Here is a 174,574-nt window from a genome sequence, read left to right on the forward strand (position 1 = left end):
TCCTACCTCCTTGGCACAACCCCCTCCCTCGGGGAGACGAGTAGAGGTTCTACCCTGAGCGCTTGAAGGTACAGGTCATCCTGCGAGGTGGGCGCCCAGCGCCCCTTGGAGTAGAAGTCCCAGCGCGCAGTATTGCTCTCCGGGCAGGGAAACTTCATGTCGTACACGAGGATGATGACTCCCTTCTCGTCCATGATGAGGATGTCCGGCTCGATGGAGCCTTCCAGGGCCTTCCACTTCAGCCGTGACACGAGCTGGTCCACCGTCTCCTTATCCAGGTACTCCCACTGCTCCGTCCGCTCGCTGAACCGGAAGCGGGGCTCCAGGAGGTAGCGCCCCGGCACCAGCTTCCCCAGGGCAGCATGGAGGCATGGCTTGACCAGGTAGTGCTTGTGGCTCCCCAGGAACCTGGCCCACGTCTGCCCCGGCCTCATGAGTTGCCCGCATTGCTCCGCCGTCGGGCTCTCCCCCTTGAAATAGTGGTCGTTCGCCTCCTGCTCCGCCCCGCGCACGCACCGCCAGATGGCCTTCTCGACCGTCGCGCGCAGGTCCGCGGCCAGCTCCACACCCCGCTGCTCGGCGGAGTTGAACCTGGGCTGCAGCGCGACGGCCACCGCCGTACCGGCAGCCGCGACTCGCGCCACGTTCCGCGTCACCCCCTTCGACACACCCGATTCCCCAGGGCTGGGCGTCCCCGTGCACTTCTCCCACTGCCTTGGGTTCTTCTTGAGGCAGCACGCCACCGTGAGGTCCCGGGGGCCCACTGGAGGTCCGCCTCGTCCAGCGCGGACTCCGCCAGACACCCGCCCTGGAGCAGGACCAGGAGAAACAGCAACCGAGCAGCCACCTGTCTCGCGCCTGGGTTCACCGCGTTGAGGGTAGCATCGCGCCAGTGAGCAACGACCCCATCCGCAACGAACCGGTGACACCGGAGGCTGAGTCCTCATCAGGCTCGCGGCGGCACCGCACCCGGCGCCAGCTCCTGCTCTGGACCCTGGGGCTCACGCCCATCCTGGCCGGTGGTGGCCTCACCGCCTTCCGGTGGAAGCGCAAGGCGGAGGAGGAGGCCCGGGCCGCGCCACTCACCCAGGCCGCCGCCTATTACCTGTTCGCGGACCATCCCGAGGCGGGGGTCCACATCGAGAAGGCGCTGCGCGCGTCGAGCACCTACGCGCCGGCCCTGCTGCTGCGCGCCTGTGCCGAGCTGGAAGCCGGTAACGAAGCCGCGGCGCGGAGCACCCTCGCGCAGGCCTCCCTGCGAGACACTCCGGAGGCAACGTTGCTGCTCGAGCTTGCCACGCGGCGCCCGCACTCGCCGGACTGGCGGCATGCCTTCTTCGATACCTGGAAGACGCTCGGACATCCAGACTTCGCGAAGAGCGCCCTGCTCCCCGAACCTCTGGAACAGGGCATCCTGCTCGCCCAGCCGGAAGCCAGCTACGAGCAGGCCGACGAGGCCCAGCGCCTCGCCCTGAAGGTGCTCGCGCTGGACCGCTGCTACGGGAAGTGCTTCTTCGAAATCGAGGAGCAGCTCATGAAGACCTCCTCGCTGCCCCTGCTCGTGAGCAGCTTCGAGCAGTACAACGATGCCTCGGACACGAACCGCCGGGAGCTCATGCTGCCTCCCGTGCTCGACCGGCTCCGGGAGCTCGCCGGCCCCTCGCCGCGGAGCCTCCAGCTCGCGCTGCTGGTCTTCTTTCAAGAGCTGGAGGAGCGGCCCTCCTCGGCCCTCTTCAACCGGGGCGACCTGGCCGCGCTCGAGAAGCTCCTCTCGATTCCGGAGTGGAAGCCGGTCTCCAACGAGCAGCACTTCCAGCAGATGCGCGCCCACTTCGACGGCCTGCTCCACGCCCCCGGCCACCATGCGTGGCGGATGGTCCTCCTGGCGCAGGGGCTGTCCCTGGGCTTGACGCTCCTGCTGCGCGCGCAGGCCAGCAAGGACCAGCTGACCGATGACGAGCAGCGGTGGATGGGACGGCTGCTCTGGGAGTTCGGCGTGCGCATCCGCAAGGAGCGCTCCCACCCGGAGCTGGACCTGGGCATCCGGCTCCAGATGGCCGGCTCCGAGCTGTCGAGGTACGTCCCGGACAAGGAGGAGTCCGTCGACCGCTGGGTGGAGCTGGGCTTCTGGGAAAGGGCCGTGGCCCGCGCGGGCTGCTATCGCTGGCCCCTGCCATCGCTCCAGGAGGAGTTCTACACGGCCAGGGCTCGCGGCGAGGACACGTGGATGCAGTCCTTCGCGGGCGTGGGCGCGCTGCCCTGACCGCGCACCTCAGCCTCCGTCCCTGGCCCCCCGGGGCGTCGGGAAGACGAGGCACAGCTCGTCGAACCACGGCTCTCCCGGCGCCGAGTACACACCACTGAGCGCCCGCGCCGCCTGCGCCACCTCCGTACCGAAGGACGGCACGAGGCACAGGTCCTCGGACGTCTTGAAGCGCCCCTTGAGCAGCCCCAATCCCCGCCGCAGCGTGGCGATGTCCTGCCGTCCTCCGCGCACCGGAACCGAAGGGCCATTCGGGTCGGGACCGGGCAGCTTGCCCACGCTGGTGGTCAGCTCGAAGCCGTCCGAGCGCTGGATGATGCGCAGCTTGCCGGGCGCCACCTCCTCGAGCCACGCGCGGAAGCCCGCCTCGTCCCGCAGCACCAGCGGGTACGCCACCGGCGCGTCCGGGTGCTTCAGCCACACCGCCTTCGCCGAGTCCCGCAGCACCACCAGCAGCTCGGATGCCTGCACCAGGAACGTGTCCGCGTCCGGCACCAGCAGGACTTCGCGCCCCTTCACCCGTTCCGCCAGGCGCACCGCTTCCGCCGGACGCGCGGCCTCGAAGGACTCCTGTCCCAGCCGCACCCGCTCACCCGACAACTCCAGGCGCAGCGCATTCTCCGGAAGCGCCTCGCCGTACACCGGCGCCACCTCCAGCGGGAGCGGCTCATCCACGTCCTCGGCCCCCGCATCCGAGGGCGCACCGCCACCGGCTGCAAGCGACGGCAGCGGCTCGGGCTTCAGGGACTGGAGCGGCTCGGCGGGCTTCTCCTCGCGGCAGCCCGCCCCCAGCGACACCAGCAGCACGGCGGCGAGCACGCGCGCCGTCCATGTCCGCGGCTCCCTCCTCATGGCGCCGTCTGCTTCACGGTGGCGGCGGGCACCACCGCGGGCGCGCTCTTCGGGAACGCGGCGGCCACGCAGGCGGTGTCGGCCAGTCCCTCGGCCGCGGCATGCGCGGCCGCGTCGCCCGGGTCCTTGAAGAGCACCATGCCCTGGAAGCGGGCCGGGTCCTCGGTGCGCCCCGCGTCGCGGATGTAGATGGCCTTCACCCGCCCGGGGAACTCGTCGCGAATCTGCGCGTACACCTCCGGGTCCTTCTCCCCCGAGTCCCCCACCAGCACCACCGGCTGGGGGAACTGCTGGAGCAGGCGGCGGATGGCGGGCTGCTTGTAGCCGGCCAGCGTCCCCGGACCGATGTCCCGCAGGTACAGCCCGAAGCCCGCCGGGAAGCCATGGCGCTCCAGGAACGTGCGGATGCGCGGCAGGTACTGGACGGGCGACCCGCTCACCAGCGCGAACGCCGGCGACGTGGGCTTGCGCAGGCACCCGTAGAACGCAGCCATGCCCGGCACCACCGCCTGCGTGTCCCCGTCCTTCAGCAGCGCCGACTCCACCAGCTTCACCGGGCTCGTCACGTTCGTCACCGCCACCGTGTCGTCGAAGTCCGAGACGACCAGCAACGGAGCGGAATCCGGGATGACCTCCACCGGCGCCCTCGCCCGGACGCCCTCCACCTTCGCCTCCGCCTCGGACGCCCCCGCCGGGAAGCGCTGGCCCTCGGGCGGGCGCAGGTTCACCTCGAAGTTGCCGTCATGGCCGCTCTTCACGGAGACGGACACGCCCTGGAAGGACACCTCCACCCGGGCCCCCTCCCAGTTACTCGCCGTCAGCCTCCGGACATTCCGGGTCAGCGCCGTGCTGCCCCCGGAAGGAGCCTCCTTGAGCACACGTCCCTGAAGAAGTACGCCGTCCGGCCTTCCCAGCGCGGGCGCCAGCAGCACCGCAGGCTCCGCGAGTGCGGCGGATGTGGTGAGGAGTAGGAGGAGAGCCAAGGGGCGATTGAGCGCCATCAACAGAATTTTCCTATGGCAGCGTTGTGCGGACCCCATGTTAGCCTGACCTCCCCTGCGGCGGCAGCGTGGAAGGCAGGTACAGCAGCCCGGTACGCGAAGGAGCCGGAACGAACGTGCAGCAGCCTTCCGAAGGGCTCTATTTCGGGAAGTACAAGCTGCTCGAGCGCATCGCGACGGGCGGGATGGCGGAGATCTACCGCGCCCGGATGACGGCCGCCGCGGGAGTCACCAAGCCCGTCGTCATCAAGAAGATTCTCCCCGGCTACGCGGGCAACAGCGCCTTCGTCTCCATGTTCGTCAACGAGGCGCGCATCGCCGCGGGGCTGAGCCACGGCAACATCGCCCAGGTCTTCGACTTCGGCGAGGTGGACGGGCAGTACTTCATCGCCATGGAGTGGGTGGACGGCCACCCGCTGTCGAGCGTGCTGCGGCGCGCGCGGGAGAAGGGGCTGTACACCCTGCCCCAGCCGCTGGCGCTGCTCATCGCGGTGGAGGTGCTGGAGGGGCTGGCCTACGCGCACACGCGCCTGGACGAGCGCGGGCGGCCGCTCCACATCGTCCACCGCGACGTCAGTCCGCAGAACGTGCTCGTCAGCTACGAGGGCCAGGTGAAGCTGGTGGACTTCGGCATCGCCAAGGCGCGGCTGGCCGGCCGTGGCGAGGTGGAAGACACCGAGGTGAAGGGCAAGTACGCCTACTTCGCGCCGGAGCAGGCCCGCGGCCGCGAATTGGACGCGCGCACGGACATCTTCGCGGCGGGCGTCGTCCTCTACCAGATGCTGTGCGGGCGGCTTCCCTTCGAGGGGAGGATGGAGGACGTGCTGCGCAAGGTCGCCCTGGGCGACTTCCCGCGCCCCAGGGACCTCAACAAGGACCTCCCCCCCGCGCTGGAGCGCATCCTCCTCACGGCCCTGGCGGTGGAGCGGGAGCAGCGATTCCAGACGGCGGAGTCCTTCGCGGAGGCGCTCACCCGCCACCTCCACACCGCCGCGCCCGACGTGTCCCCCCGGGCCCGCGCCCACTTCATGAGCTACCTCTTCGAGGCGGAGCTCGTGGAGGACGGCCGCCCGGTGCTGCTGCCGCGCGAGTTCCTGGCGCAGATGGCCCGCTGGACGAACGGCTCCTCGGAGCGCCGCGCCGTCCGCGACCTCACTCCGCTCCGTGAGCTCACACCGCCCCCCGTCACGCCCGCGCCCGTCCAGGGCCGCCGCGAGCGCATCACCCAGCCCATCCCCGTGGTGTCCCCCTCCTCCGCGCCGCCGGCCGGGGAGCGCATCACCACCCAGCGGGTGGACCTGCCTCCGGACCTCGCGGAGGACTCCGCGCTGGGGCGTAGCACCACCCAGCGGGTGGACCTGCCTCCGGACCTCGCGGAGGACTCCGCGCTGGAGCGCGGCACCACCCAGCCGGTGGACCTGCCTCCGGACCTCGCGGAGGACTCCGCGCTGGAGCGCGGCACCACCCAGCCAGTGGCCCCGCCGCCGGACCTCACCTCGCCCTCCGCTCCGGAGCGTGGCCCCCAATCCGGGGCCCCGCCGCCGGGCCTCGCCGAGCCCTCCGCCAACGAGGCGCTGGCGCACTTCGCCCGGGGCGCGGGCCTGCCTCGCCGGGTGATGCTGGGCGCGCCGGTGGTGATGGCCCTGACGGCCATTGCGGTGATGCTGGTGATGGGCAACACGGGCACCTTCTCCGTGGAGCTGAGCTCCACGCCGCCGGGCGCCACCATCCGCGTGGACGGCCGGCCCCTGCCGTCCCGCACGCCCGCGCTCATCACCCACCTGCCCGCGGACTCCGAGCACCTGCTGGAGGTCCATGTGACGGGCATGGTGCCGTGGAGCCAGACGGTGCGCGCCGAGCGCGGCACCACGCTGGCCGTCCACGCCCGGCTCCGGCCGAGGGTGGCGCCCGGGTCCTCGGCGCCGGGCGTGCTCGCGTCGAAGCCGGGCCGGGCCCCGCCTCCCCAGGAGGCCGTCATGCCCGCCGGGCGTATCATCCTGTCCGCCGTGGGACATGCCTTCCGCGTCCCCGTCCTGTCCGCCGCGGAGCTGAGGCTGGACCCGGCGCGGACCTACGCGGTGCGCGTGGAGGGACGGGCGTCGGTGGGCGGCCCCGAGACGGTGGAGCAGGCCGGCTACTACCTGGAGGGCGGCGAGCGGCTGCCGGCGCACGAGTCCTTCGGCCTGCTGAGCGCCGAGGAGCGGCTGGTCCGTCATGCCACCCGGCTCTACGTCTTCCTGCTGGACGCGCGGAAGGAGGACAACCACGGCACCCTGCAGGTGCGGGTGCGCGAGCGGGACAGCGGCACCGTCACCACCGTGCGGCTGGACGCGCGCGAGCACGCGGTGAAGCTGTCTCGCACGGACCGCTTCCTGCTGCGCCAGCTGGACCCGGCCACCACGTACGAGGTGGTGCTGCGCGACAGCCCCGAGCCCGCGCGCACCCGGGGCTACGAGGGCGGGCCCGTGGGCCGGGTGCTCGGCCTCCATGGTACGGGCGACGGCCCCGAGGTCTCCCCGGGCGTCATGGAGTTGTTGGAGGTGGGGCAGCCCGTGCGCCTGCGGGGCGCCTCGTGGCTGCAGCTCGCCTTCCCGGATGACCATCTGGCGGACAACACGGGCACCCTGCTCCTGGAGGTGTCGCCCGTGGCGCCGCCCGGCGGCCCGGCCCCTCCTCGCGCTCCGAGCCGGCTCTTCAACGCCCCCTAGCAGGCCGCTACAGCCGTGCAGCGACCTGTTGCCGAAAAGTTGATCACCCGGGCGCGCCCCCTACCCTGGGTGCCCTGGAGGCATCACCATGAAGAAGCTGGTGGCAGTGCTCGTGTTCGGGGTGGCGCTGATGGGGACGTTGGGTGTGTCCGCGCGCGTGGACGCGCAGCCGGGAGTCCGGGGCGGTGAACTGGAGCCGACGGAGGCCCAGGTGGAGGCGGCCCTGGATGCCCGGCAGAAGGAACTGCTCGGTACCCTCCTGAAGGGTCAGGCGGCGGACGCACGCACGGCGGCATTCCACCGGTAATCTCGTGGCGTCCGGCGCGGCTCGGTGCTAAGCCCGGGTTTCTCCTGACGTTTACCTCGCCCGTGAGGGGGACATGCCTGAAGGGTCCGCGTCACTCCAGCTCGCGGTCGGCGACCGGGTCGTCTATCCGAACCAGGGGGTCTGCCGCGTTTCCGCCATCGACGTGAAGGAGGTGGCGGGCCAGAAGCTCACCTTCGTCACGATGCGCCGCGAAGAAGACGGTGCCGTCGTCATGGTGCCACAAGGCAAGGTGGTCTCCATCGGCGTGCGCAAGGTCGCCACCGCCGAGGACGTGGAGCGCATCTTCGAGTTCCTGCGTTCGGACAGCGACAAGGCCGACCTGGACTGGAAGCAGCGCGCCCGCACCAACCTGGACCGGATGACCCAGGGCGGCATCCTGGGCATGGCCGAGGTGGTGAAGGGACTCCAGGTCCTCAGCGAGCTGCGCCCGCTGCCCACCAAGGAACGTGAGCTTTACGACAATGCCCGGCACCTGCTGGTGATGGAGGTGGCCGCCGCGCTGGGCACCGCCGAGGTCAACGCCGAGGACGCCATCGACATCGTCCTCTTCCCGCCCGGCCGCGAGCGCCCCAAGCGCACCGCCGCCGAGTTCCAGCGCGACGAGGACGAGCTCGGCCTGGACGGCGACCTGATGGGCCTGGACGGCGACCTGGACCTGCCGCCGGACGAGGAGGCGCCCGCCGAGTCCTCCGAGGAGGAGGCTCCCGAGGAGGGTGAGGAGGCCGAGGCCGAGGAGGGCGAGGAGGCCGCCCCCAAGAAGCGCGGCCGCCCGCCCAAGGCGAAGGCCGAGGCCCCCGCGGGGGGAGAGGCGCCCGCCCCCAAGAAGCGCGGCCGCCCGCCCAAGCCCAAGCCGGAGGCCACGGCCGCCGCGGGAGGAGAGCCTCCCGCGCCCAAGAAGCGCGGCCGCCCGCCCAAGCCCAAGCCGCCCGAGGCCGAGGGGGCCGCTCCCGCCGCGCCCAAGAAGCGTGGCCGCCCGCCCAAGGCGAAGCCGCCCGAGAGCGAGTGACAGAAGCACTGGACCGACGGGCCTTCCGGGGCGGGTACGCCGCCCGGCCACCGGAAAGGCCCTCCCGCCGAGGTGACGCCCCGTGATTCGCGTCGTGACGCTGGATTCCTTCGACGACAAGCAGCTCGCGAAGCTCAACCGCACGCTCTACACGGCGTTCGGTGTGGGCAGCGAGCACTCCGGCACCGCCGACGTGCCCGCCGGCCTGTCCGAGCCGCTGGACGCGGAGAAGCTGGTGGACCAGGTGAAGGGCATCCGCTCCTACCAGGACGACAAGGTGCTGCTGCTGACGCTGCGCAAGCTGAAGGAGCGCGAGCTGCCCAGCGGCATGGCGCCCACGCAGGGCTTCGCGCGGTTCGGCAAGGACCGCGCGGTGCTCAGCGTCCATCCGCACAAGGACCTGGAGGCCGGGTACAAGGCCATTGCCCGGCACGCGCTGCACCAGCTCGGCCACCTCTGGGAGCTGCACCACTGCCTGGACCCGCGGTGCTCGATGTACCCGCCCTGGACGCCGTCGTTCGCCCAGGGCGAGCCCATCTTCTGCACCTTCTGCCGGGAAAAGAGCGAGCAGAAGATCCGCCTTGCGAAGTCCTAGCTTCCTGCGTGCGTTGCCCCTCGTGGAGCTGGGGGGCCTCGTCCTCGTCGCGCTCCTGAGCCTGCTCTTCCACCTGCGCCTGCCGGGGCGCCTTCCCTCGGAAGGTGATTACCGCGCCGTGGCGGAGCGGCTGAAGGCCGAGGCCCGTCCCGGCGACGCGGTGCTCCTCTTCCCCTGGTGGGCGGAGCGCGCCCGCCTCTTCGTCCCGCCAGAGGTGCCGGTATACGGCTACCTGGGCTCGGACAAGGACGACCTGGCCGCGCACCCGCGCGTGTGGGTGCTGGGACAGCCGGAGCTGCCGCGCTCGGACGAGGACGGCTTCCTCGCGAGCTTCCTGCCCGAGCGCCGCGCGGTGGGTGCGCCGGTGCGCGAGGGCCCGCTGTCGCTCGCGCTCTACGAGAATGGCCGCCACCGGCCCCGGCGCTTCGTGGCCACGGACGCGTATGCGCGGGCCCGGGTGTACCTGGAGTCGCCGGATGGCACGCGCCGCGACTGTCCCTTCAACGGGCAGGCGCACCGCTGCCCCGGTCCCGGTTACCTGTACGTCGCGCCGGAGTGGCACGAAATCCTCTACGAGCCGCGCCGCTGCCTGTGGATGCACGCACCCGGCGGGCAGCAGCGACTGGTGGCGGAGTTCGACGGGATTCCGGGCGGGCTGGGCCTGCGCCTGGAGGGCGGCATCATCTGGGAGCACGCGTGGCCGAAGGACGCGCGCTTCACCACGACGTACCTGGGCGTGGACGACGCGGGAAGCGGCGCGCGGCTGCTGGAGGTGGCGGTGCCGCCAGGCCTGGAGGGCGTGCAGAAGGCGGAGGTACGGCTGCCGGAAGGTGAGGCCCGCACGGTGAAGGTCTGGGTGCGGTCCGACAACGCGGACCGGCGGCAGGTGTGCCTGGACGTGCTCGCGGTGGAGCCCGCGGTGGGGGTGCGGAGATGATGGGCCGGGCTCCCACGCGGGACGAGAAGCGGCTGGCCTGGGCGCTGTGGGTGCTGGGCTTCGTGGCGCTGTGGCTGACGGAGTCCGCGGTGGGCTACACGCGCGACGAGAGCGTCTACTTCGCCGCGGCGGAGGGCTACGCGAGCTGGTTCCGGCAGCTCTTCCAGTCGCCGGCACGGGCGCTGACGGACGCGGCCATCGTCCGCGCGTGGGACTACAACCACGAGCACCCGGTGCTGATGAAGACGCTGTTCGGGCTGAGCCACCTGCTCTTCCACGACGGGCTGGGGTGGATGCGCTCGGCCACGGCGTTCCGGCTTCCGGCCTTCGCGGTGGCGGCGCTGGTGCCCGCGCTGAGCTTCCTGCTGGGCAGCGCGCTGTACGGGCGCGCCGCGGGGCTGTTCGCCGCGCTCGCCTTCCTGCTGGTGCCGCGGCAGTACTTCAACGCGGAGCTGGCGTGCTTCGACGTGCCGGTGGCGGCGCTGTGGCTGCTCGTCGTGTACTGCTTCTGGCGCGCGCTGGAGGACGCGAAGTGGGGGCTGTGGTGCGGCGTGGCCTTCGGCCTGGCCATCGCCACCAAGCACAACGCCCTCTTCCTGCCCTTCGTGCTGACGCCCTTCGCGCTGTGGCGCGCGTGGACGGCGAGCGAGGGCCAGCCGGAGGCGCGCACGTGGTTCCTGCGCCTCGTGGGCCTGTTCACGGCGGTGGCCGTGTTCTACGGGCTGCTGGTGGTGTCGCTGGGCGGAGGCGAGGGCTTCCAGCGGAAGTTCCTGCTGCTCAGCCCGCACACGCTGCTCTTCGCCGGACTGGCGGCGGGCGCCACGTGGGTGCTGAAGGGCGTGGAGAAGGTGAGCGCGCCGGTGACGCGGGCGCTGGTGCCGGTGGTGGCCATGGCCGTGCTGGGGCCGGTCATCTTCTATCTGCACTGGCCCTATCTGTGGCACGAGCCGGTGGAGCGCACGGCCTGGTACCTGGCCTTCCACGCGAAGCACAACCACTACGCCTGGTTCTACCTGGGCACGCTGCTGCGCGAGCCGCCCTTCCCGCTCGCGTACGTGGTGGTGAAGACGGCGCTGACGGTGCCCACCAGCCTCTTCGTCCCCATGGTGACGGGGCTGCTGGCGCTGGCCGCGAGGGCGGTGCTGGGGCTCTTCGAGCGGACGCGCGCGTGGGTGGAGCGGCCGGTGACAATGGCCGAGGCGCTGGTGGGGGTGAACGCGGTGACGTCCATCCTCATCATCAGCCACCCGCAGGTGCCGCACTTCGGCGGGGTGAAGCACTGGTTCCCGTCCATGGTGTTCCTCGGCATCCTCGCGGGGGCGGCGGTGGCGCGGGGCTGCGCGGCGCTGTGGGAGCGGATGAAGGCGAAGCGGCCGTCCCTGCCCTTCGCGGCGGTGGCGGCGCCGGTGTTCCTGGTGCTGCTGGCCCCCGCGGCGGTGTACTCGGCGCGGGTGTTCCCCTACGGGACGGCGGCGTACTCGGAGTTGGCGGGTGGGCTGCCGGGCGCGGCCACGCTGGGCATGCAGCGGCAGTTCTGGTCCAGCCACGTGACGGGCGTGCTGCCGTGGATCAACGAGCACGCGAAGCAGGGCGCGCGGCTGTTCCTGCACGAGGTGCACAACGGCTCGTTCCGCGACTACCAGCGCAACGGCCTGCTGCGGAAGGACCTGCGCCCGGTGGGCAGTCCCCTCGACGCGGACATCGTCGCGTACCAGTACCACCAGGAGTTCCGCGAGCACGAGTTCCTCACGTGGCAGGCCTTCGGCACGCGCACGCCGGTAACGGGCCTGTACCTGGACGAGACGCCGCAGGTGGTCGTCTACGTCCGGCCCGAGGCGCGGTAGCCGCCGGCACGGGAGGTATGTTCCTCCCATGGGCCCCCTCATCCTCGTCTGCGCCTGTGGCCTCCTGGCCGTGGGCCTCTGGGTGATGCGCCGCTGGCAGGTCCGCCGGTGGCTCCGGTGGACGTGTGGCGGGGTGCTGGTGCTTCCGGCCCTCGCCGGCTGTATCGGCGGTGGGTACTGGACCTGGTTCACCCTCCTCCGGGGTCCACCCGAGCAGGTGCGCGAGACGTGGTTCGAAGGCGTGGAGTACACGCGCGAGGTGCGGCGGCAGCCGCGGCCCATGGTGGCCCACGTCGTCCGCGTGGACCTGGAAGCGCCGGGCATCGACTTCCTCGTCACACCGGCCGAGCCCTCCGAGGCGGGCGACCTGCGGGCCGACACGGTGAGCGGGTTCGCGGCACGGCACGGCGTGCAGGTCGCCATCAACGCCAACTTCTTCTACCCCTTCAACGCCAACAGCCCGCTCGACTACGCGCCCCGGGTGGGCGAGCCGGTCCATGTCGTCGGGCGGGCGGCCTCGCGGGGCGTGACGTACGGCGGAGCGCAGGAAGGAACCGCCACCCTCTACCTGTCACCCGAGCGGCGCGCCGGGTTCGAGCCACCCGCGGGCACGATGTGGCACGCCATCTCCGGGCTTGGCTACCTCGTGCGTGAGGGGGCGCGGGCCCCGCGCGAGGCTTCGCCCGTCGGGGATGCGCCCTACCCGCGCACGGCCATCGGCGTCGATGCCAGCGGGCGCTACCTGCTGCTCGTGGTGGTGGACGGCAAGCAGCGCGGCTACAGCCAGGGCGCCACGCTGGCGGAGGTGGCGGACCTGATGCTGAAGCACGGCGCGCACACGGCCCTCCAGTTGGATGGAGGCGGCTCCTCCACGCTCGTCCGGAGCGAGGCGCCGGGCCGCGTCCTGCGCATCAACTCGACGAGCAACTTCCGCATGCCCTGGTGGGAGCGGCCCGTGGCCAACCACCTCGGAATCTTCGCCCGGCCGCCCGGGCCTTGAGCCAGACTCCACGAACGAAACCGGGGGGAGTTCATGACGACGACCATTGGATGCCTGTGTGGCGCGGTGAAGCTGGAGCTCAGCGGCGCCGCCATGGCGCACCTCTACTGCCACTGCGACGACTGCCAGCGGGTACACGGCGCCGCCTACCTTCCCGCCGTGATGTACCGCGCCTCGCAGGTGCGCCTCGTGGCCGGAGAGCCCGTCCTCTGGAAGCTGAAGACCACGGCACGCGCGACCTGCCGCGAGTGCGGCACCCGCCTCTACGCCGAGCCCCCGGGCCTGGGCGTCCGCAGCGTCACCGCCACCCTGCTGCCGGAGGGCATGTTCCAGCCGACCTTCCACATGCAGTGCCAGCACGCCCTGCTGCCCGTGCGGGACGGACTGCCCCACTACAAGGGCTACCCGAAGATGTTCGGCGGCTCCGATGACGTGATGCCCTGGTGACGCCCGCCCCGGCCCCGTGGAATGGAGCCTCCATTCCGTCAGCGCGGGGGCGCCGCCGCGCGGCCGGATGCGCGCTTCGGAGCGCGGTGTATGGGCCGCTGCTTCCCGGCGGGCTCGGCCCCCTTCGCCGCTCCGGTCCGGGGCTCAGAGGCCGCGGGACGGCGCTTCGGTTTGACGGGGCAACACGCCCACGCGAGGGGCACGGGCAGGAAATACAGCAGGAAGATGTCCACGACGGAGTCCTCGGAATGGGGTGCGGTCCTCACGACGAGCGGCGGCGCGCGAGGGTGGCGGAGGTCCAACACCGCTACGGGGTGGCACGTGTCACTTCGGCCTCGTCACGGATGACGAAGGCGACAAGCCTTTTGACGTGGTCCCGGATGTCGCGGGGCCACGGCTGGATGAGCTGGTCGAAGCGCTCGTAGTTCTTCGCGTAGAAGGCCCGGGTGGCCTCCTCGAAGCCGGGGAGGTCTCCGGCCACGGCGAGCATGAACCGGCCCGCCGCTTCCTGGGACTTCCGCGCCCGCTCGCGGCCCTGCCCGTCGCGCATCGCCTCCTCGACGAGCCTTCGCAGCGCCGCGGACGCGCCACTCGGCTGCGCGTTGAGCCACTCCCAGTGGCGGGGCAGGAGAGAGACCTCGCGAGAGACAACGCCCAGCTTCGGCCGCCCCGGCCCGCTCCTCCGAGGCTCCTCCGCCTCCTCCCTGGCGGCCCGTGCACGCCGCTCGGCGAGCCCACGCAGGACGTCCTCGCGAGTCCCCCGCAGGTCCGGGTGCACCGGGTAGCCCGTCGCGTCCTCGTAGATGACGACCGGAGCCACCTCGCCCCCATCCACCCACGCCTTCACCTTCAGCGCGACCTCCTCCAACCCTCCCGAGGCGATGCAGCGCGCCCCCGCGAAGGCCATGTACCCGGCCCGCGCCACCTGCCCTTCCCCCGCCTGACTGTCGTGGCTCAAGTGCCCTCCTTGCTTCGGCCGGGGCTTATTACCCGGGTAATATTCGGCGGTCAATATCACCCGGGTAAAAACCACGAGCCTTCACGAGGGGTGGGTTCCGGCCGGGGACACGCCCCTCGTCCGAGCAGGCGCACATACCTGACAGAAGGCTGTCATCGCCGAGGCCCAGGGTAGCGCCATCGAAGCCGCTCGCCCCGACGCGCACCGCTCACCGGTGCGCCCATCCGAGCCCGGAGACAGGCCGCCATGCTCCCCTTCTTCTTTCCGCTCCTGCCCTTCGCGCTTCCCGCCGGCCGTGCGCCCATGGGTTCCCGCACGGCGCGTGCCGTAATCTCGTTGCGAGAGGCGGCACCGCGCCCGGTGCCCCCCGGACGCGCGAGGAAGATGATGCCTGGCCGGAAGTCAGCGACCGTGACACCGCGCACCCGGAGCCGTCCGGCCCGGGTGCTCACCCAGCGTGCCCTCAATCGCGCCCTGCTCGAGCGGCAGTGGCTGCTCCGGCGTGCGAAGCGGTCCGCGCCCGAAGCCATCGAGCACCTGGTGGGCCTGCAGGCCCAATCGCCGAACCCGCCCTACTACGGCCTGTGGACGCGGCTGGAGGGCTTCCGGCAGGAGGAGCTGGCCACGCTGCTCCTCGAACGGCAGGTGGTGCGCATCGTGTTGATGCGAGGAACCATCCACCTGGTCACCGCTGACGACGCGCGGAGGTTGCGGCCCCTGGTGCAACCCATGATGGAGCGCACCCTGCTCGCCCATGCGACGTATGGACGGAGCATCGCGGGCCTGGACCTGGACGCGCTCGTGGCGGCGGGCCGGGCGCTGGTGGAGGAGGAGCCGCGCACCATGACGGAGCTCGGGGCGCTGCTCGCCGAGCGCTGGCCGGACCGGGACCCGAACTCCCTTGCCCAGACCCTCCGCGGCTTCGCGCCCCTGGTCCAGGTGCCGCCGCGTGGCATCTGGGGTGTCGGCGGGCAGACGCGCTGCACCACCCTGGAGTCGTGGTTGGGCCGTCCGCTCGACTCCAGCATGTCGCTGGAGGACCTGGTCCTGCGCTACCTCGCCGCGTTCGGTCCGGCGACGGCGCAGGACGTCCAGACCTGGTCCGGCCTCACCCGGCTGAGTGAAACCCTCGAGGGGCTCCGGCCCCGCCTGCGCACCTTCCGCGACGAGCAGGGCCGCGAGCTGTTCGACCTGCCCGATGCGCCGCGGCCCGACCCGGACACTCCGGCCCCGGTGCGCTTCCTGCCCGAGTTCGACAACGTGCTCGTCTCTCACGACGACCGCACCCGCGTCATCTCCGACGAGGACCGCAAGCGCATCGCCACCCGCAACGGCATGGTGCCCGGAGGCCTGCTCGTGGATGGCTTCTTCCGAGGCGTCTGGAAGCTCCGCCAGAGCCGGGGCACCGCCACGCTGCTCATCGAGCCGTACAAGCGGCTGTCCGCGCAGGAACGCGCCGCCGTCGAGGAGGAGGGAAAGCAACTCCTCGACTTCGCCGCCGCCGACGCGAAGGCGCGCGACCTCCAGTTCGCCCGGTTGAAGTGAGCGGTTCGTGCTGCCCTACGCCCCCTGCGAGCGCGTGGAGCGCCGCGGGCCCGGCGCGGTCGTCCGTCGCGCACTCCCCGCGGACATGGGCACCGCACGGGCGAGCCGGCGCACCGCCTCGGCGAGCTCACGGGGGGTGAGCGAGGCGAAGCCCAACCGCAGGGCGGGCAGAGGCGTGCCGTCGAAGCTGAAGACGCCGCCGGGCTGCACCGCCACGCCCTCCTCGAGCGCCCGCGCGGCCCACGCGTATGCATCGAATGGGGTGGGAGCCCACAACGTGAGGCCACCCGCGGGCGGCGTCACCTGCAACGCATGGGGTAGCTCGCGCCCGAGCATCTCCACCAGCGCGTCGCGCCGCTTCCGGTACTCGCCCCGCACGCGCCGCACGTGACGGGCCACTTCGCCGTCCTCGAGCAGCTCCGCCACCGCGGCCTCCAGCGCGGTTTCCCCCTGGCGGTCCACCGCCTCGCGCACCGCGAGCGCGCGTTCGATGAAGGCGCGTGGAGCCACGAGGTAGCCCAGGCGCAGGCCGGGCGCGAGCACCTTGGACAGCGTCCCCACGTACACCACCACCCCGGAGCGGTCGGCGCTGGCCAGCGGCAACACGGGCCTGCCCTCGTAATGGAACTCGTGGTCGTAGTCGTCCTCGAGCAGCGCCACCCGCTCCCGCGCCGCCCATGCGAGAAGCCGGAGCCTGCGCGCGGCGGAGAGCGTGACGGTGGTGGGGTACTGGTGATGGGGCGTGAGGTACACGGCGCGCAGGGGCGCCTCCGCATGCGCGCGCGCGAGCGCATCCACGTCCAGGCCCTGCGCGTCCACCGGCACGGGGACGAGGCTGGCGCCGGCAAGCCGCAACACCTCCCACGCGGGCCGGTAGCCCGGCGTCTCCACCGCCACGCGCGCGCCCGGCGAGAGCAGCGTGCGCGCCGCGAGGTCCAGCGCCGCCTGGCTGCCCCGGGTGACGAGGAGCCCGTCCTCGTCGAGCGCGAGGCCGCGCGTCTCGGAGAGCATCTGCGCGAGCACGCGGCGCAACCCCGCGTGCCCCCGGCCGTCCGTGTAGTCGAGCAGCCGCGCTCCCTGGCGGCGGAGGGCCCGGCGGAAGGCGCGCGCGAGCAGCTCGGTGGGGACGAGCCGCGTATCCGGCGAGCCGGCCCACAGGGCGAGCGCGTGGGGCGGCGGCACCTCACGAGGGTGCGCGCGGCCGGAGAGGGGAAAGCCCGGCGCATCGGGACGCGGGGCCGGGCCGAGCGGGGAGGCGCCAGCACGCGGACGCGGCTCGGGCAGCGCGAGAGAGATATAGGTGCCCTGTGCGGGGCGCGTCTCCAGCCAGCCCTGTGCCTCGAGCTCGCGCAGCGCGGCGAGCACCGTGTTGCGGTGCACGCCCAGCTCCCGCGCCAGCGCACGCGAGCTGGGCAGGGGCGCGCCGGGCCGAAGCCGCCCACGCCGCACGTCCTCCTCCAGCGCGCGCGCAATCTGGAGGAAGAGCGGCACGCCCGAAGCCGGGTCGAGCGAGACGGGGAAGGACCAGGCGCGCATCGCGGGCCCTAGCCTAGCTCCTCACGGAAGTGGAAGCTGCTGATGTGCATGCCCTCGCGGAAGTAGAAGCGGTGCGCGCGGGTACGGTGCGTGCCGCTGTCGAGCTCGAGCGTGCGGCAGCCCGCCTCCCGCGCCCGCTCACGCAGCCAGCCGAGCAGACGTGCGCCGTGGCCCCGCGAGCGCAGCTCCCCGTCGGTGACGAGGTCATCCACATACAGGTGAAGCCCCGTGTGCAGCATCTCGATGAGCCGCCAGCCGGCCACCGCGCGCACCTGCCCATCCTCCCGGACGCAGGTGAGCTGGTAGCCGCCCGTGGACATGCGGCGCCACATGGTGAGGAACGTGGCCTCATCCAGGTGCGGACGCAGCTGGTGCATCACCCGGAAGCACGCAGCCGCCTCCGCGTCCGACCTCACCTCCAACACTTCGACCTTCATCGAGACCTCCTGATGCAAGAGGCCCCGGAGCCTGCGTCCGAGCTGGTCTGTCTGAAAGGACCAGAAATGAGAAATCGGATGGACCAGGCGTCGCTGGCCCGAGCCCACGATGGCCCGGGAGCCTCTCAGCGGACGACGGGAACCGGCATTCCCTCGACGACCACCTGCTGCTTGAGCGGCTGCACGCGGCCGCTCTTGCGCACCTGGAAGGTGGTCTCGACGAGCTGGCTGCCCATCAGCACGGTGGCCACGGCCTCGAAGCCCTCGGCGCCCTGGGAGACCTGGACGGGGTGGAGCTTCGCGACGGCGTCCGCCTTCTTCGCGCCGAGCGCCGCGTCGGTGTTGGTGGCCGGCAGCCAGACGATGTCCGCCGCGCCCTCCACCACCTTCTGCTTGCCGCCGTCGGTGTTCGCCACGAAGAACTTCACGTACTCGGCGACCTGCGAGGCGTCCAGCGCGAGCCCCTCGTCCTGGTTGATCTTGTAGATGGACTGGGGGTCTCCCGCCGTGAGGTTGACGACGTGCTTGCCGTCATCCGCGTACCGGAACTGCAGCGCCCGGTGCGGCAGCCTCACCTCCGCCTTCAGCAGCTTGAAGCGCTTGTAGAAGCTCAGCGGCTGCGAGGTGAAGGTCGTCGGCTGCCGGCTCATGGTGTCCGCATGCACCGGGTCGACCTGGGCGATGCGCTGCAGCGTCTGGGCGTCGGCATTCACCTTCGATTCCTCCATGGGCCCGGCCTTGGGGGACCGGGCGCTTTCACAGTGGAGCACGGCCAGTGCCAGCGCGACGGCCAGAAGGACCCGGGACATCAGGGCGTCGTCGGGTGGTTGCTGTCCCAGGCCGAGCCGTAATAGTCGGGGTAGTTCTGGCCGTTGGTGCTGGTCACGACCTTGCCCGTCTTGAAGCCATCCAGGACGGCATCGTACCCCGCCTTCTCGCCAATGGCACGAAGCTCATCGGCCGTCAGGTCCGGGTCCTTCTTCTTGGCGTCGTCCACGGCCTTCTTGTAGGCGTCGTTGTACTCCGTCTCCAGCGGGAAGGAGGCCGTCACGTTCTTGCCGTTGGCCACCAGCTCGTTCTTCGCCTTGATGCTGTCGACGGTGCCGCGCACCTCCTCGTCCAGCATCTTCTGCACGTAGTCCGCGCGCGTGTCGTTGACGATGTCGGCCTTCGGACCGTCGATGCTCGCCTTGGCGTGGTTGATCTCATGGACGAGCGTGAGCGCCGCCTCCTGAGGATCCTGGCTGCGGTCGATGACGATCTTGTTGCCGTCCCAGTAGGAACCGCCGCCGTCGGCGAACTCGACCGGAATCTTCTTGTCCTCGAGGTACTTCACGGCCTCGGCGCCGGTCGGCGAGTCCGCGAGGATGTCCTTCACGTCCTTGAGCTTCTGCGCGTCCTTCGCCGCCTGGACCGCCTTCTGGACGATCTCCCCGACGCCGCCCGCGACTCCGCCCCAGATGCCCTCGACGCCTTCCTTGACCTTCTCGAAGGCGTCCTTGAAGAAGTCGCCCACCGGTCCGGGCTGGGACGCGGTGTTGGAGGTCTCGGTCGCCGCCGGGCGAGGGCTCACGGGCGCCTGAGGAGCCCGCGTCTCAGTCGTCTGCGCCGGGCGGCTGCCACGGCCAATTCCGTCAACACCCATGATTGCTCTCCCAGGAAGGATTCGACTCCACGTCCCTATCATCGGGAAATGCCACCCCGGTGTTGCGTGCCATCCTACATGAGCGCCAGGGTGGATTCCGGGCCCCTTGAAAACCCCAGCCTTCTTCGAGGGTTGCGGGCCCGCTGGAGCGCCGCGCAGACATCCGGTGGGACCTGGGACACCATGCGTGCCATGCGATCTCCCCTCCTGCTCTGCATCCTCCTGCTGTCCTTCGGCTGCGCGCGCTCCGTGGAGCCCATGGGCCGTGCCCGGGACGCGGCGCCGGCGGAAGCCAGCGGCGCGGGAGCCGATGACGCGGGACAACATGCCGGAGCGGAGGCGCAGGAACTCCAGGCTCCCGGGCAGCGCCCCCACGCGCCGGACGCCACGACAAGTCCGGAGACGCGCGACGCGGGGCGTCAGGCGGACACCTCCGCCGCGGAGTGTCGAAGCGACGACGACTGCACCCTCACGCTGGTGCCCGAGGGGGACTGCTGCCCTCGACTGTGCGTGGGGCGCGCGGTGCCGGCGGCGGAGGGCTTGAGGCTGGACGAGCGCCAGCGCGCCTGTGAGGAGAGCGGCCGGGCCTGCCCGGACCCGGTGTGCGCGCGTCCTCGTACCCGCCCCGTGCCGGTGTGCACTGGAGGTCGTTGCACGACGCGAATGGTTCCGATGGAAGAGCGCTGACTTCCCCCAAGTACGAGGCTCCGAAGTACGCTGGCAGCGCAGATGGTGGTTCTTCCACGCCCCTTGGGAGGGACACATGAAGCGCTGGAGTGTGGTGATGGCAGTGGTCGCGCTGTGTGCGGGCTGCGAAGGAAAGAAGGAGGACCGGCCCGCGCGCGCGCAGTTGCGCAGGACAGGGCCCGCGACGGTGGAGGTCGTCCCGCTCGAGGGACAGCTCCCCTTCTGCATGCTCTACACGGTGTCCGAGAAGGGGGTCATCCGGCAGCTGACGCTGACGCGGGAGAACCGCTCCATCCGGTGCGACCCGAACCGGCCCGTGGCCAACACGAGCTTCCGCATCCCCGTGCAGGAGGGGAAGGTGCGGATGTACGTCTTCTTCTCCGACGACCGCATTCCCGCGGGCCCGGTGGCGCAGCAGCTCTATGACCTGCGCGGGCAGGAGCGCATCAACGCCATGGACCTGCGCCTGCCCGGGCGCGTGTTCGTGGAGACGCTGGAGTTCACCCCCGAGGAGTCCGCCCCGCCCGTGACGGGTGGCGTGGTCGGCGCGGGTGGCGAGGTCGTCGACGGCGGCACGAACGGCAATGGAGGCGGAGCGCTCGGCGCGGGCGCCCCGGTGCTCCCGGATGGCGGCACCACGGGCGGCCCGGCCGCCACGGAAGAAGCGCCCTGAATCCTCCCGGGGGAGGCACACGCCTCCCCGAAGCACGAGCCCGCGTCAGAAGGCCTCGCGGGCCATGGCCAGCAGGTCGGCCTCGGTCACCTTGCGCGGGTTGCCCAGGTGCGAGGCGTCCTGGAAGGCCTTGTCCGCGATTCTCGGCAGGTCCTTCTCCTGCACGCCCACGTCGCGCAGGCGCGCGGGGATGCCGATGGCGGCGTTGAGCTTGCGCACGCGGTCGATGGCGTTGCTCGCGAGCACCTCCTCGCGCGCGTTGGACGTGTCACCCATGGCCACCGCCACCCGGGCCAGCCGCGCCGTGCAGACCGCGCGGTTGAACTCCATCACCACGGGCAGGACGATGGCGTTGGACAGGCCGTGGTGCACGCCGGAGATGGGCGTGAGCGCGTGCGCCAGCGCGTGGCAGGCGCCCAGGCCCTTCTGGAAGGCCATGGCCCCCTCCATGGCCGCCACCATCATGTCCGTGCGCGCGGCCAGGTTGCCGCCCTCACGCACCGCCGTCACCAGCGAGCGCCCCACGCGGTGGATGCCGTCGATGGCCACCGCGTCCGCCAGCGGGTGGAAGCCGTTCGCCAGGTACGCCTCCAGGCAGTGGGTGAAGGCGTCCATGCCCGTGGCGGCGGTGACTCCGGGCGGCAGCCCCAGCGTCAGCTCCGGGTCGCAGATGGCCGCCTTCGGCAGCAGGTACGGGCTGAAGATGACCGTCTTGCGGCCCGTGTCCTCCAGCGTCACCACGCCCGAGCGCCCCACCTCGGAGCCGGTGCCCGCGGTGGTGGGAATCGCGATGAGCGGGGGCAGGTCGTCACGCACGTACTGGTCGCCGCCCTTCGCGTCGTCATAGCGGCTGAGCGGAGGCTCGTGCGTGGTGAGCAACTGCACCAGCTTGCCCGCGTCCAGCGCGCTGCCGCCGCCCAGCGCGACGATGCCGTCACAGCCCGCGCTCCGGTAGGCCTCCAGGCCGGCGAAGACGTCGCGCTCGGTGGGGTTGGGCTCCACGCGGTCGAAGACGGCGCACTCGAAGCCGGCGGTCTTCATCACCTCCAGCACGCGCGCGGCCAGCCCCGCCTTCACCACGCCCGCGTCCGTCACCAGCAGCGGGCGCTTCATCTGGAGGCGCTTCGCCTGCGCGGGCAACCGCTGCAAGGCCCCGGCGCCGAAGACGATGCGCGTGGGCCACGCCATCTCGGTGACACGTGGCTCGGTGGGGATGTCGAACGGCTTCATCTCGGACTCCTTCGTCGGGCTCATCAGATGAGCTCCAGGTAGCGCTCCAGCTCCCAGTTGGTGACGGCGCGCTCGTACTGGCGCACCTCCCACTCGCGCGTGCGCACGAAGTGGTCCACGAAGCCCTCACCCAGCAACTCACGCGCGCGCGCGCTGCCCTTGAGCAACGCCACCGCGTCCTTCAGGTTGCGCGGCAGGGGCCGGGTGTCCGTTTCGGCATACGCGTTGGAGTTGCAGGCGGGGGGCGGCTCCACCTCGTTCTCGATGCCCCACAGGCCCGCGGCCAGGCTCACCGCCATGCCGATGTACGCATTCATGTCCGCGGCGAGCTGCCGGTACTCCAGCCGCATCGCCTTGGCATCCTCCCCGATGACGCGGATGGCGGTGGTGCGGTTCTCCAGGCCCCACGTCGCGGTGGTGGGCGCCCAGGTGTTCTCCACGCTCCGCTTGTAGCTGTTGATGGTGGGCCAGTAGAGCGCCGTCAGCTCCGGCATCAACTCGAGCTGCCCGCCGATGTAGTGCCGCATCATCCGGCTCATGCCGTGGGGCGCGCCCTCCTCGTGGAAGAGGTTGTGCTCGCCCTTCAAGTCCCAGAGCGACTGGTGCACGTGCCCCGAGCAGCCCGGCAGCTTCGCGTTCACCTTGGCCATGAAGCACGCGGTGAGGCCGTGGCGCGCGCAGATTTCCTTCACCACCGTCTTGAAGAGCGCCGCCTTGTCGGCCGCCCTCTCGATGTCGTCGTAGCGGATGGCGGCCTCGAAGACGCCCGGCCCCGTCTCCGTGTGGAAGCCCTCGATGTTCACCCCGAAGCCGTTGCACCCGTCGATGAGCGCGTGCACCAGCGGTGCGTTGAGCGAGGTGCGCAGCCACGAGTAGCCGAACATGCCCGGCGTCAGCGGCGTCAGCTCCTGAAAGCCCTTCTCCTTCAGGCTGTGGGGCTGCTCCTTGAAGATGAAGAACTCGTACTCCGCGCCGAAGCGGGGCAGGTAGCCCAGCGCCCTCGCACGCGCCGCCACCTTCTGGAGCAACTGCCGCGGGCTGGCCTCATAGGGCGAGCCGTCCGGGTTGACGAAATCCAGGATGAAGGCCGCCGTGTCCGGCTCCCAGGGAATGACGCGCCCGGTGGTGGTGTCCACCTTCGCGTGCGCGTCCGGGTAGCCCGTGTGCCAGCCCGTCACCCGGGTGTTGTCCAGCAGCTCGTCGCCCAAATCCCACCCGAAGACGACGTCGCAGAAGCCGAGGCCCCCCTTCGCGGCGCTGAAGAACTTCTCCAGGGAGATGTACTTGCCACGCCAGACGCCATCGACGTCCATCGCGGCCACCTTCACCTTCTTCACGCCCCTCACGTCCAGCCAGCGGCGCAGGGTGTCCGGCCCGTGGGAGTCGCGGGGAGAGGCACCGCCGCCGCGAGAGCGCTCGCGCTCCTTGGCGCGCGCCCTCCGGGCCATGGCGGGATGCGTGAGGACCTTCGCCTTGGAACGGGTCGGCATGGGTTCCTTCCTTGCTGGCCACCGAGGGTGGCGAACGGGCCATCGATGCGCAGCTTGACCCCATCAGTGGTCAGGAGCGGACACGCGTGGCACGAGACGTTAGGAACGAGGCAAGGATGCGGCAACCTGCGGTGGTGAAGAACGTCCTCTTGCTGAAAGCCGGTGACGCGGCCCTCTCCGTCCGCCTCTCGGTGGGCGACTACGAGCACTGGTTTCTGCAAACCATTGGACTGTCCGGCTACCGCTTCGACATCCTGCCGCTGCACCGCAACGCTCCGCTGCCGGCCAGCGCGGACGGGTACGACGCGGTGATGATGACGGGCTCGCCGCTGTCGGTGACGCAGCTGGCGCCGTGGATGGAGCGCGCCGCGGACTTCATGGTGGAGGCGGGAGAGCGGGGCATCCCGGTGCTCGGCGTGTGCTTCGGCCAGCAACTCCTCGCCCATGCGTACGGCGGCCGCGTGACGCGCAACCCCCAGGGCCGGGAGACGGGCACCGTGGAGGTGGCGCTCACCGGCGAGGGCCGGAAGGACGCACTCTTCGACGGGCTGCCCGAGCGCTTCACCGTGCAGGCCACCCACGAGGACATCGTCTCCCAGCTTCCCGAGGGCACACGCGTGCTGGCGGGCAACACCAACACGGCAGCCCAGGCGCTGGCCTTCCGGCCGAACGTGCGCGGCGTGCAATTCCACCCCGAGGCGACCCCGGACGCCATGCGCGCCGTCATCCTCGCGCGCCAGGAGGGCCTCGAACGAGACGCCGTCGCGCGCGGCGCCGCCCCGGGAGAACGGGTGCCCCGGCTGCTCGCGGGCCTTGCTCCCACTCCCGCCGGCCGGCGAATCCTGGTGAACTTCCTCGAGCGCTTCACCTGACCGCCCGAGGCTCCGCTTGCCGCGTCCCGCTCCGCCGCTTCTCCTCCTCGTCAGCTTCGCCCTCCTCGCCTCCGCCTGCTCGGGCGGAGACCTGTGCGCCCAGGCCCCCCGCTGTGACGACTCGGAGGCCATCAACTGCGAGACGGGGTGCACGGTGGGCCCCTGCTCCACCGGCCCCACCGTGCAGGACTGTGACAACGGCGCCACCTGCACCGTCGTCCCCGGAGACCGGACGGACGCGCGCTTCTACCGGACGCGCGCGGTGTGCGCGTTGAGCCTGGCGGCCTGCAATCCGGCGGATGCGCCCCCGCCCGTGTGCGAGGGCGAGCGGTTCGTCACCGGCTGCAGCGCCTACCGCCGGGACATCCGCGTTCCGTGCTCCCAGGCGGCCCTGTACTTCGCGCAGGTGCCCGCGTGCTGCCGGGGTGGCGCGGGAGAGGGTGGCTCGGACGCGGGGACGGGGGATGGTGGGATTCCCGACGCTGGCGCCACCGGAGCCGACGCGGGACGTTGAGCCATCCGCGGCGTGCCCGTCCCACCTGGCGGGCAGGCCGGCGGTCGCGGGGCACGCCGCACCGGGGCTCGAGGCTGGCGCACCGGTACGACACGCGCTGACGCTGCCGGGCGCCTCGCCCTGAGGTAGAGAGAACGCCATGCCGTCGCGCTGGGACCACCTCTTCGACCTCAAGCCCGTCACCCTGCTGGACCACCTGCTGGAGGAGGTGGCGAAGCTGCTGGCCAAGGACCTCCAGCAGTGGCCACCGCCGGTGCAGGAGCTGGACCTGGACACGGGGGGAAGCTTCGCGCCCCTCTTCACGGAGGCCCGGCCCCGCCCCGCTCCGGCCGTCTACACGGAGGCCCTGCGGCTGACGCGCTGGGAGCTGGCGCACGAGACGGACGCATATGACGACTACATGCGCAACAAGCGCTACCTGGAGCGTGGCCTGGGCCCGGAAGACAGGCTGCCGCTGCTGTTCCTCAGCCGCTGGCTGACCGAGCAGATGACGGGCCTGGGCGAGGCCACCGAGGGACGCGTCAAGCGCAAGCACATGCGCGAGTGCCTGGACAAGTTGGAGTCGAAACTACGGCCCATCGTGGTACCCGGCGCCTGAGGGGCCGCCTGCAATGTTGCACGCGCACCACACGCCGCTCGCCTGCTCGCGAACAGGGTGGGCCGGAACGGCGGCGGCGCCCCTTGTCAGGGCGGGGGCACTGCCATAAGCCAGACGCCATCATGCTGCATCCCCTGGACTCCTCCACCGCGACCTCCACCGCAGCCGAACGACGCAGGCGCATGCTCCTGCTGGGGGGACTGTGGCTGTCCATGGTGGTGGCGCTGTTCGCCTTCCGCTCGGTGGTGATGCCGTTCGCGGGCGCCGCGCTCATCGCCTACCTCGTGCAGCCGCTGGTGGCGCGCATCACCCGGGTGAAGGTGGCGGGCCGGCCCGTGCCACGCTGGGTGGCCATCCTCCTCATCTACGCCGGCTTCTTCGTGGGCGTGTACCTCTTCTTCGTCGCGCTGGTGCCGCAGCTCTACCTCGAGCTGGCGCGCGTCAGCCGCGACGCGGTGGCCTTCGCCAACACGCTCACCCCGGAGCACGTGCAGGAGCTCGCGCAACGCGCGGAGACGTGGCTCAGCACGCGGGGCATCCCCGTGGCCCTCTCCAACCGCGCCCTGGAGGGCGCCGACGCCGCGGCCCACAACGGGCAGTTCAGCCTCGCGCTGGACCTGGAGCAACTGCTGGGCGACTCGGTGAAGCGCGCCTCGTCCCTGGTGCAGGAGAACCTGGGCGACATCGTCAACGTGTCGCGCAGCATCGTCGCCGGGGTGGCCGCGGGCGTCTTCATGCTGTTCTTCGTGCTGATGGTGGGCGCGTTCTTCTCCATCGACGCGCAGGCCATCCGCAGCTACTTCGGCACGCTGATTCCGCACGAGTACGCGCACGACGCGCGCCAGCTCGTCGCGCGCATCGACAGCTCGCTGGCCGGCGTGGTGCGCGGACAGGTCACCATCTGCATCGTCAACGGGGCGCTCACCTTCATCGGGCTGCTGCTGTTCGGCGTGAAGTTCGCCTTCCTGCTGGCCACCATCGCCACGCTCTTCAGCCTCATCCCCATCTTCGGCACCATCCTCAGCTCGGTGCCCATCGTCCTCATCGCGCTGGCGGACGGCTTCCAGAAGGGGCTGGCGATTCTCGCGTGGATTGTCGGCATCCACGCGCTGGAGGCGTACTTCCTCAACCCCAAAATCATGGGGCAGGCGGCGCACCTCCACCCCGTCATCGTCGCCTTCTCCCTCATCGCCGGGGAGCGGCTCTACGGACTGGTGGGCGCGCTCTTCGCCGTCCCCGTCGCCGCCATCCTCGTGGCGTGCTTCGACTACGCGCGCCTCAAGGCCCAGCCCCGGCCCGCGGTGGCGGCCCCGGTAGCGGCGGAGCCGCCGGTGCGCTCGGAAGGTTGAGCCCGGGCGAAAGCGGCGCGGGAAGGCGCCTGCTTGCGTCCCCTCGGGCAGCGAGGCCCGCCGTCACTGACAGGCGGCGGAGCAGCGCGAGTCGCGGCAGATGGGGATGCAGCGCCCGCAGTCGATGGAGCCCGCGGGGCAGCCGCCGGTGCAGGTGACGCCGCCGCAGCTCGGGCCGTCCGCCTCGTGCGTGACGGCGGTGCCGAGGCCACAGCAGGCGTCGGCCACGCACTCGTCATCCACGTAACAGGTCCGCTCGGAGAGCACCGGGGGCTGTCCGCCCACCGGTGGCTCCAGGACGCCCACGTCGCACCCCGCCAGGCCTCCGAGTGTCATCCCAACGACAAGGGACAGCAGGCGGACGAGCTGGGGACGGCGCATGGGCGCTCCTTTCCCGGTACCTACCGGTTCATCGAGCCGAGGAAGTCGGCGTTCGATGCCGTCGGACGCATGTGCTTGAGCACAAATTCCATCGCGTCAATCGGCGTGAACGGGTGCAGCACCTGGCGCAGGGCGGTGATGCGCACGAGGTCGCCCGGCGACAAGAGCAGCTCTTCCTTACGCGTGCCGGACTTGTTGATGTCCAACGTCGGGAAGATGCGCTTCTCCATCAGCTTCCGGTCCAGGACGATTTCGGAGTTACCGGTGCCCTTGAACTCCTCGAAGATGACCTCGTCCATGCGGCTGCCGGTGTCGATGAGCGCGGTGCCGATGATGGTCAGCGAGCCGCCCTCCTCGATGTTGCGCGCGGCGCCGAAGAAGCGCTTCGGCTTGTGGAGCGCGTTGGCGTCCACGCCGCCGGACAGAATCTTGCCGGACGCGGGCACCACCGTGTTGTAGGCGCGCGCCAGACGCGTAATCGAGTCCAGGAGGATGCAGACGTCGTACTTCTGCTCGACCAGGCGCTTGGCCTTGTCGATGACCATCTCCGCCACCTGCACGTGGCGCGTGGCGGGCTCATCAAACGTCGAGGACACCACCTCGCCGCGCACGTTGCGCTCCATGTCCGTGACTTCCTCCGGGCGCTCGTCCACGAGCAGCACGATGAGGTAGACGTCCGGGTGGTTGCGGCTGATGGCGTGCGCGATGTTCTGCAGGAGCACCGTCTTACCGGCCTTCGGCGGCGCCACGATGAGGCAGCGCTGGCCCAGACCGATGGGGCAGAACATGTCGATGATGCGCGTGGTCATCTCCGACGACTCGTGCTCCAGCTTGAGCTTGCGCGTCGGATAGAGCGGCGTGAGGTTGTCGAACAGGATGCGCTCGCGCGCCGCGTCCGACATGGGGTCCGCGAAGTTGACCTTGTCCACCTTCTGCAGCGCGAAGAAGCGCTCGCCCTCGCGGGGCTGGCGGATGGGGCCCGTCACCGTGTCGCCGGGCCGCAGGTTGAAGCGGCGCACCTGCGACGGGGACACGTAGATGTCGTCCGGGCTGGGCTGGTAATCGCTGTCCGCGCTGCGCAGGAAGCCGAAGCCGTCGCTGAGCAGCTCCATCACGCCCTCCGCGTGGACCTCGAAGCGCTTGTCGGCGATGCCGCCCAGCAGCGCGAAGATGAGGTCCTGCTTCTTCAGGCCCTGGTAGCCCTCGATGCCCACGTCGTGGGCCATGCGGGCCAGGTCGGTAATCTTCATCCGCTTCAGGTCGTTCAGCTTGATGACCTGCATCGGCGCGCCGTCACGGGTGACCTCGGTGATGGCGGGGGCCTCGGGGGCCTCGGGAGCGGGCGTCAGGGTGGCGGCCGGCTGCTCCTCCTCACCACCGGAGATGCGCGCCTCCTGGAGGTCATCGTCACGCACGGGGCGGGAGATGGGGGTGAGCACCGGACGGGGCGGCTCGGCGGGCGCCTCGGCGGCCTCCCCGGCGTCCTCGTCGCGGCGGGCGCGGCGGGTGCGGGCGGGCTTCTCCGTGTCGTCGCGGTCGGCCGTCTTCGCCGCGCGCTTGCGGCGGGGCTTCTCGTCGACCTCGACGATTTCGGGGGCGGCAACCTTCTCTCTCGAAGTACGTGCTTTGCGCATGTCTGTAACGCTGGGGGAGGAACGGAGCGACCGAGGGGTCGGACGGGTGGAATTGCGGGGGAAATGTCCGCGGGGCCCTCGGAAGCACCTTCCAGAAGGACGGCCTCGCCGGAATCCCTGAACGGGACTGCGCGGGCGTGGGCCTGTTGGTTGGGAAGCGTTGGCGCCGGAGGAAGACCTGCGCCATGAACCGCGAGGGACGTTATTGACCCCCTCCGGGCGTGTCAAGGCATCCTTGCTTCCCGGGGTGCGGCGACTTCCTGATGGGCAACAGGGAGTGGAGGCGGCACATTTCCGCCAGTCGGTCCGGGCGGGCAGAGCCGGTCTGGTCCTCCGAATCCAGGACCCGGAGGGTTGCCGCGCCGGGCCGCCCACCCGGGGTATCAGCACGCCGGCCCGGGCCCCCCTCCCCCACCCGCCTTCCGGGGCAGCCCCCACCCGGGCCGGGCCCTACCGCGCGAGTCTCCTCCCCGTCCACGCCGCCGCCCGGCCAGCGCGGGAACACGCCCGGACCACGGGGCGGCGCATCCCCCCTACTCCCTGGGTGGTGGCCGCGGACCCGCTCCGGCGCATCCATGGAAGGAGGTCTCGCCATGTCGGTCAGGCGCTCTAGATTGCGCGCCACCGGCAGCACCCGCGACCACGCAGCTTTTGAGGTAAGGACGGCACACCGTGGACGACTTCCAGAAAGCCGAAGCCCGAGCCCGCGAGCTCCGCCGTGAGCTGGCGCACCACAACTACCGCTACTACGTGCTCGACTCTCCGGAGATCAGCGACGCGCAATACGACAAGCTGATGCGCGAGCTGCAGGCGCTGGAGGAGAAGCACCCCAGCCTGCGCACGCCGGACTCGCCCACCCAGCGCGTGGGCGGCGCGGCGGTGGAGGAGTTCGGGGAGGTGGTCCACCGCGTCCCCATGCTCTCGCTCGCCAACATCTTCGACGACGAAGGGCTGGTGGAGTTCGACGAGCGCATCCGCAAGCTGGTGGGGCTGCCGAGCATCACCTACGTGTGCGAGCCCAAGCTGGACGGCCTGGCCATCTCCTTGCGCTACGAGAAGGGCGTCTTCGTCCAGGGCGCCACGCGCGGCGACGGCACCACCGGCGAGGACGTCACGGCCAACCTGCGCACCATCCGCAGCCTGCCCATGGAGCTGCTCCCGCAGGACGGAGTGAAGGTCCCCGCGCTGCTGGAGGTGCGCGGCGAGGTCTTCATCCGCAAGGTGGACTTCAAGAAGCTCAACGACAAGCGCGAGGAGGAGGGAGAGCCATTCTTCGCCAACCCGCGCAACGCCGCCGCGGGCAGCCTCCGGCAACTGGACCCCAAGGTGACGGCCTCGCGCCCGCTGTCCATCTACCTGTACGAGTGCGTCCCCGGCGACGGCGTGCCGGACTTCAAGTCGCACATCCAGAAGCTGGAGTACCTCAAGACGCTGGGCCTTCCCATCAACCGCTACGTCCGCGCGGAGGGCATCGACGGCGTGCGCAAGGCGCATGACGACTCCCTCAAGGGCCGACACGAGCTGCCCTTCGAGGTGGACGGCATGGTGGTGAAGGTGGACGACGAGGACCAGCGCCGCCGCCTGGGCCAGGTCTCCAAGAGCCCCCGCTGGGCGGTGGCCTACAAGTTCCCTCCGGAGGAGGAGTCCACGGTGGTGGAGGACATCGGCATCCAGGTGGGCCGCACCGGCGCGCTCACGCCGGTGGCCCACCTCAAACCGGTGAAGGTGGGCGGCGTCACCGTGGCGCGCGCCACGCTGCACAACGAGGACGAATTGCGCCGCAAGGACGTGCGCAAGGGCGACACCGTCTTCGTGCGCCGCGCCGGTGACGTGATTCCGGAAATCGTCTCCGTCGTCCTGTCCAAGCGCCCGGAGCACTCCAGGCACTTCGTGTTCCCCAAGCACTGCCCGGTGTGCGGCGCGGCGGCGGTGAAGGACGAGGACGGCGCCATCATCCGCTGCACGGGCGCGTCCTGCCCCGCGCAGCTCGTGGAGAAGATTCGCCACTTCGCCAGCCGCATCGCCATGGACATCGAGGGCCTGGGCGACAAGCTGGCCGCGCAGCTCGTGTCCACCGGCATGGTGAAGACGTTCGCGGACCTCTACGCGCTCACCAGGGAGAAGCTGCTGACGCTGGAGCGCATGGGGGACAAGAGCGCCGACAACCTGCTGGCGTCCATCGAAGGCTCCAAGCAGACCACCCAGCGGCGCTTCCTCTATGCGCTGGGCATCCGCCACGTGGGCGACGCCACCGCCAAGGCGCTGGCCGAGGCCTTCCCGGACGTGCGCCAGCTCTTCACCGCCAGCCTGGAGGACATCACCCGCGTGAAGGACGTGGGCCCCGTCATGGCCCAGGTCATCCACTCCTTCTTCCAGGAGCCGCAGAACCGGCAGGCCGTGGAGGAGCTGCTGAGGGCCGGCGTCTCCCCCGCCCCCCCGCAGGTCGCCACCGGGGGCCCCTTCGTGGGCAAGACGGTGGTGCTTACCGGGGCCATGACGGGTATGACGCGGGAGCAGGCGAAGGAAGAGGTCGAGCGGCGTGGCGGCAAGGTGGCCGGAAGTGTCTCGCGCAAGACCGATTTCCTGGTTGCCGGCGACGATGCCGGCAGCAAGCTGAAGAAGGCGCAGGAACTCGGGGTAAGAATCCTGGACGAGCAGGCGTTCCTGCAGCTGTTGCAGGCCAACGCCAGAGGGTGAGGCTTCGGGGCCATGAGTGGCACGCGGCGGGCGACGCTGCGAATCGAGGGCAAGGTGCAGGGCGTCTTCTTCCGGGAGGGCGCCCGCGTCGAGGCCTCGCGCCTGGGCCTCACCGGGTGGGTGCGCAACCGCTCCGACGGCACCGTGGAAGCCGTGGTGGAGGGCGCACCCGCCCCACTCGAGGAGTTCATCCGCTGGTGTCACCGCGGTCCAACCCAGGCTAGGGTGTCGCGCGTCGAGCGCACGGACGGCGAAGCCTCCGGCGAGTTCAGTCATTTCTTCGTGGAGCGCACCTCATGACGCCCTACGCGCTGGCATCCCTGCCGGCCATGCTGGGCATCCGGGCCGGGTCCAAGGTCTCCGTCATCAATCCGCCGCGGGGCTTCGTGCAGAAGCTCAACCCGCTGCCGGATGGGGTGGAGTTCCTCATCACCGCGCAGACGGGTCTGGATGTCATCCTCTTCTTCACCTCGGACGCCCAGGAACTGGTGCAGCGGCTGCCCGCCCTGGCACGCGCCATGGCCGTCACCGGCGGCATCTGGGTGTGCTGGCCCGGCGGCGAGGGCGTCAAGACGAGCCTCTCCGAGGACTTCGTCCGCCACGCGGCGCTCGATATCGGCCTGGTGGACAACAAAATCTGCCTGATTGACGCCACGTGGACGGGCCTGCGGCTCGTGCGCCGGCCCCGTGGGAGGCTGGACAAGCCCGAGGGCCGCAAGCAGGCCCCGGCCCAGGCCTGAGGTCCGGCCGGCCGGGCGTCCCGGTGTGGCAGCCAGTGAATGGAAGCGGTTTCTCGGCTTTACACAGCAGGCGGGGGCGTGAAAAACTCCCCGTGTTTCTGGACGGTTGTGTGACGCTCCGCGTTGTCGGAGGTCGAGTCCGGTAGGGATTTTGACGGGTTGCGTTCCCGGTCTCCTCCGGGCGCGCCGGCTGCACCGAGGCTCCAGTCGCCCCCCCAAGGTGGCCCCAGAGGGCACCGACCGGGTGCGGATAGAAGAGCGGGTGGCCCGCGCGTGATGGAGGGACTCGAACGCGGTGTGAAGACAAAGGCCCCGCCCGGCACGGTGCCGGTCGCAATGCGGGGCGACATGAACTTGGAGGAGCAGGCGGTGGTCCCCTCGGTCCTCGACAGCGCGACACGAGTCTCACCCGGAAGGTCCGGGGTGGTTCGCTTCGCGGAAGGTCCTCAGGAGGCCGCCTCTCCCTTCGCAGCGTGCTCGGAGGCGCGGCGTCTTGCCGCCTCCCGTCCGGTGAGGTCCGCCCTACCGCGCGCGCGTGCAGGATTCATCCATGAGCAGCATCCTGGTCATCAACGCCGCGGGTCGGGAGACCCGCGTCGCGCTCGTCGAGGGCGGCCACATCGCGGAGTTCTACCTCGAGCGTAAGAAGGACAAGGGCGTCGTCGGAAACATCTACAAGGGCCGGGTCGTCCGGGTGCTCCCGGGCATGCAGGCCGCCTTCGTGGACATCGGCCTGGAGAAGGCCGCCTTCCTCTACGTCAGCGACGTCGTCTACGACCCTGACTTCGCGCGCGCCCAGTTCGAGCTGACCGAGGGCGAGCACGAGGACGCCCCGGACGTCCCCACCGAGCTGGAGGCCGATGCCGCCGAGGCCGCCGCCCACACCGGCGCCCCGGGCGCGGAGGCCGAGGCGGAGGAGCTGGCCGGCGAGGCCGCCGCCGCGCACTCCACCGAGCACCTGCCCCGCGACACCATCATGGAGCTGGCCGCCAACGCGCCGGCCGTGCCCATTCCCGAGGCCTCCCCGGCCCCGATGGAGGTTTCTGCCGAGGCGCCCGCCGCCGCTTCCGTGGAGGCTCCGGCCGAGGCGGCCGCCGTCGAGGTGACGGAGGCGACGCCCGTGGCCGAGGCCGTCCCGGCCGTGGCTGCCGCCGGAGGCTCCGTCGAGGCTCCGGCCGCGGTTGCCGCTCCCGTCTCCGACGAGGGCGCCGCCGCGCTGGCCCTGGCGATGCTGCCGCCCGAGCCGCCTCCGCACGCGGCCACCGCGCTGAGCGAAATCATCCCCGCGCCCGAGGCCGCGCCCGCTCCGGCCGCGCGCCCCGCCGAGGTATCCGGCGAGCGTCGCACGCCGCGCGAGGCCCGGGAGGCGCGCGAGCCACGCGCCCGCGAGGGCCGTGAGAAGGACCGCGAGAAGGACAAGGGCCGGCGCCCGCAGGAGGAGAAGCGCCGCGACAAGCGCGACGAGGAGAAGGAGAAGCCCAAGCAGCGCCGGACGGACAAGATTGAGGACCTGCTGAAGGTGGGCCAGGAAGTCGTGGTCCAGATTTCCAAGGACCCCATCGGCACGAAGGGCGCGCGGCTCACCTCGCACATCTCCATCCCCGGCCGTCACCTGGTGTTCATGCCCACGGTGGACCACGTGGGCATCAGCCGCCGCATCTCCAACGAGAAGGAGCGCCGGCGGCTGCGCGAAATCGTGGACAAGATGCGCCCGCCCGGGACGGGCTTCATCGTCCGCACCGTCGCGGAGAACGTGCCTCAGGAGAAGCTGGAGAGCGACATCCGGTTCCTCATCGAGGTGTGGAACCAGGTGGTGCGCCGCAACGAGAAGCGCGGCGGCCCCGGCCTGCTGCACCCGGACCTGGACCTCATCCTGCGCGCCACGCGTGATTTGTTCGCGCACGACGTGGAGAAGCTCGTCGTCGATGACCGCGAGGAGTACGAGCGCATCCTCGGCTTCGTCACCGCGCAGGACCCCGCGCTGCGCGACCGGGTGGCGCTGCACGAGGGCGACGACACCGTCTTCGACGCGTACGGCATCGAGCAGGAGCTGCAGCGCGCCACCCAGCGCAAGGTGTGGCTGAAGAGCGGCGGCTACCTCATCATCGACCAGGCCGAGGCGCTCACCGCCATCGACGTCAACTCGGGCCGCTACGTCGGCAAGAAGAGCCTCGAGGAGACGATTACGAAGATCAACGTCGAGGCGGCCAAGGAGATTGTCTACCAGCTCCGGCTGCGCAACATCGGCGGCATCATCATCTGCGACTTCATCGACATGGAGAAGGCGCAGAACCGCGACAAGGTCTTCAAGGCGCTGCAGGAAGCGCTGGGCCGCGACAAGGCGAAGACGAACGTGCTGCGCATCTCCGAGCTGGGCCTCGTGGAGATGACACGCAAGCGCGTGCGCGAGTCCATTGGCCGCATGCTCCACGAGGACTGCCCGTACTGCGACGGCAACGGCTTCGTGAAGACGGCCACCACCGTGGCGTACGAAATCTTCCGGGAGATCCGCCGCGAGGCGCCGGGCTACAAGGACTCCACGCTGGTCATCAACTGCAACGCGGAAGTGGCGCGCCTGCTCCAGGGCGAGGAGCGCAACGAGCTGCGCCACCTGATGGACCGGTACAACAAGTCCATCCAGGTCAAGGCGCAGCAGAACTACCACCGCGAGCAGTACGACATCTACGGCCGCTCGGCCACGGGCCCCGAGCACAAGGTGGCCTCGTCGCCGGGCTCCGGTGACGGCGAGCTGGCGATGCAGCAGCGCAAGCCGGACAGCAATGGCGGTGGCGGCTACGGACGCCAGGACCAGGGCCGGCGTGGCGGGAGGGACCGGGACCGCGGCGAGCGCGGTGAGCGAGGCGACCGGGGCGACCGCGGTGGTGACAGGCGGGACGACCGGCGCGATGGCCGGCGCCCTGACCGGGGTGGAGACCGTCCCCGGGGAGAGCGTGGCGGCGAGCAGCGTGGCGAGCGTGGCGACCGCGGCGGTGAACAGCGCGGTGAGCGCGGCGGCGAGCGTGGGGACCGCGGCGGTGAGCGCGGAAACCGTGGCGAGCGCGGTGAGCGCCGGGGTGGTGAGTCGCGGGGTGAGCGGGGCGAGCGCGGCGGCGGCGAGCAGGGCTCGGCCGGCGGCGGTGGGGAGGGCGGTGGCGGCTCGACGCCTCCGACTCCACCGGCTTCGACGGGGGGCGGCTCGGAGCCCTCGGGCGGCGGCACGGCCTGAGTTCCTGCCGTGTGGAGCGCGGGCGCTCCTCGAACCCATGCCGTGAGCCCTTCCGGCATGGGCTCCCCAAGGGGAGCGTCTTCCTCCGGCACTCCCCTGGCCTCACGGTGGTGTCGGATGGTGCTCCCTGGCCACCCACTTCCCCCTGGGGTGGGCTGGCCCCGGGGGCCCCGGATTCGCTAGCCTTGAGGCTCCCTGCCGCGGAGCGTCGTCAGCTTCCGGGCCCTGCTGGCTCCCTCGGATGACTTCCTCCTTTCCCCCCTGCGCTCAGCCCCTGACGAGGCACCGGGTCATCGGCCTCGGGCGGGCTGCCGCCCACCCGTTCCGGAATGCCTGGGGGAGAGCGTGATGTGGAGTCCGCGGCGGTGGCTGTGGGCCACCCGGGACAGGCTGGTCGGCTGGGGCCTCCGGGTGTGGGCCCCCGTGCAGGACACCCAGGTCGGCCGCTTCGCGACGGACACCTTCCTGGCCGCGCGGACGGTGGCCCAGGGCTTCCGGGGGGAGAACCTCCGGCTGCGGGCCGCGGCGCTCACGTACATGAGCATGTTCTCGCTGGTGCCGCTGCTGACGGTGGGACTGGTCTTGCTGAGCGCCTTCCACCAGGAGCAGTTCAAGGAGCGGCTGCGCTTCGTCGTCGGCGAGCTGCTGGACCCCGGGGTGGTGGGGAAGACCTCCGCGTTCCTCGACAAGTTCCTTCAGCCGAGCAACTCCATCGCCATCGGCAGCGTGGGCTTCCTCGCGGTGATGCTGTCGGCGGGCTCTCTGCTACGGCAGCTCGATGGCGCGGTGAATGAGCTGTGGGGAATCCGCCGTCAGCGGCCCTGGGGCATCCGCCTGCTCATCTACGGCGGCCTGCTGCTGCTGGGCCCCTTCTTCCTCGCCGCCTCCTTCTCGGGAACGGGCAAGGTCCGCGCCTTCCTCCAGAGCCACGCCCCCCACGCGGGCGCCTTCATCTTCCTGGGCACCGCCCTCATCACCGTGGCCAGCCTCACCCTGCTCTATTTCTGGACGCCCTACTCCCACGTGCGCGTGCGCTCCGCGCTGGCGGGGGGACTGGTGGCGGGCCTTGGGTGGATGGTGGCCAAGCAGGTCTACGCCGAGTTCGCCGTCCGCAGCTTCCGCCACAACCCCATCTACGCCTCCCTGGGTGCCCTGCCCCTGTTCCTCGCGTGGGTGTACGTGAGCTGGCTGCTGCTGCTCTTCGGTGCCCGGCTGTCCTACGCCGTGGAGCACGCCGCCTTCCGGGACTCGCTCTTCGCCTTCGGCAGCCACCCCCGTGCGCACGAGCTGGTGGCCGCACGAATCGCCCAGGAGGCCACCCTGGCCTGGGTGGACGGGACGCAGCCCCCCACGCCCCGCGAGCTGGCGACCCGGCTCCGGGTCCCCGAGTCGCTCGTCCACGAAGTCGTCGACCGCATGGTGGAGGCCGAGCTGCTGGAGCGCCTGCGCCGGGGCGGCGTCCGGCCCGCGCGAGAGCCGGCCCTCCTCACCCTGGCGGACACCACGCTCGCGGTGCACGGGGTGATGATCAGCGGTGACACGAAGACCTGGCAGGGCCCCCGCGCCCCCGGCTTCGAGCAGATGGAGCCCCTGTTCCAGGCGGCCGACTGTGCCGGTATCGACCTGCTGCGCCGCACGCGGTGGCTGGACCTGGTGGTGCCGCTGCGCCCGGGACTGGCCGACACCCCACCCGCCGCGCCCCCCAGGGTTGCGGCCGGCGGAAATCCGTAGAGGTTCCAGGTGGTTGGGAGTCCACCCTGCTTGCATGGGGGAGGCGTTCTGTTATGTTTTCAGGATTCGACCACGGGCCAGAGTGCCCTGTTTCCAAGGGGTCACAGGCTTTGCGGGAGCGTCCGATGCTCAAGTCCGATCTGATCAACATCCTCGTCGCCAAACGGGGCGTGACGCAGAAGCAGGCTGAGGCCACCATCGAGACGATTTTCGAGTCGATGAAGGATGCCCTCTGCCGCGGGGAGAACATCGAGATTCGGGGCCTGGGCGCCTTTCACGTGAAGAACTACCAGGGCTACCAGGGGCGCAATCCGAAGACGGGCCAGGTCATCCCGGTGAAGCCCAAGCGTGGCCTGCTGTTCCGGACGGGCAAGGAGCTTCGGGACCGCGTCAACCGCCCGCCGCCGCAGCAGGCCCAGACGGACCTGCCCCCCGTCTCCGAGAGCAAGGGCCCCGGCAACACCGGCACGGGACTCTGAGTCGTCACCCCCTCAGCGCCCCACCGGCACCGGCGACAGCCGGCCGATGGGGCGAATCTGCAGAGCTCCATCCAGCTCACCGTAGGTGAGCACCGCCACGTCCGGGAACGCGCCCTCGCAGAGCCTGCGCAGCGGCCTCCGGACATCCGGCGCGGTGAGAAGCACCGCCTGCCCGCCAGTGGCCACCTGCCGCACCCCTTCCAGGATTTCCGCCACGCGCTCCGGGTCCGGCGCGGGCCCCCGAGGCCCCGTGGCCCGCAGCACCTCCTCCACCTCCGGGTCCACGAGGTAGGCGTACAGCGGCCCCGTGGGGGCGAACTTGTGGCTCAGGTACCGGCGCAGCGCCTGCCGGCAGCGCTCGGCGAGCGCGGCGGCGTCCCCTTCCGTGGTGGGCGACACGAGCGCCTCCAGGATGGCACGCAGGTCGCGGATGCTGACGCCCTCCTGGAGCAGCTTGCGCAGCACGTCCGTCAGCAGCGGCAGCGGCACCTTCTGCAGCGCCTCCTTCACCAGGACGGGGGACTGGGCCTCCAGCCCCTCCAGCAGTCCCTGCACGTCCTGGAGCCCCAGCAGGTCCGCGGCGCGCGTCCGCAACACGCTTCTCAGGTGGTCCGCCAGCAGCCCTCCCGGGCGCCTCAGGGCGACCTGCGCCGTCTCCAGCAGGACCCGCCCCGACTCCGGAATCCGGCTGATGGCCTTGCCGGTGGCGGGCTCCACCGCGGGCTCGGCCTTCACCTGGAGGAAGACGAGTTCTTCCGGGGGAACCAGCGCGTAGAGCGCGCCCGGCACCACCTGCCCGCCCCCCGCGGGCACCTCGTCCACCAGGATGCGGTACTCCCCCTGAGACAGGTACGCGGCCTGGGTCCGCACGCGGATGCCCGGGACGCGAACCCCCAGCTCGAAGAACAGCTCGTCCCGCACCGCGTTCAGCGTCTTGTGGACAAACGCCCCCCCCTCCTCCTCCGCCATCGCGGTCAGGTCCGGCGCCAGGTCCAGCGTCAGCGGTGAGACACCCACGGGGACCGAGGCGCTCTCCGGCGCCGCGCCCGCCGCGCCCGCCGTGGCGCCTTCCGCGGGCGCCCCCTGTTTCGCGCCATCCTTGCCACCCGTCTCCGAAGGCCCCAGCCGGGTCAGCGCGTAGCCGAGCCCGCCCAGCCCTCCGGCGAGCGCAAGGAACGTCAGGTGCGGCATGCCCGGCATGAGGGCCAGCGCCACACAGAGCCCCGCCACCACCCAGAGCGTCCGGGCCTCCCCGAAGAACTGCGAGCCAATCTCCGAGCCCAGCGAGTCCTCCTCCTTCTCCGAGGCCACCCGCGTGACGACGAGGCCCGCCGCCACTGCGATGCAGAGCGAAGGCACCTGGGACACCAGCCCGTCGCCAATGGCGATGAGCGCGAAGGTGGACGCGGCCTCCGCCAGGGGCATTCCGCCCTGCAACACGCCAATGAGCGTGCCGCCCAGCAGGTTCACCGCGACGATGACCAGGCCGGCGACCACGTCTCCCTTCACGAACTTCATCGCGCCGTCCATGGCGCCGAACATCTGCGACTCGCGCTCCAGGTCGCGCCGCCGCCGCCGGGCCTGCGCCTGGTCGATGGCCCCCGCGCGCAGGTCCGCGTCGATGGACATCTGCTTGCCCGGCATCGCGTCCAGCGTGAAGCGGGCGGACACCTCCGCGACACGCTCGGCGCCCTTGGCCACCACCAGCAACTGCACCAGCGTCAGGATGGCGAACACCACCGCGCCGACCACGTAGTCGCCCCGCACCACGAACTCGCCGAAGGCCTGGATGACTTCACCCGCGTGTCCCTCCGCGAGCGCAAGCCGCGTGGACGACACGTTGAGCGACAGCCGGAACAGCGTGGTGAACAGCAGCAGCGTGGGAAACGCCGTCACCTTCAGCGCATCTTTCGCGCGGAGCGCCGCCACGAGCAGCGCCACCGCCGCCGCCAGGTTCAGCGCGAGCCCCGCGTCCAGCAGCCACGCCGGCAGGGGAATGATGAGCGCCCCCAGGACGGCGGCCATCGCCACCGCGAGCACCACGTCCGAGGACTTCCGGGCCTTCAGCAACACCTTCGAGAGCGGGTTCATGACGTCTGTCTCCGTGGATGGCCGTCCACGCTCCGCGACTCCATCGCCGTGCGCAGGACAACGGCGGCCGCCTCGTACAGCTCCTCGGGGATGGCCTCGCCGAGGTCGTAGTGGATGAGGCTTCGGGCCAGCGGGACATCCCGGACCACCGGAATCCCCTGCCGCCGTGCCTCCTCCCGAAGCGAGAGCGCCTCCGCCTCGCGGGCCTTGGCCACGAGGTAGGGCGCCTCGCATTCCTGGACGTCGTAGCGGAGCGCGACCGCGATGTGCGTGGGGTTGACGACCACGGCGTTGGCCTTCTGCACTCCACGTGCCGGTCCGCCCTGAGCGAGCTGGCGGTGGAGCGCCTTCCGCTGCCCCTTGTGGCGCGGGTCGCCCTCGCTCTCCTTGTGCTCGCGCCTCACCTCCTCGCGGGTCATCATCAGGTCCTTGAGGTGGCGCCGCCGCGCGAGCGCGTAGTCCCCCACGCCCAGCACCAGCACCACCCAGGCCAGCCGGGTGGCGAGCCCGCCCAGGCGCTCCATCAGCAGGCCCAGCCCTTCCGCCCCACCCATCCACGCGGCGCGCAGCGCGTCCGGCCCGACCTCCTCCACCTCGTTCCAGACGAGCACCGTCACCAGCGCCACCACCACCAGCGCCTTCGCAACCTCCATCAGGGGACGCAGGCTGAACAGCCGCTTCAGGCCCGCCGCGGGACTGATGCGCTCCAGCTTCGGCGCCGCGTGGCTCGGCTCCAGCTCGAAGCCCACGGTGGCCATCGACACCGCCAGCGACGCCACGAGCGCTCCGCCCAGTGCCGGCCCGCAGAGGCGCGCGGCAATCCAGAGCCCCTCCTCCCATGCTCCGGTGGCCTCATGCTCGAGGAACAGCCGCGCGGTCCACGCCTGGAGCCGCGCGAAGCCCTCGGACGCGAACGCGGTGAAGCCGAGCAGTCCACCCAGGGTCACCGCGCTGGACGACAGCAACCGGCTGCGTGGAATCTGCCCCTTGCGCCGCGCCTCGCGAAGCCGCTTCGCAGTGGGCTGCTCCGTCTTCTCTCCACTCATCGCGCCACCTCCCCCAGCCTCACCAGCGCCCCTTCCGTGGAGAGCACGCCCGCCAGCAGCCGCTCGCAGAGCACCCCGGTGCCGAGCCACAGCAGCGCGCCACCTCCGAGAATCCGCACCGGCGCCCCCAGTTCCTGCAGGTTCACCTGCGGCGCCGCTCGCGAGGCCAGCCCCAGGAAGCAATCCACCGCCAGCACCGCCGCCGCCACCGGGGCCCCCACCGCCAGCCCCGTAGCCAGGGCGCCTCCCGCCAGCATGATGACGTGGAGCGTGGCCGCCTCGGTGGGAACGAAGGCGCCCGGCCGCACCACCGCGAAGCCGCGCAGCAGTCCGGAGAGCACCAGCGGGAACAACGCGCCCGATACCACCAATGCGACGAGCAGATGGTAGAGCCCATCTCCGGTGGCCGACTCACGGCTCCCCGCCACGGGCAGGCTCGCCTCCGCCGACGTGCCACGGAACAGGTCGATGAAGCGCCCGCCCATCCGCGCCGCGTCGAAGGGCAGCGCCGCGACCAGCCCCACCGACATTCCGTAGACCAGCTCGCGAATCACCAGCGCCGCCAGCTCCAGCGAGGAGTCCACCGGGGCCGTCAGCTCCACTCCCGCCTCCACGCGCAGGAAGAGCGCCAGCGCGAGCACCAGCGCCAGCCGCACCGGCGTGGGCGTGGCCTGCCCGCCCAGCAGCGGGCACAGGAAGGCGATGGGCACCAGCCGCGCGGAGCACAGCGCCACCACGACGATGTCCGGCCCCAGCGCCTCGAGCCAGACGCGAAGCGGTTCCAGGTTCATGCCGCCACCTCGGCGATGAGCAGCAGGAGCTGGTGCGTGAAGCGAGTGAGCTGCGCGGCAATCCACGGCCCCGCGAAGATGAGCGAGAGGACGGCAGCGCACAGCTTGGGCACCACCGAGAGGGTGCTCTCCTGGAGCTGCGTGGTGGCCTGGAAGAGGCTCGCCAGGAAGCCCACCAGCAGACTCGAGCCGATGGGCGGCAGCGAGGCGAGCACCATCAGCAGCAGCGCCTCACGCCCCAGGGTGAGCAGGACGTCCTGCGTCATGGGGTCACCGGTAGCCGAGGATGAGGCCGCGCGCGAGCAGCGCCCAGCCATCCACGGCGACGAAGAGGAGGATTTTGAAGGGCAGGCTCACCTGGCTCGGTGACAGCGTCTGCATCCCCAGCGCGAGCAGCACGTTGGCGATGACCATGTCCAGCACCAGGAACGGGAGGAAGACGAGGAAGCCAATCTGGAACGCCTCCTTCAGCTCGGTGATGACGAAGGCCGGGATGACGACGAAGGGGTCCGTCTCCCGCACCGCGTCCGCCTCCTCGGGCGGCCGGAGCTCGCGCGCCAGGTCCACGAAGCGCGCCCGCTCCTCCGGGCTGCCGTGCTTCACCAGGAAGGCGCGCAGCGGCTCCGCCACACGAGACGCCGCGGAGAGCATCTGCGTCCCCGAGCCCGACTCCAGCTCCTGGTACGCCAACTGTCCCGCGTCGTACATGCGCTCCATGACCGGAGCCATGATGTGGCCCGTGAGCACCGCCGCCAGCCCCGTCAGTACCAACGTGGGTGGCGCCTGCTGCGTCCCCATGGCCGAGCGCGCCAGCGACAGCACCACGGCGATCTTCGAGAAGCTCGTCAGCATCAGCACCGCGAACGGCAGCAGCGACATCAGCGCGAGCATCCCCATCATCGACAGCGGGCTGCCCGCGTAGGACATCCGGGAGAGCGACCCCTCCGCCGCGGTGGCCACAACCGGAGCCAACAGCCCTACCCCCAGGAGCACGCGCCTCATCGCCCCACCCCCTTGTTCCTTCCCGGGGTGCGCCGCCTCGGCATCGGCCTGCGCGCCTGGGCCAGGGCCCGTGAGAACATGGACTCCGGGTCCTCCGTCTCGCGGATCTCCGCGAACGAGTCACCGAAGGCGACCAGGAAGCTCCGCCCGTCCACTTCCACCAGCGCCAGGCCACAGCGCGGGGACAGCCCCGCCCGCGAGACGACCTGCATCCGGTCGATGGAAGGAATGCCCGGCCCCGCCGCACCGCGCCGCCGGAGCCACCAGCCCAGGCCGCCCAGCGCCACCGCGCCCAGCATCCACCGCGCGGCGGACGTCATGGAGAGTCCTCCGAGCGGGCCCAACGCCGCCAGCCCGAGAACGAGGACTCCCGCCGCCAGCAGACGTGAGCGCGGGGACAGGGATGAGAGGGGATTGTTCATCGCGTGGCTCATGGCAGCAGGGCCAGGACACGGGCACCGACCTCGCCCTCGATTTCCACCAACTCCGCGCGAGCCACCGCGCGGTCTCCCACGCGCAGCAGCACCGGCTCGTTGGCGTTGATGTGCAGCGGCAGCAGCGCGCCCGGCTTCAGCGCCGCCAGCTCCGACAGCGGCACCATCACCCGTGTCAGCTCGATTTCCACGTCCACCGGCAGCGGGGGCATCCCCTCGCTCTTCTCCTTCATGGCCACCATGTCCGACTCCTTTGAAGTCGCGCGCCCCTGCGCGCGCGTCAGCGAAAAACCCTCGGCGAGGTAGTCCCCCGCCAACGCGAAGCCATGGGTGACGAGCCGCCCACGCCCCAGGAGGCGCCCGCCGTCTCGGCGCACCCCCTCGAAGAGCACGACGTCCCCCACCACGAGCGCCTCCAGCGCCGTGGCCGGCAGCGGCGTCTGTCCGATGAGACACCGCGCCTCCAGCGCCGCCGCGAGCACCTCCGGCGCGAGGTCCTGCCCTCGCTCCACCGGCAGCGCCTGGAACACCGTCTGGAGCACCGACGCCGGCAGCAGCAACCGAGCCCCCGCGACCACCTGCCCCACCGTCAGGGACAGCTCCACCGCCACCAGCGGCTGCCGGCCATCCAGCCGCGCCGTCACGTCCGCCCTCCGCATCGTCACCCCCGCCAGCCGGGGCCCCAGCCTCGGGTACAACCCGGCCTGGGTACGCACCGCGGAGAGCGCCAGCAGCAGCAGGTAGGCCAGCGTCGCCTCCTCCAGGCGCGCCAGCTCCGTCACCACGCCTGGCCGCTGCCCCGCCCCGGCGATGCGCTCCAGCGCGGCGAAGGCGAGGGCCGGCTCCAGCTCCAGAACCCCCGTGCCCCCCACCGCCGACAGCTCCAGCAGCGCGAACACCGCTGGCTGCGCGAGCCCCGTCGCCGGAGGCACTGCGGCCTCCAGGAGCCGCGCCTCCGCCTTCACCGGACAGCCCAGCTCACGAGACAGCGCGTCCGCCACCACCCCCAGCGCCTCCCTCCCAAGAGCGGCGACCTGGGGCCGCTCCGCGAGCGTCAGGTGAGCCCGGGTCAACCGGCGCGAGCCCAACCCGCGCAGCGGGCGGACCTTCCGGGTGGGAGAAAACCCGGCGTCGGCCTTCATCGAAGGCTCCGTGGCCGTGTTCGGGCCCCCCCCCACCCGCGTACGGCGCCCGCCGGCTGGCGAGCCCGTGAGGACGCGGCCCTGGGTGGGGGACTGCTCAACGTCGACCTTCATCGAAGACTCCCTTGCCGCGTTCGGGACACACCCCACCCGTGCACGGCGCCCGCCAGGGGCCGGGCCCGTGAAGACGCGGGGTTGAAGAGACAGGGCATCCGGATGCGGGATGCCGGGTACACGGGCCGGGACGGAGTCCCGCCGCGCGGAGGCTCAGCGCGTGGCCTCGCGGATGAGCCGCTCGGCCAGGGCGCCCAGCGCGGGCGGCGCCCCGGAATCGGCGGGCTCCACCTGACGCCCGGGGAACAGGGTCCGGTGATAGGGCGGCAACCGCCGGAAGATTTCCTGGCGCAGCGGCTCCGACACCTCGTTCATCAAGGCCTTCAACCTCGCGGCGGCGTCGGCCCGCTCTCCGAACTCCACCGCCACCTTCGCCTGCCGCTGCGCCGAGGGCAGGGCCGCGATGTGCAGCAGGTGCTCCTTCGCACGCTCCGCCTCGCGCTCGCGCAGCCCGCCCAGCAGCTCCGCCGCCCGCGCCCGCCCCAGCACCCACGCCACCAGCGCGAAGCGCTCCAGGGGCAGCGGCATCGGCGGAGGAGGCCGGACATGCGTCTTCTCCTCCCGTTCCGGCGCACGGGCCTGGACTGGCGGTGGCGAACTCTTCCTTCCCGGGCGGAGAGCCCGGCCCACACGTGTCGCCTGCATGATGAGGTCCTCCCGCGGCCGCTCACGCCACCTTGCGCGCCGCGCCCGGATTCACCACCGGCCGCGCGGGCACCGGAGGAGCGGGCGGCGCCGAGGCCCGCTCCCGGTAGTGGCGCATCCGCAGCGTCACCAGCACCAGCGCCACCGCCAGCCCCGTCACCACCACGCCGAGCGCCGCGAGCAACGCGCGCAGCCTCGTCAGCGGCGACACTCCCGCCCCCACGGGGACCTCCACCCGGGAGGAGACCTCGTCCACCAGCAGCGACACCGCGTCCGGCGACAAACCCTCCACACCGCCCGCGATGAGGGCCTTCAGCGTCTCCCCGGACTGCCGCACCCGCGCCGCGCTTCCCGGCGCCACGCGCAGCATGGCCGACGCCTTCGACGGCGCGGGCGTCTGCCCCGGCCTCGGCGGCGCCGGCACCACGAGGTGGACGCGCGCCAGCAGCACGCCCTCCACCGTCTGCAGCGTCTTCTCCATCCCCCGCTCCAGCACCCGCACGCGGCAGACGGACTCCTCCACCGGCGTGCGCACCAGCCCGCCGCCACCGAAGACGTCGCACCCCACCTCCGCCGCGGGCCTCGGCAGCCCCAGCTCCGCGAGGATTCGCACCGCGTCCGTGGCCTGCTCGTCCATCACCTCGATGGACCACGTGGGCTTCTTGCCCGCCTCCGGAACCTTGCGGGCGTCGAGCCCGCGTTCGAGGAGCACGGCCTGCAGCTCGTTGGCCTGCCGCTCGTCGAGGCCGTGCTGGATGCGCTCCCGGCACGCGGTGGCGCACAGGAGCAGGAGGAAGATGAGACAGCGTCGGGGAGGGAAACGCATGATGGGTGCTCCTCAAACCTGGGTCTGGAGGACCTGCTTGACGCCGCCGGTCGCCTTCTCGACGACCTTGCCGGCGAGGTCGAGCTCCTGGCTCGCGCGGTAGACGTGGGCCTGCAGCGCGAGCAGCTCCGCGGGAGTGAAGGTGCGGCCGGACTCCGCCATCTTCAGGATGTGGTCCAACCGCTTCTGCGCCTGCCCCACCCTGTCCAGCACCTGCGCCGCCTGCTGCTCGCGCGCCGCCTGCACCGAATCCACCCGCGCGCCGGGCTTCACCTCCGCGCAGCCCGGCGCCGCGCGGCTCGCGGCCTCCGCCCGGGCCACGCCGCGTGGCGCCTCCGCGGGCGCGGGCCGTGAAGGCCCTTCCGTGGCCACCGGCAGCCCGGTGCCCCGAGCCGGTCCGCGCGCCTCTTCCAGCACCTTGCCGAACCGCTCCCGTCCGGGCTCCACCGCGGGCGACACGCCCGCTCCGCCCACCGGGCCCACCTTGTCCATGGCCATGGCTCGCGAGGCTCCTCAGCGGATGTTGTTGATGGCCGCCTTCGCGGAGTCGTGGCGGACCTTCATGATGTTGGAGATGGCGTTGTGCTCGCGGCTCTCCCGCTGCATCTCGTTCTGGAGCGCCAGGTAGGCCATGTTGAACTTCTGGCCGTCCGCGCTGAGCGCCCGCTGCGCCTCCAGCAAATCCCACGCATCTCCGCTGCCCGTCGCTCCGCCCACCGCGCTCGGGCCCACGTTCCCCGCGCTTCCCGGCATGGGCGCCGACTTGCCGAGCCCGTCCGTGGAGGCCACGGTCGACACCACGCTCCGCGCGCTGGACACGGCGGCGCTGACGATGGGACCCGCCGGAATCATCCCCCCGACGAGCCCGACGCCCGAGCGCGCCACCTCGTGGGCCGCGCGGGCCAGCACCGTCCCGAATTCGTTCTTCGGCGTCTGGCGCGGGACGGTATGGGTGATGGTCAGCGAGGGAATCCGGTTGTCGGGGTCCATTGGGCAGTCTCCTGCGGCGAGTTGCGGGAGGCCCAGTTCAGGCGGCGTGCCAGCGCCAAACCCCAGCAATCCCAGGCACCTGGCCCTGGCGCGGGGCCGGCGTGCGCTCCACGGGACGGGAGGGGAGTCCGTCCAACGGGACGGGGCGCGGCGGACGGAAACTTGCCTCTTCGTCCCCGTGCCTCAGAGTTGTCGCACCCTGTCGCACGCAAGAAGAGAGGGAACGATGATGACTCCCGCTGGCGGTCCCCGGACGGTCGAGCGCTACCACCCGCGCGTCGAGGCCCACATTCCCGTGAAGGTGCTCCTGCCGGGACGCACCGTGACGGTCCAGGCGCGCGACGTGTCCATGGCGGGCCTGTTCCTCCAGGCCCATGCGCCGGACGCCACGCAGCGGCTCACCATCGCCGTGCCGCTGCCCGGAGACCGCGAGGTCGTCACCACCTGCGAAATCCGCCGCCGCGAGGTGGATGGCGTGGCGCTGGAGTTCGGCGAGCTGGACTGGGACGACCTCATCGCCCTGGCGCGCTTCCTCCACCCGCGCCTGCCCTGACGCTCAGGCGGGCTCGCTCTTCGCCCGCGCCGCGCGCAGCCGCTCCACCAGGGCCATCAGCTCCGCGCCCCGGAAGGGCTTGTGGATGTAGCCGTCCGCGCCCGCCAGCGTCGCGCTCTCCATGTCCGACTTCTTCGCCTTCGCGGTGAGCATGTAGAGCGGCACCCCGGCGGTCGCCGGGTCGCTCTTGAGGATGCGGCACACGGAGATGCCGTCGAGCTGCGGCAGGACGACGTCCATCAGGATGAGGTGGAACGTCCCGTTGCGCGCCAGCTTCAGCCCCTCCAGCCCGTTGGCCGCGCACACCACGTCCACGGTGCCGTCGCTCAGCATGGAGCGCACCAGCTCCCGGATGACCGGTTCATCCTCGACGAGCAGGATGTGGAAGGGTGCCTGGGAATTGCCAGCCATGGTTCTCCGGACGCGACTCTAGGCCACTGCGGGGCGGCTCGCGGGCCTGCGCCACCCCCCGATGCCGGTGCCACCTGCGGCGCGCGGTATAGCCCCGACCGCACCCCACGCAACAGGGTGGTCTCGACGATTGTCCGATGCGCCCCGCACCGCCCATACGTAAGCCTGACATGAAGCGGTTGCCCCACTTCCCACGTCGTGTCTCCCCGCACGTCCGCCCACCTGCGAATTAGGCAGCCTGACAAGGCCCTGAAGCAGACATGGGTCCAGCCCTGGTGGGCGGGCGTGGACTCCGGCCGTTATGATGGGCCGGAAATGGCTGCGAAACTGGAATGTCCAGAGTGCCGGGGAAGAGTGGCTGCAAACGACATCCGGTGCGGCCACTGTGGACGGCTGCTCGCCCCGGAGCTGGCCGGCAGGGAGTCCTTCGTCCCGGAGAGGCCGCTGCCGCCCCAGCGCCGGCCCACCCTGGAGCTGCCGAGCATTCCGGTGAAGCAGCCCACGCCGCATGACCTGGCCACCACGCGCTTCACGGTGCCCCTGGACGCACACACGGTACCGCGCCTGCGAGCCCGGCTGGACCTCGAGGGGCGGCCGCTCCAACCCTTCGAGGCGCACGTCGCGTCCTTCATCGACGGAGTGCAGTCCGTCCCGGACCTGGCGCGCGCCGCGCGGCTGCCGGAAATCGAGGTGAAGGTCGTCCTCAAGGGCCTGCTGGAGCGCGGCCTGGTGGAGCTGCACCACACGTCCACCGGGGAGCTGCCGGTGCTCGACGGCAACGAGTTCCTCGTGCTGGAGCCCATGGCGCTCGGTGACGAGGAGCCGCCGCCACCACCCCGGCGCCTCACCGGCCACAAGCGCTGAAGCAGGGGCCGCTCACGGCCACCCGCCGTCCAGGAGCTGCTCCGCTTCCTCCAGCGAGAAGGCCAGGTGCGCCTCGTGTCCAATCGCCCGGCTGGTGCGCTCGAAGACCACGGCCGCTTCCAGCGAGCGCCCCACCACCCGCACCACCCGGCGGAAGCCTCGCGCCCGCCCGCTCTCGATGATGCGCCTGAGCTGGCCCGCCGCCTGCGGGGGGACCCGCGTGACGCCGCTCAGGTCCGACACCATGTCGAACCCCGGGCGCAGCCGGTCCATGGCGGCCACGGCGGCGTCCCCAACCCGGAGCGCCTCCGCGTCATCGATTTCGCCCCACAGGCGCACCACCAGCCGGTTCTTGCCGACCCGCGCCTCAACCTCGAACACTGAGCCGCGCCCTCCAGGAAAGACCAGCCTTCCTTCCGGGCTTCAGTCTACCGCCGGGCTCACACGCTCTTCCAAACTTCCTTGAGAAGCTGACGAAAGACTGTCCGCCAGCATTTCAGATTTCCGCCACGCCATCTCGCTCGGCCCAACCTTCCAGGCCATTGGGGAGGCGGATGCGAACGAAGCGGCCGGTCTCCTCGAGCAGCCGCACCTTGAGGCCGGCGTGGACCTCGAAGATGGAGCGGGCGCCGGGCTGGGGCAGCTCGCGGGCCACCAGCGTGGGGGAGAGGACCACGGCCTCGTGCACCGTCTCCTCCACCCAGGCGTGCGTGGCCAGCAACAGCCCGGAGGGCACCGCCACGGCGAAGAGCAGCGCGGTGATGATGCCCACCGCCGTGCGCCGGCCCGGGCGCAGCGCGCGCCACAGCAGCACCAGGGCGAAGGCCGCCACCCAGGTGCCCAGGAAGGTCCACGCCACCACGTTGCCGTCGGTGGCCGCCGCCACGCGAGGGAGGAACTCCTCCTCCGCGGTGGCGCCCACCACCTTGTCCACCTGGCGCGCGCGGGCCACGGCGAGGTTGGCCTCCAGGTCCGGCGCGCGGCCGCCCTGCTTCTTCGCCTGCTCCAGCGCCAGCACCGCCCGGCCCAGGTCTCCCCGCGCCAGGTGCGTGGTGCCCAGGTTGTAGAGCACGTCCGGCCCGCCGTGGCCGTGCGACAGCAGCTTCTCGTAGCCCGCCTGGGCCGCCGCGTAGTCCTCGCGCGCGTACGCCTCGTTGGCCTTGAGGAAGACGTCCTGCGCCTCTTCCGGCGTGTAGTAGCCGCTCACGCCCAGCCCTCCATGGCCGCCGCCGCGGCATCCATCACCTTCTGGCGCTCGGCCGGGTTGCCCCCACCGCCGTAGCGGCCCAAATCACACGCCTCCAGCACGAAGAGCACCCGCGAGCGCCGCTCCGCGTCCGCGCCGGCGGCCGTCATCCGCTCGGTGAGCACGTCTCGCGTGAGGCCGCCCACCGGCATGCCCAGCCGCGCCTCCAGGAAGCCGTGCAGCGCCTTCTCCACCTCCGCGTAGAAGGCCCCCACGTTGCTCCCGCCCTGCAGCTTCTCCGCCTCCGCCAGCCGCCGGCGCGCGGCCTTCGCCTGCTGCCGGCCGCGGTCCGCCTCCGAGCGGGTGGCCAGCTTCCCACGCACCCCGCCGATGAGGGCCACCCCCAGCAGCAGCCCCAGGGGCGCCAGCACCACCGGAAGGAAGAAGCCCCGCTTCCAGGGCGGCTCGGAGGGGGCCTCGAAGCGCGCCTGGTAGCGCACCGGGCGCAGCCCGCCCGCGGTCAGCACGTTCTTCTGCTCGTTGGCCGCGTCCGCCATCTGCGACGGAGACGACGGCAGCGCCGACACGCCGCCCGCGCCCGCCTCCACGGTAATCGTCACCGGGTCCGTGCGCGCGACGTCATAGGCGCGTGCGCGCGGGTCGAAGAAGGGGAACTCCAGCGCGGGCAGCGTGAAGGTGCCCGTGCGCTGCGGCATCACCAGGTACTCCACCACGCGCCGGCCCTGCACGCGGTTGCGCTGGGGCGTCACCTTGTCGGTGGTGGTCGGGTCATAGATTTTGAGCGCGGCCGGGCCGGTGAGCTTCGGCGGGGTGACGTTCTTCACGTTGCCCACGCCCTCCAGGATGACCTTCACCGTGACGGGCTGGCCCAGTTCCACCCGCGTCTGCGACACCTCCATGGACATCCGCCAGCTCCCCACGTGGGCGTTGGACATGCCTGGCGGGGCCCCCGGCGGCAGCGGCTTCACCTTCACCTTCAGCCCGTTGGATACGCGGTGCACGCGGTGGCCGGCGAAGAGGAAGCCGGTGGTGATGTCCGCCTCCGCGGGGGTGATGGACAGCGTGCCGGGCTTCACCGGGAAGAGCGCGCGGCGGCGCAGCAGGTAGGCGCGGTAGGGGACGCCGTCGACGATTCGCTGCTCGCCGGACAGCTGCGTGGGGCTCTCCACCTCCTCCGTCCAGAAGCCCTCCAGCTTGGGCATGGTGACGGAGTCCACGCTGGACAGGTCCACCCGCGAGTAGATGTAGAGCGACAGCGTCACCTGCTCGCCGACGAACACGTCGTCCCGGTCCAGGCTCGAGCGCAGGAACAGGTCCGAGTCCCCTCGTGGAATCGTGGGCTCGTCCTCCTCCAGCTCGTCGGCGAACGGGTCCGGCGGCTGTGATGGCATGCTGGCGAACGGGTCCGGCAGCCTCGAGCCTCCAGGCTGGCCGGCGGACGACCCGAGCCGGCCGGTCCGCACCGAGATTTCCACCGGCTGCGTGCGGTACGTCTTTCCGCGCACCGTGATTTGCGAGGGCGGAATCTTCAGCCGTCCGGCGCGATTGGCGCGCATCACCAGCACGTACCGGGTGATGTCCTGGATGACGGCCGGGCCGCCGCCGGACAGGGAGATGGAGCGCTGGCTGCTACGCGAGCTGGAGAGGACCTCGAAGTCCTCCGACTCCGGCAGTTGCACCTGCGCGTTGGGCGGCGCGTCCACCACCACCACCGTGAGGCGGAAGGTGTCGTCGCTGCCGACCTCCTGCCGGTCCACCGTCTGGTAGAAATCGAGGTCGTCGTTCGCCCAGGCCGGCGCCGTGGCCAGCAGGGCAAGCACGGCGAGCAGGGCCCCGCGGGCGCTACCAGTCCTTCTCATTCGGCTTCCTCTGCTTCTTCTTCTGCTGGAAACGCCAGAGCTGGAGATTCTTCTCGTTCTGCTTCATCGCATCCAGCAGGCGCTCCGCCTCCTGCCGGTCCAGGTCCGACGGGCTCGCGCCGCCATCCGCGGCCTCCTCCGCCTCCTGTTCTCCCGCGCTGCCGCCGTCAGCGCCACCGTCCTGGGGTTCACCCTCACCGTCGTCCTGGCCGCCGTCCGCGCCACCGTCCGCGCCGCCATCGCCCTTCTGTGGCTGCCCCTGCTCTCCACCATCCGCGCCGCCGTCCGCGCCGCCGTCCGCGCCACCGTCACCCGGGCCCCCGTCCGCGCCGCCGTCCGCGCCACCATCACCGGCGCCGCCGTCCGCGCCACCATCCGCGCCGCCGTCCGTGCCCCCGTCCTGGGGCGTGCCGCCATCTCCCGGCGTGCCACCATCCTGGCCCGCGTCCGGACGCCCGCCGTCGCTGCCACCGTCGGTCCCGCCGTCCGCGCCGCCGTCCGGCTTCTTGTCATTCTGGGGCGGCGGCAGGTTGCGCAGCACCACCTCGTAGTTGTGGCGCGCCTGCACGTCCCGCGGGTCCAGCGTGAGGGCACGCCGGTAGGCCTTCAGCGCCTCCTGCCGGTCCCCCGTGGTGGCGTGCAGGTTGCCCAGGTTGTACCAGGCCTTCTGCCGCAGGTCGGGCCGGTTGGACTCCGTCACCCCCTGGAAGACCTCCCGTGCCTCGGGGATGCGGCCCAGCTTGGCCAGCGCGTCCCCGCGGTTGAAGTCCACCACCGGGTCGTTGGGCCGCTCCTTCTTCGCCGCCTCGAAGGCCCGCAGCGCCTCTTCGTAGTTGCCCGCCGCGTACGCCTCGCGCCCCTGCTGCACCAGCGGGTGGTCCCGCTCCAGCGGGCCCGCGGCCCACGCCGTCGAGGACAGCGCCAGCGACACCACCAGCCCCCACGCCACGAGCCCCCGTGCCTTCATGCCCTGGCCCGCGCTCACGGTGACGGCCTCCGGCGCGAGGACGGCAGCAGCAACATGCCCAGCGCGAGCAGCGCCAGCCCCGGAATGGCGAAGGTCTGGAAGCGCTCGTCGTAGCGGACCGTCACCCGGCTCTCCAGCTCGCTCTTCTGCATCTGGTCGATGCGATCCACCACCTGCGCCATGGCCACGCCACGCGGCTGGTGGAAGAACGTCCCTCCGGTCGCCTCGGCGATGGCCGTCAGGCCCGCGCGGTCCAACCGGGTAACCACCGTCTCCCCCGTCGCGTCCTTCTTGTAGTCCACGAACTCGCCCCGCCGGTCATACACGGGAATGGGCTCACCGGACTCCGAGCCCACGCCCACCGCCAGCACCGGCACGCCCGCCTCCTTCAGCGCCTCGCTGGCCTCGGACACCTCGCCGAAGAGGTCCTCGCCGTCGGACAGCAGCACCACCACGCGCTCCTTCGAGCCCCGGTCCGCGTTGTCCAGCACCTGCTTGGCCAGCTTCAGCGCCGCGCCCACGTTGGTGCCGCCCTGGGGCATCACCTCCGGGTCCACCGCGCGAAGGAACAGCTTCACCGCCGAGTAGTCCGACGTCAGCGGCGACTGGATGAAGGCGTCGCCCGCGAAGACGACGAGGCCCACGCGGTCGCCCTTCAGCTCGTCCAGCAGCGTCGTCAACTCCAGCTTCGCGCGCTCCAGGCGGCTGGGCTGCACGTCTCGCGCGAGCATGGACTTGGACGCATCCAGCGCCACCACCACGTCGATGCCGCGCCGCTTCGTCAGCTCGCTCTTGGTGCCACACTGGGGCTGCGCCAGCGCGAAGCCGAAGAGGGCCAGCCCCAGCCCATACAGGCCGCTCTGCATGGCGGGGCGCCACACGGAGACGCCCGGCGTGAAGCGCTCCGCGTGCCGCTCGTTCAGGAGCGCGCGCACACGCGAGCGGCGCCGCAGCGCCCCCATCAGCGCCAGCATGCCGAGCAGCACGCCCAGCAGCATCAGCAGCAGGAAGAAGGGCTGGGCGAGTCCCGCCTGGTAGCCGAGCACGGTGAAGCGCCAGGGTTCCACGGGCGTCACGGGAAGACCCTCAGGAAGGAGGCGCGCAGGAGCAGCTCCAGCGCGGCGAGGCCGAAGGCGGCCAGCAGGAACGGATGGAACTCCTCGCGGTAGGTGGCGCTGGCGCCGCCCTCCATCAGCTTGGAGCGCTCCAGCGAGTCGAGCACCTTCTGCAGGCCCGCCCGCAGCCCCTCCGGGTCCGTGGCGCGGTAGTACTCGCCGCCGGTGCGGTCCGCGATGTCCTGCATCAGCTCCGGGTTGATGGGAATCTCCGTCTCGCGCCACACGGTGTTGCCGAACAGGTCCGTGCCCTGCGGGAAGGGCACCTTGCCGCCCTTGCCCACGAGGATGGTGTAGATGGGCACCTTCAGCGAGTGCGCCATGTTGGCCGCGTCCATGGGCGAAATCTTCCCGGCGTTGTTGTCACCGTCGGTAATCAGCACCACCACGCGGCTCTTCGCGTCCGAGTCGCGCAGGCGGTTGAGCGACGTGGCCAGCGCGTCGCCAATGGCGGTGCCGTCCTCCAGCACGCGGGTGCGCAGCTGCTTGATGACCTCCTTCAGCACGCCGTAGTCCAGCGTCAGCGGCGCCTGGGTGTACGCCGCGCCCGCGAACACCACGAGGCCGATGCGGTCATTCACCCGGTTGGCGATGAACTCGCTGAGCACCTCCTTGGCCACGTGCATGCGGTTCTGCGGGCGGAAGTCTCCGGCCTCCATGGAGGTGGACAGGTCGAGCGCCACCACGATGTCGATGCCCTCCACCGACAGGTCGCGCACCCGGGAGTCGCGCGCCTGCGGCCGGGCGATGGCGAGGATGGCCGCCGTCACCGCCGCCGCGCGCAAGAAGGGTAGCAGGGGCAGCAGGTACGTGCGCAGCCCCTTGCCGTTCCGGGCGAAGACATGCGCGGCGGAGAAGCGCAGCGTGGCGCGGGCGCGCCGCTCCCGCCACGCCTGCACCAGCAGCAGCGGCACGAGCAGCAGCCCCCAGAGCGCCTCGGGGTTATTGAACGCGGGGAGCGGCGGCATTGGCGGGAGCCTGGGGCGGCGGGGGCGGAACGTACGTCTTGTCGATGAGCGCGTAGCCGAAGGCGAGCGCGTCGCGGCAGGACTCGGGTGACGCGTCCGCGCGCGCGTACTTCACCATGTCCGACTCGGACACGAAGCGCATCAGCGCGTCCTCGGGGAGACCGGGCGTGGGCAGGCGGCGCAGCGAGGCCATCAGCTCGGAGCTGGTGCACTCCAGCGCCTCGAAGCCGTAGCGCTCGCCGAGGTAGCCGCGGATGATTTCGGACAGCCGGAAGTAGAAGTCCTTCACGTGGCCGCGCGCGGGCAGATTCTCCGCCTTGAGCGCGTCCAGCGCCTTGCGGGTGCGCACGTCCAGCGGCAGCAGTGGCGGCGCCTCCACGTGCTTCGGGCGCTTCTTCCACCAGCGCCACAGCGCCCACGCCAGCAGCGCCGCGGCCAGGGCGCCCAGCAGGCCCAGCACCAGCCGCCACGAGCGGATGAGCACCTCCTGCGGAGGCTGGTAGTCGAAGAGATCCGCGCCCTGCCCGTCCGCGTCCGGCGGCAGCGTGGACGCCACCTCCACCTCGCGGCCCGGCAGGGTGAACTTCCGGGGACCGTCCGGCGTGGCCACGTCGAAGGACAGCGGCGGCACCTGCAGCTTGCCCAGCGCGAAGGCGGACATCCGCACCCGGAAGGTGGTGGTCGCCGCGTCCGTGCCGTCCTTCCGCTGGCGCGTCTGGTCCAGCAGCTCGAAGTCCCCCGCCTCCGTGGGCAGCGTCAGCTCGTAGCGCTGGTCCAACGGATGGGTGATGACCACCTCGTACGTGAAGGGGTCGCCGATGCGCACCTGCTGGGGGTCCACGCGCACCGACAAATCCTGGGGCTGCACCGTCTCGTGCGCGGGCGCGCCGGGGGGCTCGGCGCTCCACGCCGGGAGCGGGGCCACCAGGAGCAGGGCCAGCACGGGCAGGAGCCGCTTCACGCCGCCATCCTCCGGGCCCGCGCGCGGAAGAACTGCGCGAGCGCCTTGCCATGGTCATCGCCGGCCCGCAGCTCCACGTGGTCCAGCTCCAGCTTCTTGAACAGCTTGCGCCGTTCGTCGCGCGCGGCCTGCATGGCCCGGGCGAAGCGGCCGCGCACGCGCGGGTCGCTGGTGTCCACGACGAAGCGCTCGCCCGTCTCCGGGTCCTCCATCTCCACCAGCCCCAGGCGGGGGAACTCCGCCTCCAGCGGGTCCTCCACCACCACGGGCACCAGGTCGTGCCTGCGTCCCACCAGCCGCAGCGGCTTCTCGTAGTCGCGCGCCTGGAAGTCGGAGATGAGGAAGGTGACGGCCTTCCGCTTCGCCACCTGCGTCAGGTACGTGAGCCCCGCCGCCAGGTCCGTCCCCTTCCCCGCCGGCCGGAAGGTGAGGATGTCGCTCACCAGCCGCAACACGTGCGTGCGGCCCTTGCGCGGCGGCACCACCTTCTCCACCCGATCCGAGAAGAGGATGAGCCCCACCCGGTCGTTGTTCGCGATGGCGCTGAAGGCAATCTGCGCGGCGACCTCCGCGGAGATTTCCGCCTTGGTGCGCTCCCTGGAGCCGAACTCCTTGGAGGCGGACACGTCCACCACGAGCATCACCGTCAGCTCGCGCTCCTCGGTGAAGACCTTGACGTAGGCCTCGTTCATGCGCGCGGTGACGTTCCAGTCGATGATGCGAATCTCGTCACCGGGCTGGTACTGGCGCACCTCGGAGAAGGCCATGCCGCGGCCCTTGAAGACCGAGTGGTACTGGCCCGCGAGCATGTCGGAGACCACCTTGCGGGTGCGAATCTCCAGCTTGCGGATGCGGCGGATGAGGTCCTTGGGGAGCACGGGGTGCCTGCGGCTCGGGAGGGGACGTCAGGGGACTTCGACGCGGTCGAACACGCGCTGGATGATCTTCTCCGCGGTGAGCTCCTCGGCCTCCGCCTCGTACGTCATGGCGATGCGGTGGCGGAGCACGTCGAAGGCGATGGCCTTCACGTCTTCAGGCGTGACGAAGCCGCGGTGGCGCAGGAAGGCGTGGGCGCGCGCGGCCTGGGCCAGGGAGATGGTGGCGCGCGGCGAGGCGCCGAACTGGATGTAGTCCGCCAGGTCCTTGAGGCCGTACTTGTTGGGCTCGCGCGTGGCGAACACCACGTTGAGGATGTACTCCTTCACCTTCTCGTCCATGTAGATGTGGTGGACGAGCTCGCGGGCGCGGACCAGGTGCTCCAGGGCGATGACCTTCTGCGCCCGGGGCGAGGAGCCGCCGGACATCCGGTCCATGATGACCTTCTCCTCGTCCCGCGTGGGGTAGCCCACCTTCACCTTGAGCATGAAGCGGTCCACCTGCGCCTCGGGCAGCGGGTAGGTGCCTTCCTGCTCGATGGGGTTCTGGGTGGCCAGCACGAGGAAGGGCGAGGGCAGCGCGAAGGTCTGGTCGCCGATGGTGACCTGGCGCTCGGCCATGGCCTCCAGGAGGGCGGACTGGACCTTGGCGGGGGCGCGGTTGATTTCGTCCGCGAGGACGATGTTCGCGAAGATGGGGCCCTTGCGGACGGTGAAGTTCGCCGCCTGCTGGTTGTAGATCATCGTGCCCACCAGGTCCGCCGGCAGCAGGTCGGGCGTGAACTGGATGCGCATGAAGGTGGCGCTGAGCGCGTCCGCCACGGTGCGCACGGTGAGCGTCTTGGCGAGGCCGGGGACACCCTCCAGCAGCACGTGCCCGTTGCAGAGCAGCCCGATGAGGATGCGCTCGAGCATGTAGCGCTGCCCGACGATGACCTTGCCGGTCTCCTGGTTGAGGATCTCGACGAAGCTGCTTTCCTGCTGCACGCGTTCGGTGAGCGCGCGAATGTCGATGTTCATGTCGCCTCGTGTCGGACTGGCGGCGGGCAGCCTAGGGGTTACAGGGTATCTGGCTCAACACCGCAGAAGCCCGGGCATTCCAGTAAGTTGCGTGCCTGTCCACCCCTTCTGGAGCCCCCCTTCCCATGTCCCACCCCACCCCGCGGTTCCACTCCCGGTGGAAGCCGGCCCGTCCCCCGGGTCCAGGAGGGCGGCCATGAAGGCCCCGGCGAAGGCTCCGGCGGTGGGGCCGGTGGAGGCCGGGCTGCTGGGGCAGCTGGCCCCGGCGGTGACGGCCACGGTGCGCTGGCTACCGGGCGGCGGGGCCCTGCGGGTGCTGGAGGGCGGGCAGGGGCCCACGGTGGTGCTGCTGCACGGGCGCGGCGGGGCGGCATCCACGTGGTTCGTCTACCTGACGGCGCTGGCCCGGGGGCACCGGGTGCTGGCGGTGGACCTGCCCGGTTTCGGGATGTCCTCGGCGCCCGAGGGCCCGCTGGCCACGGCGGAGGACGGGGTGCGCTTCTTCACCGGCCCGGTGGAGGAGCTGCTGCTCCAGCTCGCTCCGGGGCCGGCGGCGGTGGTGGGCCACTCCCTGGGCGGGCTGGTGGCGGTGGAGCTGGCGCTGCGCGGCCGGGTGCCCGTCGAGCGGCTGGCGCTGGTGGATGCGATGGGGCTGGGGCCGGAGATGCAGCGCAAGGCGCGCCTGTTCTTCCGCGCGGGGCCGGAGCGGCTGGCGCGCTCACTGGGGCCGTGGGCGTGGTCGCGCCTGATGCCGCCCTCCCCCACCCCGCTGGGCGAGCGGATGGGGGCGCTGGGTTACGAGCTGCTGGCGGTGCCGGGTGGCAGGGACGCGGCGACGCGGGCGTTCAACACGCTGGTCCCCGTGGCCGGTCCGCTGTTCCACCGGAGGGAGCGGCTGGGTGAGGTGAAGGTGCCGGTGCTGCTCGTGTGGGGCGAGAAGGAGGACACCCTGCCCCTGTCGCTCGCGGAGGAGGCGGCACGAAGGCTTCCCCAGGCGCGGCTGATGCGTGTGGACGCGGGGCACAGTCCGCATCAGGAGCATCCCGAGCGCGTGCTTCCGGAACTGAAGGCGTTCCTGGATGAGAGGTCCTCTGTCAGCGGGATGCCCGAGTAGCAGGCCACGGCTGCCCCCGCGGATCCCCGTATAGTCCCGGCAATGGGACGTCGCAGGCTCTGGCATTGGTGGGCCATCTCCTTCGTCTACTGGACGCTGGCCGGTCTCGCGGACGCCAGCGAGACGCACTCCGTGGACGGCGTGAGCTGGGAGCACGCGCTGCTCACGTCGTTGCTTGCCCACGTCCTCTGGGTCCCCCTGACGGTCATCATCCTCCCGTTCGGGCTGCGCTTCCCGTTCGAGCGGCGGCGCTGGCGCTCACGCGTCGCACTCCACCTGGCGGCGGCGGTCGCCGTCTCGTGCATCCGGGCGTCGGTCATCTTCTCACTGGACCCCTGGGTCGGCTGGTACGCGCAGCGGCCCGAGTTCCTGGATGTGCTCGAGCACGCCCTCCTCTACAACCCCTTCATCTACTTCACCCTCCTCGGCGTGGCGAACGCGCTCTACTACGCCGACCAGCTCCGCCTGCGGGACTCCCAGCTCGCCCGCGCGCAACTGCATGCGCTCAAGGCCCAGCTCCATCCCCACTTCCTCTTCAACACGCTCCACTCCATCTCCGCCCTCGTGCATCGCGACCCCAACGGGAGCGAGCGGATGATTGCGCGCCTGAGCGACCTCCTGCGCTCCACGCTCGATGCCGCAACCCGGGAGGAGGTCTCGCTCCAGGAGGAGCTGCGCACCGTGCAGCTCTACCTGGACATCCAGGGGGTACGCTTCGCCGACCGGCTCACGGTGCGGCAGGACATCGAGCCGGAGGCGCTCACCGCGCACGTCCCCCACCTGGTGCTCCAGCCGCTGGTCGAGAACGCCATCCAGCATGGCATCGCCCCGAGCTCCGAGCCGGGGACGGTGACGCTGGCCGCACGGCGGGCGGGCTCGGAGCTGCTCCTGGAGGTGCGGGACGACGGCGTCGGCCTGAGCGACACCCCGGCGGCGCTCTCTGGCGGCAAGGGCGGAGGCCGGGGGCTGTGGCTCACCCGCGAGCGCCTCGCGCAGCTCTACGGAACGGACCACCGGATGGAGCTCCGGGAGGCCTCGGGCGGAGGCACGGAGGTGAGGCTCGCGATTCCATTCCGCACGGAGCCCTCCCCGTGAACAGCAGGATGCGCGTGCTCATCGTCGATGACGAGCCGCTCGCTCGCGAGCGCCTGAAGGACCTGCTGGCCGAGGCCGCCGACATGGAGCTCATCGGCGAGTGCCGCAACGGCCGCGAGGCCATCTCGGCCATCGAGGCGAAGCGCCCGGACCTCGTCCTCCTGGACGTGGAGATGCCCGGGCCCGATGGCTTCGGCGTCCTCCGCGCCCTCGCGCCCGAGCACCAGCCCGCGGTCATCTTCGTGACGGCCCACCGCGACTTCGCGGTGCAGGCCTTCGAGGCCAATGCCCTCGACTACCTGCTCAAGCCGTTCGACCGGGAGCGTTTCCTCATGAGCCTGGCGCGTGCGCGCGAGCGCCGCCGGAGCCTGACGCCCCACCTGGACACGGAGGTGCTGGCGCGGCTCGAGGCGCTCACGCTGCGCGAGCCCCCGGGAACGGGCCGCTACGTGACACGGCTCGTGACGCGGACGGGGTGGCGCATGCGCTTTCTCCGCGTCGAGGACATCGACTACCTGACGGCGGAGGGGAACTACGTCTCCGTGCACCTGGGCGCCCAATCGCACCTCATGCGAGAGACGCTGAACGCGCTGGAGGCGAAGCTCGACCCGAAGAAGTTCCTGCGCGCCCACCGCTCGTTCATCGTGCAGCTCGACCGCATCGAGGAGGTGGAGCCGCTCCCGCCCGGCGAATACGTGCTCACGCTGCGGGACGGCACCCGGCTGACCTCCGGCCGGAGCTATCGCGCGCGAGTGCAACGCGCGCTCGACCTGCCGAGCTGAACCGTACGCGGACGGCGTTCCACCGTTCGCCCCAGACCCTCCACGGTTCGTCACATCCGCTTGGACCGCCTCCCCGATGCCGCGCGACTGTGTCCGCAGCAAAGGAGATGCGCATGCACCGATTCACCAGGAAGTGGGCGTGGTCGATGAACCTCCTCGTCGCCGTCTCCGCGGTGGCGATGTCCGGCACCGCCGTGGCGGAGGAGTCCGAGCAGCCAGTCCCCACCCTCGCGGGCTCCGGCTGCGAGCCGGGAGGGCGTCTCTTCGCGCCCGGGGAAATCTCCCTGCCGGACCGCTCGGAGTACCGGCTCAGCTTCGCCCCGGACGGGAAGACCGCGTACTACCACGTGGACGCGGCGACGCCACCGTACCAGGCCATCTACGTGACGCGCCTCCAGGACGGCCACTGGACTCCCGGCGAGGTGGTGTCGTTCTCGGGGACGTACGATGACTCGGACCCCTTCGTCTCCCCGGACGGCCAGTCCCTCTACTTCTCGTCCATCCGCCCCGTGAATGGCGTCCCGCGCGAGGACTACGACCTCTGGGTCGTGCGCCGCGTCGGCAATGGCTGGGGCACACCCGAGCACCTCGGGCCGGCCGTGAACTCGCCGCGGCACGAGCTCTACGTGAGCGTGACCACCGACGGGACGCTGTTCTTCGCGAGAGGCACGTTCGACTCCGACTTCGAAATCCACCAGGCCCGGCGCGACGGCAGCGGCTACGCCGCGGCGCAGAACCTCGGCCGGGGCGTGAACAGCCCCGACACCTGGGAATACAACCCCTGGGTCTCACCGGATGGCCGCTTCCTCATCTTCGCCTCGCTGTGGCGCCCCGAGGGCTACGGGCTGGGTGACCTCTACGTGAGCATCAACCTCGGGGGGACCTGGATGCCGGCCGTCAACCTGGGGCCCTCGGTGAACACGGAGAAGGACGAGTTCCACCCCTCCATGAGCCCGGACCTGCGGCGCCTCTACTTCGTGCGGCAGACGTGGGACCCGTTCACGCCCTCGGACTTCTACCAGTTCGACACGCGCTGCCTCTGGCGCTGAGGGCCCGGGGAGCGGGTCTACTTGTCGACCCGCTCCTTCACGTCGAACCTGCCCGCCGTCACCTGGTGATGGTCGACCGTCAGGATGTCGGCCGTCAGCACGCCGCGAACCTCCAGGCCGTAGTCGTTGTAGACGGCCTCGACAGCGCGGGCCCGAAGGTCACCTCCGATGACCACGGGCCCTTCCGTGTAGAACGTGTCGCACTCGAAGTCGCCACCCACGAAGAGCTGGCGGCCCTGACGGTTCGCCGCGTTCCCCTTCACCTTCAGGTTCCCGGTCACCATCAGCGAGCCCACGGTCAGGTTCCCGTCGATGTCCAGGTCTCCATGGTGGACGTGGGCCGTCTTGGAGAGCTTCTTGACGGCCTTGTGCTTGGGCTCACGGGTCGCGACCTGCTTGATGAGGTCGATGCAGGCGAAGACCCGGTGAGGCTTCGTGCCGCCGTGCTCCTCGATGCTCTCGTAGAGCTGGTCGATGGTGACCGAGTGCTCTTCGACGAAGACGCTGTCCATGAACGCCTTGAGTGCCTCCCAGTCCCGGGCACCGAGGGTTGCCGGCGCGACGCCCGACAGATACCGGGTGACGTTCTCCTCGGAGAGTTCCTTGAGCTTCTTCGGAGGTGGTGGTCTCTCCGACTTCGTCCTGCTCAAGATTTCGACGAGCAGGGGGACGACGCTCCTGCTGTGCCGCGAGCTTCGCGCGGCCGACAGGACCGACCTACCGCCTGGGGACTTTGCTCGCGGGTCCAGCCCCTGCTCGATGAGGAGCCGGACCACGCGATCGGCTCCGAATTCCGCCGCCCTGTGCAGGGGTGTGTCGTAGCCCATGGGCGCGCGGATGTCGGCGCCATGCTCCATCAGGAGCTGGACCAGCTCGACGCTGTTCTGGGTCACCGCGATGGCCAGGGGCGTGTGGCCGTTGATGGTCTTGAAGTCGAGGCTCACGCCCTCGGCGAGGAGCTGGCGGATTCTCCCGAGGACCTCCGCATTGTGGTGCTCGGCCTTGCGCAGGACCGCGAGGTACTCGGCCTCCGGCATCTCGACCCGGTTGTAGGTCTGGATGTAGTGCAGGTCGTTGATGCTCCGGATCAGGTCACACAGCGTGTTCTGCTGTTCCGTCATGTGCCCATCCCCGGGGTGACCTGGGCCACCGTTTCCCGAGCCGCGCGCAGGAGCTGTGTGAGCTCGACCCGCGCCCGGCTCCTCGCCTCCTTGTCCTGCTCCTCCAGTTCCTGCTGGTACACCCAGGCCGTCACCATGGCCGCCGATGCGGCCTTCGCTCGTGCCCAGGGCTCGGTCTCCGCATCCCTTTCATCGGTGGTGACAGCGGCCCATACCTCGCAGAGGTGGTTGGCGGCGTCCGCGAACGCTGCCGCAGCGGGCCGCCGTGCCAGGATGTTCTCGTTGCGGAGGTCCACCAGCCCACCCGCGACGACATGGGCCTGACGAGGAGCCCCCGAGCGCGCCCGGGCGAACAGCGCGGCGGCGGGCTCACTGCCCTTGATGCGTGCGGCACACAGCCGCAGCCATTCGACGCAGGTCTCGAAGGCTCGCGCGTCGGGGAAGCTGGCCGTCAGCCATCCCAGAAGTGGGTAGAGATGCTCGGCGCGCCGCCATGCGTCCTCGACGGACTCGAAGTGGATTCCCGACTGCTGAAAGATGAAGAGCAGGCGCGTGCTGGGAGATTCGGTCATCGCAAGACGCATTCTCACTGGCCATCATGGGGGCACGAAGCGGAATCAGGCGACGTTCCTCAACGGCCACGTCCGATGCCCATGGAGGCGGGTCCTACCGCACGCTGGCGAACCACCTGCTCCAGAGAGAGGACCTGCTCCGCTGAAGACAGTGCAGGTGCCGCCAGGCCGTGGCCGGCTGGGAGGACATCCGCGACGCGAGCTACGCTGCGGCCATGCCCCCAGCCCCTGGTGACAGCCCCACCCCACGCCGCTCCGGACGCCTCTCCATCCCGTGGGCGCTGCTGCTCACGGGCTCACTGCTGGCCAGTGCATGCACCTGCGGGAGCAACGTCATCCCCGCCAGCCCGCTCGAACGGGACGCGCCCGGTGATGGCGAGGGCCCTCCCTCTCGCGACGGCGAGGTGGCGAGCCGGGGACCACGGCCGTCCTCCTTCCGCCCCTGTCCGGAGAAGGTGCCAGGGGGCTGCGACTACGGTGAGGCGTGTGACTTCACGGAGTACGACCTCCTCTGCCCGGAAGGACCGTGTGACGGGCCCCAGACAGGAGACCTGCGCTGCCACCGGGTCTGCGACGACGGAAGCTGTGGCCCCGGCGAGACGTGCGGACAGCGCACCGTGGCCGTCAGCGACACGGGCTCGAAGCAGCTCCCGCTCTGCCTGTGCTCCGGCAAGGACTGCCCCGAGCGAGGACCAGGCGGAATCCCCTGGCCCCCCGAGGGAGGCCTCGCGCTCTGGCGGCCGGAGCGCGCCATGCCGTCCGACGTCTACTACCACGCCGCCACCACCACCCAGGACCGCCTGTTCGTCTCCGGCGGAATGCGAATCGAGGAGCTCACCGGCTCGGGCGCCTCCCTCACGCCGAACGCGAAGGTGTTCTCCGCCCCGCTCCAGGCCGATGGACGCCTCGGCGAGTGGCGGGAGAGCGGGATGCTTCCGGTGCCGCTCCATCACCACGGGATGGCCGTGCTGCGAGGACGTCTGTTCATCGCGGGCGGGCAGCGGTCGAGCGACTTCACGAACGCTGTGATTTCAGCGCTCATCCAGGAGGACGGAACGCTGGGGCCCTGGCGCGAGGAAGCGCCCCTGCCCGAGCCTCGCGCCTGGCACTCACTCGTCGCCAGCGGAGATGCGCTGTGGGTCGTCGGGGGCTCGCTCAACAGCGCCTCCTTCACCGAAGGCGCACCCAAGGTCCTGCGCGCGAAGGTCTCCGCAAGTCCCGAGGCGCGGGTCTCCGGCTGGGAGGTCATCGAGGCACCGGCCGCGCTCCACTATGACCAGGGCGCGACGCTCGCGAATGGGCGGCTCTACTCCGTGGACACACGCGGGCGGCTCTACTCCTTCACTCCCGGCGCGGGACAGGACTGGCGCGCGGAGTCCCAGCCTCCCTGGATGGGATGGGTGGGCTTTGGGGGCTCCGGGCAGCACGGGGTCCGCCTCGTGGCGCTGCCCGAGATGCTCCTCGTCCTCATGCCGCGGGGGCTGACACTCACCGCGGACCTGCGGGCCGATGGCAGCGTGACGAACTGGCGGCCGGCCTCCAGGCTTTACGGCCCCGGCAGCGGCTTCGCCACCGCGCTGAGCGCTGAGGGCCGCGTCTTCGTGCTCGGAGGCACGAGCGACACTCCGTCCCCGCGGCGCAACCCGGAGGTCTGGTCCACCCAGCGGCTCGTGCCGTAGGCCGTGATACTCACGGCCTCGTGAAGTCGAGTCCCCGTGCGTCGAGGCCCCCATCCAGCGGGAGCCGGACATCCACTTCCCATGGCGCTACCGCGCCAGGGTGAGCCGCAGGGCTGAAGGGCGCCGGGCAGCCCGGCACCATCGCCGGGAGCCTGGCGGCGGTGGGACCGGCGGCCATTCCCTTCAACCTGCAGACCGGCCCGCAGGTCATCGACGATGACGCGGGCGTGCTCGCGCCCGACTTCGACGCCTATATCGGAGCCCATGCCGCCGAGGCCCGGGCCGGCATCTACCTGCATACGCTGGCCGACCGCATCTCCCACCACGTCTGCACCGATGCGTCCTCCAGCTACGGCCCCACCGGCCTCCAGCGCACCTTCACCATCGACATGTCCAACGCCGAGTGCGTCCAGACGATGCACGTGCTGCGGCACGTCTGGGAGACCGGCGTGGACTTCTCCGCGCTGCCGCCCGCCGAGCGCACCACCGAGGCGGCCCTGAGCGAGGTGTTCGACGCGCTGCTCGAGATTGCGACCTGGCGGGGGTGGCCTCCGGTCCGAGCAGCCAGACCGAGGCCCTCAAGGCCCAGCTCGTGGCGGAGCTCACCACGGCCTTGCAGGTCTTCGATGCCCGGCAGCGCGCCCTCGCCATCCGCGATGTCGGCTGCCGGCGGGGGTACTCCGCCTTCCCCGGCATGGCCGCGTGCAGGAGCACCTCGCTCGACGATGCCCCCTGACGGGCAAGGCGAGTCGAGGCCCACACGCGGGCGCCATTTTCCGTGCGACGGAATTCCCGCCGGTGTGTCCGTGGGCAACACCGGAGGAATCTTCATCATGCGGAAGCACATCGGCGCGGCCTGCGTGGCCACGGTCATCTCTCTCGGCTCCCTGCCCGCGGGAGCGGCGAACCTCGACGGCCTCGCGCGGAAGCTGGACGCGCTGGAGCAGGACCTGGACGCGGGCCGGCTGCACACGTGGTCCAACCCCCACTACTCGCTGCGTGAAGCGCTGTACGGCCCGGAGGCTCCGGCGGAGGGAACGGCGGGGCTGAAGCAGGCGCGCGGCCGGCTGCTCGCCATCGAGCAGAAGCTGATGGAGCGGGCGGGCCCACGCGCGAAGCAGGCCTTCGGTGATGGGACTCGCGTGACGCAGGCGGACCCGGAGGCGCTGGAGCTGGTGGATGAAGCCATCTCCTCCTGCCGGAACGTGGGCGAGCGCGGCACGGAGCCGCGGGAGCTGGAGGAGCAGGTCCACAAGCAGCTCGACCGGGCGGCGCGCGCGGACGCGACGGTGCTCCGCTACTCGGGCCCCGTGGACATCGGCGTCATGGACGTCCCCGTCTCCCTCGCCCTGTGCGAGCTGGCCCTCCAGGAGCAGCGGCTGAGCGACGAGGACGTGTATCCCTACGCCAAGGTGGAGCGGCAGCGCTTCTCCGGCTGCGGCTACGTGGACTACGGCTTCCAATCCATCGAGGAGCACCCGGGCACCGGCCGGTACGGCGCATGGCAGTCCATTGGCACGCCCATCGCGGCCCAGCAGCTCGACTGCAAGAAGTTCCCCAAGCCGGGCGCCATCCCCGCGGACATCAAGAAGTCCTTCAAGCGCGAGTTCCCGGGGCTCAGCCGCAAGGACGTGGTGGTGATGTCCGCGCCGGTCGACGTGGAGATGAGAGGCATCATCCGCGTGAAGACGGCGACGGTGCGCATCTACAGCCAGGACACGAGTCTCACCACGACGACCTGCGGCTCCACGGACCCGAAGCTGGTGTGCGAGGCCTCCGGCTCCCGGGGCGCCGCGGCGTACAACCAGCTCCAGCACTTCGTGCGGCGCGGAGAGCTGCACCGGGACGCCGGCCGGGTGGAGCGCTGCAAGGCGATGAACCAGGAGGCCTTGAAGGTCTACGAGGAGTTCGAGCAGTTCCACAAGGAGTCCCTCGCCAACGGGAGCTGGACGACAGGACTGACCTACAAGACGCTGGACGGGACGATGGACCAGGAGAAGCTGCTCGCGGGCCTGCGCGAGCGCGGCCAGCAGGCCGAGGAGCGAGCCATCGGCAAGTGGTGCTCCAAGGGCTGAGCCTCCGGGCTTCCGGAGGCCCCTCACCGTGCGCAGCAGGGGTTCATCACACCGCGCAACCAGGGCACAATGCGGGTCCTGTCCTTCCAGGCCCGCGGATGCCTTCCGACGCAGAGTCAGAGTTCCCCGACACACACGATGTCCCCCCGGCGTCCCAGCAGGACCGTGAGGCGTGGCTGCGCGCGCAACTGGAGGCCGCCGCCTCCGCGTGCGCGGCCTGGGGCGTACCGCCTTCACGGCTGCGCGAGGCGCTCCAACGGAGCTTCCGCGACGGCGCCCTTCCCGCCACCGTGTACCTGGAGGACCGGGTGCTGACCCTGGCCTGCGCGGACGGCAACCCCCGCGCCCAGCAGGAGCTGGACCGGCGCGTGAGCGAGCGGGTGGCCCAGGCGGCCCGCCGCGTGGACGCATCCGCCGCCTTCATCGAGGAGGTGCGGCAGGGCGTCCGCGAGCGGCTGCTGCTGGGCTCCGCGGGCAGCGCGCCCCGCATTCTCGAATACGCCGGCCGGGGCCCGCTGGAGGCGTGGGTGGGCGTCGTCGCCACGCGCGTGGCGCTCAACCTGCGCCGGGGCGTCCAGCCGGTGAGCCTGGACGAGCGGCTCGTCACGGGGCTGTCCATGCCCTCGCCAGACCCGGAGCTGGCGCTCATCAAGGGCGAGTACCGCGAGGCCTTCCAGCAGGCCTTCCGCGCGGCGCTCGCGGAGCTGGAGGACACCGAGGTGAACGTGCTGCGGCTCCACTTCGCCAAGGGCCTGACCATCGATGACCTTGGCCGCACGTACGGGGTGCACCGGGCCACGGCGGCGCGGTGGATTGCCCGGGCCCGGGAGCGGCTGCTGGCCGGCATCCGCGCCCGGCTCATGGAGGCGCTGCGCCTGGGGCCGGAGGAATTCGAGTCGCTCATGGAGCTGGTGCGCAGCCAGGTCCACCTGTCGCTCTCGAAGGGACTCGGAACATGAGCCCGTCGGCGACGCCCTGCCCCGAGGACGAGGGGCTCGTCGCCTTCGCCGACGGCACGCTCTCCACCCGCGAGCGCGAGGCGGTGGAGCGCCACCTGCGCGGCTGCGCGGAGTGCCTGGAGGCCGTGGCCCTGCTGGCGGACCGGGGAATCACTCCCCGGACGATGTCCCTCGCGGGGACCGAGGCCACGGCGGGCGATGCGCCGTTGCTGGCGCGCGGCACGGCGCTCGGGCGATACGTGCTGCTGGAACCACTGGGCTCCGGTGGCATGGGCGTGGTGTATGCCGCGTATGACCCGGAGCTGCACCGCCGGGTAGCACTCAAGCTGCTGCACCCGACACGGAGCGGTCCATCCGCGGAGGCACGCACGCGGCTCCAGCGCGAGGCCCAGGCGCTGGCGCGGCTGTCCCACCCAAACGTCGTCCCCGTCTTCGACGTGGGCACCTGGAAGGACCAGGTCTTCGTCGCCATGGAGTGGGTGGACGGCGGCACCCTGTCGGCGTGGCTGAAGGAGCGTCCTCGCACGTGGCGCGAGGTGGTGCGCGTGGTGTGCGACGCGGGACGGGGCCTGGCCTCCGCACACGCCGCAGGGCTGGTGCACCGCGACGTCAAGCCGGACAACATCATGGTGGGCCGCGACGGCCGCGCGCGCATCACCGACTTCGGGCTGGCGCGCTCGCGGGACGGCGTGGAGCCGGAGCGACGGGGTGAAGGCGCGGGGGCCCCGCCGCTGGACGCGCCCCTCACCCACTCCGGCGCGCTGCTGGGGACGCCGGTGTACATGGCGCCCGAGCAGCGGGAGGGCCGCGGCACCGACGCGCGCAGCGACCAGTTCAGCCTGTGCGTGGCGGCCTACGAGGCCCTCTACGGCGAGCGGCCCTTCGCCGGGACGCGGCTGGCGGAGCTGAACGAGGCCACGCGGGAGGGCCGGGTGCGGCCACCGCCCGCGGGCAGGACGGTGCCGGCCCCGGTGCGCCGGGCACTGCTGCGCGGGCTGAGCCCCTCGCCGGACGAGCGCTTCCCCTCGGTGGAGGCGCTGGTGGCGGAGCTGGAGAGAGACCCGGCACGCCGGCGCCGCCGCTGGCTCGCGGCGGGGGCGGCGGTGCTGGCGGTGGCGGCGGCACCGGTGGGGGCACGCGCGCTGCTGCGGGCCCGGGCCGACGCGTGCGTGGGCGTGGCGCGGCTGGACGGGGCCTGGGACGGCGCGCGGCGCGAGGCGGTACGTACTGCCTTCACGCGCAGCGGCGTCCCCGGGGCGGACACCGTGGCGCGCGCCGTGGAGGGCGCGCTGGACGCCTACGCGGCGCGCTGGACGGAGGCCCGGCGCGACGCGTGCGTGGCCACCCACGTGGAGCGCTCGCAGCCAGCGCGGATGCTGGCCCTACGACTGGCGTGCCTGGACCGGGCGCGGGAGGACCTGCGAGCGCTGGCCGAGGTGCTCACCACGGTGGACGCACAGGTGGTGGAGAAGGCGCCGCGGGCCAGCCGCTCGCTACCGGACCTGGCGGCGTGCGCGGACTGGAGCGCGCTGGCCTCGGGCGCTCCGCTGGTGCCGCCGGAGCTGCAGCCCCTGTTGGCGAAGCTCCGGACCCGGCTGTCCGAGGTCCGCGCGCTGCTGGCCGCGGGCCGCTACGCCGCGGGGCTGGAGCGCGCGAGCGCGCTGACGAAAGAAGCGCACGAAGCGGGCCTGCTCCAGGTGGAGGCGGAGGCGTGGCTGCAGGCGGGAATGCTGGAGGAGCGGCTGGGCGAGTTCGCGAAGGCGGAGGACTCACTGCACGAGGCCGCGCTGGTGGCGGAGCGGGTGGGCGACCTGCAGACGCTGGCACGGGCGCGCACCGGGCTGATGGGCGTGGTGGGCAACAGGCTGGAGCGGCACGACGACGGAGAGCGGCTGGCCCGGTACGCGGAGCTGGCGGTGGAGCGCGCGGGTGGCAGCCTCTCCCTGAAGGCGCAGTACAACAACACGCTGGCGATGATGGAGTACCGGTTCGGCTCCTATCAAAAGGCGCTCGAGCACTTCACCCTGGCGGCGCAGGTGCTGGAAGCGCAGGGGGCCTCGGCGGAGCCGGAGCTGGCGCTGGTGCTCGGCAACCTGGGGTCGGCCCAGTCGTACTCCGGGGACTACGCGGCCGCGCTGACCACCCTCCAGCGTGCCCTGGCCATGCAGCAGCGCGCGGAGATGCCCAATGGAACCCTGCTGGCCGCGACGTGGACGAACCTGGCCGTCGTGTATGACCGCATGGGGCGCGAGGAGGACTCGTGTGCCGCCACGGAGCAGGCGCTGGTGCTGCTCCAACGCACGCTGCCGCCCGACCACCCGGAGGTGGCCAATGCGTTGCAGAACACGGCGGGCTGCTTCCTGACGCGGGGGAACTGGGAGGAGGCCACGTCGCGCTACCAGCGGGCCCTCTCCATCATCGAGCGCACCCTGGGGCCGGACAATCAGAACATCGGCATCTTCGAGCAGAGCTGGGGCGAAGCGCTGCTGAACGAGGGGCGGGACGCGGACGCGCTGCCGCACCTGCGCCGCGCGTACGCGGTGCTGCACAAGACCCAGGGAGACACCCATCCCGTCACCGCGCTGGCATTGCTGGGGCTGGGGCGGGTGGCGCTGGGACGTGGCGAGTACGCGGAGGCGGCGCGCTCACTGGAGACGGCCCTGGTGGGACTGGAAGACGCCGAGCCGCAGGACGGCGCCCGCGCGCGCTTCTTCCTGGCGAAGGCGCTGTGGGGGCTGGGGCGGCACGCCGACGCCCGGCGCATGGCGGAGGAGGCACGCACCCGCCTCCAGAAGGCAGGGCTCGCGGAGGAGGCCGCCAGGGCCGAGGCCTGGACGGCGCGGCCCGCGGCCCGGTAGTCGAGGACGAATCGCGGCTCAACCGCGCGCGGCTTGGCGCTCCAGCGTCTGCTTCATGTCGCGGAGCCCCTGGTCGATGAGCGGGCTGATGGCGGGCACGAGTGCGTCCGGCAGCACGTCGGTAATCCACACGAACAGGGTGCCGCCCCGTCCATCAGCGAAGACCTGCCACGATGCATTGTGGTGCTTGAAGGGCTCCCCGGCCGCCGCATAGGCGAACCGGCGAGCCTGGTCGTCCACGTCGACAATCAGCTCCCGCACCACCGTGCCGTTCGCGAAGGTCACGACCCTGGCGTCTCCGTCGAGACGCGCGTCGGTGAGGACTCCCGGCACGAGGCGCTGGTGCACCGCGCCGACGTCCCGCACCGCCGCCCAGACATCCTCGGGGCGGGCGTCGATGTGTATCTCCCTGCGGATGGAAGCCATGGATGTGTCTCCTCTCCTGGAAAGACACCCACGGTAGAGGGCTCGGACGAGCCGTTCCTGGAACTTCTTGCGGATTGCTCACCAGCCGAAACGTTGGCACGCGGGAGTCAGTCCAGGAAGCGACGCTCCCAGCGGCGAATCTCCGCCTCCGTGAGGTTTCCCCATCCCCCCTGGTGCATGTAGAGCCAGGGCTCCAACACGCGCGCCAGTTCCCGGTAATGCGGCAGCGTGTCCCCCCGCGTCAGCTCTCCCGCCTCGGGCCATGGGCCCAATGTCACCAAGGCCCGATTTCCACCCAAGTCCTGCACGGAGGTTGCGGGCGAGTGCAGGCGCTCGCGCAGACTCGCCGCGCCGCCGAGCGCACTGAGGACCGGCTCCCCCAGGAAGGTGAGCCAGGCGGGGCCCCGTATCTTCGTCCCTAGCCTGTTGGAGAGCCGCTCCAGGTCCACGAGGTCCAGGCCCGGATGGAGCAGGCTCTTCTCTCGAAAAACAGGCGTATTGCTGCTCAGCCACGACATCATATGGAAGGCGAGCCCTGTCTGCCCCGAACTGAAGGGCAGTTCCGCGCCAAGTTCCAGTGCCAACTCGCGAACCCTGCCAGGTCCGTGTTCCTCCAGGAACTCCGTGGGCAGCAAGAAGGACACCGCGGATGTTGGATCGTAGCCCCATTGCTTGGAGAGGGGGTCCTCCAGCTCCTTGCCACGATAGCTGAATGAATAACTCAAGGACTCCGTTCGACCACGCAGGTCGACGTTTGCGAAGCGCGGGCCGCGAATCTCCTCATGAGTGAGTGCCCAGCCCGCACTGTCGAGCTCCCGCCAGAGCCCATCCTTGCCACGATACCAACCAAGCGAATCTTGCCCGACCACACGAAGGTAGATTTCCAGCGAGCGCATCACCGAAGATGCGACCGCCTCGTGATTACAATGCATGTAGAAGGTGAGGCTCACGCTCTCACGGAGGACAGTAACAAGCTCATCCTCGACGAGGAGTGGCACACGTATCCGAGGGTACCCATGGCTCATCGCGAAATCCCATAACCTGGTGAAACACGAGCTGGTTCTACTGCCATCTGCAGATCCTCATGGTAGACGTCTCCCTGGGTTCTCCCCTGATGGGGATGATCTTGAGGGTAACGCTCCCATTCGGGCTCCTTCGAGCTCGCACATGGAAACTCGAAATCATAGGCCGTCTGCACCTTGAGCGGGTCTCCCGAGGCATGCAGCACGACGTCCGGCACCAGCGTGCCGAGCAGCAGGTGAAACAGCCCCTCCTGGAGCCAGAGCTTGACGTCCTCGGGGTCCAGCAAGCGCAATCGCCCCGTTCTCGGGTCACGAAAGTAACGCGGCTCCACACTGAAGTTGCCCGGTATCATTTCCTTCAGTCTTTTCTCCGCGCACTTCAGGGCCACCGCGTGCTTCGCGGTCCCCAGGTCCATGGCCCACGTCACGGGTTTGTCCTTGGAGTCTCTCCGCACCACCTTCTCGCACTGCTCCCGGGTGGGCCGCTTCCCCTCGCCGAACACCCGTTCGTTGACCTCGAAGTTCGCCAGCTTCGCGCACTCCACCAGGATGAACTCGACGCGCTGTATCTCCGCGGCCTCCAGCAGCCGCAGCGTGGCGGCCACGGTGCGCGCAGCGGAGGCGGCGCGTGACAGCCAGGGTAGCACCGCATCGTCCCCCACCTGGGTGTAGCAGGCAGGGTTGCGCAGACACGCGCTCGTCGCGGAATCCATTGACTGTGCATAAGCCCTCCGGGGCCCGGGCCCCATCGCGGTCGAACTGCTGCACGCGGCCAGCAGCGTGCCGGCGACAAGCATCACGATGCGGAGCGAAAGCGGCACGGCCTGAGACATGGGTTCCCTGTCCTACGTTCACGTAGGCGCGCAATGACACTCTCTCATGGACACAGTGCGCGACCCGGTCCAGAAGCCCAGGCCCACTCACCAGTCAAAACGGATGACGTGCTCCACGCGGTAGCTGGATGCCTGCTCCAGTGGCTTCAGGAGCATCAGCTCCGCGAGCTGCCCCGGCTCCACGGGCTGCGCCCCAGGCTTGTCCAGGCGGACGGTGTCCCCCTCCTTCACGGTCCGCCCCGCCAGCGGCACGGCGAACAGCCCCGCGCCTTCCACCGTCTCGATGGCTCCCAGGACGCGCAGGTCGCCCAGTTCCTCCACCTTCCCCACGTGGTCGAGGATGAGCTGGGTGCCCTGGCGGCGCACCTCGCGCGTCACGGCGATGCCCACGTCCGCGGTGAAGGGCCTTCCTCCCGCGCCGAACAGGCCCACGTCCTTGAGCAGGAGGTGGACGAGCCCCGAGCTGTTGTTCTCCGGAATGGTCTCGTAGCGCGCGACATCCGCCTGCTCGGCCCTCCCGGTGGCGAGCGCGTCCAGCGCCGTGGCCAGCGCGACGAAGTTGAGCCGGACCAGCGGCTCGTCCGGCGTCCGCGAGGGCCACGCCCCCGTCTCGATGAGCACCGAGGGCGTCCCCCAGCGCGTCATGTTGTCGCCGAAGGCGCGCACCTCGAACGAGTCGTCGTAGCGGCCCACCTGCCCCGGCGCGAGCGACTCCACCGCGTCTCGAATCACCCCGCATACCTTCTTCGCCAGCAGCCGGCCCGGGTTGTCGCTCCGCCTCTCGTCGAACGCCGCCGCCAGCACCGAGATGGACGCCGGCCGCCCCGTCCGCCCCACCGCGTGCCGCCAGCCCTGGTTGTGGAGGTTGAAGCCGATGAAGGGCTGGAGCCTGTCCCGCAGCGCCTTCAGCGCCCGCGCCTCCGGAGTCTGGAGCGCCAGCGCATCCCGGTTGATGTCGATGCCCTGCGCGTTGCGGCGCTGGAAGCGCTCGGCGCCGTCGGGATTCAGCAAGGGCACGGCATGGAGCGTCAGCTCGCCCAGCAGCCGCGCCACCCACGGCTCCTGACGGTGCGTCCGGACGTACTCGAGGAAGTCCAGCAGGGCCGTGGTGGCGGTGGGCTCGTCGCCGTGCATCTGAGACCAGAGCAGGACGTGCCGTGCGCCCGTGCCCAGTGACACGTGGTACAGCGCCCGCCCCTCCACCGAGTGCCCCACCACCTCCAGCAGGAACAGGTCCGGGGCCCGCTCCCGCAGGGCCTTCAGGTGCTTCTCCACGTCGCCATGCCGCACCAGCGGCGGCAGCGGCAACTCCTTCGAGTGGACGTCCGACCACTGCGCCGCGAGGACCTTGGGAGGAGGAATGACGGAGGTGGAGTGCATGGGATTCCGAGCGCCCAGCAGGAGAAGGGAGGACAACAGGAGCAGCAGGCGTCGATTCTGGAGGTCGTGTCTGACGGAGCCCATCACCGTGTCCTTGTCCGCCCGCATGCTACCAGAGCGGCTTCGAGCAGCTTCCCGGGTTGAGGCAAGATGCGGCCCATGTCACAGCCGCGACAGCCCATCCGCGCCCAGCCCCTCACGCGTGAGGCCTTCGCCCCCTTCGGTGACGTCATCGGCCTGGAACTGTCCGGCGGCTCCAGCGCCAACCAGGGCACCGCCACCCGCTTCGACCGCGTGGCCCGGCTCGCCGGCAGCCGGCCCGGCGCTCAGCCCAACCTCGCCGTGTTCCGCTCGGTGGCGAAGACGCTGCCCTTCCAGGTGCGGCTGCTCGAGCGCCACCCCTGCTCGACGCAGATGTTCGTGGCGCTCGCGTGCAAGCGCTTCCTCGTCGTCGTGTGCCCGGAGGACGCGCGCGGCGAGCCGGACCTGTCCCAGCTCCGCGCCTTCGTCTGCGGCCCGGGCCAGGGCGTGAACTACCGCCCGGGCCTCTGGCACCACCCCATCATCGCGCTCGACGGGCCCGCGGACCTGCTGATGCTCGCGTGGGAGGACGGCACCGCGCTCGACTGCGAGGAGCGCCCCCTGCCCGAGCCCTACCTCGTCACCAGCGACTGACCCGGCCGGGGCTCGATGCGTCCCTCACGCAGCGTGCCCGCCTCGTAGCGAAACTCCACGAGCGCGTGGCGCAGCGGCTCCAGCGTCCCGTCCGGGTGCACCAGGGCACAACCTCCCAGGGGAATGCCGATTCCGCGAGCCCCCGCGCCCGCGGCCCGCATGGCCCGCTTCAGCTCCGTCCAGTCCGGCTGCTCGTGAACTCCGACGATGAAGGGAGCCAGCCCGAGGACCGGGAACAGCGTCATCTCCCGGGGAGCGGGGTCGCTCCAGGCCCGTGTGCCCAGCTGCATCGCGCCCGCGGAGATGCCCATGAGGACGGCGCCGTCGCGGTGGCGCTCGCGGAGGAGGGACTCCACACCGTTGCCACGAAAGGTCTCCCAGCCCAGCAGCGGGTCTCCTCCCGCCAGCAGGATGACGTGCGCGCGTGAGAGCCACGCACGGTCCTCGTCCGTGGGCGCCGAGGGAATCATCCGGCACTGGGAGATGCCCGCGAGGGACATGGCGCCGGTGAACAGCTCGTAGAACTCGGGCACGTCGCCGTTGGAGGCCCCCAGGTACGCCGCGCGAATGGGCGGGACACCCGGGTCGGCGCGCGTCAGCGTGTGAAGGCAGTCCAGGAACGGCCTGTCTCCGCCACGCCAGAACAGGGGCGAGCTGTCCGCGAGGAGGAAGAGGGGCTTGAGCGAAGGCGTCATGAGGTGGGCCGATGAGAGCCCATCCCAGACCGGCCGGGAAGCGAGTCGGGGGCCTCGCTTCCCGGCCGCTGAAAGGACCGGGCCCTGCCTGCTCCACCCGGGGGAGATGCGGATGACTGCGCACCTGCGACCCCAGCGGCGAGGAGACGAGCGGGGAGACTTCGCCTCCGGGTGGGAGCGGGCCTTGGCTCGGCCCGCATCGGCTAGTCGAGGTAGCCGAGGGTCTCCGAGCGGCTCACGCTCTCACCCTGGGTGGTGTAGCCCTGGTACCAGGAGGTGTCGTTGGTGCCGAGCTTGTCCTGCTGGAGGTGCGAGTGCGGGCCGCTCGCGTTGCCGGTGCCGCCGATGTTGCCCACCTGGCAGCGGTCACACGTGCGGTCGTACGAGTTGCCCGTCTTGATGAAGTGCCACTGGCGGAACGTCCAGCCGCTCTGCCAGACGTGCTTCGCCTCGTTCTGGTTGCCGCTCCCGCTGCCGTAGCAGACGATGCCCGTGGTGCGGATGGTGACGTTCCAGTAGACGGAGCCCACCACGCCCGTCTCGGCGCCCCAGTAGTTGCACTGGCCGCCCGCGCCGATGTCCACCGCGCCGTGGAAGTTGCCGCTGCTGGGATAGGTGGTGAGCGCCGTCACCGTGCCGGTGTGCGTGCCGCGAACCTCGTGCGCCGTCACCGCCACGGGGATGAGGGCCAGCGCGGCCAGCCCTGTCTTCATGATGCTCCGCATCGTCATTCCTTTCGGGCCGGAGGACCGGCCCCCGAGTGGACTGCTCTTCAAGGAGCCTGCTGCAACCGCTGCTTCTCCCTCAGGAGCAGGCTCCACTCCTGAAGGCCCATGCCGAGAGCCCGAATCCACGCGTCCACCTCCGGCGTCAGCGCGGGGTCCATTCCACGCAGCCGCTGGAGGTCGGGAATGGCGGCGGCGAAGCCGAGCTGGGCGATGCTCTGGAGGAGCATCTTCCGCACTCCGGAGTCCCGCTCGTCGCGGTACATGGCGAGCAGCGTCTCTCGCGCGCCCGCCATCTGCTCCGCGGGCACGCCGCCCAGGGCGTTGGCCGCCGCCGCGCGAACCGCGGCGTCATCACTGCGCAGCAGCGACTTGATGCGGTCCGCCGACTCCGCGCTGATGTGCTCCGTCGAGATGCTGTCGAGAATCCTCGAAGCCACCTTCGGGTCCGAGGACGCGGCCGCCGCCGACACCGCCAGGTCCGCGGCCGGACCGTGGTGGCCCGAGTAGACGTGGAGGTTGTCCTCGATGAGGTTCGTCGCGGCCTCCTGGCGCACCTCGGGCGAGGCGTCCCGAACGAGGCGCTCGTACAGGTCGCCGGTGTTCTCGATGGCGCTGGTGCGCCGCAGGGCGCGAAGGGAGGCGACGCGGAGGGCCGGGTCGCGCTCCTCCAGGATGCGCTTCGCCACCACGCCCAGGGCGTCGGAGTCCGCCTCGCGCTCGGTACGTGCCACCAGCGCGGCGGCGAGGTGCTCGAGCATGACCGGGTCCGTCTCACGCTCGAAGGCCGCGCGCAGCTCCGCGTCGGGCAGCGTGACGGCGGACTCGCGCAGCAGCGTGCGCAGGTACTTCTTGTAGGCCTCCGACTTCGAGCCAAGTCCCCGGCGGATGCTGTCCATCAGCCCCTCGACGGAGCAGGTCTCCGCCCGGAGCGCGGGGGCCGGGTCCGGCGAGGCCAGGGCCGGCGACGGGAGGATGGGGCACAGCGTGAGCGAGAGCAGGCCGAGCGCGCGCGCGGCGAAGGAAGAGCGTGTCATGAGAGGGGCTCCCGTGCTCAGTGGTGGCGGTCGAGGCAGCCGAAGGGGTCCTGGTCGGGCAGGCTGTTCCACACCCGCACGAAGTCGAGGGTGCCACTCGCGTAGATACGCTCGAAGACCTGGTGGAGCGGCTGGAAGCGCGGGTCGATGACGGCCATGTTCGCCATGACGGGAAGCGCATCCCGGCCGGCCACCCGCGCGGCGAAGCGGAAGAGGGCCCACCGCACGCACACCTCCTGCTCGCTCACGAAGGACTGGGCGAACAGCTCCAGCGTCTTCGCCTTGTCCCCGCCGGACACGGACAGGTTGTGCGCCGCGGCCTCGCGGCCGTCCGGGCTGCCCTCGCTGGTGAGAATCTTCGCGTACCGGGCGCTGGCCTCCTCATCCAGCACGGGCGTGGCGTGCATGGGCATGGACAGCGCGAGGTAGCGGATCTGCTCGTCGGGCGACTCGGTGCCGATGGTGAGCAGCTTGTCCATGTACGGCGCGAGGTTCCCCTTCTCGTTGAAGTCGCGCTTCATCACCCGGGCAATGGTGCGGGTGGCGGCCCAGCCCGCCTCACCGGAGGCCGGGTCCTTCGCGAAGTCCGCGAGCCGGCCGAGCGCCTCCGGGCCGAGCCGCTTCTGCGTGTCCAGGGCGGAGAGGATGCCCGCGCGCCGCGGTCCGTCGAGGCCGGCGTCCAGGCCCTGCTCCAGCAGCCGCGCGGCGACCTGGGGCTGGTGCACGGCCTCCGAGGCCCGCAGGGCCGTCATGATGACGTTGAACTCCCGGGGCCCGGCGTCGCGGGCCCAGCCCAGCACCTCCACCGCGCGGGCCGCGTCGTTGCCGATGAGCTCCGTGAGGCGCTCGCGCAGGTAGTCCCTGACGAGCGGGTCCCTCGACGCCAGCAGGGGCGCGGCCCACTGGCGGAAGTTGCCAATCGTCACCTCGTCGTTGAAGCGCTCGATGTCCTGCCAGCAGACGGTGGCGTCGAAGCGCGGAGGCGGCTCCACGGCCTGCTGCCCACCCTGTCCGGAGTGGCCGCCGGAACCGCCCTGCCCCGAGGAACCTCGCGCGTGGACCTCGGGGGCTGCTTCCGTGACGGGGCCTTCCCCACCTCCGGAGCCACGGACGAGCAGCGCCACTCCGGCGAGCAGGACGGCGGCGCCGAGCCCGAGCAGCACGAAGGGCGTGCGCCCGCCCCGGTTGCCCGTCACGGGCGGGGCGGCGCGATGGACGGATTCTGGAGTCATGACGGTCCGGGGGCCTGTCGAATCGTTCCAGCCCCATGGAGGGACCGAGGCCGCCGCCGTCTCGAAGAATCATTCCAGGGGAATTTTCCCCGCCGTAAGTGTCTGGAAGGACAGGACGCCGGCCTCAGTCGGTGACGTCGTTCACGATGTTCGCGGGCACGCCCGGCACCACGGGCGCTCCGTTCACGTCCCGGAGGCCCAGCTCCCCGGAGGAGACCACCCAGACGTCCAGCGTCTCGTCGTTGTCGATGTTCCCCGCGCACGCCAGGGTGATGGCGCAGTCGGGGCACTCGCCGGACACGCCGAGCTGGCCGGCCACCTCCCGGGGAAGGTCCGCGATGGAGAGGGGCCGCATGGCGGCGAAGCGGAAGGTGTCCACGCCCACCGACACCGCGCCCTCCGTCCCCGTGGCCTGCGCCTCCGCGCGGGACTCCATCGGTCCCTCGCCGGCGAAGTATGCGTAGCGGTTGCCGCGCTCGAGCATGAAGCCCACCTTCGACACGTCCGGCTCGAAGGCGTTGGCACCGGCCTGATGCGCCTGCTGGGCCGTGTACCAGGCCTTCAGGTTCATCTTGCACTCCGCCTGCTTCGCGCGGGACTGGAACCGGATGAAGTTGGGGATGGCGATGGCGGACAGGATGCCCACGCACGGACAGAGCAGCACCACGCCGGACACCGCCAGGATGGCGAAGAGGGTCTTCCTGCTCGTCCCCGCGGGAACGGACGCCACGTTGCCGCACGCGCAGGTGATGTTGGAGCCCGGCGCGAGCCCCGTCACGTCGAGGACACGGCCGCACTTCAGGCACTTCATGTTCGCCATCTCGAGAATTCCCCCTGAACCGGCGCCCGGCGGCGCCGTGGGCGGGAACCTAACACGGCCTCTCGCGAGCCCGGTCCGTCCGCCACCGAGGTCCCCCACCCCGAAGATTGAAGCACGGAGGGGTCTCCTGGAGCCTCGCGCCGCCGGTGCGGCTACACTGCGCGGGTGCTGAAAGACCTTCTCGACCTGCCCGCGACTCCCGAGCGCCTGCGCGCGCTCGCGGAGGCCGGAGTCCTGCAACCCGCGGCGCTGGAGCGCGCGCTGCACCTGTCCACGGCCACGCCGTCCCGGCCCGAGTGGCGGCGCTTCCTGTCCACCACGCTGATGGCGCTGGGCACGCTGCTGGTGCTCTCCGGCGTCATCTACTTCTTCGCCTACAACTGGGCGGCCATGCACCGCTTCGGGAAGCTGGGCCTCATCGCGGTGGCCATCACCGGCACCGCCGTGGCCGCATGGCGGCTGGGCGAGGGGCTCGCCGGCCAGTTGTCCCTGCTGGCCTCGGCGGTGCTCGTGGGAGCGCTGCTGGCCGTGTACGGGCAGGCGTACCAGACGGGCGCCGACCCGTACGAGCTGTTCGTCGGGTGGGCCGCGCTCATCCTGCCGTGGGTGGCGCTGTCACGCTTCGCGCCGCTGTGGCTGTTCCTGCTCGTGCTCGTCGACACGGGCGTCGTCCTCTTCTGGTCCCAGGTCATCGGCGGAGACGAGGACACCGCCGCCTGGCTCGCGGTGGGGCTGGGCCTGCTCAACGGCTTCGCGTGGGCCACGTACGAGCACTTCGCGAACGCGGGCGTGCCGTGGCTCCAGGGACGGTGGGTGGCGCGGGCCATGGCCATCATGACGGTGGCCCCGCTGCTCGTGGCGGCGGAGGCCTTCATCCTCGTGCCGTCCGAGGCGGGCCGGGGCGCCGCGGTGGCGCTGCTGCTGGTGCTGGGCTCGCTGGCGGCGGACTACGCGCTGCACCGCCACCTGCGAGGCGAGCTGTTCCTGCTGTCCCTGGGCGTGCTGTGTGTCATGACGCTCGTCACCACCGGGGTGGGCCGCTTCCTCATCCTGGACGCCGACCTGGAGGAGTTCAGCCTCTTCGTCCTGCCCTTCGTCGTCATTGGCGAGGTGGCGCTCGCGGTGTGGTGGCTGCGCAACGAGGCCCGGGCCACGGGCACCACGGAGGAGGCCTGAGATGGCGCGCCGTCCCTCGCTGAAAGAGGTGTTGGCCGGACTCCAGGCGGAGGGCCAGGTGGCCCCGGACGCCGAGGCCCGGGCCCGCTCCGCCATGGAGGTGCACCAGCGCACCCACGTGGCCACGCCCTGGTTCGTGAAGGCGCTCGCCGGCTTCGGCGCGTGGGTGGCCGCCGCGTTCTTCCTCAGCTTCCTCGCCTGCGTGGGGTTGTGGAAGGAGGAGGCCGTGGTGGGCGTCCTCGGGCTCGTCCTCTGCGGAGGCACCACGCTGCTGCGGCGCACGGCGCAGGGCATCTTCCTGGAGCAGCTCACGCTGGCGCTGTGCCTCGCGGGCTCCGCCATGGTGTCGGCGGGCTTCGGCGTGGCGCTCGACAGCGAGCTGGCGCCGGCCTTCCTCCAGCTCGTGCTGGGCGCGGTGCTGCTGGCGCTCTTCCCGGATGCCATCCTGCGCTTCCTGATGGCGGCCAGCATGGCCGCGGCCGCGGTGTTCCTGATGTGGAGGGTGATGGGCGAGCTGGGACTCCAGCTCGGGCTGCTGGCCTGTGCCGTGCTCGTCCACGGGCTCTTCCTGGAAGGCGCCCGGCTGAGGCGCGGACGCTGGGGCGACGTGGTGGGCCCGTCCGCCTACGCGCTGGCCTGCGGGGTGCTCGGCTCGCTGCTCTCGCTCAGCTTCTTCACCCTGTTCGGAGGACTGCCCTCCCATGGCGCGGGCGCGCCGGATGGGTTGCTCACCCTGGGGCTGACGGCGGTGACGCTGTACACCGCGTGGCGGGTGATGAAGGAGCTGGAGCTGGAGGCCTCCGGCGTGGCGGGAGCGGCGGTGTTCGCCGCGCTGGTGCTGACGGCGCTGATGACGCTGCACACGCCGGCCGTCATCGCGGCGGTGGGGATGATGGTGCTGGGCTTCCATCGGCGCGCCAGCGTGCTGGTGGGGCTGGCGGCGGCGTTCCTGCTCGCGGCGGGCGGCTGGTACTACTACGACCTGGGACTCACGCTGCTGGCCAAGGCGCTCGCGCTGATGGGCAGCGGGCTGGTGTTCCTGGGCCTGCGGTTGTTCCTCCTGCGGCGCTTCCCGGCCGCGGCGGCGGAGGTGCGGTGATGCGCGCGGCGATTATTTTCGGAGGGCTGGCGCTCGCGCTCCTCGTCCCCGCGGGGCTCGTCATCCAGAAGGAGTACGTGCTGGCCAACGGCCGCACGGTGTTGCTGGAGCTGGCGCCCAGGGACCCACGGTCGCTGATGCAGGGCGACTACATGGTGCTGGACTACGAAATCAGCCGCCAGCAGTGGCAGGACGTGAGCCTCCAGCCGACCGACGGATACCTGGTGCTGCGCCTGGATGAACAGGGCGTGGGGCGCTTCGTGCGCTTCGACACGCCGGAGACGCCGCTGGCGCCCGGTGAGTTCAAGCTCCGCTACCGCGTCCGCCAGCACCGCGTGCGCCTGGGCGCGGAGTCCTTCTTCTTCCAGGAGGGCCACGCGGACCGGTACGAGCGCGCGAGGTACGGCGAATTGCGCGTGGCGGACAGCGGCGCCAGCGTGCTCGTGGGCCTGAGGGACGAGCAGCGCCAGTCCCTGGGGCGCGACGAGCGGTAACGCCCCCCTTCCCGGGTCGAGATGCAGGGGCGGCTTGCCCTCCGGCCCCCTTTCGGGCATCATCTTGTTGATTTCGATATTCAAAATCAAAATCAAGGAGACGCGATGCGCGGACAGGGATGCGGCAAGACGGTGCTGGCACGAGGCCCGTGCGCGGAGGTGACCCGGTGCACCTGCGGGCACTTCCACCTGGCGATGGGACCGGTGACGCTCCGCCTGGAGGAGGACGTCCTGCGTGCCATCGGCATGACGCTGCTCGAGGCGCTCCAGCAGCTTGGCCCGAGGGCGCGAGCCACCGGCGAGGAGGCCGAGCCCTCCGCGCCGGGCGCCCTGTCCACCGGAGGGTGGAAGCAATGAGCGCCACCGGCTCCCTTCGCCTGCCCCGGACGGAGCAGTCCGCCCGCGTCCGCCGGCTACCCGCCACGGAGCGCACGCTGTCCGTGCTGCTGGAGGAAGGGACGGAGAAGGCGCGAGAGCAGGCCGAGCGCTCCCTCTTCCTCCAGACGCTCTTCCTCGACACCTGGGAGGGCGGCGTCTACGGCCAGTTCGTCCGGGCCCAGCACTACGCCGCCTGGCTGCGCCAGCTCCACTTCCTCTACGCGGCCTTCGAGGGCGTGCTGCCGCGCGTGGTGGACTCGCCCCTGACACCGGTGCTGATGCTCCCGGAGTTGCGCCGCGCCGCCGCGCTGGAGGCGGACCTCCTCTACTTCTGTGGTGAGACGCGGACGGACGCCTTCGCCTGCCGGGAGGTCCGGCTGCACGCGGAGCGCCTCCGGGAGGTGGCGGAGGACGCGCCGCACCTGCTCGTGGCCCACGCCTACGCGCGCTGCATGCTGGACCTCTTCACGGCACCGGCGCGGGGCCGGCTCATCGCGGAGGCCTTCGAGCTGGAGGACGGCCAGGGCACCCGCTTCTACGAAGCCCTCACCGAGAAGGAGCTGGCCGCCTTCCGCGTCCGCCTCCACTCGCGCATCGACGGACTGGAGCTGGACGAGGACGAGGCCCAGGAGGTCATCCACGAGGCGCGGATGGCCTTCCGTCTCCATTCACTCGTCTGTGACGAGCTGGCGCGCGGCGCGACGGGAATCGCCCCGGGCGCCAAGGCTCAGGCGGCCTCGTCCTCCGAGAGCAGGTCCGCGAAGGGAGAGCTGTCCTCGCCCAGCGCCTTGTAGAGCGACTCCACCTTCTCCAGCTCGCGCTTGAGCGCCTTGTGGTGGTTGCGGTTCTTCACCAGGCTCTCGCGGCCCAGCAGCTTGAAGCCCTCGTCACGGCCCACCTGGCGGATGGCCATGCCCAGCACCAGTCCACGGAAGGCATCCGCCAGGTCCAAATCCAGCGGGGTGTTGCGCTTGCGCGCCTCCGCGACGAAGGCCTGCGCCGCCGCGCGCAGCGCCTCCGGAAGCGGCTTGCCGCCGGGCACCTGCTCGTAGTCCAGCGCCCGGGCCACGTGCTTCTCCTGGAGCACCAGCTCCCCGGTGGCACCGGGCTGCTCCACCATGGCCAGCGTGTAGGCACGGCGGACGATGTTGTCGAGCTGCCGCAGGTTGCCCGGCCAGCTTCCACCCACCAGCAGCCGTTCCGCCTCCGGCGCCAGCCGCGCGTTGCCCTCGGGCGAGCGCTCGCGGTGACGGCGGTTGACCATGTACCGGGCCCACAGCGGGATTTCGTCCGAGCGCTCCTGCAGGGCCGGCATGCGCACCGGCAGCACGTTGACGCGGTAGTAGAGGTCCTCGCGGAAGCGGCCCGCGCGAACCTCCGCGTGCAGGTCCGCGTTGGTGCCGATGATGAAGCGCACGTCCGCCTGCCGCTCGCCGGTGCCCTCGCCCAGGGGCCGGTAGCTGCGCGACTCCAGCAGGTGCAGCAGGCCCGCCTGCGCCTTGAGCGACAGCTTGTCGATTTCGTCGATGAACAGCGTACCGCCGTCCGCCCGCGCCACGCTGCCCGGCGCGTCCTTCACCGCGCCCGTGAAGGCGCCCTTCTTCCAGCCGAAGAGCTCCGCCATCTGGAGGTCCTCGGGCACCGTCACCAGGTCCAGCGTCTCGAAGGGCCGGCCCCGCCGGTTGGAGCGCTCGTGGCACCAGCGCGCCAGCCGCGACTTGCCCGCGCCGGTGGCGCCGCTGACGAGGATGGTCTCATCCTGGAGCGCGAAGACGCGGAGGATGGGCAGCAGCTCCGCCATGGAGCGGCCCACCACCGGCAGGTACTCGTCCACCTCCGGTGTGGCCACCGGCCGCTGCGGCAGCCCCGCCAGGTACGGCGCGGCGACATCCGCCAGCAGCTGCAGCCGCTCCCCCATCGCCAGCCAGACGAACTCCTGTCCCATGGCGGCGAGGCAGTCCGCCTCCAGGGAAATCATCCCCTCGATGCTGCCTCCCGGCGTGCGCAGCGGCAGCACGCACACGTGCGTGGCATGGCGCCCGAGGAAGCGCTGCTTGCTCTCGTTGCTGTGGAAGCCCGCCAGTCCCGGGTCCCCCGTCACCGGCGCGTTGGGCGCGTGCGGCTGCACCGTGCCCACGTTGACGTCGATGGACACCGCGCACCGGTGCTCCACCACCGCACGCCACGCCGTGGCCGAGGTGAAGAAGGGCGTACCCACGCTGGCATCCGTAATCTCACTGGAACCCACATCCAGCGCGGCCAGGCGGCGGTAGGCCTCCCCCGGGCGCAGGTGGACGATTCCGCGGAGCACGCGGGCCCGGGCTGCGTACTTACTGGACGCAACCGCCTCCTGGGCCAGGGCCAGCATGCGACGCAGCGTCGCGGCGGCCGCGGTCTCGAAATCCTTCGCTCCGCGCAGTGCGGTCAACACCTGCGCCATCTCCTCGTGCATCCACTCGCCTCCGTCCGGAGCCATCCGACTGAACCCGCCAGGGCCGCGTCGGAAGGAGGCAGTGTAGCGGAGATGAAGAACGCGGAAGGAGCGGCCCCTCCTTCCGCGTTCTGGAAACTCCGATACCGCGGACACTCCGGTTTCCCGTCGTGCCACGCGCAGCTCTTTTGCGCGACCCGTGCCAACCGGCACTATCTCAACAATTTCAAGAAGATAGCCCCCAAGGGGCTTCCCGCTCACTCCCGGCTGCGTCCTGATGGGACGCAGGCGCGTCCTGATAGGACGCAAGCGGGTTCCACGGGGGCGTGGAGATGCCGTGCGTGCGGATTGTTCTCACTCCCCGTCTGGCTGAAGGACGAAGACGCGGTCCAGCCGGAGGCTGCCCCGGGGCACGGGCGAGTCGATGTCGTAGTCGAAGTCATACGTGGCGGCCACGCGCAGGCCGGCCTCGCGGAACAGCTTCCGGGCCTGGGCTTCACTGTACGTGCGGAAGTACCAGGTCGTTTCAATGAGCCAGTCCTTCCCCGGGCCGGTGACGCGCAGCCGGTTGCGCATGGGGGAGCGGCGCTGGCGGCGCTCGGGCAGGCCCTCGTGCGTGTTGCACACCACCGTGTCCCGGCCCACGCGGCCCACCCAGCGCTCATGCTCCGGCTTCTCGCGCGCGTAGTCCGTGAGGTGGAAGCCGAGCACGTAGATGCCGCGCGGCTTCAACAGCCGCCGCGTGCCCGCCAGGTGCGCGAGCGCCGCCGCCTCGCTGTCCAGGTAGCGGAAGGTGGAGACCAGGTTGTGCGCCAGGTCCACGCGTCCCTCCAGCGAGGGCTCGGTGAAGGACTCCATGCGCGACTGGACCAGCCGCGTCTTGCGGCGCTGCGCGGGCGTGAGGCGCTTGCGCGCGTGGGCGAGCATCGCCTCGGAGATGTCGTAGCCCACCACTTGAATGCCACGGCCGACGGCCTCGGCCACCAGCCGCCCGGCGCCGCAGGCGGGCTCCAGCCACAGCTTGCCGCCGGTGCCGTGGCGCTCGCTGAGCGTCTGGAGGAAGTCCACCTCCCGCACCGTGTCGGTGCCGAAGATGGCCTCGTAATACTCGGGGTGCTCGTACCAGTCGGTGCGCTTTTCCATGGAGGGCGCGCGCATCCTCCGGCCCCCGGCGGGGAAAGCAAGAAGAAGCGCGGCGGCTCAGGACTCAGGAAACGGAGGCGCCGGCGCCCGCCGTGTCCTCCTCCCCGGACGCCGCGGCGTCGAGCAGCCGCGCGGCCAGCCGCAGGAAGTCGGACTCGGTGACGATGCCCACCAGCGTCCCGCCGCCGTCCACCACGGGCAGGCAGCCGAAGCGGTGGTCCAGGAGCTTGTGGATGGCGTCGCGCGCCGGCATGTCCGGCGTCACCGTCTCCAGCCCGCGCGACATGATGTCGGCGACGGACACCGGCGGTTGCCGGGTGGCCGGGTGACGCGCCAGCGCGCGGATGAGGTCCCGGTGGCTGACGAGCCCCACCAGCTTCCCCTCGCGCACCACCGGCAGGTGGCGGATGTGGTGGAGCTTCAGCAGGTCGTCCCCCTGGAGCAGGCCGTCCGTCTCCTCCAACGTGACGACGTCGCGGGTCATCAGGTCCCCCACGGTGAGCATGGCGTGGTCTCCTCCTGTCCTTCCGGCCCGACGGAGTCGTGCGCGGCGTGCCTCTTTCGGAGGGTGGGCCCGCGCCCCGCCACGTGCATGCGTCACCGGGCGGGCGGGCAGGCGCTCCCGGGGCCCGCACCGGGGGAGGCGCGCGGGCGGACGCGGCCCGGCCGGGCCCGCCGTCTCAGGGCCGCGTCACCGGGCGGTCCGTGCGGATGCGCCCGTCCACCACCTCGACGAGCCGGTCGCACCGCTCCGCCAGGCGCGAGTCGTGGGTGACGATGAGGAAGGTGGTACGCCGCTCCCGGTTGAAGCGGCGCAGCAGCTCGAACACCTGGGAGGACGTGCCCGTGTCCAGGTTGCCGGTGGGCTCGTCCGCCAGCACCAGCGCCGGGTCCATGGCCAGCGCCCGGGCAATGGCCACCCGCTGCTGCTGCCCTCCGGAGAGCTGGCTGGGGTGGGCATCCGCGCGCTCGGCCAGCCCCACGTCGCCGAGCAGCGCCCGCGCCCGCTCGCGCATGGACGCGTCCTGGCGTCCCCGCTCCGCCAGCATGGGCATCATCACGTTCTCCAGCGCGCTGAAGGCTCCCAGCAGGTGGTGGAACTGGAACACGAAGCCCAGCGTCCGCGCCCGCAGCGCCGCCAGCCCGTCATCATCCAGCTCGGACGTGTCCTGCCCGCGCACCTGGATGCGCCCGCCGCTGGGGCGGTCCAGCAGGCCCATCAGGTTGAGCAGCGTGCTCTTCCCCGAGCCCGACGGCCCCACCAGCGCGACGAACTCGCCCGGCATCAGCGTGAGGTCGATGCCATGCAGCACGCGCGTGACGACCTCCTCGCCGTAGTCCTTGGTGACGCCCTCCAGGCGCATGACGGGAACGGGCTCAGCCATTGCGGATGACCACCGCCGGGTCCAGTTTCGCCGCGCGACGCGCCGGGGCCACCGCCGCCAGCACGCCGGTCAGCAGCGCCACCCCGGCCGCCGTGAGGAACAGCGTCGCGTCGAGCTGCACGGGGAAGGTGGGCGAGCCGTCCGGGTTGCGCGCCAGCCCCTCGAAGAAGCCCGCCAGCACCACCCCCAGCAGGCTCCCCAGCACCGAGCCCACGCCGCCCACCACCGCGCCTTGCAGGAGGAAGACGCGCATCAGCTTGCGCGTGGGCGTGCCCATGGCCTTGAGGATGCCAATCTCCCGCGACTTCTGCACCACCGACACCACCAGCACCGAGGCGATGCCCAGCGCCACCGCGACGATGACGAAGAACTGAATCATGTACCGCGAGCTGCTCTGCGAGCGCAGCGCCGTGAGCAACTGCGCGTTGAGCGCCATCCAGCTCTCCGCCACCAGGCCCGTGCGTCCGCGCAGTTCACCCGCCAGCGCCTCCGCGCCGAACACGTCCTGCACGCGCGCCTCCAGCGACGTCACCCCGCCCACCACGTCCAGCAGCGTCTGCGCCGAGCGCAGCGGCACCAGCACCCAGCGCTCATTCACGTCCCGGTTCCCCAGGTCGAAGATGCCCGCCACGCGGAAGCTGTCCGCGCGCCCCTCCGCCGTGGTCAGCCGCACCCGGTCTCCCACCGACACACCCAGGTCCTCCGCCAGCTCCTGGCCGATGACGGCCTCGCCTCCTTGCAGCCGCCACGCGCCGGCCACCAGCTTCGAGGGCACGTCGATGATGCGCTGGAAGCGCTCCGCCTCCACGCCGCGCACCGCCACCGAGCGGCTCGCGTTGCCGCGCGACGCGAAGCCCGCGCCGGACACCACCGGGGACACCGCCACCACGCCCGGCGTGCGCTCCAGCTCCGCCTGCACCCGCAGCCACCCCTCCACCGTGCGCAGCCTCTGCGCGGGGCGCACCACCTGCACCAGCGCGCCGGGCCCGTCCGCCAGGGGGCGCGCGGCCTCCTCGGGCGCGCGCACGACGATGTGGGGCTGGGAGCCCAGCGTCCGCTCCACCAGCGAGGCCTGCAGCCCGTCGATGAGCGCGGACAGGAAGACGATGACGGCCACGCCCACCGACACGCCCGCGAAGATGAGCGCCGTCTGCGCGCGGCCCTCGCGAAGGAAGCGCAGCGCGACGAAGAGCTCGAAGGGCATGGCGGCTCAGCCCTCCTGTCCCCGAACGCGCACCCGCACGCGCTGGCCCGGCACCACCTTGCCTGACAGCACCAGCTCTCCCTCGGACAGGCCGTCCACCACCTCCAGCGTCCCCTCGCCGCGCAGGCCCGGCACCACGTCCCTGCGCGTCGCGCGCCCGTCCTGGAAGACGAGCACCCAGGGCCGCTCCGACGCCGCGTCCCGCACGGCCTCGGTGGGAAGCACCAGCGCGGACTCGCGGCGGCCCACCTCGATGTCCACCGACACCGTCATGCCCGGGCGCAGGTAGCCGGGGGGCTCCGGCACCGCGAGCTTCACCTCCACCGTGCCCCGGTCCGGGTCCACCGACGGGGCCACCGTCTCCACCCGGGCGGAGAAGCGCTCACGCGGGAAGGCATCCGCGCTGGCCACCGCGGGCTGACCCGGCCGGAGGTACGCGAGGCTGCGCTCGTCGGGCTCCACCGTGAGCTGCGTGCCGCCCACCCGCGCCAGCCGCAGCAGCGCCTGCCCCCCCTGCACCGAGTCCCCCGGCTCCACGTCGCGGCGCAGCACCAACGCGGGCACCTGCGCGGTGAGGGATGCATCCGCCAGCCGCGACTCGGCGGCCCGCAGCTCCGCCTCCGCCTGGGCCACGGCCGCCTCCGCCAGCCGCTGCTCCGGGCCGCCCCGCCCGCTGGCGGCGGCCTGCGCCTCGGCGGACGCCTGCCGGCTGCGCGCCACGTCCACCGCCGCCAGCGCGTCGTCCAGTTGCGCGCGGGTGATGGCCCCCGCCTCGGCCAGCGTCCGCGCCCGCTCCAGCGCGCGCTCCGCCTGCTCCCGCTCCACCGTGGCCTGCCGCACCGCCTCGGCCCGCTGCGGGGCACTCACCTCCAGAAGCTGCGTGAGCCGGGCCCTCGACTGGCGCACGGCCGCGAGCGCCCGGGCCACCTCGGCCCGGAGGGTGTCCGCGTCCAGCCGCGCGAGCACCTGTCCCGGCTCCACGCGCTGGCCCTCGTCCACCTCCACCGCCTCCACCGTCCCGGCGACCCGGGCGGCCACCGTCACCTCGGCGGGAGGTGACACGCGGCCACTCACCACCACGCGGTGGACCAGGGGCTCCCGCCGCACGCGCAGCCCTTCCACCTCCGGCCCCCGCACCGAGCGCACCACGGCCAGGGCGACCAACACCCCGAACACGGCGAGTGCCACCATGAGCCGCGGATGACGCCGGGCATACCGGCCGAAGCCGCCCTTCGCGCGCATCGACATGCCCGCACTATCCCCCAGCCGGATGCGGCTCGCGTGGGTTTCCGATGCGTGCGCCGGGCCGCGTGCACGCGGAAGCGGGCGGCCCCCCGGGCGCCCTCGGGCCTCCCTGCCCCTTCGGAGGACGGCCCCCGCTCAGCCTGGCGGACGCGAGGCACCGCCCGTGGAGGTCCCCCGGGCGCATTCACATCTCCGGCCTCGAGGCCCCATTCCAACGAACGGCGGCGGCGCCGCCCCACCCGCTTCGAGGAGCCTCATGCATACCGTCCTGCTGGTCGATGATGATCCCACCCTGCTCGACCTCTACACCCGGGTCCTGGAGGACATGGGTCATGTCGTCGCGACCGCCTCGGATGGGCGGGAGGCGCTCACCCTGGCGCCGCGCCTGCGCCCGCACCTCATCATCACGGATGTGTCGATGCCGGGGATGAGCGGGCTCGAGCTCTGCCAGGAGCTCCACGAGGATGCGTGGCTGCGCACCATCCCGGTCATCCTCCACAGCGGCATGGACGGGGTGGTGGCGCCACCGGGCGCCGTCTTCCTGGGCAAGACGGGTGACCTCGCCACGTTCAAGGCCGCGGTCACCCGCGCGCTCGCCGGCATGACACGGGCTTCACGCCTCACCCCAGCCGCCTGAGCCGGTGGGCCGCTTCCGGTTCCCCTCCCCTGCGGAGCGGCCCGCCGGCACGGGTGCATCCCGGACATGGCACGCGCCGGGTGTGGCGCGCGCGGCCGCCGCCCCTCAGTGCCCCGGGTGGCCCATCCACCGCGCGAGCAGGAACATCAGCGCCAGCCCACCGAAGAGCGCCAGCACGTTGCGCCCCGGGTGGTCCTTGCCGTGCCGGTGCACGTGCGGCAGCAGGTCCGACACCGCGATGTAGAGGAACGTGCCGGCGGAGAAGGCCAGCGCCTTGGCGGCGAGGCTCTCGAAGTTCAGCACCGCGTCGAAGAGGAAGTAGAGCGCCGCGCCCGCCGGCACCATCATCCCGTAGAGCGTGGACAGCGACAGGATGGCGGCCCGGGAGCGGCCCTCCGTCTTGAGGATGGACGCCAGCGACAGCGCGGAAGGCACCTTGTGCGAGACGATGGCCAGCAGCGCCATCGCCCCCACGCCCTCCTCCACCGCCGAGCCCAGCGCAATCCCGTCGAACAGCGTGTGCGTGGACAGCCCAAGAAAGGCGGTGAGCCCCAGCACCTGTCCGGGCTGCGCGGGCCCACCCTGGCCGGACATGTGGTCCCCGGGCAGGTCCTCGCCCGCGTGCGCCACGAGGTAGCGCTCCAGCACCAGGATGAAGACGAAGCCCGCCGGCACCAGCGCGAAGGCCCACCACCCGCCTCCGGAGTACGCCTCCGGCAGCATGTGGAAGAAGGCCGCGCCCAGCATCACCCCCGCCGCGAAGGCCAGGAAGCGCACCAGTTGCGTGGGACGCTTCGTCCACACCACGACCACCGCGCCGGCCAGCGAGCCGAGGACGATGATGAGGGAGTAGAGGGCCACCGCGGCCAGGACCGGCGACATGGGGCGCGCACCCTACAACAAATCCGCCCAGCCGCCGCTCTCAGTAACGCCGCACCACCACCAGCCCCACCCGGCCGGGCTTCACGTCCACCGTGTGCTCCGTCGTCCTCCCTCCCGCATCCACACGCACCGTGTGGCCGCCCGCGGGCACCCGGAAGCGCGCCACCTGGAACTCAGCGGGCAGGGAAAGCCAGGAGCGCAAGTCTGGCGCGTTCGTCGCGTTGAGCAGGATGAAGGTGAGCGCGGCCACCTCCTCGCTCTTCGTCAGCGCGCCCACGCCCGCGGCCAGGCCCGCCTTCGCCACCGCGCCGCCGACCTGCTTCGCGAGCATCCCGCCGATGCGGTGATTGAGGTGCACCCGGGCCACGTCCGCCAGCGACGTCACCGTCACCGCCCGCTGCGTCGAGTCCCCCAGCGACACCCGCACCGGGGGAGCATGGCCCCGGTCCCGGTACTCGGGCACCTCAATCAGGTTGCCCCCGTCACCGCCGTCACGCGAGGCCCGCTGCTTCTCCGGCGACAGGCCCGCCTCCACCACCACGACGACCTGGGACTCGCCCGGCGCCAGCGGCTCGTGGGGCACGCCCGGGTACTTCGCCACCAGCTCCGCGTAGGCATCATCCCGGCCGGCCTGCTTCGCCAGCCGCAGCAGCGGCTCCACCAGCGCGCCCAGCTCGGGCTCCAGCTCGTAGGCCTTCGCGTAGTCGATGTAGGCCGAGTCCCAGTCGCGCTGGTCCTCCCGGATGATGCCACCCAGGTAGCGCGCAATCGCGAGCTGCTGGTACGGCTTCTTCTCGTCGGCGACCATCTTCTCCAGGCGCTCGTTGACCTGGCGGACCTCCACCATCGCGCTCTCGGCCTCGCCCAGCTCGGCGTAGTTGAGCGCCTGGAGGACGGAAATCATCAGCTTCTCGAAGTCCTCACCGCGGTAGGCGCGCTGGCGCTCGTTGGTGATGAGCGCCCCGGCCTCCTCGCTGACGGACACGCCGTCGAGCTGCTCGCCGAGCCGCTCCGCCTCCTCCAGCACGGCGTTGCTCTCCGCCCACTTGCCGGCGGCGTGCAGCACCATGCCCTTGTCCATCAGCACCAGCAGCCGGTCCTGGTCCACCATGGCGCGCGTCGCCGACTCCAGCGCGGCCAGCGCGCGCGTGTAGTCCTCGGACTGGTACGCCACCCGCACGTCTCGCGTGCGCGCCACGTAGTCCGTCGCGCAGCCGGTCATCAGGAGCAGGCTCGCCAGAACGAGCCCGCCCCACCCGGACACACGGGCCGGGATGGGGTGGGAGGAAGACTTCATGGGAGTGGACCTTGGCGGGACGCGCGCCGTGCGACGGCTACCAGCTCACGCCGCGCTTCTCGAACTTCTTGCGGATCTGCTTCTCGTCCGTCCACTCGATGAGGCCGGACTTCACGTTGCTCAGCTTCGCCGTCATCTTGTAGTAGACGAGCTTGTCATTGCCGACCTCCTGGATGATGGAGGCGAGGTCGCCCGTCATCAGGAAGTCCACGGAGACCTGCTGGCCCGGGCCCTTGGCGGCGTTCGGGTCCACGTAGCCGGACTGCTGGTACTCGTACTCCTCGGCGATGTCCTGGCGCGCCGCCTGGTCCACCAGGGCGAAGCGGCCCGTCTGCGCGAGGGCGGTCTGAATCTTGTCGCCCAGCGAGCGCATGTCGATGTGCTCGGAGGTGCTGTTCTTCAGCTTGCCCACGAGGACGATGGGCAGCGAGCCGTCCGGCCGGGGCTGCGAGAAGCGCGGCGATTCGGCCAGCGACGCGGCCATCTTCTTGGCGATGAGCTGCAGGTCGTTCTCGTTGAAACGGTCCGACAGCATCTCGATGGTGTTCGGGTCCTCGTACGTCCCGCGCGTATAGGCGCGCGGGCCGACGCACGCGGAGAGCGTGACGGCGAGGCAGGCGGAGAGCAGAAGGCGGAGGGGGTTCATGGTGCGTTGACTCCTAGTTCCATTCGCATTCGAAGCGGCTGCCCTCGAAGTTCCACTTGTAGGCCAGCACGGGGTCGCGCCGGTAACCGGCCGTCAGGCGGCAGAGGCTCTGCAGCGAGCTGCGCGGATAGTCGAAGGTGTAGGTCTGCGACTTCGCCAGCTCCTGCGCGTTGAGCTGGGACGGGTGGGTGAGCGTGGGGCTGCCGCTGGCGGCCACCAGCACCTTGTGCGGGCCGTACGCCTTCAGCGGCACCCGGCCCGCGAGCTGCACGCGGCGCACGGTGCGGGCCACCATGATGTCGCTGCGGTCCACCATCGTCTCGTGGCTGTTGCGGCGCCGCAGCAGCTCCGGGATGTTGGCGGAGAAGACGCGGGTGACGTCGCCGTCGTCCACGAAGAAGTAGAGGAAGGCCTCGCGCGCGGTGCGGCTCTCGCCGGTGAAGTCCAGCGTCACCAGCAGGTCCAGCTCCCGGTTGGGGGCCAGCCCGTGCCGGGACACCGCCGCCAGCACATCCTTGTCCACGCCCGCCTTCTTCAGGCGGATGAGGCCGTCCGCGCTGGCGTCGCAGGCGCAGCGGCGCTCCTCAATCATCTTCACGAGCTGCGCGGGCTCGAAGCCGGCCTGCGACAGCTTCGTCAGCTCCTCGTCGGTGAGGGGGAGCTGGTCGGAGCGCTCGTAGATGCGCGGGAGCTGGTTCGGGTCCCACTGGATGATGTTGTAGGTCTGCACGTTCCCCGAGGGGAACGGCAGGGAGATTTGCGGACTTCCGCGCCCGGCGGGAGCCGCGACGGGTGCCTGGCTGGTGGCCAGCGCCAGGGTAGCGGCGAGGAACTGGGCAATCATGGTGAGCCCCCTCTAGAACTTGTAACCGACCGTCATGCCCAGGCGGTGGGTGATGCCACCGTCGTCGATGTCGCCAATGGGGATGTCCGGCATGTAGTGGAGGCCGAGGACGATGTTGTCCTCATCCCCCAGCATGAACTCCGTGCCCACCTGCGGGGAGATGCCGAAGCGCAGGCCCACATCCGGGATGATGATGGCGCCCGCCTTGAGGCCCGCCGTGAAGACCACCGGCCAGCCCCAGGTGCGGAAGCGCGGGCCCACCATGGCGATGAAGCGGCCGCCGTCGAAGACGTAGGCGCCACTCGCGTCGAGCTGGTACCAGTCATCGCCCCACAGCGACAGCGTGGCGCCCACATACAGGGGGGGCCCGTCCGGTGCGTCCCGGGAGGGCTCCTGGCTGTTGATGGCGGCGCCCCAGTCGAGCTGGAGGGAGACGCCCCGGCCACCCGGGTCTCCGTAACCGCCCTTGCCGTACTCCGACTCCTCGGGCCCGTCCGTGCGGCCCCGTTCCTGCGCGCTGGCGGTCAGCGGCGCGGCGGCGGCCAGCATGAGAAGGGCCCCGCACAACCTGACATGACGCTTCATCTCGAAGACTCCCCCGAGCAGTGGATGCGTAGGTTCCGGCGCTCTGACGGCGCGGCGCGCCGGATATTCAAGCGTCCGCCACCCAACAGGCAAGGACTCCTTGTCCCACCTCCGGGCGCCGGCCCTTTCTCAGGCCCTGGGAGCAACCGGGGGAGCGGCCGGCGTCTCGTTGTCCGGCGGCGAGGGGGGCGGTGGAACCGGAGGGCGGGCCTCCGTGCGGGTGACAGGCAGCCACTGGGGGTTGGCGCGCAGGAACCGCACCAGCCGCTCGCGGACCAGGGCTCTCAGGTCAAACAGCTTTTCCGAGTTCGCCACGCTCACCAGGGCCCGGACGGTGAGCGTCCGGTCCATCACGTCCAGCACCACCACGCTGCCCACGCGGCCATCCCACACCTCCCGGGCCTCGGCCTCCAGGACGCGCTTCAGCTCCGCGCGCAGGGCGTCGATGTCCGCGGAGAAGTCCACCTGGAGGGTGACGGCGCCCAGCATCTCCGAGCTCCCCTTGCTCCAGTTCTGGAAGGGCTTGTCCAGGAACTGGGGAATGGGGATGACCATGCGCCGCTGGTCCCAGGTGCGCAGCACCACGTAGGTGAGGGTGATTTCCTCCACGGTGCCGAACTCGTTCTCCACGATGACCGTGTCGCCGATGCGGATGGGCTGGGTGATGGAGAGCTGGATGCCGGCCAGCAGCGTGGAGATGGACTTCTGCGCCGCGAGGCCAAGCACCAGGCCGGCGATACCGGCGGAGGCGAGCAGGGACACGCCGACGCTGCGGACGACCTCGAACTGGATGAGCAGCAGCGCGACGGCGACGACGTAGGTGGCCACCTCGAAGATGGAGCGCAGCACCACCAGCTGGGTGCTCACGCTGCGCGCCCGCGAGGCGTCCTTCATCTCCGCGGAGACGCGGTTCTGCACGAAGGCGGCGGACACCCGGAGGAAGCGCAGGACGAACCAGGCCAGGGAGATGACGCCCAGCGAGTAGCCCACGCGGTTGAAGAAGTGCTGCGACGGGGCCGGCAGGCGCAGGAACGTGGTGCCCGCCACCAGCAGCGCGGAGAATGTCACGAGCTTCAGCGGGCCCCTGCCCGCGGCGGCCATCTCGTCGTCCCAGGTGATGCGCGTCCAGCGCGCCAGGCGCAGGGCGAACGCCAGCACGAGCCGCTCCAGCACCACCGCCACCACGAGGCTGCCCAGCAGCACCACCAGCAGGCCCAGCCACTGCCAGAGCTCCAGGCCCAGGTAGGCGTCGGAGAAGAAGACGGGCGGCAGCCACTCCCCCACGCGCGGGCCATACTCCGCGAACAGCGGGTCCACCTGCCGCACCGTGGACTCGCTGAACACCCACACCAGCGCGCCCTCCGACGTCACCCGCTGGACGCGGATGGGGACGTTGGCCCCCTCCAGGGGAATGGTGCCGAGCTCGTCGAAGCGGGCGTCCTCCGGGTCCCCCTCCGGCTCCTTGCTCATCGCGGACACGTCCACGGCCAGCTTCCGGTCCAGCACGAACTTCAGCCGGCGGGCCAGCTGGACGCCGCGCCCGCCCTGCTGGGCGCGGGGGATGAAGTCCAGGTCGAGGTAGTGGGCGGCCAGCTCGTAGTTCCCCCGGTGCGCGGCCGCCAGGAAGCCCTGGACGGTCGCCTGGGGCGACTGCCGGTCCACGGACGGAGGAGGCTGCCCCAGGCCGCTGTTGAGCGCGGCGGCGGGCAGGCTCCAGAGGACGCTCCAGACGAGGACGAGGACTCGCGGGCCCAATCTGTCACGGTGCATCATATGGGTCCTTCCATACTCCTTTTGGCCGCCCCACGAGGAAGAAGTCGGCCTGCCCCACGGGCGGGCGGGCGTGGGACGGTGGACAGCCTGACATGGGAGCGTGCGGGCCCCTCTCAGCGGATGGGAAAGCGTTGGTGCGACGAGTGGGGGTAGGATAGAAACGCCGCCCAAGGAAGAGGTCGCCGTGTCCGAGAAGCGAAGAATCCTCCTGATTGACGACAGCGAAATCACGCTCGCCATGGAGAAGGCGGTGCTCGAGGCGCGCGGCTACGAGGTCGTCGCGACCTCGACGCTCATGGAGTTCGAGAAAACGCTCCAGAGCTGGAGGCCGGACCTCATCCTCACCGACATCCACATGCCCGAGGCCAAGGGCACGGACATCTGCCGCACGCTCAAGAACGAGTACGGCACGCAGGACATCCCCATCGTCCTCTTCTCCAGCCTCCCGGATGACGAGCTGTCCAAGCTGGCGGAGCAGGTGGGCGCCGACGGCTCGCTGTCCAAGGTGAACGGGCTGGAGGCGATGGGCGAGAAGATAGACGAGCTGGTGCAGAGCATCCTCTGGTGAAGCCCATGCGCCGCGTCCTCGTCGCCGCGCTCGTGGGCGCGTCGCTCGCCGGGTGCATGCGCAAGGAGTCCGCGCCCCCGCAGGCCGAGGCCGGCACGGCCATGGCCTCCCCGGCGGCGAGCGGCGCCTCCGGTGCCCCCAAGGCCGCGGACGCCCCTGGCGCCGTCCTCTTCGTCTCCGCCGACACACGCGGCTACCTGGGCCCCTGCGGCTGCAGCGAGAACATGCGCGGCGGCATCGGCCGCGCGGCCGCCCAGGTGCTGGAGGCGCGCAAGGGCCCCCTGCCCGTCCTCTACATCGACGGCGGCAACAGCCTCTTCGGCGAGCCCGAGCTCAAACCCGGCCAGGTGCCCCAGGAGGAGCGCAAGGCGAAGGCCCTGTCGGACGCCATGCGGCTGATGGGACTGGCCGTGCGCGCCACGGGCCTCCTGGACGACACGCGCGGGGCGGACTTCCGCCAGGGGCTGGGGCTGCCGGAGCTGGCGCCCGGTGAGGTGAAGCTGCTGCCCGCGGGCGCGCGGAAGGTGGGCGTGGTGGCGGCGGACACGCCGGAGCAGCTCGTGGAGGCCAGCGCCCGGGCGCGCAAGGACGGCGCGGACTTCGTGCTGGCCCTGCTGGACGCCACGCTGGAGGCGGCGCAGACCGCGGTGGAGCGTCCCGGGCTCGCGGCGGACGTGGTGGTGGCCACCCGCACCGCCACGGAGTTCAGCGGCGAGCAGAACAAGCTGGTGCGCGCCTCGGTGCCGGTGGTGGCCCTGCAGAGCAAGGGCCGCTCCCTCCTGCGCGTGGACCTGGGCTACGCGCCCCAGCCGGGCCCCTTCACCTTGCAGAGCGATACCGAGCGCGAGGTGGCCGGGCTGGAGCAGCGGGTGGCGCTGCTGGACAGGGAAATCAACCTCCCCGGCATCGACCCGAAGCTGAAGGCGCTGAAGCAGGCCAAGCGGGACGAGCTGGTGGCGCGCAAGCAGGCGCTGCTGGCGGCGCCGCCGGCGGCCGCCTCGGGTGTCAACGCCTTCACCGTGCGCTTCGTCCCGCTGGAGTCCGGCCTGCCCTCCCACCCGGACGCGCAGGCGCTGGTGGCGGCCTACGACGCGGACGTGGGGAAGATGAACCTCGCCTGGGCGAAGGAGCACGGGAAGGACTGCCCCGCCCCGGCGAAGGGCCAGGCGGCCTTCGTGGGCAACGAGCCGTGCCGCACCTGCCACGAGGAGGCCTTCCCCGTCTGGGAGAAGACGAAGCACCCGCACGCGTGGGAGACGCTGGAGGGCCTGGGCAAGCAGTTCCACCTCAACTGCGTGAGCTGCCACGTGACGGGCTGGGAGCAGCCCGGAGGCGTGTGCCGCCTGGACAAGGTGGCCGGCCGCGAGGCCGTGGGCTGCGAGAGCTGCCACGGCCCGGGCTCGGAGCATGCGGAGGCGCCCTCCAGCGACAACATCGTCGCCTCGCCGGGCGAGTCCCTGTGCGTCACCTGCCACAACCCGGAGAACTCGCCCCACTTCGACTTCGCGACCTACCTGCCGCGAATCCTCGGGCCGGGTCACGGGAAGCCCGCGGAGACCGCGAAGCCCGCGAAGCCGTAGTCCTCGCCTGGACGCCCACCCCCACCGGGTGTCCAGCCAGGAGCCGCACCGCGCGACTCGTTGTTTGACTGTCAAGAAAAAGCGCAAATACTTGGGGCTTCGCCTGCTTCTGGGCGCCTCTGGTAAGCGATTCCATGCCGCCTCTTCCCCTGCTGCTGCTCGCCCTGGCCTCGCTCCCCGCCTCGGAGGGCGCGCCTCCGCCCATGCCGCCTCCGCCTCCCGGCATGCGGGTGCTGGCCTCGGACGAGAAGCGCCTGCTGACGGGGGACGCCCCGGAGTCCCCCGAAGCGGAGGGGCCCACTCCGGAGGTGGAGGCCACCAGCGAAGAGGTGGAGTCCGAGTCCGCGGAGCTGGAGGAGCTGCGCGCGCTGGAGGGCGCCGCGCTGGACCCGGCGGCCCGGCCCAACGCGGAGGTGATGCAGTCGCTGCGGCGGCTGGGGCTGGCCAACCCACTGCGGATGCGGATGCTGGACGCGCTGGACGAGCCCACCTTCCGCGAGGACGACGAGCTGGCGCCGCTGCCGCTCATCACCGACCTGGCCACCTTCGACGTCGCGCAGATTCAGGACCGCTACGACATCCCCGTGGAGATGCAGCCGCTGGTGGCGCAGTACATCCAGTTCTTCCAGGGCCCGGGGCGGCGCTGGTTCCGCAAGTGGATGTCGCGCGCGGCGCGGTACGTGCCGGTGATGCAGCCGATTCTGGAGCAGTACGGCCTGCCGAAGGACACGGTGTACCTGGCGATGATTGAGAGCGGCTTCTCCGCGCACGCGTACTCGTGGGCGCACGCCGCGGGGCCGTGGCAGTTCATCTCCAGCACGGGCAAGCAGTACGGGCTGAAGCAGGACTTCTGGGTGGACGAGCGCAGGGACCCCATCAAGGCCACGCACGCGGCGGCGTCGTACCTGCGGGATTTGAAGAAGGAGCTGGGGCACTGGTACCTGGCGTGGGCCGGGTACAACACGGGCTCCGGGCGCGTGCGGCGCATGGTGGAGCGCCACGGGACGAGCGACTTCTGGGTGCTGTCCGAGGAGCGCGGGCTGGCGAAGGAGACGAAGCACTACGTGCCCAAGCTCATCGCCGCGGCGCTGGTGGCGAAGAACCCGTCGGCGTTCGGCTTCACCGAGGAGGAGTTCGAGCCCGAGCCCGTGCTGGAGTTCGACGAGGTGGAGCTGACGGACGCCGCGGACCTGGACGTGGTGGCCCGGGCGGCGGGCGTGCCCGTCAAGGCGGTGCAGGACCTGAACCCGGAGCTGAAGCGCTGGTGCACGCCTCCGGCGAGCGCGAAGAACCCGTACAAGCTGCGGCTGCCCCAGGGCGCGGCGGCGCACTTCGCGGAGAACTACAAGCGGCTGGCCCCGGCGGAGCGGCTGACCTTCCGCATCCACAAGGTGAAGCGCGGGGACACGCTGTCGCAGATTGCCGAGAAGCACGGCACCGCGGCCGAGGCGATTCTCCAGATGAACCAGCTCAAGTCGGTGCGGACGCTGCGGCTGGGCGCGGAGCTGGTGATTCCGGTGCCGGCGGGCAAGAGCGCGGGCACGGCGCTGGCGAACAAGGTGGCGCAGGCGCGGCGCAGCGGCGTGGTGGTGCACCGGCCGGAGGACGAGGTGCCGGCGGGCACGCCCAAGGGGCCCGTGGCCGCGGGGCCGGTGAAGACGGAGAAGGTCGGCGGCCGCACGCGGGTGACGTACGGCGTGCAGTCCGGGGACAGCCTCTGGGTGATTGCCACGAAGTTCAACGTGTCCGTGGACGACCTGAAGAAGTGGAACAACCTGAAGCGGCGCAACCCGACGCTGCAGGTGGGCTCGCTGCTGCACGTGTGGCCGGACGGGGACCCGGCCGGGGCGCAGGTGCAGGAGCGCGCGGGCACGGTGGTGGCGAAGCACACGATGCCGGGCAAGTCCGCCGGCAGGGTGCACCCGCTGGCCGAGGGCGAGACGCTCTGGTCCGTGGCGCAGCGCTACGGCGTCAGCGTCGAGGACATCATGCGGTGGAACAACATCAAGGACCACCGCACCCTCCCCGTGGGGAAGCTGCTCAACCTGAGCGCGCCGTGAGGCGGACGGGCAGGTGAGTTGCAGTGGGGCGGGGCATGACCCCACCCATCTCGCGACCCGACGCCCACGCATTCACTCCAGTTCCCGACGTCCAGGACGTGCCTCCGAGGGAGAGCGCATCTCCCGAGCACACGTCCTCGACTTCAAGGCCGCGCGCTCCGCGCGAGAACACCCTCCAGCCAATGGACGGCCGTCCCGCGCCCGGGACACCCGCCGTGCGATTCACGGAACAGCCGGGCCCGCACCTCCCTCCCCCAGGCCCGAACGACTCCCGGCAGGCGTCGGGGGCCGTCCCTACCGCGCCCCTGAACCGCCTCCCCGAGATACCCGCTGACGCCCGCCTCACGAGCTTGCCCGTCCCTGCCGCGCCGCTCGCCAACGCCCGCTTCACGGGCCTGCCTCAACTCGCGGACGTGGCCTCGGGCCAGCAGGTGCTCGGGCCGGGCTCCCAGGGAGCCGGCGTGCTCGCCATCCAGAGCGCCCTGCTCGACATGGGCTTCGCGCTCCACGGCGGCCCCGACAGCCGGTACGGCCAGCACACCACCCGGGCGCTCCGGAACTTCCAGGCGCACGCGGCGCGCACCTTCCCCGCCGTACGTCCCACGGGCACCCTCGACGCCGCCACGCTGCGCGCGCTGGACGCCCTGGCCCCCGCGCCCGGGGCCCGTGGCCAGTCCCGCGCCCTGCCCTCCGCCTTCTACGACGGCCAGCCCGTGCGCGTGGTGGTGGCCCTGCGCGAGCACCGCACCTTCCTCTTCGACCCGGAGGGGCACCTCGTGGACATCTTCCCCAACGCCACCGGCGCCGCCGCCACGCCCACCCGCACGGGCCTCAAGGTGGTGCGCGCGAAGCTGGACCAGGCCGCCGCCGAGGCCGCCGGCGCCCGGCTGTGGAATGACAGGCACGTCTTCGGCGTGCGCATCCTCGACTTGTCCTGGGTGGATGGCCGCCACTCCGGCGAGGAGCTGCACGGGACGAGCGCCCCCGCCCTGCTGGGCACGGACGTGTCCCACGGCTGCATCCGTCACTCGAACGAGGCGGTGCTCGTGCTCCACGACGCGCTCTCCGCGGGAGACCGCGTGGCCATCGTGGAGCACGTGGACGACCCGCACCTGGGAGTCCCGGTGCCGGTGTCCTGAAGCGGCTACTGCTCCTCGAGCAGCGCCTTCAGCTCGCGCACGCGACGGGTGATGAAGTCGCGGTCCAGCTTGCGGAAGCCCTCGGGAAGCAGCTCACGGCTGGTGCACTCCTGCACCGCCGCCAGGTTCTGCAGCTCGATTTCGAGCGGGTAGCTGGGAGGCACGAAGTCCTCCAACACCGCCGTCAGGTCCTCCTTCGTCACCGAGTCACGGCCCTCCGCCAGCGCCCGGAACTTCGAGCGCACCATGACGGCCTCGATGTCCGCGCCGCTGAAGGCGCGGACGCCCTGCGGAATCATCGCGGAGAACGAGTCGATGCCCTCCACCGACACGCCCGTCTTCTTGGACATGACCTTGAACAGCTCGTCCCGCTCCGCGTCCGTCTGCGGGTAGAAGAGCGCGATGTGCTCCTCCGCGCGGCCCTGGCGCTTGAGGTCGATGGGCAGCAGGTCCGGGCGCGCCGTCATCAGGAACCAGACAATCTTGCCGCGGTACTGCGTGTTGCCCATGAAGGAGGCAATGGAGCCGAACACGCGGCTGCTCGTCCCCGAGTCGCCGCCGGAGTCGCGGTTGCCCAGGAAGGTGTCCGCCTCGTCAATCATCACCGCCACCGGCCACAGGGCCTTGAGGAGGTTGAAGATCTTCTCCAGGTTGGCCTCGGTGACGCCCTGCCACTGGCTGCGGAAGTTGAGGAACTTCACCACGGGGATGCCAATCTCCCCGGCGAAGCAGCTCACCATGAACGTCTTGCCCGTGCCCACCGGCCCGGTGAGCAGGTAGCCCATGGGCATCACCTCCAGGCGCCCCTTCTTCAGGGCCCCGGCGGCCTGCCGCAGCATCTGCTTGGCCTTGGCGTGTCCCGCCACCGCGTCCAGCGTGTGCGCCGGCTCGATGAACTCCAGGAGGCCGTGGCACTCCGCCTGGATGATTTCCTTCTTCTTCTCCTTGAGAAGCTCCGGAGTAATCCGCACCTCGCGCTCCAGCGCTTCGGTGAGGACGCGGTCCAGGTTGATGCGGGACAGGCCCGCCGTCATCTTCGCCAGGCCCGCCAGCGGCACGTCCGACAGCGACTGGAGCCGCTTGCCCTCCAGCTTGTAGCGCACGTACTCCAGCCGCTCCTCCTCGGTGGGCAGCGGCAGTTCAATCGGCGCCACGTACGGGTTGCGGCTGATGCGCGGGGAGATGTCCGCCAGGTTCTCCGCCAGCAGCACCACGGAGATGTCACCGGCGAGGAACTGCGTGTCGTGCGCCCACTTGTCCAGCGTGGCCAGCACGAAGCGGTCCTCGGTGGACAGGTGGGAAATCTCCCCGCCCGGGACGAGCGTCTCCGCGAAGTCGATGACGAGCGCCAGCGAGCGGCCCTCGCTCAGGCGCATGCGCAGGAAGTTCTCCAGGATTTGCAGCGCCCGGCCCGGGTCTCTCGGCATGACCTTGGAGTAGTCCGTGCCGTACATCGCGTCGTAGCCGGACATCGTCCGCTGCAGGTCCTTCTGCGTCTCCGGCGTGGCGGAGCGGATGCCGGACGAGCGGTCGTAGAACAGGACGTGGTCCCGGGCGCCGAACAGCTCCTCGGAGAGGAACGTCTTCAGCGTGCCGAAGCCCCGGCCCCCGTCCTCCATCTGCAAGGGCTGCAAGTCACGCACGGCCCCGTACAGCAGGAAGGTGCTGACCGTCTTCGTGTAGTACTTCCGCGCCAGCTGCTGCGCCCAGCGGGGCAGGTCCGCCAGCGGATCCGCCTTGTTGACCTTGCGCACCTTGCTCACAGACACACGCCTCCTCTCGCACCCACCCGCGTCTAACGGCAACCGCGCAGCTTCCGCAGGGAAACCTTCGCGGTGGCCGGCTCCTGCCCGTCCTTCGGGCCAGGCACGTCCACCTCGGCCTCGTCGTGGCACTTCAGCTTCAGCTGGAGCTGCCGTGCGCCGGCCGGCACCTGGACGACCGCGGGAGTGACGGCCCCCATGTCCGTGCCGTCCACGAAGATGGTGGCACCCGCCGGCTTGGACTCCACCTTCACGGCCACCTTCACCACGAGCGGCTCCAGCTTGAGCGACAGCTCCGCCGTGCCGTCCGCGGACACCGGCAGCCGCTTCGTCTGGGGCTTGTGGCCCGGGGCGGAGACCTCCACCACCCACTCCGGCCCGGTGACAGGCAGGTCCTTGACCAGGGCGGACCCCTTGCCCTGCTCGCGCACCACCTTGCCGTCCACCGCCACCTGGGCATCCCGGGGCTCGATGTCGAGCACCAGGGAGGCGGTCTGCTCCAGGCTCTCCAGCACCGCCTCGACGGGGGTGACGTCCTTGCCCTTGGTGACCTCCACCGTCTTCGTGAAGGGCTTGTAGCCCTCGGCGCTGACCACGACCATCACCTGGCCGGCCGTCACCTCGCGCAGCAGCGTGGTGCTGCCCTGCTCCACGGGGACCGGCTGTGTATCCAGCATCACCCGCACGTTGCCGCGGGCCTTGGCGGGCACCTTCTGCAGGTCCACCATGATGTAGCCGACGCCCGGACGCGAGAGCGCCCAGCCCGCCGCGGCCAGCACGAGCAGCAGCACCACGGCCGCCGCGCCGATGAGCATCCCCCGCTTGCCCGGGCTCCGCGCCGCCAGCGCGGGCACCGCGGCCGTCGGACGCTCCTGGTCACCGTCGTCGTCCTCTTCGTCCTGGTGCCGCGCCGCGACGGGCGCCGGGCCCAGGGCGGGCGGCGTGGGCGGAAGCGCCGAGCGCGGAATCCCCTGCGAGACGTCCGGCGGAAGCGCCGAGCGCGGAATCCCCTGCGACATGTCCGGCGGCAGGTTCCGGTTGATGCGCGGCAGCCCGTCCTCGCTGGCACGCCCGGGGCGCAGCGTGGGCGGGGGCGCCGCGTCCACCGGCGCCAGCGTGGGCACGCTCATGGACGCGCGCGGCGGCATGCCGGGCGACACCGCCGGCATGTTCGCATGGGACAGGCGCGGCGCGGAAGACGGCGGTGGGATGACCGCCGTCTTGTTGCCGGTGGGCTCCTCGTAGGCCGGGGGCGGAGGCACGGCCCGCGTCTCCAGCGGGGTGACGGCGCGCCCGACGGAGGCGCCCGGCTGCGTGGTGGGCTCCGGGCTGTCGTCGAAGACGTGGTCGCTGGACACCAGCTGCGTGGCCATGACCTCGTCCTCCTTCGCGGCGGGCGAGGCGGTGGCGGCCGTCAGCTTGGGCAGCGCGGCCAGCGTGGGCGAGCGGCGGACCCCGTTGTTGTTCGCGCTGGGGGACACCGTCCCCATGGATGCCGTCGCCCGGGGCGGCGCGGCGACCACCGGCTGCACCACGGGCACCGGCGTGGGGGCCGGCTGCGGAGCGGGGGCCGGCGAGCTGGTGAAGGAGGCCGCCTCCAGCGCGGCCAGCATGCCATCGGGCGGCTTGATGTCGGCGTACTCGAGCAGGCGCTGCTTCTCGCGCTCCACCTCTTCCGCGAAGGTGGACTTCATGTACTGCATGAGGTCCTTGCGGCTGAAGATGGATTCGCTGGTGATGAGGAAGCGCTGCAGGTCGTCGCCCAGCTCACTGGCGTACTGGTAGCGCTCGTCCACGTCCTTCGCGAGCGCCTTGAGGACGATCTTCTCCAGCGCCTCCGGGATGCGCCGGTTGTACGTGGACGGCGGCGGCACCTCCGCCTTGCGCACCTTCTCCAGCACGCTGAAGTCGCTGTCGCCGACGAAGAGGCGCTCGCCGGTCAGCATCTCGTAGAGGCACACGCCAATGGCGAACACGTCCGAGCGCCGGTCCAACGGCAGGCCGCGGATCTGCTCCGGGCTCATGTAGCCGAACTTGCCCTTGAGGATGCCGGCCTGCGTCTTGGTGGCCTTGCCCGCCGCCTTGGCGATGCCGAAGTCGATGACCTTGACCTCGCCCTCGTAGGAGATGAGGACGTTCTGCGGCGAGATGTCGCGGTGGACGATGTTCATGTCCCGCCCCATCCCGTCCTTCTTCCGGTGGGCGTAGTCCAGGCCCTCGCACATCTTGGAGATGCAGAACGCCACCAGCGGCACCGGCGCGGGCTCCCCCTTCTTCCGGCACCGGTCGAAGATGGCCCGCATGTCCTTGCCGGGGATGTACTCCATCGAAATGAAGTAGCTGCTGGCGATCTGCCCCAGTTCGTAGATGGACGCGATGTTGGCGTGGGTCAGCTGGACGCTGATCTTCGCCTCATCGATGAACATCGAGATGAACTCTTCGTCCTCGGCGATGTTCGGGAGGATGCGCTTGATGGCGACGAGCCGCTCGAAGCCGCTCGCGCCGAACTGCTTCCCGCGCCACACCTCCGCCATGCCGCCGATGTTGATGCGGTCCAGGAGGAGATACTTCCCAAACGGGATGGGCTGCCGCTTCGGTTGAGTGGTCGTCACGTGGGGGAGGGTCCGTTCGCAGGCGAGCCTAGCGATCGCGACTCCGCAGGGTCAACCACGGCAGAGGCCATTTCCCCTCTTGGCGGGCAGGCAGGCGGCCCCCCCGCCGGAGGAGCCCGGCGCCTCAGGGCTGGACGCTGCCGGCGGCCTCTTCCCGGAAGGCCCCCGAGGGCTCCTCCTCCGGGGGAACGGGCCGGACCAGCAGGAAGCGGGGCTCGCCCCCGGCGGACAGCACCGCGGGAGCCCCGAAGCGCTGCTCCGCGGGCAGCCCCACCAGCGTCACCCAGGCGCCCTTGCGCTCCGGGGCGACGCAGTACAGCAGGGTTCCGGGCCGGACACCCGGCGCCTCGCGCACGGGGCCCTCGCAGTCCTTGCGCACCTGGAGGGTGTAGGCCTCCACCGGCTGCCCGCGCACGAGGTACGGGGGGCGGCCGAGCTGCTCCAGGAGGGGCTGGAGCACCCGGGGGTCGTCCGGCACGGCCTGCTCGGTGGCCTGCTCCTGGGCGAGCTGGTGGAAGCGCTGGAGGGACATGGAGGCGATGTCCAGCGAGGCCAGGGGCACGCGGCTCTCCGCCAGCACCAGGTCCACGAAGAGCGAGCCCACCAGCAGGATGGGCAGCAGCCGGTAGCCCTTGAAGCCCTCCCCCTTCCGGCGGACGAGGGCGGCGACGACGACGGCGGTGAGGGCGGCGGCCAGGGCGAGCACCACCGCGGGCCCCACCGGCGAGGGCAGCGAGGTGAGGGCGGACACCTCGGCGCTCCGGGCGCGGAGGGCGTCGGACAGGTCGCCCCCGTAAATCCAGGCGAGGGCCGCGAGGCTCAGCGCGTTGCCGAGCAGCGTCTTGCGCGAGGGCAGCGTCATCCTGCGAGCGTGCGCGCCGGGTCCGTGGCGGCGGCGCGGCGGGCGGGGAAGTAGGCACCGGCGAGCGCGGCGAACAGGCCCAGCACCACGCCGCCGAGCACCACCGGCCAGGGGAAGGAGAAGAAGCTGTCGGGCTTGAAGGGGAAGCTGGGCAGGTACGTCGACGCCAGCCGGTTCACCCCGAAGGCCAGCAGCAGGGCGGCGGCGGTGCCCGCGGCGCCCCCGGCCAGCCCCACCACGGCGGCCTCGGCCAGGACGATGCCGCGCACGTCCGCGCGCGACGCGCCCACCGCCTGCATGACGCCAATCTCCTTCGCCCGGGCGCGGACGGAGGCCGACAGCGCGTGGGCGATGTTCACCGCCGCGAGGATGCAGATGAGGATGGACAGGAGCGCCAGCGCGGAGGTGACGAGCGCCACGGCCGCGCCCGTGTTCTCCGCCATGCGGCGCTCCTGGTCGTCGATTTCCAGCCCCATGCCCTTCACCGCGTCGATGAGGGCGGGCACCTGGGACGGGTCCTTCGCCACCAGGGTGACGCCGGTGAAGGTGTCCGCGTCCACGCCGGCCTCGCGGTTGATGCGCACCGCCGTCTCCAGGGGAATGGTGAGGCCGGCGAGCATGGCCCGGTCCGAAGCGCCCACCACCTGCGCCTGCGCGGAGCGCGTGGGCCCACCGCTGGAGGCCGCCACGTAGGAGCGGTTGAACTCCACCGGCATGACGAAGCCGACAATCATGTTCGCGGAGAGCTGAGGCAGCTTGCGCGCCGGGGCGAACGTCTTGTTGTACAGCTCCAGGAGCCGCGTGGAGACGAGCGCCGGAATGGGCTGGCCCTCGCCCATGTCCCTGAACTCGCCCAGCTTCACGTCGTCCTTCACGAGGCCGGGCTCCACGCCCACGGCGAGCACCTCCATGCCCATGCGCAGCCGGGTGCCGAAGAAGGCGCCGTCATAGCGGGACACCGCGGGCACGCGCACGTTCATCTTCCGCCAGGCAGCCTCCACGCCGGGCAGCGCCGCCAGCCGCTCCACGGTGGCCGCGTCCAGCTTGCCGCCGCCCAGCAGCGAGCCCAGCGACACGGCCGAGGGCACCACGTCCACCAGCCGCGCGTCGGTGGGAAATATCTTCTCGCGGATGACGCGGCCCACGCCCAGGCCCAGGCCCAGGAAGAAGACGAGCGCGCCCACGCCCATGGCCACGCCGAAGGCGGAGAAGAAGGCGCCCTTGCGCTCGCGGGCGAGGCTCAGCCGCACCAGCCGGGACAGCGCGTCCAGCCTCACGGGGCACCTCGGGTCGCCAGGTGCAGGTCGGCGCGCTCCTCCACGAGCCGCCCCTCCTTCAGCCGCAGCACGCGGCGGGCCGCGGCGCTCATGCGCTCCTCATGGGTGACGGCCAGCACGGTGAGGCCCTCGCGGTGCAGCTCCTTGAAGAGCTGGATGACGCCGTCCCCGGTGGCCGCGTCCAGGTTGCCGGTGGGCTCGTCGCACAGCAGCAGCCTGGGGCCGCCGAAGAGGGCACGGGCGATGGCCACGCGCTGCCGCTCGCCGCCGGACAGGCGGACGGGCGCGCGGTCCTTCTTCGCGCCCAGGCCCACGCGCTCCAGCATGGCCTCCGCGCGCTTGCGGGCGTCCTCGCGCGCCGGGCCGAAGTGCGAGGGCAGCAGCACGTTCTCCAGCGCGGAGAGGTTGGGGATGAGGTGGAAGGACTGGAAGACGAAGCCCACGTGGGTGTTGCGGAAGCGCGCCAGGGCCTTGTCGTCCAGCCCGCGCAGCTTCACGCCGCCCACCTCCACCTCGCCCTGGTAGTGCACGTCCAGCCCGCCCAGCAGGTGCAGCAGCGTGGACTTGCCGCTGCCGGAAGGGCCCACCACCGCGACGAAGTCCCCGTCCTGCACGTCCAGGGACATGCCGTCGAGGACGCGCACCTTCGTGCCGTCCCCGTCCACGTACTCCTTGACGATGTCGCGCGCGCGAATCACGGCGTGGCCGGCTGGGTGGTGGTGGAGGCCTGCGCGCCGGGCGTCAGGCGCAGGGACAGCTCCGCCTGGAGGGCCTGCTCCTTGCGCGACACGGCCAGCGTCACCGCGCGCAGGTCGTCGGTGGCCTCCAGCCAGCGCACGGTGGTGGCCTTGATGGCGAAGCCGCCAATGCCCCACGCCTCCGAGGGCAGGTTCTTCACCGCGTCCGACAGGCGCCGCAAGTCCAGCACCAGGCTGAAGGCGGCATCCTTCCCGGCATCCTTCAGGTCCTCGGCCACGGGGCCCTCGGCGGACGGCTTCGCGAGCGAGGCCAGCGTGGACTCCAGCCGGGCCTTCGGAGAGGCGACCACCAGCCGGCCGTTGGGGCCGAGCGCGAAGTGGGCGCCCTCCCCCGCGCGGTACGAGGTGAGGTAGACGCGCTGGCCACCGCCCAGGTCGGCCGGCTCCACCTTCGCGCCGAAGTCCGTGGCCATGGCCGGCAGCTTCTCCAGCGTGCCCTGCGTCTTCGCGGCGTCCTCCGTGTCCGCCAGCGCGGCCAGGTGCACGAAGCGGAAGGGGTTGGTGCGGCGCAGGTCCAGCGCGGGCATGCCGGAGCCCAGGTTCACCGTGGGCGACAGCGACACGCCCATCACCATGCCGGGCTTCAGGTTGTCGAGCACCTCGCCCTTCATGTCGAGGCCGCTCTTCTGCACGGCGCGGGTGATGTAGCCGCCCAGCAGGTAGGGCCACGCGCCGTCGAGGTGGGACGGGTCTCCGTGGAAGCGCGCCACCAGGAAGCTGTCCGCGGGCAGCGCGCCCGCGAGGTCGGAGGACGCCTTCACCGGGTCCAGCGCCGCGAGCGAGGCCTGGGTGTCCGGCCAGGGCGCGTCCGCGCGCAGCGTCACCGCGCGCTCCTCGATGCGGCCCGTGAGGGTGAGGCCCTGGACGGTGCCGGCCGGCACGAGGGAGCCGGTGCCGCCGGGAATCCACACGTGGAAGTCCCGCTCCGCGGGGAGCCGCTGGAGCGACGCGGCCAGCACGGGCTCGCTCGAGAGCGACTTCTCCTGGGGCAGCGTGGCCAGCGTGCGCAGCGTGGCGATGGAAGGGCCCGCGCCCAGCAGGGCGTAGTCGGTGCCCTTCAGGAAGAGGAGGCCCAGCGCGGGCTCCGGGGCGTTGGCGTGGCCGAAGGTGACGAGGTTGCCCCCGTCCACGGACGCCTCCTGCCGCTGCGTGGCGCCCAGGCGGGTGCGGGCGAAGTTCCCGAAGGTCTCCGCGAGCTTGTCCGCGTCCTTCACGCCGACGATGGAGACGGCGCGGTTGCCTCCGAGGAAGGCCGCGCCCGCGCCACGTCCCGGGGCGATGCCGGCGGCCTCCAGCGCCTGCCGGCTGCGCAGGTCCACGCCCACCTGCCGCATCACCGCGGAGACGTAGCCCTCGGCGGAGGAGAAGTTCTGCAGCTGGGCGGCGAAGGAGGCCACCTTGAGGTTCTGGAAGCGGGCCAGCTTCTCCCCGAGCGCGCCCAGGTCGTTGATGACGATGGCGGCCCGCGCATCACGCGGGAGGTAGCGCGAGGGCCCCGCCGCGCCGGTGCCAGCGGTGGGGCCGGCCTCCTTGCCGCAACGAGAGCAGCCCGCGAGGGCGAGCACGAGGAGGAGAGACGGGAGCCAGGCTCGGCGGAACATGTTGGCAGGACAGGACGGCTGGGGCGGAGAGTCAATTTATTCGTGGCGGGCCTGTAGGGCTGGACCCAGGACGAGGGCCCGGATGACGGGCAGGCAACGTCCCGGCTCGGAGCTTCACCCACGGCGCGGGGCTTCCTCCCGCGAGCCCGCCCCTGCCCGCCCCCAAAGCCCGGCGGGCATGCATGCCGTGGCTACCTCACCCGCGTGCCATGCGGGAGCGGGCCACGCGTCTCCTCGGAGAACTCCAGGAACTGCTCCATCTGCCGCACGGACTCCTCGGTGGCCTCGGCCTCGGCGCTGAGCACGGTGAGCTGGCGGTTGACGCTCTCCGGGTCGCGAATGGCGATGGACTGCTCGTGCGTCAGGCGCATCAGGTCCTCGATGCCGGCGAGCTGATGGCTCACCACCTCGCGGCTCTCGCTGGCCTGCTCGAAGCGCGCCAGGCGCTTGCGGAGGATGTCCACGCGGTTCTGCTTCACGTCCTTCAGGCGAGGGTTCGTCTCGCGCGCCAGGTCCTCCTCCAGCTCCCGCACCTCGCGCTCCAGGTGCTCGCGGTCCGAGCTGTTGAGGTAGGCGCGGTACTGGTTCAGCGTGGAGATGAGGCGCAGGAAGGACGTGAGCAGCGCGTCCAGCCGGGGCTCGCTGTCCGCCTCCAGCACCTTGCCGCCCGGCAGCTTCCGGTAGTTGGCGAGAATCTTCTCCTTCAGCCCCACCAGCTGCTGGTAGTGCTCGCGCTGCGACTGCGCCAGGTCCGCCTGGAGCGCGTCCACCGCCTTGCGCGCCGCCTCGGGGTCATCGGGCGTCTTCGCCCGCACCGCGCGCTGGAAGCGCTTCATGGCCGGGAAGATGCCCAGGTAGAGCCCCTCCAGCCCCAGGGCCACCAGCGCCGGCAGCGGCTCGCCCGTCATTGCCGCCGAGGCCGCCGCCGTCCCCAGCCCCACCAGGTTGGCGGGCAGCAGGAATGCGGCCTTGATGTAGTTGGGTGACCTGGCCACGTCCGTCCTTCCCTTTCAGGGGCCTCGCGCCTCCGACACGTACTTCAACGCGCCCAAATCCCGCGTGTCCTCCGCGAGCGGCACCTGCGGCCCCTGCTTCAGCTTCTGGAAGAGCGCCGCCGCGCTCTGGAAGAGCTCGTCATAGGTGACCGGCGCCTCTCCGGAAAGGCCGAAGAAGGCGCGATTGTCCGCCAGTGTCGCCGGCGGCGCGCTGCGGATGGCCTCAATCGGGTCCCCCAGGTACGGCGCCACCTCGCCCAGCATCCGAGCCCCCGCCGTGGGGTCCTTCAGCACGCTCTGCCCCGCGTCCAGCAGTCCGCGCAGCACCCGGCGCACGGCATCCGGGTAGCGCGCCGCGAAGTCCCCGCGCGCCACCAGCACCGTGGCCACCAGGTGCGGCGCGTCCGCCGTCGTGGCCAGCACCGCCCCGCTCCTGTCCCTGGCCGCCAGTTCCACGTCGCCCCACAGCCCCACCACCGCGTCCGCCCGGCCCTCGCGCAGCGCGCGGCCCGCGTCCAGCGTGGAGGGCAGGTCCACCCAACGCACGTCCGAGGTGCGCAGCCCCGCGCGCGCCAGCAGCCACAGCGCGAAGTAGTGCGAGGAGCTGAACGGGTACACGCCCAGCCGCTTGCCCCTCAGCGCGGCGAGGTCCGGCACGCCCACCGCCGCCAGCGCCTCCTGCCCGCGGCTGCGCCCCACCAGGAGCAGCGTCCGGGGCGCCGCGTCCCGCAGCGCCGGGGCCCAGGCCGCCAGCCGGTCCACGGAGATGGCGGCCATGTCCACCCCGCCGTTCTCCGCGCCAATGGCCAGCGCCTGCCGCAGCTCCTCCTCGCGGGGGAAGAGCACCGCCCGCGCGTCCAGCGCATAGGCCGTCTTCAGGAAGCCCTGCGCCGCGCCCGGAGGAGGCACCGGGTTGTCCAGCGTCGTGGCGCCGCCGGTGGCCACCAGCAGCGCCGCCGCCGAGCCGCGCGGGGTGAAGCCGATGAGCACCGGGCGCAGCGGCACGGAGGCCACGTCCGCCACCGGGGCGGCCACGCCGGCGGGGAAGTCCCCGGGCGACAGCCGCACCGCCTCACGCGAGGCGGGGAAGAAGCGCTGCTGGAGGCGGTCCAGGTACCCCAGGCGCGACGCGAGCGCATAGCCCGCGCCGAGCACGCAGAGCGCGAGGAAGACGAAGAGGCCTGGACCGCGGTGGAGCTTCACGGGAGGGCTACTCGACCCCCACCTTCTTGCCGATGGTCTTCTCGGTGCCGCCGCCCACCTCCGACACGGGCGCCGGGCTCTCCAGGAGGCCCATCTCCATCTTCATCTGCTTCACCAGCTCGTTGGCCTGAATCTTCTCGGCCTCCTCCTCGATGTTGGCGGCCATGTGGTCCACCGACTCGAGGGCCATCTGCATGCGGGCCTCGTTGACGGCGGACTTCTCCTGCACCTTGCGCAACATCTCGTCGTGCGTGGAGTCGATGCCGGCGACCTGGAAGGACTCCATGGTGTCGGCCACCTTGGCCTGCCACTTGGCGCGGCGCGCCTCGCGGATGGCGTTCATGGCCTCCTGCGTCTTGCGCTCCTTCTCGCGCATGAACGCCTTCTTCACCGTCAGGGCCTTCTCGTAGGCCTGGCGGGCGGTGGCGAGCTGCTGCTCGTTGCGCGCCAGCGCGTCCTTCTCGATTTGGAGCTTGCCGGCGTACTGCCCGGCCAGGTCGTCGCGGCCCGCCTGGATGGCGGCCTTCACCTTGGCCGTCAGCGAGCGCACGTCCTCCTGGTACTTGGCGTTCTCCTTCTCGAGCAGCGTCACGTTCGCCCGGACCATGGCGATGGACTCGTTCATCTTCGGGACCTGGTCGTTCAGGTCACGGACGTTCTGCTCGAGGATGAGCTCCGGGTCCTCGATGGAGGAGACGAAGAAGCCGGCGAAGCTACGCATTGCCCTCTTGAATCTTTCCCACATGTCGGCGGTCTACCTCCGTCCAGCCCAACTTGCCGTCACCTTACACGATACCCGGGACCGGCAAGCAGCCACAGTCCCAACAGTCTGATTACTGCTACGCGCTCCTACCTAAGGCCATTGCCCGTCACCTGAAAGCGCGCGCCGCCCGGACGGCCGGTGCGGAGGCCACCAGCCCCGGCCGCCCCCGCGACCCGGAACTTGCCCGGAGGGGTGGAAGCGGGGAAAACCACCCCCTGGTGTCAACGTCGCCCGCCCCCAGCTCCTTCGATGACGCGCTGACGCGGGCGGTGGAGGCCCAGCGGCGGAGCGTGCTTGGCGCGGGCGCGGCCGTCCGGCTGGTGGGCGCGGCCGTCTTCCTGGCCATCAGCACCGTCCTGTGGCTGTCGGGAGGCGAGGACTGGGCGCCCTACCCACCCCTGCTGGCGCCATTCGTGGGCGTGGCGGCGCTGCTGTTCGCGCTGCGCCGGCGGCCCGTGGCGCGGTGGCTGGGAGTCGTGCAGTCGCCCATGGACGTGGCGCTGGTCTATGGAATCCAGCACCTGGCGCTGCCCGTCTCCCCCTTCCCCGCCGGGGTGGCGGGCTTCAGCCTGGGGCTGTTCGCGCTGGTGGTGGCGCTGAGCGGGCTGACGCTGCGGGGGGGCGTCGTCTACGGGACGGCGCTGCTGTCCGCGCTGGCGCAGGGCGCGCTGATGCGCCAGGCGGGCGTGGACTGGGGCCCGGTCGCCATCGCCGTGGTGGCGCTGGTGATGGTGGCGGTGGTGAGCCACTACGGTACCGGGCGGCTGCGGCAGCTCGCGGTGGCCCTCAGCCGCGCCGAGGTGGACCGGGCGCTGGAGGCCCGGCGCTTCCAGGAGGTGGAGGAGGCCCGGCGCACGATTGAGCGGATGCTGAGCGACGCACAGGCGAGGAACGACCAGCTCCAGGCCCTGCAGCGCGACAAGGAGCAGCTCACGCAGTTCCTGGTCCATGACCTGCGCTCGCCCCTGTCGGCGCTGACGATGACGCTGTCGTGGATGGAGCAGGAAGTCCCCGTCCAGGGCGTGCTGCGGGAGTCGGTGCGCACGGGCCTGGCCGTCACGGCCCGGCTGGACCGGATGATTTCCGACCTGATGGACGTGCCGCGCCTGGAGCAGGGCCGCCTGGAGCCGCGCAAGGTGCCCTTCATGGCCGCGAGGCTGCTGGACGAGGTGCGCCGCTCGCTGGACGGCGTGGCCCGGGCCCGGCGGCTCACGCTGGACGTGGAGGCGCCCGAGGAGCTGGAGGTGGTGGGCGACTCGGAGCTGCTGGTGCGCGTGGTGGAGAACCTGGCCAGCAATGCGCTGCGGTACGCCCCCACGGGCGGGCGGGTGCGGCTGGAGGCCGGCGCGGACGCGGAGTGCCAATGGCTGGCCGTGCGCAACGACGGCCCGCCCATCCCCCCGGAGACGCGCACGCGCATCTTCGACAAGTACATGCAGGGCGACGCCGAGAAGGACAGCCGCCGGGGCTACGGGCTGGGGCTGTACTTCTCCCGGCTCGCCGCCGAGGCACATGGCGGAAAGCTCGCGCTGGAGGACACGCCCGGCTGGTCCACGTCCTTCGTGGTGCGGCTGCCGGTTTGAGGCGCTCCTTCAGGCCCGGGCGCGCAGGCGCTTGCCGGGGCGGAGGATGCGCTCCACGTGGGCATTGGCGCTGGCCATGACGGACGCCGCGTCCAGCGTGGTGAGCACGCCGTCCTTCAGCACGGGCTTGCCGTCGATGAAGACGTGCGCCACGTCGCTGCCCCGGGCCGAGTAGACCAGCGAGGACAGCACGTCCCCGGGCATGGGGCTTGAGTGCAGACCGCTCACGTCCACCACGGTGAGGTCGGCGCGCTTGCCGGGTTCAATCGAGCCCACCTCGTCCTCCAGCCCGAGCGCCCGCGCGCCGTTGAGCGTGGCCATCTCCAGCACCTCCATGGGTGCCATGGCCCGGGGCCCCCGGCGCGGGTTCTGCAGCACGGAGGCGAGCCGCATCTCGTGGAAGATGTCGAGCGTGTTGTTGCAGGGCGCCCCGTCCGCGCCGAGCGCCACCGGCACGCCGGCGTCGAGCAGCTCGCGGATTTCGGCGATGCCGGAACCCAGCTTGAGGTTGGAGCCGGGGCAGTGGCACACCACGGTGCGCGACTCGCGCAACTGGTGGCGCTCCTCCTCGGACAGCCACACGCAGTGGGCCAGCGTCACGTGCGGCCCGCACAGGCCCACCGTGTGGAAGTAGGCGACGTTGTCCTGGCCCCCGGTGTACTGGCGGACCGCCTCCGTCTCCTTCCGGTTCTCGCTGGCGTGGGTGTGGATGCGCACGCCGTGCTCGCGGGCCAGCCGCGCCACCTCGCGCAGCAGCTCGGGCGTGCAGGACAGGACGAAGCGCGGGGCGAAGGCGTAGCGCAGCCGCCCGTCGTGCGAGCCGTGCCAGCGCTCCATCAGCGCCAGGCTCTCGGCCAGCGAGCCGGCGGTGCTCTCGCGCAGGCCCTGGGGCACGCCCTCGCCCGCGTCCATCATCGCCTTGCCGCCCACCAGCCGGAAGCCGGCGTCACGCGCGGACTCGAAGACGGCGTCGTAGTGGTGCACGGTGCCCATGTCGAGCGCCGCCGTGACACCCGAGCGGATGAGCTCCGCGAAGGTCAGGTCCGCCGACGCGCGCATGGAGGCCGCGTCGTGCGCCGCCTCGAAGGGCCAGATGCGCTCGCGCAGCCAGTCCAGCAGCTCCAGCCCGTCCGCGCGGCCGCGGAACAGCGTCTGGCAGGCGTGCAGGTGGCCGTGGATGAGGCCGGGCAGCACCACCTTCCCCGTCACGTCCACCACCCGCCGCGTGCCGCGGGTCTTGAGGCCCCGGCCCACCTTCGCGATGCGTCCTTCCTGGACGAGCACGTCCGCTCGCACGAGCACCTCGCGCTCGCGGTTCATCGTCACCACGGTGCCGCCAGTCAGGAGCAGATCCACTTGGGTGCTCGGGTCTCTCTAGGGGCTAGAAGAATGCCTTCGTGAAGGCGTGCGGCAGCAGCTCGCCCAGGGTGTAGCGCGCCTCGCCGCCCTTCGGAGTCCGGCTGCGCACGGGCAGGTCGGCCGAGGCGAACTCGGCCATCACCTGCCGGCACATGCCACAGGGCGGGCACGGCTCGGGCGTGTCCACGACGATGGCCACGGCCACCGGCCTGCCGTGCCCCTGGGCCACACCGGCGGCGAGGGCATTGCGCTCGGCGCACACGGTGAGGCCGTAGGTGGCGTTCTCCACGTTGCAGCCGGGCACCACCGCGCCGTCGGAGTAGAGGACGGCGGCACCCACGGGGAAGCGTGAGTACGGCGCGTGCGCGCGCGAGCGAACCCGAGCGGCCTCCTCGAACAGGCGCTCCCAGGGAATGTCATCCGCCATGACGCCCTCCTCCGCGAGTCGCGGGTCCGCCAGGGGACCCGACGGGGGGACCTACCGGCCGCCGCCCTGTCGCAGCACGTCATCCAGGTGCCGGGCGATGGCCAGCTCCGCCTCCACCGGCAGGTCCAGGAAGCGCACACGCGAGGCCGGGCCCTGGGGACCGTGGGTCACCTGGAGCACCTCGCCCACGGCCTCCACCTCGTCGGGGAGGATGGGGAGATTGAAGCGCACCTCCACCTTCGTGCCCGCCTCCATCCCCGCGCCATGCCAGGCACAGCCGCCCAGGGAGAGGTCCCCGTCATGCGTCTCGAAGTCACCCGGGCCGCCCGCCCGGCGCACCCTCAGACGCATGGGAACCCGGGGAGAGTCGCGCCGGTCCTCGGCCTTGTCGCTCATCGAGTCGTTCCTCTCGGCCATCGCCGTTGCCTCCCTGCCGCTCATGCGCGCTCCACCGCCGGAAGATGCTCCAGGGGCGCCCGGGATACAGCCGGGCCCGGCCCGGCCGTCCCGCCCCCATCCTCGGGGGACAGCGGCTGCTCGCCGACAGGAGCACCGGGCCTCCGGCGAACGGCCCCCGTCGTGTCCTTCACCTGTTTCTCCGACCCCATCGCGCGCGCATCATACGCGGCCCGTCCCGGACTGGAGTCCCCGAAATTCACCGGCTTCGTTTCCCGGCCCCCGAGAATGGGCGTCTCACCGGAGGTACCAGGGGGCCACGCCCCGTGTCCATCTTCAGCGGGGCACGTCCTTCTTCCGGGATTTCCACCAGTCCTCGCCGTAGCTGATGCAGATCTGCTCGCCGGGGTGGATGTCACGCAGCGCGTAGAAGGAGAAGAGGTCGCGGTCCACCGCCCGGTAGTACGCGGCGTTGGGCTCCTGCGAGTGGTTGTAGATCATCCCGTAGCCCATCACGAGGGCAACCCAGTCTCCCTCGCGAGGCTCCTCCTTCTCGCCCCACTTGATTTGAAAGACGTAGTCGTCGAGCGGGGGCATCCGGGCGTGCTTGTGCAGCACCTTGAGGTAATGGCACTCCTCGATGAGGTCTCCCGCCGGGATGAGCTCATCCGTGAAGACTCCGTAGCCCCACTCGCACGGCCGGACCTTCACGCCTGGATGGATGTACAGCGCTGCGCCCTGGTTCATGAGTCCCTGGCCCACCGGCCCCCGTGCTTCCGTGACTACTCCACCCGCTCCCGCACCAGCGGCCGCGCCGGAGGCGCCGCGTCCCCGAACCGGTACGCCGCCAGCAGGCGTGCCTTCACGCCCTCCACCGGCCCCGCGTCGTTGTAGTGCACCCGCACCACGGGCTCGCCCTTCGTCACCCGCTCGCCCGTCTTCTTCAGCAGCGTGAAGCCCACCGCCGGGTCAATCCTGCTGTCCACCCGCTGCCGGCCCGCGCCCAGCGCCACGCCCGCCAGGCCCACGCCCTCCGTGTCAATCGCCGTCACCCAGCCGTCCCGGGGCGCCACCACGTCCACCGTGGACTTCGCCTGCGGCAGCAGCGAGTAGTCGTCAATCGCGCGAGGGTCTCCGCCCTGCGCCTGGACGATTTCCTTCAGCTTGCGCACCGCGCTGCCGTCCTCCACCGCCTTGCGCAGCTTCTCGCGCGCCTCCTCCACCGTCGCCGCCTTCTTCCCCAGCACCAGCATCTCCGCCGTCAGCGCGTAGGTAATCTCCGTGTAGTCCTCCGGAGCCTCGCCGCGGAGCATGTCCACCGCCTCCATCACCTCCAGCGCGTTGCCCACCTTCCGGCCCAGCGGCTGGTCCATGTCCGTGAGCAGCGCCACCACCTTCTTCCCCATCTCCGCGCCCAGGCCAATCATCGTCTTCGCCAGCAGCCGGGCATCCTCGTCGCGCTTCATGAAGGCCCCGCTGCCCACCTTCACGTCCAGCACCAGCGCGTCGATGCCCTCCGCCAGCTTCTTGCTCATGATGGACGACGCAATCAGCGGGATGCAGTCCACCGTCGCCGTCACGTCGCGCAGCGCGTAGAGCTTCTTGTCCGCCGGCGCCACCTGCGCCGTCTGGCCAATCAGGCAGCAGCCCACCTCGCGCACCAGCCGCCGGTACTCCGACGTCGGCAGATTCACGTTGAAGCCCGGAATCGACTCCAGCTTGTCCAGCGTCCCGCCCGTGTGCCCCAGCCCCCGCCCCGAAATCATGGGCACGGGCACCCCGCAGGCCGCCGCCAGCGGCGCCAGGCTGAGCGACACCTTGTCCCCCACCCCACCCGTCGAGTGCTTGTCCACCTTCACGCCCGGCGTGTCCGACAGGTCCAGCACCTCGCCGGACTCCAGCATCGCCCGTGCCCAGGCGCCCAGCTCCCGGGAGTCCAGCCCCTTGAAGAAGACGGCCATGCACATGGCGGCCATCTGGTAGTCCGCCACCGTCCCCGCCGTATACGCCTGGATGAACGCGCGGATGTCCGCCGGGTCCAGCCGGCCACCATCCCGCTTTGCCTTGATGAGCTCGTAGGGTTGCACGGCCCTGCCCATAGCAGGAACCCGGGCCCTCATGCACTCCGGGAAAGGCACGGCGGCATCTGGTACATAGCGGCCCATGATGCTCCGCCTCCAGGTTCTCGCCCTCGCCGCCCTCCTGTGCGCGTGCTCCAAGAAGGAAGAGCCGGCCCCCGCCGCCGGTGCCCAGGGCCCCGCCACCACCGAGCCGTCCGCCAGGAAGCCCATTCCCGTGGGCCTCGTCATCGACGTGGGCGGGCGCGGTGACCACTCGTTCAACGACGCCGCCCTCCGCGGCCTGGAGCTGTACGCCGCCGGCAAGCGCTACGAGGGCGGCAAGTACGTGGACGCCACCCCCACCGAGGTCCGCGAGACGCTCCCGCCCCACATGGCGTCGCTCGCCTCCTCGATTCAGCCCCTGCCCGTGAAGCCCATGGTCCTCCAGAGCAAGGCCCAGGAGGACTACACCCCCAACCTCCAGCTCCTCGTGGACCAGGGCGCCCAGCTCACCGTGGGCAACGGCTACATGCTCGCCAACGCGGTGCGTGCCGCCGCCCAGGAGAACCCGAAGGCGCGGTTCCTGCTCATCGACAGCCAGGTGCTGGACGCGCAGGGCAAGGTGCTCAAGCTGCCCAACGTGCGCACCGTCCTGTTCAAGGAGCAGGAGGGCAGCTTCCTCGTCGGCGCCCTGGCCGGCCTGGTGACGAAGACGGGCAAGGTGGGCTTCGTGGGCGGCATCGAGGTGCCCCTCATCCAGCGCTTCGAGGTGGGCTACCGCGCGGGCGTCAAGACGACGAACCCCCAGGTCGCGCAGACGTTGATGAGCGTCTACACCGGCAGCTTCAACAACATGGCCGCCGGCAAGCAGGTGGCCCAGGACCTCATCGCCAAGGGCGCGGACGTCATCTTCCACGCGGCGGGCGCGGACGGCATCGGCGTCATCCAGGCGGTGAAGGAGGCGCGCGCGGCCGGCAAGAGCGTGTATGCCATCGGCGTGGACTCGGACCAGTCGCACGTGGCGCCGGACGCCATCCTCACCTCGATGATGAAGCACACCGACCTGGCCATCTACCAGGCGACGAAGGACCTGGTGGAAGGGAAGTTCTCCGCGGGTGAGCAGGTGCTCGGCCTCAAGGAAAACGGCGTGGGCATGGCCGAGGTGCGGGTGGACTTCCCCGGCAAGGCGGAGGCCCTCCAGAAGGTGGACGCCCTGCGCCAGCGCATCGTCGCCGGTGAAATCCAGGTGCCGGCCGTGCCGGCCGAACTCGCCTCCTTCCAGGCAGCCGCGCCCTGATTTCCCTCCGGCACATCCACAAGGCGTTCGGCGCCTGCGTCTCGCTGGCGGACGCGTCGCTCGACATCCGCGAGGGCGAATTGCTCGCCGTGGTGGGCGAGAACGGCGCGGGCAAGTCCAGCCTGATGAACGTCCTCTACGGCCTCTACCAGCCCGACGTGGGCGAGGTGTCCGTGGACGGGCAGCCCGTGCGCTTCAAGAGCCCCCGTGACGCGATTGCCCGGGGCATCGGCATGGTGCACCAGCACTTCATGCTCGTGCCCACGCTGACGGTGGCGGAGAACGTGGTGCTCGGCCGCGAGCCCACGCGCCGGGGCCTGTTCGACCTGGAGCGCGCCGTCAGCGAGGTGGCCGCCACCTGCGCCCGCTTCGGATTCCAGCTCGAGCCGCGCGCCCGCGTGGACACCCTCACGGTGGGCTCGCAGCAGAAGGTGGAAATCGTCAAGGCGCTGCACCGGGGGGCGCAGGTGCTCGTGCTCGACGAGCCCACCGCCGTGCTCACGCCCCAGGAGTCCGACGAGCTGGCCCACATCATGCGCGGCCTCGTCGCGCAGGGACGCACCGTGGTGCTCATCAGTCACAAGCTGAAGGAAGTGCTCGGCGTGGCCGACCGCGTCGCCGTCATGCGCCGGGGACGGGTGGTGGCCGAGGTGCGCGCGGCGGAGACCACCGTCGAGCAACTGGCCAGCCTCATGGTGGGTGAGGGGCACTCCGCGCGGGCCGCGGGCCTCGCGGACCTTCATGGCGGTATCCCCCCCGGAGCGGCCACGGCGAGGCATGAGCCGGCGTCTTCAGGCGCCGCGCGGCCCCCGGGCGAGGCCACCCCGACACTCACCGCCGAGCCAGGCTCGCGGCCTCCGGGAGAGACGTCCCTGGCGGGCGCGGTGCTGCTGGAGGCGCGCGGGCTCCAGGCGCTGGGCGACAACGGGCGCCCGGCCCTGCGCGGGGTGGACCTCACCGTGCGCGCGGGCGAAATCGTCGGCATCGCGGGCGTGGACGGAAACGGGCAGCGCGAGCTGGCCGAGGTGCTCACCGGCCTGCGCCCGCTGACGTCCGGCGAGGGCACGCTGCTCGGAGGCCCGCTGGCCGGCCTCACCCCCGCCCAGGCGCGCGGGCGCGGCGTGGGCCACGTCCCCGAGGACCGGCTGCGCCGCGCGGTGGTGAAGGCCCTCACCGTGGAGGAGAACGTGGCGCTGGGCCGGCACACGCGGCCGCCCTTCGCCCGGGGCCCCTGGATTGACTTCTCCGGCCGCCGCGAGCGCACGCAGGCCCTGCTGTCCGCCTACGACGTGCGCCCGCCGGACCCGGCGGTGCCCCTGCACGCCCTGTCCGGCGGCAACCAGCAGAAGGTGGTGGTGGCGCGCGAGCTGGACGCCCGGCCGAAGCTGCTCGTCGTCGTACAGCCCACGCGCGGCCTGGACATCGGCGCGGTGGCCCAGGTGCACGCGAAGCTGCGCGAGGCCCGAGAGCAGGGCGCCGGCGTGCTGCTGGTGTCCCTGGACCTGGAGGAAGTCCTGAAGCTGTCGGACCGCGTCTACGTCTTCTTCGAGGGCCGCGTGACGGGCCACTTCACCCGGCCGGAGTACGACGAGCGGGAGCTGGGACGGCGCATGCTGGGAGCGGGGACGGGCCATGGCTGAGCGGCTGAAAGCCATCCTCCCGTCGGTGCTCTCCGTGCTGCTGGCGCTCGCGGTGTGCTGGGCGCTCATCGCCTTCACGATGACCTCCGGCACCGCCACGGACGCCTACCTCCAGATGTTATGGGGTGGCATTGGCAACTGGCCTTCATTCCTGGACGGAGCCGCCGCCACCGTCCTCACCCGCCCCCTGGGCGAGTCCGCGATGAAGGCCGCGCTGCTCACCCTCACCGGCCTGTCCGTGGCGGTGGCCTTCAAGGTGGGCCTCTTCAACATCGGCGCGCAGGGGCAGATGATCCTGGGCGCGCTGGCCGCCGCGGTGGTGGGCGCACAGCTCTCGCTTCCCTCCGCGCTGCACGTGCCGGCGGCGCTCCTGGGCGCGGCGCTCGCGGGGGCGGCGTGGGCGGGGCTCGCCGCCCTCCTCAAGCTCTACCGCGGCGTGCACGAGGTCATCTCCACCATCATGCTCAACTGGGTGGCGGTGAGCCTGGTGGACAACTGGCTCGTCATCGGCCCCCTGCGCGGCGTGGCCGAGGCCGGCCAGTCCATCACCGGCACCGCTGAAATCCAGGCCACCGCGGTGCTCCCCCGGCTGCTCGGAGACCTCTCCCGCCTCAACCTGGGCTTCCCCCTGGCGCTGCTCCTGGCCCTGGCGGTGTGGGCCTGGCTTGCGCGCACGCGCCCCGGCTTCGAGACGCGCGCGGTGGGCCTGGGCGCCGAGGCCGCTCGCGCCGCCGGCGTCCCGGTGGCGCGGCGCACCGGCGTGGCCATGGCGCTGGCCGGGGCCCTGGCCGGGCTCGCGGGCGCGGTGCTCGTGCTGGGCACGGAGGGGCGCTACCCCGGCACGCTGGGCGCGCCCTACGGCTTCGACGGCATCGCCATCGCCCTCATCGGCAACAACCACCCGCTGGGCGCCACCGTGGCCGCGCTCTTCTTCGGCGTGCTGCGCGCGGGCGGCACGCGCATGCAGCTCCTGGGCGTCCACAAGAGCTTCCCCGAGCTCATCCAGGGGCTCGCGCTGCTCTTCGTCGCCGGCCGCATGGTGTGGCTGGCCGTGTTGCGCCGCCGCCAGGCCTCTCCCGGCTCCGGCCCCGCGCCCGCCGCCGTGACGCCCTCGACGGAGGCTCCCCGTGTCTGACGTCCTCCACGCCCTGCTCTTCTCCACCCTGGACGCGGCGCCCGCGCTCGTCTTCGCCGCCCTGGGCGCGGTGCTGTCCGAGCGCGCCGGCGTGGTGGCCGTGGGCGTGGAGGGAATGATGCGCGTGGGCGCCTTCTGCGCGGCGGTGGCGGCGCTGGCCATGCCCACGCCCCTGGCCGTCGGCGTGGGCATGCTCGCGGGCGCGGCGCTGGCCGCGGTGCACGGCTTCCTCACCATCCGCTGGCGCTCGGACCAGGTGGTGTCCGGCATCGCCCTCAACCTGGTGGCCCTGGCCGGCGGCACCTTCCTGCTGGAGTCCCTCTACGGGCCCAACGGCACGCCGCCCATCCAGCAGCTCTCCCGCTGGGAGCTGCCCGGGCTCGCCTCGGTGCCCGTGCTGGGCGCCCTGTCCGGGCACTCGGCGCCCACGTACCTGGCGCTGGTGCTGCCCTTCGCCTTCCAGTTCCTCCTGGCGCGCACGCCCCTGGGCCTGCGGCTGCGCGCGGTGGGTGACAAGCCCCACGCGGTGGCCACGCTGGGCCTGTCCGTGGCGGGCCTGCGCTGGGGCGCGGTGCTGGGCGGAGGGCTGCTGGCGGGCCTGGGCGGCGCCGTCCTCTCCACCGCCGTCCTGGACCGCTTCGAGCAGCACACCCCCGCGGGCCTGGGCTTCATGGCCCTGGCCGCCATGGTGTTCGGCCGGTGGACCCCCGTGGGCGCCTTCCTCGCCGCCGCCTTCTTCGCCTTCGGGAACGCGCTGCGAATCGGCCTCGTCTCCAGCGCCCCCGGCCTGCTGGAGCTCGTACCGCAGGGCGTGTTGCTGGCCCTCCCCTACATGCTCACCCTCACCCTCCTCACCCTCCAGGGTCAGCGAAGCAGCGCCCCCGCCGCACTGGGTACGCCCTATGAGCAGGAGTCGCGCTGACGCCCGCCCCAAGGGGATGGGTATTTAAGGACCCGGGTCAATTTTGATTCCTGGTCAGGAGTGACCCCCTGGCGTCGGCTGTACGACAGGCTGGAACAGGTTCCAGCCGTCCACCGGACACTCCAAACCCCCGCCGTTATTGGGCTGACCTCCACCTGGATTGATCGGCCACCGATCAAACCCGGGCCCCTGGCCCGGCATGGAACCCGCATGGACCCCAGCCGGTATCGGACCGCGTACCGGACTGGACGCAGGCTCCGGGGGGGAAGTCGCATCCAGTCCGGTATGCGGTCCGTAGGAACACTTGTTGGAACCTCCGGGCGCGTTGGGCCCGGTCACATGGTGGGGGTGGCGTGATGCTGGAGACGACGGGAATGACCGCAGCGGCGTACCGGCCCCGGGTGCTGGCCGTGGACGTGGAGTCGGGCGGCATGGAGCGGCTGTGCTCCATCCTGGCTCCTGCCGGTTATGACGTGCTGCCAGCCAGCGGGAAGGCGGCGGCCGCGGTGGCCTCACGGCAGTCCGCGGACCTGTTGCTCCTGGACGTGGCGCGGCCCGGGACGGATGGCCTGGCGGCCTACCGCCGGCTCCGGGCGGAGCTGGGCGGCCCGTCGCTCCCGGTGCTCATGCTCACCCCCCATGCGGACCGGCAGACGCGCCGCGAGGTGCTGGAGGCCGGAGTGGACGACCTGCTCATCACCGAACCGCTGGACCCGCTGGAGCTGAAGGTCCGCGTGCACACCCTGCTGGAGCTGAAGGCCCACCGTGAGGCGGGTGGCCAGCGCGCCGAGGCGCTGCTGGATCCACGCACCCGCTGGGTGGAGATGGAGCGGCTGGCCCGCCTCGGCACGCTGGCGGCGGACGTGGCGCAGAACCTGGGCCGCGTGGGCCAGGGCCTGCAGCAGGCGCTGGCGCACGTGCAGACGCGCGCCCTGCAAGGGCTGCCTCCGGACGCCGCGGAGCTGAAGAAGCTGGGCGTGGCGGGTGAGCAGATGCGGCTGCACGGCCAACATCTCCTCTCGCTGGGCCCCACCAGCCCCAAGGACATCCAGCGCTTCGACCTGCGGGAGCTGGTGCCCGGCGTGGTGGAGCGCATGCGCGCCGCCGGCCGGCTGGGCTCGGCCGAGGTGAAGGTGCTGCTGCCCGAGGACCCCATCGCGGTGATCTTCAACCGCCGCCAGCTCGAGCAGGTGCTGGTGGAGCTGCTGTCCAACGCGGCGGACGCGGTGGAGGACGTGAAGGACCGCCCGCGCCGCATCCACGTGGGCGTGGAGCTGCCGGACATGTTCGGCGACTTCGGCCCGCGCCTGTTCGTCAAGGACACCGGCATCGGCATCTTCGAGGACGAGCTGCAGGCCGTCTTCGAGCCGTACTACACGACGAAGGCGCCGGAGAAGGGCGCCGGCCTGGGCCTCACCGTGGCGCGCGCCCTGGTGGAGGCCATGGGCGGCAAGCTGACGGCGCAGAGCCGCGTCAACCTGGGCAGCACCTTCGTGGTGGAGCTGCCCGAGCAGACGTCGTCCTGGTAGTCACGCCGCGCCCGCCGCCTAGAAGCGGAAGGCGATGCCGAACAGCGCCTCCAGGGTGAACTCGCTCTGGTCGTCCCGGCCGCGGTAGCCGCGGTCGGGGATGATGGACGGCCCCAGCCGCATGTTGAAGGTGGCCGCGAGGTCGCGGTTGAGGAAGTACTCCATCCCGCCGCCCACCAGGAGGGGGAACACGGGGCCGATTCCCTCGCCGAAGTAGACGTGGAAGGGCAGGTCCAGCCCCACGTTCAGCATGAGGTTGCTGCCGGCGGGGATGCCCACCACGAAGGCCACGGGCAGCGTCAGGCCCACGTCCGTGTCCCCGTCGTCGAAGTAGAAGAAGGGCCCCGGCTGGAAGGTGACCGCCATGGACACCTGGGACGTCTGCGCCAGCATCAGCCGCATCCACGCCTGCAGCTTGATGCCCGGGTCCGTGTAGCGGACCCAGCCCTCGCGGCCCCAGTTGAAGCTGAACTTGCCGCCAATGTCGAAGCGCTCCGAGCCGCCGTGGAGCACGCCCAGGGTGAGGCCGGGCCAGCCAATCTGCGCGGAGAAGGCGGTGTTGCCCCGCCCCATCGTGTCCGCGGCGAGGACGGACCAGCCCTGGCCGCGCTGCGCCAGCGCGGTGCCGGGGAGGGCCAGGAGGCAGGCGAGGAGGACTCCGGGGAGCAGACGCTTCACACGATGCCTTTCTGCGGAAGCCGCGCGGGGGCGCGGGTGGGAGTGTGCTTCAGGACTCAGGCGGGCTGCCCGCGCTCGCGCGCGAGCACCAGGAAGTCGTCGATGAAGCGCGCCAGCCGGCCCTCGGCGCGCTGCCGGGCCCGGTCCATGGGCTCACCGGGGGCGAGCGACTCCTTCAGCTCGAAGTAGTATTTGATTTTCGGCTCGGTGCCGGAGGGCCGCAGGGTGACGCGGCCCCCGCCCTCCATCTCCAGGGCGAGCACGTTGGACGGGGGCAGCCCGCGCCCGCCCTGCTTGTAGTCGAGGACGTTGCGCACCGGGTCCCCGCCGATGCGCGAGGGCGGCGAGGCGCGGAACGCGTCCATGATGGCGCGGATGGTCTGCGCGCCCGCGGCCCCGGGCAGCGTGACGTTGCGCTGGGCGCCCACGTACAGGCCGTGGCGGCGCTGGATTTCCTCCAGGTAGCCCAGCACCGTGGTGCCGCGCGACTGGCACCACGCGGCCAGGTCCGCCATGACGAGCGCCGCGCCCACGCCGTCCTTGTCGCGCGTCACCGTGCCCACGGTGTAGCCGAGCGCCTCCTCGTAGCCGAAGATGAACTGCGTGCCCTCGGCGCGCTCGCGCTCCAGCGCGCGGTTGGCAATCCACTTGAAGCCGGTGAGCACCTCGTCATAGGCCGCGTCCAGCGAGCGGGCGATGTCCCCGAGCTGCGTCGAGGAGACGATGGTGGTGACGACGTGCGGCCGCGCGCGCCGGGTGCCCTGGGTGAGGGTGTAGTGGCCCAGGAGCACGCCCACCTCGTTGCCGGTGAGCATGCGCAGCTTCCCGTCCGCGCCGCGCGCCATGACGGCCAGCCGGTCCGCGTCCGGGTCATTGGCCAGCACCAGGTCCGCGCCCACGCGCTCGGCGGTGGCCAGGGACAGGTCCATGGCGCCGGGCTCCTCCGGGTTGGGGAAGCGCACCGTGGGGAAGCGTCCATCCGGCATCTGCTGCTCGGACACGGCGGTGAAGCGCGGGAAGCCGGCCTCGCGCAGGGCGCGCTCCGCCCAGACGCCGCCCACGCCGTGCATGGCCGTGTAGACGATGGACAGCGAGTCCGAGCCGCGCCCGTACAGCCGCAGGCCGAGGATGCCGCGCAGGTACGCCTCGCCCACCGAGCCCGGCAAGTCCTTCCAGAGCCCCTTGGCGCGCGCGTCCGCCGGCGTCAGCAGCGGCACGCGGTTGGCGGGCTCCACCCGGGCGATGGCGGCGGCGATGCCGGTGTCATGCGGGGGAATGATTTGAGCGCCGTTGCCCCAGTAGACCTTGTAGCCGTTGTACTCGGGCGGGTTGTGGCTGGCCGTCACCATGACGGCCGCGGCGGCGTTCAGGTGCAGGGTGGCGAAGGCCGTCACCGGCGTGGGCACCGGCTGCGGGAAGACGTGCGCGGGGATGCCCTCCGCGGCGAGCACGGCGGCGGTGTCCTCGGCCAGCTCCGCGCTCAGGCGGCGCGCGTCCCGGCCCACGACGACTCCGCGCGTGGTGACGTCCGGCACCTGCTCCTTGAGGTAGCGCGCCAGGCCCGCGGTGGTGCGGCGCACCACGGCGCGGTTCATCCGGTTGGGCCCGGCGCCCAGCACGCCTCGCAGTCCCGCGGTGCCGAACTCCAGGTCGCCGGCGAAGCGGTCCGCCAGCTCGGCCTGGTCACCGCGGGCCAGCAGCTCCGCCAATTCCGCGGCGGTGGACGGGTCGGGGTCCGCCTGGCGCCACGCCTCCGCGCGCTCTCTCAATCCGGTGGTGTCCATGAGCCTCGAACCCTCGTCTATCCGTGGAGGACGCGCGGGGCACGTGGCTCGCGCGCCGGTTGTTCAGGTGTAATCGGTGAGCTTCTTGCGGGTGGCGGGGCCCTTGGGGCCGTCCTTGGAGCCCTGGCACGTGACGCAGTACTCCGCGTACGGCATGGCGCGCAGCCGGCCCAGGGCAATCTCGTCGCCGCACTCCTCGCACTCGCCATAGGAGTCCGGGTCATCGCGCAGCTTGCCCAGGGCCTTCATCACCCGGGCCAGCACGCCGTCCATGTTCCGGTTCCGGTTGGAGGCGATGGCCTGCAGCATCTCGTTGAGGGGCTGCTCGTCCTCGTCGCCGCCGATGCGCGCGTCGTCGGTGCGGTTGGGTTCAATCCTCGCGGGCGTCTTCCCCGTCAGCTCGGAGTGGAGCGCCAGCAGCAGATTCTTGAGTTCCTCGCGCTGTTTCGCGTTCACGCCGCCTCCGGAGTCAATACTTCGCGGTGGAGGCCTGCCCGGAGACGATGGCCACGGACGCGGAAGCGCCCAGGCGGTTGGCGCCCGCGCGCAGCATCTTCATCGCGTCCTCGGCGGAGCGGATGCCGCCGGAGGCCTTCACGCCCACGTCCTCGCCCACCACGCGGCGCATCAGCGCCACGTCCTCGGCGGTGGCGCCGCCCGGGCCGAAGCCGGTGGACGTCTTCACGAAGGCGGCGCCCGCGGCCTTGGACAGCGCGCAGGCGAGGACCTTCTCCTCGTCCGTGAGCAGGGCCGTCTCCAGAATCACCTTCACCGGCACCGGGCGGCTGGCGTCCACCACCGCGGCGATGTCCTGGTGCACCAGCGCGTAGTCGTGGGCCTTGAGCGCGCCCACGTTGAGCACCATGTCGATTTCCCGCGCCCCGGCGCGGATGGCCTCGCGGGCCTCGAAGGCCTTGGCGGACGGCAGCGCCGCGCCCAGCGGGAAGCCCACCACGGCGATGGGGACGGTGTTGGAGCCGGAGAGCACGCGCGCGGCGGTGGCCACGTGCACGCTGTTCACACACACCGTGGCGAAGCCGTGCTGCCGGGCCTCCTCGGCCACCTTCACCACGTCCTCGGCGCGGGCCTCGGGCTTGAGCAGCGTGTGGTCGATGTAGGGCGCCAGGTCCGCCGGGGAGCGGATGGACTCCATGTCGACACGGCCCGTGTCGGGCCACTCGACGGGAGCACGGGCCGCGGGGTCCTGGGGCGACGTCGAGGTGGCCTTCCAGGCATCCATGCGGCGGCGGGCCTGGTCGGCGAGCTCCTCGACGAACTTGAAGACGTCCTCGGAGTCGGACATGCCGCGCCCCTTAGCCCACTTCCCGCCCCTCGGGAAGCGCTCGCACGAGGAGCACCCATCCGACGCTCCCCCAGGTGCCGAGGGTGGGAGCACGGGGGTAGAGTCCGCTGCGTGACGTCTTTCGCCCGGCTGCTCACCCTCCTCGTCCTCCTGCTGGCCTCGCTCCCGGGCCTGGCCGCGGCGCCGCCCGCCGGCAAGCCGCTCACGGTGTACTTCTTCGACGTGGGCCAGGGGGACGCCGCCCTCGTCGTCTCCCCCACCGGCAAGACGGTGCTCATCGACGGCGGCCCGCCCGAGGCGCGCGAGCACCTGGCCCGCCGGCTGCGCGCCCTGGTGAAGGAGCCGCTGGACCTGGTCATCCTCACCCACCCGCACCTGGACCACCTGGGCGGGCTCACCCAGGCGCTGAAGGCGGTGGGCGCGAAGCGCTTCATGGACCCGGGCTTCGACCACCCGAGCGACGCCTACAAGGAGCTGCTGGACTTCGTGGGCGGGACGGTGGGCCAGGTGATGAACCCGGAGCCCAACCCCAAGGCACCCCAGACGCTGCTCACCATCGGCCTGGGCGAGGGCGCCTCCCTCACCGTGCTCTGGCCGCGCGTGCCGCAGGAGCCCTTCCTGGACAACACGCGCTCGGACCCCAACTCCAACTCCATCGTCGCCAAGCTGACGTACGGGACGACGGCCTTCCTCTTCACGGGCGACGCCGAGCCGGAGACGGAGGCCGCCCTCCTCCAGAAGCGCATCGACTTCTCCTCCACCGTGCTCAAGGTGGCCCACCACGGCGGGCGCCACTCCTCCACGGCCGCCTTCCTCGCCGCGGTGAATCCCAAGGCCGCCGTCATCTCCTGCGGGGCCGGCAACGACTACGGGCACCCCACCCTGGAGGCCCTGGAGCGCCTGGAAGTGGCGGGCGCCCACGTCTTCCGCACCGACCAGGACGGCGAGGTGGTGGCGGTGAGCGACGGCACCACCGTCACCGTGCGCCCGGAGCGGGGCGCCGCGCCGCGGGTGGTGCCCGGCGGCGTGAAGCCCGGTCCCGTGGCGCTCGGCCCCATCGTCCCGACTCCCCAGCGCTCCCGCGCCTCCACGCGAGGCGGAGGCACCACCCCTCCGGAGAGGCCGGCGGACGGGACGCTGACGGACGCGCGGGGTGGGGCGGTGGAGCAGCGCTTCGTCAGCCTGAAGGGCAGCAAGGTGTTCCACCGCGAGGACTGCGCCACCCTGAAGCGCTCCAAGTCCGAGCGCACCGTGTATCCGAGCCGCTCCGCCGCCATGCGGGAGCGCCGCCCCGCCGAGGACTGCCACCCATGAGCCCGCGCCTGTTCGCCATCCTCGGGATGCTGCTGGCCGCGGTGGCCTGCGAGGAGCCGCCGCCGCCCGCGCCCCCGCCACCGGCTCCCGTGCGCTCCGCCGAGCCCCGGCGCTACTTCGGCGTGCCTCCGGACGGGAAGCTTCACGTCTACTTCTTCAACGTGGGCCCGGGAGACGCCGCGCTCATCGTGTCCCCCGAGGGGCACACGGTGCTGGTGGACTCGGGCCCGGCCTCGGCGGCCAACCACCTGGTGAACCGGCTGCCGGAGCTGCTCACGCAGCGGCTGGACCTGGTCGTCCTCACGCACCCGCACGCGGACCACTTCGGCGCGCTGGGGCCGGTGCTGCGCCGGGTGGGCGCGAGGCAGCTCCTGGTGCCGCAGACAGGCGCCACGCCTCCCGAGTACGACGAGCTGCTCACCTCCATCGGCGGGCAGGGCGTGGAGTTCATCTCCCCCTCCCCGCCCCCGTCCACGCCCAACGCGCCGCTGCGCCTGCCGCTGGGCACGGGTGTGGAGCTGAACGTGCTGTGGCCCCGTCCGCCCAAGGAGGTGCTCGACGTGCCGGAGGCCCCGCTGGAGGCCAACTCCATCGTCCTGCGGCTCACCTACGGAGACACGGCGCTGCTCCTCATGGGTGACGCGCACGCGAAGACGGAGGCGCACCTGCTGGCGCGCGGCATGCCCCTGCGGGCCACGCTGCTCAAGGTGGCGGCGCACGGCGCGGACGGGCCCACGGGCGACGCGTTCCTCCAGGCGGTGGGGCCCCGCGCCGCCGTCATCTCCGCGGGCGCGGGCAACACGCGCGGCACCCCGGCCCCCGCCACGCTGAAGCGGCTGGAGGCGGCGGGCGCCCGCGTGTTCCGCACCGACGTGGCGGGCGAGGTGCAGGTGGTGGGCGACGGGAAGACGCTCGTCGTCACCCCTCAGCGCCTGCCCGACGGCGTGCCGTGGGACACGCGCTACACCCTCGCCGGCCTGAGCGCGGCCTCCGTCCCGGCGGCCACCGCGCAGGCCACGAAGCCAGAGCCCCTCGAGCCGGAGGCCCCCCGGGGAAACACCTCGAAGGTCCAGCCGGCCCCGGCGCGCCACGGCCAGGTGCAGGTGGTGGACATCGACGACCTGCCGGCCGCGGAGCAGGCGCCTCGAATCCGCGGCACCGAGTCCCGCCCCTCGCGCGGGAGCACCGAGTCGCGCGCCACGCCCGCCGGGGGCTACGTTGGCAGCAGCAGGACGGACGTCTTCCACCTGCCCTCGTGCCGCAACGCCGCGAAAATCAAACCGTCGAACCTGGTCCGTTTCGCCACGCGCGAGGAGGCCGCCCGGAACCGGCGGCCGGCCAGGGACTGCAACCCCTGAGGAGCCCCCCTCCATGACAAGGGCCACGCTGGACCGCATCGAAGACGACGTCGCCGTGCTCGTGGTGGAGGGCCGGCAGGTGACGCGCCCGCTCCGCGACCTCCCCGAGGGCGTGCAAGAGGGCGACGTGCTGGACCTGGACACGCTGGAAGTGGACCGCGAGGCCACCGAGGCGCTGCGCGCCCAGGTGCGCGAGGCGCGCCAGCGCGCAAAGCGCGGCAAGAAGCCGCCTCCGTCCGGCGACTTCGACCTGTAGACCTGGAGCCCCGTGGAGCCCGGGCGGGCCGGGCCCGCGTGGCCCGCTACGCCGTGGGCGCCGGCCCGGGAGCGCGGGCCCGGGGCAGCAGCACCCCCAGCAGCACCGCGCTCACGGCCGCCAGCAGGCCCGCGGCAAGGAAGGCCTGGCGGCTGCCCCACACCGTCCACAGCGCTCCGAACAACAGGCCCGCCGCCAGCGACGCACCACCGGTGAGCCCGTTGTAGAGGCCGAAGGCCCGCCCGCGCGCGGCGGCCGGCACCAGCGACGTGAGCAGCGACTTCTCCGCCCCTTCCGCCAGCGCGTGGTACAGCCCGTAGAAGGCCATGACGGCCAGCGTGCCGGGCACGCCGCGCACGAAGGACAGTGCCACGTAGCTGAGCGCGTACAGCCCCCAGCCCGCCAGCACCACGCGCGAGGCGCCCAGCCGGTCCGCCAGCCAGCCGGCCGGGTACGAGACGCCCGCCTTCACCACGTGCAGCAGCAGCCACGCCATGGGCAGCAGCGCCGGCGGCGCGCCCTCCTCGGTGAGCTTCAGCAGGAGGAAGGCGTCCGTGGAGTTGGCCACGCCGAAGAGCACCACCGGCACCAGGTAGTACGCCAGCCGCCGGGGCACCGGCGCATCGCCCTGCCCCCGGGCCACCGGCTCGCGCGCGGGCTCCGGCACCACCAGGATGCAGAGCACCGCGAGGAAGCCCGGCACCGCCGCCGCGAGGAACACCTGCTCCGCGCCCAGGCCCAGCGCCACCAGCCCCATGGCCACCAGCGCGCCCACCGCCGCGCCCGCATGGTCCATGCCCCGGTGGAAGCCGAAGGCGCGCCCCCGAGCCCCCTCCGCTACCGAGTGCGCGATGATGGCGTCACGCGGGCTGCTGCGCACGCCCTTGCCCACCCGGTCCAGGGAGCGGATGAGGAGCGGCTGCCACGGCAGGGTGACGAAGGCCATCATCGGCCGCGCCAGCGAGGACACGCCGTAGCCCATCAGCACCAGCGGCTTGAGCCTGCGCGCCCGGTCCGCCCACACACCGGAGCGGTACTTGAGGAGCGCCGACACCAGGTCCGCCAGCCCCTCCATGCCGCCCAGCAACAGCGGCGCGGCGGGGAAGCGCGCCGCCAGGAAGGCGGGCAGCAGCGGGAAGATCATCTCGCTGCTCACGTCCGTCAGCAGCGACACCAACCCCAGCAACACCACCGCACGGGGCAGGCGGCCGCTGGGGGCCTGCCCCGGAACCGCGCCCGTCTCCGGAGTGCTCACGATGACGGGGGCTACATCGTCCCGGAGAGGACGAGCGGAATCTCGAGGTCCACGTCCTCACCGGAGAAGGCGGAGAAGACCATGTTCTTCGCGCGGTCGCGGATGCACGTGCCCACCGCGGAGCGGTTGAGCGCGGGCTTGTCGAGCGTGGCGGCCTTCACCTTGCCGGAGGTGCCCACCGTGGCGGTGAGCGTCACCTTGCCCACGCGGAAGGACGGATTCTTCCGCAGCTCGTTCTCCACGCAGGAGCGGAACGCCTCCTGGGCCTTGTCCACCACCCGCTCCACCTCCTCGTCGGAGGGGCCACCCACCTCTTCCGAGTCCGTCGCGGCCACTTCCGCGTCCTTGCGCACCTCGGGGGCCGCGTCCTTCTTGTCCGCGTCCCCATAGACTGCCTGGAGCTGCTCCGCGGACGGGGGCGGCGTCGTGGCGCCCGTCTCCGCGCCGGCGCCGACGGGGGCCTTCTCCTCGGGGGCGGGCCCCGGTGCCGGAGCGGGAGCCGGCGCGCGCTTCTCGGCGGGCGGAGGACTGGGCGCCACCGGGGCCGGCTGCGAGCGGCCCATCAGCTTGTCGCGCAGCGCGCCCACGCCCTTGGCGGAGAAGACGGTCTCCTCCACCGCGTTGCCCTGGGCGTCCACCGTCTTCACGCGCAGCGGCACCACGCCCAGCGTCTCCGACAGCAGGTACGCGCCACCCAGCGGGATGACGAGCAGCGCCAGGATGAAGACCGCGTACTTCCAGGCGGGGTTGCGCCGCGTCACGCCCGACTTCGCCGCGAAGTGGCGGGTGTCCTCCACGGGCTTGCGCTCGTCGTCGTCCCCACCGCCCAGCGCGGCCAGCGGGTCCTCGTGCTGGGGCCGGCCGTCGTCCTCGTCCCCGCCGCGGTTGCCGGGCAGGTCCAGGTCGGAGAACAGCTCGTTGAGCGGCGCGGCGCTCGCGGCGGGCGCGGGCGCCTGGCCCCGGCGGCCCTGCGCGTTCGAGCGCGGCTCCGGCTCCTCGTAGAAGGTCCGCTCCGGCTCATCCTGCTCCTGCTGCTGCTCCCAGGCTTGCTGCTGCTCCCAGGACGGCTGCTGCTCGGGCGCGGGAGTCGGCTCCGGCTCGGGCATGAAGGGCTGCGGCTCGGGCTCGCGGCGCGCCTGCGCGCCCCGTCCGGAGCGGGCCGGCGCGGGAGGCGGCTCGGCCACCGGCGGAGGGGGCGGCTCGGGCGCGGGCGGCGGCGCGAAGAGGCCCGCCAGCTCGGGAATGTCCGAGCCGCGCTTCCAGTCCGCCATGCCCTGCTGCCAGAAGAAGCTGCGGCCGCTGACGGTGCCGGTGGCCACCATCTCCCGGAGGGCGCCCTCGTCCAGCGGCCCCTCCTGCTTGTTGCGCACCATGGCGAACCAGGGCGAGGCCGTGGGCTTCAGGGGCGCGGCACGCGTGGGCTCATCCTCCCAGGGCGTCTGCGGGGCGGCGGCCGGGGCCCTCGCCACGGGCGCCGCGGCCACGGGCGCCGCGGCCGGCTCCGCCAGGGAGCGCTCCTGGGCACGGATGCGCTCCACGTCCGCGAGGGACACCACGCGGGTGCTCTCCTCCTCGGCCGGTCCTTCGACGGTGATGACGTTCTGGCAGTTCTTGCAGCGGACCTTGACCGTCTTGCCGCGGACCTTTTCGTCCGCAATGGAATACCGCTTCTGGCAATTGTCGCAGGTGAAGTTCAAGGGGAGCGTCCGGCTTCCGGGGGAAAACGCGGGCCGGATGCTACCGCTAGAAATCTCCCGCGCAAACCACCGGTTGACTCCGTTCGACAGCCCAACTATTCAGCCGCCCTCTCTTTGTCTCCACTGGCCTTTCCAAAGGTGGCGAATGCCGGCGAAGGATCTTGGAACGAGGTACGTCTGCTACAAGTGCCAGACGAAGTTCTACGACATGAAGAAGCCGGACCCGCTCTGCCCGAAGTGTGGCGCGGACCAGCGGGAGAGCCCGGCCCTCAAGCCCCAGCCCGAGGGGCGTCGTGGCCGCCTGGCCGCTACCCCGAAGGTCATCGAGCCCATCGAGCCCGAAGAGCCGGTGGCCGCGGGTGAGGAGGAGGAAGAGGAGCTCGAGGGCTTCGAGGACGAGGAAGCCGGCGCCGAGCCGGAGGACGAGGACATCTAGTCCAGGCTTCGAGGCACCCAGGGGCTCCACGGCGCAAGCCGGGAGCCCCTTCGCCTTTCAGGACTCGGCTGTCGCGGTTCACGGGAGGGGCGCGCCCCGGCTTCCCCAGGCATCATGGCCCGGGGGCGGACGCGGCCCCATTACGACGGGACTGCTCAGGTTCCCGAAGCGGGAGCCAGCTCCAGGAGCGCCCGGCGAAGCTGCTCGTACAGGCCGGGCCCCATCTCCTGCATGCCCACAGGCCGCGGAGCCGCCTTCCGGGAGGGCTCCAGGGTGCGCGGGTCGCTGGTCAAGGTCGTCCGCTTCTTCGGCTGCTGCATGACTTGGCCCCCTCTACTGGTGCTCGCCAGCCCTATAGCAATATTTCCACCAGGGCGGAAACGAAATTCAAAAAACGGCTTCTCACACACTTATACGTCGAGCGCCGGAAATATTTCCCGACCCACCCCCCACCCCGCCGCCGGATACGTCCCGGCGGCCCTGGCCCGGTCATTCGAGACGGGCTCACTTCAATTCGGCCACGTCCCAGGTCTGCTCCACCTGGACGCGCTCACCGGCCTTCACATTCACGCGACGTGCCACTTCTGGCAGCCGCTCATGCCAGAGGACCACGGTGTGGGCACCCTCGGGCACCTCCAGGCGGAAGCGGCCGTCGGCGCCGGTGGTGGCGAAGTACGCGTGGTCGAAGGTGCGGACCAGGGAGCGCATCCAGGGGTGGACATCACAGCGGATGGGGACGGCCCCCGGCTCCGCGGGAAGCTGCCGGCGGACGGTCATCCCCTCCAGCGGCATGGCCACGTTGAAGAAGGAGCGGTTGGAGCCGGACGCGGCGCGCACGTTGTGCACCAGCGGATCCGAGTTGCGCAGGACGAGGGTGCCGCCGGCCCGCGCCGCCATGACAGGCGGGTCATAGATGCAGCGCTTCTGGTCCAGCACGGGCTCCGGGCCGGGAGTCCTCGGCGCGGGCAGCGCGGCGCCCTCCTTCAAGGAGACCACCACATGGGCGAGCGAGCCCTCGCCTCCCACGACGAGCGAGCGGTCCTCGGCCTGCTCGCCACACACGGAGACGACGGTGCCGGTGGTGGGCTGCAAGGTGGGCTTCGGCGGCGTGCCGGACAGCCGGATGCGTCCTTCAATGGTGCCCCAACCCGTGGCGGTGGGAGCCGGATTCACGGCAGGAGCCGGAAGTCCAGCGGCAGGTGCCGCCGTGGAGGGGGGCGGAGGGGGCGCGGACTCGCGACAGGCGGGGGTGAGCGCGAGGAGCAGGATTCCAGGAAGAAGTGCACGGAACACGCGCCCGGTCTAACGGGTGCGTGAAGCAGTTTCAAATGCAGCATGGCTGCCAGGGGCCCAGGGGATGACTCATGCCCCATTTGGGCGTTGGACCCCCATCAGCCTTGTTGGTACAAGAGCCCGGCCGTACACGGTGCGGCCCTGTGGGAGGCAGCAACTTTGCGGGAGAAATTGAAAGCGCTGGCGGAGCTGCAGAAGGTGGACCTCGAGGCCGCTGCACTCCGGAAGGCCGCGGACGTTCACCCCCGTCAGATTGCCGAGCTGGAGCGGGAGCTGGGCGTGGCCCGCAGCGCCATCGAGGCCGAGCGGGCGCGGCTCACCGACATGGAGCGCCAGAAGGCGCAGCTCGAGCAGAACATCACGGACGAGAAGGACAAGGTGAAGAAGTGGGAGGCGCGGCTCAGCGAGCAGCGTTCCACCCGCGAGTACTCCGCCCTGGCCCGTGAAATCGACATCGCCAAGAAGGCGAATCTGACGATGGGCGAGGAGCTGGCGGAGCTGACGAAGCAGCTCGGCGCCGCGCGCGAGGCCATCAAGGCGAAGGAAGCCGAGTACGCCACGAAGCAGCAGGGCCTGTCCGGCCGCATGGCGGAGCTCAAGGGCAAGCTGAGCGAGGCGGAGGCGCAGGTGAAGGAGCTCGAGGGCCGCCGCGCCGGTGTCGCTTCGGGCGTCGACTCCACCCTGCTCCGCCGCTACGAGACGGTGCGCAAGAAGAAGCTGCCCGCGCTGGTCGGCGTGGTGGCCGGCACCTGCCAGGGCTGCAACATGAACGTGCCGCCGCAGCTCTACAACCAGCTGCGCACGTCGCTCGGCACGGACGTGTGCCCGTCCTGCCACCGCATCATCTTTGCGGTGGAGGCCCTTCAGGAAGCGCCCGCGGCGGCGAAGTAGCCCCATCCCTCCGCCGCCGTCATGCCCGCGCCGTCCATCGTCGACATCCTCCGCCACATCGCGCGTGAGGAGCCGCTGCCGGCGACGGTGCGGGCCTTCCGGTGCCTCACCCGGGAGCACCTCGGGCAGCTCCTCGAGGAGGCCGCCAGCCGCCTGGAGGGCGGCCCGGCACCAGGTCCCCGCTCGGAGGCTTCGCCGGAGTGCGCTCCGGAGGACGCCTCGCGGGACGCCGCCACGGAGTCCCCCGAGGAGGAGGGCCCGCCTGCCTCCGAGGGCCGCGCGCGCAAGGCGCCGAAGCGGACGCGCTGAGCCCTCGCCCAGCGAGAGCGCCCCTCATGGCCATGGAGTGGACCCGGGCCGTCCGCCTGTTGTAAGGGCACGGTGCCGGAGTGGCCCGGGTGAACGCCGGCCACCGCAGTCATGGGTGGCGGGAGGAAAGTCCGGGCTCCGTAGGGCAGGGTGCTGGCTAACGGCCAGTCGAGGCGACTCGCAGGAAAGTGCCACAGAAAACAAACCGCCCGTTCCGAAAGGGGCGGGTAAGGGTGAAACGGTGCGGTAAGAGCGCACCGCGTCCGGGGTGACTCGGACGGCACGGTAAACCCCACCTGGAGCAAGAGCCAATAGGAGCGCGTCCTCCGCCGTACGGGGGGACAGGGATGGCCCGTCCCAGGCGTTCGGGTTGCTCGCTGATGAGGCTCCTGGGCAACCAGGACCCTAGATGAATGTTCACCGCCCACCTCGAAAGGGGTGGGGACAGAACCCGGCTTACAGGGCCACTCCGGCGTTTTTCTCCCTGTACCCGACTCTCAGCGCGCCACGGGCACCTGCGCCAGGAAGACGCGGTCCCTCCCGTCGTTGCGCACCGCCTGCGGGTTGGTCAGCCGCAGGCGCGAGTCCGTGCGCGGCTCCCACAGGCCCAGCCAGATGTTGAGCGCCCGCGCCGGCGCTCCGGGCGGCAGGTAGAGGGTGAACTCGTCCTTCACCGTCTCACCGGGACGCCACTTCGACGTGGGGTACAGGCCGCCCGCGGGCTGGTGGTCCACGTTCATCCGGTCCATGCGGCCGTCGACGTCCTCCACGTGGACGAAGACGAGGTAGTCGTCCTCCAGGGGCTGGAGCACCTTGAAGTAGACCGTCACCTTCGCCTGCTCCCCGGGCGTCAGGCGGCCTGGCTGCACGGTGGCGCCGACCAGCTCCACCTTCCCTCCCAGGTTGGCGCCGTTGCGCACGGACAGGGGGGGCACCTGGGAGACGGTGGCCGCGCGCCGCTCCTCGGGACTGGCGCCGCCGGGGGCCTCGACGATGCAGGCACTGCCCAGCAGGAGGAGCGACGAAAGCAGGACAGAGGAGGGCTTGAGGCGCATGGCTCGCGTTTTCTACCCGGCCACGGCCGCTGCATCCACTTGCGTGTTGGTGTATGCGGAGCCGCGCCCATGAAGACCCCCAACGCCCTTGACGCCCTGACCGCGCAGGTGCCGCCCGCCCCCTCCCCCGCCCCCACGCCGGGCGGAGGAACGACGCAGCCGGACACCGGTGTGCCCCCCTCGGAGGGCTTCCCCATTGGCGACGCGGTGGGGATTGGCGCCGCGGGCCTCTTCGTCCTCCTCATGGTGCTGGCCGCCCGGAAGCTGTTCTTCCGCAAGCGCGCGCCCGAGGTGAAGAAGAAGGTCCCGCCCCCCGAGGAGAAGGAGAAGCCCGCCCTGCCGGCGGAGCAGCCCCGGATTCGCGTGGAGCTGCCGCCCTCGGAGGCGGAGGCCGCCCGGCTGCGCGAGGTGGAGGAGGCGCACTCGCGCGTGGAGGCCCTGGCCCGCCAGCGCGACGAGGCCGCCCGTGCCGCCCGCGCCACCACGGACGCCGCCGAGCGCGCCCGGCTGGAGGCGGAGGCCCGCGCCCTCAAGGAGCGCGAGGAAGAGGAGAAGCGCGCCGAGTACCGCGCGAAGAAGGCCGCGGACGACGAGGCCCGGGAGCGGCGCAAGCGCGAGCAGGCCGAGGCGCAGCGGCTCCTGGAGGAGGAGCGCGCCCGCGAGGCCGCCGCCGCCGAGGAGGCCCGCCGCGCCGAGGAGGCCGCCGCCCGCGCCAAGGTGGAGGCCGAGGCCGGCCGCACCCTGGCCCAGGGCCTGGACAAGACGAAGAGCCAGGGCTTCATGGCCCGGCTCAACGGCCTGTTCGGCCAGCAGCGCCAGGTGGACGAGTCCGTGCTGGCGGAGCTGGAGGAAATCCTCTTCACGGCGGACATCGGCGTGCGCACCGCGAACCACCTGGTGGAGGTGGCGCGCGAGAAGCTCAAGCGCAACGAACTGAAGGACCCGGAGCGCATCAAGGCCCTCATCCGCGACGAGGTGGCCCGCATCGTCGACCTGCCGGTGCCGCGCACGCTGGAGGGAGGCGGCCCTCCGCACGTCGTCATGGTGGTGGGCGTCAACGGCGCCGGGAAGACGACGACCATCGGCAAGCTGGCGGCGCAGCTCACCGGCCAGGGGAAGAAGGTGGTGCTCGCGGCGGGAGATACGTTCCGCGCCGCGGCCACCGAGCAGCTCGACGTGTGGGCGGACCGCGCGAAGGCCTCACTGGTGAAGGGCGCCGAGGGTGGAGACCCGGGCTCCGTGGTCTTCGAGGCGGTGAAGAAGGCGCAGGGCGAGGGCGCGGAGGTCGTCATCGCGGACACCGCGGGCCGGCTCCACACCAAGGCGCCGCTCATGGAGGAGCTGAAGAAGGTCAAGCGCGTCATGGACAAGGCCCTGCCCGGCGCGCCGCACGAGGTGCTGCTGGTGCTGGACTCCACCAACGGCCAGAACGCGATTCAGCAGGCCAAGCAGTTCCATGAGGCGGTGGGCGTCACCGCCATTGCCCTGACGAAGCTGGACGGCACCGCGAAGGGCGGCGTCATCATCGGCATCTGCGACGAGCTGAAGCTGCCCGTCGTCTGGGTGGGCGTGGGCGAGAAGATCGCCGACCTGCGCCGCTTCGAGCCTCGCGAGTTCGTGCAGGCGCTGTTCGACTGAGAGCCACCCGGCCGGGGCTCACTGCCCCAGCAGCCCCGGCATCAGCTCCTCCAGCAGCTTCTTCGTCTCCGGGTCCATCCCGAGCTGCAGGTCCTTCACGTCACCCAGGTCCCCCAGGCCCTGGGCGCCCAACAGCGAGCCCAGGTCGGCCTTGCCCAGGTCCGCGTCGCCGTGGGCTTCCCGCCACCAGCGCACGCGCAGGGCCTCCAGCTTCTTCGCCTGGCCCGGGCTCGCCTTCGCCAGCTCGCGCGTCAGGCAGTCCCCGCATGCCCACTTGAAGCGGTACGTGTCCACGTAGGAGCGCAGCGCCTGGAAGAAGGCCACGTCTCCCACGAGCTGCCGCGAGGCATGGTGCAGCAGCGGCGCCTTGCCGTACACGAGCGCCCCGTACTCGAACTCGTCCGCGAAGTCGCCCGTGGGCCGGTCCGCCCGGCCGTCCTTCCCGCCGGACATGCGGTACAGCTGGTACGACGCCACCAGCGCCTCCTTCCGCTGCGCGTCCGCCGCCGCCTTGCCGTGCCGCCACTCGACGTAGAGGAGCGCGGCGTACTGGGCCAGCGACTCGTCCACGACGGGCGAGTTGATGGGGTCCGAGCCCACGAGGCTGGCGAAGTACTGGTGCGCCACCTCGTGCGCCACCGTGAACTCCAGCGTGCGCTCCAGCACCTCGCCCAGGTGCGCCAGGGCCCCGTTGCCGCCCTGCCCCATCAGCGCCAGCAACTCCTCCATGCCCTCCATGCCGGACAGGGCGGACAGCGCCTCGGACGGCTCCGCCGAGCCGCGATAGAGCGACGTGGCCACCGTGATGAGCCCGGGGAACTCCATGCCGCCCGCGCCGCCGGACAAGGGCGCCTCCACCACGCGGAAGTGGGTGTAGGGCAGCGGTCCCAGCCGCCGCTCGAACTCCGCCAGCGCCCACGAGGCGTACTGCAGGACGCGCTGCCCCGCGGCCTTGTTCCGTGCCGCGTAGTGGCTCTCCACCGTGACGCCGCCCACGGTGGTGGTGGAACGCTCGTACCCCTTCGAGACCAGGATGGGAAAGTCACGCACCGCCCCCGCGGCGAAAGCGAAGCGCACGCGCCCGTCCCGCTCCGGCACCTCGCCCATGGGGGCACCGGTGGCATGCACCGTCCAGCCCGAGGGCACGCTGACGGTGGCCAGCACGTGTGACGGCTCGTACAGCGCCAGGTCGCCAATGCCCTGAGGCCCGTCCCAGGGCCGGCCCACCGCGTCCATTGGCGGCACCTGGGGCACCACGCCCACGAGGCTGACGAAGTCCTCCGTGGCGGAGAACGCCCCGTGGTCCCCGCCGCCCCCGCGCTGGCCTCCGCCCAGCAGGCCCGCGAGCATCCCTCCGCCCTTCTCCGCCTTCGGCACGGTGGCCCTCACCGCCACCTCCAGCGCCGCCGTCGCGCCCGCGGGCACGGGCTCCTCCAGTTGCACGCGGTACAGCGTGGGCTCCGGCTGCGCCAGCGTCACGGGCTTGCCGCCGAGCTTCGCCTCCGACAGCGTCACGCGCCGCCCCTGCATGTTGGGCGTCAGCCGCAGGTACAGCTCCGTCAGCGGCCGGCCCCGGGCCACCACCTCCACCTGCACCCGGCCCTTCACCTCGCGCGCGGCCGGGTCCACGTCGAGCTGCACCCGGTAGCGCGGCAGCTCCGCGAGGGGCCCCAGCGCCTTCGCCGCCCGCTCTCGCTCGGAGGGCTTGAGGTACTGGAGGCACAGCTGGACCTCGGGAGACACCGCCGGGGCCGGAGGCGCGCTGCTCCACGCCGGAGCCCCCGAAAGCACACACCACAGCAGGCACCCGCGCAGGAAGGTCCGCATGGGGCCATGCTAATTGACCCGGTCCACCACTGCTCGTCTACCCTGGGACGTGCATGCACTCTCGAACGCTCGTCCTCGCCGCCGCATGGGGGCTGGTGGCCTGTGCGCGACAACAGGTCCCCCCTTCCACCTCCCCCGCCGCCTCCTCGGAGCCCCGCGCCGTGCGGCTCCTACTGGACACCCCCGCGCAGGAGACGGAGATGCTCGAGAAGCTGCGCGAGGACGTGGAGATAGACGCCTCCGAGGGAGAGCGCACGCCTCGCGTCGTCACCACCGGCCAGACGCCCGTGCTGCGGCTGGGCGGAAACCGGGCACGCCTCTACGGGGACGCCCGGGCCACGCTCGGCATCTCCGTGGACAACTTCCTGCTGCTGGAGGTGCTGGACGCGGGCGGGAAGGTGGTGCGGCGCGCCGTGGTGGGCTTCACCGAGGGCGTCCACATGGGCAAGGAGCAGGTGGACAGCCTGGGGCGCCGCGCCTTCAACTTCGAGCCGGGCGAGGTGGACCTCACCGCCCTGCTGCCCGAGTCCGAGCCCTTCCAGGTGCGCGCCACCGCGCTGGACTACTGGGGCGTGGGCCGGGTGAGCGACGTGTACCTCGTGCTCGCCCCCGACTCCCGCCCCTCCGAGGACGACCTGCGCGGCCAGTGAGCCGCGCGCCTCCGCCCGCCCTGTGTGCAGGCCGGGCGAGGCACGGTTGCATCAGAAGCGCAGGGCGCCTGCCGGGACGCTGAAGACGCTTCCGCCGCTCTTCCGCGCACCGCCGCGCACCGGGCGCACCGCGCCGAAGCCCAGCGTGGCGTCACAACCACCGTCTCCGCAGACCTCGGCCGGCGTCAGCGGGTCGGCGCCGCCGCTCCGCGTGGCCATCACCGCGCCGACCGTGCCCGCGGCCACCACCGCGCCCACGCCGGCCCACACGTACCAGCGGCCGTACCACGGCTTGCCGGAGCTCACCTCCGCGTCCGGGCCCGTCTGGTCGAGCGCCGACACGCCCGGCGACGTCTCCGCCGGAAGGGCCGGCTCCAGCACGGTCTTCCTCGGCACGTCCTCCGCGCTGGCCACCGTCGTCGTGTCCACCAGCGGCCGCAGCCTGCCCTCGACGACGTACGGCCGGCCCGCGAACACGGTGATGTTGTGCACGTCGGGCTTGAAGCCGGGGGCGCGGAACTCGATTTCACGCGAGCCCGGCTTGAGCAGCACGTTGCCCTGGGGCACCGGGCCCAGCTCCGCGCCGTCCACCAGCACCACGGCCTCGGGCACGTCCGCGTTCAGCGTGGCGAAGCCCATGGTGGCGTCCAGCGACACCGCCACCTCCGTCTGCTCGCCCGGCTTCACGTCGATGCGCTTCGAGTACTCCGCGTAGCCCGGCTTGCGGACCACCAGCACGTGCTCACCCGGGGACACCTCCATGGGGATGGGGGCGGCACTGAGCGTGCCGGAGTCCTTGCCGTCCACCTGCAGCCTCGCGCCGCGCACGCCGCCGGTGATGCGCACCACCAACTCCGTCTTCATGGGCGCCAGCGGGGCCAGCAGGTCGTCCTCGGCCTCCGGCTCCACGGGCTTCTTCCCCGCCTTGCCCCGGGCCGTCTTCGTCCGCGACGGCTTCGTGGGCTTCTTGGTGACCTTCGCGGGCTTCTCGCGCGCGGGCTTCTTCTTCACCACCTTGGTCTTCCCGCTCTTCGAGCGGGACGATTTCGTCTGCGGGGTGAGGGGGGCGAGGAGGTCATCGTCCTGCGCGAGGGCGGAGGACGGCGCCGCCATGACGGTCACCAGGGCGAAAAGGACGATGCGGTGGAAGCTCATGACGAACCGAAGGTTAGAGAGTCATCCGAGGGAGATCAAACACAGTCCCCCTGACGTTGACGTTGGGCGAATATCCGGGACCCATGCACCGAGTCCTGACACCCCTGGCCCTCGGCCTCAGTGTTCTCTCCCTCACGGCGTGCCCCGCCAAGATGCCCCCCAAGACGGAGGCCCAACCCCCACCTCCACCTCCCATCCGCGTCCCACCCGGCTGTGAGAGCAGCCAGGCAGGCGAGTACCACCACGCGGAGAATCCTGCTTTCCGGTACTACGGCGAGGATGACGGCGGCACGCTTTCACTCGCCGTGGTGCGCGCCCGTCCGGACGGTGGCACCGAGCCCCCGGACGCGGGCGCCACCTCCATCGTCCTCCAGCGAACGCCCCAGGGCTTCGTGGGCGAGACGCGCGCCACGGGCTTCACCGGGAGCGGCGTGCCCTGCCCCGTCGTCTTCCCCACCGAGGTGGTGACGTGCGCCGACGCCGGCCTCACGCTGCGCGCGGCGGCCAGCACCTCCATCGACGAGGGCTGCCGCACCGCCCCGTCCGGCGCACCCGCCGTGCGGCTGCAGCAGGTGCTGCTGCGCGGGGCACCGGACGCGGGGCCCTGAAAACGAAGAGGGGTGAGGCCCGCGGAAGGCCTCACCCCCATGACTGCCCGGCCGGAGCGTGGCTCAGGCCGCGCGGCGCGGCTGCTCCCCGGTGGCGTTCACCGAGGGCGTGGACTCCGACAGCTTGAGGCGGCCGGACAGGCCCAGACCCTGGAGCAGGCTGGACACGCCCACGTACAGGAAGCCCGCCTGGAACAGGACGATGAAGGGCACCGACGTGTAGATGCGCGCGTCGATGGCGAACCACAGCGCGCCCGTGAAGTAGGCCGCGAAGAGCAGCTCCACCACCGGCATCAGCGTCTTGCTGCCGCGGTACGTCTTCTTCACCGCGACGACCTTCTTGCCCTCGGCGCCCGTCTTCGGCGTGCGCGCGAAGCCCGACTGTTGGTTGAGCAGCGCCTCCGCCACCGCCTTCGCGTTGTTGATGGCCAGGCCGATGCCCAGGCTCATCAGGAAGGGCAGGTACTTCACCCGCGCCCACCCCTTCACGCCCATCTCCCGCTGCGCGGCCACGTAGAACACGCAGACGCTGGCGGTGGCGGTGATGAAGAAGGGCAGGTCCAGGAAGAGCGTGCCGTACAGGCCGTGCTGGAAGCGCACCACCATGCTGATGGGCATCAGCACGGACAGGAGCACCATCAGCAGGTAGGCCATGTTGTTGGTGAGATGGAAGAAGGCCTCCCGCTTCACCGCCAGGGGCAGGTCGCTCTTGAGGATGGTGGGCAGCAGCTTCTTCGCCGTCTGGATGGAGCCCTTCGCCCAGCGGTGCTGCTGGCTCTTGAAGGCGTTCATGTCCACCGGCACCTCGGCCGGGGAGATGACCTCGGGCAGGAAGACGAACCGCCAGCCCTTGAGCTGGGCGCGGTAGCTCAGGTCCAGGTCCTCGGTGAGCGTGTCGTGCTGCCAGCCGCCCGCGTCGGAGATGGTGGAGCGGCGCCAGATGCCCGCGGTGCCGTTGAAGTTGAAGAAGCAGCCGGAGCGGTTGCGGGCGGTGTGCTCGATGATGAAGTGCCCGTCCAGGAAGATGCTCTGGGCCTGCGTCAGGATGGAGAAGTCACGGTTGAGGTGGCCCCAGCGCACCTGCACCATGCCCACCTTGTCGTCCGAGAAGAACGGCACCGTGCGCAGCAGGAAGTCCGGGCTGGGCACGAAGTCCGCGTCGAACACCGCGACGTACTCGCCGCGCGCCAGCTTCAGGCCGTTCTCCAGCGCACCCGCCTTGAAGCCGCTGCGGTTGGTGCGGTGGATGTAGACGATGTCGTGGCCCTTCTGCTTCTGCCGTTCCACACATGCGCGGGCGATGGCGCACGTCTCGTCCGTCGAATCATCGAGGACCTGGATTTCGAGCAGCTCGCGTGGGTAGTCGATGCGGCACACCGACTCCACCAGGCGCTCCACCACGTACATCTCGTTGAAGATGGGGAGCTGGATGGTGACGCGCGGCAGCTCCTTGAGCGCCGCCTTCGGCGTCGGCAGCTTGAACTTGTGCCGGTAGTACAGGAACGCCATCCGGTACCGGTGCGAGCCGTAGACCGCCAGCACGCACAGGACGCTGAAATAGACGCCCAGGAAGATGATCTCGACGGTGGTCATCGGTGACGTTCAGCCCCTCCCGCAACGGCCCCCGTGGCCGGCGGTCCTTACTGGTGCGGCAGCACCGGAACCCCTCTCGCTGACCGCCGCCAGATGGGTCTGGTGAGCCCCCGCTCCGTATGTGCCCGAAAAGACGAGGTTTTAATCTTCCGGGAATGATCGGCGCCGGACAATAGGGATGCGTCAAGGTCGTGTCAAACTATTCCCCGGATTTGAACGTTCCGTTCATCAGGGACTGACACCCCGCGTCACAACCCACGCACGGAGCAGCCGGGCCGGCGCCGGGGCTGAGGCGGCGCCGGTGGGGAGGGCCAACCCGGGGGGTCAGCTCACCGCGCGGCGGGGCTCTGGGGCCGCGGTGGCGGGCGCCACGGCGGGGGCATCGGTGACGCCAGCCTCGTCCCGGGTGGCCAGCGCCAGGACGCGCTCGACGAGCTCGGGGAAGTCCAGGCCGGCCTGGGCGGCAATCTTCGGCATGAGGCTGGTGGGGGTGAAGCCGGGCAGCGTGTTCACCTCCAGGACGACGTCGTTCTCCGTGTCCGAGCACAGCAGGTCCACGCGGGCGTACCCGCGGCAGCCCAGCGCGCGGTACGCGCCCAGCGCCAGCGCCTCCACGTTGGCCACGCGCGTGGCGGACAGGCGGGGCGGAAGGAAGTAGCGCGAGCCGCCCTTGTACTTGGCGTCGTAGTCGAAGCCCTCGCGCGGGGTGGCAATCTCGCAGCTGCCCAGCACCGTGTCGCCGAGGATGCCCACCGTCACCTCGCGGCCGGCCACGAAGCGCTCCACCAGGGCCCCGCCGCCGAAGCGGCACGCCTGGGCCACCGCGGGGGCGAGCGCCTCCGGCTCGCGCACCAGCGCCAGCCCCACCGAGGAGCCGCCGCACGCGGGCTTCACCACGCAGGGGAAGCCCAGGTCTCCGTGCAGCTCCAGCGCGCGCGCCGCGTCCTCGCGGCCCACGCGGTAGCCCAGGGGCGTGGGCAGGTTGTGCAGCCGGAAGAGCTTCTTGGCCATGGGCTTGTTCATCGCCAGCGCCGAGGCCAGCACGCCCGAGCCGGTATACGGCAGCTCCAGCAGCTCCAGCAGGCCCTGCACCCGGCCGTCCTCGCCCATGCGCCCGTGCAGCGCGATGAAGGCCACGTCCAGCTCCGCCGCGCGCAGCGCCCGGTCCAGCCCGGGGCCCGCGAAGATGCGGGTGACGTGGTGGCCGCGGGACTCCAGGGCCGCCACCACGGCCTCTCCCGTCTTGAGCGAAATCTCCCGCTCCTCGCCCCACCCGCCCATCAGCACTCCGACGCGCTTACCCATGTCGATGACGCCTCCTGGACACGGAGGCAGAGCACGGAGGATGCCAAGCACGCCGCGTCCGGGCCGGGCCGGACACGCCGCGTCGGTTTCCCGTCGGAACAAGGGGTTGCGGGGGCACCCGGGCAGGCGGGCGGGCGTGGTCTTCAGGACACGGCGCGGCCCGGGAGACACGGAGCCGGGACTGTGGAAAGCCCCGTCCCCCGCCCCTCCGGCGCGCGCTCAGGAGCCCGCGTCGGTGCCGGCGCCGGCGTCGCCGCCCGTGCCGGCATCAACACCGGCGTCGGACGTGGGAGTGCCGTCGGAGACGCACTTGTCATCCACGCAGGTGTAGCCCGGCAGGCACTGGTCATGGTCGTCGCAGGGCTGCCCCTCCTCGTCGAATTCGAGGAGGAGGCTGCACGCGGACAGGCCCAGGCAGAGGGCCGTGAGGGGAAGGAGGGTACGCAGGGGACGGAGCATGGCTAGTAGTTCCGGAGATCGTCTTCGTCGAGTGCGGGCCGCTTCTTCTTCTCCTCTTCCTCCCGCCGCCGCTCCTCCTCCTCGCGCTTGCGCTTCGCCTCCTCCTCGCGCTTGCGCGCCTCCTCCTCGCGCTTGCGCTGCTCCTCCTGCTCGCGGCGCTGGCGCTCCTCCTCCTCGCGCTGCTTGCGCAGCGCCTCCTCCCGCTGCCGCGCCTCCTCCTGCTTCGTGCGCTTGCTGTCGGACGCGCGCGCGGGGGGGGAAGGCTCACCCCGCGACGGAGGGGTCGAGGACGTGGAGCGCGCCGGAGGCGGCGGCATGGGCAGCGCCTCGCCCTGGGCCTTCGCCGCCTTCGGCGGAGGAGGCATGGGCAGCGCCTCGTGCTTCGTTGGAGGCGGCGGCTCGGCGCTGCTCGCGCGGGCGGGGGCCTTGCCGCCACCGTCGCCACCGGAGAAGGCGAAGTAGCCGCCCAGGCCCGCGGTCGCCAGGCCCACCAGGACGCCGATATCCGCCACCAGCGCGTACGTCTTGCCGGTGTCCTTGATGTCCTGCGCGCGTGCGCTGTTCTGCTCGGCGCGGCGGAAGTCGTCCTCCTTCGCGGAGGCCTCCATGCCGAAGTAGATGCCGCCGGCCAGCATGGCCACGCCCGTGGCCATCATCACGTAGCCCACGGTGCGGCGCGTGGCGCTGCCCGTGGAGAAGTGCGTCACCGGCTTGCCGCCCTGGCGCGGCGCGTCCGCGGACACCAGCCGCGCCAGCAGCTCTCGCGAGCCCGCGTCCATGGCGTCCCCGCGCGGCACCGGCCCCAGCGTGTAGGCCAGGTTGTGCCCGTCCGCCACGTCCAGCCGCAGGGCCGTCACGTCCAGCGGCCCCGCTCCGGCCCCGCCGCGCACCAGCAGCGCCAGCACCTGGGACACTCCCGCCAGCGCGCCCAGCTCGCGCAGGGCCCGGTCCCGCTCCTCGCTCTGCGGCTTGCGGGCCACCGTCTCGGTGAGGACCTGCAAGGGCTTCTGCGACGCCAGGGGCTGAAGGGTGAGCGTGGTGTCGCCCTCGCGCGCCCGGCGCTGCGCCAGCGCGTAGCCCGGCGCCAGCACCGTCACGTAGTGGTCCGCGGGCGTCAGGTCCGTCAGCGCCACCGGCGACACGCCGCGGAACACGCCGTCCACGTACACCTGGGCGGGCACCGGCTCCGTGCGCACGGTCAGCGCCGTGCTCGCGGCGGCCAGCACCGCGGCGCGCTCCTTCTCCACGAAGGCCATCTCGTCCGGCGGGAAGAAGTTGGGCGAGAACTGCGCCCGCGGGTCCACCGCCAGCACCGAGCGGATCTCCAGCTGGGCCGCCGTGTTCTCCCCGTTGGCCACCTGCGAGGCCGCCTTCATCACCCTCGCGCGGCTCAGGTCGCCGAAGCGCAGCGACAGGTCTCCCGCCTCGGACGCCCGCACCGCCTTGTCGAACTGCTGGAGCGCCTGCTGCGTGTCCAGCTCGTCGTAGGCGCGCTGGCCCTCCTTCATCGCGGCGGCGGCCTCGGCGGCCCGCGCCTCGCGCTCACGCCGTCCATTCGCGTCCAGCGCGTCCGCCAGCCGCACCAGGCGCAGCCGGCCGGAGCGCGCCGCCTCCTGCTCCGCGAGGTACGCCAGCCGGAGCGCCTCGGTCCGGGCCGCCGCGTCCAGCGCGATGGCCACCACCGTCACCGTGGACTCGTCCGCGGCCGTGGAGAGGGCCCGGGGCATCAGCTTCGCGGGCAGGGTCGGCTGCGCCGCCGCCGGCCCCACGGCCAGAATGCCCACCAGCCATCCGCACAGGGCCACGTGCAGAGCGCGCATGCTCGAAGGTCGCATCACTCGTTCACCCATTGTCCGCTGCGCATCAAACGGACTGCGCGGCGAAATGCAAGCGGGAATGAGTCATTAGCGACCCGATGCGCGGGCCGGGGCCCGGGCCGGCGCCGAAGCCCTACCGTGGAGGTAGTCGAGGGCGACCTTCAGCGGGTAGTCCTCGAGCTTCGCGGTGACGTCCCAGGGCTTGAGGCCCTCGGGCAGGCCGCGCGGCGCGGGGGCGGGCGTCTCGGTGCCGGCGGTGGGCTCGGCGCGGAAGTGGCGCCGCAGGTCCTTCTCCCGCACCACCTCGCGGGGAACCTTGCCCCCCGGCTCGTCGGGCACGAGGTAGTCCGGGGTGATGCCGCGCTCCTGGATGCTGCGCCCCTTGGGCGTGTAGTAGCGGGCGATGGTCAGCTTCAGGCCCGAGCCGTCCTCCAGCTCGATGACCGTCTGGACGCTGCCCTTGCCGAAGGTGGGCGTGCCCATGATGGCGGCGCGGCCGTGGTCCTGGAGCGCGCCCGCCACGATTTCGGATGCGGAGGCACTGCCCGCGTTGACGAGCACCACCACGGGGTAGTCCTTCTCCGTGTCGCGGTCCTTGCTGCGCTCCTCGGTGGTGTTGCGGCCGTCGCGCCCCCGGGTGGAGACGATGGGCAGGTTGCCCGGCAGGAAGCGGTCGCTCACCGCCACCGCCTGGTCCAGCAGGCCGCCGGGGTTGTTGCGCAAGTCGAGCACCAGCCCGCGCAGCTCCTTGCCGCCGTTGAGGCCGCGCAGCCGGTCCAGCTCCTTGCGCAGGTACAGGTCCGTGCGGTCCTGGAAGTTCTTCACCTTCACGTGGCCGATGCCGCCATACAGCGCGCCCTCCACGGAGATGATGCGGATGTGGTCGCGGATGATGGCGATTTCGCGCGGCGCGCTGAAGCCCTGCCGCATGATGGTGAGCAGCACCCGCCCACCCGCCGGGCCGCGCATCTTCTGCATGGCCCGCCCCACGTCCATGCCCTGCGTGGACTCGCCGTCGATGCCCACCAGCTCGTCGCCCGCCTTGAGGCCCGCGCGCGACGCCGGCGTGTCGTCGATGGCGGCCACCACCACGATGCGGTCCCCCTTGCGCGAGATTTCGATGCCCAGCCCGCCCCACTCGCCCGAGGTGTCTATCTTCATCTCCCGGAACACGTCCGGAGGCATGTAGACGGTGTGCGGGTCCAGCGTCTCCAGCATGCCCTGGATGGCGCCGTGGATGAGCCGCTCCCGGTCCGCCGGCTCCACGTAGTTGTTCTCCACGTAGGAGAGCACCCGGGCGAAGAGCTCGAGCTGGCGGTAGGTGGCGTCGTCGCGCTCGGCCCGCTCCGCGCGGCCGGGAGCCACCGGCGCGCCGGAGCCGGCCTTCGGCTTCTCGTCGGCGGCCACGGGCCCGCTCAACAGGAGGAAGGCGGCCAGCGCCGCGCGCCACGGCTGGGGAAGACGCGTCACGTCGGTACGTCCTTTCACGCAGGGCCCCGTCACGGCCAGGGCCCCTCCCCCACTCTACCCCGGCCCTCAGAGCGCCGCTGTGTCGGCGAAGCGCACCAGGTGCGACACCAGCTCGTCCGGACGCTCGAGCTGCGGCACGTGCCCGAAGCCGTCCACCACGTGCACCTGGGCGTGCGGCGGCAGGTGGTTGCGGTACCACTTCAGCGTCTGCGAGGGGAGCAGCCGCTCGCTGCCGCCCCACAGGAACAGCAGCGGCATGGCCAGGTTGCGGACCTTGTCGGGCTCCAGGCTGGCGCGCGTGGCCAGCGCCTCCGTGGTGAGCGCCCGCACGGTGGGCGTGTCGTAGAAGCGGCGCAGCTCGTAGGCGAACAGCAGCGCGGGCAGCGGGGGCCGGTGGAACAGCCTCCGGGTGAAGGCGCGCGCCTCCGCGGGTGAGCGCACGGTGAAGGAGCTCAGCAGCGCCGTCAGCTCCGCCTCCGGCAGCTCCGCGCCCGCGGGGGCCACCAGTGCCAGCGCGCGCACCCACTGGGGGTACTCCGCCGCCAGCGTCACCGACATGGCCCCGCCCAGCGAGTTGCCCACCACCAGGGCCGGCTCGCCCACCACCTGCTCCACGTAGGCGCGCAGCACGTCGAACTGGTTGCGCACGCAGACCTCGCCCCCGCAGTACTCCAGGGAGAAGCCGTGGCCCGGAAGGTCCGGCGCCACCACGCGCGAGAAGCGCTTCGCCAGCCCGAAGAAGGTGCGCCCGAAGCCGTTGGCCGAGCCGCCCAGCCCATGCACCAGCACCACCGGCGGCCCCTTGCCCTCGCCCTTCAGCGAGTAGTGGTGCAGCGACTGCCCGGCCACATCGACTGTCGACGACTGGACGCCGCGCGCCACCAGCATGCGCCGCATCACCTTCTGCATTCCGCCCATCAAGTCCATGCGCCTGCCTGCTCCTCGCAAGGGATGGGGGGAAGAATAACAAGCCCCGCGACTCTCTGCCGCAATGCGTCAGGAAGCAGGGGCCAGCCAGGGCGCCGGGTCCACGGCCTGCCCGGCCCGGCGTACCTCGAAGTACAGGTAGGCGCCCTTGAGGGAGCCGGTGTCGCCCACCTCGCCCACCACCTCGCCCGCGGCCACGGTGGCGCCGAGCGCGGGGGCCATGGTGGACAGGTGGGCCATGAGGGTGTGGAAGCCGTCACCGTGGTCCAGGATGAGCAGGTTGCCGTAGCCGCGCAGCGCGCCGGCATAAACGACGGTGCCGTCGGCCACGGCACGTACCGGTGTGCCCGCGGGAGCGCGGATGTCCAGGCCCTTCTGCACAGTGACGGTGTTGAAGCGCGGGTTGACCACCTTGCCGAAGCCCACCTCGACGATGCCCTTCACCGGCCGGGGCAGCTTCCCGCGCAGCGCGCCGAAGCCGTGCGTGGCGGGCAGCTCCTTCAAGTCATTCACCACGCGGGTCAGCTCCGCGTCCGCCTGCTCCAATTCGCGCACGGCGCGCTTCGCCAGCTCCGCCTCACCCGCCAGCGAGCCCACCACCTCTTCCAGCGCCTCCTGCTGCGCGCGGGCCAGCTTCTCCTGCTCCTTCAAGAAGGCCACGCGCGCGGTCAGCGAGGTCTGCAGGCGCTTCAGCTCGCGCGTCGCCTGCCGCTGGAGGTGGGCCACGCGCTGCACGCTGCGCAGCAACTCCAGGTCGCCGGACATGCTGGCCTCCAGCGCCCGCGCGCGCCACACCAGCGCGGCGAAGTCCTCCGCGGACAGCAGCACCTCCAGCGGGCGGCGGCGCATCAGCCGGTAGAGGGTGCGCAGCCTCGGGGACAGCCGCCGCAGCTGGAGCCGCAGCGCCTCGCGGAGCACGGACTCCTCGCGCTCGGCCAGCGCCACGCGGCGGCGGAACACCGCCAGGTCTCCCTCCAGCGCGCGCACACGCCGCCGGGAGAAGGACGCCATCTCCTCCATCAGCTCCAGGCCTTCCAGCACCGAGAGCTTCTTCGCCTCGATGAGGGCCAGCGTCGCGCGCTGCGTGGCCAGCTTCGCGCGCAGGGCCGCCTGCTCCGCCTCCTCCGGCTGCTGCGCGGACGCGGCGGGGGCGGACACCACCAGCACGAGTGCCAGGAGGAGAGACCGGCTCATACCCGCAGGAAGCGCCCCACCGCGACGAAGCTGCCGCCCAGCCCCAGGCCACACCCGGCGCCGACGAGCTCCAGCGCCAGCCGCGGCTCCACCCACGCCGTCCCCACGCCGGGCCCCAGGAGGAACGCGAAGAGCTGTCCCAGCGTGGGCCCCAGGAGCCGCCCGAAGGCCCACAGCCCCAGCAGCGCCACGCCCGCGCCCATCAGCCCTTGCAGCAGCCCCTCCAGCAGGAAGGGCGCCTTGACGAAGCGGTCCGTGGCGCCCACCAGCTTCTGGATTTCAATCTCGCCCCGCCGCGCGTAGATGGCGAGCTGCAGCGTGGCCGCGACGATGATGACGGTGGCGCCCAGCACCACCACGAAGGCCACGAGCGAGCCGAAGCGCAGCGCCCGGGCAATGGCCGTCAGGCGCTCCACCGCCGCCTCGCCATAGTCCACGCCGGACACGCCCGGCAGCGCGCGCAGCTCCTTCGCCAGGGCCTGGAGCGCGGCCGGGTTGCGCTTCTCCGGAGGCACGCGCAGCTCCAGCGTCGCGGGCAGCGGGTTCTCCGGCAGCTCCGCCAGCGCGTCGCCCAAATCCCCCAGCTCCGTGCGCAGCCGCGTCAGCGCGGCGTCCGGAGGCACCACCGTCACCTGCCCCGCGCTCAATTCCTCCACGCGCGAGCGCATGCCGTGCACCTCGTCCTCGCCCAGTTCGGGCGCCAGGTACACCGTCACCTCCACCTCGCCGCCCAGCGACGCCAGCAGGTTGTCCAGCATCCGCGCCGCGCCCCGGGCCATGCCCGCGGAGAACAGGGCGATGGCGATGGTCGTCACCGCGATGAAGTGCACGAAGGGCGAGTGCCGCAGCCCCACCGCCGCCGAGCGCCAGAAGTACGTCGCCTTCGCCAGCACGCTCATACCGCCGCCATCCGCCGCGCCGCCTTCACGCCGTCCTCGTCCGAGACAATCTGCCCGCGCTCCAGCCGCACCGTGCGCTTCTGGTAGCGCGACAGCAGCGTCGCGTCGTGCGTGGCCACCACCACCGTGGTGCCGCGCACGTTGACCTGGGTGAGCAGGTCCATGATTTCCACCGTCAGCGCCGGGTCCAGGTTGCCGGTGGGCTCGTCCGCCAGGAGGATGGTGGGGTCATTCACCAGCGCGCGGGCAATCACCACGCGCTGCTGCTCTCCACCCGACAGGCGCAGGGGGAACGAGTCCGCCTTGTGCTCCAGGCCCACCAGCTTCAGCATGCGGCGGACCTTCTCCCGGGCCTCCGCGCGCGGCACGCCCAGCACGTCCAGCGTGAAGGACACGTTGTCCTCCACCGTCCGGTGCGGCAGCAGCTTGAAGTCCTGGAACACCACCCCGATGTTGCGCCGCAGGTACGGCACGGCGGACTCGCGGATGCGGGCGATGTTACGGCCGCCCACCAGAATCTGCCCCTTGGTGGCCTTCTCCGCGCAGAAGATGAGCTTCAAGAGCGTCGTCTTCCCCGCGCCGGAAGGGCCGGTGAGGAAGACGAACTCGCCCTTCTCCACGTTGAGGTTGATGTCCGACAACACCGGCGGATCGCCGGGATACGCCTTGTAGACGTGGAAGAACTGAATCATGGCGTCGCGCGGGGCCGCCAACCTATCACGGCCGGACGCAGATGCCCCACGCACGCCCGGCGAGAAGGCGGGCTTTCCGCTCCCACCCCTGGAGTCACCTGTGCGACGGTGGAGGCGCATGAGCCAGCGGGCCGCGCCTCGGACGACGACAGGACAATGGGTGGGACGGGTGGCCGGGCCGGTGGTCGCCGCGCTCGTGTACTTCATCCCCTCCGGGCTGCACGCCATCCCCGGCATGGGCCACCGCCCCGCCGCCGCCGCCGCCGTGGCCGCGTGGATGGCCCTCTGGTGGTTCACCGAGGCCGTCCCCATGGGCTGGACGGCCCTGCTCCCGCTGGTGCTCTTCCCCGCCCTGGGCGTCTTCGGTGACGGCGGCGTGCTGGTGGCGGTGGGCCGCTCCGCGCTGCCCTTCGTGGACCCGTACATCTTCCTCTTCATGGGCGGCATGGCCCTGGGCGCCGCGCTGGAGCAGTGGGGCCTGCACCGGCGCATCGCCCTGCTCATCATGCGCGCCATCGGCACCGGCCCCCGGCGCCTGCTGTTCGGCATGCTGGCGGCCACCGCCACCGTGTCGCTCTGGATTTCCAACACCGCCACCGCGGTGATGATGGTGCCCATCGGCATGGCGCTGATTGCCCAGCTCGAGGCCACCGAGGGGCGCCGGCTGGAGCACTTCGGCGCGGCGCTGATGCTGGCGGTGGCGTACGGCGCCAACGTGGGCGGCATCGGCACCAAGATTGGCTCGCCCACCAACTCCGTCTTCGCGGGCGTGGTGTCCCGGCGGCTGGGCAGTGACGTGGGCTTCGTGGAGTACATGGTCGCCGCCCTCCCCTTCGTCCTCCTCTTCCTCCCGCTGGCGTGGGCGGTGCTGTGGCGCTGGGGACGCAGGGACGCGCTGGGCCCCGGGCAGGGCGGTGACGTCATCGCCCGCGAGCTGGCCCAGCTGGGCCCCATGTCCGGCGGCGAGCGCGTGGTGGGCGCGGTGTTCGTCGTCGCGGCGCTGCTGTGGATTTTCGGCGACCCGCTGCGCGGCCTGCTGGCCCCGCCCGTGGCCCGCGCCTTCGACGGCTTCAAGCTGGCCGGCAAGCACTACGAGGCGGGCGTGGCCGTGCTGGGCGCGCTGCTGCTGCTGGCGCTGGGGCGGCTGTCGCTGGCGGCCCTGCGCCGGGTGCCCTGGGACACGTTGCTCCTGCTGGGCGGAGGCTTCGCGCTGGCGGCGGGCATCGAGGCGAGCGGCCTGTCCTCCTGGCTCATCGCGCGGCTGTCCGGGCTGGAGTCGCTGCCGGCCGCGGGCCAGTACGGCGTGGTGGCCGGCGCCACCATCCTCCTGTCCGCCATCGCCTCCAACACCGCCACCGTGAATGTCATGCTCAACGTGCTGCCCGCATCCCGGCCGCTGCTGGCGGTGAGCACCTTCGCGTCCTCGTGCGACTTCGCCCTGCCCGCCGGCACGCCCCCCAACGCCATCGTCTTCGGCAGCGGCTATGTGCGCCTGCCGGTGATGATGAAGGCGGGGCTGATGCTGGACGTGCTGGCCGCCGCGGTGCTCATCCTCTACGGCCTGGCGTGGGTGCGGTGGGTGCTGCCCTGAGGAGCCGCCGTCCAGGCCCGTGAAGGCCTCGCGAGCCCGCGACTCAACTCATGGCGCCAGAGTCTGTATAGGGTTTGTCAAGGCCTTGCTACACGCCCCGGGGACGCCAACCAGGCGCACACAAGGGGATGGCTGGAGCGGAGCCGGGCGGGCGCGCACGTGGAGCGCCCGGGCCCGGTCCTCACGGCGCGGTCAGGAAGGGTCGCCCTCGCCGGCGAGGTAGCTGAGGATGACCTCGTCGAGGCTCTTCTCGGAGATGAGGTCCTCGCCGAAGAGGGTCTCCACGCCGACCTCGTTGATCTTCGGCTTCTCCTTGAGGGCACGAGCAGCGGCGACCTCGGGGGGAAGCATGGTCGCCTGGGGAGCGGCGGGCGCCTGCTGTGGCGGCGGGCGCGGGGCCATGGGCTGGCCGGGCTGCAGCTTCACCGGGGCCGCGTCCGTCTCGAGCTGACCGGGCTGGTAGCTGCGCGCCGTGGACTCGTAGCTGTCGTACACGCCGTTGATGAGGTTGCGCAGCATCTCCTTGTGCTGCTCCTCCATCAGCTCGCGCACCACTTCCGACAGGTTCTCCGCGTTGAGGATGTCCGCGTAGGACGTCTTCTTCGACGCGAGGATGTTCCCGCCCACGAACAGGTGGGTGATGATGTGGGGGTTGTTGATGCCCGAGTCCTCGGTCTGGACGTGGTAGACCTTCCCCTTGTGCTTGATGTTGTGGTTGAAGCCGGTGACGGCTTTCTCGAAGGTTTTCGTCATCGCCGAGGCTGAGGACCGTACCAGCCGCATCCCCACGACACAAGGTAAGCGTCAGCCTCTGTTCGCATCCCGTGTCCGTGCGCCTGCCCACCGGGCGCGAAGCAGGCCCCAGCGAGCCCCCTCCACCCCACCGCGGAGCCCCCTTCCGGAGCCCCCCAACCGTGCAAGCCTGACACTTCGGAGGCCCATCCGTTGAAAAGCCGAAAGCGGCTGGGGTACGTACAGCCTGACGTGCACGGCGCCTAACGCCGCCATCGTCCAGGACTCCACGGATGAAGAAGAACGAGATCAAGAACAAGGTGCGCCAGCAGGACGCCCAGGTGCTGGCACAGGGCTACTCGCCCGCCATTCGCGCGATGGAGATCGCGTCCATCGTCACCTTCGTCTCGCTGGAGCTGGCGCTGGTGTACCGGCTGTGGGGCAACCCCCATACCGGCACCTGGCTGCTCCTGAGCGCGCTGCTGCTGGGCTACCTCGCCGCGGACTTCGTCTCCGGCTTCGTCCACTGGATGGGCGACACGTGGGGCTCCACGGAGATGCCGCTGCTCGGCAAGGCCTTCATCCGGCCCTTCCGCGAGCACCACGTGGACGAGAAGGCCATCACCCGCCACGACTTCGTGGAGACCAACGGCAACAACTGCCTCATCTCCATCCCCGTGGCCATCATGGCCGTGGCCATGCCCCTGAGCAGCCCGGGCTGGGTGTTCTGCTCGTCCTTCCTCGGCTCGATGATCTTCTGGGTGATGGCGACCAACCAGTTCCACAAGTGGTCGCACATGGACACGCCGCCCGCGCTCGTCGGCTTCCTGCAGCGCGTGCATCTCATCCTGCCTCCGGCCCACCACGGCATCCACCACACCGCCCCGTACAACAAGTACTACTGCATCACCGTGGGCTGGCTGAACTGGCCGCTGCAGGCGGTGCACTTCTTCCCGTTGGCGGAGCGCCTCGTCACCCGGCTCACCGGACTGCTGCCGCGCCAGGATGACATCGGCGACGAGGCCGCCCGCGCGCTGGTGGAGGTCCAGGGCGCCACCGAGGCCCCCGTCGTCCAGGCGGCCAAGGAGCTCATCACCAAGGCCACCGAGGAGACGCCCGCGCCGGTCTCCACCCGCCCGTCGGCCTGAGAGCCGCGGCGAGGAGCCGGGTGGCGCCGCCTCCCCGGAGGCGAGGACGTCACCCGCTCTGAAGGACGCGGCCCGCGCCCGGAGCCCTGCGCTCCGGGCCGCGCGAGGCCCGCCACCCACTCTGGAGCCGGAGGCCGCCGCGAGTCTGGCGCCCGGCGTCCCCGTGAAGCTCAGAAGGTCAGGTCCACCTGCTCCGCCGTGGGGATGGGCCGCCCGAGGAAGCGCGCGCCCACCTCCATGAAGCGCTCCGGCACGTCGGTGACGTAGTACGCGTGCGTGGGCGCCGCGTGCCCCGCGGTGGCCAGCGCGCCGCGCTCCGCCAGCAGCGCCGCCACCGCCTCGGCCGTGGCCTCCGCCGAGTCCACCAGCGACACCTTCGGCCCCACCACCTCCGCGATGACTCCCTTGAGCAGCGGGTAGTGGGTGCAGCCCAGCACCAGCGTGTCCACGCCCTCGCGGGCGAACTCCGCCAGGTACTCGCGCGCCGTCAGCAGGGGCACGTCCCCCGTGGTCCACCCTTCTTCCGCCAGCGGCACGAAGAGGGGGCAGGCGCGGGCCTTCACCCGCACCTGAGGGTCCGCGGACTCCAGCGCGCGCTGGTACGCCCCGGAGCGGATGGTGCCCGGCGTGCCGATGATGCCCACCCCTCCGCCCCGGGTGCGCGCCAGGGCCGCCCTCGCGCCGGGGAAGATGACGCCCACCACCGGAATGGGCAGCGCCGCCTCCAGCGCCGGCAGCGCCACCGCCGAGGCCGTGTTGCACGCCACCACCAGCAGCTTGACGCCCTGCTCGAGGAGGAACTGCGCGTTCTTCAACGAATACCGCGTCACCACCTCGCCGGACTTGGTGCCGTAGGGCACCCGCGCCGTGTCCCCCAGGTACACCGTGCTCTCGTGGGGGAGGTGGGCCATGAGCGCCTTGAGGACCGTGAGCCCTCCGACACCCGAATCGAATACGCCGATGGGACTGTGGCTGCCTTGCCGCATGCGGTGTGTCCCTATCACGTTTGATGCCAACGCCAGCGGCCCCCCCGAACGCAACGAAGGGCCGGGGCACCCCGCCCCGACCCTCCGCTCACCTCACGGCCTGCCAGGCGCCGCTACTGCATGAAGATGGGCACCACCAGGGCGCTGTTCGGCCCCGGGAACTGGTGGGCCACCACGTCGATGGGGGGCTCGTTCGCCGCCGACAGGTACACCCGGCCATCCGACGCGCGGGCGGAAATCTCCACGCGGTAGCGGCCCGGCCGCAGGAACTCGTACACCACCGGAGCGTCGTTGCAGCCGTGCCCGTCACCGACGATGCCGTACACCAGCTCGTTGGTGAAGACGTCGCGGAAGTTGATGCGCACCTCGGAGATTCGGGCCTGCGAGCACGTCAGCCTCGAGCCGTTGCCCACGATTTCCCAGGCGATGGAGGCCCCACCGATGGCCCACAGGGTCATGATGTGGGACGTGGGCCTGCCGGCCTCCGTGATGAGGGTGCCGCTGTAGTGGTACCAGGGCGCCCCGTTGGCATCGACGGCGATGAACTCCACGAAGTGCTCGCCCGGGTCCAGGTACGGCGTCTGGACACTGTTGGCGCCCTGGCCCCGCACACAGTCGATGCGCTGGAACTCACCGTCGTCCACGCGCACGTCCACGGCGGTGATACCGGCCTGGGAGCAGGTGGGGTTGCTGCTGACGTTGTTCGCCGGGAAGAGCCAGCTCACGTAGGCGTACGAGGGCGGCGTGCCTGTCGGCGTCATGTCCACGCTCACCGTCACGTTGCCGTCCACCCGGAAGGTGCCGCTGACGGCGTACAGAATCTCCCCGGTGTAGCTGACGCCCTCGACGTTGAAGCTGTACACGCCCGGCCCGAAGTCGTGGAGGACGATGCCGTCGAAGCCGTTCGCCGAGCAGGGATACTCGCCGTTGTTCTGGAGGCGCTCGCCGGGGATGGTGATGTTGACGCCCGCGATGTCGCGGTCCTCGTCGCAGCGCAGGCCGGCGAAGGTCCAGCGGAACGTCACATCGCCGGGGTACGCCTCGTCGGGGTCGTCATATTCGCGGACGATGCAGCCGGGGGCGGCCGCCGCGAGACAGAGGAATGCGGCCAGCAGTCGGGAGTTCATGGGGCACCTGTTCGTGGGGTGGTGAGGTGTTCGGCCCGTTACAACCCCTCCGGACGGGCTACCTCGGGAATTATTCACCCGCACGCGCATCCAGCTTCAAGCAGCCGGGCATGCCTCGTTTGTTTGACCGTGCTGTAGCGGAATGTTACGGCCTCCACCCCATGACGCCCCACCTGCCCCTGGCGCTCGGCGCCATGAACTACGTGGAGATCATCCGCGACGCGTCCTTCATCGAGCTGGCGGTCCTGCTGCTGCTGATGGGCGTGTCTGTCGCCTCCTGGGCACTCATCGCCATGAAGGCGGCCCAGTTGTCGAAGGCTCGCGCACAATCTCTCACCTTCCTCGACACCTTCTGGAAGGCCTCGCGCCTGGAGTCCATCTACCAGGCGGCCCAGAAGCTCGACGGCTCGCCGCTGTCCAAGGTCTTCTGCGCCGGCTACGAGGAGCTGAGCAAGCTGGCGCAGGCCAAGGAGGGCGGCGCCGAGGGCGCCATGGCCGAGCGGCTGGGCGGCATCGAGAACGTGGAGCGCGCGCTCAACCGGGCCTCCACCGCGCAAATCACGGAGTTGGAGGCGCGGGTGTCCTTCCTGGGCACGGTGGGCGCGGCGTCGCCCTTCGTGGGGCTGTTCGGCACCGTCATCGGCATCCTCAGCGCCTTCAACCAGATTGCCGAGCAGGGCAACGCGACGCTGGCCACGGTGGCCGCGCCGGTGGGCAACGCGCTGTTCGCCACCGCGGCGGGCCTGTTCGCGGCGATTCCGGCGGTGGTGGCCTACAACTCGTTCGTCAGCCGCATCAAGGTGTTCGACACGGAGATGTCGAACTTCTCCGCGGACTTCCTCAACATCATCAAGCGGCACTTCTTCCGGTAGGCGGAGGCGGCCATGGGAATGGGCGGAGGAAACCGCGGCGGTGGCCGCACCACCATGAGCGAAATCAACGTCACGCCCATGGTGGACGTGATGCTGGTGCTGCTCATCATCTTCATGGTGACGGCGCCCCTCATCCAGCAGGGCGTGAAGGTGAACCTGCCGGAGACGAAGGCCGCGCCGGTGGAGGCCACGGAGAAGAAGCTGGTGCTGTCCATCGACGCCGGGCGCAAGGTCTACATCGGTGACGCCGAGGTGGCGCTGGAGGAGCTGGCGGAGAAGCTGGCCGCCAACGCCAAGGCCCAGGCCGACAAGGAAGTCTACCTCCACGCGGACCGGGACGTGCCGTACGGCGTGGTGGTGGAGGTCATGGCGGCGGCGCAGCGCGCGGGCATCAACAACGTGGGGATGATCACGGACCCCACGGGCGGGGGCAAGGCGTCCAACGAGAAGAAGGGCAAGTCGAAGGAGGCGAAGCGCTAGCCCATGACGGACTCCGCGGTCAGCCACAGCCTGCTCGTCTCGCGCCCCACGCGGCTGTCGCGCTTCCTGGTGGCCTCTGTCGTGGGCCACATCGCCCTGCTGCTGGCGGCGGTGCTATACGCGCGCCTCGCGTCCGGGCCGAAGGTGGACCTGGACGCCAGGCCCATCAAGGCCTCGCTGGTGCGGCTGGGCAAGCCCAGGGACCCGAAGCTGCTGCCGCGCAAGGAGCAGCTCCCGCCTCCGCCCAAGCATGTGGACGCGCCCAAGCCCCCACCGGACGCGCCGGCTCCCGCGCCCACGAAGGCCGCGGTGGCGGTGCCCATTCCCGGCGTGAAGCCGGAGCCCTCCACCGCGCCGAAGCCCACGCCCCAGAAGGGCGAGACGACGGGCGAGGACCGGCGCAAGCGCCTCTTCGGCGCCTTCGACAAGACGGCCAGGGCGGCCGAGCCCGAGGAGGCGGAGGGCGCCGAGGACGGTGACCCGGACGGCGACTCGGCCACGGCCGAGGGCGAGCGCTACTTCGGCCTGCTCCAGTCGCAGGTGCGCCGGCACTACAACGTGGCGGACACGATTCCGGAGTCCGAGCGCCTGCGCCTCAACACCATCGTCGCGGTGCGGTTGGGCCGCACCGGCGAGGTGCTGGACGTGAGCCTCTCGAAGCCCAGCGGGAATGACCTCTTCGACTCCGCCGTCGTCACGGCGGTGCGCAAGGCGGCCCCCTTCTCACCTCCCCCCGAGCACCTCCGGGAAACGCTGCAGAAGCACGGTGTCAACCTGAGCTTCAGACCGAACGCCCTATGAAAGCCCTGCTCCTCTCCCTGCTCCTCCTCCCGCTCGTGGCGCTCGCGCAGGCGCCGACCATCGAGATTTCCGGCGCCAACTTCCGCCCGCTGCCCGTGGCCGTGCCCGCGCCCGTGGCGCAGAACGAGGGGGGCAGGAAGCTCGCGCCTGGCTTCGACACGGCCTTCGGCTTCGACCTGGCCGCCTCCGGCATCATGCAGGTGCTGGACCGCAAGAGCTTCACCGCGGACCCGAAGGAGGGCATGACGGCCGGAAGCATCAACTTCAGCCGCTGGGCGGACGTGGGCGCCGAGGCGCTGGTGAAGGTGTCCCTGGCGCAGGACGGCGGCGTGCTGCGCGGCGAGCTGCGCCTGTTCAACGTGGCCACCGGCCGCGAGGACCTGAAGGTTGCGAAAGACGCCCCGGCGGACAACGCGGAGCTGCTGGCGCACCGGCTGGCGGACGCGCTCTACCGGCACTTCACCCAGGAGCCCAGCCCCTTCCTGTCCCGCATCGCCTACGTGGTGAAGGGCGGCAACAACCGCGACGTGTACGTGGCGGACTGGGACGGCGGCAACGCGCGCGCCCTCACCAAGGGAGGCATCAACATCCTCCCCGCGCTGAGCCCGGACGGCTCGCAGGTGGCCTTCACCACCTACCGCAAGGGCCGGCCGGACATCTTCGCGCAGAAGCCGGGCGGCGACGCTCGCGCGGTGGTGTCCGAGGGCCAGATGGCCACGGGCGCGTCGTACTCGCCGGACGGCAAGCGCATCGCCTACTCGCTGGCGGAGGGTGAGAGCGCGCAGATTCACGTGGCCAACGCGGACGGCAGCGGCGCCCGCGCCCTCACCGACACGCCCTATGGCCTCAACACCAGCCCCACCTGGTCGCCGGACGGCAAGCGCATCGCCTTCGTGTCCAACCGGGGCGGCAGCCCGCAAATCTACGTGATGAACGCGGACGGCACGGGCGTGCGGCGGCTCACCTTCCAGGGCAACTACAACCAGACGCCGGACTGGTCCCCGCGCGGCGACCTCATCGTCTTCACCGCGCGCGACGAGCGCAACGCGTTCGACCTGTTCACCATCAACGTGGACACGGGCAAGGTGACGCGCCTGACGCAGGACCAGGGCAGCAACGAGGAGCCCGCCTTCTCTCCCAACGGGCGGCTTGTCCTCTTCACGTCCAACCGCAACGGGGGCTCGCAGCTCTTCGTCATGACGTCGGAGGGGAACAACCAGCTCCCGCTGCGCGCCGCGAAGGGCTTCCTGCAGACTCCCGACTGGGCGCCCCTGGCGCAGGCCGAGTAGGCCCTCCGCCACCTTTGCGCGCCGCGCGCACCGCACCTCGTTGACAGGGGGCGCCTGCTCGGGTCGAGTGCCCGCGCATGAGCGCCCCCTTCCGTCAGCACTGGAGCCTGGACCCGGAGGTCCGCTTCCTCAACCACGGCTCCTTCGGCGCGTGCCCCACCGCCGTGCTGCAGCGCCAGTCCGAGCTGCGCGCGCGGCTGGAGGCCGAGCCGGTGCGCTTCCTCCACCGCGAAGTCGAGCCGCTGCTGGACGAGGCCCGCGCGGCCCTGGCCGCCTTCCTCGACGCGGACGCGGACGACCTGGCCTTCGTCACCAACGCCACCACGGGCGTCAACACGGTGCTGCGCTCGCTGCGCTTCGCGCCCGGGGACGAGCTGCTCACCACGGACCACGAGTACAACGCCAGCCGCAACGCGCTGGAGTTCGCCGCCTCGCGGTGGGGCGCGAAGGTGGTGGTGGCGAAGCTGCCCTGGCCGGTGCCGTCCGCCCAGGCGGTGGTGGACACGGTGCTGGCGCACGTGACGCCGCGCACGCGCCTGTTGCTGGTGGACCACGTCTCCAGCCAGACGGCGGTGGTGATGCCGGTGGCCCGGCTCATCTCCGTGCTGCGAGAGCGGGGCGTGGAGACGCTGGTGGACGGCGCGCACGGCCCGGGCATGGTACCGCTGTCCCTGCGCTCGCTGGGCGCGGGCTACTACACGGGCAACTGCCACAAGTGGCTGTGCGCGCCCAAGGGCGCGGCCTTCCTGCACGTGCGCGGGGACTTGCAGGCCGGCATCAAGCCGCTGGTCATCAGCCACGGGCACAACTCCCCGAGGACGGACCGCTCGCGGTTCCGGCTGGACTTCGACTGGCTGGGGACGCACGACCCGTCCGCCGTGCTCTGCGTGCCCCATGCGCTGAAGGTGGTGGGCGGCCTGCTGCCCGGTGGCTGGCCCGCGGTGATGGAGGCCAACCGGGAGAAGGCGCTGGCCGCGCGGAAGTTGCTGTGCGAACGACTTGGAGTGGAGCCCGCCTGCCCGGAGGACATGGTGGGCAGCATGGCCGTAGTGGGCCTGCCAGACGGCTATCCGGAGCGCCCCGAGCCCCCGCTCTACCTGGACCCGCTCCAGCTCCGCCTCTTCGACGAGCACCGCATCGAGGTGCCCATCATCCCCTGGCCGAAGGCGCCCCGCCGTCACGTCCGCGTGTCCGCGCAGCTCTACAACACCCACGCGGAGTACCAGGCCCTGGCCGAGGCTTTGGATGCGCAGCCGCGTTGAGTAGGCTGCCGCGGATGCCTCGTTTCGCCACCATCGACGTGGGAACCAACTCGGTGCTGCTGCTCGTCGCGGAGCGCACCCCTGAAGGCCGTTTCACCCCCGTGCGCGAGCGCGCGGAAATCACCCGCCTGGGCCGGGGCGTGGACGCGACACGCCGGCTGTCCCCGGAGGGGATGGAGGCCACGCTGTCCGTGCTGGAGTCCTTCGCCCGCGAGGCGCGCGAGCTGGGCGCGGAGGCCATCGCCGTCTCGGCCACCAGCGCGGCGCGCGACGCGGAGAACGGCGCGGAGTTCATGGCCGCGGCCAAGGCCCGCGCGGGCGTCACCGTGGAAATCATCTCCGGCCAGCTGGAGGCCCAGCTCTCGTTCGCCGCCGTGCACGCGGACTTCGCGGCGGAGGCGGCCGGGCCGCTGCTGGTGCTGGACATCGGCGGTGGCTCCACGGAGTTCATCTACGGCAATCCGGCCGGGCACGTGGACTTCCGGCACAGCTTCGACGTGGGCTCGGTGCGGCTCACGGAGCGCTTCGTCCGCTCGGACCCGATGACGCCGGAGGACCGCGCCCGGGTTGAGGCGCACCTGCGCGACACCTTCCGCGCCCTGCCGCCGCCCCCTCCTGGCGCGATGCTGGTGGGCGTGGCGGGCACGGTGACCACCGTCTATGCCGTGCGGCACGCCATCGACCCGTATGACGCGGAAGCGGTCCACGGCGGCACGCTGTCCCTGGGCGAGCTGTCGGCGCTGGTGGACCGACTGTGCCGGATGCCGCTGGAAGAGCGCCGCGCCCTGCCCGGCATGCAGCCCAAGCGCGCGGACGTCATCCCCGCGGGCGCGCTCATCCTCCTGGAGTCGGTGAGGGCGCTGGGCCTGGAGGAGTGCCGCGTGAGCGACCGCGGCCTGCGCTGGGGACTGCTCGCCCACCGCTTCGGAGCTGGAGCCTCCCGGTCATGAATGTCACCCCCGCGGCCGCCTCGCCGAGCGCGACGGGCGTGCCGGCGACGAATGCCGGCTACGCGCTGTTCATCCTGACGCTCATCAACCTGGTCAACTACCTCGACCGGTACATCGTCGCGGCCGCGCTCCCGGACATCCAGAAGGAGTTCGGCATCAACGACACGCAGTCGGGCCTGCTGGGCACCGTGTTCATCGTGGTGTTCATGCTGGCCTCGCCGCTGGGCGGGTTCCTCGGGGACCGGATGCCGCGCAAGCTGCTGGTGGCGGGCGGCGTGCTGCTGTGGAGCCTGGCCACGGGGGCCAGCGGGCTGGCCGCGTCGTTCCTCGCGCTGCTGGTGGCCCGCGCGGTGATTGGCATTGGCGAGGCGGGCTACGGGGCGGTGGCGCCCTCCATCATCTCGGACCTGTACCCGCGCACGCTGCGCACGCGGGTGCTGGCGTTCTTCTACATCGCGATTCCGGTGGGCTCGGCGCTGGGCTACGTGCTGGGCGACTGGATAAAGCCGTGGAACAACGCCTTCTTCGCGGGCGCGGTGCCGGGGCTCATCCTGGGGACGATGGCGTTCTTCATGCCCGAGCCACAGCGCGGCGCCATGGACGGGCCGGACGCCACGGTGAAGCTGCCCTTCCTGGTGGGACTGAAGGGGCTGGGGCGCAACGCGGCCTTCTGGGCGACGACGGCGGGCTACACGCTGATGACGTTCTCCATCGGCGGGCTGGGCTTCTGGATGCCCACGTACCTGGTGCGCGAGCGGCAGCTCTGGCTGGAGAGTCCGGGCAAGGTGGGCTTCGTGTTCGGCGCCATCACCGCGACGGCGGGGCTGGTAGGGACGCTGGCGGGCGGGTGGCTGGGAGACAAGCTGGACCGCAAGCGCGAGGGCGGCGGGCTGTGGATGTCGGGCGTGGGGCTGCTGCTGGCGGCGCCGTGCATGTACCTGGCGGTGAACCTGAAGAGCGCGGAGGCCACGTTCGCGGCCATCGCCGTGGCGCAGTTCCTCATCTTCCTGAACAGCGGGCCCATCAACGCGGCCATCGTCAACTGCGTGCCCACCGCGTTCCGGGCGTTCGCCATGGGGTTGAACGTGCTGTTCATCCACATGCTGGGTGACGCGATTTCGCCCACGCTCATCGGCACCATCGCGGACGCGGCGAGCCTGCACACGGCCATTCAACTGAATGCCATTCCCGTGCTGCTGGGCGGCCTGGCCCTGCTGGTGGGCGCGAAGCAGTTCCGCGAGGCGACGCCCCGGGCCCGGTAGACGGCTCAGGGCGTCGTGGTGACGGGGCCGGACACCGGTGGGGCGTCCAGCTTCGACCGGTACTCACTGGCGAGGCGCTCCACCTCCGAGGACAGCCGCTCGCCGTCGGCCAGCAGCAGCGCCTTGAGCCGCGCGCGGTTGCCGAGCGTGAAGAACACGCCGATGTCGCGCCGGAGCGTCTCCCAGCGCTCGGAGAAGTACAGGGTGAAGAGGGCCAGCGGCGGCACGGAGAGGAAGGTGGCCACGGCCCAGGGCACACCGGCCCCCCAGCCCGCCGCCACCGTCAGCGCGCCCCACCACACGAGCGCCACGACGAAGGCGGTGAGGAACTTCACCGTCGCCTGCACGTCCAGCTCCGCCTTGCGGCTGGCGGCGCGAGGCACCTGGTAGGGAAGCCAGAAGAGCACCAGCCCCAGCGCGAACAGCGGCAGTCCGAGCACCAGGGCGAGCAGGTTCTTCACGACGAAGGGCACCACGTTGCCGGGCCGGTACACCAGCGCGAGGTCCTCCGGGCCGGTGGCCTGCACCAATTCCATGCGGCGCTTGAAGGACGCGAGGTGGGCACGGGTGGCCTCGAAGCGCTCCGGCTCATGGGCTCGGAAGAGTTGCACGCCGCGAGCCCACAGCCGCAGCCGCTCCGCGTCCAGCGCCCCGCCCTGCTTGAAGGCATAGAGCTTCTCGGCGAGCTGCACCAGCGGCAGGTCCGCCCACTGCTCCAGGTTGAGCGTCACGGCACGCAGTCCCTCGGCGATGCGCTCGGTGAGGCGGCGCACGGCGTCGGGCTCGGTGGCGGAGTCGGCGGGGAGGAAGGACTGCACGTCGATGGCGGGGGCCACGTCGATGAGGACCTCGCTGCGGAAGACGTGCTTCTCCGCGTAGGTGAGGCCCACGGGGACGATGCGCACCGGGGCGCCCTCCTTCGCCGCGTTGAGGGCGATGCGGGCGGCGCCGGTCTTCAGCTCGGCGAGCCCTGGCTCGGAGTGGCTCTTGCCCTCGGGGAAGATGGTGATGGCGCGGCCCTGCACGAGCGCGCTCTTCGCTGCTTCGAGCGTGCCCTCGTTGCCGGCCATCTTCGAGGGGGCATCCTGCTTGCGATACACTGGCAGCGCGTCGAGGCCCCTGAGCAGCCAGCCGATGACGGGCATCTTGAACAGCGGCGCCTTGGCGAGGAACGTCACCTTTCGGCGCGTGAGGATGAACACGAGGGCGGGGTCGATGAGCCCGTTCGGATGGTTGCCCACGAAAAGCACCGGGCCCTCGGGCTCGGTGGCCGGAGCATTCACCTTCACCCGGTAGAAGAGGCGCAGGAACAGCGCGACCACGGCACGTACACACGCGTAGAACACGGTGGGGACTGTAGCGCAGAGAGGCGCGGCAAGCCCCTGCCCCTGGAAACTGGAAGGGCGGTGGTACGCTGGAGCCATGCGCTCGTACTTCTGGGTGGCGCTCGCGTGCGTGTACCTTGCTGGCTGTGCCGGTGGCTCGCGGACGTTGCGGCAGTCCGTGGGACCAGGGCCAGGACCGGGCTGCGCGAGCACGCTGGACTGCGCGTGCAAAGACGGCTCTGCGGCGGCCTGTGAGCAACTGGGAACTGCGCCCAGGACACCGAAGCCCAAGCCCCCCAAGGAGCCACCGAACCCGGGCCCCGTCATTCCGCCCCAGGCGGCAGAGAGCCTGGATACGGAAGCAAACGAGAAGCCCTACGACCGCTGCGCCGACCTGTATGCGAAGTGCATGGAACAGGCGAGGGTGGCCAACCGCCGAAACTCGGGAGACTGGGGAGGAAGCGTTTGCCAGCAGTGCGCGGAACTCTGCAACAAGCGCGGCTACTGGCCTACGAGGACGCGAGGTGGACGAAAATGCCCCAACGTCGAATGAGCCCGCAACGAAAGCTGGAGCTGGAGTTCGCCGAGTCCATTGGCCACACGGAGCTCTCCCTACGACGGAGAAACCACGAGGAGTTCAGGGCGGAGATGCTTCGTTTTCTCAAGCGCATGCAAGCCAGGACTCTTTCGGCCTATGTGCGCCGCGAGATGGACAGGCGCGTCACGGAGGTCATCCTGTCGCGGGCCTGCATGCTCCCCGAGCCCGAGCCCATCCTGCTCCGGGAGTTCAAGCGCATGACGCGACTCGGCTTCTCCAGCGTCGACAGGAGGGTCCACATCGCCGCCATGCTCGGCAGGTGGGTCCAGTTGGGCAAGGAGGACTCTCCCATCGTCAGACCCTTCATCGCGGACACGGCGCGACGGGTCCAGTGTCTGAGGCGCGGGCGCTACAAACGGGAGTGCATGAAGGACATCGAGCAAGCCATGGTCCGCACCGGCATGAAGCCAGCCTGAGCTGCCACCGCGCCCTGCACGCTCAACCTCCCCGGTGGTATACCGCTCACCCGACATGTCACGTACCCGCACGAAGCAGGAAACCCGCGGCCTCACCGGCGGAATGGACTCCTTCCTCCGGTCCATGACGCTCCTGCGCGAGGACGTGCCGAACCTGTCGAAGTACCCCTTCAGCATCCCGGCCCTGCGCGACTTCGAGACGCTCGACTTCCATCCGCAAGTCACGTTCTTCGTCGGGGAGAACGGAAGCGGCAAATCCACGCTGGTGGAAGGCATCGCCGTCGCCGCCGGCTTCAACGCGGAGGGCGGGAGCCGCAACTTCAACTTCGCAACCCGGCGCTCCGAGTCCAGCCTCCACAAGCACCTGCGGCTCGCCCGCGGAACCCGCAGGCCGAGGACGGGCTACTTCCTCCGCGCCGAGAGCTTCTTCAACGTCGCGACGGAGACGGAGAACAACGAAACCGCCCTCGCCGCCTTCGGCAACGTCAGCCCCCACGAGATGTCCCACGGAGAGGCCTTCCTCACTCTCGTGCGCGAGCGCTTCTCCGGAAACGGCCTCTACGTGCTCGACGAGCCCGAGGCCGCGCTCTCACCCCAGCGCCAGCTCAGCCTCCTCCGCTCGATTCACGACCTGACGCGAGACGCCTGCCAGTTCATCATCTCGACGCACTCCCCCCTGCTGCTCGCCTACCCGGACGCGCGCATCTACCACCTCTCGGAGAAGGGCATCACCGAGGTGGCCTATGAGGACACGGAGCACTACGCCCTCACTCGCGACTTCCTGCTGAACCGCGAGAAGTACCTCCGCCGGCTCTTCGAGGACTGAGCGTCGCGGGCGCGCCTCCTTCCCACTCGTCCAGTCCCGACGCACCCGACCACCGGCCGGAGTCCGAAGGGCTTCTCGGACGGACACCGGCCGGTGGACGACGCCGCATGAGCGCTACCGTCACTCCTCGTAGACGACGGTAGCGGGCTTCCCCTGGATCAGCGCATCGAGCTCGGCCCTGCTCTTGACCAGGAAGGAGGAGTAGGTGGCCTCCACCCCGTCATACAGCTTCGTCACGTCCGAGCTCCCAGGGACGGCGGGGTCGGCGGCGCAGGAGACCACCTTCCGGACCCCGCCGAAGACCACCTCCACGGGCTTCCCATTCCAGCGAGTCCCCTCCTGTGATTCCTCCGCCCGGCCGAGTTCCTCGGCGCGAATGCGGGCCTCATCGAAATCACGCGCGAAGATGAGGAACACATTCTCCTGGATGGGGAAGGTCCTCTGCCGCCCACTCTTCAGGCGGAAGTACATGATGACGCTCGCCGCGAACCAGACCTTCTCCGGGCGCCCCATCAGCCCCCCCCGCCGTTGCGCCGGCAGCCCATTGCCTTCTGCGCCTTCTTGATCTTCTGGCGCTCGCCGCTATCCGTCGCCGAGTCATACAACCCCTTCAGCCAGGAGCAGGGGTCGGTGCCCTTCGGAAGCCGCCGGGCCGCGTCGACATATTCATTGTCGATGCGCTGCTTGCCGCCCTTCGCCATCTCGCAGACATCGGGCGGCGCGGGAGGATCCATCGGAATGTCATCCGGTGGGTCCCACGGCATCGGGATACGCGGGCAACTGTCGCTGAGCGCGCAGTAGAGGAGGATTGCGGTTCCCACCGCGGCGCCCACCACGATCCCCGGGGGCCCCGCGACCGCGCCACCGATTGCGCCAGCCACCGGATTCTCTCCGGTCGGGTCATTGTAGGTCAGCGGGTTGTTCGAGCCATACGCATACACGGGTAGGCTCTGTCCAAGCAGGGCGTACGCCTGCAGGGCCTCCGGCATCTGCGCCAGGGGCTCCTGCTGCAGGAACCTGCCCATGTCCGGGTCGTAGTAGCGCGCGCGGAAGTAGAAGAGGCCGGTGCCGTCTTCCTCCCGCCCCGTGAACGTCTGCGTGTTGCCCGCGCCGTCGCCCGTGCGCGTCGGCGCACCATATGGCGAGTAGGTGTACTCGGCCGTGAGGGCCCCCGTCTCGTCGGTGAGCGCCACCGTCGAGCCGAGCACGTCGGAGAGGAAGTCTCGCGAGCCCGCGGACGTGGACCGGCTGTACACCTCGTCCAGGCCAAAGCCCGTGAGGAGGCTGGCCGTCCCACCGCTGCTCTGCGTCTGGATGAAGTTGGCGCCGCTGTAGAGGTAGTCCTGGGTGACGCCCCCCACCGTCTTGCGCGAGCGTCGCCCTGTCGGCTCGTAGGCGAAGTCCGCGAGCGTGCCCGAGCTGGTGCTCACCTGCGCCAACTGGCCGCGCGTATTCCAGGTGTACGTGTTGATTCCGTCCGAGGTGAGGTTGCCATTGGCGTCGTGGGTCAGCGTGCGACCCTTCCAGGTCATCAACTGGCTCGCCGCGTCGTACACCGCCCCTGAGACGGCGTTGGGGAGCTGGGTGCGCGCGAAGGTGCCACCCACCGCGACACGGTTGCCCTCGGAGTCGTAGCCGTAGAGCAGGTCTCCGAGGGAGGTCGTGCCCATGACGTACTCGATGCGCTCGAGCTGGCCCGCCGCGTCGTAGGTGTACTTCTGGGACACTCCACCCGGGAGCACGGTGGAGGTACGCCGGCCCGCGGCGTCATACGTGAAGGACACCGTGCGGCCCCCCTGGGTGATGGACGTCAGCCGGTCCGCGTCATCGTACGCGTAGACAATCTGTGCCTGTCCCGTCGCGGTAAGGCTCGTCAGGCGGCCCGCGGCATCGTAGGCGTAGACGATAGTCCCGTTGGGCGACACCTCCTGCGTGAGCTGGTCGCGCGCGTCGTACGTGAGGGTGATGACCGGCCCGAGGCTGTCCTCGACGCGAGTGAGCCGCCCGGCCCCGTCATAGATGGAAGCAATGGTATTGGCATAGGACTCGGGGCTCGAGGGTGTGGCGCCAAAGCCCTGCAGCACCATGCGCCCGGCGGAGTCGTAGGCCCAGCCGCTCACCTGGCCCTTCCGGTCCCGGAAGGACTTGGGGCGGCCCGCCGTGTCGTAGGTGTACACCTCCGTGCGCCCCAACGGGTCCATCCGCTCGGACAGCAGGCCGAGCGAGTTGTAGCTGTAGATGGTCTCCTTGCCACGCGCGTCCTGGGTGGCGATGACCCTGCCCGATTTGTCGTAGGTGAAGGTGGTGACGTGGCCGAGCGGGTTGGTGTGCCGCGTGAGCCGGTCCCTCGCGTCGTACTCGTACCGGTTCACATGGCCGGCGGGGCTGCGCTGAGCCACCATGCGCCCAAGCCCATCCCGGATGAACGTCGTCGTCCGGCCGGCCGCATCCGTCGTCGCGATGAGGTCCGCCCCTTCGTATGCATAGGAGATGGGCTCCTCAGAGCCCGCTCGCGACGTGAGGAGCCGTCCCTGCGTGTCATACGTGTACTGGGCGTATCTCCCCGTGGAATCCTCGAAGCGAGTGAGATTCCCCCGATCGTCGTACTGATACAGAGTCAGGTGACCGAGCGAGTCCTTGAAGCTGGAGACCCTGTTGTCCGGCCTGTACGTGTACTCCACCGTGAAGGCCTCGGGCGTGCCGGCCAGCTTCGTCACCTTCGTCACGTTGCCGCTCGCGTCGAACTCAAACTCGGTGCGCCGGCCCAACGAGTCCATCGTGCTTTGGAGGCGGCCGTTGGAAGATGCCAGCTCGAAGGTCGTCACCCGCTGCTCAGGCGTGCCCAGCGGATAGATGTCCTGGACG

At 71.3% G+C, this 174,574-nt stretch carries 165 protein-coding genes and 1 other RNA gene; 70 read left to right on the forward strand and 96 right to left on the reverse strand.

All coding sequences use genetic code 11. From position 1 onward, the window contains the following. Positions 1-2: 2 nt before the first annotated feature. Positions 3-668 (reverse strand): hypothetical protein, encoded by a 666-nt coding sequence (locus K8638_RS23885; RefSeq protein WP_223756910.1) that lies wholly within the window; start codon positions 666-668, stop codon positions 3-5. A 224-nt stretch (positions 669-892) separates the two neighbouring features. On the opposite strand from K8638_RS23885, the gene K8638_RS23890 reads away from it, so the two are divergent. Further along, positions 893-2,263 (forward strand): hypothetical protein, encoded by a 1,371-nt coding sequence (locus tag K8638_RS23890; protein WP_223756911.1) that lies wholly within the window; start codon positions 893-895, stop codon positions 2,261-2,263. A gap of 9 nt (positions 2,264-2,272) precedes the next feature. Here the strand turns inward: K8638_RS23890 and K8638_RS23895 are convergent, their stop codons facing one another. Next, entirely contained in the window at positions 2,273-3,115 is an 843-nt protein-coding gene (locus K8638_RS23895; protein WP_223756912.1) for a hypothetical protein, read from the reverse strand. Beyond that, positions 3,112-4,047, reverse strand: coding sequence for an App1 family protein (locus tag K8638_RS23900; RefSeq protein ID WP_223756913.1), 936 nt, complete (start codon positions 4,045-4,047; stop codon positions 3,112-3,114). The genes K8638_RS23895 and K8638_RS23900 overlap by 4 nt, the downstream gene beginning before the upstream one ends. 185 nt (positions 4,048-4,232) lie before the next feature. Between K8638_RS23900 and K8638_RS23905 the strand changes: the two genes are divergently transcribed. The 8 genes from K8638_RS23905 (at position 4,233) to K8638_RS23940 (ending at position 12,981) form a co-directional block, all read left to right on the forward strand. Beyond that, positions 4,233-6,824, forward strand: coding sequence for a serine/threonine-protein kinase (locus tag K8638_RS23905; RefSeq protein WP_223756914.1), 2,592 nt, complete (start codon positions 4,233-4,235; stop codon positions 6,822-6,824). Between the two features lie 88 nt (positions 6,825-6,912). Then, entirely contained in the window at positions 6,913-7,131 is a 219-nt protein-coding gene (locus K8638_RS23910; protein ID WP_223756915.1) for a hypothetical protein, read from the forward strand. A gap of 73 nt (positions 7,132-7,204) precedes the next feature. Beyond that, entirely contained in the window at positions 7,205-8,158 is a 954-nt protein-coding gene (locus tag K8638_RS23915; RefSeq protein WP_223756916.1) for a CarD family transcriptional regulator, read from the forward strand. A gap of 82 nt (positions 8,159-8,240) precedes the next feature. Next, positions 8,241-8,753, forward strand: a complete 513-nt coding sequence (locus tag K8638_RS23920; protein ID WP_223756917.1) for a hypothetical protein — start codon at positions 8,241-8,243, stop codon at positions 8,751-8,753. Continuing rightward, positions 8,740-9,690, forward strand: a complete 951-nt coding sequence (locus K8638_RS23925) for a hypothetical protein (protein ID WP_223756918.1) — start codon at positions 8,740-8,742, stop codon at positions 9,688-9,690. The genes K8638_RS23920 and K8638_RS23925 overlap by 14 nt, the downstream gene beginning before the upstream one ends. Next, complete coding sequence (locus tag K8638_RS23930) at positions 9,687-11,534, forward strand: glycosyltransferase family 39 protein (protein WP_223756919.1); 1,848 nt, start codon at positions 9,687-9,689, stop codon at positions 11,532-11,534. Before K8638_RS23925 ends, K8638_RS23930 begins: the two co-directional genes overlap by 4 nt. 28 nt (positions 11,535-11,562) lie before the next feature. Then, the gene (locus tag K8638_RS23935; protein ID WP_223756920.1) at positions 11,563-12,534 is read left to right on the forward strand and encodes a phosphodiester glycosidase family protein; all 972 of its coding nucleotides are present in this window, start codon (positions 11,563-11,565) and stop codon (positions 12,532-12,534) included. A 33-nt stretch (positions 12,535-12,567) separates the two neighbouring features. Then, on the forward strand, positions 12,568-12,981 hold the full coding sequence (locus K8638_RS23940; protein WP_223756921.1) for a GFA family protein: 414 nt from the start codon (positions 12,568-12,570) through the stop codon (positions 12,979-12,981). A 307-nt stretch (positions 12,982-13,288) separates the two neighbouring features. Here the strand turns inward: K8638_RS23940 and K8638_RS23945 are convergent, their stop codons facing one another. Next, positions 13,289-13,939, reverse strand: coding sequence for a DUF2239 family protein (locus K8638_RS23945; protein WP_223756922.1), 651 nt, complete (start codon positions 13,937-13,939; stop codon positions 13,289-13,291). 411 nt (positions 13,940-14,350) lie between these two features. Between K8638_RS23945 and K8638_RS23950 the strand changes: the two genes are divergently transcribed. Next, positions 14,351-15,484: a winged helix DNA-binding domain-containing protein gene (locus K8638_RS23950; protein ID WP_223756923.1), complete on the forward strand. Its 1,134-nt coding sequence runs from the start codon at positions 14,351-14,353 to the stop codon at positions 15,482-15,484. A gap of 15 nt (positions 15,485-15,499) precedes the next feature. On the opposite strand, the gene K8638_RS23955 is transcribed toward K8638_RS23950, so the two are convergent. The 4 genes from K8638_RS23955 to K8638_RS23970 form a co-directional block, all read right to left on the reverse strand. Beyond that, positions 15,500-17,020, reverse strand: a complete 1,521-nt coding sequence (locus K8638_RS23955) for a PLP-dependent aminotransferase family protein (protein WP_223756924.1) — start codon at positions 17,018-17,020, stop codon at positions 15,500-15,502. Between the two features lie 8 nt (positions 17,021-17,028). Further along, positions 17,029-17,457, reverse strand: a complete 429-nt coding sequence (locus K8638_RS23960) for a GNAT family N-acetyltransferase (protein WP_223756925.1) — start codon at positions 17,455-17,457, stop codon at positions 17,029-17,031. 125 nt (positions 17,458-17,582) lie between these two features. After that, positions 17,583-18,266 carry a hypothetical protein gene (locus K8638_RS23965; RefSeq protein WP_223756926.1) on the reverse strand — a complete coding sequence of 228 codons (684 nt, stop codon included), beginning with the start codon at positions 18,264-18,266 and terminating at the stop codon, positions 17,583-17,585. Further along, positions 18,266-19,102 (reverse strand): DUF6782 family putative metallopeptidase, encoded by an 837-nt coding sequence (locus tag K8638_RS23970; protein ID WP_223756927.1) that lies wholly within the window; start codon positions 19,100-19,102, stop codon positions 18,266-18,268. Before K8638_RS23970 ends, K8638_RS23965 begins: the two co-directional genes overlap by 1 nt. Before the next feature lie 192 nt (positions 19,103-19,294). Between K8638_RS23970 and K8638_RS23975 the strand changes: the two genes are divergently transcribed. Together K8638_RS23975 and K8638_RS23980 are read left to right on the forward strand one after the other, a co-directional pair. Then, complete coding sequence (locus K8638_RS23975) at positions 19,295-19,789, forward strand: hypothetical protein (RefSeq protein ID WP_223756928.1); 495 nt, start codon at positions 19,295-19,297, stop codon at positions 19,787-19,789. Between the two features lie 76 nt (positions 19,790-19,865). Beyond that, on the forward strand, positions 19,866-20,462 hold the full coding sequence (locus tag K8638_RS23980) for a hypothetical protein (protein WP_223756929.1): 597 nt from the start codon (positions 19,866-19,868) through the stop codon (positions 20,460-20,462). 45 nt (positions 20,463-20,507) lie between these two features. Here K8638_RS23980 and K8638_RS23985 read toward each other — a convergent pair whose 3' ends face one another. After that, entirely contained in the window at positions 20,508-21,692 is a 1,185-nt protein-coding gene (locus K8638_RS23985) for an iron-containing alcohol dehydrogenase (RefSeq protein WP_223757069.1), read from the reverse strand. A gap of 23 nt (positions 21,693-21,715) precedes the next feature. Further along, positions 21,716-23,182, reverse strand: a complete 1,467-nt coding sequence (locus tag K8638_RS23990; RefSeq protein ID WP_223756930.1) for a glutamine synthetase family protein — start codon at positions 23,180-23,182, stop codon at positions 21,716-21,718. Between the two features lie 116 nt (positions 23,183-23,298). On the opposite strand from K8638_RS23990, the gene K8638_RS23995 reads away from it, so the two are divergent. The 4 genes from K8638_RS23995 (at position 23,299) to K8638_RS24010 (ending at position 26,515) form a co-directional block, all read left to right on the forward strand. After that, a complete protein-coding gene (locus K8638_RS23995) occupies positions 23,299-24,054 on the forward strand; it encodes a glutamine amidotransferase (RefSeq protein WP_223756931.1) in 756 nt (251 codons plus the stop codon). Positions 24,055-24,070: 16 nt separating this feature from the next. Beyond that, complete coding sequence (locus K8638_RS24000; protein ID WP_223756932.1) at positions 24,071-24,568, forward strand: hypothetical protein; 498 nt, start codon at positions 24,071-24,073, stop codon at positions 24,566-24,568. A 139-nt stretch (positions 24,569-24,707) separates the two neighbouring features. Beyond that, the gene (locus K8638_RS24005; RefSeq protein WP_223756933.1) at positions 24,708-25,166 is read left to right on the forward strand and encodes a hypothetical protein; all 459 of its coding nucleotides are present in this window, start codon (positions 24,708-24,710) and stop codon (positions 25,164-25,166) included. A gap of 122 nt (positions 25,167-25,288) precedes the next feature. Further along, positions 25,289-26,515: an AI-2E family transporter gene (locus K8638_RS24010; RefSeq protein ID WP_223756934.1), complete on the forward strand. Its 1,227-nt coding sequence runs from the start codon at positions 25,289-25,291 to the stop codon at positions 26,513-26,515. 63 nt (positions 26,516-26,578) lie between these two features. Here the strand turns inward: K8638_RS24010 and K8638_RS24015 are convergent, their stop codons facing one another. Both K8638_RS24015 and rho read right to left on the reverse strand, forming a co-directional pair. Beyond that, positions 26,579-26,896 (reverse strand): hypothetical protein, encoded by a 318-nt coding sequence (locus tag K8638_RS24015; RefSeq protein WP_223756935.1) that lies wholly within the window; start codon positions 26,894-26,896, stop codon positions 26,579-26,581. A gap of 20 nt (positions 26,897-26,916) precedes the next feature. After that, positions 26,917-28,530 carry a transcription termination factor Rho gene (rho, locus tag K8638_RS24020; RefSeq protein ID WP_223756936.1) on the reverse strand — a complete coding sequence of 538 codons (1,614 nt, stop codon included), beginning with the start codon at positions 28,528-28,530 and terminating at the stop codon, positions 26,917-26,919. Between the two features lie 672 nt (positions 28,531-29,202). Here rho and ligA point away from each other — a divergent pair. From ligA to K8638_RS24050, 6 genes are all read left to right on the forward strand, one after another. Further along, positions 29,203-31,227: an NAD-dependent DNA ligase LigA gene (ligA, locus tag K8638_RS24025; RefSeq protein ID WP_223756937.1), complete on the forward strand. Its 2,025-nt coding sequence runs from the start codon at positions 29,203-29,205 to the stop codon at positions 31,225-31,227. A gap of 12 nt (positions 31,228-31,239) precedes the next feature. Beyond that, on the forward strand, positions 31,240-31,527 hold the full coding sequence (locus K8638_RS24030; RefSeq protein ID WP_223756938.1) for an acylphosphatase: 288 nt from the start codon (positions 31,240-31,242) through the stop codon (positions 31,525-31,527). Continuing rightward, on the forward strand, positions 31,524-31,967 hold the full coding sequence (locus K8638_RS24035) for a DUF3052 family protein (protein WP_169349528.1): 444 nt from the start codon (positions 31,524-31,526) through the stop codon (positions 31,965-31,967). Before K8638_RS24030 ends, K8638_RS24035 begins: the two co-directional genes overlap by 4 nt. A gap of 550 nt (positions 31,968-32,517) precedes the next feature. Next, positions 32,518-35,193, forward strand: a complete 2,676-nt coding sequence (locus tag K8638_RS24040) for an Rne/Rng family ribonuclease (RefSeq protein ID WP_223756939.1) — start codon at positions 32,518-32,520, stop codon at positions 35,191-35,193. Between the two features lie 348 nt (positions 35,194-35,541). Further along, positions 35,542-36,924, forward strand: coding sequence for a YhjD/YihY/BrkB family envelope integrity protein (locus K8638_RS24045; protein WP_223756940.1), 1,383 nt, complete (start codon positions 35,542-35,544; stop codon positions 36,922-36,924). Positions 36,925-37,049: 125 nt separating this feature from the next. Then, complete coding sequence (locus K8638_RS24050; RefSeq protein WP_223756941.1) at positions 37,050-37,403, forward strand: HU family DNA-binding protein; 354 nt, start codon at positions 37,050-37,052, stop codon at positions 37,401-37,403. Between the two features lie 12 nt (positions 37,404-37,415). Here the strand turns inward: K8638_RS24050 and K8638_RS24055 are convergent, their stop codons facing one another. From K8638_RS24055 to K8638_RS24105, 11 genes are all read right to left on the reverse strand, one after another. Beyond that, positions 37,416-39,494, reverse strand: a complete 2,079-nt coding sequence (locus K8638_RS24055; RefSeq protein WP_223756942.1) for a flagellar biosynthesis protein FlhA — start codon at positions 39,492-39,494, stop codon at positions 37,416-37,418. After that, complete coding sequence (locus tag K8638_RS24060; RefSeq protein WP_223756943.1) at positions 39,491-40,540, reverse strand: flagellar biosynthesis protein FlhB; 1,050 nt, start codon at positions 40,538-40,540, stop codon at positions 39,491-39,493. Before K8638_RS24060 ends, K8638_RS24055 begins: the two co-directional genes overlap by 4 nt. Beyond that, positions 40,537-41,331 (reverse strand): EscT/YscT/HrcT family type III secretion system export apparatus protein, encoded by a 795-nt coding sequence (locus K8638_RS24065; protein ID WP_223756944.1) that lies wholly within the window; start codon positions 41,329-41,331, stop codon positions 40,537-40,539. Before K8638_RS24065 ends, K8638_RS24060 begins: the two co-directional genes overlap by 4 nt. After that, a complete protein-coding gene (locus K8638_RS24070; protein ID WP_223756945.1) occupies positions 41,328-41,597 on the reverse strand; it encodes a flagellar biosynthetic protein FliQ in 270 nt (89 codons plus the stop codon). Before K8638_RS24070 ends, K8638_RS24065 begins: the two co-directional genes overlap by 4 nt. Before the next feature lie 4 nt (positions 41,598-41,601). Further along, a complete protein-coding gene (gene sctR / locus K8638_RS24075) occupies positions 41,602-42,333 on the reverse strand; it encodes a type III secretion system export apparatus subunit SctR (protein WP_223756946.1) in 732 nt (243 codons plus the stop codon). Continuing rightward, positions 42,330-42,755 carry a flagellar biosynthetic protein FliO gene (locus K8638_RS24080; RefSeq protein ID WP_223756947.1) on the reverse strand — a complete coding sequence of 142 codons (426 nt, stop codon included), beginning with the start codon at positions 42,753-42,755 and terminating at the stop codon, positions 42,330-42,332. The genes sctR and K8638_RS24080 overlap by 4 nt, the downstream gene beginning before the upstream one ends. Positions 42,756-42,763: 8 nt before the next feature. Continuing rightward, the gene (gene sctQ / locus K8638_RS24085; protein WP_223757070.1) at positions 42,764-43,909 is read right to left on the reverse strand and encodes a type III secretion system cytoplasmic ring protein SctQ; all 1,146 of its coding nucleotides are present in this window, start codon (positions 43,907-43,909) and stop codon (positions 42,764-42,766) included. Between the two features lie 267 nt (positions 43,910-44,176). Next, the gene (locus K8638_RS24090) at positions 44,177-44,551 is read right to left on the reverse strand and encodes a hypothetical protein (protein WP_223756948.1); all 375 of its coding nucleotides are present in this window, start codon (positions 44,549-44,551) and stop codon (positions 44,177-44,179) included. A 139-nt stretch (positions 44,552-44,690) separates the two neighbouring features. Continuing rightward, positions 44,691-45,494, reverse strand: coding sequence for a flagellar M-ring protein FliF (locus K8638_RS24095; protein WP_223756949.1), 804 nt, complete (start codon positions 45,492-45,494; stop codon positions 44,691-44,693). Between the two features lie 12 nt (positions 45,495-45,506). Then, complete coding sequence (locus K8638_RS24100; protein ID WP_223756950.1) at positions 45,507-45,992, reverse strand: ATP-dependent helicase HrpB; 486 nt, start codon at positions 45,990-45,992, stop codon at positions 45,507-45,509. A 15-nt stretch (positions 45,993-46,007) separates the two neighbouring features. After that, positions 46,008-46,484 carry a hypothetical protein gene (locus K8638_RS24105; protein WP_223756951.1) on the reverse strand — a complete coding sequence of 159 codons (477 nt, stop codon included), beginning with the start codon at positions 46,482-46,484 and terminating at the stop codon, positions 46,008-46,010. A gap of 226 nt (positions 46,485-46,710) precedes the next feature. Here K8638_RS24105 and K8638_RS24110 point away from each other — a divergent pair, with 226 nt between their 5' ends. Beyond that, a complete protein-coding gene (locus K8638_RS24110; RefSeq protein ID WP_223756952.1) occupies positions 46,711-47,037 on the forward strand; it encodes a PilZ domain-containing protein in 327 nt (108 codons plus the stop codon). A 3-nt stretch (positions 47,038-47,040) separates the two neighbouring features. Here K8638_RS24110 and K8638_RS24115 read toward each other — a convergent pair whose 3' ends face one another. Beyond that, on the reverse strand, positions 47,041-47,448 hold the full coding sequence (locus tag K8638_RS24115) for a response regulator (RefSeq protein WP_223756953.1): 408 nt from the start codon (positions 47,446-47,448) through the stop codon (positions 47,041-47,043). A 354-nt stretch (positions 47,449-47,802) separates the two neighbouring features. Here K8638_RS24115 and K8638_RS24120 point away from each other — a divergent pair, with 354 nt between their 5' ends. After that, positions 47,803-48,312, forward strand: coding sequence for a hypothetical protein (locus K8638_RS24120; RefSeq protein ID WP_223756954.1), 510 nt, complete (start codon positions 47,803-47,805; stop codon positions 48,310-48,312). A 12-nt stretch (positions 48,313-48,324) separates the two neighbouring features. Here the strand turns inward: K8638_RS24120 and K8638_RS24125 are convergent, their stop codons facing one another. The 9 genes from K8638_RS24125 to K8638_RS24165 form a co-directional block, all read right to left on the reverse strand. Continuing rightward, a complete protein-coding gene (locus tag K8638_RS24125) occupies positions 48,325-48,693 on the reverse strand; it encodes a hypothetical protein (protein WP_223756955.1) in 369 nt (122 codons plus the stop codon). Positions 48,694-48,808: 115 nt separating this feature from the next. Further along, on the reverse strand, positions 48,809-49,519 hold the full coding sequence (locus tag K8638_RS24130) for an SH3 domain-containing protein (RefSeq protein ID WP_223756956.1): 711 nt from the start codon (positions 49,517-49,519) through the stop codon (positions 48,809-48,811). Further along, positions 49,516-51,378, reverse strand: a complete 1,863-nt coding sequence (locus tag K8638_RS24135; protein ID WP_223756957.1) for a BatD family protein — start codon at positions 51,376-51,378, stop codon at positions 49,516-49,518. Before K8638_RS24135 ends, K8638_RS24130 begins: the two co-directional genes overlap by 4 nt. After that, a complete protein-coding gene (locus K8638_RS24140; protein ID WP_225937548.1) occupies positions 51,362-52,345 on the reverse strand; it encodes a tetratricopeptide repeat protein in 984 nt (327 codons plus the stop codon). Before K8638_RS24140 ends, K8638_RS24135 begins: the two co-directional genes overlap by 17 nt. Before the next feature lie 14 nt (positions 52,346-52,359). Then, entirely contained in the window at positions 52,360-53,421 is a 1,062-nt protein-coding gene (locus K8638_RS24145) for a VWA domain-containing protein (RefSeq protein ID WP_223756959.1), read from the reverse strand. Beyond that, on the reverse strand, positions 53,418-54,428 hold the full coding sequence (locus tag K8638_RS24150) for a VWA domain-containing protein (protein WP_223756960.1): 1,011 nt from the start codon (positions 54,426-54,428) through the stop codon (positions 53,418-53,420). The genes K8638_RS24145 and K8638_RS24150 overlap by 4 nt, the downstream gene beginning before the upstream one ends. After that, positions 54,403-55,389 (reverse strand): BatD family protein, encoded by a 987-nt coding sequence (locus K8638_RS24155; protein WP_223756961.1) that lies wholly within the window; start codon positions 55,387-55,389, stop codon positions 54,403-54,405. Before K8638_RS24155 ends, K8638_RS24150 begins: the two co-directional genes overlap by 26 nt. Continuing rightward, positions 55,386-56,267 (reverse strand): DUF58 domain-containing protein, encoded by an 882-nt coding sequence (locus K8638_RS24160; protein ID WP_223756962.1) that lies wholly within the window; start codon positions 56,265-56,267, stop codon positions 55,386-55,388. The genes K8638_RS24155 and K8638_RS24160 overlap by 4 nt, the downstream gene beginning before the upstream one ends. Before the next feature lie 27 nt (positions 56,268-56,294). Further along, positions 56,295-57,284: a MoxR family ATPase gene (locus K8638_RS24165; RefSeq protein ID WP_223756963.1), complete on the reverse strand. Its 990-nt coding sequence runs from the start codon at positions 57,282-57,284 to the stop codon at positions 56,295-56,297. A 196-nt stretch (positions 57,285-57,480) separates the two neighbouring features. Here K8638_RS24165 and K8638_RS24170 point away from each other — a divergent pair, with 196 nt between their 5' ends. The 4 genes from K8638_RS24170 (at position 57,481) to K8638_RS24185 (ending at position 61,324) form a co-directional block, all read left to right on the forward strand. After that, positions 57,481-58,398, forward strand: coding sequence for an alpha/beta fold hydrolase (locus K8638_RS24170; protein WP_223756964.1), 918 nt, complete (start codon positions 57,481-57,483; stop codon positions 58,396-58,398). A gap of 42 nt (positions 58,399-58,440) precedes the next feature. Next, positions 58,441-59,493, forward strand: coding sequence for a sensor histidine kinase (locus K8638_RS24175; RefSeq protein WP_223756965.1), 1,053 nt, complete (start codon positions 58,441-58,443; stop codon positions 59,491-59,493). Next, complete coding sequence (locus K8638_RS24180; RefSeq protein WP_223756966.1) at positions 59,490-60,275, forward strand: LytTR family DNA-binding domain-containing protein; 786 nt, start codon at positions 59,490-59,492, stop codon at positions 60,273-60,275. Before K8638_RS24175 ends, K8638_RS24180 begins: the two co-directional genes overlap by 4 nt. A 113-nt stretch (positions 60,276-60,388) precedes the next feature. Continuing rightward, positions 60,389-61,324, forward strand: a complete 936-nt coding sequence (locus K8638_RS24185; protein WP_223756967.1) for a Xaa-Pro aminopeptidase — start codon at positions 60,389-60,391, stop codon at positions 61,322-61,324. Between the two features lie 17 nt (positions 61,325-61,341). Here the strand turns inward: K8638_RS24185 and K8638_RS24190 are convergent, their stop codons facing one another. Continuing rightward, positions 61,342-62,445 carry an ankyrin repeat domain-containing protein gene (locus tag K8638_RS24190; RefSeq protein WP_223756968.1) on the reverse strand — a complete coding sequence of 368 codons (1,104 nt, stop codon included), beginning with the start codon at positions 62,443-62,445 and terminating at the stop codon, positions 61,342-61,344. Next, the gene (locus tag K8638_RS24195) at positions 62,442-63,017 is read right to left on the reverse strand and encodes a hypothetical protein (RefSeq protein ID WP_223756969.1); all 576 of its coding nucleotides are present in this window, start codon (positions 63,015-63,017) and stop codon (positions 62,442-62,444) included. The genes K8638_RS24190 and K8638_RS24195 overlap by 4 nt, the downstream gene beginning before the upstream one ends. Before the next feature lie 170 nt (positions 63,018-63,187). On the opposite strand from K8638_RS24195, the gene K8638_RS24200 reads away from it, so the two are divergent. From K8638_RS24200 to K8638_RS44940, 4 genes are all read left to right on the forward strand, one after another. After that, on the forward strand, positions 63,188-64,696 hold the full coding sequence (locus K8638_RS24200) for a hypothetical protein (RefSeq protein ID WP_223756970.1): 1,509 nt from the start codon (positions 63,188-63,190) through the stop codon (positions 64,694-64,696). A 161-nt stretch (positions 64,697-64,857) separates the two neighbouring features. Further along, entirely contained in the window at positions 64,858-66,771 is a 1,914-nt protein-coding gene (locus K8638_RS24205; protein ID WP_223756971.1) for a hypothetical protein, read from the forward strand. Between the two features lie 98 nt (positions 66,772-66,869). Further along, complete coding sequence (locus K8638_RS24210; protein WP_223756972.1) at positions 66,870-67,730, forward strand: sigma factor-like helix-turn-helix DNA-binding protein; 861 nt, start codon at positions 66,870-66,872, stop codon at positions 67,728-67,730. Beyond that, positions 67,727-70,588 (forward strand): serine/threonine-protein kinase, encoded by a 2,862-nt coding sequence (locus tag K8638_RS44940; protein ID WP_305071188.1) that lies wholly within the window; start codon positions 67,727-67,729, stop codon positions 70,586-70,588. Before K8638_RS24210 ends, K8638_RS44940 begins: the two co-directional genes overlap by 4 nt. An 18-nt stretch (positions 70,589-70,606) precedes the next feature. Here K8638_RS44940 and K8638_RS24225 read toward each other — a convergent pair whose 3' ends face one another. The 4 genes from K8638_RS24225 to K8638_RS24240 form a co-directional block, all read right to left on the reverse strand. After that, complete coding sequence (locus K8638_RS24225; protein WP_223756973.1) at positions 70,607-71,014, reverse strand: SRPBCC family protein; 408 nt, start codon at positions 71,012-71,014, stop codon at positions 70,607-70,609. A 107-nt stretch (positions 71,015-71,121) separates the two neighbouring features. Continuing rightward, a complete protein-coding gene (locus K8638_RS24230) occupies positions 71,122-71,964 on the reverse strand; it encodes a DUF3396 domain-containing protein (protein WP_223756974.1) in 843 nt (280 codons plus the stop codon). A gap of 71 nt (positions 71,965-72,035) precedes the next feature. Then, positions 72,036-72,869 (reverse strand): hypothetical protein, encoded by an 834-nt coding sequence (locus K8638_RS24235; RefSeq protein ID WP_223756975.1) that lies wholly within the window; start codon positions 72,867-72,869, stop codon positions 72,036-72,038. Positions 72,870-72,956: 87 nt separating this feature from the next. Next, complete coding sequence (locus K8638_RS24240; protein WP_223756976.1) at positions 72,957-74,357, reverse strand: M14 metallopeptidase family protein; 1,401 nt, start codon at positions 74,355-74,357, stop codon at positions 72,957-72,959. Positions 74,358-74,408: 51 nt separating this feature from the next. On the opposite strand from K8638_RS24240, the gene K8638_RS24245 reads away from it, so the two are divergent. Continuing rightward, positions 74,409-74,924, forward strand: coding sequence for an ureidoglycolate lyase (locus tag K8638_RS24245; protein ID WP_223756977.1), 516 nt, complete (start codon positions 74,409-74,411; stop codon positions 74,922-74,924). On the opposite strand, the gene K8638_RS24250 is transcribed toward K8638_RS24245, so the two are convergent. The 5 genes from K8638_RS24250 to K8638_RS24270 form a co-directional block, all read right to left on the reverse strand. Beyond that, on the reverse strand, positions 74,903-75,619 hold the full coding sequence (locus tag K8638_RS24250; RefSeq protein WP_223756978.1) for a Type 1 glutamine amidotransferase-like domain-containing protein: 717 nt from the start codon (positions 75,617-75,619) through the stop codon (positions 74,903-74,905). The genes K8638_RS24245 and K8638_RS24250 overlap by 22 nt on opposite strands. Before the next feature lie 203 nt (positions 75,620-75,822). Continuing rightward, positions 75,823-76,344 carry a hypothetical protein gene (locus tag K8638_RS24255; RefSeq protein WP_223756979.1) on the reverse strand — a complete coding sequence of 174 codons (522 nt, stop codon included), beginning with the start codon at positions 76,342-76,344 and terminating at the stop codon, positions 75,823-75,825. Between the two features lie 47 nt (positions 76,345-76,391). Next, entirely contained in the window at positions 76,392-77,381 is a 990-nt protein-coding gene (locus K8638_RS24260) for a HEAT repeat domain-containing protein (RefSeq protein WP_223756980.1), read from the reverse strand. A 17-nt stretch (positions 77,382-77,398) separates the two neighbouring features. Beyond that, positions 77,399-78,613 (reverse strand): hypothetical protein, encoded by a 1,215-nt coding sequence (locus K8638_RS24265; protein WP_223756981.1) that lies wholly within the window; start codon positions 78,611-78,613, stop codon positions 77,399-77,401. Between the two features lie 124 nt (positions 78,614-78,737). Further along, positions 78,738-79,424, reverse strand: a complete 687-nt coding sequence (locus K8638_RS24270) for a fimbrial protein (RefSeq protein ID WP_223756982.1) — start codon at positions 79,422-79,424, stop codon at positions 78,738-78,740. Between the two features lie 174 nt (positions 79,425-79,598). Between K8638_RS24270 and K8638_RS24275 the strand changes: the two genes are divergently transcribed. The 5 genes from K8638_RS24275 to K8638_RS24295 all read left to right on the forward strand — a co-directional run bounded on the left by K8638_RS24275 (position 79,599) and on the right by K8638_RS24295 (position 83,374). Continuing rightward, positions 79,599-80,609 (forward strand): DUF2157 domain-containing protein, encoded by a 1,011-nt coding sequence (locus K8638_RS24275; protein ID WP_223756983.1) that lies wholly within the window; start codon positions 79,599-79,601, stop codon positions 80,607-80,609. Between the two features lies 1 nt (position 80,610). After that, positions 80,611-81,708: a DUF4401 domain-containing protein gene (locus K8638_RS24280; RefSeq protein ID WP_223756984.1), complete on the forward strand. Its 1,098-nt coding sequence runs from the start codon at positions 80,611-80,613 to the stop codon at positions 81,706-81,708. Next, the gene (locus K8638_RS24285; protein WP_225937532.1) at positions 81,708-82,202 is read left to right on the forward strand and encodes a GDYXXLXY domain-containing protein; all 495 of its coding nucleotides are present in this window, start codon (positions 81,708-81,710) and stop codon (positions 82,200-82,202) included. Before K8638_RS24280 ends, K8638_RS24285 begins: the two co-directional genes overlap by 1 nt. Before the next feature lie 105 nt (positions 82,203-82,307). Next, the gene (locus tag K8638_RS24290) at positions 82,308-82,559 is read left to right on the forward strand and encodes a hypothetical protein (RefSeq protein ID WP_223756986.1); all 252 of its coding nucleotides are present in this window, start codon (positions 82,308-82,310) and stop codon (positions 82,557-82,559) included. After that, entirely contained in the window at positions 82,556-83,374 is an 819-nt protein-coding gene (locus tag K8638_RS24295; protein ID WP_223756987.1) for a heme oxygenase (biliverdin-producing), read from the forward strand. Before K8638_RS24290 ends, K8638_RS24295 begins: the two co-directional genes overlap by 4 nt. On the opposite strand, the gene K8638_RS24300 is transcribed toward K8638_RS24295, so the two are convergent. The 6 genes from K8638_RS24300 to K8638_RS24325 form a co-directional block, all read right to left on the reverse strand. After that, a complete protein-coding gene (locus K8638_RS24300) occupies positions 83,308-85,032 on the reverse strand; it encodes a sigma-54 dependent transcriptional regulator (protein WP_223756988.1) in 1,725 nt (574 codons plus the stop codon). The genes K8638_RS24295 and K8638_RS24300 overlap by 67 nt on opposite strands. Positions 85,033-85,365: 333 nt before the next feature. Continuing rightward, the gene (locus tag K8638_RS24305; RefSeq protein WP_223756989.1) at positions 85,366-86,154 is read right to left on the reverse strand and encodes a bifunctional 2-polyprenyl-6-hydroxyphenol methylase/3-demethylubiquinol 3-O-methyltransferase UbiG; all 789 of its coding nucleotides are present in this window, start codon (positions 86,152-86,154) and stop codon (positions 85,366-85,368) included. A 64-nt stretch (positions 86,155-86,218) separates the two neighbouring features. Then, positions 86,219-86,659, reverse strand: a complete 441-nt coding sequence (locus K8638_RS24310; protein ID WP_223756990.1) for a CBS domain-containing protein — start codon at positions 86,657-86,659, stop codon at positions 86,219-86,221. A 175-nt stretch (positions 86,660-86,834) separates the two neighbouring features. Continuing rightward, positions 86,835-87,539, reverse strand: coding sequence for an ABC transporter ATP-binding protein (locus K8638_RS24315; protein ID WP_223756991.1), 705 nt, complete (start codon positions 87,537-87,539; stop codon positions 86,835-86,837). After that, a complete protein-coding gene (locus K8638_RS24320; protein ID WP_223756992.1) occupies positions 87,532-88,743 on the reverse strand; it encodes an FtsX-like permease family protein in 1,212 nt (403 codons plus the stop codon). The genes K8638_RS24315 and K8638_RS24320 overlap by 8 nt, the downstream gene beginning before the upstream one ends. A 6-nt stretch (positions 88,744-88,749) precedes the next feature. After that, positions 88,750-89,991 (reverse strand): efflux RND transporter periplasmic adaptor subunit, encoded by a 1,242-nt coding sequence (locus K8638_RS24325; protein WP_223756993.1) that lies wholly within the window; start codon positions 89,989-89,991, stop codon positions 88,750-88,752. A gap of 253 nt (positions 89,992-90,244) precedes the next feature. Here K8638_RS24325 and K8638_RS24330 point away from each other — a divergent pair, with 253 nt between their 5' ends. Then, the gene (locus K8638_RS24330; protein WP_223756994.1) at positions 90,245-90,625 is read left to right on the forward strand and encodes a PleD family two-component system response regulator; all 381 of its coding nucleotides are present in this window, start codon (positions 90,245-90,247) and stop codon (positions 90,623-90,625) included. 105 nt (positions 90,626-90,730) lie between these two features. Here the strand turns inward: K8638_RS24330 and K8638_RS24335 are convergent, their stop codons facing one another. The 6 genes from K8638_RS24335 to K8638_RS24360 all read right to left on the reverse strand — a co-directional run bounded on the left by K8638_RS24335 (position 90,731) and on the right by K8638_RS24360 (position 96,652). Next, positions 90,731-91,507 carry a ZIP family metal transporter gene (locus tag K8638_RS24335; protein ID WP_223756995.1) on the reverse strand — a complete coding sequence of 259 codons (777 nt, stop codon included), beginning with the start codon at positions 91,505-91,507 and terminating at the stop codon, positions 90,731-90,733. A 40-nt stretch (positions 91,508-91,547) separates the two neighbouring features. Further along, a complete protein-coding gene (locus tag K8638_RS24340; RefSeq protein WP_223756996.1) occupies positions 91,548-92,804 on the reverse strand; it encodes a COG3014 family protein in 1,257 nt (418 codons plus the stop codon). A gap of 37 nt (positions 92,805-92,841) precedes the next feature. Continuing rightward, positions 92,842-93,450 (reverse strand): penicillin-binding protein activator LpoB, encoded by a 609-nt coding sequence (gene lpoB, locus K8638_RS24345; protein WP_223756997.1) that lies wholly within the window; start codon positions 93,448-93,450, stop codon positions 92,842-92,844. Positions 93,451-93,463: 13 nt separating this feature from the next. After that, entirely contained in the window at positions 93,464-94,294 is an 831-nt protein-coding gene (locus tag K8638_RS24350; RefSeq protein ID WP_223756998.1) for a hypothetical protein, read from the reverse strand. A gap of 12 nt (positions 94,295-94,306) precedes the next feature. Beyond that, entirely contained in the window at positions 94,307-94,879 is a 573-nt protein-coding gene (locus tag K8638_RS24355; RefSeq protein WP_223756999.1) for a hypothetical protein, read from the reverse strand. Between the two features lie 129 nt (positions 94,880-95,008). Continuing rightward, positions 95,009-96,652 carry a mechanosensitive ion channel family protein gene (locus K8638_RS24360; RefSeq protein WP_223757000.1) on the reverse strand — a complete coding sequence of 548 codons (1,644 nt, stop codon included), beginning with the start codon at positions 96,650-96,652 and terminating at the stop codon, positions 95,009-95,011. Positions 96,653-96,836: 184 nt separating this feature from the next. On the opposite strand from K8638_RS24360, the gene K8638_RS24365 reads away from it, so the two are divergent. The 4 genes from K8638_RS24365 (at position 96,837) to K8638_RS24380 (ending at position 101,999) form a co-directional block, all read left to right on the forward strand. Further along, complete coding sequence (locus K8638_RS24365) at positions 96,837-97,220, forward strand: PleD family two-component system response regulator (RefSeq protein ID WP_120202605.1); 384 nt, start codon at positions 96,837-96,839, stop codon at positions 97,218-97,220. 5 nt (positions 97,221-97,225) lie between these two features. Beyond that, positions 97,226-98,800, forward strand: a complete 1,575-nt coding sequence (locus K8638_RS24370; RefSeq protein ID WP_223757001.1) for a multiheme c-type cytochrome — start codon at positions 97,226-97,228, stop codon at positions 98,798-98,800. Between the two features lie 134 nt (positions 98,801-98,934). Beyond that, on the forward strand, positions 98,935-100,860 hold the full coding sequence (locus tag K8638_RS24375; protein ID WP_223757002.1) for a LysM peptidoglycan-binding domain-containing protein: 1,926 nt from the start codon (positions 98,935-98,937) through the stop codon (positions 100,858-100,860). A gap of 350 nt (positions 100,861-101,210) precedes the next feature. Further along, positions 101,211-101,999 (forward strand): L,D-transpeptidase family protein, encoded by a 789-nt coding sequence (locus K8638_RS24380; RefSeq protein WP_223757003.1) that lies wholly within the window; start codon positions 101,211-101,213, stop codon positions 101,997-101,999. A 5-nt stretch (positions 102,000-102,004) separates the two neighbouring features. Here K8638_RS24380 and K8638_RS24385 read toward each other — a convergent pair whose 3' ends face one another. From K8638_RS24385 to K8638_RS24425, 9 genes are all read right to left on the reverse strand, one after another. Then, positions 102,005-103,762: an ATP-binding protein gene (locus tag K8638_RS24385; protein ID WP_370644106.1), complete on the reverse strand. Its 1,758-nt coding sequence runs from the start codon at positions 103,760-103,762 to the stop codon at positions 102,005-102,007. A gap of 32 nt (positions 103,763-103,794) precedes the next feature. Further along, on the reverse strand, positions 103,795-106,374 hold the full coding sequence (locus K8638_RS24390; RefSeq protein WP_223757005.1) for a protein kinase: 2,580 nt from the start codon (positions 106,372-106,374) through the stop codon (positions 103,795-103,797). 124 nt (positions 106,375-106,498) lie between these two features. Next, a complete protein-coding gene (locus K8638_RS24395) occupies positions 106,499-107,236 on the reverse strand; it encodes a hypothetical protein (RefSeq protein WP_223757006.1) in 738 nt (245 codons plus the stop codon). Further along, complete coding sequence (locus K8638_RS24400; RefSeq protein WP_223757007.1) at positions 107,233-108,513, reverse strand: ABC transporter permease; 1,281 nt, start codon at positions 108,511-108,513, stop codon at positions 107,233-107,235. Before K8638_RS24400 ends, K8638_RS24395 begins: the two co-directional genes overlap by 4 nt. Continuing rightward, positions 108,510-109,211, reverse strand: coding sequence for an ABC transporter ATP-binding protein (locus tag K8638_RS24405; protein ID WP_223757008.1), 702 nt, complete (start codon positions 109,209-109,211; stop codon positions 108,510-108,512). Before K8638_RS24405 ends, K8638_RS24400 begins: the two co-directional genes overlap by 4 nt. After that, complete coding sequence (locus tag K8638_RS24410) at positions 109,208-110,872, reverse strand: hypothetical protein (RefSeq protein WP_223757009.1); 1,665 nt, start codon at positions 110,870-110,872, stop codon at positions 109,208-109,210. Before K8638_RS24410 ends, K8638_RS24405 begins: the two co-directional genes overlap by 4 nt. Positions 110,873-111,063: 191 nt before the next feature. Continuing rightward, positions 111,064-111,867 (reverse strand): hypothetical protein, encoded by an 804-nt coding sequence (locus tag K8638_RS24415; protein ID WP_223757010.1) that lies wholly within the window; start codon positions 111,865-111,867, stop codon positions 111,064-111,066. 15 nt (positions 111,868-111,882) lie between these two features. Next, positions 111,883-113,070: an ABC transporter substrate-binding protein gene (locus K8638_RS45290; protein WP_223757011.1), complete on the reverse strand. Its 1,188-nt coding sequence runs from the start codon at positions 113,068-113,070 to the stop codon at positions 111,883-111,885. A gap of 7 nt (positions 113,071-113,077) precedes the next feature. Then, positions 113,078-113,815 (reverse strand): PspA/IM30 family protein, encoded by a 738-nt coding sequence (locus K8638_RS24425; protein ID WP_223757012.1) that lies wholly within the window; start codon positions 113,813-113,815, stop codon positions 113,078-113,080. Between the two features lie 236 nt (positions 113,816-114,051). Between K8638_RS24425 and K8638_RS24430 the strand changes: the two genes are divergently transcribed. Next, positions 114,052-115,416 (forward strand): HAMP domain-containing sensor histidine kinase, encoded by a 1,365-nt coding sequence (locus K8638_RS24430; protein WP_223757013.1) that lies wholly within the window; start codon positions 114,052-114,054, stop codon positions 115,414-115,416. 9 nt (positions 115,417-115,425) lie between these two features. Here K8638_RS24430 and K8638_RS24435 read toward each other — a convergent pair whose 3' ends face one another. From K8638_RS24435 to K8638_RS24455, 5 genes are all read right to left on the reverse strand, one after another. Then, a complete protein-coding gene (locus tag K8638_RS24435; RefSeq protein ID WP_370644107.1) occupies positions 115,426-116,736 on the reverse strand; it encodes a 5'-deoxyadenosine deaminase in 1,311 nt (436 codons plus the stop codon). Positions 116,737-116,797: 61 nt separating this feature from the next. Then, positions 116,798-117,202 carry a cytidine deaminase gene (locus K8638_RS24440; protein ID WP_223757015.1) on the reverse strand — a complete coding sequence of 135 codons (405 nt, stop codon included), beginning with the start codon at positions 117,200-117,202 and terminating at the stop codon, positions 116,798-116,800. 51 nt (positions 117,203-117,253) lie between these two features. After that, on the reverse strand, positions 117,254-117,619 hold the full coding sequence (locus K8638_RS24445; RefSeq protein WP_223757016.1) for a PilZ domain-containing protein: 366 nt from the start codon (positions 117,617-117,619) through the stop codon (positions 117,254-117,256). A 315-nt stretch (positions 117,620-117,934) separates the two neighbouring features. Next, complete coding sequence (locus K8638_RS24450) at positions 117,935-118,345, reverse strand: SET domain-containing protein-lysine N-methyltransferase (RefSeq protein WP_223757017.1); 411 nt, start codon at positions 118,343-118,345, stop codon at positions 117,935-117,937. A 35-nt stretch (positions 118,346-118,380) separates the two neighbouring features. Further along, positions 118,381-119,685, reverse strand: coding sequence for a thymidine phosphorylase (locus K8638_RS24455; RefSeq protein ID WP_223757018.1), 1,305 nt, complete (start codon positions 119,683-119,685; stop codon positions 118,381-118,383). 76 nt (positions 119,686-119,761) lie between these two features. On the opposite strand from K8638_RS24455, the gene K8638_RS24460 reads away from it, so the two are divergent. The 5 genes from K8638_RS24460 to K8638_RS24480 all read left to right on the forward strand — a co-directional run bounded on the left by K8638_RS24460 (position 119,762) and on the right by K8638_RS24480 (position 126,181). Beyond that, positions 119,762-120,955, forward strand: coding sequence for a BMP family protein (locus K8638_RS24460; RefSeq protein ID WP_223757019.1), 1,194 nt, complete (start codon positions 119,762-119,764; stop codon positions 120,953-120,955). Between the two features lie 65 nt (positions 120,956-121,020). After that, positions 121,021-122,595, forward strand: coding sequence for an ABC transporter ATP-binding protein (locus K8638_RS24465; RefSeq protein WP_370644108.1), 1,575 nt, complete (start codon positions 121,021-121,023; stop codon positions 122,593-122,595). After that, positions 122,588-123,730, forward strand: a complete 1,143-nt coding sequence (locus tag K8638_RS24470) for an ABC transporter permease (protein ID WP_223757020.1) — start codon at positions 122,588-122,590, stop codon at positions 123,728-123,730. The genes K8638_RS24465 and K8638_RS24470 overlap by 8 nt, the downstream gene beginning before the upstream one ends. Continuing rightward, positions 123,723-124,652, forward strand: a complete 930-nt coding sequence (locus K8638_RS24475) for an ABC transporter permease (RefSeq protein ID WP_223757021.1) — start codon at positions 123,723-123,725, stop codon at positions 124,650-124,652. Before K8638_RS24470 ends, K8638_RS24475 begins: the two co-directional genes overlap by 8 nt. Positions 124,653-125,026: 374 nt before the next feature. Next, complete coding sequence (locus K8638_RS24480; RefSeq protein WP_223757022.1) at positions 125,027-126,181, forward strand: sensor histidine kinase; 1,155 nt, start codon at positions 125,027-125,029, stop codon at positions 126,179-126,181. Between the two features lie 18 nt (positions 126,182-126,199). Here K8638_RS24480 and K8638_RS24485 read toward each other — a convergent pair whose 3' ends face one another. The 4 genes from K8638_RS24485 to deoC form a co-directional block, all read right to left on the reverse strand. After that, positions 126,200-126,859, reverse strand: coding sequence for a hypothetical protein (locus tag K8638_RS24485; protein ID WP_223757023.1), 660 nt, complete (start codon positions 126,857-126,859; stop codon positions 126,200-126,202). Positions 126,860-126,915: 56 nt separating this feature from the next. After that, complete coding sequence (locus K8638_RS24490; RefSeq protein ID WP_223757024.1) at positions 126,916-128,643, reverse strand: phospho-sugar mutase; 1,728 nt, start codon at positions 128,641-128,643, stop codon at positions 126,916-126,918. Positions 128,644-128,706: 63 nt separating this feature from the next. After that, positions 128,707-129,099: a TraR/DksA family transcriptional regulator gene (locus tag K8638_RS24495; RefSeq protein WP_223757025.1), complete on the reverse strand. Its 393-nt coding sequence runs from the start codon at positions 129,097-129,099 to the stop codon at positions 128,707-128,709. A gap of 13 nt (positions 129,100-129,112) precedes the next feature. Continuing rightward, the gene (deoC, locus tag K8638_RS24500; RefSeq protein ID WP_223757026.1) at positions 129,113-129,946 is read right to left on the reverse strand and encodes a deoxyribose-phosphate aldolase; all 834 of its coding nucleotides are present in this window, start codon (positions 129,944-129,946) and stop codon (positions 129,113-129,115) included. A 111-nt stretch (positions 129,947-130,057) separates the two neighbouring features. Here deoC and K8638_RS24505 point away from each other — a divergent pair, with 111 nt between their 5' ends. From K8638_RS24505 to K8638_RS24515, 3 genes are read left to right on the forward strand one after another with little or no spacing between them, the layout of a single operon-like run. Beyond that, entirely contained in the window at positions 130,058-131,260 is a 1,203-nt protein-coding gene (locus K8638_RS24505; RefSeq protein WP_223757027.1) for a ComEC/Rec2 family competence protein, read from the forward strand. Further along, positions 131,257-132,618: an MBL fold metallo-hydrolase gene (locus K8638_RS24510; protein ID WP_223757028.1), complete on the forward strand. Its 1,362-nt coding sequence runs from the start codon at positions 131,257-131,259 to the stop codon at positions 132,616-132,618. Before K8638_RS24505 ends, K8638_RS24510 begins: the two co-directional genes overlap by 4 nt. 13 nt (positions 132,619-132,631) lie before the next feature. Further along, positions 132,632-132,874: a DUF3006 domain-containing protein gene (locus K8638_RS24515; RefSeq protein WP_223757029.1), complete on the forward strand. Its 243-nt coding sequence runs from the start codon at positions 132,632-132,634 to the stop codon at positions 132,872-132,874. Positions 132,875-132,920: 46 nt separating this feature from the next. Here the strand turns inward: K8638_RS24515 and K8638_RS24520 are convergent, their stop codons facing one another. Both K8638_RS24520 and K8638_RS24525 read right to left on the reverse strand, forming a co-directional pair. Beyond that, complete coding sequence (locus K8638_RS24520; RefSeq protein WP_223757030.1) at positions 132,921-134,129, reverse strand: MFS transporter; 1,209 nt, start codon at positions 134,127-134,129, stop codon at positions 132,921-132,923. 11 nt (positions 134,130-134,140) lie between these two features. Next, complete coding sequence (locus K8638_RS24525) at positions 134,141-135,826, reverse strand: AgmX/PglI C-terminal domain-containing protein (RefSeq protein WP_223757031.1); 1,686 nt, start codon at positions 135,824-135,826, stop codon at positions 134,141-134,143. Between the two features lie 145 nt (positions 135,827-135,971). Here K8638_RS24525 and K8638_RS24530 point away from each other — a divergent pair, with 145 nt between their 5' ends. Beyond that, entirely contained in the window at positions 135,972-136,262 is a 291-nt protein-coding gene (locus K8638_RS24530) for an FYDLN acid domain-containing protein (RefSeq protein ID WP_223757032.1), read from the forward strand. A 155-nt stretch (positions 136,263-136,417) separates the two neighbouring features. On the opposite strand, the gene K8638_RS24535 is transcribed toward K8638_RS24530, so the two are convergent. Together K8638_RS24535 and K8638_RS24540 are read right to left on the reverse strand one after the other, a co-directional pair. Beyond that, positions 136,418-136,582 (reverse strand): hypothetical protein, encoded by a 165-nt coding sequence (locus tag K8638_RS24535; RefSeq protein WP_223757033.1) that lies wholly within the window; start codon positions 136,580-136,582, stop codon positions 136,418-136,420. A gap of 184 nt (positions 136,583-136,766) precedes the next feature. After that, positions 136,767-137,435: a hypothetical protein gene (locus K8638_RS24540; protein WP_223757034.1), complete on the reverse strand. Its 669-nt coding sequence runs from the start codon at positions 137,433-137,435 to the stop codon at positions 136,767-136,769. Positions 137,436-137,714: 279 nt separating this feature from the next. Between K8638_RS24540 and K8638_RS24545 the strand changes: the two genes are divergently transcribed. The 3 genes from K8638_RS24545 (at position 137,715) to rnpB (ending at position 139,230) form a co-directional block, all read left to right on the forward strand. Then, the gene (locus K8638_RS24545; RefSeq protein WP_223757035.1) at positions 137,715-138,446 is read left to right on the forward strand and encodes a zinc ribbon domain-containing protein; all 732 of its coding nucleotides are present in this window, start codon (positions 137,715-137,717) and stop codon (positions 138,444-138,446) included. A 21-nt stretch (positions 138,447-138,467) separates the two neighbouring features. Further along, on the forward strand, positions 138,468-138,755 hold the full coding sequence (locus K8638_RS24550; RefSeq protein WP_223757036.1) for a hypothetical protein: 288 nt from the start codon (positions 138,468-138,470) through the stop codon (positions 138,753-138,755). 77 nt (positions 138,756-138,832) lie between these two features. Further along, positions 138,833-139,230, forward strand: an RNA gene (gene rnpB, locus K8638_RS24555) — RNase P RNA component class A. Positions 139,231-139,252: 22 nt separating this feature from the next. Here the strand turns inward: rnpB and K8638_RS24560 are convergent. Further along, positions 139,253-139,810 carry a hypothetical protein gene (locus tag K8638_RS24560; protein ID WP_223757037.1) on the reverse strand — a complete coding sequence of 186 codons (558 nt, stop codon included), beginning with the start codon at positions 139,808-139,810 and terminating at the stop codon, positions 139,253-139,255. Positions 139,811-139,879: 69 nt separating this feature from the next. On the opposite strand from K8638_RS24560, the gene ftsY reads away from it, so the two are divergent. Further along, entirely contained in the window at positions 139,880-141,448 is a 1,569-nt protein-coding gene (gene ftsY, locus K8638_RS24565; RefSeq protein WP_223757038.1) for a signal recognition particle-docking protein FtsY, read from the forward strand. A gap of 18 nt (positions 141,449-141,466) precedes the next feature. On the opposite strand, the gene K8638_RS24570 is transcribed toward ftsY, so the two are convergent. Beyond that, entirely contained in the window at positions 141,467-143,275 is a 1,809-nt protein-coding gene (locus K8638_RS24570) for a M1 family aminopeptidase (RefSeq protein WP_223757039.1), read from the reverse strand. Positions 143,276-143,328: 53 nt separating this feature from the next. On the opposite strand from K8638_RS24570, the gene K8638_RS24575 reads away from it, so the two are divergent. Beyond that, entirely contained in the window at positions 143,329-143,925 is a 597-nt protein-coding gene (locus K8638_RS24575) for a hypothetical protein (RefSeq protein ID WP_223757040.1), read from the forward strand. A gap of 51 nt (positions 143,926-143,976) precedes the next feature. Here the strand turns inward: K8638_RS24575 and K8638_RS24580 are convergent, their stop codons facing one another. Next, positions 143,977-145,080 carry a PEGA domain-containing protein gene (locus K8638_RS24580; RefSeq protein ID WP_223757041.1) on the reverse strand — a complete coding sequence of 368 codons (1,104 nt, stop codon included), beginning with the start codon at positions 145,078-145,080 and terminating at the stop codon, positions 143,977-143,979. Positions 145,081-145,163: 83 nt separating this feature from the next. Between K8638_RS24580 and K8638_RS24585 the strand changes: the two genes are divergently transcribed. After that, complete coding sequence (locus K8638_RS24585) at positions 145,164-145,688, forward strand: hypothetical protein (protein ID WP_223757042.1); 525 nt, start codon at positions 145,164-145,166, stop codon at positions 145,686-145,688. Positions 145,689-145,751: 63 nt separating this feature from the next. On the opposite strand, the gene K8638_RS24590 is transcribed toward K8638_RS24585, so the two are convergent. The 9 genes from K8638_RS24590 to ftsE all read right to left on the reverse strand — a co-directional run bounded on the left by K8638_RS24590 (position 145,752) and on the right by ftsE (position 156,044). After that, the gene (locus tag K8638_RS24590) at positions 145,752-147,281 is read right to left on the reverse strand and encodes a cellulose synthase family protein (RefSeq protein WP_223757043.1); all 1,530 of its coding nucleotides are present in this window, start codon (positions 147,279-147,281) and stop codon (positions 145,752-145,754) included. Positions 147,282-147,605: 324 nt separating this feature from the next. Beyond that, the gene (locus K8638_RS24595; protein WP_223757044.1) at positions 147,606-148,586 is read right to left on the reverse strand and encodes a D-alanine--D-alanine ligase; all 981 of its coding nucleotides are present in this window, start codon (positions 148,584-148,586) and stop codon (positions 147,606-147,608) included. A gap of 219 nt (positions 148,587-148,805) precedes the next feature. After that, positions 148,806-149,045 (reverse strand): hypothetical protein, encoded by a 240-nt coding sequence (locus K8638_RS24600; protein ID WP_223757045.1) that lies wholly within the window; start codon positions 149,043-149,045, stop codon positions 148,806-148,808. Positions 149,046-149,047: 2 nt separating this feature from the next. After that, positions 149,048-150,865: a PEGA domain-containing protein gene (locus K8638_RS24605; RefSeq protein ID WP_370644105.1), complete on the reverse strand. Its 1,818-nt coding sequence runs from the start codon at positions 150,863-150,865 to the stop codon at positions 149,048-149,050. Between the two features lie 84 nt (positions 150,866-150,949). Beyond that, entirely contained in the window at positions 150,950-152,332 is a 1,383-nt protein-coding gene (locus K8638_RS24610) for a S41 family peptidase (RefSeq protein ID WP_223757047.1), read from the reverse strand. A gap of 66 nt (positions 152,333-152,398) precedes the next feature. Further along, on the reverse strand, positions 152,399-153,259 hold the full coding sequence (locus K8638_RS24615; protein WP_223757048.1) for an alpha/beta fold hydrolase: 861 nt from the start codon (positions 153,257-153,259) through the stop codon (positions 152,399-152,401). A gap of 69 nt (positions 153,260-153,328) precedes the next feature. Continuing rightward, entirely contained in the window at positions 153,329-154,453 is a 1,125-nt protein-coding gene (locus tag K8638_RS24620; protein ID WP_223757049.1) for a murein hydrolase activator EnvC, read from the reverse strand. Beyond that, a complete protein-coding gene (locus K8638_RS24625) occupies positions 154,450-155,352 on the reverse strand; it encodes an ABC transporter permease (protein ID WP_223757050.1) in 903 nt (300 codons plus the stop codon). The genes K8638_RS24620 and K8638_RS24625 overlap by 4 nt, the downstream gene beginning before the upstream one ends. Further along, positions 155,349-156,044, reverse strand: coding sequence for a cell division ATP-binding protein FtsE (gene ftsE / locus K8638_RS24630; protein WP_223757051.1), 696 nt, complete (start codon positions 156,042-156,044; stop codon positions 155,349-155,351). The genes K8638_RS24625 and ftsE overlap by 4 nt, the downstream gene beginning before the upstream one ends. 118 nt (positions 156,045-156,162) lie before the next feature. Here ftsE and K8638_RS24635 point away from each other — a divergent pair, with 118 nt between their 5' ends. Beyond that, positions 156,163-157,635 carry a DASS family sodium-coupled anion symporter gene (locus K8638_RS24635; protein ID WP_223757052.1) on the forward strand — a complete coding sequence of 491 codons (1,473 nt, stop codon included), beginning with the start codon at positions 156,163-156,165 and terminating at the stop codon, positions 157,633-157,635. 192 nt (positions 157,636-157,827) lie between these two features. On the opposite strand, the gene K8638_RS24640 is transcribed toward K8638_RS24635, so the two are convergent. Beyond that, positions 157,828-158,388: a hypothetical protein gene (locus K8638_RS24640; protein WP_223757053.1), complete on the reverse strand. Its 561-nt coding sequence runs from the start codon at positions 158,386-158,388 to the stop codon at positions 157,828-157,830. A gap of 272 nt (positions 158,389-158,660) precedes the next feature. Between K8638_RS24640 and carF the strand changes: the two genes are divergently transcribed. Beyond that, on the forward strand, positions 158,661-159,515 hold the full coding sequence (carF, locus tag K8638_RS24645) for a plasmanylethanolamine desaturase (RefSeq protein WP_223757054.1): 855 nt from the start codon (positions 158,661-158,663) through the stop codon (positions 159,513-159,515). Positions 159,516-159,685: 170 nt separating this feature from the next. Here carF and murI read toward each other — a convergent pair whose 3' ends face one another. Both murI and K8638_RS24655 read right to left on the reverse strand, forming a co-directional pair. Beyond that, positions 159,686-160,501 carry a glutamate racemase gene (gene murI / locus K8638_RS24650; RefSeq protein WP_223757055.1) on the reverse strand — a complete coding sequence of 272 codons (816 nt, stop codon included), beginning with the start codon at positions 160,499-160,501 and terminating at the stop codon, positions 159,686-159,688. 113 nt (positions 160,502-160,614) lie between these two features. Next, positions 160,615-161,628 (reverse strand): hypothetical protein, encoded by a 1,014-nt coding sequence (locus K8638_RS24655; protein ID WP_223757056.1) that lies wholly within the window; start codon positions 161,626-161,628, stop codon positions 160,615-160,617. Between the two features lie 161 nt (positions 161,629-161,789). On the opposite strand from K8638_RS24655, the gene K8638_RS24660 reads away from it, so the two are divergent. From K8638_RS24660 to K8638_RS24690, 7 genes are all read left to right on the forward strand, one after another. Then, positions 161,790-162,500: a MotA/TolQ/ExbB proton channel family protein gene (locus K8638_RS24660; RefSeq protein WP_223757057.1), complete on the forward strand. Its 711-nt coding sequence runs from the start codon at positions 161,790-161,792 to the stop codon at positions 162,498-162,500. A 12-nt stretch (positions 162,501-162,512) separates the two neighbouring features. After that, positions 162,513-162,980 carry a protein TolR gene (gene tolR, locus K8638_RS24665; protein ID WP_223757058.1) on the forward strand — a complete coding sequence of 156 codons (468 nt, stop codon included), beginning with the start codon at positions 162,513-162,515 and terminating at the stop codon, positions 162,978-162,980. Positions 162,981-162,983: 3 nt separating this feature from the next. Continuing rightward, positions 162,984-163,781, forward strand: a complete 798-nt coding sequence (locus tag K8638_RS24670) for an energy transducer TonB (protein ID WP_223757059.1) — start codon at positions 162,984-162,986, stop codon at positions 163,779-163,781. After that, positions 163,778-165,070: an LpqB family beta-propeller domain-containing protein gene (locus K8638_RS24675; protein WP_223757060.1), complete on the forward strand. Its 1,293-nt coding sequence runs from the start codon at positions 163,778-163,780 to the stop codon at positions 165,068-165,070. The genes K8638_RS24670 and K8638_RS24675 overlap by 4 nt, the downstream gene beginning before the upstream one ends. 77 nt (positions 165,071-165,147) lie before the next feature. Next, entirely contained in the window at positions 165,148-166,332 is a 1,185-nt protein-coding gene (locus tag K8638_RS24680) for an aminotransferase class V-fold PLP-dependent enzyme (protein ID WP_223757061.1), read from the forward strand. 14 nt (positions 166,333-166,346) lie between these two features. Further along, positions 166,347-167,282: a Ppx/GppA phosphatase family protein gene (locus tag K8638_RS24685; RefSeq protein ID WP_223757062.1), complete on the forward strand. Its 936-nt coding sequence runs from the start codon at positions 166,347-166,349 to the stop codon at positions 167,280-167,282. After that, the gene (locus K8638_RS24690; RefSeq protein ID WP_223757063.1) at positions 167,279-168,544 is read left to right on the forward strand and encodes an MFS transporter; all 1,266 of its coding nucleotides are present in this window, start codon (positions 167,279-167,281) and stop codon (positions 168,542-168,544) included. The genes K8638_RS24685 and K8638_RS24690 overlap by 4 nt, the downstream gene beginning before the upstream one ends. A 5-nt stretch (positions 168,545-168,549) precedes the next feature. Here the strand turns inward: K8638_RS24690 and K8638_RS24695 are convergent, their stop codons facing one another. Next, positions 168,550-169,890, reverse strand: coding sequence for a 1-acyl-sn-glycerol-3-phosphate acyltransferase (locus tag K8638_RS24695; protein ID WP_223757064.1), 1,341 nt, complete (start codon positions 169,888-169,890; stop codon positions 168,550-168,552). Positions 169,891-170,418: 528 nt separating this feature from the next. On the opposite strand from K8638_RS24695, the gene K8638_RS24700 reads away from it, so the two are divergent. Together K8638_RS24700 and K8638_RS24705 are read left to right on the forward strand one after the other, a co-directional pair. After that, positions 170,419-170,883, forward strand: a complete 465-nt coding sequence (locus tag K8638_RS24700; RefSeq protein ID WP_223757065.1) for a hypothetical protein — start codon at positions 170,419-170,421, stop codon at positions 170,881-170,883. A gap of 55 nt (positions 170,884-170,938) precedes the next feature. Continuing rightward, the gene (locus K8638_RS24705; protein ID WP_223757066.1) at positions 170,939-171,709 is read left to right on the forward strand and encodes an AAA family ATPase; all 771 of its coding nucleotides are present in this window, start codon (positions 170,939-170,941) and stop codon (positions 171,707-171,709) included. A gap of 120 nt (positions 171,710-171,829) precedes the next feature. On the opposite strand, the gene K8638_RS24710 is transcribed toward K8638_RS24705, so the two are convergent. After that, positions 171,830-172,222 (reverse strand): DUF4288 domain-containing protein, encoded by a 393-nt coding sequence (locus K8638_RS24710; RefSeq protein WP_223757067.1) that lies wholly within the window; start codon positions 172,220-172,222, stop codon positions 171,830-171,832. Further along, on the reverse strand, positions 172,222-174,574 hold a 2,353-nt coding region (locus K8638_RS24715; RefSeq protein ID WP_305071189.1), incomplete at its 5' end, for an RHS repeat-associated core domain-containing protein. The genes K8638_RS24710 and K8638_RS24715, both read right to left, overlap by 1 nt.

It is taken from the genome of Myxococcus sp. RHSTA-1-4 (assembly GCF_020037125.1).
Taxonomy (GTDB): domain Bacteria; phylum Myxococcota; class Myxococcia; order Myxococcales; family Myxococcaceae; genus Myxococcus.

Excerpts from the sequence above, each read along its gene's own strand:
- K8638_RS23895 (WP_223756912.1), bottom strand. The coding sequence starts at position 3,115 with ATGAGGAGGGAGCCGCGGACATGGACGGCGCGCGTGCTCGCCGCCGTG.
- K8638_RS23910 (WP_223756915.1), top strand. The coding sequence starts at position 6,913 with ATGAAGAAGCTGGTGGCAGTGCTCGTGTTCGGGGTGGCGCTGATGGGG.
- K8638_RS23915 (WP_223756916.1), top strand. The coding sequence starts at position 7,205 with ATGCCTGAAGGGTCCGCGTCACTCCAGCTCGCGGTCGGCGACCGGGTC.
- K8638_RS23930 (WP_223756919.1), top strand. The coding sequence starts at position 9,687 with ATGATGGGCCGGGCTCCCACGCGGGACGAGAAGCGGCTGGCCTGGGCG.
- K8638_RS23935 (WP_223756920.1), top strand. The coding sequence starts at position 11,563 with ATGGGCCCCCTCATCCTCGTCTGCGCCTGTGGCCTCCTGGCCGTGGGC.
- K8638_RS23940 (WP_223756921.1), top strand. The coding sequence starts at position 12,568 with ATGACGACGACCATTGGATGCCTGTGTGGCGCGGTGAAGCTGGAGCTC.
- K8638_RS23955 (WP_223756924.1), bottom strand. The coding sequence starts at position 17,020 with ATGCGCGCCTGGTCCTTCCCCGTCTCGCTCGACCCGGCTTCGGGCGTG.
- K8638_RS23960 (WP_223756925.1), bottom strand. The coding sequence starts at position 17,457 with ATGAAGGTCGAAGTGTTGGAGGTGAGGTCGGACGCGGAGGCGGCTGCG.
- K8638_RS23965 (WP_223756926.1), bottom strand. The coding sequence starts at position 18,266 with ATGTCCCGGGTCCTTCTGGCCGTCGCGCTGGCACTGGCCGTGCTCCAC.
- K8638_RS23970 (WP_223756927.1), bottom strand. The coding sequence starts at position 19,102 with ATGGGTGTTGACGGAATTGGCCGTGGCAGCCGCCCGGCGCAGACGACT.
- K8638_RS23975 (WP_223756928.1), top strand. The coding sequence starts at position 19,295 with ATGCGATCTCCCCTCCTGCTCTGCATCCTCCTGCTGTCCTTCGGCTGC.
- K8638_RS23980 (WP_223756929.1), top strand. The coding sequence starts at position 19,866 with ATGAAGCGCTGGAGTGTGGTGATGGCAGTGGTCGCGCTGTGTGCGGGC.
- K8638_RS23985 (WP_223757069.1), bottom strand. The coding sequence starts at position 21,692 with ATGAAGCCGTTCGACATCCCCACCGAGCCACGTGTCACCGAGATGGCG.
- K8638_RS23990 (WP_223756930.1), bottom strand. The coding sequence starts at position 23,182 with ATGCCGACCCGTTCCAAGGCGAAGGTCCTCACGCATCCCGCCATGGCC.
- K8638_RS23995 (WP_223756931.1), top strand. The coding sequence starts at position 23,299 with ATGCGGCAACCTGCGGTGGTGAAGAACGTCCTCTTGCTGAAAGCCGGT.
- K8638_RS24005 (WP_223756933.1), top strand. The coding sequence starts at position 24,708 with ATGCCGTCGCGCTGGGACCACCTCTTCGACCTCAAGCCCGTCACCCTG.
- K8638_RS24010 (WP_223756934.1), top strand. The coding sequence starts at position 25,289 with ATGCTGCATCCCCTGGACTCCTCCACCGCGACCTCCACCGCAGCCGAA.
- K8638_RS24015 (WP_223756935.1), bottom strand. The coding sequence starts at position 26,896 with ATGCGCCGTCCCCAGCTCGTCCGCCTGCTGTCCCTTGTCGTTGGGATG.
- rho (WP_223756936.1), bottom strand. The coding sequence starts at position 28,530 with ATGCGCAAAGCACGTACTTCGAGAGAGAAGGTTGCCGCCCCCGAAATC.
- K8638_RS24030 (WP_223756938.1), top strand. The coding sequence starts at position 31,240 with ATGAGTGGCACGCGGCGGGCGACGCTGCGAATCGAGGGCAAGGTGCAG.
- K8638_RS24035 (WP_169349528.1), top strand. The coding sequence starts at position 31,524 with ATGACGCCCTACGCGCTGGCATCCCTGCCGGCCATGCTGGGCATCCGG.
- K8638_RS24040 (WP_223756939.1), top strand. The coding sequence starts at position 32,518 with ATGAGCAGCATCCTGGTCATCAACGCCGCGGGTCGGGAGACCCGCGTC.
- K8638_RS24045 (WP_223756940.1), top strand. The coding sequence starts at position 35,542 with ATGTGGAGTCCGCGGCGGTGGCTGTGGGCCACCCGGGACAGGCTGGTC.
- K8638_RS24050 (WP_223756941.1), top strand. The coding sequence starts at position 37,050 with ATGCTCAAGTCCGATCTGATCAACATCCTCGTCGCCAAACGGGGCGTG.
- K8638_RS24055 (WP_223756942.1), bottom strand. The coding sequence starts at position 39,494 with ATGAACCCGCTCTCGAAGGTGTTGCTGAAGGCCCGGAAGTCCTCGGAC.
- K8638_RS24060 (WP_223756943.1), bottom strand. The coding sequence starts at position 40,540 with ATGAGTGGAGAGAAGACGGAGCAGCCCACTGCGAAGCGGCTTCGCGAG.
- K8638_RS24065 (WP_223756944.1), bottom strand. The coding sequence starts at position 41,331 with ATGAACCTGGAACCGCTTCGCGTCTGGCTCGAGGCGCTGGGGCCGGAC.
- K8638_RS24070 (WP_223756945.1), bottom strand. The coding sequence starts at position 41,597 with ATGACGCAGGACGTCCTGCTCACCCTGGGGCGTGAGGCGCTGCTGCTG.
- sctR (WP_223756946.1), bottom strand. The coding sequence starts at position 42,333 with ATGAGGCGCGTGCTCCTGGGGGTAGGGCTGTTGGCTCCGGTTGTGGCC.
- K8638_RS24080 (WP_223756947.1), bottom strand. The coding sequence starts at position 42,755 with ATGAACAATCCCCTCTCATCCCTGTCCCCGCGCTCACGTCTGCTGGCG.
- sctQ (WP_223757070.1), bottom strand. The coding sequence starts at position 43,909 with ATGAAGGCCGACGCCGGGTTTTCTCCCACCCGGAAGGTCCGCCCGCTG.
- K8638_RS24090 (WP_223756948.1), bottom strand. The coding sequence starts at position 44,551 with ATGCCGCTGCCCCTGGAGCGCTTCGCGCTGGTGGCGTGGGTGCTGGGG.
- K8638_RS24095 (WP_223756949.1), bottom strand. The coding sequence starts at position 45,494 with ATGCGTTTCCCTCCCCGACGCTGTCTCATCTTCCTCCTGCTCCTGTGC.
- K8638_RS24100 (WP_223756950.1), bottom strand. The coding sequence starts at position 45,992 with ATGGCCATGGACAAGGTGGGCCCGGTGGGCGGAGCGGGCGTGTCGCCC.
- K8638_RS24105 (WP_223756951.1), bottom strand. The coding sequence starts at position 46,484 with ATGGACCCCGACAACCGGATTCCCTCGCTGACCATCACCCATACCGTC.
- K8638_RS24110 (WP_223756952.1), top strand. The coding sequence starts at position 46,711 with ATGATGACTCCCGCTGGCGGTCCCCGGACGGTCGAGCGCTACCACCCG.
- K8638_RS24115 (WP_223756953.1), bottom strand. The coding sequence starts at position 47,448 with ATGGCTGGCAATTCCCAGGCACCCTTCCACATCCTGCTCGTCGAGGAT.
- K8638_RS24135 (WP_223756957.1), bottom strand. The coding sequence starts at position 51,378 with ATGAGAAGGACTGGTAGCGCCCGCGGGGCCCTGCTCGCCGTGCTTGCC.
- K8638_RS24140 (WP_225937548.1), bottom strand. The coding sequence starts at position 52,345 with ATGAAGGCACGGGGGCTCGTGGCGTGGGGGCTGGTGGTGTCGCTGGCG.
- K8638_RS24150 (WP_223756960.1), bottom strand. The coding sequence starts at position 54,428 with ATGCCGCCGCTCCCCGCGTTCAATAACCCCGAGGCGCTCTGGGGGCTG.
- K8638_RS24165 (WP_223756963.1), bottom strand. The coding sequence starts at position 57,284 with ATGAACATCGACATTCGCGCGCTCACCGAACGCGTGCAGCAGGAAAGC.
- K8638_RS24170 (WP_223756964.1), top strand. The coding sequence starts at position 57,481 with ATGAAGGCCCCGGCGAAGGCTCCGGCGGTGGGGCCGGTGGAGGCCGGG.
- K8638_RS24175 (WP_223756965.1), top strand. The coding sequence starts at position 58,441 with ATGGGACGTCGCAGGCTCTGGCATTGGTGGGCCATCTCCTTCGTCTAC.
- K8638_RS24185 (WP_223756967.1), top strand. The coding sequence starts at position 60,389 with ATGCACCGATTCACCAGGAAGTGGGCGTGGTCGATGAACCTCCTCGTC.
- K8638_RS24190 (WP_223756968.1), bottom strand. The coding sequence starts at position 62,445 with ATGACGGAACAGCAGAACACGCTGTGTGACCTGATCCGGAGCATCAAC.
- K8638_RS24195 (WP_223756969.1), bottom strand. The coding sequence starts at position 63,017 with ATGACCGAATCTCCCAGCACGCGCCTGCTCTTCATCTTTCAGCAGTCG.
- K8638_RS24210 (WP_223756972.1), top strand. The coding sequence starts at position 66,870 with ATGCCTTCCGACGCAGAGTCAGAGTTCCCCGACACACACGATGTCCCC.
- K8638_RS44940 (WP_305071188.1), top strand. The coding sequence starts at position 67,727 with ATGAGCCCGTCGGCGACGCCCTGCCCCGAGGACGAGGGGCTCGTCGCC.
- K8638_RS24225 (WP_223756973.1), bottom strand. The coding sequence starts at position 71,014 with ATGGCTTCCATCCGCAGGGAGATACACATCGACGCCCGCCCCGAGGAT.
- K8638_RS24235 (WP_223756975.1), bottom strand. The coding sequence starts at position 72,869 with ATGTCTCAGGCCGTGCCGCTTTCGCTCCGCATCGTGATGCTTGTCGCC.
- K8638_RS24240 (WP_223756976.1), bottom strand. The coding sequence starts at position 74,357 with ATGCGGGCGGACAAGGACACGGTGATGGGCTCCGTCAGACACGACCTC.
- K8638_RS24245 (WP_223756977.1), top strand. The coding sequence starts at position 74,409 with ATGTCACAGCCGCGACAGCCCATCCGCGCCCAGCCCCTCACGCGTGAG.
- K8638_RS24250 (WP_223756978.1), bottom strand. The coding sequence starts at position 75,619 with ATGACGCCTTCGCTCAAGCCCCTCTTCCTCCTCGCGGACAGCTCGCCC.
- K8638_RS24255 (WP_223756979.1), bottom strand. The coding sequence starts at position 76,344 with ATGCGGAGCATCATGAAGACAGGGCTGGCCGCGCTGGCCCTCATCCCC.
- K8638_RS24260 (WP_223756980.1), bottom strand. The coding sequence starts at position 77,381 with ATGACACGCTCTTCCTTCGCCGCGCGCGCGCTCGGCCTGCTCTCGCTC.
- K8638_RS24265 (WP_223756981.1), bottom strand. The coding sequence starts at position 78,613 with ATGACTCCAGAATCCGTCCATCGCGCCGCCCCGCCCGTGACGGGCAAC.
- K8638_RS24270 (WP_223756982.1), bottom strand. The coding sequence starts at position 79,424 with ATGAAGTGCCTGAAGTGCGGCCGTGTCCTCGACGTGACGGGGCTCGCG.
- K8638_RS24280 (WP_223756984.1), top strand. The coding sequence starts at position 80,611 with ATGGCGCGCCGTCCCTCGCTGAAAGAGGTGTTGGCCGGACTCCAGGCG.
- K8638_RS24285 (WP_225937532.1), top strand. The coding sequence starts at position 81,708 with ATGCGCGCGGCGATTATTTTCGGAGGGCTGGCGCTCGCGCTCCTCGTC.
- K8638_RS24290 (WP_223756986.1), top strand. The coding sequence starts at position 82,308 with ATGCGCGGACAGGGATGCGGCAAGACGGTGCTGGCACGAGGCCCGTGC.
- K8638_RS24295 (WP_223756987.1), top strand. The coding sequence starts at position 82,556 with ATGAGCGCCACCGGCTCCCTTCGCCTGCCCCGGACGGAGCAGTCCGCC.
- K8638_RS24300 (WP_223756988.1), bottom strand. The coding sequence starts at position 85,032 with ATGCACGAGGAGATGGCGCAGGTGTTGACCGCACTGCGCGGAGCGAAG.
- K8638_RS24305 (WP_223756989.1), bottom strand. The coding sequence starts at position 86,154 with ATGGAAAAGCGCACCGACTGGTACGAGCACCCCGAGTATTACGAGGCC.
- K8638_RS24310 (WP_223756990.1), bottom strand. The coding sequence starts at position 86,659 with ATGCTCACCGTGGGGGACCTGATGACCCGCGACGTCGTCACGTTGGAG.
- K8638_RS24315 (WP_223756991.1), bottom strand. The coding sequence starts at position 87,539 with ATGGCTGAGCCCGTTCCCGTCATGCGCCTGGAGGGCGTCACCAAGGAC.
- K8638_RS24320 (WP_223756992.1), bottom strand. The coding sequence starts at position 88,743 with ATGCCCTTCGAGCTCTTCGTCGCGCTGCGCTTCCTTCGCGAGGGCCGC.
- K8638_RS24325 (WP_223756993.1), bottom strand. The coding sequence starts at position 89,991 with ATGTCGATGCGCGCGAAGGGCGGCTTCGGCCGGTATGCCCGGCGTCAT.
- K8638_RS24330 (WP_223756994.1), top strand. The coding sequence starts at position 90,245 with ATGCATACCGTCCTGCTGGTCGATGATGATCCCACCCTGCTCGACCTC.
- K8638_RS24335 (WP_223756995.1), bottom strand. The coding sequence starts at position 91,507 with ATGTCGCCGGTCCTGGCCGCGGTGGCCCTCTACTCCCTCATCATCGTC.
- K8638_RS24340 (WP_223756996.1), bottom strand. The coding sequence starts at position 92,804 with ATGAAGTCTTCCTCCCACCCCATCCCGGCCCGTGTGTCCGGGTGGGGC.
- lpoB (WP_223756997.1), bottom strand. The coding sequence starts at position 93,450 with ATGAACCCCCTCCGCCTTCTGCTCTCCGCCTGCCTCGCCGTCACGCTC.
- K8638_RS24350 (WP_223756998.1), bottom strand. The coding sequence starts at position 94,294 with ATGATTGCCCAGTTCCTCGCCGCTACCCTGGCGCTGGCCACCAGCCAG.
- K8638_RS24355 (WP_223756999.1), bottom strand. The coding sequence starts at position 94,879 with ATGAAGCGTCATGTCAGGTTGTGCGGGGCCCTTCTCATGCTGGCCGCC.
- K8638_RS24360 (WP_223757000.1), bottom strand. The coding sequence starts at position 96,652 with ATGATGCACCGTGACAGATTGGGCCCGCGAGTCCTCGTCCTCGTCTGG.
- K8638_RS24370 (WP_223757001.1), top strand. The coding sequence starts at position 97,226 with ATGCGCCGCGTCCTCGTCGCCGCGCTCGTGGGCGCGTCGCTCGCCGGG.
- K8638_RS24375 (WP_223757002.1), top strand. The coding sequence starts at position 98,935 with ATGCCGCCTCTTCCCCTGCTGCTGCTCGCCCTGGCCTCGCTCCCCGCC.
- K8638_RS24395 (WP_223757006.1), bottom strand. The coding sequence starts at position 107,236 with ATGACGCTGCCCTCGCGCAAGACGCTGCTCGGCAACGCGCTGAGCCTC.
- K8638_RS24410 (WP_223757009.1), bottom strand. The coding sequence starts at position 110,872 with ATGTTCCGCCGAGCCTGGCTCCCGTCTCTCCTCCTCGTGCTCGCCCTC.
- K8638_RS24425 (WP_223757012.1), bottom strand. The coding sequence starts at position 113,815 with ATGTGGGAAAGATTCAAGAGGGCAATGCGTAGCTTCGCCGGCTTCTTC.
- K8638_RS24435 (WP_370644107.1), bottom strand. The coding sequence starts at position 116,736 with ATGAACCGCGAGCGCGAGGTGCTCGTGCGAGCGGACGTGCTCGTCCAG.
- K8638_RS24440 (WP_223757015.1), bottom strand. The coding sequence starts at position 117,202 with ATGGCGGATGACATTCCCTGGGAGCGCCTGTTCGAGGAGGCCGCTCGG.
- K8638_RS24445 (WP_223757016.1), bottom strand. The coding sequence starts at position 117,619 with ATGGCCGAGAGGAACGACTCGATGAGCGACAAGGCCGAGGACCGGCGC.
- K8638_RS24450 (WP_223757017.1), bottom strand. The coding sequence starts at position 118,345 with ATGAACCAGGGCGCAGCGCTGTACATCCATCCAGGCGTGAAGGTCCGG.
- K8638_RS24460 (WP_223757019.1), top strand. The coding sequence starts at position 119,762 with ATGATGCTCCGCCTCCAGGTTCTCGCCCTCGCCGCCCTCCTGTGCGCG.
- K8638_RS24470 (WP_223757020.1), top strand. The coding sequence starts at position 122,588 with ATGGCTGAGCGGCTGAAAGCCATCCTCCCGTCGGTGCTCTCCGTGCTG.
- K8638_RS24480 (WP_223757022.1), top strand. The coding sequence starts at position 125,027 with ATGACCGCAGCGGCGTACCGGCCCCGGGTGCTGGCCGTGGACGTGGAG.
- K8638_RS24490 (WP_223757024.1), bottom strand. The coding sequence starts at position 128,643 with ATGGACACCACCGGATTGAGAGAGCGCGCGGAGGCGTGGCGCCAGGCG.
- deoC (WP_223757026.1), bottom strand. The coding sequence starts at position 129,946 with ATGTCCGACTCCGAGGACGTCTTCAAGTTCGTCGAGGAGCTCGCCGAC.
- K8638_RS24510 (WP_223757028.1), top strand. The coding sequence starts at position 131,257 with ATGAGCCCGCGCCTGTTCGCCATCCTCGGGATGCTGCTGGCCGCGGTG.
- K8638_RS24515 (WP_223757029.1), top strand. The coding sequence starts at position 132,632 with ATGACAAGGGCCACGCTGGACCGCATCGAAGACGACGTCGCCGTGCTC.
- K8638_RS24530 (WP_223757032.1), top strand. The coding sequence starts at position 135,972 with ATGCCGGCGAAGGATCTTGGAACGAGGTACGTCTGCTACAAGTGCCAG.
- K8638_RS24535 (WP_223757033.1), bottom strand. The coding sequence starts at position 136,582 with ATGCAGCAGCCGAAGAAGCGGACGACCTTGACCAGCGACCCGCGCACC.
- K8638_RS24550 (WP_223757036.1), top strand. The coding sequence starts at position 138,468 with ATGCCCGCGCCGTCCATCGTCGACATCCTCCGCCACATCGCGCGTGAG.
- K8638_RS24560 (WP_223757037.1), bottom strand. The coding sequence starts at position 139,810 with ATGCGCCTCAAGCCCTCCTCTGTCCTGCTTTCGTCGCTCCTCCTGCTG.
- ftsY (WP_223757038.1), top strand. The coding sequence starts at position 139,880 with ATGAAGACCCCCAACGCCCTTGACGCCCTGACCGCGCAGGTGCCGCCC.
- K8638_RS24570 (WP_223757039.1), bottom strand. The coding sequence starts at position 143,275 with ATGCGGACCTTCCTGCGCGGGTGCCTGCTGTGGTGTGTGCTTTCGGGG.
- K8638_RS24575 (WP_223757040.1), top strand. The coding sequence starts at position 143,329 with ATGCACTCTCGAACGCTCGTCCTCGCCGCCGCATGGGGGCTGGTGGCC.
- K8638_RS24580 (WP_223757041.1), bottom strand. The coding sequence starts at position 145,080 with ATGAGCTTCCACCGCATCGTCCTTTTCGCCCTGGTGACCGTCATGGCG.
- K8638_RS24585 (WP_223757042.1), top strand. The coding sequence starts at position 145,164 with ATGCACCGAGTCCTGACACCCCTGGCCCTCGGCCTCAGTGTTCTCTCC.
- K8638_RS24590 (WP_223757043.1), bottom strand. The coding sequence starts at position 147,281 with ATGACCACCGTCGAGATCATCTTCCTGGGCGTCTATTTCAGCGTCCTG.
- K8638_RS24595 (WP_223757044.1), bottom strand. The coding sequence starts at position 148,586 with ATGGGTAAGCGCGTCGGAGTGCTGATGGGCGGGTGGGGCGAGGAGCGG.
- K8638_RS24600 (WP_223757045.1), bottom strand. The coding sequence starts at position 149,045 with ATGCTCCGTCCCCTGCGTACCCTCCTTCCCCTCACGGCCCTCTGCCTG.
- K8638_RS24605 (WP_370644105.1), bottom strand. The coding sequence starts at position 150,865 with ATGCGCGCTCTGCACGTGGCCCTGTGCGGATGGCTGGTGGGCATTCTG.
- K8638_RS24615 (WP_223757048.1), bottom strand. The coding sequence starts at position 153,259 with ATGGACTTGATGGGCGGAATGCAGAAGGTGATGCGGCGCATGCTGGTG.
- K8638_RS24620 (WP_223757049.1), bottom strand. The coding sequence starts at position 154,453 with ATGAGCCGGTCTCTCCTCCTGGCACTCGTGCTGGTGGTGTCCGCCCCC.
- K8638_RS24625 (WP_223757050.1), bottom strand. The coding sequence starts at position 155,352 with ATGAGCGTGCTGGCGAAGGCGACGTACTTCTGGCGCTCGGCGGCGGTG.
- ftsE (WP_223757051.1), bottom strand. The coding sequence starts at position 156,044 with ATGATTCAGTTCTTCCACGTCTACAAGGCGTATCCCGGCGATCCGCCG.
- K8638_RS24635 (WP_223757052.1), top strand. The coding sequence starts at position 156,163 with ATGAGCCAGCGGGCCGCGCCTCGGACGACGACAGGACAATGGGTGGGA.
- K8638_RS24640 (WP_223757053.1), bottom strand. The coding sequence starts at position 158,388 with ATGACGAAAACCTTCGAGAAAGCCGTCACCGGCTTCAACCACAACATC.
- carF (WP_223757054.1), top strand. The coding sequence starts at position 158,661 with ATGAAGAAGAACGAGATCAAGAACAAGGTGCGCCAGCAGGACGCCCAG.
- murI (WP_223757055.1), bottom strand. The coding sequence starts at position 160,501 with ATGCGGCAAGGCAGCCACAGTCCCATCGGCGTATTCGATTCGGGTGTC.
- K8638_RS24655 (WP_223757056.1), bottom strand. The coding sequence starts at position 161,628 with ATGAACTCCCGACTGCTGGCCGCATTCCTCTGTCTCGCGGCGGCCGCC.
- K8638_RS24660 (WP_223757057.1), top strand. The coding sequence starts at position 161,790 with ATGACGCCCCACCTGCCCCTGGCGCTCGGCGCCATGAACTACGTGGAG.
- tolR (WP_223757058.1), top strand. The coding sequence starts at position 162,513 with ATGGGAATGGGCGGAGGAAACCGCGGCGGTGGCCGCACCACCATGAGC.
- K8638_RS24670 (WP_223757059.1), top strand. The coding sequence starts at position 162,984 with ATGACGGACTCCGCGGTCAGCCACAGCCTGCTCGTCTCGCGCCCCACG.
- K8638_RS24675 (WP_223757060.1), top strand. The coding sequence starts at position 163,778 with ATGAAAGCCCTGCTCCTCTCCCTGCTCCTCCTCCCGCTCGTGGCGCTC.
- K8638_RS24680 (WP_223757061.1), top strand. The coding sequence starts at position 165,148 with ATGAGCGCCCCCTTCCGTCAGCACTGGAGCCTGGACCCGGAGGTCCGC.
- K8638_RS24685 (WP_223757062.1), top strand. The coding sequence starts at position 166,347 with ATGCCTCGTTTCGCCACCATCGACGTGGGAACCAACTCGGTGCTGCTG.
- K8638_RS24690 (WP_223757063.1), top strand. The coding sequence starts at position 167,279 with ATGAATGTCACCCCCGCGGCCGCCTCGCCGAGCGCGACGGGCGTGCCG.
- K8638_RS24700 (WP_223757065.1), top strand. The coding sequence starts at position 170,419 with ATGAGCCCGCAACGAAAGCTGGAGCTGGAGTTCGCCGAGTCCATTGGC.
- K8638_RS24705 (WP_223757066.1), top strand. The coding sequence starts at position 170,939 with ATGTCACGTACCCGCACGAAGCAGGAAACCCGCGGCCTCACCGGCGGA.
- K8638_RS24710 (WP_223757067.1), bottom strand. The coding sequence starts at position 172,222 with ATGGGGCGCCCGGAGAAGGTCTGGTTCGCGGCGAGCGTCATCATGTAC.